Source organism: Alteromonas genovensis (assembly GCF_010500895.1).
Classification (GTDB): Bacteria; Pseudomonadota; Gammaproteobacteria; order Enterobacterales; family Alteromonadaceae; genus Alteromonas; species Alteromonas genovensis.
In genome coordinates this window covers 1-230686 of the sequence record NZ_JAAAWO010000005.1, presented here as the reverse complement: position 1 = coordinate 230686, position 230686 = coordinate 1, and the positions used below count along the sequence as shown (strand labels likewise).

Here is a 230686-nt window from a genome sequence, read left to right as displayed (position 1 = left end):
GTGTATCGAAGCATGACAGAGGAATTTGCGCTGCCATTAGATTGGCCTGTTGACGTGAACTATCACGAAGCGAAAGCATTTTGTAATTATAAGAGCGAAAAAAGTGGCGAAGTTATTCGCCTACCTACCGAGAATGAATGGTTGCGAATGCGCGATGATGCCGGGCTTAATCAAGCGGTATACTGTGATGGTTTCAATATCGCCCTTCAAAAACATGCGTCAAGCGAACCGGTGAACACCAACCAGACAGGTGAGTTTTATGACGTAGTGGGTAATGTATGGCAATGGACGGAAACGCCCATTTATCCTTTTGATGGTTTTAAAGTGCATCCGTTATACGATGACTTTACCACGCCAACCTTTGACAATAAGCACAACTTAATAAAAGGCGGCAGTTGGATTTCAACGGGTAACGAGGCAATGAAAGACAGCCGTTATGCGTTTAGACGTCACTTCTTCCAGCACGCTGGATTTCGATATGTACAAGGTGAGAGTGTAATTCAGGTGAATGATTTAGATTATGAAAGCGATACTCAGGTATCACAGTACAGCGAATTTCATTATGGTGACGAATACTATGGTGTTGCAAACTTTGCTAAAGCAAGTGCAGAGTTTTGTATTCAGCAAATGGCCGGTAGAGCATCAGCGAGAGCGCTTGATTTAGGCTGCGCAGTAGGGCGCTCTACCTTCGAGCTAGCAACCCACTTCGACCACGTTGACGGCGTTGATTTTTCAGCACGTTTTATAAAAACGGCTTTTTCCATGCAAGAACGCGGTGAAGTGCGCTATAACCTGATTGAAGAGGGTGAGTTAACGTCATTCAAATCTCGTAAGCTCAGTGCCATGGGCCTTGAAAACACCGTAGATAAGGTCTCATTTTCACAGGGCGATGCCTGTAACCTTAAACCTCAGCTAACAGGGTACGATCTTATTTTTATGGGTAATCTCATTGATAGAGTGTACAGCCCACGAAAAGTGCTTGCGGACATGAGCGAACGCTTGAATCCTGGTGGCCTTCTTATTATTGCTAGCCCATTCACTTGGCTAGAAGAATACACAGAGCGAAACGAGTGGCTTGGTGGCTATAAAGATGAAAATGGCGAGACACTGAGTTCTACTGACGCACTTGAGCAAGCGTTAAGCCCTAACTTAGTTCGCGTTGGACAGTCGAAGGACATCCCATTTGTTATTCGAGAAACTAAGCGCAAACATCAGCATACGCTGTCTGAATTTAACGTTTTTGAAAAAAAGTAAAGAACAGCAATGCCTTGCAGTATGGATAGTCTCGGTAAGGATATTAGCGGCACGGAAATTAGTGATTTGAACAGTAGCGGTACGGAAAGTTGCAGTAAGAATAGCCCCGATAGCGCACTGGCGGGCGCAAAGGCAGGCGCAATGACAGAGGCAGGCGCAGTGCCTGCCGAGTTTCTCATCTATCAAGATGTATGGGAAAGGGTGCATCCACACGAGTATGACGTATCTTCTAGGTTCAAGTTTTCCGCTGTATCCAGCAGATACCCAAAAGCTCCTGCTGATACCATCGCGATGTGGATTGCCGACATGGACACCAAGCCATTACCAGAGATATCAGCTTATGTAGCCGATACCGTTCAAAATGCATATGGTTATCAAGACAGCGATATGGGTGAGGCAGTTCAAAGATGGTTTGAGGCGCAGCAATGCTCTGTGAGCTCGGGCTCAGTAGTCAGTGTGGCAAGCGTGATAAGTGCGGTAGACGTCGCGCTTAAAACATTCTGTGTGTCTGGGGATGAGGTCATGGTGTTAACGCCGACCTACGGTCCTCTTGTTGACTGTATCAATAACAACAGTTTGAAAGTGCACGCTGTTAACACAAAACGTGATGAGAATGGCGACGACACTATTGACCTTAGTTCGCTATCAAAAAACGCCACTGCTTTTGTCTTGTGCCATCCTAATAATCCAACAGGGCAGGTGCTATCAGCATCTTGTCAAAGCGAACTTATTCAGTTTTGCAACGAACATGGCATACTTATTATCACTGATGAAATACACAGTGAATTTGGCTTTTTAAGTAACGATGAACCACTACCTATCCCGCTTTTTGGCTCCCATTGCGATGCTGTGGCACAAAAAGGCATCATTCATACTAGCAGTGTGTCGAAAGCCTTCAATTTGGCCGCCATTCCAGGCGCTTCCTATGCCATTATTGAAGACCCTGTGATAAGAGCGAAATTTAGTACTGCTATTGCCTCAAGGCACCTCGAGGCAAGCTACCTATCGCAAGTTGCGCTTAAAGCTGCCTATAGCCTCGGTCACACTTGGTTAGATAACATTCGCAAGGCACTTGGCCTCAATCGCAAGCTAGTTCACTTTTACTTTAGACAGCAGAACATTAATTGTGAATATACGATGGGTAAAGCGGGCTACTTCTTATGGCTTAACTTGTCGAAAACAGCTACGTGCATAGATGAAAAAGCAAGCGCATCAAAGATGTCACAAAAGAGTGTTTTTAACCCTGCTTCAACCTTTGATAGTTGTGTTAGCCGCGGCGTGATAGGCAGTGATGGTAATCAATTTAACGCACCTGGGTGGATTCGTCTGAACCTCGCCTGTCACCCATTACAAATAGTAAACGCGCTAGACAGGTTATTTTTTCGTTAAGACTCGCCAGACTTATAGCCTAGTGATATAAGTTTGCAACAAATACTACTTTTAACATAGGTTCACGAAATGCCATCTCATGGTATTATTGCACTAAAGATGGATATAAAAGGTGAGTGTAAGAACTCCCAATATAATAAAGCTATGCGCAAAGCCACAAATAAAAAGCCGTGCTAATGCAGGTGAAAACGCAAGGGCAGTCGCAAAGACAGTGAGATAAACAAGTGATCAAAATTATCCTAGTAGACGACCATGAATTGGTGAGAACCGGGATCCGCCGTATTTTGGAAGATGTTGCAGATTTTAAAATTCTCGCAGAAGCAAAAAGTGGTGAAGATGCGGTTCAGTTGTGCAGAAAGAATGCGCCAGATGTAATACTCATGGATGTGAATATGCCGGGGATAGGCGGGTTGGAGGCAACCAAGAAAATAGTTCGTATGTCGGAAAATACGCGGGTTATTTGCTTGTCGATGCATACTGAAAGCCCAATACCTATGCAGGTGATGGAAGCTGGTGCGTTTGGCTTTTTAACCAAAGACGCCGAGCCAGAAGAAGTCATACGTGCTATTCACAAGGTAATGGCTGGGCAAAAATACGTCGATAGCGATGTGGCTAACAGTATTGCCGTGGGTAAATTGTCGCCCCGTTCAGATAATCCGTTTAACGAACTTTCGTCACGGGAATTGAGCATAGCAATGCGGTTAACCAAAGGGAAAAGGGTTCCTGAAATTGCCAGCGAACTGAGCATCAACCCTAAAACCGTGAATACCTATCGCTACAGAATGTTTGAAAAGCTCGGTGTTGCCACCGACGTTGAACTTACTCACCTTGCCTTACGTCATAAGCTCATCGACTCTAACTTGTTATAGGTGTAAACGTTTCACACTATGTCTGCATTTGATTCAGCAGCGTTTCTCAAAAATTTAACGTCGCAACCTGGTGTGTACCGAATGTACAGCCAGCAGGACGACGTTATTTATGTCGGAAAGGCAAAAAATTTAAAAAAACGTGTCTCCAGTTATTTTCGAACTAATGTAGATAATGCCAAAACGCGCTCATTGGTTAGTCAGATTGCGCACATGGACGTTACCGTTGTTAATAGCGAAACCGAAGCGTTCCTGTTAGAAAATAATTTTATTAAAAAGTATAAGCCACGCTACAACGTAGTGATGCGCGATGATAAATCTTACCCGTTTATATTTCTCTCTGATCACGAACATCCACGTTTATCATTTCATCGCGGCCCGCAAAAGAAGAAGGGTGAATACTTTGGCCCTTACCCCAGTGCATGGTCGGTAAGGGAAAGCTTAAGGTCAATGCAGCGTATTTTTCCGGTGCGTCAGTGTGAAGATAGTTACTACCGCGCTCGCAGCCGCCCGTGTTTGCAATATCAAATGCAGCGGTGCAGTGCCCCCTGTGTTGAAGGCTACGTGTCGGATGAAGAATACAAAGAACAGGTGAATTTTGCTCGTTTGTTTTTGAAGGGCAAAAATCAACAGGTAATTGGCAGCTTAGTTGAGAATATGGAGAAGGCGAGTGAGTCACTTAATTTCGAGGCAGCGGCTCGCTACAGAGACCAAATTAATGCATTGCGAAAAGTGCAGGAGCGTCAGTGGGTAGCCGGTACTCAGGACGAAATGGATGTGTTTGGCTTTGCATTTAAAGGCAATATGGCCTGTATACAGGTGATGTTTATTCGTGAAGGTCAGCTATTGGGCAGTAAAGCATTCTTCCCGAAAGTACCTACCATTGCCGATGAAAATGAAGTATTCGAATCATTCTTCCTTCAGTTTTATCTCGCTGGCAACAAAACCATACCAAAACAGATTGTGTTGGCGAATACGTTAAGTGATGAATCAGCAATTTCTGCGGTGCTCAGTAGTGAAGCAGGGCATAAAGTTACCTTCTTTAAAGGTGCTCGCGAAGAAAAACGACAATATTTGGAGCTGGCGCAAACCAACGCAGAGTCTGCTCTTGATGCGCAATACAGCCAACAAAAATCAGTGTTTGCGCGATACCTCGATTTAGAAGCGGCGATGGAAGTAGAAAGCCCCATTCAGCGTATGGAATGTTTCGATATCAGTCATACTTCTGGTGAGCAAACTGTAGCGTCCTGCGTGGTGTTTAACAGAGAAGGGCCGTTAAAGAGCGATTACCGCCGCTATAACATTGAAGGCATAACCCCCGGCGATGATTACGCGGCGATGGCGCAAGCATTAAAACGCCGATACAAGTCAGTGAAAGAAGTCCAAAAAATACCTGACCTATTGCTAATTGATGGCGGTAAAGGCCAACTAGCACAAGCCGAGTCATTTTTTGAGGATTGGCCACACGATAAAAAGCCTATGTTATTGGGTGTTGCAAAGGGCACCACGCGGAAGCCAGGATTAGAAACCCTTATATTAGCAGGCAGTCACGACGTACTGCCAATGGATAGCCATTCTCCCGCCCTTCATTTAGTGCAGCATATCCGAGATGAGTCACACAGATTTGCGATAACAGGGCATAGAAATAGACGCCAGAAAGTGAAAACCACCTCGAGCTTAGAATCTATACCGGGTATTGGTGCAAAACGGCGCCAAACGCTGTTGAAGTTCATGGGCGGTTTACACGGGCTTAAAAAAGCCAGTAAGAACGAAATCGCCAATGTGCCTGGTATCAGTCAAGAATTAGCAGACACTATTTACGACCACCTGCACCAATAACATAGTGACTGGCAAGCATTAATGATTAAATTAAGGTAAGGTGTGTGAAAATATAGGCCGTAAAGGCTAGCGCTAAAAATGCCTTTGTTGGCAAAACCTGAGATATATCTTTTATGTGGAATGTTCCAAACTGTATTACTTTATTCAGAGTAATTTTAATTCCTGTTTTTGTTGTTGTTTACTTTCTAGATTGGCGTTGGGCCCACGAGGCCGGTGCATTTGTATTTTGGCTTGCTGCCATCACGGATTGGTTTGACGGTTACCTCGCAAGAAAGCTCGAGCAGTCGACGCCATTTGGCGCCTTTCTCGACCCTGTGGCGGATAAGTTGATAGTAGCCACTGCATTACTCATGATTACCCACAGTTATGCCACCTTATGGATTACGCTACCAGCAGTGGCCTTATTGGTAAGAGAAATCTATGTATCTGCCCTGCGTGAGTGGATGGGCTCTAGCGGCGTTCGCGATGCAGTAAAAGTGTCATTTATCGGTAAAGCGAAAACCACAGCGCAGATGTTGGCGTTAATAGGGTTACTGTCAGGCCTTGAAACTTTCATGGGCTTTCCGATTTATTGGGTGACTTTAGGTTATATCCTTCTTTATATTGCAGCGGTGCTGTCAATTTGGTCAATGATTGTTTATACAAAAGCGGCGTGGCCATACATGAAAGGCGTTGCGCCTAAGTAAAATTGATCGCGCTTTAACCAAGTTGAATAAAAAAATAGCAAACGATCGTCAAAACATGTATTTATCTCAATTTAAACGTTTTTTCGTATTGACAGTTTTGAATGGGTAGGTAAAATGCATCCCACATTTCGAGAGGACATAAACCTAACGAGATGTACGATTTTAAAGTGCGGGAATAGCTCAGTTGGTAGAGCACGACCTTGCCAAGGTCGGGGTCGCGAGTTCGAATCTCGTTTCCCGCTCCAAAATCGCTGGCATTACGTAGTTGCTATTTGAAGTATTGAATAACGCTACAGTCAGATTACTAAGGCGGAATGGCAGAATGGCTATGCAGCGGATTGCAAATCCGTGGATCTCGGTTCGACTCCGGGTTCCGCCTCCATAATCTGCAACGCCACATCAGGTTCTACGCCTGACACCTCGCTGAAAAGCAACCCAATGCCCGGGTGGTGAAATTGGTAGACACAAGGGATTTAAAATCCCTCGCTGGTAACAGCGTGCCGGTTCAAGTCCGGCCCCGGGCACCAATACCCCTATATTTAAAGCTCTCAAGGCTAATGGAAGCAAAAGCCTACCAAAAAACCACCTATAAGTTTTCATAAGCAATGTGTTATCGTTAGTAGATTTTTCTGATTCGGTATGTTGTTATTATTAATAATAAGTGTTTATGGATAATCACATGCAGCATCAAGATATAGACCACGAGATATCACGCCTTACCAAAGCCTCTAGCGCAAGAGCGAAGAATAAAGACTTCAATGGGGCTATAACTGAATTTGATAAGGCGCTACTGCTGATGTCCCAATCTGGCCTTTTTTACGGGAGGAAGTACGTTAAAGCTATTCCTTACTTTCAAAAAGCAGGCCGATATTCAGAGTTAGAAGAGTACTGTGACAGAGTCCTCATTCCTCTAGTAGAAAAGAATATTGAAGATGTGTTTTATGACAAGCCTGTTGTTACAAAGGAATTTTTCCTTGTTGGCGTTCTCGTGAATATATACGACAAGCTCCAGCTGTGCGCGAAACGAGAGAGGGTAGAGGGGGATTTTGAAAAATACGGAAAACGCTTAGATTCATTAATGGCAGAGCAAAACACCCTTAGAGTTAATTCCGAGAGAGAGTCGTTAAGACTTGAATATAATGATTTAGCCAAGTTTCTTGGTGAGTTAAAAGATAATTATGAGAACTGGCCTAAAACCCTTCGCGAAAGGTTTAAAGAATTTTCATGATATTCACCTTTAAAGGCTTGCCACGCTTCTTTAGTTAAATACTACATTCATGCTGCAAGCTGACGGGGTTACGGCAGGTAGAGGGCACTCTCCGTCTAATCCCTCAGTGCGCAAGTCGTTATACACGTCCACCGCACCTGTGGAAGAAATCCCTCGGGTTACTTTTCAGGCTTAGCGTACTATGTTTTGAGAATCTTTTGACCTGTACTTAGGTAATGTTAATTATCTTTCACTGCTTTGACAAAGTGCGCTGAAGGTTCGCTTGAGCGAATGGTAGCAAGTCTTCCACTAGCCAATGAGATTGTTTCGAAAATCCGAAAACCCTGTGCGCCGCCATCTATCGGGTAATAACGAGTTGACGTTCTATAATTAGAGGAAACTTCGGTATTGGGGAACAGCATCTCAACAACTGCTGGAGAGGTGTTCTCTTCGTCGCAACTTATGCCTTTGGTGGTTGGAAAGTATTCCGGCTTTCCTGTCTCGCAAAACACAATCGATTTCAATTCGTCCTCTGTCGGAATTCGCCAACCCTCGTTTATAAGATCGAGCGATCTTATTGTTTCATTTTCAGATAATCGGGCAGCGTCACCAACACAAGTGTTTTCAGTTTCGCTCCAGGACTGCCCTAAACTACACTTTAACCAAACTTTCTGCGTTGAAAGGTCAATTATTGTTCTTCCCTCGTCAACATAACGTGGAAATGCAAGTTCTTCGTTACTCTGGCTGCTGGCTAGGGAACCTCTTTTTGTGACTAAAGAGATGATGTGTGGTAGCGACAAATTGTCTAAGTCTGTATTTGCTATGTTGAGTGGAGGTTCTACATTCGATAATAAGACAGCACCGTCGTATGTCGTGTAATTTTCCACGTCTTGAATGGGTTCATTCGCGAAATATACATCAAAGTCTAAATTGCTTGCGTTGGACCATTCTATGGTCATTCCATTTTCTGTAACCTCAACAGCATCGATTGAAGTAGCTGCTGGTGGTCTTTGGGATTCTTGGGGAGCATCGGTTGAGCCGCCACCACAAGCAGTTGTAAGTAGTATCAATACGCTAACATGGCTCTTAGCAATAACATTCATAATAGATTCCTTTCTTTATTTTGCGAAGTTTTAAGCTCTCATGTCTATATATAGAAAGCAACTTAAGCTAACTAAATGTTTTTCCCTTTTTATATGTAAGGGGGTTAAGGTTGGTTACATGGCAGGTTTTTCATCATTGTGTCTTTCAAGCAAGGTTATTTAAAGGGCAGGGTGCCTGATATGAGATTTACGCACTGGCGAATATCTCTGACAGGCAATATAATCAGTTGCGTTCCATTCAAGTCAATTACCTCAGACGCGAGACGTTGGTTGACGCCAATGATGCTATCTGCAGTGCGATCGCGCGATTGCCCATCTTTAAACACTATCAGATCTAAGAGAATTTATTGCACGCAAGTGCTGATGGCCAAAAGTTCAAAAGTCGGCTAGAGACATTTAGAACCCGTTATGCCTCCAAATACTTCGGCACTACTAATGGCATGTCTGCTGTCACCTTGGTAGCAAACCATGCACCATCAATGCAAAAATGATTGGCGCTAACGATCATGAATCTCACATTATCTACGACTTTTTGTACAGCAATATCAGACATCAAGCCGGATGTATTATCAACGGATACCCATGGCGTTAACCATGTGAATTTCACCCTGCTGGATTTATCTGGTTATACGTTCGCTCCTCGCTATGCAAATGTTGGTAGCGTCATTGATGATCTGTTTAGCATGCAAAATGAACAGTTAGTGTTAAAAACGCCTACTGATATTGCCACAATCGAGAGCCAATGGGATGTTGTACAATGGACCATGGTCTCACTGCAGCGCAAGACAACCACACAAGCTGCATTGGTGCGTAAACTATCAGGTTGCTCGAAAGATCATCCTTTATTGAAGGCCATCACCGAATATTATCGGCTGGTTAAAGCCCTTTACATTTTAAACTACATGGGCGATGAAAAACTTAGAAAACATGTGCAACGTGCTTTGAATAAAGGTGAAGCTTATCATTAGCTACGAAGGGCGATTGCTTAGGTTGTTGCAGAGATAATTGAAAACCCAGGACGGAATGTCTGCAGTCCCCCTAAGCACTAACGACATGTTCACCAGTGAAGGCGTCGCGCTCTTGCTCGCTGGCCCGTTCGTAACTGTTTCATCAATAAAGATGCCCCCTGCGTTGGTTACATTTTTTCTAAGTAAAAAGAAGGCTGATCGACTGTTGTGTTTCGTATGTTGCTGGTATTATTGGCTATAAAGGTGCTGCGTAAAGATTGTAAGGCAAATTTCAATAGATCTCCTGTTAACTCGTTACAACATAAATGTTGAACTATTTTCTACTATAGGCATACTAATAAATGTCACTAATAAAAATCAGGTGGCGCAAGGAGAAAGTATGTTCATTCAAGACGGTTGGGAAGACCTGTAGATATTTTATCTACAGCCATTAAATAAAAAAGCCAAACGGCAGCAGAGCGGAAATAAGTATGGATGCTAAAACAATAATTCTTGGTATTTCGGCTGCTGCCGCTTTCATCGCCCTTTATTACAACTCCCTTATAAATAAAAGAAAGTCGACAGTTGAGTTACTTCTTAATCAAAGAAATGATGACAATCTTATCAAAGCCCGAAAAGTGGTCCAAGAGCTCAACAAAAAAGAGCAGCTTACTGATTATGCTAAAGACGAGCATAAAGGTAGTGACCAGCGAGATTCGGTTTTGAGAGTTCTCAATAATTACGAATTTATAGCCACTGGAATGAGAGAGGGAGCTTTTGAAATAAAAATTTATAAGCGCATGACCTACAGCCAGCTATGCCACGATTGGAAAATATTAAAGCCTTTTATTATGTCTTTAAGAGCCAACGTTAATTCTGCTACTGCCTTTCAAGAGTTTGAATGGCTAGCTAAGAAGTTTCAGTCTTCAGTGTTAAAAGTTGATAACAAACATTGATTCTGGTCTACGCATAAAGTAGTACAAATTTCATTAAGAACAGTCGTATACTTGCCTTATCACAGTCTGGCGCCGGGCAATATTTTATGTTTACATAATATTCTGTACGTCACACGTATAATTTACCCCCAAGCTAATACCTCTCTATGGTACTAAGCATCATTATAATTAAATTGTGCTGAAAGTAGTTATTTTCAAAAAATCCTGTTACTGAAAGCTCCATTGTCAAAAGCTGCTTAATTCAAAGCCTTCAGCTCAAAGCTCTTTAAGTCAAAGACCTTTTAATCAAGACACACAGTGCATAGCAGCAAATGAAAGCATTGGCGTTGCATGTTTGCTTCGCGTTACCTTGCCCCCTATATCCATTCTTAAAATTGGTGAACACATCATGTCTAAACCCCTGAAGCAACAAATTGGCAATATTTCTATCGTGGTCGATGATTACGATGATGCTCTTGAGTTTTATATTGAAAAACTACAGTTCGTTTTAATCAACGACATAGCGTTAGGTGAAGGAAAGCGGTGGGTAGAAGTTTCTCCCCCAAATTCAAATGGTACGCATCTGCTATTTTCTAAGGCAAATACCGACGAGCAAAAGCGTGCCGTTGGCAATCAGTCAGGAGGCCGTGTTTTTCTATTTCTTCATACCAATGACTTTTGGCGTGACTATGAGCATATGAAAGCCAGTGGTGTTGTGTTTGACGAAGAGCCCAGAGTCGAAGAGTATGGCACCGTTGTCGTTTTCCAAGATTTATACGGAAACAAATGGGATTTACTACAAAGCAGTGTAGCTAGCGAATAAAATGGCTATCGACTAAGATTCTATACAGTCTTAATAAACCAGAGATGCGGTGAGTACATGACGTTGGACGCGCAATTTAATGAGTGCGGATTTATTATCCTAAGGGATTTTTTCAATAACGAAGAAATTACCCAGATAGCAACCCACGTCGACCGCATTTATGAAACCTGGGTCAAAAAAAACGAGCAAGCTATATACGATTACAGGCTGGTTAACATGCACTCGTTAACAAGCCCAAAATACTTTAATGATACTCCACATCAAAGAGTGAATTTTTTTAGTGCAATTGCGCCGTTTAAGCTCACCTCGGTGCTTGATAATATCTTTGGTGAAGGGCTGTATTTCCACAATACTCAATTATTCTTTAACCCATCAAATAACCAGCGCCTTACATACTGGCATAGAGATATGCAGTTTAGCGATATAGAAGACAATGCTCAGCGCGATGAGCAGCATTCGATACTGAACCTTCATGTTCGCATTCCGCTAGTGGACGAAAAAGGCCTTGAGCTTGTTCCAGGGTCTCACAAGCGGTGGGACACAGAGCAAGAGCGCAATGTGAGGTTTGAGTTGGGTGGACGTAAAAACAGTGATGACCTTCCTGATTCGCTGATGATGAACCTTGCCCGAGGCGATGTCTTGATATTCGACGGACAAATGCTGCACAGAGGCGTGTATAAGCACAACCCGATAAGAAAAGCTTTCGATGTGTGTGTGGGAAAGTACCATTCTATCTCTTCGTGCTTTTTAGACCCTCAGGTACTGCCTACCGAAGAGGAGATGGCGCACATCAATAACAATGGCTGGTATACACTGGCAAGAGAAGTGTCCGCAAAGATAGTTAAAAAATAAAATACATTTGAGCCTTTGTCGTTACGAACTCTAAATCCCTCTCATCTGCAAACACTTGTCCATCTATTACGCTAACAAATGAATAACTGCAATTGTGGTACTATTAGCAGCATTGCTTATTATCCATATTTAAGGCTAACCGTTGAACTCAGTTATGGCGCTGCGCGCACAAGAGCTATTAAAAGCAGAGCGCCCGTTTCATGCGCGAGGAAGCAAAGTAAAACGCTGTAATGCGTGCCTTTTGCCTATTCCCCAATGTATTTGCACCTACAAACCTGAATTGGGCACCGATGTTGCTGTGCTATTCCTAATGTACAAGGGCGAGTACTTTAAGCCTACGAATACGGGTAGGTTAATTGCCGATGTTGTAGAAGAAAACTACGCGTTTTTGTGGCATCGCACTGAGCCGGATGCAGATATGTTGGCAGTGATTAAAAACCCTGCCTATCATCCTGTTGTGGTGTTTCCTCACGAATATGCCAACGAAATCCAACGCATCGACAAACCGCCTGTTGTGGGCGAGAAAAAGCTTCTTTTTATTTTTCTTGATGGCACTTGGCGTGAAGCTAAGAAAATGTTCAGTAAAAGTGATTACCTTTCAAACTTGCCCGTTTTAGGGGTGAACCTTGAAGGCTCATCTGATTATTTGCTGCGTGAGTCATCGCATATGTTTCAACATTGTACCGCAGAGGTTGGTGTGCATGTATTAGCAATGGCTGAAGAAAAGGAAGGGGCTGAAAAGCTTGCTCAGTATTTCAGTATTTTTCGTCGAGAATATGTAAAAGGAAAACCTCACTTACGCGACAAATTAGACTTTGCCAGTGCGCAGGTGAAGTAATACGTTTACAAGCCTAAGCATTATTTGCGACACTCTGTGCGCTACAGTTTTTCATCATTCATTTATTAGTGCTGGATTAGCATTATTAGCCAATACTCGATAAATAAGAGCGATGAAAGCAATTATTTCAACTAGCCATTCGGAGATTTTTAATGTCATCAGTAACATTTCAAGGTAATGAAGTAAAAACGGTAGGCCAATTACCAAGCGTAGGCGCAAGTGCACCTGCATTTACGCTAGTTAAAGCAGATTTAGGTGAAGTTTCTTTGTCTGACCTGTCTGGAAAGCAAGTTGTATTAAACATCTTTCCATCAGTTGACACTGGAACCTGTGCCACATCGGTACGCAAGTTTAATGAGCATGCCGCTACGCTAGACAATACCGTCGTAATTTGTGTGTCAGCAGATTTACCGTTTGCTGCAGGCCGTTTTTGCGGTGCCGAGGGTATTGAGAACGTTATTACCGGTTCTACATTCCGCTCTTCATTTGGTGACGACTACGGCGTTGCGTTTGAATCAGCACCGTTAACCGGTTTAATGTCCCGTTGTGTTGTTGTTATCGATACCAATGGTAATGTGGTTTACACAGAGCAAGTAGCTGAAACTACTGAAGAACCAAATTATGATGCCGCCGTTGCTGCGTTAAGCTAAACTCTCTTAATTGGTTGTGCAGTTTATATAATCGATTGGAAACCGCTGGCATAAATAAGCGTGTCAGCGGTACCCAATGTATTTATAGATACTGCGATTTGTATTTTTAGGAGAGACCTATGACATCAACGTTACTCCAAGTTGGAGAGCTTGCCAGTAAAATGCAGGAGAAACCTGTAACCCTTCTGCGAGCGTTGATGGATGATCCGCTTACTCAAACACCCGACAAGCGCAATGCCATGGTATTACCGGCCTCAGTCGATTTAGACCTAGACGGTGAGGGCAGCGATCATGCCACTGGCTTTCCCCACAGTATGCCGTCTGCCGAAGATCTCGCAGTATATTTAGGTAAGCAGGGCATAACAGCAAACACCACCGTTGTCGCCTATGATACGAGAGGCATTTATAGTGCGCCTCGTGCTTGGTGGATGCTTAAAGCGCTAGGTCACAATGAAGTGTATTTACTTGATGGTGGACAGCCTGCTTGGAAAGACGCAGGTCTTCCTGTATCGGAGCAACAGCACTTTGGCAAACTGACTTACCACCCGTCGCCTCGCAATGGATGGTTTGTTAATTCGAGCGCGGTGCTTCAGTCACTGAATACAGATGCACAACTGGTAGATGCGAGAAGTACTCCACGCTTTAGAGGGGAAGTATCTGAACCCCGCGTTGGTGTGCGCTCAGGCCACATGCCTGGCGCATTAAACTTGCCTTTCGGTAGTCTTATTGAAAACGGTCGTTATCTTCCCATAGAATCTCTCAAGCAAGCTTTTGAGCGTGCAGGCATAAACTTAACTCTGCCAATTATTTGCACCTGTGGGTCGGGAATTACAGCATGTGTTGTTGGTTTTGCCGCCCTTTTATGCGGCGCGAAAGACGTCTCTATTTATGATGGTTCTTGGTCGGAGTGGGGGTCTGATCCCCAATACCCCGTTATCGTTGATTAACGCTTAGGTACAATTTAACAATAAAGAATCAACGAAATAGATATCGCTTTTCCAATGGATTGAAAACCATGCCTCAAATAAAAACACTGCCAAAAATAGTTATTCTTACAGGTGCAGGTATTTCTGCCGAATCAGGTTTGAAAACCTTTCGCGATAATGACGGACTGTGGGAAAATCACAGCGTTGAAGAAGTGGCAACACCACAAGCATTCGAAAATAACCCTGAGTTAGTTTACCGTTTCTACAATGCGCGCAGAGCACAGTTGAAAGACAACCAAGTGTCGGCCAATAAAGCCCATCATGCGCTTGCTACATTAGAGCAGCATTGGAAAGAACAATTGGTGTTAGTAACACAAAACGTCGATAACTTGCATGAAAGTGGGGGCAGCGAACGTGTGCTGCATATGCACGGCGAACTTCTCTCTGCTCGATGTAGTTTCTCTCAACAGACATTCCAGTGGTCAGAGTCATTTGATAGTAATACGGCGTGCCCTTGCTGTAGCAATAAAACCTTAAGGCCAGACATAGTCTGGTTTGGTGAAATGCCCATGTATATGGATGAAATTATGTCGCATCTTTCTACCGCAGACATTTTTATCGCCATTGGTACCTCTGGTAATGTGTATCCCGCAGCGGGCTTTGTGCAGCTAGCAAAAAGTGCAGGGGCTCATACTATTGAAGCGAATTTGGAACCAGGTAGCTCAAATGCACTATTTGATGAGTCGCTTACGGGGTTGGCCTCAGAAGTTGTGCCCAAATGGGTCGACGACACTATTGCTCAATATACAAAGTAGAAGACAGAGTAGATGCAATACCTTAACGAATTCCTTACCATCGCTTTAGTCCATTTAGTGGCTGTAGCGAGCCCCGGCCCAGACTTTGCCATAGTGGTCAGAAATAGCGTAGCTTATGGACGTCGAATTGCTATATTCACCAGTGTAGGCATTGGTGCGGCTATTTTACTTCATGTTGCATATTCGCTAGTAGGTCTTAGTGTAGTTATTGCAACTACGCCTTGGCTGTTTACCACGTTTAGCTACTTGGCTGCGGCCTATTTACTTTACCTTGCGTTTGGGGCGCTACGAAGCAGTCCATCGACGGATGCTATGCCAGATCAGCAAAAAGTCGCAAGCGCCATGATATCGCCGAAAAAAGCACTTTGGATGGGGTTTCTGACTAACGGACTTAATCCTAAAGCTACCTTATTCTTCCTGTCGTTGTTCACTGCCATCATCAGTATCGACACGCCTTTCAGCGTAAGGTTAGGGTATGGCATTTACCTTGCGATAGCCACCGGACTGTGGTTTTGCTTTTTATCCTATATGCTCAGCACCTCAAAAGTGGCAGAGTTTATCGGCAAGAAAGGCTATTGGTTAGACCGCGCAATGGGCGTTTTATTGGTAGGGTTGGCAGTGAAGCTGGTCGCGGGTTAACGCGACCTGCTTTGGTAAGATTAAGCAGAGAGAGCGTGCTTACTCTTCAGAATCTGGAGAAAGGGTTGCCAGCATGTCAGCAATTTCTTCTTTTAACTCTTTGTCCTCAATTTTATTAGCACTCACTTTCGCCGATTCAAGGCTTTTTATGGCTGCGTACTGTTGGCCGCATTCTACCTGTAATTGCGCCATTGAAAACGCAATGGAAGAGAGGTGGTCTTTCGAATTTATTTTTTCTGCTTTTTTAAGCGCCTTGGCATAAATAACAAGCGCGTCAACCAGTTCTTCTGTGAAATCAGCCAGCGTTTCCCACTGTTCGGGATGATCTTTTGGAGTATCTTCATGTTCAATACACAGCGCATTCAGCTCTTTGTATAATGCGTCGAAAGTTTCTCTGTCGTCTTTATTGGCAGCTTCCATAAGCTGCTCGCTAAGGTGATATACAGCTTTATATATTTTGGTATTGATCATAAAAACACATGTCCATCTCTGGTATTAAACGCGATAGCGCTATCGGCAAAGCAAACAGCAATAAAGTACTGGTGCCATGCAAGTAATAGTCTTCAAGTAGTAAGCTTCAAGCAACCATCTTCAAGCAACCATCTTCAAAAAAAACCTGAAGAAATACCCCTTAAGCAAACGGCAAGTATTCACGCTATGGCAAAAATCTCGCGACACACATTTTTCGAAGTGCCTCGCAGTATGAATTCATAATACCTTAATTATATGAAACGTGTTTCGCATTCACTAAAGTATTTCTTCAGTGTGCTCACTCTTTTAATTGACGGTAATGTTGAATGCGTAATACAAGCAACAGACTATAGGTGCAGATGACTGAGCATAGACAGTGTAAAAAGAACGATAGGAGAAAAAAGAAAGCCAGAAATGCAAAGACAGAAAAAGCAAACCTTGAATTTAACCACGTTAATAACTATTAACGCACAATGGTAACTGTTGTTATGTTACAGACAAGCATTCAACTGCGTGAATTGTTATACTCGCGCGGTTATTACGTTTTAAAATAGGAACGAAGTGAAAGACGTTAATTCTGACCGCCTAAACACAACATTGGCAAAGCAATATCAATTTGATCTGAAATCGCTCTTGAAAAAAGCTTCTGTATTAACAAAAGCTAACTTTTCGCCTCTGCTTCAAAGCAGCGTTGTCTTGTTTCTCGCCTTTGTGGTGATGGGAGTGATTGCTCAACGGTTTATCACTATCAACGATGACGGTAGTTATATTTTTGAGCATCAGTCAATTTTTGAAATTGTAGCGATATGTGTTGTTTCTCCATTAATAACCGGTCTATACATGGCGGGCGTTAAACATGCTAGAGGAGAGAGCACCACGGTCTTTTCGGTTTTTGCCTATTTCCCTTTACTGTTTTTAGTAGCATTAACACAGCTGGTTAACAGCATTTTAGTGCAGCTAGGTTTAATGCTACTCATTATTCCTGGCATCTATTTCTATCTCGCCTCGTCGTTTGCTCTTATGCTGGTGGCAGATAGAAAATTAACGCCTATCAGCGCCATTATCCTCTCTTGTCGCGTTTTCAATGCATATTGGAGTCAAATACTGAGCGTATACGGCGTTTTCTTTCTATTATTTGCTACTGTGCCGCTTACCTTTGGTTTATCGCTAATTTGGGTACTACCCTTTTATTTCAGCGCGATGGGATTGTTGTACGATGAATTGATAGGAGAACAAGGCGCCAGTGTTACTGCATCAGGGAATGACGTAAAAGAGTCTAATTTTAATGCATAAGCGAGAAACGTTTAAAATTGTCCTCATCACCATTGGTGTATTGGCTGTTATTGTTATTAACGCCATTATATTCAATGAGGAAACTCAGGACATACTCGACGTTCCAGAAACCATTAAGGCGAAAAAGCCCGTACCGGATTTTTCTGTCTACACACAGGTAGAAGAAAAGAAGGCTGCTTTTTTTAACTATTTGAGGCCAGAAGTAGAAAAACAAAACGCGTATTTGCTTACACTTCGTCATTATGTGCAAACCCTTTATCGAAAAGCCTTAGCTGAAGAGCCTTTTAGTGAAGACGACATTACCCGTCTGGCGTGGTTAGAAAAAGAGTACCGAGTAAAGTCTTCAGATCCGCTGAACACGAAATTGCTTAACTTATTGCAAAAAATTGATGTGGTGCCTGCTGAGCTCGTCTTGGTACAGGCTGCTAATGAGTCAGCGTGGGGCACAAGTAGATTTGCCCGGGATGGCTATAACTTTTTCGGATTGTGGTGTTTTAGCAAAGGATGCGGCTTTGTTCCAAGCCGGAGAAACGATGATGCTTCTCATGAAGTGGCAAAGTTCGACAGCCTATCACGGGCTACATACACTTATATGCGAAACCTAAACCGGCACGATGCGTATAAGGATTTACGAGAAATTCGTAGCCGATTAAGAGCCAATCAAATTGCTATTAACGGTGTAGCGCTAGCCGAAGGCTTAATGAAATATTCTGAGCGGGGCGCTGCCTACGTGGAAGAACTACAAAATATGATCAAGTACAACGAGGAGTTTTTGGGCGAATGATACGAGTTGCTATGGTGTTGCTGTGTGGGTTTTTCACCGGTCAGTCAATTGCAGAAACAATTGATGTTGAATACAGTCGGTTTTATAGCCACGTAAAGAAGTTGGATAACGAAGATACCCAAGCTTTGCAATTCGCATTCGGATTTCTACGTGTAGGTGAAGGTCGTTTATGCGGGGTTAACAGTGCTGACATTGTCACTGACAAACAAACCATGAGCCTAGAGGTTAGCAATGAAGGACGCTTTACGGTGCCTACAGAAAAAGCGCTTAAACTTGCAAATGCAATAATACGAATATCGTTGGTTGAGCGCGCCAATGTGTGCGACATGTCGGTACAGCTTGAGACTAAACCAGAGTATTTAAAAGTTCGCTATACCAAAGATGAGTTAACGTTTGTGTATGGCCAGTACGAAGCGTTCTTTAATGAAATGGGAAGCTTCCTGTCTTTTCTTATGCCAACGGTTAAAGGCTTGATGATACATTTTGAGGACAGAGATTTAGACTACACTACGCCTGAGGGCGTGACCATCACCAATGGTGTATTGCATATTGAGCAAGAGTGGATAAGCGAAGCAAAAGGGTTATCGTTACCTCAAGCTCCGCTTCGTATTACCGCAATGGCATCAAGTTAATAGCTGATAGCGTATTTGCTCTGCCAGACGGGTGATAGTTTCTTCACCCTTTGCGCAGAGCTCTTCTGCTCGGTGAAATTCCATAATACCTACGTCAGTGAGCTGTGGCTCTATTAAGATATCAGGCGGATCGCCAGCAAGACGAGAACGTGTCACTCGGGCCTGCAATATCTCTAGCGAACTACTCATTACGCTCATTATTCCCGGCGGATTCTTCTTATTGACAGTCGCAGGAACTTCCATAACCTCTTCTTCAACCTTTTCTATAACGTCAGCACCTAATGAATCCTTATTGTTCGTGGTTTTTTTATCAAGGCCACCTTCAGAGCCACTTTCATCCGACTTATTGTCTGATGAAAACCACTGTTTCAGTGCGTTTTGGCTTTTGGTAAAAAAATCTTCGGTTTTTTGTTGATTGTCCTCGTGATCTTTACGTAACTTCTCAAGTCGTAGCGGTCTGAAGTCGGCATTCAAATTAACGGCAATCACAAAGTCAGCACCTAGTTGACGACACAGGTTTACTGGCACAGGGTTTACCACCGCACCGTCTACTAGCCATCTGTCATTGTACGCTACCGGTGAGAAAAGCGCTGGAATGGCACAAGACGCTTGAATTGAAGTGCCTACTGGGCCTGAGTCAAAAACAACTTCACGCCCCGTATACAGATCTGTGGCCACTGCGGCAAATGGCTTTTCCATCGCCTCAAAACTATCTGCACAAAAGTCGCTGGCGAGTTTATCAAATACTTTTTGCCCGCTGGCTAAGCCGCCTCTGCGCAGCCCAACGCCCATTAGCGCTAACACTTGCCAATCACTAAGGGAGCAGGCCCACTCTTTGAGACCTTCAAGCTTCCCACTTGAATATGCGGCGCCTACATACGCACCAATAGAACAACCAGCCACAACATCAATCTTAATACCTAGTTTTTCTAGTGCTTGTATAATACCAATGTGGGTCCAGCCTCTCGCTGCACCCGCTCCTAAAGCGAGTCCAATTTTCATCTATTGAGGTTCCATAATGTTGATGATGTCGATAGTGTCTGCTGGCTCGGCTAACTGCTCACTTTCTGGCTTTTCAAAAGTGGGCTCGTCAAAGCCAATGTCGCCATCTTTAACTGGGCCATCATGTGTAGTTATTGATTGAAAATCGTATAAGTTACTGTCAACTAAATGGGATGGCGCCACATTCTGAAGGGCACTAAACATAGACTCGATTCGTCCAGGAAAGCGCTTATTCCAATCTTGAAGCATGCCCTTAATATGCTGACGCTGTAAATTATCTTGTGAGCCACACAAATTACACGGGATAATAGGAAAGTCAGACAGTGTAGAGTATTCTTGTATGTCGCTTTCGGTACAATACGCCAAGGGGCGTATAACGATATGCTCGCCGTTATCACTGACTAGCTTAGGCGGCATAGACTTGAGCTTTCCACCGTGAAACATATTGAGGAAAAACGTTTCAAGCATGTCATCTCGGTGATGGCCTAACGCTATTTTGGTCGCCCCAAGTTCTTTTGCTGTGCGATACAAAATAGCTCTGCGCAGCCTAGAACATAGGGAACATGTGGTTTTGCCCTCTGGAATCTTGTCTTTCACAATAGAGTAAGTGTCTTCTTCTACTATCTGATAGGCCACGCCTAAGCTGTTTAAATATTCAGGAAGAATATGCTCTGGAAAGCCAGGTTGTTTTTGGTCTAGGTTCACGGCCACAATATCAAAGTGAATAGGGGCGGCGCGCTTCAAAAACATAAGAATATCGAGCATGGTGTAACTGTCTTTACCGCCTGACAGACATACCATCACTTTGTCATTCTCTTCAATCATGCCAAAGTCGGCTATGGCTTTACCCACATTGCGACGAAGACGCTTTTGCAGTTTATTGAAATTGTGTTTTTGCTTACTTTGCGCTGCAGCAGAGGAAGACGATTCAGCGCCGTTTGTGCCTAAACTCATAATTAACTAACTTGGTTTGTGTGAAAGCCGCCATTATACAATAAAGCGGCTTTTGTTAACTATGCTTGTGTACGTTAAATATCTACCCTTACAGTTTCATTACGCCCGGTTACACGCTGTCGCTATTTTTTTGCGCTTTCTTAGCGTAAATAGAGGGCACCTTGAGACCCTTGTGAGCTCTACACGGTATAGGGCGACACAAATCCGTTAGGCTTTATGGCTAAAACATCGCAATTTAGCGCATCAATAACATGTTCTGCGGTATTGCCAATCAGCGCTGCCGATATGCCAACCCGTCCAACGGTGCCTATGATCACCAACTCAGCATCTATCTCTTTAGCAACTTGAGGGATAACACGTTCAGGTAACCCTTCTTTCACAATACATTTGTTAGGGGCTATACCGTGCTTAGCTGCATGGGCATCCATTTCATCAAGGTGATGATTTTTGACTGCGCTGTGGTATTTTTCTGAATCAAACTCGGGAACCTCTATGGCAATGTTGAGAGGAGTAGCGGGGTAGCTATTGACTAAATTAACATGGCCTTTCAGCAGCCGAGCATACTCATTGGCAATGTCGGTTATCTTGTCATTCAGGGCGTCGTGTTCTTCATCTTCGCTGCCCACGTTTACCGCCGCAATAATTTCGCCATTTTCAGGCCAGTCATGGTCTTTTACTAACAACACTGGGCGAGGGCACTTTCTCATGAGATGCCAGTCGGTTGGCGTGAATATAACAGAAGCTAGGTCGTCGTGATTTTTTGTTGCTTTCACAACTAAGTCTATTTGGTTGTTAAGTGCATAATAAATGACGGATTCGTACGCTTTATTGTTCCACTCAACCACTATGTCGATATTGGAAAAACCTTGCTCTTTGAGCTGCTGTGACAGCCGCTTAGATTGGTCTTTAGTCACCGCATCGCGCATAGTATCGCGCTCGTCAGGGCTTAGCATGGTGGTCATATCGTAAGAAAGGTCGTACACAACCATCAGCGCAGTAACCGTTGCGCCTGTTTTTTGGGCAACCTCGAGAGCGCGGCTTAATGCAGGTTGGTTGTCACGCTCAGCATCAAGAACCGCTAAAATGTGATTACACTCAATCATAACTTCTCCTTCCTATGAAGCTTCTCATTAAGTGTAATAGACAATAGGGAAAATGTGGCTTGTTTTAGATCAAAAATTTAACAAATTTGTCAAAGCCTTTTACCACGTTAACGCGCACTAACCATTGCAAACAATGCTCGACCCTTTAAGGGCGGTAACTTTGCCGTCGATAGCATCAAAATCGAGTATGGTGATCAGTTTGCCATCCACTTTAATTAACCCTTCTTTTTGAAAACGACTCAGTAACCGACTAATAGTCTCAATAGTCAGGCCTAAGTAATTCCCAATTTCGTTGCGGGTCATGGTTAGGTGAAATTCTCTGTGAGAGAAACCACGCTCTTCGAAACGCTGAGACAAGTGAGATATAAAATAAAGTAGGCGTTCTTCAGCAGTGCGTTTATTGAGCATCATAATCATATCGTGATCTTGCTTTATTTCAGCGCTCATAAAACTCAAGATTTGATGGCGAAGCTTGGGAAACTGAACCGACATTTCATCAAGGGTGTCGTAGGGAAGCTCACAAACCATGGCCGTTTCTAGCGCCTGGGTGTAGCTTTGATGTCTACTTTCGCGAAGCGCATCGAAACCCACAATATCACCAGGGAAATGAAAACCGGTTATTTGTTCTTCACCATCTGAATTAGTCACAAATGATTTGAATGATCCGGTTCTTACTGCAAATAATGACGTAAACGTGTCGCCGTTATTAATTAATGTGTCACCTTTGTGCAGCGGCTTTTTGCGTTCGATAATGTCATCAAGAGATTCAATCTCGGTTTTATTTAATGCCACAGGTAAACACAAGTGACTAAAGCTGCAGTTTTGGCAGTGGATAGAGAATCCGCTTCCTTTGCTCATAATTTTTATTCTCTGTAAGTTCACACCTCAAATGGTACAACATCATTTAGGATAATGCGCCATAAATAAGATAAGCTGCATATAAGGCCATGGCAACGGCGATGCATTGTCGAACAGCACTATGCTTAAACCCCTGAATAATATACTGGCTACCGGTGCTTACAGCAAGCAAGGTTGGCAGTGTACCCAGCCCAAAACACAACATGATACCAGCGCCTTGAATCGCTGAGCCTGCCGCGAGAGACCAAGTTAAAGTGGAATAAACTAGGCCACACGGTAACCAGCCCCAAATAAACCCATAGGGTATGGCACTGAAAGGGGTTTTAAAGGGGAGAAAGCGTTTTGAAACCGGCTGGATATAGCGAAATAGATGTTTGCCCACACTTTCAAGCGCCGTAAGCCCTGTCCACCATTTTCCTAAATAGCATGCCAATAAAAATACCATAACGGCACTTAAAATGGACAACGCATAACTGGCCACGGGCACAAAGTCGGAGGCCATTTTGCCTAAGGCGCCGGTGATTGCGCCTGCAAGGGTGTAACTGATAATACGACCAATGTTGTATGCAAGAGTGAAGGGAAGTGCAGGTTTATCTTTTGGCGTTACCATTCTAAGCGCTGATACAATGCCACCGCACATTCCAACGCAGTGCACTCCGCCGGCTAAGCCAATCAAAAATGCAGAAAAGTAATTAATCTGTTCCATGCTTATCTTGTTCTTGCTGAAGCTTTTTGCGTTGTTCGGCCAGCTTCTTCTCTTCTGGCGGTAAGTCGTCATCAAACAAAATGCTGTAACCTTGTCGGTCTAAGTCTTCAAATTGATTTGATTTAACAGCCCAAAAAAAGATAACGATCGCAAGAGCAACAATGATAATCGCAATGGGAATTAAGACATAAATAATACTCATGTTATTTGCTCAATAATCGTGTTGAATTTGTAACCACAATGATACTGCTTAACGACATACCTACAACAGCCATCCAGGGGGACAGTAAACCCGAAACGGCAAAAGGTAGAATGACAATGTTATACAGCACTGACCAACCAATGTTTTGGCGAATTTTTTTCCGGGTTTGGTGCGCTGTATCGATAAGCGCCGGTACAGACAATAACTGATCGCCCAATAAGATAACATCTGCGGCGGTTTTAGCCACATCAGTGGCGTTGCCTACAGCCACTGCAACGTCGGCACTGGCCAATACTGGTGCGTCGTTAATGCCATCGCCCATCATCAACACTTTTTTGCCTTGTGACTGAAGCGTTTTAACCTCCGCGTATTTCTGTTCAGGAGTAAGACCGCCCAAGGCGACAGATACGGGCAGTGAGGCAGTAAGGTCGTCTACGTTTTGCTGCGTGTCTCCACTAAGCACAACCAATAGGTTCGTTATCGCCAAAGCCTCTAAAGTCGACTTGGTATCCTCACGTAGCGTATCGCTTACTTCAAACGCTGCAACCAATTTCCCTTTTGTCGTTAAATATACATTGGCGGCAATGGGAATACTTTCGTTACTTGATGAGTTAACACCACAAAAGACAGCTGAACCCATTTCAAAAGTAACGCCGTTGACTTCGCCACTTATTCCGCCACCGGGGGTTACGGTAAACTGAGAGACCTTGTGCTTGATGTCATCAGAAAATGCGTGTGCAATAGGGTGCTCAGAGCGTGATTCTAATGCCGAGGCAATTTCCCAGGTCCGCTGACTGTCTACACCTTGCGCGTACCAGCTATGTCGAAGGCTAAATTTGCCTTGAGTAAGCGTACCCGTTTTGTCTAAGGCTACCGTATCAATTGTGGTAATTTGCTCAAGAGCGTCGGCTCGCTTTAGCAAAATGCCTTGTTTGTTTAATTTTGCCATTGCACAGGTTAAGGCTGAAGGCGTTGCTAAACCTAATGCACATGGGCAGGTAGCAACAAGCACAGAAATGGTGATCCAAAATGCATCTGCATTGCCGATATAGGTCCAAAAGCCATACGTGAGTAATGCAATGAGTAACACCGATACGACAAAGTAGCGAGAGAACTCATCAGCAAGCTGTGCCGCCTTTGGCTTGCTGGCCATAGCACTTGCCTGCAAACGCATTATCTGATTAACCAGCGCATTCTTAAGGGTATTTGTTACGACAACGGTTAATGAGCCGTCTTTGCATATTGTGCCGCCATACACTGTGCTTTTCTCATGTTTCATCACAGGGTTAAATTCCCCGGTCAACATAGACTCATCCACCGACGCATTGCCGTCAGTAACGTAGCCATCGATAGGAATAGTTTCCCCAGGCTTTATTAGCACCACATCGTCTTTTGACAGTTGCTTGGCTAAGCATTCGATCACGCTTCCGTCGATTTCTAATTTGGTTGCAGAAACGGGTATGTACTGCATCATATTTGCTGAAATCTGCGCTGCACGATGTCTGCTTCTATGTTCTAAAAACCGACTTAGCAGCAGCAAAAAGATAAACATACAAATAGATTCGAAGTACACCTCTCCCTGTTCAAGAAGGGTTGAACGAATACCTGCTATGTAGGTACCAAAAATAGCAATGGTAACGGGCACGTCCATATTGACTGTTTTGGCGCTTATTGCCTTTAAGGCGCCCAAATAAAATGTGCTTCCGGAATACAGGACCACTGGCGTGGAAAGTGTCAGCGCCACCCAATAAAAATATTGTCGGGTTTCCAATTCGATAGCGCCAAACCAATCAAAATATAGGCCTGTCATCAGCATCATAACCTGCATGGTCATAATACCGGCTAACCCAAGCTTTTTAATAAAGACTTTTTCTTCGCGCTTGTAACTGGCCTCGTGTTCATCAGGGTGAAAAGGGGAGCCGGAATAGCCGATGCGCTTTAACGTGGATAGAATTTGGCTTAATTTAATGACTGAGGCAGACCAAGTGACTAAGGCACGGCGTTCCTGTACGTTTACCGCGACTTGCTTAATACCGTCTACTTTGGAAAGCTGCTTTTCAATTAACCAACCGCAAGCAGCACAGGTGATACCCTCAAGGGTTAACTGTATTTGTTTGTGCTTGCCTTCATCAAAGACGAATTCATCTTGAAGCGTTGGATCATCAAACACTTTTAACCTGTCTAAGGTGTCAAGAATGCTATCGTCAGACTTTTGGGCAGGTTCGGTTCTAAACTGGTAATAGTCTTCCAGACCATTACTTACAATGGCCTCAGCAACTGCCAAGCAACCAGGGCAGCACATTTGTCTGGTCTGGCCTAAAATGACGGTTTCAAAACGTTTGTCGTCATCATTGGGTAAACCACAGTGATAACAGGTAGTTTCGCTCATTACGGGTTAAACTTTATAACATCATTAGTAGGCAATATGAGTGTATTTTGGATTTTCCATGTTTCGTCCACGGGTGTCAGCGAAACTTGCCATTTACCGTCTAAATTCGCTTCTATAAATCCGCGATAAATACCGTTGGCGTCACGACTAAGTAAGGTGCTTACATCTTTATCTTCTAAGGTCACGTGATAAAAGTTCAGCTTCAGCGCATTGCCCTCTGCTGGAATACCTGAGTGAAATTCTAATGCGATGCTGCCGTCTTTTACGGTGAGATCAGAGGTCATATTAAGTTTGCGTGCAACGGCCTCTTTGTCTAGTCGTGCATTAATTGCTTTACCTTCCTTGTAGTAATCGTCTACCACCAAACTATCTTCTGTTGAAATGGCAAGCTTAAGCAGCACGCCACCCATGATTGCGGTGATCACTGGCACGGCAATAAGAAACCACGGCCAAAATTGTTTATACCAAGGTGTATTCATTAATCGTTGATCTCATCGTTGTTTCGCTAACTGCATATTCATGTTCACTTACCGCTAGCCTAAGGCTTCGCGTTTTTCAAAAACCGTGCAGAAATAATCATGAATATACATTTATTGTTTACATTTGATAGCGACTGGTAATGTAAGACAGATGGCTAAGTGATGGTATTTTCTCATAAAAAAAGCCCCGCAGTAACGGGGCCTTTTGCGATATTTAGCTTTTCAATGATTAATCATTTGAAAGGCTATATACATAAGCTGCAACAACGTGAATCTTATCTTTACCCAACGTCTTTTCAAAAGCAGGCATTACACCGTTTCTGCCGTAGGTAAGGGTTTCTGTCACCGCTCTGTGGCTGCCGCCATAAAGCCAAATGTTGTCAGTAAGGTTCGGAGCGCCAAGCATTTGATTGCCCTTACCGTCCATACCGTGACACGCTGCACAAGCCGCGAAGCGAGTTTTACCTGCTTTCGCTAACTGTGGATCTACATCGCGACCGCTAAGGCTAAGCACGTAGTTAACCACTTCGTTAATACCGTCTTCGCCCATTGCGTCAAGCCATGCAGGCATTGCTGCGCGACGACCGTTGATAAGCGTTTCCACAATTTTATCGCCCGAACCGCCATACAACCAATCGTCATCCGTTAGGTTAGGGAAGCCGCCGTTCTGACCACGCGCATCAGAACCGTGGCACTGTGAACAGTTTTGTAAGAACAAGCGTTGTCCAACTTTGTTGGCTTCAGCGTCCTTCGCTAACTCTTCAACAGGCACTTGTGCATAAGCTTCAAAGATAGGGTCAAACTTGTCTGCCGCATAATCTAGCTCGCGATCATACTCAACAAGTTTACCTTGCTCCTTGGCATCTATACGCGCTTGCATCGACTCTTCTAAAGACTGAATGTTCTGGTTCGAACTTTTCCATCCTAGAAGACCTTCGTATGCACCTAAGCCTGGGTATAGTGCAAGATATAAAAAGCCCCAAATGATGGTGATGTAGAACATAATTGTCCACCAACGAGGAAGCTGATTATTCAGCTCCTCAATACCATCGAATTCGTGCCCCATTGACTCACCTTCTGGCACACCTGTCTGGTTAGAAAGGCACCAGCGCAGAAGGAAGTAGCAACCAATGATCAACCCTAGGGTTATCACTGAAATCCAAATTGTCCAAAACATACTCATGAGTTCAAGACTCCTGCTAATCTTCTTTTGATTTTTCTTTTTCTTCGTCTGCAAACGGAAGGTTTGCGGCTTCATCAAACTTTTGTTTGTTGCGACTACTGAAAGCCCACCAAACTATGCCGATAAAGCTAACAAAGACGATGATAGTAAAAATGCTGCCTATAATTCCTTGATCCATATTATTTCAAATGTGTGCCAAGAGATTGTAGATAAGCAATAAGGGCCTGCATTTCTGATTTACCCTGTACTGCCGCTTTTGCACCCGCGATATCTTCATCGGTGTAAGGAACACCAAAGCCACGGAACACTTCCATTTTCTCTGCCGTCAACTCGCCTTCAAGCGTGTTTTCTGCAAGCCAAGGGAAACCTGGCATATTAGATTCTGGAACAACATTGCGAGGATTAAGCAGGTGAACACGATGCCACTCGTCACTGTAACGACCGCCAACACGCGCTAGGTCAGGACCTGTTCGTTTTGAGCCCCAAAGGAAAGGGTGCTCCCATACAGACTCACCAGCAACGCTGTAGTGACCGTAACGCTCAGTTTCAGCGCGGAACGGACGAATCATTTGGCTGTGACACCCTACGCAACCTTCACGTATATAGATGTCACGACCTTCAAGCTCAAGTGCAGTGTATGGACGTAGCCCTTTAACGGGTTCCATTGTTTGCTGTTGAAACATCAACGGCGTTATCTGAACCATGGCACCAAAGCTGATAGCAACCAGAATTAGTACGGTTAAAAGACCAACGTTCTTTTCAATTAACTCATGTGGATTTTTCATTATTCGACTCCTTTACTACGCCGGCTGTGTCGCTGGGTCAACAGCAATACTGCCTTTAGGGGCACGAACGGTTTTCCAAGTGTTATAAGCCATGACAAGCATGCCTGTAACCACGAAACAACCACCAATGAAACGCACTACATAAAACGGCTTCGATGCTTCTAAAGACTCAACAAAACTGTACGTCAGTGTGCCGTCTGCGTTAACTGCACGCCACATAAGACCTTGTAGTACGCCCGACATCCACATTGCTACGATGTAAAGTACAACGCCAATTGTGGCAAACCAGAAGTGAACATTAACAAGACGGGTGCTGTACATTGCCGGCTGGTTAAAGAGTATTGGGATCAAGTGGTAAATAGATCCAATTGATACCATAGCAACCCAACCTAGTGCACCTGAGTGAACGTGTCCGATTGTCCAGTCAGTATAATGCGATAGTGCGTTTACTGTTTTGATTGCCATCATAGGGCCTTCAAAGGTAGACATACCATAGAAAGACAATGAAACAATAAGGAAGCGCAATACTGGGTCGGTGCGTAGCTTGTGCCATGCGCCCGAGAGGGTCATTATACCGTTAATCATTCCGCCCCAAGAAGGCACGAATAAGATAATCGACATCACCATTCCCAATGACTGTGTCCAGTCCGGAAGTGCAGTGTAATGAAGGTGGTGAGGACCAGCCCAAATGTAAAGTGAAATCAGCGCCCAAAAGTGAACGATTGATAATCTGTATGAGTAAACCGGGCGTCCAGCTTGCTTGGGCACGAAGTAATACATCATCCCTAAGAATCCGGCGGTAAGGAAGAAGCCTACAGCGTTGTGTCCATACCACCACTGCATCATGGCGTCCACTGCACCCGCGTACAAGGAATATGACTTAGTGAAAGACACAGGAATTGCCATGCTGTTACCAATGTGCAAAACAGCAACGGTAAGCATGAATGCGCCCAAAAACCAGTTTGCCACATAGATGTGCGAAACCTTGCGAATCACCAACGTACCGAAGAAGTTGATAATGTACGCAATCCAGACGAGGGCAATTAAGATATCGATTGGCCATTCTAGCTCAGCGTATTCTTTTGAACTGCTAAGCCCCATGGGTAACGTGATAACAGCAAGTACGATAACTGCTTGCCAGCCCCAGAAGGTAAATGCAGCGAGCTTGTCACTGAACAGTCTTACCTGGCTGGTACGTTGAACGATATAGTACGACGTCGCAAATAATGCGCAGCCGCCAAAGGCAAAGATAACGGCGTTAGTGTGCAAAGGACGCAAACGCGAAAATGTTAGCCACGGTGTGTCAAAGTTGAGCATAGGTGCAAACAATTGCGCTGCAATGAATACCCCCAGTCCCATACCAATGATACCCCAGACTATGGTCATGATGGTAAATTGCCTAACTACTTTATAATTGTAATCAGGTTGTGCTTGGCTTGTCTCACTCATTTTAATGAATCTTCCACTTCAAATGAACTATGGTCTCCAACTGCCAAAATAGTGCGGTTGAAACGCGTATCAGCTAATAATAACGCTTCACACCGAGCCCGGAAAGAGTAATAATTATTGTCTCCAAGCCAGTTGGTCCGCGGATAATAAGGTTTTTGATAACAAAAAGATACCACAAACTGGCCTTGCTTGATCTCTATCAATAAAGAAATACATAAAATTTAAGAAATGAAAAAAAGCGATAACAATAAAAGATCAAAGTTTTTACAAACTCAGTTGCCTCTCGTCGCTATTTTAGTCGTTGCTGTATGTGTGTATGTCGCACATAGTTATCAATCTTCAGTCTCTACCGACACTGATATTATAAGCGGTTTAAAAAGTAGCTGCACGTTTTCCAACAAAACTTGCGAATTCTTAATTGATGGTGAATTAGCCGTAGCACGGTTTTCTTCACAGCCAATGCCCGAAGAATCAATCACGCTGTCTCTTCGTATGCCAAACGATGAAATTATAGAGAGTGCATGGATTGAAGGGGTAAATATGTATATGGGAAAAGTGCCCGTTCTACTCGAACAATCGGTGAAGGGCGAGTGGAGTGGTTGGTTTATGTTAGGTAGCTGCAGCGAGCCGGTAATGACATGGCAACTCCGATTAAACATAAAAAAACAGGCAGCGCCAAGCTACCTGTATTTTACCACTGAGAGCTAACCGCTGTTACATCATAGCCTGTAGATAATTCTGCAAACCAATGCGTTTAATCAGTCCAAGCTGTTGCTCTAACCAGCGTGCGTGGTCCATTTCAGTGTCGTCAAGCAATACAATCAACATGTCTCGGGTTACATAGTCGTTTTCTTGCTCACACAGCGCGATAACTTCACGCAGTTTTGCATCAACTTCATATTCTACACGAAGGTCGCTTTCAAGCATTTCAGGAACGTCAGTTCCCACTTTAAGACCTGTGCGAGTGACCATATCTGGCGTGCCTTCTAAAAACAGCATGCGCTCTATTAGCTTAGTAGCATGGCCACGCTCATCGTCAAACTCGTGGTCGATGCGCTCGTACAATTTGTTGAAGCCCCAGTCTAAATACATTTGAGAATGTATAAAGTACTGATCCATCGCTGCAAGCTCATAGCCCAGTAATTCGTTAAGACCATTGATGATGTTTTGATTGCCTTTCACTAGTCGTCTCCCATTACTTGCGCTTGAAGATAGTTTTCAATGCCCATGGCATCAATTTGATATTCTTGCGTTTCAATCCAGTCTAGATGTTCTTCTTCGTATTCGAGAATGTCTTCGAGTAAATCTCTTGAAACGTAATCTTGTTTTTCTTCGCACAGCGCAATGGCTTCGCGTAGAAGGGGAAGCTGCTCTTTTTCAAAACGAGCGTCACAATTGAGCATTTCAACTGTGTCTTCACCAATATAAAGTTTTCCAAGCGCCTGAAGATTAGGTAAGCCTTCAAGGAATAAAATGCGCTCTATAATGTCATCTGCTTGCTTCATGTCTTTAATCGACTTTTTGTAGTTCTTGGTATTGAGAACTTCAAATCCCCAATTTTTAAACATACGAGCGTGCAGAAAGTATTGATTTATCGAGGTAAGTTCGCTTGTGAGAACCTCGTTCAATTTCGCTATAACTTGTCTATCGCCTTGCATTGCGAACGTCCTATCTAAAAATAATGTGTAAAGTCTAGTTGAAAGTACGGGGTGTGTCAAAAAATATTAGTAAAAACAATGATTTATTAATGAAAACAGTTCTCAATCAATCCTTCGTTCGCATTAGTAATACCTTACTGATGGGAGCGTACATACGTTAAACTCTCATCGGCGAAACCAAGGCCTGCTTCAGTAAAGAAATTAAAGACTTTATCTATGCCGTTTTCAAGTAAGTAAGACACTTCATCTTCATAGCGGGCTATAGCAGCAACACGGCCCTGGTAACCGGCGTTCTTGAGCTGAGTAGTTATATTTATCGCGTCTTGAATAGAGGGTAATGCTAGCAGTACCAGCTGCGTACTGTTTAAATCTAGATTTTCCCAAAGATCTACATCTTCGCCATCGCCGCAAATTACCTTGTGGCCTTCGTTTGCCATTTTCTTAATTTTAATTCTATCTGCATCCATACCACATACATTGACGTCAGACAGTTTCGACAGGGCGTTAAACGCGCCTCGGCCTACGCGACCCATACCAATCACTAAAAACTCTGCCTGTGACAAAGTAGGGTAAACATCTTCTTTTAATCGTTCTTCTTTTTCAAACCGCTTAATTTTATCTTTAAAGCGATTATATTGAGAATGAGAACCTTTATATAAAATACTTGTGAAGACAAATGAGATAGATACCGCTAGTGCAATAATGACAAGCCATGATTCTGCCAGCAGTCCCATGGAAACCGCGACGGCACCAACAATAAGCCCAAATTCACTGTAGTTCCCTAAAACTAGACTGCTGAGGTAAGCGGTTCTTCCACGCAGGCGCAACGAAGTGAAAAGCCCAAAAAACAACATGGCTTTGAAAGGTAGAAAAAGACAGAATACTAAGGCCATCCCAACCATACTCAGCGTAGGTAATGCAGTAAGACCAATTGTTAGGAAGAAGCCAATTAAAAACAGATCTTTAAAGCTTAAAAGTGATTTTGATAGCTCAGTGGCTTTCTCATGTTGAGCCAACATGATGCCAAAAATAAGGGCACCCAAATCACCCTTTATGTTCACTAGTTCAAATAATTGATAACCGCCAAGTGCTAATATAAAACCGGTAAGAGGGAGAAGTTCACCGTGTCCAGATTTGCTTATTATTTTATTAATAAGCGGCATGGCAGGGAATAATGCGAGAAGCCCAAGCGCATATACTGAGGGAAGTTTACCTGTAGCTGCCACGAGAAACACTACCGCAAAAACGTCTTGCATCACTAAAATGCCAATGGCTAAGCGTCCGTGACGGGTTTTACTTTCACCACTTTCTTCAAGTACTTTTACAACGCAAACGGTACTGCTAAAACTGAGCGCAAAGGCAATGAGTACAGCACTTTGCCAAGAAACGGCGTCAGAGACTTGGGCGACTAACGCCGCAGCACCGTAGATGACGCAGGTGATAACACCAATCCAGATCAGCGTGTGAGAAACACTGCCGGCCCATACTTCTCTTCGACTTAAATCTTTAAGATTAAGTTTAAGTCCAATAGTGAAGAGCATAATGGTTATACCCAAATTCGCTATTTGGGTAAGATCATCAGTTAACGAATAACCCGCAAAGTTGAGAAGAAAGCCTGCGATGAGGTAACCAACAAGTGGCGGCACACCAATTAATTTAACCGTTAATCCACATACGAAAGCAAAGAGAAGAAACGCATACTCCATGGATACTTTAACCCTATTAGTTTTAATAATGACGGTGCAGTAAGGTCATCGCGCCCTAGTCATAAATAAGTCTTTATGTATGGCAGACCTCAGTGATATAAACATTATCACGTAAAATATAAAATTCGCATAAGAATTACGGCTCACCAACCCCACAACTGGTTATGCGTAACATATTCTATTGATCTTAATCAATAAAATTACATAAAAACAATTAGATATTAAAGTGTACATAAACTGCGATGGGAAGCATAGAGTACTGGGTTTCCGTTTTAGCAATACCAATAATCAAGCAACGCCAGTGAAAAAAGTAAAGGAAGTACAATGCGAAAAACAATTTTATTCACATTAACTGCATTAGTTGCAATTAATGTTGGTTTGAGTGTCTTTGAACCTAGTTTGTGGTGGTTACTCATCGTTACAGCACCATTACTCATCATTGGGTTATATGACGCTTATCAACCGCAGCATGCCATACTGAGAAACTTTCCGTTGATTGGCCGAGCAAGATGGGGAATTGAAGGATTACGGCCTTATATTCAACAGTATATTATCGAAACGGATACGGGAGGCGCCCCGATTTCTCGAATGTTTCGAAACATAGTGTATCAAAGAGCCAAAGATAGCAGAGAAACTGTACCTTTCGGTACACAGCTGGATACTTACGAAGAAGGCTATGAATGGATGGGCCACTCTCTAGCCGCCCGGGAAGTTGACGATGTGGAACAAAACCCACGTGTGAACATTGGCGGTCCCCATTGCAAACAACCTTATAGAGCGAGTGTACTCAATATAAGTGCAATGAGTTTTGGCAGCCTATCAAAAAACGCTATTTTGGCATTGAATAAAGGTGCGGCTAAAGGCGGTTTTTATCACAACACGGGGGAAGGCGGTCTTACTCCTTATCATCTTGAAAACAAGGGCGATGTGGTGTGGCAAATCGGTACGGGCTACTTTGGTTGCAGAACCGAGGATGGCAAGTTTGAGGCTGAATCATTTAAAGAAAAAGCAACGTTAGAAAACGTGAAAATGATTGAAATTAAGCTGAGTCAGGGAGCAAAGCCAGGTCACGGCGGAATTTTACCTGCTTACAAGAACACCCCTGAGATAGCGAAAATTAGAGGGGTAACCGCGGGTACTCAGGTCGACTCACCACCACGGCACAGTGCGTTTTCATCACCGTTGGAAATGGTTGATTTTATTCAACATCTACGAGATTTAAGCGACGGAAAGCCCGTTGGTATCAAGCTAGCCTTAGGCAGAAAAAGCGAATTTATTGCTATGTGTAAAGCCATGGTGAGCAAAGGAATAACGCCCGATTTTATCACAGTAGATGGGGGAGAAGGCGGCACTGGCGCAGCGCCGCTTGAATATACCAACTCTATTGGCTTTCCATTACGTGACGCGCTTGCCTTTGTGGATGATTGCTTAATGGGGTTTGGTTTACGTGAAAACATAAAGATTATAGCGTCAGGTAAAATAATCAGCGCATTTCAATTGGCTAAAAACCTTAGCTTAGGGGCAGATTTATGTAACAGCGCGAGAGGAATGATGTTGGCGTTAGGCTGTGTGCAGTCTCTGTCGTGTAATACCAATAAGTGTCCAACAGGTGTTGCGACGCAAGATCCGCGGTTGGCGAAAGGTCTCAACGTTGAAGATAAATTTGAGCGTGTTTATCGCTTTCATCAAAAGACGGTTCATGCACTTATCGATTTACTGTCATCGACCGGCCACAAAAATACCAATGAGTTAAATAGAACCCATATATTTAAGCGCATAGATCAATGTAACGTGGCCCGTTATGACGAAATGTACCCTCTAATTAAAAAAGGCGCTTTTTTAACCGACGAAATTCCTGAGCGCTACAAATTGCATTATGAGGAAGCTAATGCAGATAGCTTTATGCCGTCTAGCTTGCTTGCGGAAATAGATAAAGAAACAAAGGCAGTATCCTAGACATCTGCCTTTGCCTTAAATCTAAAAGAGAAGTTAATCAGAACTCTTAAACCTTATTCACGTAATCCATTCAGTCGTTGTTTTCAGCCATTTTTTCAGGGATCCTCAGTTGATATAACCGGTAGTCGGTGGTGCGATAGGGCATCACTTTGTACTTAGGCTGCAAATAAGACACGAGATCTATGAGTTCGCTCACGGTTAATTCATCATTGATAATACGCATAAACGATACGCCGTCTTCGCTGGTAAAACTTGCTGGACGACGTGGTGTTAGTTTGTGAGAAGGATTAATAATACTGGTAACTAATTCACCATAGGTTTTGATTCTGCCATTGCTTCCGCCAAGGGGAATAGGGTGGCTTATTAAATAGCGGGCATCACTGGCTGCTTTTTCGCCTGCAACCGTGTGACAGTCGTTGCACCCATAATTCTCAAATACCGTTTTACCTTGTTCGATGTCGCCCTCGGGTAAGCTGAAACCTCTAGGGGATTTTGCACCTTGATCGCATGCACTTAAGAATAGGCACGCCAGTAGCATTATTGTAATACGCATAGTTTTCTCCTTAACCAACCCATGTGGTTCATTAACAAGTATCGTCTAAATATAACCGACACTATTTGATGTAGCTCAATTCAAAGCTAGAAAACATGCACTATGATTAACATTACGATAAAGTTAAAAGGGCAACACTATGCAGAGCTACGATACTATTCTGGTACCCATCGATGTGTATTCTGATTACGAGCTGGTAGTCGAAAAAGCACTTGCAATAGCAAGTAGCAGTCAACAGTTACATCTATTATATGTGGCTTACCCGCAGACTAATGTAGAGCCTTATGGGTTTTTTCTAGAAAAAGACTTTTCACAAGAAGTACGTGAACACGCATTAGACGTATTGAAAGATGTAGCAGAAAAATACGAAATACCACAAACTAATATTAACGTAGAGATTGGCTCGCCTTCAGATGAGATACATCATTTGGCAGAGAAAATAAGCGCAGATTTAATAGTTGTCGGTACTCATGGGCAAAGCGGTTTGAAACTACTATTAGGCTCTACTGCGAATGCCGTATTACACGGTGTAAAAACCGATGTGCTAGCAGTGAAAGTGTAAAAAGTATAAAAGTGTCGCAGTAACTATCCAAATACACATATAAAAGCAAAATTAAAACCCAGTGGAGCTTTAGAAAGCTCCACTGGTACTAGCACTTAAATGTGCTATTTTAATTAGCTAATTAAATTCGCGACTCAAATTCGCACTTTAAATTCTACGTTAAAGACTTTACAACGCTTTGATTGATAAATCGCAGCTGTCTGTCACAAGGGTACGAATGGTACTTTCAAGATTTTTAAGGTGAGAGTAGTGAACGGCTGTTTCCCCACCAAACTTAGTACTGTTAATAGTGAACACAACATCGGCGTCACGTGATGAAACACAAAGGCGAATGGCGTCATCACTTTCATTTACAGGCACATGCATGTAAAGCGGTTCGTTATGAGAATCTAAATAGCTAAGCGCTTCAGAATCACTTTTAAAGGGCGATTGCTTTTCAGGTTGTAACTTCCAGTTTGATGAGGGAATTACAATTTCTGCCAATAATTTTCCATGTTTAGAATCAATTCTATTACTCATAGTATCTCCATATGTTTGTATGCATTCAGTATTACCTACTGATACGCAATAAAGGCAAAGTAAGTTCTAATTTACCCTGACAGGAATGACTCAATCAACTAATTTGGTTACGCGTAATATCTTAATGTGCATAACACTCTGTTTTATAGTTACTTTAATGATTCATTTTTTTCAACGCTAAGAACACTAGCGCTTATGCTTTGAAGACAGTTTTGCCATGCCGCCACGCTTAACACTGGCTTGTTTGGTATAGTGGCCTGGCATTTCCGGTGACTGCCAGCCGCCCGCTAACTGCAATTCGGGCAAAGATGCGCCGTCTTCTGCTAACGAAACAGCTCCACCAACTCGTCCACTGTGTGGCGTGATATTTTCTTGAATACCTGCTCGGACCGCTATTCGCTGCCACAACCTATAAATACTAGAATAATTCAACACAGCGTCTTGGTTTGCGCTATGGGTTTCTTGATAAGGATGAAGCGCCGTTTTGTGATTATTAACCCGCCTAAATAATACACCTTTACTAATTGAACGAGGGTCATTCTGATCCCGAGGAAGTGATGTAGAAGGGTTAATATTTGCCTCGTTGATATATTCGTTAATCATAGAAAGCGTACTGGATGACACATATCTGTATTGACCTTCGCCACTTTGGTCGCTCTTGGAAGACACAACGAGTACCGTGTTATTTCGGTGAGAAACGTGTTCAATACAAACCCTGACTAATTCGTCTGCACGAAGAAGGGCATCGAACATAAGATTAATAATGGCTAGGTCTCTAAGTTCGAGCAAGGAATCGGGGATGATTTTATTATTGATCTGCTCAACCATTTCGATGGTGAGCGGTACCGCTTGTTTATGAGACATACGAAACTTTTTGTTTTCTATAAGAGACAACCGAATAAAATCTCTAAGGTAGACCGAACGAATAATCGGGTTAGGTAGCTTTGCCATGCCTAAGAACTTACTCAATGCTGAAAGCCGTCTCTTGATGGTCCTGTAGGCAAGGGGAGTTTGGCATAGCAGAGCAACGTATTCTTTTATGCATTCTTCATTGTTGGTAAAGCTATTGTTCAAACCTTGAAAATTATTCTGCTTACAGAAAATCGAAAATTCGTTGTAATCACTAATATAAGCTCGCTGTGTGTTGTAAGGCAGTTTAGAAAATATATCTGTGAAATACTTCTGAAAACTTTGGTCGGCAGACGAATAGGCATGATTTTCTGAAGTAACACCGTATGCATCATCTGAACCTTCTGCTGTATTTGCCAGCGGTACTGGCAATGTTTGATGGGAACGATGGTTAATTGTCATAAAGCCAAGGCCTCAATGGATTCTTTATAAAATGTAGTTAGCCTTGTTGGAAAAGGGCTATTACTCACTGAGTTCAAAGTATTAATGCATTACGTTACCGAACCAATAGCCGTGTAAGCGTGTAAGTTGACACTTTTTGTTGAAGCAGCTTATGCCGCAATCTAAGGGACACTCATGGCATATCTTTTTGGGAAGAAAAAGACTAGATAAACTATAAGCCAATCAGCATTATCAATATAAGGCGTTACAAAGCGGGAACATACTCATAAAATCAACAGTCAGCGCAAAATTCTAAAGAGTTGTAATTAGTTCTAAATATATGAAAATACGAACTTTTTTAAGCATTCACGCATGATAACTGTAATTATCATGCGTGAATATTCAGCATGACAATATAGGCAATATAAACCCGATTCAGATACATTGAAAACCCCTTCAAACCTTTTGCAAAATAACATACAACTGTTCATTTATACAGTTGCTGACGGTATTTTAGTGTAATTTAGACTACAGTTAATGCGAAGTGGCTCAGAAAACAGGCGCTCCTACGTAAAATCTGAAACCTTTTCCGGGCATTTACCTTGCAGAATTCACAATAATGACGTATTTAGATATAGCGTTTCCTTTCAGTAAACACGAACCATGTGAAGCGAGTTCTTTATCTTTATAGGCAATAAGCGTCATCGCTCAAAAACTCCGCTCATAAACTCGACTCATAAAAATACGCAGTGATAGCACGAAAAATATGAAACAGAATTCAAAACCTCATTAAAATATGAACTTGGTAGCCAAGTTAAAACAAATTAGAAAGCGTAAATTACTTATAAACACTCCTTCGATATCACACGCTGCCTTTTTTACTTTAAATATTTGAAGTGGGAGATAGCAAGTACAACCGTTTTACTCAACTTTGTTAATCAAAACAACTTGTCTTGAATTTATCATTAAATAGATTCCGAACTCTTACGGCATTTAATCCCAGCTAAGCAATATTTAAAAAATCTGTCCTCCATATAGTCATTATTAGGCATAAATAAAAATCTAATAAGCCTATTAATCGCTAAATAGGAAAACTACGACAAGTATTTTTGCTACGACGCTAAACATACTTATGGTTTTCATAGGAAATAAATGGTCACTGAAAATACCTTTGTAGCTAAACGGTATTTAATTAAAAAGCATCCAATATCTTATTTTTAATTTAGCCAAAGAGTACTTGTATAAGATATCAGACCGCCGTAATAATCTTTTATGTATAGGCTGCTATCAACTCCGGTTTGTAACAAAGAACCTTTAAATGAAGTGCCATTGAATTTACTCAAAAGCACACACGTCTATTATTAGTCGAAAACTTGCTTTTCACTTAATGCGAATCTAAGGGCCAATATAAAAGAGCCGTTTTTAATTAAAGAGCTCTAAAAACTTTCTACATAAAATAAGAACCAATAAAATATGGATAGGCGATACACCTTTTAAAGTAGCGACGCATTTTAAGATACTCTAATAGTCTATTTAACATAATATACATTATGCGTAATTATGTATTGTGAAGTGTCAGGGCTGTATGTATTGCTGCTTGGCTGGTTTGCTGTGCGTGAAGACTTACCGACTTTTACCGCATCTGCAGAGCTTTGAAGTCAGTTATATCTTTATGGGATTTTAGATAGCTGGTTACGAGTTTATTTACGTTGCTTTGAACTGGTATTTTGCAGGCTTTCTACTGGGGGTTGTTTTGAAAAGTTGAGTTAGTATATGTTTTATAATGATTGCGTAAATAGCTTTGTTACTAGCAGTTTTTCTATCGGAATATGTTTTATTGCAAATCGCCTTCTACGTGAAATCTGACGTATTACACCTCACATTCTTTAATTTCATTCACGTAGCGTCATCTTAAAATTTTGGTTGCATCGTATAGCAAAGACTTTAGTGCTTTCTATGTTTTACTCATATTACAAACTGTAGTTTATCCGACTCGTTATACTGCTCTTAATATAAATAACGATCTCGTTTTTTCATTTTATTTTTTAGCTTTTTATTTATCAGTGATTAGTATCAATATCAGCTCTTCTTAGCTATTAGCTTTCAACCAGGCCCTAATGACAAGTTCAGAACGTTATTCTGATATGTCTTTATTTTTTGATGATTTAAATGTGCTGCTAAAAATTAAGCGCTATCCTTTTAGGTATTAGAAAATGGCTTTGAAGATTAGCTAGTAGTTTTAATAATGGTGAAAAAATAAATCTCTTTGGGAAACGATAAAAATGCCGATGCTTCATTTAATTTCCTTATTGCGTGTTACGGATATTTTTTATCAATCAAAGTAGATAAAGCTAATTTGATAACTACTCTGTTCATACACATTAAGGTTATAGGAAAGATGGTGGCCGTTACTTGCCACCTATAGAAATAGTCGCTTCGCATTGCCTGGAAGACTGGGTTTCTAGTAAGTCAACGCGTAAGGTTGGACTTACAGTAAGTTAATGCAATACGCTGACTTTCTTGAATAGTTAAGTGTAGACGGTGTTTTTGAAGTACGTGCATAGAAAGTACATGAGCTTTTTATCAGTAACACATGTTACCTATTACAAAAAACAGTACTGACCGCCCTACTTTCTTCATTACTATATGACTGGTTATTGGTTATTGGTTACTGGTTACTGGTTATTATTTTTTCGGGACGTGTTTTTCTACAATCCATTTTTCGAATGCGCGAACTCAATATTAGGTATTAGGTTCATTAACTTTTCTCAACCATCTAGCCGCTAATGCCAAAAAGCACTAATTTTTAGTTCGCTAATTTCTAAGCACTAATTTTAAGGCGTTAATTCTTAACCGTTAATATTTGGCCGCTAGGCCTAGTCCTTTACAGGTTTAGAGTAAGACTTTTTAAGCAGGCCGACTCCGAATGCCGCCATTGTCACCGCCACAATACCGTTTAGGTAATTGAAAAATGCGTATGGTGCATAAGATAAAACGTCGACTTCAAGGGTTGCGGCATAAAACGCACCTGCCGTAGTCCAAGGTATAAGGCCAGTCGTCATTGTGGACCCTTCTTCCACTGAGCGTGAAAGTATGGCGCTGTCTAATTGCTGTTGTTCATATTTTGGCTTAAAAAGTTGGCAACTAAGAATAATTGAGATGTAGGCTTCTCCCATCGCCACATTACCCACTAAGCCAGACACGATAGTGGTAGCAACGAGACTTGCCGTTCGTTTTACTCTAGCAATACTGCCAGCAAGAAGCGAACTTAAAAAACCGGCTCCGTGTAAAACGCCGCCTAAGGCAATAGCCATTAAGGCAAGCAATAGTGTCCAGCTCATGCTCGTTATACCGCCGCGACCGAGTAAAGCGTCTAAGTTTTCAATGCCTGTGGATTCTGGTTTGTTTTCCCAAAGCGCGTTTAACACGCTAATAAAGCTCTCGCCTTGATACACGATGGCAATAAACACGGCTAATAAAATACTGAATGACATGGTGACTTCTGCAGGCACTTTTTTAATGCTTAAGGTGGCCAATAATATAAGAGGAAGCAAGGTCACGATGGGTGTAAGGCTATAGGTGTTTGCTAGTGCATCTTGAATTAATGCTACTTCACTCAGGTTGAGGTTTTGGCCTTTATAGCTTACCCCTATAACAACAAAAATAACGAGGGTGATAATAAACGTTGGTAGCGTGGTAAAAAGCATTGAGTAGATGTGACGAAACAGTGTGCTTCCTGCACTCATTGCTGCAAGGTTAGTGGTATCTGAAATAGGTGACATTTTATCGCCAAAGGTAGCACCACAAACAATCATACCCGCCACCAATGGAAGTGGAATGTTCATGGTGCTTCCTATGCCTATTAATACAACGCCCAGTGTACCCACCGTACCCCATGACGTGCCGGTAGCAACAGACATAATGGCGCACAGTATCATGCCAACAGCTAGGAATAAGCTAGGGCTTAACCAGCTCAGCCCGTAGTACATTAGCGTCGCGATGGTACCGCTGTGCATAAAGCTCGAAATTACCATGCCGATCAAAATGAAAATGTAGATAGCAGGCATGGCGCGGGCCAGTGAATTTGTCATTAGCTCGCGAATTTGCAGGTAGTTGTATCCAAGTAAATAAGCGTTTGCACCCGCCCATATTAAACACAAAAACATCAGTGCATGCAGACTAATACCAAGCACGAAAATACCGCCAGCTAAGGCAAGAACAATCACACTAAAGCAAATGAAAGACTGCAGGAATGAAGGCGTGCGTAATGGCGATATAGTGGATTTGGACATAAGTAGTAAGATTGCCTTTTAGCGACTAAATAGTGGATTAAAGCGCATTATTCATTATGGGTGCTACTTGTCATCTGAGCTTTTGGAGTTAGCAAGGTAAATTTTTTCTAACCGCGCTTTATCTTGTTCAAAACAAAGTTGCTGTTCACTGCGTTTAAAGCTTTGTGTGGCAAAGTCATTCGCTATTTTTGAAAAATCAGACGCTAATTCGCTACCGGTGTCTTTTTTGAGTTTCTCGAAACACGCAGATAACGTTTGTAATGACTTTTGAATTCTTATGGCAACTTCAATGTTGCCAGCGCCATCTCTTGCGATACTTGTATATGCATCATCAAAGATATCGTGTATTGAAATTTTAGGAACGGAAATACGATCGTATTTCGGTTTGTCATGATGCGGTTTCTCATAATGCGGTTCGTCATGATTCGGTTGTTCACACGTATTGTCGTCTGAGCTTTTTGCTGCTTTTTTATGGTTGGAGGCGTGCCCGTCCTGATTGGTTTTATCAGCGCCCTTGTTTGGTTTCGACCACAACAGCATCAAACGGGTAATACTGCTAACAATGCCTATTGCAGTTCCGTGGTCGTTTACCGATGGAGACAACGCACGTGACGCTATTTCTGCTAGCACAATAAAACCAAAGCGTGGATCGGCCTCAAAGGATCGCGACGAACTTATGCTAAACGCTGAGATTAACCCTTCACAGTCAATATCTTTATCAACGTAAGCGATGTTCTTTTCCGGCGTAACAAATTCCCCAGGCAGCATGGCAATGTTAACAAATAGGTCGTTGTTGTTTGCCCACTCTTGAATCTTGGCAAGGTCTATTAGCTGGATGTACCCAACCTCTGAGGTTTGTACCGCAAAACTCCCCTGTTCTTTAATGTCGCCTGCTGGTATGGCGCCCAAACAGGGAGTTTTAATTCGCTGCTCAATGGCGCGCTGCGTCGCTTCTTCAACTTTCAGTGTGGTTGATTCAACTCGCCCTAAGCGCGCTACACTGTCGACCCAACGAATAAAGGTTAAAATTACCACGGCAAATGCCAAACAGGTAATACAGAAAAGCAGGAATACACCCGCCTGTTCATAAAACCCCTGGCTCATTGCAGTTAATGCAACTGCGCTGTATATAAACGCGCCGACAAATGTTGATAGCGCGTTTTGCGATACATCATCTGAAATAATGAGCCCGAGTGAGCGAGGTGTTGATGACTGGCTTGCAGATGCATATGCATTTACCATGGCACCGGCGGAAAACGTGGCAATCACCATCATGCTCGATGCCATAATAGAAAGCAGTGTTTTCACCGAGTCGGGTTCAATTTTTGGGAGGTGTTCAGCAAGAGAAGTGCCGTCTACTATCTTTGCAGCGAAAACCGCGAGTAGCGAAAGCAGGCAGAAACCTAAAGGTTTAATCCATAATTTTTCTTTAAAACTGAATAGCAAAAACCGTACTTTATCTACCGACAATGGCGCGTCCATACCTTTACTCCTGTTGGTTTTTACTTGTTAGTATTGTTGTCTAGTGCTTACTTATATTCGGCGGGGGTATAAATAGCAAGGGCGAATGTAGGCTCGCCTTTTCACCTAAGTTACCAATTAACCTGTTGGTGTCTTGTTTTATTGCCAGCGCACCGTTTAGAACAGTAACGAACGTGCTCCCAATCTCTTTCCCATTTTTTACGCCAGCTAAATGGCCTGTTACATACTGGGCACATTTTGGTAGGTAGATCAGACTTCTTCATTTTTCGTTATCTTCGTTAAAAACTTGGCGGCATCCTCTTTCATCGCATTAATATTGTCCTCTTTCATTCGGCCATAGGTCTTAAGGATCATAGCCATGCGATGATTGTTACTGAGCTTTTTCTTGTTCTTATCAATGAAATGCCAATATAAGTAGTTAAATGGACAGGCTTTTGGCCCCGTCTTTTTCGACACTTGATAGCCACAATTTTTGCAATAGTTAGACATTTTATTGATGTAGCTACCGCTTGCCACATAAGGCTTGCTGGCTAAATTTCCGCCGTCACTATACAAGATCATGCCCGCCACATTAGGTAGTTCTACCCACTCATAGGCATCAGCATACACCGCGAGATACCAGGCCTGCACTTGTTCAGGGCTAAGTTCGGTGAGCAAACTGAAGTTTCCAATCACCATAAGCCGCTGTATATGGTGGGCGTAGGCATTTTGCTTCGTTTCTTTAATGCATTGACGCATGCAGTTCATATTGGTTTGCGCGTCCCAAAAGAACTCAGGCACATTTCTGTCATTATTAAAGTAGTTGTCCGTTTTAAGTTGCGGCATAAAGTGCCAATAAAACCCTCGAATGTACTCGCGCCACCCTAGAATTTGACGAATAAAGCCTTCGGCGGAATTAAGGGGAACTTGCCCGCTGTGATAAGCTTGCTCCGCGGCGCTTATTGCTTCTTTGGGTGTCAGCATGCCGCAGTTTAAATAAAATCCAATATGTGAATGATACATCCACGGCTTGCCTTCAACCATTGCGTCTTGATACTGACCAAAGTTAGGCAGGCGTTCCTCAATAAACGTATTCAATACCTTAAGGGCATCTTTACGGGTGACAGCAAAGAAGAAGTTGTCTAGGTCGCCAAAATGATCGGCAAACTCGCTTTCAACAAGCTCAATGACCTCTTGAGTTATATCGTCAACTTCAAAGGTGCTGTGTTTTGGTACTTTATGATCATCTGGCATCGATTCGCGATTTTGTGCATCATAATTCCATTTGCCGCCAACAGGATCTTTTCCTTCCATGAGTACGTTATGCTTTCGACGCATCTCACGGTAAAAGAATTCCATGCGTAGCTGCTTTTTCCCTTCGGCCCAGTCACTAAATTCCTGAGGCGTTGCGAGAAAGCGATTATCTTCTGAGATTTTAACGGGCGTTTTTAGCGTGTTTTCCCATTGCTGTATGCTACTTAGCAGACGGTGCTCGCCAGGAGAGGTAACAACCACTTGGTCAAAGTCGCCAGCGCTTAATGCTGCTTCAACCTGAGCCAATAAGCTGCCCTTGTTGCGCTCATCAGTGTAGGTAACGTAATCTACGTTGTAGTTGTTATCTTTTAGTTCTTGTGCAAAGTGGCGCATAGCACTGAACAAAAACGCGATTTTCTTTTTATGATGCTTTACGTAGGTTGCTTCTTCCCTTACCTCTGCCATTAAAATGGTGTCTTGCGTCTTTGTTGCATTCGCAATGGCCGGCAGGTTATCGGTAAGCTGATCGCCTAAAACAAGAATGAGTGACGCCATCTGTTATCCTTTAATCTCTTGGAAAGCATCAAGAGCACGCTGCCTAGAGGCTTTTAAATCTACAATGGGTTCGGGGTAACTTTTACCTAACTCTAGCTTGGCGTCTTTGGCTATTACGCCCGGTGTTTCCCAGGGCTTATGAATGTACTTATCGGGAAGATCTTTTAATTCAGGGCAGTATTTACGTACGTATTTACCTTTCTTATCAAACTTCTCACCCTGCAAAATCGGGTTAAATATTCTAAAATACGGCGATGCATCGGCGCCTGAGCCAGCCACCCATTGCCAACCTGCGCTATTACTTGCTAAATCTGCATCTAACAAGGTATCCCAAAACCATCTTTCACCTTCGTGCCAACTTAAAAGTAAGTTTTTAACAAGGAACGAGCCAACAATCATACGTACTCTGTTGTGCATATAGCCGGTTTGCCACAGTTCGCGCATGCCAGCGTCTACAATCGGAATACCTGTATTACCGGTTTGCCACGCTTTCAATGCTTTAGCATCTTTGCGCCATGGGAACTTATCGAACTTGTCGTTGAAGTTTTTATTCGGCAATGTGGGGAAATGAAACAGCAGGTAATAGCTAAACTCTCTCCAGCCAAGTTCACTCAAGTAGGTGTCGATACTCTTATCTTCTGTGGCGCCGAATTTATCTTTTATCGCATACCACACCTGATTAGGAGACACTTCACCAAAGTGAAGATGAGGAGAGAGTCTCGACGTTCCTTTCATGGAAGGAATGTCTCTGCCGTCTTTGTACTGTCTAGCCGCGTGTTGTATAAATTCTGACAGGTTGTCCGCCGCACCTTCTTCACCGGGCTTCCACATCTTGCTAATGGTAAAGTCCCATTTAATCTCAGGAAGCAGGTTTAGCGCATCAAGCCCGTCATCTTTATACTCATCATCTGCGTAGGTAATCCGCGCTGGAGGCGCCTTGGGATAGCGTGGCTCTTCAATCTTTAAGCATCCATTTCGATAGTAAGGTGTGTACACTTTATAAGGTGTTCCATCTTTTTTTAATACCTTCATCGGCTCCCAGAGCAAGCTGCCGTTACTGCTGTAAGCTTCAAATTCACTATCAATAAGCTGTTTTTTAATTTCTTTGTCACGATTTATTTGCCAGGGTTCGTAGCAGCGATTCCAAAAGATGGCCTTAGCCTTGATCGATTCCATAATCTTTGGAATAAGTACTTTCGGGTCACCCTTAAAGATTTTTAAGTGGCCGTTTAGCCTGTCATTAAGCGACGTAAGCGAGTGATGCAACCACCATTGACTCGCGCTGCCGGGCGCCCTCCCATCGGGAGTAGTATCGTCATAAATGTAAATGGGGAGAATTTTACCCATGTCACAGGCTGCGTTAAGTGCTGGGTTGTCATTCACTCTGAGGTCTTGTCTAAACCACATAATACTTACGGGAACGGTCACTTTTTTTCCTTAATGTGTTGCTCTAATCTTTGATTACTAACGTAAATGAATTTGTACGAGATTGGGCGGGTTCAGGATCCGTTGTGATTACAAAAGTGATATAAAAATAAATCTGAGAATTACTATGTCAAATCAAAACCTTAGCAGTGACAATACAGCATCAAAACAACGCGGAGTCTTTTGGTTTAGACACGATTTACGGCTTCACGACCAAGTCGCACTGTCCTCGCTGTGTGAGCAAGTAGACGAAATTTCTTTTATTTACATATTTGATGAGAGCTATTTTTCACCCACCAAATACGGGTTAAAACAGATTGGTGATAATCGCTATCAGTTTTTACTGGAAACCCTCAGCGACCTCAAAGCGTCGTTAGAAAAGAAAGGACATGAACTCACGGTTCTTAAGGGCAGTATTTCAGAATGTCTGTCTAATGTACTGAAGCAAGGTCAATTTACCCATCTTGGAGTAAGTAAACATTGTGGTTTTCATGAGCAAGAACAAGTAGAGGAACTTGCTCGGTGCTATCCAAACATGTCTATTGTTGAGGGTGAGTCGCTAACACTGTTTAATGAATCTGACTTACCCTTTTCAATTGAAGAGATGCCTGATGTGTTTAGTCCGTTTCGCCGTAAGGTGGAAAAAAAGCTTACACCTAGGGAGGTTTGCAGCCCCGTTGACACCTATCCTACAGCATTTGTGGTTGAGCATCTCTCTGCCGATACGTTAGTTATTGAAGACGAACTCGCCAAGCAAAGCCAAGCTTTGCAACAGAGCAGTAATGACTTTAAAGGTGGTGAAAGTGCAGCCCTTGAGCACCTAAGCGAATACCTATTTGAGTGGCATGCTGCAGCCACCTACAAAGAAACGAGAAACGCCTTGGACAGTTGGCGTGATAGCACAAAGTTTTCACCGTGGCTTGCAGTAGGCGCACTGTCGCCAAGAGAGGTAGTACGCCAAGTTACCTTGTTTGAAGAGCAGGTTGAGAAAAATGAATCCACTTATTGGATTTATTTTGAACTGTTGTGGCGTGAGTTCTTTCATTGGCTTCAAGCAAAGTACGGTGAAAAATGGTTTAAATTTGATGGTATTCAACAAAAAGTGCCGGGCACAGAGCATAACCCCAAAGTGTTTGTTGATTGGTGCAATGGCAATACCGGTTATCCCATCATCGATGCCTGCATGAAACAGCTAAAAGCGACAGGCTATATGTCTAATCGCGGAAGGCAATTAGTAGCGAGCTGCTTTGTACATGAGTTGCAGCAAGACTGGCGCTACGGCGCTGCTTGGTTTGAAAATCAGTTACTCGATTTTGATGTGGGCAGCAATTGGGGCAATTGGCTTTATCTTGCCGGCGTGGGAAGCGACCCTCGTGGACACAGACAGTTTAACCTAGATAAACAAACGACCACCTACGACCGCGACGGTGCATTTCGCAATAAATGGTTAACCTAGTTGTTTAATATAAGTGCTTTAGAGAACGAAATGTTTAAGAAAATGAACTGCAAGCAGGTAAACATAGAAATATGACTCAACAAGCCGTTTCTGTAATTTGGCTAAAGCGCGACCTCAGGCTTCGAGACCATCAGCCGCTGTTTGATGCTGTCAATAACGGTGACAACATCCTTTTACTCTATTGTTGGGAGCCGTCCCTGCTTGCCGACCCTCATATGGATGTTCGTCATTGGCGATTTGTAGAGCAGAGTCTTGCCGATATTAACGCCCAATTACCCAGCGGGATTCGAGTATTGCAGATGCACATGGAGGTGCATGAGGCTCTATCGCAGATTCAGGAATATTTCACCATATCCTCCCTAAGAAGCTACCAAGAAATTGGGCTTTTGGTTACGTGTAACCGCGACAAGGCAATAGCAACCTATTGTATTAAAAGCAAAATACCATTTTTAGAGTGTAGTGCAGGCGCAGTGATAAGGGGCTTGCCTAACCGTGCGCGTTGGCAGAAAAATTGGGAGGCGCACTTTAATTCCGCAACTTATGATTTCGATATTCACCTGGCAAAGTGGGTAAATTGGACTGAGCATGCGCTTTTAGCTGATAGTGATACCACCTACTCGGCTTTTTCGCTTTCTGGCTCAGTTTCATGCGCGCGTCGAAACCCATTAGTTTCAGGTGGCGCATCAGCATCAAGTAGCGCGACAGAGGACTCAGCCGAACACTCATCTGATGAAGACAGAAGCCAAATGCAACAAGGAGGAGAGAAACGAGCGTGGCACGTAATGAAGCATTTCTTCGAGGAGCGAGGAAAGTACTATCACAAGCATATATCTCGCCCTTTTGATGCTCGTCGTTCCTGTTCGCGATTAAGCCCCTATCTTGCTTGGGGAAATATCTCCATCAGGCAAGTTTATCATTTTGTAGAAAATGAAAAGCAAATAAAGAAAGCGTCCGCCGGTAAAGACAAAGCACTGTGGTCGCGAGCACTGTCGGCATTAACATCTCGGCTGCATTGGCACTGTCATTTCATTCAAAAGTTTGAAAGTGAGCATACTATTGAATGGCGACCGATGAATGCTGCCTATGAAAAATTTCCGTTTATTGATGGCCCCGAGGCAGAGCGACGGTTTCATCATTGGAAAAGAGGGACTACCGGCTACCCATTGGTTGATGCCTGTATGCGGGCTCTCGCCCAAACGGGTTATATTAATTTTCGAATGAGGGCTATGGTAACGAGCTTTTTGTGTCATCACCTTAATGTACATTGGCTAAAGGCGGCGCACTATTTGGCGACACAATTTTTAGACTTTGAGCCTGGTATTCATTACCCGCAAATACAAATGCAGGCCAGCGTAACAGGCATTCATACAGTGCGTTTATACAATCCACACACCCAATCTATGAAATTGGATCCAGAGGGGGTGTTTATTAGAAAGTGGGTACCAGAGCTTGCCGAATTGCCTGGTGACACTGTGCATGCGCCCTACGCCATGCCGCCTTTAGAAGCGATTATGCTGAATTTCGACGTTGAAAAAGATTATGTGTTGCCAATTGTGGATATTGGCAGTATGGCTAGAAAGACTGGGGAAAGATTGTGGCAGTATAGAGAACGCGATGACGTCTTACGCGAAGCTCGACGAATAGTGCACCGTCACACCATGCAAAACAGCCCGAGTAGACAGTGGCTAAAAAAGAAAGTCTAGTTTCAGTTATCACCAACTTTGATTTCACGCCACCTGTTAACGATTGTTCTTTCTGAGCCACTCGGTAAGGAGCTTAATTTGTCCGCATTTGTACGATGCATACATAAGGCGCATGGCATTTGACATGGCCTCGCTATCTGTCCACCCTGTCTTCTCGCGAATTTCGTCATAACACGCTTTGGCTTCTGGAGACACATAGCCGCGCACGAGTTTTTTACCGGCTTCTTTTTGACGTTCTCTAAAGCGTCTCTGTTTATCAGCATTTGCTTTCGCTTTATCGCTGCTATTTTTTTGAAGCGCTGATTTTGATTGTTTTTCTGTCATATTGTTCACGTACCTTTTGAAGAATTTAGTGTACCACGCGTTTTTCTTTATAAAAATGACTGTTCGGAGTTGTTTAGCGCACAACTGTTCGCTAAATTAGCACTGAAATTTAAAACAATACGAGTTGGGAATGTCTGAGAGAAAAAATAGCTTTACTAGAGACGACTTACTAGCGTGTAGTCGTGGGGAAATGTTTGGACCAGGTAACAGCCAACTTCCTGCTCCTAATATGCTAATGATGGACCGTGTGGTTTCAATTACAGAAGATGGTGGAGAACACGGTAAAGGTGAAATTATCGCTGAGTTAGATATATCACCAGACCTATGGTTTTTTGATTGTCACTTTCCTGGCGATCCGGTAATGCCCGGCTGCTTAGGTTTAGATGCTATGTGGCAGCTTGTCGGTTTTTTCCTAGGCTGGAGCGGCGGTCCGGGTAAAGGAAGAGCATTAGGCGTAGGTGAAGTTAAATTTACTGGCCAAATTTTACCAACAGCAAAGAAAGTCACTTACAAACTCACTATGAAACGTGTGATCAAACGCAAACTCTTCATGGGTATGGCTGATGGCACAGTTGATGTTGATGGTAGAGAAATTTATGCGGCGAAAGATCTCAAAGTAGGTCTGTTTCAAGATACATCGAATTTCTAATTTTTCCGCAAGTACAAAAAAAGCCCCTTATTTAGGGGCTTTTCCTTTTGCATAATCAGTATAAAAGAGAATGTGTTATTTTACAGTTAGTCCTAAGTGCCTATCTTCTACCGCCTCACGCCATCCACCTAACCACTGTGAACGGGTTTCGTTCTGCTGAAATGGACAATTTTCCTTCGCACGACCACTAATACCAGCTTGATAGCCTTTAGAATGTGCACGTGTCATTTTATCTCTTTTTTGTCTTTTCATTGACTAGCCTCTTCTGTTTGTTGAAAGTACAACAACGTCAGTTCGCGGGCGCTCTACATCATATTTATTAAAAGTGCCGGAAAATCTTTTGCGTACATTAATTAGATAGTGCACTTAGCCAATTGGTTCAAGAGAATTTTGAAATTAAAATTCTTGACATTTAATAAATGGATGAAGTTTATATGAAATTATTTTTACAGTTTTGTGAATTTTTTCGCACGTATTTTTTGTGAATGAGTGAGCGTTTGATTTATGAACAGATACAAAAAAGGCCACTCAACAAGAGTAGCCTTTAACATCATTCACTTTCAAGGAAATGCACAGCTAGGAGCGAATTATTTCGTGTGAAAGCTAATTAGTAATAAATAAGAACCTTAGCGTTTTACTCTGCGTCTAAATAATCCAGCCAACAATATACCACCTAATGCTAAGAATCCCGTCGACGCGGCCTGTCTTTCATAGGGCTGCTCATCTTCAGGCACTTCGCAGTCGTCTATTGTACCGTTTGATAGCGGTGATAATTTAACCGCAACAATTGAATCTACGGCGTTAGTTTCCCCGGCGCTGTCTAAAATTTCCACGCCAGTAATATACTTACTGGTGGTTCTTAAGCGTGCGTTAGCAATTATTTCATTGTTCTCGTTAATATCTACGGCTTCAACAAGCTCGTAGGTGTTATCACAAGACACCAAATCGTTTAAATCAATTAACTCTTCAGTTTCAATGTTGTACATGAAAGCCGTGGTTTGACGCTGGGTTTCATTCGTCGCTGTTACATCTGCGCTACCCACAACAATATTATTGTTGTTAATTGCATTTGGCGTTACGCCACCACTAGTGAAAAATCCCTCTGGGTATACTTTCTCTTCAGTTTCTAAGTTGTAGACAAAGAGACGAGAGCGAGATGCTGTGTCTGATGGCGGCAGTACTGCACCCGTTACCCAGTTGTTGTCGTTAATACCAATGGCTTGGCTGATAATGTTTTCATCACGAGGCAATAACTCAATAGTTTCACCGTCTCTAAACACGGTTGCTACGCGTTCACTTTCCGCTCTTGCCGATGAATTGGGGCGAGTAATAGCAACAAAATCCCCGGTTAAGCTTTCACCTACTGCGATACCCTGCTCATTAATATCGAAAGCATAGGTGTACAGATAAAAAGTGTTGTCCTCGGCAGGCTCTTCTACTAGTGGATACGTCTGTGTGTCAATGACATCGCCGTTAACATCAAGTTGCCAAATAGTGGCATTAACTTCTGACAGACTTACAAAAGCTGGAACCGTAGTATTTTGTGTAGTTAAAAAGTACGTGGATACGCGAGGGGCAGTAAATTCACCCGTGTATAAATTGAATAGACAGCGATCAACAGAAATATCACCGCGCTCCTCGTCATCGTCACAGCGACCTACCGCATCATCAACAGCAGTTTGAAAGCTTACTGTACTAAATCCAGCGACTTGTAGGTTATTGTTGATAGCTCGGGCTGAACCAAAACCGCCAAGGGTATCATCTACAGGAGGAAGTACTTTCGTCTCCCCCGACACTTGCACAAACGCCTGCTGTGAAGATTCCGGATAAGTATAGTTGATAATGTCGCCGTCGGCGTTTTCATAGGGGTCTAAAACAACTAAGCCGCCCGAGTCACCAACAATATAATTACCGCTAAGGCTGTCTCTGCCTGATACTCGAACTGACTGAGTGTAATCGTCAAACTTGTCGGTAATTTCATCTAACCCAGGTACTAATTCCGCATCTACTGTATCGGTAATGTAAGTTCTAAACTGTGTCAGCTTTTGAATCTGAGGAAACGTTTGGTTGCTAATTATATAGCTGACAATAGTGGAGTAATCTGAGTCAGTGAACACCCCTTCTCTCGCACTATCTTCATCTTCCAACGAAGGACCAAAAGTTTCGAAGAAAACGGTACCATCGATTAGTTGGTCAACGTCGATGGGAGGATTGTATTCAAGCTGCGCTATCGTTAGCATTTGTCCTGCTTCATCAATAGAGCGACCAAAATTGCTTCTTGCAGAATCCTGTAGCGGAAGAGGTGTCACTGAATAAGTCGCGGCAAAAGCCGAAACACTTCCTGTTGCCAACAGAACGGCGGCGGCAAGCTGAGTTCGTTTCATCTAAAATCCTATTTACTGCTGATTATCTTCCAGCATACTTTCTAATTCATCCCAGCGCGCATATTTCTGGGACAACAATAATTCTTGGTCTGCCAAAAGCGCTAAGGCTTTTGCAGTAGTGTCACTGTCTTTTTTGAAGAATTCAGGATCATTTACCTGTTCTTGCATTACTTCTAGCTCGGCCTCAAGACTTTCTAGCTCTGCGGGAAGTGATTCCAGTTCACGTTGGTCTTTGTATGATAACTTTTTCGCCTTGCGGGGTGAAGGCTTAGCACTAGGACTATCTGAACTTGAATTAGTTTCATTCCTAGACTTAGCTTTTTCTTCTTTTTCAATCTGAAGGCGTTTTTCCTGCTGCCCTTTATACCAGCTTTCAACGTCAGTGAAACCCCCAATAAATTCTCGGAGTCTTCCCTCACCTTCAAATACTAAACTGCTATTTGCTACATTATCCACAAATTCCCTATCGTGGCTCACAAGTAACACGGTACCTGTATATTCGTTTAGCAGGGTTTCTAACATTTCCAGTGTTTCAACATCCAGATCGTTAGTCGGTTCATCGAGAACCAACAGGTTGCTGGGTTTAAGCATAAGCTTAGCCAGCATAAGGCGATTTTTTTCTCCGCCAGAAAGTGACTTCACCGGCGCGTTTACGCGCTCTGGCGAAAAGAGATAATCCTGCAGATAACTGATCACATGTCTGGGGTGGCCGTTAACCATTAAATCTCGTTTACCATCGCCTACAGCGTCAATCACGGCCTGCTCTAAGTCAAGACCATGCCTGTGCTGGTCGAAGTACGCGACCTCTAAATTGGTACCTCGCTTGCAGCTACCGCTGTCTACTTCTAGCTCACCTAGCAGCAGTTTGATAAGCGTACTTTTGCCACTGCCGTTAGGGCCGATAAGCGCTAGCTTGTCACCTCTTAGTACATTCAGGCTTAAATCTTTAACAATGCAAAGCTCACCGATGTTGTATGAAAGGTTTTCAACTTCAAAAACTACTTTTCCAGAGCGAGCCCCTTGATATTGACTTACCACTGCGCTTCCTTGCACTGCGCGGCGCGCCTTGCGTTCATCACGTAATTTTTTAAGTGCCCTTACGCGACCTTCATTCCTTGTGCGACGGGCTTTAATGCCCTGTCGTATCCACACTTCTTCTTGAGCCAGTTTTTTATCAAACTCTGCGTTTTGCGAAGCTTCGACTTCAAGGTCGTGCTGTTTCTTCTCTAAATAGGTTTCGTAATTGCCTGGATAGCTGGTGATGCCGCCACGATCTAAGTCAATAATACGGGTGGCCATAGAACGAATAAATGCCCGGTCATGACTGACAAACACAATCGCACCATTGTAATTACTCAGGCTTGACTCTAGCCACTTGATCATTTCAATGTCTAAGTGGTTTGTCGGTTCATCAAGAAGCAAAAGATCTGGCGAACGTACAAGTGCTCTGGCCAGCGCCGCTTTTCTTCTCCAACCACCGGAAAGCGTCGATAACGACGTTTCGGGCTCAAGTTTAAGCATGGTAAGAGTTTGTTCAATTTGTTGTTCAAACTGCCAGGCATCACGTGCTTCTAAGGTTTCTTGTAGACGCTGTAATTTGTTGAGATTGGCTTCGCTGGGATCTTCACCAACCAATCGGGTTTGATGAAAATAGTCTTTCAGCGTCTCGCCAATGTCAGATAATCCCTCTGCCACGTAATCAAACAAGGTGACGTCTGTGGTTTGCGGCGGATCTTGCTCTAAACGAGCGATTACTGTGTTGTTCTCAATAATTCGCTGGCCATCGTCAGCAATGATGTCACCAGAGATAACCTTCATTAACGTTGATTTCCCACTGCCATTTCGACCCACGAGGCACACCCTTTCTTTCGGCTGTACAACAAGTTCGATACCGTCCAATAGCGGCGGGTTTCCATAAATAACCGTAATATTTTTTAACTGCAAAATACTCACTGCAGAAATGCCTCCAGGTCGGCACTGTCAAAAGGCCAACCGATTTCTTTGTTTGTGTCTTCCCTTTTTAATACGGGAATGCGTGCACCATAGTAATGATAAAGGTCGGTGCTGTCTCTTATATTTACTTTCTCTACTGTTAGCGACGAAAACACGCTGGTTTTCGCAAGCTCGACGTCAGCTAAGTCACATAAACTGCACTGGGGGCCGGTATAAAACACTATCTTCACGACTGTAATGTCCAGCACTGATGAATTTTACCCTTTCTGGCAAAGTCTTCAGGAATGGTCTTTGCCGTAATATTTTCAATACCAAAACCAAGGGCTTCAAGGGCTTGGGTATCAAGTTTAAACCCGCGCTTATTATTGGAAAAAATAACTGTGCCGTTGTCATTTAAGCAAGCTTTTGCCCGTGTCAGCATATCTACATGGTCGCGCTGAACGTCCCATGTATTGCTCATGCGCTTAGAATTAGAGAACGAGGGTGGGTCGATAAATATCAGGTCGTATTTGCCTTTGTGGTCGGCCAACCAGGTTGTACAGTCAGCCTGAACAAACGCATGAGGCCCATCAAGCTTATTAAGCGCTACATTTTTCTTCGCCCAATCTAAATAAGTATTCGACATATCCACGGTGGTGACTGATTTAGCGCCGCCTTTTGCCGCAAATACAGACACGCTGCCCGTGTAAGAAAACAGATTAAGCACGTCTTTGCCCTTGGCCATATTCATCACAATCTGGCGGGTATCGCGGTGGTCTAAGAACAAACCGGTATCTAAGTAATCCGTCAGGTTGACTAAGAAACGTGCGCCGTTCTCATACACTTCCATCATATCGCCAGACTGATTAAATTTTTCGTATTGCTTGGTGCCTTTTTGCTGGCTACGCACTTTTAACACTATGTTTTTAGGCGCAATGCCTGTTACTGCAGGTAAATGCAATAGCACTTCTTGAAGGCGTCTGCGCGCCTTGTCTTCTGACACTGTCTTAGGGGGAGCGTACTCTTGTACCACTAACCAATCGCCATACTTATCCACGGCCACGTTGTAGTCAGGCAAGTCAGCGTCATAAATGCGATAGCAGTTTGTATCTGCGTTCTTTAACCAAGGTTTGAGCTTTTTAAGATTTTTCTTAAGGCGATTAGCAAATTCATGGTTACCGGTGTCTTCGCTAAACTGAACGGTATTTTCTTCGTTTAATACATAATTAGCTAAACGACACTCTAGCTTACCGTTATTCATTGCGTAGTCTTTGCTCGCGCGCAGCTTAAGTACTCGCAAAAGATCTCGGTTACTGCTTAAAAGGGATACATGCCAGCCTTTCCACGCTTCTTTAAAGCGCTTGCCCCATTCACTGAATAACGGAATGAGTGACGTCAGTTCTCCTAATCGCTCACCGTAAGGCGGGTTTGACACAATGTATCCTGGTGTAGCGATAGGTGGTGATGATTTAGTGGCATCTTGCTGACTAAAGCCGATATCGTTATAAACACCCGCAAAATCAGCATTGGCTTTTGCGATTGAAATCATTTTCCGGCTAAAATCGGCAGCGTAGATACCGCTAGTTGAAGGCTTTTGATTGTCTAAGGCATCATCAACAAGGTTGTCCCACGTGCTCTCTTCGTGACCTAACCACTTGGTGAAACCCCAGTATGAACGCTTAATCCCCGGAGCGATATTACGCGCAATGTAAGCGGCCTCAATGGCGATAGTGCCCGAGCCACACATTAAATCAACCAATGGTGCGTCGGTGTTTTCAGTCCATCCGCTTCGCATTAGCATGGCGCAAGCAATATGCTCTTTAAGTGGCGCATCACCCGCTTCTTGGCGGTAAGCACGTTGATGCAAGCTCTCCCCTGCTAAATCTATTCCGATAATCACATTGTCGCGTTGCAAGCGTGCATAAACAGAAATATCAGGGTGTCTGCGCTCAACAGACGGCCTTGCTAGCCCTTCTTCAACAAACGTATCAACGATAGCATCTTTAATACGAACAGCCCCAAACTGTGTGTTTTTGATCGCAAAGTTGGTTCCTACAAATTGAACAGATAGCGTATGCCTAGAGTCCATTTGCATCTGCCAATCTACGGTCATTGCCGTATCGTAAAGGCTTTCGGCGTTATTCGCTTTACCCGATGCCAAAACCCAAATTACTCGGTTAGCCAGTCGCGACCATAAGCAAAGTTTATAGGCGTCTTCTTTAGTGCCCTCGAACTGAAGCATACCAGGAGCCTGCTTTATTTGTGCCTCAGGGCACAAAGTGAGCACTTCTTGTTTAAGTAGTTCGTCGAGACCGCGGCTGGTTGTAACCAGAATTGTATTCATTCATTTACCTGTAACTGGCGCACGACATTAGCACGTGCGTACTTTATGAGAGATCGGGGGTATTATAACGCGTTTACGATACGTTTAACGAGCGATGGACCTTGATAAATAAAGGCCGAATATAATTGAACCAATGATGCACCAGCATCTAAACGTGCCTGGGCTGACTCAGGAGAGTCTATGCCTCCAACGCCGATAATGGGCATAGATTTGTCTAAAGCTTTATCTAATTTCTTTGTCACTTGTAAACTCATGTCAGTCATCACTGAACCGCTGAGGCCACCCATTTCATCAGCATGGGCTAAACCTTGCACCGCATCACGAGAAAGTGTTGTATTAGTGGCAATGACGCCATCCATTTTGCTGTTCATCAAAGACACCGCAATACTGCTTATTTCATCATCGCTTAAATCAGGGGCGATTTTAATGAACATGGGCACGTATTTACTGTGTGTTTGCGTTAGCGTTTCTTGAGCGGCTTTAAGACCTACAAGCAATGAGTCTAATGCTTCGCCGTACTGTAGATTTCGTAGTCCTGGTGTATTAGGCGACGAGATATTGATAGTGATATAGCTGGCGTACGGATAAACCTTGTTCAGGCAAATAAGATAATCTTCTAGAGCCTTGGCGTCTTCGGTATCTTTATTTTTACCAATATTGATGCCGATGGGCCCTTTGAATTTCGCTTCTTTCACTTGTTCAACAAGGTGGTCAACACCTTTGTTGTTAAAACCCATGCGATTGATAATGGCTTGCTTTTCAGGCAGACGAAACAAGCGTGGCTTAGGGTTACCGGGCTGTGGACGAGGCGTAACGGTGCCAATCTCAACAAAGCCAAAGCCCATGCTTGAGAATGCATCTATACAATCACCATTTTTGTCTAACCCTGCAGCTAGACCCACTGGGTTATCAAACTTAATTCCTGCTACCGTCACTGGTTTTGCAATAGGCGTGGTGCTGTACATCCATTTCAGCGGTGTATGTTGCGTTTTATTCAGCCAGTTAATAGTAAAATCGTGGCTTTTTTCAGGTTCACACTGAAGTAGCAGCTTTTGCACTAAAGATTGCATGGGTATTCTAACGCTCGCTAATATAAAAAAGCCCTGATGAACAGGGCTTAAATCATTAAGGTGCGTGTATTCTAATGGTTAGACTTCACGCTTAAAAGCATCAATTCACGTAAAGCGACAGAAAACTTCGCAAATTCGTGCGTTGTGCTTGTTTTGAACTCAGACATCATGTGATACCAGCGCTTTAACAACACTTGGTTGCTGTCTATCCAGTCGTCGAGGATTTGATCGGCATCTGCAACATCGGTGCGTGACTGCAGCAAGTTAGCTGCAATAGAGCGCTGCTGCCAATCCAACTCTTCTCTGTACGATGCACGCGCGAGTGCCTGCCAATGGTTGCTTACCGCCTGATTATTTATTTGGTCAAGGAACCAATGCAGTTCCAGTCTCGAACCAAGTTGATAATAAAGCTTAGCGACCACATCGGTCTCATGTTTATCAGCGTCAACAATTTGCGCCAAATCAAAGCTGGAGAACATGTTTGAGAAACTGGCCACTTGATAGGCAATATCATGAGGTACGTCTTGCTCGATATATTTCTGCGTAGCTGCCTCAAGTTGCGAATATTCACTTTCAACTAAGTAATGCTGAAGGTTCTTCGACAACAAATCGAAGGTACCGCGATAGCTTTCGATGGCGTCTTCAATAGAATGTGCTTTGTTGCCATGTCTAATATACCAACGGGCGCCTCTGCGCATAATGCGCCTTGCCTCATCAAGCATGGTTAGCTGTAATTTGGCACAAATGACATTGTCTAAATCTTCAATACGGCCCCATAGGTTGTCCATATTAAAGATGCCGTGAACAATTGCATAGGCGTCAGCAATTTCGCTCACGCTGGCACCGGTTTCTTCCTGTAAGCGGAAAACGAAATTCAAACCCATGTCATTAACCATATTATTGGTTAATTTGGTGGCAATAATTTCACCGCGCAGTGGATGCTGCTGCATATGTTCGTTAAAGCGACTGCGAAGGACTTCTGGGAATGCTTCTAACAACAGGCGAGCATGATAGGGGTTTTCAGTGATCTCAGGAATATTAAGCGCATCTTTCATCACCATTTTGCCGTAGGCAATTAGCACACTCAGTTCAGGGCGTGTTAAACCTTGGTCTGTGGCAACGCGATCTGAAATTTCATCATCACTTGGAATAAACTCCAGCTCTCTGTTTAACTGCCCTTCTCTTTCTAAACCATGGATAAAGCGCAGCTGCTCTTTCAGCTGTTTTACACCAGCTAATTCAGTAATCGAGATGGACTGAGTTTGACGATAGCAGTCTTTAAGCACAATGGCAGACACATCGTCAGTCATGTCATAAAGCAGTTTGTTACGTTGTTTAATCGTAAGCTCGCCATCGTTAACTAGGCTATTAAGCAGTATTTTGATGTTAACCTCATTATCAGAGCAATCAACACCACCCACATTGTCGATAAAGTCAGTGTTGACTCTGCCGCCGTTAGCAGCGTATTCAATACGACCTAGTTGAGTAACACCGAGATTTCCCCCCTCTCCGACAATTTTCGCCTGAACGTCTTTGCCATTTACCCGTAAATCGTCGTTAGCGCGATCGCCTACCGCAGAATGCGATTCTTTAGAGCTCTTAATGTAAGTACCGATACCGCCATTCCACATTAAATCCACAGGCATCTTCAATACATTATGAATAAGCTCGTTAGGTGTCATGGTTTGTTGTCTAGTGCCTAACCATTTTTTCATTTCTGGGGTTAGCTTAATAGACTTAGCTGAGCGGTTAAATATACCACCGCCTTTTGAGATCAATTTGCTGTCGTAGTCTTCCCACGACAACCTTGGGTTTTCAAACAAGCGCTGACGCTCTTTATAGCTGTCTGCTGCATTTGGATTAGGGTCGAAGAATATATGCAGGTGGTTAAATGCACAGATAAGCTTTGTATGCTCAGATAACAACATACCGTTACCAAATACATCACCCGCCATGTCACCCACACCGATACAGGTGAAATCGGTAGTTTGACAATTCACGCCCATTTCGCGGAAGTGACGCTTAACAGATTCCCAACCGCCTCTGGCTGTAATACCCATTTTCTTATGGTCGTAGCCAATGCTGCCACCTGAGGCAAACGCGTCGCCTAACCAAAAGTTAAACTCTTCTGCTATGCCATTGGCAATGTCAGAGAAAGTGGCAGTTCCTTTATCTGCGGCAACAACAAGATAAGGGTCGTCGTCATCCAATCGCACTACATCTTTGGGCGGAACGATTTCTCCGTTCACGATGTTGTCAGTAATATCCAGCAAGCTGGTTATGAAGGTGCGGTAGCACGCTTGTCCTTCTGCTTGGATAGCCTCCCGGCCTTGCTCTACAGGGGCCTTCTTACAAACAAAGCCCCCTTTTGCACCAACGGGAACAATAACCGTATTCTTGACTTGCTGGGCTTTAACTAAACCAAGCACTTCTGTACGGAAATCTTCTTGACGGTCTGACCAGCGCAAACCACCACGGGCTACTTTACCGCCTCTAAGGTGCACACCTTCAACCCGAGGGCTGTATACAAAAATTTCGTACTTAGGCAGCGGAAGCGGCATGTCAGGAATAAGCTCAGGGAGCATTTTGAACGACACGTAAGACTTTTCGTTATCCGACTCATCAAGTTGATAGAAGTTAGTGCGCAGTGTGGCAGACATCATGTCTAAATAACGACGGATAATTCTGTCATCATCAAGGTTGCTCACACCGTCTAGCTGAGATTTAATATCGGCAAGTATTGCGTCTTCTTTTTTCTTGTTACGCTTTTTCTTCGGATTAAAGCGCTGGTCAAAGAAGTCTACCAACAAGCGAGCTATGTCGGTGTAGTTGGCCAGCGTATTTGCAATGTAATCGTGGCTAAATGAGCTGCCTGTTTGACGCATGTATTTTGCATAGGCACGCAAAATAGTCACTCGACGTCCGGTGAGGTTTGCACCAAGAATTAAGCGGTTAAACGCATCGTCTTCTAGGGTGTTGTACCACACTTTAGCAAACGCATCTTGGAACAGTATTTGGGCGTTTTCCATGTCGAAATGCTGCCCGCTTTTGTGCAGCATTTTGAAATCCATAATCCAGTTATGCTCACCACCTGAACACGTTATTTTATATGGGCTCTCATCAATTACGCGTAACCCAAAGTTTTCCAGCATTGGCAGTACATCCGACAAATGAATGGGCTCTGCACGATGGAACAATTTAAGTTTAACAATTTGACTCTCAGAGTCTTCTTCTTGGGGGCGATAGAACAACATATCTAAGGTATGTTTATCGTCTAGCATCTCCAATTTACCCATGTCTACCAACGCTGCTGATGGCAGGTTGTGTTCCATGTAACTGCGAGAGAATGCATTGCTATATTTACGCTCTAATGACTTTCCAGACGCCTCGCCGTGAGATGCTGAAATAGCTGATGCAAGCCTGTCATTCCATGTTTTGGTTAGCTCGATGATATTTTGTTCTATTTCCTTCACATCAAATTCCGCATTGTTATCGTTAACTCGCGCTATGTAGTGTGTTCTTGCATAAACAGATTCAGAGAAGAAGGTTGTAAACTCCACCTCTTCTGATGCGTTAAGCGACACCTTTAATAGTTCTTGCGTCTCTTTACGCAATTGCGTGTTATAGCGCTCTCTTGGTACAAACACCATGCACGAGAAAAAGCGACCAAAGGTATCTTTGCGTATGAATAAGCGAGAAATTCCTCGCTCCTGCATTTGGAAAATACCCATTACAATTTGAGCTAACTCCTGTGCTGGAGTTTGCAAAAGCTCATCTCTTGGGTAGGTTTCTACGATGTTGACAAACGCTTTGTATGCGTGAGTACCCGGCTCGAAGCCTGATAAAGCACAGATAAGCTGAATCTTTTCACTTAAAATTGGCAATTCAATAACGCTTTGGTTATAAAACGATGCCGAATATAACCCTAGGAAGCGGTGCTCACCGACCACTTGACCATTATCGTTGAAAACTTTGACGCCAATATAGTCCATATATGCAGGGCGATGAACGCGAGCCCGAGTATTGGTCTTGGTTAAAATAAGGGGGTTTTCACTTAACGCTTCACTGCGTGCTGAGGCTGGCAGCTTCGATAAAAGACGCTCGCGGTTATTAACGGAGTTCTTTAGTAAACCTAGGCTGCTATCGTTTTTAGGGATCCAGCGATGGTCACCTTCTATGGCTTTTACATCGTAATAACGGTAGCCCATCATGGTGAAGTTATGATCGCCCAACCAGTTTAGAAAGCGATTTACCTGGTCTTTTTGCTCACCGGACACGGGCCAGTTAAACGATTCGCTGGTTTTAATTACCGTGTGCAGTGTGCTGGTCATATCTTGCCAATCAGCCACGGCAAGTGATACTTCATCGACCACTGAGTGAAGCTCTTTTGTCAGTATGTCGATATCTTTTTTGGAAGTTTGACGGTCAACTTCTATAAAAATAACGGTTTCTTTTTTCGCACCTTCCAGGGTTTTGCCCTGCTCAGAAAAGCTTTCCACCTTGTTGCTGGTGTCACGCTTAATGCCTATAGGGCTATGCAAAAATAAATGTGCGGTTATGTTCAGTCTATTCAGCGACATTCGAACCGAATCAACGAGGAACGGCATGTCAGACACAATCACTTCAACAATAGTGTGGCTTGAGTGCCAACCGTGTTTTGCAATTTCTGGATTAAAGACGCGTATGTGGGGCGCAGAGTTATCGAATCGAGAGAGTGCATTCCATAAACTCAGAGTTGCACCGTAAAGATCGCTGTCGTTGCGATTTTCTAAATCATCGCTTGATATGTTTTTATACAACAGACGTCCGAATTGCTGCACAAGAGACTTCTGCTTCGTATCTACTTTTTTATCGATAAGTGCGAATACATTATCTAGCAGTACTGAGTGTCGCTGTGAGGTGACTGTCATTTGTTAACCTTTTAGTAATATCGTAAGTGCTGAAAACCTTTGTATTTTCTCTAATAAAGCAGCTTATTAAAAGCCCCTTTTTAACCTTATATTAACAGCATAGATAACTATGCAGAAAAGACCTAAAAAAAGGGCCTAAAGGCCCTTTTTTTTGATTAGCTATGCAAAAATAATTTATGCACCAGGGTCATTTTTGTTCCACCAGAGGAACCTAGCCAACGCTGGTAGTACAATTATTGCACCAAGCATGTTAACAACGAACATAAACGTCAGCAATATTCCCATATCCATTTGGAATTTGAGCGATGAGAATACCCATGTGCTGACGCCAATTGCTAACGTTACCCCGGTAAAGAGCACCGCACTGCCGCGCTCTTTAAGCGCTGCAAAATAGGCTTCTTGTACCGTTGCACCCTGCTTCAACATTAGGCTCTTGGTCGATAGAATATAAATACCATAGTCCACCCCTATTCCCACACCCAGTGCGATAACTGGTAAGGTAGAGACGGTGAGACCAATTTGAAGATAGGTCATCAATGCTTGGGCCAGCACAGACACTACGTAAAGCGGTATAACAACCACTAATGTAGCGCGTATTGAACGGAAGCTAATTAAGCATAAAGCGATGACTGCGCCGAATACATAGAGCATCATTGGATCTTGCGCTTCGCTAACCGCTTCGTTCGTTGCCGCCATAACACCTACAGGGCCAGACGCTAAGCTAAACTTCATATCGTCAGTTTCATATTCTGTACGATAATCTTTAACCGCATCAACAACGCGAGAGATAGTTTCTGCCTTGTGATCTTCCATAAATAGAATGATAGGCATTACAGAGCAATCGCCGTTTAAAAGACCTGACGATGTAGGTACACGAGATATAGCTTGAACCAATGTTTGTTGGTTTCGTGGAATAACCTGCCACTTCACATTGCCTTCGTTATAACCCGCATTCACAATTTTAGCGACTGACGCAAGGGATACTGCAGACTGAACGCCTTTGGTATTCTCCATTTTCCACTGAAAGTCGTCCATGGCTTTCATGACGTTGTGCGATGTACACGCTTCAGGCGTGGTTTCTACCAAAATAGAAATATAGTCAACGGTCACTTCGTACTTATCGGTAATTAAGAAGGTGTCTTGGTTATACCGAGAGTCTTCGTGAAGCGCTGGTGCGCCGGCATGCAAATCACCTATTTTCATTTTTTGTGCTTGGAAGTGACCAAACACAAATAAGATAGCGGTGATAGTTAATATAATTGCAGCGGGTTTTTTACGTGAACAAGCAGCAACCATATCCCAGAACTTACTGTTCGCCTTTTCCTTGCCTGCAAATTTTTCTACGTAGCGTTCGTCAAGCTTCAAGAAGCTCATTAATACAGGAAGTAACAGTAAGTTAGTTAAAATAATAACCGCTACACCCATACTCGCCGTAATCGCTAGCTCTCGGATGATACCAATATCGATAACCAGTAGAGTCATAAAGCCAACGGTGTCAGAGAGCAATGCAATACCGCCTGGCACAAGTAAGCTTCTAAATGCTGCCATAGATGCTTTTTTAGCACCAATACCCGTTACCGCCTGCTTCTCTACCGCATTTATCATTTGCACACCGTGGCTTACGCCGATTGCAAACACTAAAAACGGGACAAGTATAGACATCGGATCCATGCCAAAGCCGATAGAGGTAAGTAGCCCCAGCTGCCAGATAACGGCAATCACAGAACACAGTAATGGCAATACCGTTAACATTATGCTGCGTGAGAAGAAGTACACCATAATGGCAGTTATACCAATGGCGATAGCAAAGAATATCAGTACGTCTTTGGCACCATCGGCTACGTCACCAATCATTTTGGCAAAGCCAATGATATGAATTGACGTTTCTTCGTTTTCATATTGGCCGCGAAGCTGCTCTTCTAACTCTGCCGCAAGAGCTAGTGTATCAAGTGGTTCGCCGGTTTGAGGGTCGATATCTAGCAGCTGCGCAGTTACCATTGCACAGCTGTAATCGCTTGCAACCTGTCGCCCAACAATATTGGCTTTTTCAATGTTTGCCGCAACCAGCTCCAACGCTTCTGGATTAGACGAGTTAAAGTCTGCAGGAATAACCGGCCCGCCAGCAAATCCGCCCTCAACGATTTCGGTAAATCGAGTGGACGGTGAAAACAGTGAGATGACCAATGAGCGATTGACGCCGTTGATAAAGAAAAGTTGGTCGTGCACATTTTTCAATGTGTCGAAAAAATTCTTGTTAAAAATATCGTCGTTTTTGTCACATACAGACACAAGGATATTGTTAGCACCACCAAAATCTTGGCGATGTTCAATATAGGTCTGCATGTATTCATGATTAAGAGGAATGTTTTTTTCAAAACCAGCGTCTAAACGCATTTGAGAAGCTTGATAGCCCAGAAACACCGTTGCGATAGCGAATAGTGCTACCACAAGCTTTCGGTTACTGAAGACTAATTTTTCGAGAAAATGGGTCATTGCTTTTATTCTGCCCTATTTTAAATTCAACGTTTTAACGCCATTCGCTGATACCGCGAGATTCAGACCTTTGAACTGCTTAGCATTAAGAATTGCAGCTTTATCTTCAATCTGAGACACCGAAATACCTTCCCCTGGCTTACAATCAACAGGATTTGCATAAGGGTCGCGCATACTTGTAGGTATTGGTCTGTTGGCCTTCACCATTTTGCCGTTATTGCCAAGGGCATAAACAACAGAGTCTGAGCCAATAAGAATTGAATTTAGCGTACTGGTTGAACACGTTTGAATATATTCCCAAGACGATTCATTGTGATTAATGAACATGTTGCCGCGCAAACCAACCGCGAGCACTGAATTATCGTCTAGTGGCTTGATATCAAAAAACGAACCGGTGTAATCAACGCTGTAACGTTCCCACGACTTGCCCATGTCGGTGCTTTTGGCCAATAGACCGGCTTCACCAGCAAGATACAGGGTATTACCATCAAGCGTGATGCGATTGATATGGGGAAGAATAGATTCTAACTCTTGTTGATAAAAGGCTTCGTCTTCTTTTCGGATGTCTTCCAAATATTCTCTATCGTATGGGTCTAGCAAGGTTGCATGGCGTTCTGCATTCCACGTTTTCCCGCCATCTTCAGTGCGGTAAAACAAGCCATATGCCCCTGCGGCGACGCCCTGCATTTCGTCAAAAAAGAGCACGTCGAGAAAAGGACGCTGTAAATCAGGTTGGTACTGCTGCACCTCCCACGATTCACCTTTATCTGATGAATGAATAATAACGGCGTCGTGACCTACCGCCCATATATTGTCACCGACCACAGTAGTAGCGGTAAGCGTTGACTGAGTTGGCACTCTTTTTTGTTCGAAAACGTCTCCGTTTTCAGAAATAAGTACATGACCACGTTCACCGACAATAACAACAAACTGATCAGCGTCGATATCGAGCAGAACAGACTGTTCTACCAATGGTGCCATGAATACTTCTTCAGCGAATGCAGTGCTTACGTTATTGACTGCAAAGGCTGCGGCAATGCACGCTGCAATGGTTTTTTTCATATTGAACCATTCCCCCTAATAATAATTGTCTGCAAACAAAAACGGTTGGCAAGTGCCAACCGTTTGGTGTGTAAGCCGATTAGCGCATACCTTCTCGTCGCAATGCTTGCGGCGTAAACTCAACATCTCGAGGACGTACAGTAAAGTCGTACATTTGCTCTTCGTTGTCTAAGCCGATGGCTAGGTATCTACGAGAGTTCAAGTCATGGTACGAGTCAAGTGTAGACCATTGAGTTGGTACTTCGTAGTAGTTTACACCATACGCTACAGCAACACGATACAGTTCGCCACGATTATCATACATATCAGCAACTTGAATCGACCAGCTGTCTTCATCAATGAAGAATACACGTTTTTGATAGATATGGCGGAAACCTTCTTTCAATGTGGCTTCAACCACCCAAACACGGTGCTTTTCCCAGCGCGTCAAATCAGGGTTCACGTGATTTGGCGTAAGAATGTTGTCATAACTTGCGTTTTCAGAGTGCAATGCATAGTTGTTATACGCTACGTACATTTCTTGCTTACCAACCAGCCTCCAGTCGTAGCGGTTTGGTGAACCGTTAAACATATCGAAATCATCGGTGGTACGCAGGCCATCGGCCGCCGTTCCCGGTGTATCGTAAGCAATGTTTGGTGCTAGACGAACGCGGCGCTGTCCGGTGTTATACGTCCACGCTTTACGGGGTTCTTTAACTTGGTCAACGGTTTCGTGAACGAGCAAGGCTGTTCCAGCCAAACGTGCTGGCTGAGTGACTTTTTGCTTGAACATAAACAACACGTTGTCTTCTGTTAGTTGCTCTGGCGTCGCGTTATCTTCTGCGTATTTAATAAGCAACTGCTCATCAAATCCGATAACGTTATAGTCACCACCGGTAGTAACCGCCGCTTGTCCACCGTTACGCTGAACCGCAGCACCACGATAACGCAGAATGTGGTTCCAGATTGCCTCTAAACCATTTTGTGGAATAGGAAATGGAATACCAATCGCTGCACCCTTAATACCATTACCACCGTCTAAAAGTTCTGCACGAGTCGCATTTGCTTTAGTCGCGTCATAAATATTCTGCGGGTTTGAAGCAGAGCGTCGTGTCGGGTAAACCGGCATGCGGAACGTCTCTGGATATGTTTCAAACATTTTCATCTGCCCTTCAGACAAATGCTCAGCGTACTCTTTGTAGTTTTTGGCAGTAATCTCAAATAACACTTTGTCATCTGGGAACGGATCTGGGTGATGGTCGCCCACTGAGTATCCTGCTGGCGCAGAGGTAATACCGCCTGTCCACGCTGGAATACTGCCGTCTGCATTTGCGGCAACCTCACCACCGAGGGGTGTCAATTCTTTACCCAGTTTACCGGCTTCGGCATCTGAGACTTTCGCCATGACGCTTGCACCAGACAACGCTAGTGACAAGGCGGCTGCAATAATTCCTACTTTTCTAATCATAAATACCACTCTTTAGATTGCATATTTGATGTTAAATGACAAAAAGTCTCTGTCTGCAAGAGCATTCGTTGTACCAATGCCTCCCCAGAACGCGCTGTATGACGCCGTAGCAGACCACTTACTCAAGTAGTCAAATGTCATTGATAAAGCAGCAGACTTAACATCTTCTGTGAAAAGGAATAGAGGATCAGGCGTGGTGCCCTCTACATCATGTGAAAACGTTGCACGAACACGCAGGTTCATACCGGCATAAATTGAATTATAATCGGCAACTGCAAGTAGTCGATAGCCCCATGCATCATCAGTGGCGAACGGGTTGGTTTCCGGTCCGTCTGACAAACCTAAGTGAAGACCTTGGCGAGGATTACCCGTTGCCGTTGGCTCCAATGATGGTGTTCTTGCCGTACCAGGTGCGTTCAGTCTCACTACGTTTGGATCTGGCATATCAACAATGTTGACGTAACCGGCTTCACCTAGCAACACAAAGTTATCTGCACCAAATTTGGGGCCAAATACGTGAGACGCAGTAAACTGCATCTGCCATGTATCAGAGAAAATAAAGCCTTGAGCTGTTTCACCAGGGCCTACTGCTCTTCCGATATTATTTAGCTGAGAAATACCTTCAAGGTCAGGACGTAAACCTGCATTTGCAAGCTGCTCTGGCATACCCATGTAAAGTAATTCAACGTCGTCTATCTGAAGCGGCTCATCAACACGATAAGCAAATTCACCGGCTAATGCCGTTGTGCCAATGTTCGTGTTGAAGCTCATACCATAAAGCTTGATGTCTTCAGGGTAGAAAAACTCTGATTTTGTAAACGCACGTAAGTCAGTGATGTTATCGCGCGTTACTTCATTACCCGCAAGAAACGCAAGGTCAGCACCAATACCAGCTTGTGTAAAGTCTGACGTAATACCTGAAATAAGTGGACGCTGACTGTGGTAGTTGATGTGATAGAAACTGAATTCAGTTTCGTTAATCTCTGGTGAAAACACGGTTAAACGCAAGCCGTACTGGCCTTGGTCATCTGCTTCGTTGTGCGGGTCATCGCCAAAACCACGCACAGCAACCTTAGTTGGGTACGCTAAATAGGCTTGAGAAATATCAGCAGCATCTGCGCCAGAACGCAACAAATCGCCATAGCCGTTTAATGCTGTTAGCAAGTGCTCTAAATCAATGTCTGGGTTGCCGCTGAAACCTAGTTGGATATTCTGGCGTTGACCGCCGTCTCCCGCAAAGTCGTTACCGGCAAAATAACTGCCTGAAACAGGAAGCCAACTGCGTTGGAACTCGTATTGATAGTAGCCCGATACACTTACATCAGGTGTTAAACCTAATGACGCGTACACCATACCAACAGGTAAGAATACTTCTCTTAACTCGGCGCCAGGTGCGCGAGCACGCGTTACGTCAACAGGGTTGGTGGTGTTTATACCATGCTGGATAAAGGTACTTTCACCCCAACTGATTACCTGACGCCCAACACGCAAGGTAAGTGGCTTATCGCCTACCCACCAATCGCCGTAGAAAAAGGCATCGTATAAACGTACGTCAGTACACAGTAAATCTTCTGCTTCTGGGTCCTGACATAGGTCGTACTGGTTACCCGTGATAGGGTTTGAATATGGGCGGTCACCGTCCATTTGCTCAAAATCATAAAACCAAAATCCGCGAGCAAAGAAGCCGTAGTCACCGAAGTTTATGTCAAGTTCGTGAGTACCTGAAATCTGTGTTGCGAATGCGTCGCCTGGATCGTGTGCTAAGTTACCTAAATCACCATTGGTAGAGTAACCACCATCGGCTAAGCCCCATACATCACCGCTAGAATAAAGTGGGTTGAATGCAGCGTGGTAACCAGTCCAGTTAAATTGAGGATGATTACTGTTACCGATTAAATCATAATCTCTAGCTTCAGTACGAATACTTGTTGCAAGCGAGAACGTTGAATCTAACGTAATGCTTACATCACCTACTTGCCAATTAGCGGCGTGAGCAGGTACTGCAGCAGCACCTAGCAGAGTGAGAACCCCTGCAGCAATTGGTGATATTTTAAAAGCGCTAGGCCTGTTTTTCATATTTTTATACTCCCAAGTCGACGCGTGTGCATGCCCGACATCATGACCAACCATAACGATTAACAAAATCATTACATCATTTTACCAGAACCGCAAGAACTAATCCTACCAGTTAACAACTTTTACAACATTAATCGTATCAAATAGTTATTGCTTTATGCTGAGTATAAAAGCCATTTATGCGGTTGAACAAAATTCAGCTTGAAAGTGCGCAAAAATCGCTCACTTGTGAGTGTTTTGTGGTAGCGGGGTTATGCTACCTCGCTTATTTCCCTTAATTAATTACCTAAGGCGTTCTATCGCCCTTATTTTATTGTGCTGATCTACAATCATACGAAAGCGCCCTTTCACCCCGTCTGAGGTGATAAACTGGCGCAAACGATTGGTGGGAACCTGCACCCGAACGCCAGATTCTGCCATCATGACAACGCTCGGTACAGCAGGCGAATATAATGCCTCACACTGGGTGTAAGGCACACTTATAGAGAAATAAAATATGCTATCTGTTGGTTCAATCTGCGCCATAAGCAAGGCTCTTGCTCACTTTTTCAAACACATCCTTGCTCAGTCCTTTGTGGTTAAGCAAGCGACCTAGCTGTTCTTTCATTAGCGTTTGATGTTCAACTGCAAAGCCCTGCCATTGGGTTAATGGCGTTACGATGCGAGCAGCAACTTGTGGATTCAATGTATCGAGTTTAAGTAAATAATCAGTAACAAACTTATAGCCACTACCGTCTAGTGCATGGAACATCTCGCTATTATAGAACGCGAAGCTACCAATGACTGAGCGAACTCGATTGGGGTTACTCATCGTAAACTGAGGATGTTCACACAACATCGTTATTGTGGCAAAGATATCCTTAGATGCTTGCGTAGCATGTAGCGCAAACCATTTGTCCAATACAAGCGGGTCGTTACTCCACTTTTGCTCGAACTTTGCCATGAGCGAATCAAAGGTGTCACGCTGACAAAACTGTGCGCATCTTAACGCTCCCAGCGTGTCGGTCATGTTATCTGCTTGTTCAAATTGCTTAATAACAAGGCTTTCATGCTGTGGTAACCGCGCCAAGTGTGCAAGAACAACATTCTTACAACGTCGCTGATTCACTGCATTCTGGTTGTAAGCATACGGTGCACTTTCAATGCTATTAAATACGTCAAGCAATGATGACTCGAGATGTTGTGCAAATTGAGAACAAAAAGCCTTTCGTGCGGCACTCAAAGTTTGAACATTTATCGATGTTCTAGACTGGCAGAGCGTTTCAAATGAAGGAATAACCAGACATTCGCCGAGTAGCTCAACATTATCCTGCTCACGTACAATGGCTTCTCTTATGCCCGCCCAAATATCGTTATCGATAGCTTCGCCTGGCGCACGTTCTAATTCACTGATACAGCGATTGTAGATAGACTGCATTGCATCCCAGCGATTAAATGCATCTTTGCCATATTTGAAAATGGTTAATAACGAGGTAGTTGGTAACTCGTTATTCACTTTTGCAGGGGCTGAAAAATTGCCTAATACCACCGGAGTCAATGTTTTGTTTGGCGCATCGATGGTGAAGGACACCGACTCTTTATCTAAAATGACCATTCCATCATTAATGATGGCTTCATTGTCGGTGTACTGAACTCCGTCTTCGTCCATAACTTCCATTTTGATGGGCATGTATAACGGATGCTTTTCACTCTGTTCAGAGGTGGCCGGCGTATGCTGAGATAATGTAATGGTATGTTTGCCATCGTCGAGCTTACTCTGCTTTACACTGATAATGGGAGTACCAGATTGACTATACCAACGTGCAAACTGGCTGAGATCTAACGACGTTGCCGATTGCATAGCAGAGACGAAGTCATCACAGGTTACAGCTTGCCCATCATGGCGTTTAAAGTATTCATCCATACCTTTTCTAAACCCATCTGGGCCAAGCAGTGTGTGGAACATACGAATAACTTCAGCACCTTTGTCGTACACCGTTACCGTGTAGAAATTGTTCATCTCTATCACTTCATCGGGTCGTATGGGATGGCTCATTGCACTTGCGTCTTCGGCGAACTGGTGTTCGCGCATCACGCGCACATGCTTAATACGATTGCTCAGTTCTGACGTCATATCAGCGCTAAACTGCTGATCTCTAAATACCGTAAGCCCCTCTTTCAAACTAAGCTGAAACCAATCTCGACAGGTGACTCGGTTCCCGGTCCAGTTATGAAAATATTCATGGGCAATAACCGCTTCCACATTAAAGAAGTCATCGTCGGTAGCCGTGTTTTGGTCGGCCAAAACAAACTTACTGTTAAATACATTGAGACCCTTGTTTTCCATGGCTCCCATATTGAAAAAGTCTACTGCCACTATCATGTAAATATCGAGGTCGTATTCTAGACCGAAGACCTCTTCATCCCATTTCATCGCGCGTTTTAACGACTCAAGTGCAAACGTACCTTGGCCTTGCTTTCCCTTATCCACATAAAGTTCTAGCGCAACTTCTTTACCGCTAGCTGTGGTAAACGTATCAGAGAGCATGTCAAAATCGCCAGCCACTAAGGCAAAGAGATAACACGGCTTCGGATGGGGGTCGTGCCATTTAACAAAATGTTGGCCGTTAGTTAACTGCCCTTTGTCTATGGGGTTACCGTTGGAAAGTAACATAGGAAACGATGTATCCCCCACCACGGTTACCGTATAAACCGAGAGCACATCAGGGCGGTCCATAAAGAAGGTAATACGCCTGAACCCTTCTGCCTCACACTGCGTGCAGTAAGCACCGCCAGAAAGATATAAGCCTTCTAATGCTTTGTTGCGACTAGGGGCTATAGTGGTTTCAATCTCGAGTGTAAATTCATCGCTCTCAACAGGAATTGTCAGAGAGGATTCGTCAAGTACGTAGCCTGGGCTGTTATCGCTTTTACGTGACAGTTCAATACCGTCAATGGAGGTTTTGTTGACAGGAAGGTTGTCGCCGTCTAATACCAAGGCGTCTTGATGACTGCCCTGTCTTTTTATACGCAATGAACTGAATACACGAGTTTCAGTTGGATGAAGTGTGATGTGTAAGTCGACGGTAGAGATAGCAAAGGCCGGCGGCATGTAATCCGCTCGGCGTTTAATTTGAACTGACATAGAACTCCTTAATGAAGCGTCTATATAATGTTTATACGGACCCTTCGCTTTTCGTTTCAAATGTTGGCGGCGTTATACGCAAAATTTTGATTCCCAAATAGGCGTAAACGATAGCAAGAAATGGATTAATTAAATTAAAGAACGCGTAGAAAATGTAATCAAAAGGATTCACTAGCAGCACGCTATGCATATAGGCCCCGCAAGTGTTCCAAGGAATAAGTGGCGACGTAAGCGTACCGCCATCTTCTAAACTGCGCGATAGGTTAAGTTGGTCTAAGCCTCGTTTAGCATATTCTTCTTTATACATGCGGCCAGGCATTACAATAGCAATATACTGGTCGGCAGTGACTAAGTTTGTCGCGAAGCACGTCATAATGGTTCGACTTACCATATCACCAGCAGATTTTGCGCCTAGCAAAATAGTGGCTACAGCACGCTTGAGAAGCCCGACTCGCTCTAACACAGCGCCAAAAGACATGGCACATATTATCAGCCATATTGTATTAAGCATTGAGGACATGCCGCCTCGAGATAATAAGCTATTTAAATTCTCATCAGGTGTTGAAAAGCTCACTCCATCAAACAAAGCTGTCCATACCACTTTTAATGCACCGATACTTGCAGTGTCATTAGCGCTTGCCATTGCAGCGACGACATCCCATTGGAATATAACGGCCCAAATACCGCCGAGTAACGCGCCGATAAAAACGGCTGGAAATGCCGGCATTTTTTTAATTGCTAAAGTAAGGAGCACAACAAGCGGCACAAGAAGGTGCCATCCAAGATTAAAAGACTCACTGAGAAGTTGCTGCATTTGCTCAATGCGCTCGGCCTTCGCATCACCTACTTCACTAAATCCGATAACAGTAAACAGAATAAGCGCAATAACAAAGCTTGGGATTGTGGTCCAGAGCATGTAGCGAATGTGGTCGAAAAGATCGGTACCCGCTACTGCTGGCGCTAAATTAGTGGTTTCAGATAGTGGCGAAATTTTATCACCAAAATAGGCACCAGACACCACTGCCCCCGCGGTAATAGCCGCTGACATTTCCATACCTGCTGAAACGCCCATTAGCGCAACACCCACCGTCGCTGCTGTCGTCCACGAACTGCCTATGCTCATGGCAACCACTGCGCAAATTAAACACGTCGCGGCGTAGAAAAACGAAGGATTAAGAAGTTCGAGGCCAAAATAAATCAACGTAGGCACAGTTCCAGACAGCATCCACGTGCCAATTAAGGAGCCAACCGCAAGCAATATAAGACATGCTCCCAATGACATTGAAATGCCATCGACTATGCCTTTTTCTATTGTTTTCCAGCTGTAGCCGTTTTTCATTCCAATAATGGCTGCCATACCCATTGCCAACAACAAGGCTATTTGATTAGGGCCGTATGACGAATTATCTTCAAACAGATAAACGGCAGTTCCCATCATAAGAACCAGTGCAACAATAGGAATTAGGGCATCTAAAAGTGACGGTGTTTTTAACTCTTTATTAGTCATTGTTATTATTTTATAAAACCTTTTTTTAAAAGCTATTTATTTTTTTGAGCTACTTAAATGCTGCTTCTTGAATCAAGAGCTTCTTGAATTGAGCGCTTTTAAAATTGAGAGCACTGATTTTAAAAGCTGCTTACATTCAAACGAGTCGCTGAAGAATTAGCGTTTACGATTATCTAAAAAACAGAGCGATAGAACATGAGCGCGATAATAACAGGACAAACAAAACGCACATACCACGGCCAAATTTTCCAGAATAGTCCGTGCTCTACGTTTTCGTTGCCCTCTTTAAGCTCAGTAAGTATGGCATCTCTGCGCCACACCCATCCAGCGAAAATACACAGCACTAAACCTAGCAGTGGCTGGCTGTACTCTGTGGTTAAAGCAATAACGAAACCAAACAGCATATCGAAGTTAAGAATTATGATGCAGCTGAGAATGAAGATTAACGCAGCCATAAATACCACGGCCTTGCCACGCTGCAAGCCTTTACTCTCTACCATGAACGCGACAGGTACTTCTAACATGGAAATAGAAGAAGTCACCGCCGCAATGGCCATTAGCGCAAAGAAAGTGAATGACACGAAAACGCCTACAGTGCCAATAGTATCAAACAATGCGGGAAGCACTTTAAAGATAAGTGTGTCGCCTTGAATTAAGGCACCCTCTGGGGTGAATATTTCTACGCCGTTGTTCAATGCGACGTACATCGACGGAATGATAAGCATACCTGCTATTACCGCGACACCAATATCAACCAGTGCCACCGAGGCCCCAATTGTTGGCAGGTTTTCTTTTTTACTCAAGTATGAGCCATACACTAACATAGTGCCCACACCCAAAGACATTGAGAAGAAAGCTTGTCCCATAGCATTAATTAACAAATCAGGGTCGAGTACTCGTGAGAAATCAGGGACTAAATACGCACTCCACCCTTCACCTGCACCAGGTTGCATACTGACATATACGATAAGCGCTAGTATGAGAATGACTAAGGTTGGCATCAATCTAACTGACCATTTTTCAATACCGGCTTTAACACCACCGACTACGATAAATGCAGTTAACATCATGAATAAAGCGCAGAAAATAACGTTACGCGTAACGGAAGAGGTAAGAAGCCAATCGCTTGCAGACTGCAGTCCTACTAGTCTTACCGCTGAGTCAGCAAAGTAGACCAGCATCCAGCCACCGACGATGGCATAGAAGGCTAAAATGAGAGAAACAGTAACACAGCCCCAAATGCCGGTTGCTCTACCTACATAACTACCTGATATTTTGCCAAGCGCGTCGACCATATTTGAGCGTGTACTACGACCAATGATCAACTCGGCCATTAGGACAGGATAAGCTAGGACAAAGGCCAGTAATAGATAAACGAGTACAAATGCAGCACCGCCGTTACTTGCTACTTTTGTGGGGAACCCCCAGATATTTCCAAGCCCAACCGCTGAGCCTGCAGCCGCCAGCACGAATCCTATTCGAGAAGAAAACTCGCCTCGTATCGCCATGTTATTTGCCTTTATTATTGTTGTAATATTTGTATAGACACAAAAAAAGGGCTGGCCCTAGACCAGCCCTTTTCCGACAGCGCTTAATGTGTAGTGATAGCGTATCGGCCTGTTTCAATCATATCGAAAGTAATATTAGCCGCCTCGTCTAAAAACGGATCTAACTCTTCCATGTCTTCTGGAAGGTCATCAAGCGTCGTTACCGGCTCTAAGCCTAGGCGCTGCAGTCGTTCGTTAGCGCGTGCTAATGATTTTACCTCAGCTTCTTTTTTCTTGGCTTCTCTTTCAGCCTTTACCAGTGATATGAAATCTTTGTCTTTATTCTTTTTGTATTCCTCGATGTCATCATTAATGTATGAAAACTCGGGGTTTTGCATAATTCGTTTACTGTGCTTCGCTGATAATACGTCTAACGCAGATTGGCCGTCAGCAAACGTAGTGTAGTTGGCCCTGTTAATGCTATCCCATGGAAGTGCGTTATCAGCCTGACTTTCGCCCCACTCTGCAGGTTCAATAGCCGAGGGATATAAAATATCGGGAATAACACCTTTATGCTGTGTGCTGCCGCCATCAATTCGATAAAACTTAGCAATAGTAAACTGCACGCTGCCTAACGGGTTGTCGTACAGGTCGTAAATTTTACCTAGGCCACGATGCTGCTGAACCGTACCTTTACCGAAGGTTTGCTCACCAACAATTAAGGCGCGATTATAGTCTTGCATTGCCGCGGCAAAAATTTCTGAGGCTGATGCGCTGTAACGGTCAACAAGCACAGTCAGTGGGCCGTCATAAGACACTTTCCCATCGGTGTCACGATTAACGCTAATCTTAGACTGTCCGTATCGAATTTGAACCACGGGACCTTTTTCAATGAAAAGTCCAGACAGTAATGTTGCTTCTGTTAACGAGCCGCCGCCATTACCACGTAGATCGACAATAACGCCTTTCACGTTTTGTGACTTAAGTGCTTCAATTTCTTTTGCAACATCAACACTTAGGTTGTTGTAAAAACTGGGAATGGTAATAACGCCTAAGGGCTGCCCTGAATGCGGACCTTCGTCAGGTACATACACTTCAGACTTTGCCGCTCTATCTTCCAGTTTTATCTTATCTCGGGTTAGCTTTACGACTGATGTTGTTTTTGATTCTGTTGCGCCCTTTTCTACTTGCAAGCGCACCATGCTGCCCTTTGGACCTTTAATCAACTCGACAACTTCGTCGAGTCTCCATCCAATGACATCAACAAACTCTTCATCGTCTTGAGCCACGCCAACAATTTTGTCTTCTGGCTTGATTGCCCCAGACTGGTCTGCTGGACCACCTGGCACTACACTCTTGATAATGGTGTAGTCATCTTCGCTTTGCAGTACCGCACCTATACCCTCAAATGATAGATTCATTTCCATTTGGAAACGGTCTGCATTTCGAGGAGAAAGGTAACTTGTATGTGCTTCGATAGTTCTTGCAAACGCGTTCATGGCAGTTTGAAAAACATCTTCGCTTTTCGCCTGCTTTGTGCGTTTTATTGCACGGGTATAACGCTTGGTAAGTAGCTCTTTCGCTTCTTCCCACGTTTTATCCGCCAATATAAGATTCAGCGCATCGTACTTAACTCGCTGACGCCAAATTTCGTCAAGTTCCGCAGTGTCTTTCGCCCAATCAGCGTCTTCTCTGTCGTAATAGAACTTGTCGTTTTCTTTAGCAAAATCAAAAGGTCCATCTTCGAGCAATGCAAGTGCATATTCATAACGCTCGACCCTGCGCTTAGCAGTAACATTGTACATGTCATAAGCAATGGATAAATTACCTTTGCCCAACGCATCGTCAAACAAATCACGGTACTTTTCAAAGCTTACGACATCGTCTAATAAAAGCACCTGTTTGTTGTGATCAAGTGACTCTATGAAACGTTGATAAACGCGGGCTGAAAGAAGATTATCCAACGAAATTTCTTTGTAGTGGGCGCGAGTGAATAATGCACTTACTCTTTTAGCTGCCACACTGTGCTGAGATTCCTGTTGAAGAATAGGAAGCTCATCAACGTCTGGTGTTGACGTAACTGCACCAGCTCCAACGCCTACCGTCAAAAATGCGCTAGCAATAGAAATTCGAAGGATATCTTTCATATTTACGACCTCTTGGAACGTGCCAAACGTAAAGCATCTGCTTTTACTTTTACCACCATGCCTGTATCAAGCTGAACATGAATACCGTCTTTAGCAATCTCGGTGATAGCCGCTGGCATAGGTTCTTTACCCAGCTTAACGGTAACGCGAGTGCCTTGCTTCATGTCGTCTTCAGTTAACTTAGCAGGTGGCGTAGTATTTGGTCTGTTATTCTTCGGTTTAGTTCCGCGCTTCGCCTCAGGTTGCGCAGAATTAGTCGGTTTTTCGCCTTTAGGACGATTAAACTGACGCTTTTCTGAACGCTTAGGCTGCTGTGCTAGCTTTGCCTTACGTTTTTCTGCAGCCTTAGCTTTACTCTCTTCGAGTTGCTTTTGCGCGTGGTCTGAATGTTCTTTCTCAATTGCTTCGCCCTTTTCACCATCAAGATCAACGCGGTGAGTGCCTTCTTTAATGCTGTATAGGTAACGCCAACTGTTTGTGTAATGACGAAGAGTTGAGCGCAATAGCGTTTTACTCACGCGCTCTTCATCGTCTAACCGTTGAGCAAGATCTTGAAAAATACCAATCTTAAGTGGGAGGGCCTCGCCTTCAATGCTAAAACATTTTGGGAAGGTCTCTGCAAGGAAAGCAATAACTTCCTTACTCGTAGTAAACTTCTCTGTTGATTCCATTAACTTTCTAAATTATTCAGGAGATTTCATCGTTATTTGCATCATCCCAAGTTGCCAGCGTGTGGTCAACCCAATCGAGCAATTCGTCGTCATCAATTTCTAATAAATGTGCATCTTGTTGCCAAGACTCCCAAGCGTAGTGCAAAATTTGCTCTAAACGCTGTGTTTCTATATCCTCTTCAGCAGCATCATATATCCCGTGAAGAATGAAGTTTAAACGTTCAGATGCCTCATCTGGGTCATCATGAACGTCTTCCATGTCCTCGAATGTAGATAATACTACATGAATATCGACGTTTGATTTCATAGTGCTTGCTGAGATTCAATCAATATATTCGCAATTTCGACAAGGCCATCCTCATCATCTTGCGTGAAGCGAGCGTGATTTGGGCTATCAATATCTAATACCCCGATGAGTGCATCATTAACCACGATCGGAACAACGATTTCAGAATTTGACGCCGCATCGCATGCAATGTGACCATCGAACCCGTGTACATCGTCAATTCGCTGAACCGTTTGTGTTGACGCACTGGTACCACACACGCCTTTTCCCATTGGAATTCGAATACAAGCAGGCTGACCCTGAAAAGGCCCAAGAACCAGCTGTTCGTCTTTGTACAGGTAAAAACCAGCCCAGTTTACATCTTCGAGACCATTAAACAGCAGTGCACTTATGTTTGCCATATTGGCAATTAAGTCCTGCTCGCCCGATACCAAGCTTTTCGCTTGGCTTATTAGCTGGCTATATTGTTGTTGTTTCAAACGGTAACCCTGTTATTGATTAATGTTAAACGTGACATTCACACGGGCGTTCACGCTCTCTTGTCCTGGCAAAGACAGCGACATTTCTTTGGAAAACGTGTCGGCGCGCATGACTGGTATCGGCATATTGCCACCAGATTCAGATATTGCAACCACTTCACCCACTTCCACACCTAATTCTTTTGCTAGCAACTGTGCTCTATTCTTTGCATCAGCGACCGCTGTTACCAACGCTTTTTGATAGACAGAGGCCTCACCCATGTTTACAAAATTGAATTGTTGGATACGATCAACACCCCTTTTGAGCACGCCATCAAGCACACGATCGTAATTCTCTAAATCTGTTGAGGTAATGGCGATTTCTCTAGACAGTGTAAAACCATCTTGTTCTCTACCCTGCGGCGTATTGTTGTATCGGGGGGAAAGACGTACTTGCATACTTTGAATGTAACGCTCTTCGATACCCTCTTCTAATAAGAAACTAACAATAGAGGTCAAATCGTTTTCAAGCTGCCCACTGAGCTTGGATACCGTTGTGCCTTGTTCTTCAACGATAAAGGTTACGGAGTAAGCATTAGGTGTAACATCAATGGCCCCTACTCCTTGTACGCTAATTGTCCCTAATGACCTTTCATTGGCTTGCGACTCTTTTTCCTTAACAGCATCCTTACTCGCCTCAGTATGTGCATAGCTTTGTGCAGTGTATAAAGGCGCGGTAAACACGGTAAGAAGTATAAGTGTCTTGGTAAATGTAAGCACGTTTTGCATATCAGTTCCTTTAATCGATATTAAGGTTAATTATAGCACGTCCAGTCTATGCCATCCTATATGAACCCTGAGTGAATAAATAACATGGCTTTGGTTTTAAAATAAAAAAGCTGGCTGCATATTTATGCCTCCAGCTTTAGGTTAATCTCTATTTGTAATTTAGTATTTGTAGTGTAATTACTTAAGTACAGTCTTAAGCGACGCGATACAGTGGTCGATATTGCGCTGTTTACAGGCATATCCCATAAGACCAATACGCCATACCTTTCCAGCATGTTCTCCTAAACCAGCACCAATTTCTAAATTAAACTCATTAAGTAACTGACTGCGCACCGCGGCGTCATCAACACCATCGGGAATTTGTACAACGTTGAGCTGAGGTAATCTAAAGTCGCTATTTACCGTTAGCTTTAGACCTATTTCTTCAAGGCCTCGTGCTAACTTTGCATGTCCGCTTGCGTGTCTGTCCCAAGCATTCTCAAGGCCTTCCTCTTTCAATACGAGAAGCGATTCGTACATCGCGTACATACTGTTAACGGGTGCAGTATGGTGATACGCACGTTTAGCGCCCTTGCCCCAATACCCTACGATCAAATTCATATCCAGAAACCAGCTTTGCACTTTCGTTTTTCTATTTTGAATTACCGACACGGCTTTATCACTGAAAGACACTGGCGCTATACCGGGAACACAGCTTAAACATTTTTGGGAACCAGAATAAATGGCGTCTATACCCCAGCCGTCCACATCAAGTTCGATACCGCCAAGAGAGGTAACAGCATCAACAATAGTTAAACAATTGTGTTTTTGCGCAAGCTCACAAAGCAATTTTGCTTCGTTTCTCACCCCTGTTGAGGTTTCTGCATGCACAAATGCCACTACTTTTACATCTCGATTGGCGTTCAACGCATCTTCCACTGCATTAAGGTCGGTCTGCTCTCCCCACGTGTTGTGGATAGTAATGGCAGTGCCGCCGCAGCGTTCTACATTTTCAACCATGCGCAAACCAAAAACACCGTTAACGCAAACAATGACCTTATCTCCAGGTTCAACAAGATTCACAAAGCAGGCTTCCATACCGGCAGAACCAGGGGCAGATATTGGCATTGTTAGCGCATTTTCAGTCTTAAACGCGTATTGAAGTAAGTTTTTGGTTTCATCCATCAATTCAATGAACAAAGGGTCGAGGTGCCCTAGTGTAGGACGCGCCATGGCGTTAAGAATACGAGGACTTACATCAGAGGGGCCCGGTCCCATTAACGTGCGCTCTGGTGGAATAAATGTTGATAATGATTTTGTAAATGCTGTTGTAGATGCTTTCATATTAGCCCCTCTTACATTCAGGAGTTTTAATTCATAGCCACATACTACAAGGTTCGTCATGGGGTACAACCATCTGTACTCAACATAAATTTAATGAATGGGGTTTTAGTTAAACATTTTCAAAATATGGCGGTGTTTCAGGCGTAATGGAGGAAGATTTTGACAATACCTAATGAGATTTCTATACATTACACATTGATAATTTGGCGGGTGGTGTGCAAAAAATAGGAATAATTTAATGGTCGAACCAGAGGTGTTGGGTCGTAAAGTATTGTTACAGTTGAATAAGTTTTTAAAATAACGGTGTCACAAAAAATTAACCGTTAATTTGTTTATAAAATGCACAAAGCTATTCTATACTTATCGTTAAACGTTAATCATACATTATCTCTCCCTGTAAAAGTTAGCGCACGGCTCAGAGATGAGCCATTCCCCTAGGCCCAGAACGATTGTTCTGGGCGTTTTTTATTTGGGCTAATTGTTTATGGATTTAAATCTTTATGCGTCTAAGTTGGTGAAGACCTAAATTTTATAGACCATGTCTTTTATCAAGATGAACTTAAACAGCGGGAACTGAGCGGCATCACAAAGCAGTTAGGTGCTTCAAATAGTGTTGCGCATTGCCTCGATAGTGAGCTGCGGAAGCTTCTAGCTTTGACGCGACGCTTTCATCAAGTGTTTTCACCACTTTTCCCGGCGAACCGACTACCAAGCTATAATCTGGTATCTCCATGTTCTCGGTGATTAAAGCGTTTGCACCAATAATGCAATATTTTCCAATTTTTGCCCCATTTAAAACAACCGCATTGATACCAATTAACGAATAGTCACCAATGGTGCAACCATGAAGCATCACTTTATGACCAACGGTAACACCTGTGCCAAGGGTAAGAGGAACACCAGCATCAGTGTGCAGGACACTACCATCTTGGATGTTGGTATCTTCTCCTACCGTAATTGTATCCATATCGCCACGAATAACCGCGTTAAACCACACGCTGCTTCCCTGATGAAGGTTCACGTTACCGATGACATGAGCACCGGGTGCGATATACGCACTTTCGTCAACCGTTGGCGTTAATTCGCCTAATGAATAGTGCATGTAGTTCTCCTTCAAGTGTCCTTTTAATGCCATTTGAATACCCTTTTAAGGCCAAGCATTCTTCAAAAAAGGCTTTGTTCTTCTTTTATTGTGTCGATTGACTCATAGACGATACGCAAATAGTGATGTGATTTTGCCTTACAAAATTACACGTCTACTTGACGCATCAACCCTTCCTGAGATGTTGAGGCGACAAGCTCGCCTTGCTGCGTAAAAATTTGACCTCTTACTAAGCCACGAGCACCACCACTAAAAGGGCTGTCCATGGCATAAAGTAACCATTCATTTAAGTTCACAGGACGGTGAAACCACATTGCATGATCAATGGTTGCCATTCGTAGAGATTTGTCGGTTACCGCGACGCCATGCGGTTGTAGTGAAGTACTTAAAAAATGGTAGTCAGACGCGTAAGCAACAGCAGCTTGATGAACGGACAAAGACCCTACAAGGGGATCCCTCGCCTTCATCCATATATAGCGCGTTGGGTCACGCTTTACTGGTTGATAAGAGTTAGCCGCATTAATAGTGCGTATATCTACCGGTTTGTGATAGCTCAGAGCCTCTCTCATTGGCCTCGCTATTTTACTAAAATTCTCTTGGTAAAAATCGATGTCTGACTGCACCTCTTCAGGTGGCGGCACGTCAGGCATTTCGGGCGCCTGATGATGCATGCCTTCTTGAGGTACTTGAAATGATGCCGTCATATAAAAAATGTTTCGACCGTCTTGAATAGCCTTCACCCTTCTCGCAGAGAAGCTGCGGCCATCACGGACAATTTCAACATCATAAACTACCGGTTTTTTCGCATCGCCAGGTAATAAAAAATAGGTGTGAAACGAATGGGCAACGCGGTCTTTATCAACAGTTTCATAGGCTGCTGCAAGGGCCTGACCAAGCACTTGGCCACCAAAAAGCGCTCTAAATCCTAGGTCCCAGCTTTGTCCTCGGTAAAGGCCTGCTTCTACAGTTTCTAACTCAAATAGCGAGGATAGTTTTATGTCAGACATGTTGTTCTTTCTCTTGATTTAATGCTTTGGGATTTCTTGGATAATACTTTTCAGGCAATGATGCCTTATGCTCAAAAAAGCGAGTATCTTTATAGGGTAACTTCATAAACCCCGAAATACCTAACCCTTTTATAAGCGGAATTTGCGCCACTAAGTTTTCAAGAAGTGCTTTAAACGTATCTTCTTGACTGTGATCGAGTAGCGTATAGTAATTATGAATTTTCAAATGCATGGGCAAGGCTTCAAAAATAATGCACCCCGTATGATGAATTGCATTGAGAGCCTTGATAGTGTCGATAATTGTTTCAGGCAGCTTAAGCAACTCATCGGGATCATCGCCATCTTCGAAATAAGAATGGGTTCTACTGTCGTCTTTTGACAATGACACTTTTGATAACTCGTAAGGAATGTGTAGGGCCTTTGACGGAATAAAGTCTTGTTGCTCATTATCACGTTCAATGTGTACGGTGTTTTTCGCATTGAACATACAGCATTTAAATACTGCTGGTTTGTGAATGGCCCTCGCTAAAGTAATTACATTATTGACGGCTTGTTCAAATGCACGGCGTAAACTTGGGTCGTGCAGGTTCAAACTAGAGTCTACATAGATACCCTCTGGCTCCCATCTGACAGCCATTCCCCCAACTACGGGATAGCGACCTAAACGACTGATAGCAGAAACAAATGCTTTTTCGGTATCTCCCATACCTTGAAGGTAGTTTTTGTAATATCGATCAAACTGGGCGTCATCAATATACCGTAACTCTTCACTTTCAAGCGCCGCCTGCTGACGAAGGTATGATTTTCTTGAGCTGTAAACCACAGTCTCAATATCTTGGCTCGTGTGGTAGACCCAGGTTGGGATAAGCGCCGTGTAAGCAGTATCTTTATCTTCTGAAAACACCAAATTTTTCAGCACATGAAGATGCTTAAAAAAATAGTCTCCCCCCTGCCTTCTTTTGGTCGCATCTTCATCTAACATGTAGGTGAGTATATCAGCCAGCATTTTGGGCAGGCCTAACGATGAAGGTGTAATGACTTTACTGCCGTAACGGCAAGATTGCCCAGATGCAAGTGCATATAGCGTACTGGCTAGTCCCTGCTCATCAAATCGAGGAGTGGATAAAGCGCCGTTAAGTTGCTCTTCACCAATAAAATACACATCGCCAAGACGAGCGTTAGTTTGTTGAAGCTCCCCCGACATTAAATCCATAACGTTATTGGTAATGAATTGCCCCGACGCGTCAGTTTGCGCGAACACCGACGAGCCCCAGTCGATAAGACCAATACACTCGTTTTCGGCGTCCCATACTAAGTTTGACGGCTTAATGTCGCCATGTACGATAGGTTTTTCCAGCCCCTTGTCGACGAAATGCTTTAAATGAAACAGTAGCTGACCAACTTGCACCGCAATTTTAACAATCACTCGCGGCGGTAAGGGGCCTAATCGAAGGCTCACCTTTTCAAGGTCCTCTCCTGGTGCTTGGGCCATAACCAGTATGGACTGTTTTTTAATTTGCTGATATTCAATAAAGCGAGGGACATATTCGTGCTCTACATGAGACAGCATGAACGCTTCTTCTTCTAACCGCTCTCGAATATGTTGAGGAAGTGTGATTCGTGAGAATTTAAATACCCGTTGTTCGCCGTTGGGCGATTTACCAGAGAAGGCAAAACCAAAGGCACCTTTTCCTAGCAGTTCAATATTGATATAACCTAGGCTCTTAAGCTCGGCCATACACAGACTCACCCAGTCTTTTAACTTTTTAGCGTCTGCGTGGGACAGTAAGTAAATAGACTGCTCGTCGGGTATATAAAAATGCTTAAGACCTTTGAGTTGGGACATGATTAATTATCTTCGTTAACCCAAACAAGTCTACATGTGCTGTTTTCACCAATGTAACCTGTTACCTCATTCATAGCCACACTCAGTGTGGTATCAAGCTGCCATGGTGGGTTTATCACCATGACCCCCGAACCATACATACCTGCATCATGGGTATTTTCAGCTACCTGCATTTCAGCTTTAAAACAAGGTGCTCCCAATGCACTGAGTGCTTCGCACATACGTTCACTGGCACCGTGTTTTGCCCCTGCACGCTCAGACAGTAGCGGATACCACACCACTATTTGGGCTTGTTGCCATCGCTTTAAAACGCCCTCGATACCACTTACCACATCGTCGTATTCATTGGCTCTTTCGTAAGGCGGGTCTATTAATATCGCCCCTCTGTTTGGCTTTGGGGGAGTAAGCGCTATTAGGCCTTCGAAACCATCTCGCTTGTGACAATGTGAATGATGCCCTGCATAGGCAGCAAAATTAGCCTCTAGCTTGGCATACTCACCAGGATGAAGTTCCATAGCATGAAGTACGTCGTGATCCCGCTTTAATTCAACGCTGATGATGGGAGAGCCGGGGTAGGCATCTTTGTCTACAAACCGTTGGCATAGCGTAATGTAATCATTGAGTAGTTCACAACTTGCTGACACATTGCTTAAACTCGACACGCCAGTTTTGTACTCTTTATTCTTCGCAGATAGCGAATCGGTAAAGTCATATAAACCGGCACCTGCATGGGAGTCATAGAGGGTAAAGGGCTTGTCTTTTTTCTTAAGCGCTTTTATTACGCCTAACCAGCACAAGTGTTTAATAACGTCGGCGTGATTGCCCGCGTGAAATGCATGTTGATAACTTAACACAAAACCTCTACATCGATTTTTGATAACTCTGTAACGCCATAATAACCTCTCGTGTTAACCGAGTACATTCCTAAGCCAGTGGGGCCTAGAAAAAAAGAGCAATAAAAAAGGGCCAATTGACGTACCAATTAGCCCTTAAAAGGCGCTACTTTCTGAGCGCTCAATTAGTCACGCTGTCGCAGCTCTTTATAACGACAGCTATTTCAAACGATGCTTATTTCAAATGCATGAGCATTTTTTCAGGAGAAGTAAGGTAGCTCATCCATAGGTTATTGAAACGAACCATGGTTGCGCCATCAATTATGCGATGATCCCCTGACCAATTAACCGCCATAATATGCTGAGCAATCACGTTATCGTCGGCATCAAATCGTGGCAATTTTTGCGTTTTGCCCAAGGCAACAATGGCTGCTTCCGGTTTGTTAATCACAGGAGTTGCAGTGATCCCACCAATCGCACCGATATTTGAGATACTGATGGTACCTCCTTTAAGGTGCTCACCGGATACTCGCCCTGCTCTTGCTTGGTCAATAATATCCTGCATTTGCACAGCAATATCGAGTAGCGACAGATGCTGAACCCCTTTGATATTTGGCACTAACAGCCCTATTTTGGAATCCACCGCGAATCCAATATTGTGGTCATCGAAATAGGTAAGCTCAGTACCTTCATCATTGAGCTGACTGTTGATGACTGGAAACTCGGTAAGCGCAAGCGACATGGCCTTGACGAAAAACGGCATGAAGCTAAGTTTAACCTCTTTTTTCTCAAACTCGGGCTTGAGATTTTTGCGAAGCGCAATGAGGTTATCCATTACCACTTCATCACTTACCGTAAAGTGTGGGATGGTATAAACAGAGGCCGCCATTTGTTTCGCCATTGCTGATTGGATACCGCGCACTTTTTCCACTCGAGTTGAGCCTGTAACATTATTTTGAACTGCGCTCGTTGAAGACTCTTTCGCTGGTGCTGCTGTAGACGTAGCACCTTCACCAGACACCGATTGGCTTGACTCAGAAGCAGACGTAGAAGCTGATGTAGACTCAAGAACGTCAGATTTTAAAATACGCCCCTTTTTCCCTGAACCCGATACGTTGAGCAAATCAATATCTTTCTCTCTTGCGATACGACGCACTGCAGGACTTGCTAGCACTTTGCCTGGAATAGAAATAGGTGGCTCAAAGTCGCCGTCTTTCCACTTGGTATCGTTTTCCCGTTCGACTGCTTTACTGCTAGTTTGTGCATTCGCATTCGAAGGCGACGGTTTGGCGCTAGCTGCACTGTTAGAGTCTGATGCTTTGGCGTCGGCTGGTGCTTGCTCTTGTCCTTCAGCGCCCTCAACAGAAAGCGCGAAAAGTGGGCTGTGTACTTCAGCAATTTCGCCCTGTGCATAATAAAGCTTGTGAACGATACCCGCATTTTTGGCAGGAATTTCCACTACAGCTTTATCGGTCATCACCTCAACAACGGCCTGATCTTCTTCTATGCTGTCGCCTTCTTGCACATTCCATTTAACAATTTCACATTCAACAATCCCCTCACCAATATCGGGAAGGATAAAGTCTTCGATAGTCGATGAATTAGATGACACATCTGAAGTTATTGAATTGCTATTGTTAGTCCGAGCTGCGTCTGGTTCTGCCGTATCTGTTTCAGCCATATCTGTCTCAGCTGCTTTTACATCAGAAGCGTCTGGCTTCATAGAGAATAGCGGCTCGTGTACTTTTGCTATTTCGCCAACAGCATAATGCAACTTTTCTACTACGCCAGCATGCATAGCAGGAATTTGTACTGTTGCCTTATCCGTCATCACTTCTGCTACAGGCTGGTCTTCTTCAATGTGTTCGCCTTCGCTAACCAACCACTCCAACAATTCACATTCAACGATGCCTTCACCAATGTCGGGTAAAATAAATTCAATTGTCATTACTACTTCTCCCGTCATTAATAGTGAAGTGTACGCTTGATAGCTTCATACGTTTTAGTTTCGTCTGGCATATATTCTTTTTCATGAGCCAGTGGATACGGTGTATCTAAGCCACACACCCGAGCAATGGGCGCTTCAAGATATAAAAAACAACGCTCTTGAATACTTGCTGCAATTTCACTGGCAAAACCGCCCGTAAGTGGTGCTTCGTGGTTAATCAGTAAACGTCCCGTTTTCATCACCGACTGCATTACCGTTTCTACATCCCAAGGCAATATGCTTCTTAAGTCTACAATTTCACATGACACACCATCTTGTAGTGCCATATCTGCCGCTTTTTGCAAAATCTCTATTTGAGCACCCCATCCAAGCAACGTTATGTCGTTACCTTCTTGCACAATATCGGCTTTACCAAGAGGTAGTTCATAGTCTTCTTCAGGAACATCGGCCACAGACGCTCTGTAAAGACGCTTAGGCTCCATAAACAGAACCGGGTTTTTATCTCTTATCGAGGCAAGCAATAACCCTTTTGCATGGTAAGGGTCTCTCGGCACCACAATTTTAAGACCTGGGCAGTGGGCAAAAAACGCTTCCGGAGATTGACTATGGTACAGGCCGCCTGCAATGCCGCCACCGTAGGGAGTGCGAATGGTCAACGAACCAACATCAAACTGGCTACCTGAGCGGTATCGCCACTTCGCGGTTTCATTTACAATTTGATCGAATGCGGGAAAAATATAATCGCCGAATTGAATTTCGGCTACTGGTACTGAGCCCTGTGACGCTAATCCATTCGCAAATCCAATAATCCCTTGCTCGGTTAATGGCGTGTTGAAACATCTACCTTTACCGAACTTTTCTTGTAAGTGGCTTGTTGCGCGAAAAACACCGCCAAAGTGGCCAACATCTTCACCAAACACCATTACTTTTTCATCTTCGGTCATGGCAGTAATGAGGGCGTTATTGATTGCTTGTAATAAATTCATTTTAGCCATTACTTCACTCTCCCCGCTGTTTTAGGGAATCTCTGAGGATATTTCTTTATGTGTGCCTTTAATGAGGCTAACTGTTCTTTCAGATGCCAAGGTGGGGTGTCGTATACATCTTCGATGATGTCGTCGATATCACATACATCTGTTTTTTCACACGCCTTCATGGCTGCAAGCACGTCTTGTCTGGCTTTTTCCACGCGCTTGTCATTTTCTTTCTCATCAAACCACCCCTTTCCTTCAAGCCAATTGGCCATTCGGGTAATTGGGTCTTTGGCGCGCCATTTATTCTCTTCGTCTCTTGAGCGATAACCCGTTGGGTCGTCAGACGTAGAGTGTGCAGCAAGGCGATATGTCATAGCTTCAATGAGCACGGGACACTTCTCTGCAATAGCAAGGGCCCTGGCTTCTTTCGTTGCAGCGTAAACTGCAAGCGGGTCGTTACCATCAACGCGAATAGTCTTAATACCATAACCAAGACCACGAGAGGCTATTCCGTCACCTGCAAATTGCTCTTCAGCTGGCGTCGATATGGCATATCCATTATTACGACAGAAAAATATAACCGGGCAGTTTAATACAGCAGCCATATTCAAACCGGCGTGAAAATCACCCTCAGATGCAGCACCTTCACCAAAATAGCAGATGGTAACAACGTCTTTTCCAGACATCTTTTGGCCGTAAGCATAACCCGATGCTTGTGGAATCTGAGTACCAAGGGGTGATGAGATAGTCATGAAGTTCAGCGCTTTGTCACCATAGTGAATGGGCATTTGACGGCCTTTGTTTGGGTCGTCTTTATTGCTGAACATTTGGTTCATGAACTGATTTGTTTTGTAACCACGATAGGCTAATGCACCCTGCTCTCTGTACTGCGACATGATCATATCGTCTGGCGACAGCGCTGCCGCGCTTGCTACCGATGCAGCCTCCTCGCCTGTACTGGCAAGATAAAAACTAATACGACCCTGGCGCTGCGCACCCACCATTCTCTCGTCTAAGACACGAATGTATTCCATGGTGTCATAAATTTTCAGTGATTCTTCTTTTGTCAGTGCGGGTTCCACTGCGCCATCAATGACACTTCCTTCAGCAGATAAGATCTGAAGCATTGGGATGTCGACCACACCATTTTTTATTATTTGTACGTTGGATACGGTTTTTACATCTGCGAGATGATTTCTATCTTTCACAATTTTTCCTCTTATATTTGAGGGCTAATAGCAATATCTATCGTTGTAAAAGATGGTAGTAGAAACAATGAGGAAGTGTATTCCTCATTAGAAATGAATTTGTTTGCACTGCGAACTTGTTAGCCCAAAGAAGCCAAGTAAATTAGGATATTTGTTTCAATAACGTAAACTACATGTAAACAGAGTCACTTATAGGCGCTGTTAGATACCTTTCATTGAGTATTAAAAGTCATCAATTAAATTTCATACATATTTGGTTACAAGATGATGAATTCCATATTTATCACTTCGTATTATGAATACCTTATAAAAAAACCATGGTTTAAATTTAAACGTAATCCCGGTGTGCCACTTGAAGCCGAGGCACTGCTCGGTCTGTGATTAGCTTTAATTCTCATCATTTCAAAGCGCGGCTATTCTTCGTTAATCAACAGCTGTAATAGAACTTTTCAACCAAAGAAGCCAAAACATTGATGAGCAATGCAGAATAGAACGCGCTTTTCAACATCAAATTGATGTGGTAATAATTGCAAGAAGTATCAGTGGTGTTGTAGAAAATTTTAATAGCAATCTGCCGAGACTTAAGAATAAATAATAATGATTTTTTCAGGGACCTATCATTGAAGTAGGAATAATAAATGAACAAAAAACATTTTAAACTATCGGCAATCAATGCCGTTATACTGCTGGCTCTTTCTGGTTGTGGAGGAAGCAATGGCAATGGAAGCTCAACTACCGAAGTTGTTGATACACCACCAAGTGCCGAGAATATTGAAATATCAACCGCATTTCAGTGGCTCCCTATTAAAGGGGAATTATTAGGAAGCGACGTTGATAGTCCTTCAATAAGTTACAGCATTGCTGAGAACGGGGTTGCAATTGAGCCCGTAGAAGGCGTGTACGTGCTAAGTCATGGCCAAGTTACAATTGAAGACGAAGAGTTTACTTACACTTCATTTTCGGGACAGCCAGCATCATTTGAATATGTCGTATATTCCGGTGGTAAATCAACGTCAGCAACGATTAGAGTACAAAATGTTGTAAACGATCCACTTGCTATTCAACAGTGGCATCTTCGTAATACTGGGCAAAAAGCCTATGCTTTGAGTGATGAACTGAAACAAGGTTGGTTCAATTACTTAATCTCGCTTGGTTTTACTGAAGAACAAGCGCAAGCTAATGTTGATGCGCGAAGCGCAGCAGGTGAAGCGACATTGGTAGCTGGTGAAGACATCAATGTTGTGGGAGCGTACGCGCAAGGAGTAACCGGAGCCGGAGTTACTGCGGTCGTAGTTGATTCGGGCTTAGAACTTCGTCACGAAGATCTTTCCCCTAACATTGTACCTAACAAATCTCTTGCCCTAGAGACCGAAGGAGTTATTGACCGCACTGATCCGACTTCACTAAATAATAGCGGTGACCACGGCACAAGCGTAGCTGGGCTTATAGCTGCTAAGGGCTGGAATGGAAAAGGTGGCCGAGGCGTTTCTCCGGATACTGGACTTGTGGGTATGGACTATATAGGCCAGCCATCTCCACTTATTCCACAGGCAGAGTTATTAGTTCACGGCTTCCCTGGAAGCGGTATAGGCATGGGTGAGGAAATCTCTGCGTTTAATCGCAGTTATGGGCGTTCTCTTCCAACTTTTATCGGATATTCATTTCTTAATGAGGCAATCGAGTCATACCCAAATCGCGTACTACGGGGTGGAAAAGGAGCCATCAACGTTAAATCAAATGGAAATGACTTTACAGGTCCCGGGCAATTTGATGGTAGCCTTTGTTCTGATAATGGTGCCGAAGCCCTAGGGCTTACGTGCTTGAATGGTAACTTCGATTCTACGCAGGGACATCCTTATTACTTTAGTGTTGCTGCGGTCAATGCTGATGGTAAGCATACTAGTTACTCCACAGCTGGAGCTAATACGCTTGTTTCCGCTCCATCAGGTGAATATGGGCGATGGTCGCCAGCTATGGTGACAACCGACCAAGCAACTTGCGTTAACGGGTATTCGGGCTTTAATGGTTCTGGAATTAGTAGTTTTGCAAGTATTGTGAGTGAAGAATTCGCACAAAGCCAATTTCCCTTTAATTACCCAGGACATCCGGATAACGAAAGTTGCAATTATACTTCGACGTTTAATGGAACTTCATCGGCAGCACCTAACGCATCCGGTGTAATTTCTCTTATTCTTTCTGCTAATCCATCCCTTACTTGGCGAGATGTTCGTCACATACTAGCATCGACTAGTACAGTAAATGATGCTGATAATCCTGAAGTAGTGCTGGAGATGGGCGAGGAGCAATCTTTTGTAGCACATGATGGTTGGGTAGAGAATGCTGCTGGATACAACTTTAATAATTTGTATGGTTTTGGCCGTGTAGATGCGGGTAAAGCAGTTTCGATGGCAAAATCTTACAATGAGTCCCTCGGCGAAGAGATTATTAGCGATTGGAATGGTTTGGGGTCGGCAATTGGCGTTGATGAGGTAGCACTCAGCAGCGCAATTCCTGACAACAATGCACAGGGTCTAACGGTTGAGGTTGAATTTGCTGATGACATCGTGATTGAGGCAATGCAGTTTTCATTTGACGTTTTTAACGCAGAGATGGGATTTGGGTTTGTGACAACTGACGAACTTGGTACACGTGCTGTACAAACATCTGCAGGTACTGATCTTGCGATAGAGGTCACATCACCATCTGGCACACGCAGTGTTCTTCTGTCGTCCAAGCAGTCTTTATTTTTACCGGCATTGACGCCTGACTTTGCTTTTGCTCCAGGTTATATTTTGAATGATTCGGTGTTTCTATCGAATGCTTTCTATGGCGAGAGTGCACAAGGTACATGGACCATTAGACTTTTAGATACAGGGGACACGACATTTAACTTCAGTGATGGAGGAAATAATTTCTTTGGTGTTACTGGTCTGGCGAACAACACTACAGACAGTGTTCTAGAAGGTGTTTCAGTAAGAGCGTTTGGCCGCGCTGAACAATAAGAGGGAAGGAAAATGAAACTAAATAAACTTATTTTTTGTATGACGGCTTTTACTATTTCTTGTTGTGCTCAAGCTGAAAAACAAGCTTCTATAGTCGATATGAAAAGTAGCTTAGGCAATGAATGGTCTCAGGTGGAAAAGCCTGACTTTGGTCCATACAAATTCGAGCGAAGTCTTACTAGCGTTCCGACGTCAATAGTGAAAGCAGATGAGGTTATTGCTCGTAATGGTTCAATGTCTTTTGTCACTGTTCAACCCAACGAAGTGATAGGCAAAGGAAATGTCGTTAAGAACTTGCTCACTGGCGATTTTACAATGGTCACGGGCAATATTATATTGCTATTGAAAGACGAAGTGAGTGCCAGCGAAATAGCTGAGGCTTCAGGGTTACAGATTGTATCTGTATTTCCTGGAACTAATATAGCTGTATTCTCTGTTCCTGAAGGGGCTGATTTACTGAATGCATTTCAAAGTCTGAAGAGCTTCGAGGGTGTTTTAGAAAGTAAAATAGAAGTTGCTGAAAACATGTTTGAGTCTAACTAGTCACTTCTCATTACAACAAAGGCCTTTGCCCGAATTCGTTTCGGGTAAAGGCTTTTTTATTAGCATTACTATTATCTTTGATTCGATAATCTATTACGATCATCGATAAACGCGTCTGATTTATTCGCTTTTGAGCTCCCGAGCCATTTAAGACATTCAGGTTAACTAGCTATTGGAGTTTTGTACAAACACCTTCGAGATACCAGTTTCGTGGCGAATCGCCTTTTAGAGTATATAGTTTGTGGGAACTACTCTTCATTTGTTGGGCCATGTAAAGCGTCATCTAATCGCTTACTAGGCTGTACCCCTAACTCTCTAAAGTTTTCTATTTGGCGTACAATATTTCCTCTACCTCGGGTCAACTTGTTCATAGCTTGCTCAAAACTACCTTGTGCACTGTCTAACGACTTACCAACTTTTTCCATATCGTTAATAAAGCCTACAAATTTGTCGTAAAGCTTACCGGCCTGCTCTGCTATTTTTTGCGCGTTTTGATTTTGATATTCGTACTGCCAAATATTGTTAATTGTACGCAGGGCGACAAGTAAATTAGTTGGGCTTACCAACATAATGTTGTGATTGAGCGCCAGGGTAACTAGTTCTGGTTCTTCCTCTACTGCCAGAAGAAATGCGGGCTCAATGGGAATAAATAGCAACACATAATCAAGGGATTTTAAACCTTTGAGGTTTTGATAGTCTTTTGCCCCTAACCCCTTAATGTGTCCTTTGATAGAAGTCACATGCTGACTTAAATACAGCGCTTTTTGTGATTCGTCTTCACAGTTGTAAAAACGCTCATAGGCAGCAAGACTGACTTTTGAATCTATGATGACATCTTTATCGTTAGGTAAATGGACGACAACATCCGGTTGTAAACGTCTGCCGCTATCAGATTTGGCTGATACTTGGGTCTCAAATTCATGCCCTTCTCTTAGGCCCGATTCTTTTAAGATGCGCTCTAAAACCACTTCTCCCCAATTCCCTTGCTTCTTATTATCGCCTTTAAGCGCGGTCGTGAGCGCAGACGCTTCTTCTGTTATTTTTTGATTAAGTTCTTTAAGGCTTAGTATCTCTGTTTTAAGAGACGCTCGCTCTTGCCCTTCTCTTATGTGCTGCTCTGATATTTGACGCTTGAACCCTTCAAGTTCGTTCTTAAACGGCGCGAGCACTGCCTCAATATTTTGTTTGGTTTGCGTTGTGTAGCGCTGCTGCTTTTCTTCAAAGATTCTATTAGCTAGGTTTTCAAATTGAGTTTGAAGGCGTTGTTCAGATGCGGCCATATTAGCTAATTTTTCTTCGTGGTTTTCATGAAGCGCATCTATTCGCCCTTGCTGAGCCTCGTTTTGCGCTTTCACTCTGGCTAGCGTAATACGCTCTTCATGTAGCGAATGCATGAGGGATTGGTTGGTATTTTCGAGCTGTTCTACTCGTTCAGATTTCGCGCTAACCACTGCAAAATGTTGTTGTAGAGATGTCAGTTCACTGGATAGCTCGTCAAAACTCTTTTCTTTATTGCGTAGTTGAGCATGTAAATGTAAAGAGAGAGCAACAGAGCCGACAAAAAGAAGTAAGGTGATGACAGCAATGATGAATAATACAAGGGAGTGTGACGATAAGTATTGAATAAACATAGTGCGCTTTTGTACTGTTATTTTGTACAGCACTATAAACAAAAACAGGCGCCATTGGCACCTGTTTTTTTCTAATGACTACCCAACACTCATCATGCGTGTTGAGCATGGTCTAAAATAACGTTTATTTACTCAGTGACGAATCTAAATCTTCGATTTTTGCTTTCCAAATAGCAGGCCCAGTTTTGTGGGCATTAGCACCTGTGCTATCAACCGCTACCGTTACCGGCATATCCTCAACGTCGAACTCGTAAATAGCTTCCATACCAAGCTCTTCAAAAGCTACAACTCGAGACTTCTTGATGGCTTTAGACACTAAGTACGCTGCACCGCCAACCGCCATCAAATATACGGCTTTGTGTTTAGCGATTGAGTCTACTGTAGCAGGACCGCGTTCAGCTTTACCAATCATGCCGATAAGGCCTGTTTTTTCAAGCATCATATCGGTGAACTTATCCATACGTGTTGCGGTTGTTGGGCCTGCTGGGCCAACCACTTCATCGCCAACCGCATCAACCGGCCCAACGTAGTAGATGAATCGATTAGTAAGGTCAACGCCTTCTGGTAATCCTTCACCGTTATCCATCATGGTTTGAATCCGCTTATGTGCAGCATCTCGCCCGGTTAACATTTTTCCAGAAAGTAAAACGGTCTCGCCCACTTTCCAGTCCTGAATGTCTTCTTTAGTTACATCGTTTAAGTTAACGCGGCGAGTATTTTCACCAACCTCCCAGGTCACTTCTGGCCAGTCTTCTAAACGTGGAGGAGTGAAATCTGCAGCACCCGAACCATCTAGGTAAAAATGAGCGTGGCGTGTGGCCGCGCAATTAGGGATCATCGCTACTGGCTTAGATGCTGCGTGAGTTGGCAATGATTTAATTTTAACATCAACAACGGTAGTTAGACCGCCTAGTCCTTGAGCGCCAATGCCTAGCTTGTTTACTCGCTCAAATATTTCTAAACGTAACTTTTCATCGGTATTTTGCGGGCCGCGCTCAATAAGTTCTTGAATATCTACCGGGTCCATCAAACTCTCTTTAGCCAATACCGCTGCTTTTTCAGCAGTACCGCCGATACCAATGCCCAGCATACCTGGCGGACACCAACCTGCACCCATAGTTGGCAATGTTTTTACCACCCAATCAGCAATGTCATCGCTAGGGTTAAGCATTACCATTTTTGATTTATTTTCAGAGCCACCACCTTTAGCAGCGATCATGACTTCAATTTTTTCGCCTGGCACCATATCTATGTGTACAACTGCTGGTGTGTTGTCTTTTGTATTCTGTCTTGCACCTGCTGGATCAGATACAATAGAGGCTCTAAGCGGGTTATCTGGGTTTAGATAAGCACGACGCGTCCCCTCATCTACCATTTCTTGAACTGTCATGTCAGTTTTATCCCACGACACGCCCATTCCTACTTTTACAAAACAGGTGACTATCCCGGTGTCTTGACACAAAGGACGTTTGCCTTCTGCTGACATTCGAGAGTTAATAAGAATCTGAGCCATGGCGTCTTTGGCCGCTTGGCTTTGCTCTTTGTTATAGGCTTCCTCGACTGCTTTTACATAGTCTAGTGGATGGTAGTAAGAGATGAACTGCAGGGAATCTTCAATACTATCAATGAAGTCTTGTTGACGGATAACGGTCATGACATCCTCTTTTTATTTGGCTTTCGTGGTCTTAGCTAGCTAAAAAAGCGTATACTAGCGCATCTATTATCATCGCACCACGCAAAAGCGTGTGCCTTGCGATTTTTATGGTTGTTGGCAGCGTAATTTACGCATCAATTACAATATATACAATGTATATGCCCATTTGAGTGTAGCGACTATGCCTAGTATAGAAGAACAAAGCGCAATTAATATTTATGTCTTTTAATCCAGATATCACCAAGGTTTCCGTTATCCCGTTCACACAGCAACACATTGCGCCGTTTTTGAGTGTAGATAACACGGCTGCTTCAACCACATTTTTAAACCTGTTTAGTCAGGTGGCTCACTGTGAATGGTCTATTTTGCTCGACACTGCGGGCTCAAAGCAAAGTGATGGCCGTTTTAACATCATGGCGTGGAACCCGTCTTTGATGATTAGGGCGGCAAAAGGACAAACCGAACTCATTGATGCCATCAGTAATACCTCGTGTAAAGTGATAGAGGCCCCCTTCGAAGCAACTGAAAAGTATCTTCACAAGCAGGTTGCACACCTTGCCGATACGATTGACAGCCAATTTGCTCATTTGCCTTTTCTTATAGGGGTTGCTGGAATGGCAGGCTATGATGCAGGCAGGTTCTACGAAAGCCTACCTTCTAACGCGATAGATGACTACGATACGCCTGACTTTGCTGCAGGCTTATATTTGCAGTCTATTATTGAAGATACAGAAACGGGAATTTTCTATTATTGCTCGGCAAACGGCTCTACGCAGCCTGATTTTTTCCAGCCCGCCTTTTCCCAGACTGATTTTTCAGGAACGCATCCGTCAGAGTCAGTAGAATCAAACTCAGTCAATCAGATTTCCAGTGAACATGGCGAATATAGAAATCCTGATAAGCTTAAAAGTCACAATGATTTCACCCTAACCACGCCTTTTGCGTCGAACCTCACTAAAGAGGAATATTGTCAGCGACTTGCAAAAATCCACGAGTACCTTACTGCGGGTGACTGTTATCAAGTGAACATGGCGCAGCGTTTCACAGCGCAATTTAGTGGCGACTTTTGGACAGCATACTGTCGATTACGCGATACCAATCAAGCACCGTTTTCAGCGTATTTTCATTTACCCGAAGGGACGATAGCGAGCATTTCGCCTGAACGCTTTCTGAGCGTAAAGAATGGCATTGTAGAAACCAAGCCTATTAAGGGCACCCGCCCCCGCTTTACGGATAAACAGCGCGATGAAGAGAGTGCAAACTCGTTACTTAATGCAGAAAAAGATCGCTCTGAAAATTTGATGATTGTAGATTTGCTTCGCAATGACATTTCAAAACACTGTACTCCTGGAACAGTTAACGTTCCTGCCTTATTTGCGCTTGAAAGCTATGAGGCGGTGCACCACCTCGTAAGCACAGTTACAGGAAAGTTAGCGAGCGAATCAACACCACTAGACCTTTTGGCATCAGCATTCCCTGGGGGCTCAATAACAGGCGCTCCTAAAATTAGGGCGATGGAAATTATTGACGAATTAGAGCCCCATAGGCGCAACATTTATTGTGGTAGCGTATTTTACATGGGGTATCGTGAGGATATGGACTCAAGTATCTGTATACGCACGGTATTAGCAGAAAATAATAAGCTGCACTGCTGGGCTGGCGGTGGTATTGTTTTGGACTCACAGGCGCCAGAGGAATACCAAGAAACATTAGATAAAGTATCGAAAATAATCCCTGTTTTAGCTGCTTTTAACGAAGGTAATGAATGACAAAAGCCGAGTTTTTGAATCAGTTTCACCATTTGCGATTGCCGCATTTAGAGCCTGACTTTCCTCTTACTAAAACGGGGCGGCCCGCGGCGGTTCTTATTCCTCTGATAGACTACGGTACATCACTTAATGTGCTCCTCACAGAGCGAGCACATCATTTACGCCATCACCCAGGGCAAATTAGTTTTCCTGGCGGTGCAGTAGAAGAATCCGATAACACCCTTTTTGATGCTGCAATGCGAGAAGCCGATGAGGAAATTGGATTGCCGCCAAGCCATGTGGATATAGTTGGTGTACTTACACGATATCGCACCGTCAGTGGTTATGAAATTGCGCCCGTAGTAGGCTTTGTAAATCCAAGCTTTGAACTCAAGCTTGATCCCAATGAAGTTGAAAGTGCTTTTGAAGTACCGTTAGCACACGTTTTAAACCGAAAGAATCATTTAATTCATAAAACCCATCTTAATAAACGGTCATTTCCCATTTATTTCATACCATGGCAAGAGCGTATGATTTGGGGTGCTACCGCAGCCATCCTGCGTAATCTTTCACACCATATTCATCCGTAAGCAACTGAAAATTCAATGCATTTGAGTTTTCGAATACATAGGTTTGGCACTTTGGCCGCGTACTAGCCGTCAAGCCTATCAATTTATCTTTACAGTCTATTAGCAAAACTAATCACATTATTAGCAATTCTGTATTGTAGTTAATGTTTGCTGAATGCATGATCGTTGTCATTACTAAATAACATTTCGAAGTTTATGATAAGTGTATTTGACATGTTTAGCGTGGGTATTGGCCCTTCGAGCTCACATACTGTTGGCCCAATGAAAGCAGGTGCTGAATTTGCTGCTTTTTTAGCAAAATCCGAAGGCGCGAAATCAGAATCGCTTTTATCGAGCGTAGACACAATAAAGATTGAGCTTTTTGGTTCATTGGGCCAAACAGGTATAGGCCATGGAACGGGTAAAGCCGTTATCCTCGGTCTTTTAGGTCACACCCCTGAATTTGTCGACGTTGATAAAATTGACGCCATGCTTGAGCATGTGCGCTTAACAGAAACACTGTATTTAAACGGTGAAAAAGAAATCGCGTTCCCTAACAAGAACGCCATTGTCTTTCATCGAAGAAAGACGTTGCCTAAACACGCTAATGCATTAACGTTTTTCGCCATGAATGGCGCGACGGTGGTCGCTCAGCAAACCTATTACAGCATTGGTGGTGGTTTTATTATCAAAGACGAAGACTTTGATGAAACGAAAGCACACGCAGCGTCGCTTCAGGCTGAAGTTCCCCTACCCTTCAAAACCGCGGAAGAGCTGTTACTACTGTGTAAGAACAATGGTTTGAGCATCAGTTCGTTAATGCTCAACAATGAGTCGACATTCAGGCCTAAACATGAAGTAAAGCAAACTTTGTATAACATTTGGCTTGTCATGAAAGCGTGTATCCAGCGCGGGATAGAAAGCGAAGGCATTTTACCTGGTGGGTTAAAAGTGGTGCGCCGGGCCCCGGGACTATACCGTCGACTTCAAACCGAACACACCACCGATCCTATGCAAACCATGGACTGGGTGAATTTATTTGCGCTGGCCGTTAACGAAGAAAATGCTGCGGGAGGCCGTGTAGTCACTGCACCGACCAATGGCGCCGCAGGCATCATTCCAGCGGTTTTACAATACGTTGATAAATTTATCCGACCTGTGGATGAAGAAGTAGCCAGTCGATTTCTACTTACCGCTGGCGCAATTGGCATACTTTATAAAGAAAACGCATCTATCTCTGGCGCCGAAGTCGGCTGTCAGGGTGAAGTTGGCGTGGCGTGTTCAATGGCAGCAGGCGCACTTGCAGAAATTATGGGCGGAACGGCTTCATCGGTAGAAAACGCAGCGGAAATTGGCATGGAGCACAACTTAGGACTTACCTGCGATCCCGTTGGCGGTTTAGTACAAGTGCCTTGCATTGAGCGTAATGCGATGGGTGCGATAAAAGCGATTAACGCCTCGAGGCTCGCTCTTCGTGGTACCGGCGAGCACAAGGTATCGTTAGACAAGGTGATTAAAACCATGCGCGATACTGGAAACGATATGAAAACGAAGTATAAAGAAACCGCTCGCGGTGGCTTAGCCGTTAACATTATTGAGTGTTAGCGCTGCATAAACGCTTTATTTAAGCAAAAGGGGCCAGCAGGCCCCTTTCTTGTTTGTATGCCTCAATTCGGTAACAGGCATCGCTTTTTTTGTTGAGATTTTATTTTACGGGCAGCGTAACGCCCTTAAACATCTTCTCAACTTCATCATTATTTTTTAGCATCATGGCTTTTTCGACCTTATCTTTTGTTAAATGGGGAGCAAAGCGCTCAATAAAGTCGTACATGTAACTGCGCAGGAATGAGCCTTTTCTAAAGCCGATTTTCGTGGTGCTATAATCGAATAAATGACTGGCATCAATTTTAACCAGGTCAGAATCTAACTCTTCATTTACCGCCATGGAAGCAATTACGCCAATACCAACACCAAGGCGCACGTAGGTTTTAATCACATCTGCATCAGTGGCGGTGAATACGATTTTAGGGGTAAGACCTGCCCGTTCAAAGGCTTGATCTAGTTCAGAACGCCCAGTAAACCCGAAAACGTAAGTCACAAGCGGATATTTCGCAATATCACTGATGTCGATTGAGCCCTTTTTCGACAGCGGATGGTCTTTGTTTACGATGACGCTTCTATTCCAGTGATAGCAAGGCAGCATAACGAGGTCGTTGTACAGATGAAGTGCTTCAGTTGCTATTGCAAAATCCGCTTCTCCTTTTGCCGCTAAATCACTTATTTGTGAAGGCGTACCTTGGTGCATGTGCAGTGACACCTTTGGGTATTTTGACATGAAACCTTGAATAACATCAGGTAATGCATAGCGCGCTTGAGTGTGGGTTGTGGCTATGTTGAGTTTACCTTGGTCGGGCAATGTGTGTTCTCTAGCAACCGCTTTTATGCTTTCTACTTTGGCCAGTATTTCCCGAGCAATATTGATAACATCACCGCCTGCATCCGTTACGTGAGTAAGATGCTTTCCACTGCGACCAAAAATTTGAACGCCAAGCTCATCTTCCAACATACGAACCTGCTTGCTTATGCCGGGCTGAGAGGTGTACAAACTCTCTGCCGTTGCAGATACGTTAAGGTTGTTGTTAACGACTTCTACTATGTATCGAAGTTGCTGTAGTTTCATTGGTTATACCGATTCATTGCTCTTTATATACACTATACTCCTATACTTATAACCAAAACTACAAATTTTTAAAGGTTGATATTACTAAATAGCCATAATACAGTTCAAATAGTGATTAAAATGAATAAAATTCAGAAACATGGGTTCATTTTGCTTTGTTTTATTCTACATTATGAATAGGTTGTCGCCGCCTTATTGACTGAGACACAATGACATCGAATAAACAAATTTCCACCAAAATCGACTTTTCTTCGGTGTTAGCCGCTGCAGTGCACGATATGAAAAACTCCTTGTTTTTACTTATTCAGTCAATTGAAGGGCTAAGAGATGCGTTGCCAAAAGAAAATAGCGGTGCCAGAGAGCAAGTCGCAAACGTGCATTACGAAGCTTCACGACTAAACACGAATTTGGTTCAAATACTTTCATTGTATCGTTCGGAATTAGAAAGTATTCCCATCAGTGCTGATGAGTGCTTTGTTGCCGATTTGATTGCCGATGTTGTAGGGTCAAATGCATTTTATATAGAACAAAAAAACATCGAACTCAGTGTGAATGTTGATGAAGATGTGAGTTGGTATTTAGACAGCGAACTTATTTATCTCTTAATAAACGATGTCATTGTCAATGCATTGCGCTACGGCACATCTCGCATCGCCATACAGGCAAGCATTGCCGATGATTATCTGTCGATAAAAATTGAAGACGACGGGAATGGCTACCCAGAAGAAATGCTCTCTAAAAGTCATTCAACCTTGAGTAACTTTGAACTGAGTCAGGGCCGAACTGGACTGGGTTTATTTTTTGCTAAATTGATAGCAGACGCTCATTCGCACAATGACAAAGCCGGTATTATTTCGCTGTCAAACGGCGGAAGTCTCGGCGGAAGTGTATTTGAAGTAAAAATACCGTAGTATTAGCGACTAAGACTAACGTATTGAACGATATGAAAAGCACGAAGCAATATGGCAACTGAGCCCCTATTTTTTATGAGACAGTGTTTTTAAGATAGCGTTTCTTAAATAGTGTATTTAAAAATGATGTTTCGAAGATAATGAACTGATGGAACCACACGCATGTACGTGATAATAATTATTCTAATTGTTGTATTGCTCATTGCCGCGATATTTATAAACGCCATTCAGCAACATAGACAAAAACAGGAAGCTGAGCGCAGAGCCGAATTAGCAAAGCAAAAAACCATTGTCGATGAAACGGAAAATGTGCTTTCGGCTTGCACCAACATGCCAGTTTCCTCACGAATTATCGGTATTTTGCATAATCGCATGGCAAACGCGCTTAAAGCGATTGACGGTATTGCCCCAACCCGCGATGTAAAGCAACGCATTGAAAGTAGCAAACAAGCTGCCGATGCGTCACTTCAAACCGACGGCAGTGATAATGTCGATTTTGTACTGCCGGACAATGACAAAACCATCATTCAATATATTCAAGCGGTTAAAAAGCTTCGTGTTTTGTTGCGCTCTGAACACAGCAAAGGCCAAGTGAGTTCAAAGCTTTTTTCTGAAGAAGACAAACAGTTAGAAAGACTGCAAGTTAAGGTGAATGTGGAGACTCTAATTAAACGAGGGCGAACCGCTCAATCTTCAAATATGCTAGGCTCTGCCCGTCAATATTTCGAAAAAGCAAAAATCGCATTAGAGAATCAGACCAACCATGATGAATACGTTTCTTCAAAACTTGCCACGCTTAACGCATGGCTAAACGAAATTCAGTCTGACCTCAAAAGCGTTAACGAAAAAGACCGTGCGAGAAAGCAAGAGGAAGAACGGGACGAGCTTGACGAACTCTTTGCACCTAAGAAAAAATGGTAACGCTTTTCGTACATTTAGTACTGCCGTATGCTTAGCTTAATCACGGCCTATTCAGCAAACATCTTTTTTACTAGTATAGCGCTCTGTGGTTAGCTGCCACAGAGTTTGCGCTGATACAGATAGCCCTCGTCGCTCGTTTCTCAATAATCCCACTCGTTTACATAATGGTGCTTGGTCAGAGGGTGCTTTGTCAGAGGGTTCTTTATCACAGGGAAGTGTACCAGAAGACGCGTCTGAAAAAGGAAGCGCCATAAGACCCAACGCTTCCATCTGCTGTTGACAAATTGATGGCATAATAGAAATTCCCAAACCGCTTTTGATCAGTTTTCCCAACGTAGCCAACTGCCCGGTTTCTGCCACAATATTGGGTTCGCCATGCAGTAACAACTCTGCTTCAGTCCACTTTCTTACCGCTGAACCACGATTCATCATCACCAGAGGAAAATTCAGGCACTGCTGCCAGCTCGCCATATTATTGAATTTTGCAGCCTGTTCTACTGATGCTACTACCACAAAATGATCAGTGAACAAGCTCTCAAACTCTAAGCCTTCTTTATGTTCAGGTTCAAAGGTAAAGCCAATTTCTGCACGTCCGTTTCTTATTTCCTGAACGACTTGCTCCATCACTACGTCTACAACGCGAAGGTTAATATTGGGCGCTTTGTGATGAAATTCGCGCAGCAGACTCGGTAAATGTGACTCTGCGAATGACGGCATTGCGGCAATGGTAAGCTGACCTTTTGCCATTGCGAATAAATTCTGAATATCCGAAAACGTATTATCCCAGTCTCTACTTAAGCGAAGTGCGTTGGGTAGCAGAGCCTCTCCCTCGGGGGTTAAACTAACATTTCGTGTATTTCTCTTGAATAATCTTCCACCTAATTCAGCTTCCATTTTCTTTATTGAAGAAGACAGCGCAGGCTGAGTGAGGAAAAGCTTGGCAGCCGCCTCTGCAAACGTTGTAGAGTGAGCAACTTCGATGAATGCACGCAGGTGACGATAGGAAATGTTCATGGCAATTAATAACTTTATTTTATTAATAAGAAGATAAATTCAATTTTACATAAGTTGCTACAGAACAGATACTATTTGTTAACAATCCATTGGTGGAGAATTAAATGGCTGGATTTAATAAAGTATTTAACACATATGAAGAGGCACTCTCGGGATTATCGGACTCAATGACGGTGATAGCCGGAGGATTTGGACTTTGTGGTATTCCTGAAGGTTTGATTGCACATATTAAAACCATGGGCGTAAAAGATCTTACTGTCGTATCGAACAACTGTGGCGTCGATGGATTCGGATTAGGCTTACTCCTAGAAGATAAGCAAATTTCTAAAATGGTGTCGTCTTATGTCGGCGAAAATGCATTATTTGAGAAACAGTTGTTAAACGGTGAACTCGAGGTAGAGCTGACGCCTCAAGGTACCCTGGCCGAGAAAATGCGCGCTGGTGGTGCGGGTATTCCAGCGTTCTATACCGCTACTGGCTATGGAACCCCTGTGGGCGAAGGCAAAGAAGTGAAAGAATTTGATGGCCGCCCCTATATATTAGAACACGCTATTACTGGCGATTTTGCCATTGTGAAAGCGTGGAAAGCCGACAAGTTTGGGAACTGTGTATTTAGACACACAGCGCAAAACTTTAACCCTATGGCAGCGACAGCAGGTAAAATTACGGTAGTGGAAGTAGAAGAGATCGTAGAGCCTGGAACCTTGTCACCTAGCGAAATTCATACGCCGGGGATCTACGTTAACCGCATTATTAAAGGCGAATTTGAAAAACGTATAGAGCGCCGTGTAGTAGCAAAGGAGGACGTGTAATGGCTTTAACTAGAGACCAAATTGCAATGCGAGTTGCACAAGAGTTTAAAGACGGTGACTACGTAAACCTCGGTATCGGCATTCCTACCCTTGCAGCTAATTATGTGCCTGCCGACATCAGCGTTATGCTTCAATCAGAAAACGGCTTATTGGGAATGGGACGTTACCCAACCGAGGCCGAAGTTGACGCAGACATGATTAATGCAGGTAAAGAGACCGTGACGGCGACCACTGGCGCATCAATATTTAACAGTGCAGAAAGTTTTGCCATGATCCGTGGTGGCCATGTGGACTTTACGGTGCTTGGGGCCTTTGAAGTTGATGTGTCTGGAAATATTGCGTCTTGGATGATCCCTGGAAAGCTTGTTAAGGGTATGGGCGGTGCAATGGATTTGGTAGCAGGCGCTAAAAATATCATTGTGACTATGACTCACACAGATAAACACGGTAACTCAAAACTTCTACCAGCGTGTACGCTTCCCCTCACAGGCGTAAACTGTATAACGCGTATTATCACTGACCTCGCCGTTTTATCCGTAGAGGACGGTGCTTTTGAATTGCAGGAAAAAGCGCCTGGTGTATCTGTAGAAGAGATTAAAGAGAAAACCCTTGGTAAGCTTATTGTGCCAGACGATGTAGCAGAAATGGTATTCTAACTTTTCCTGCATTTAACAAGGCCAGAAAATACAACGCGTAAAAGAGCAAGAGAATCCCGTTCTTTTTTCAAAAGCAGTATTTTCTGGCTTTTTTGGTTTTAAATACCATGTTTAAGGGGCCATGTTTAAGAGGCCATGTTTAAGAGGCCATGTTTAAGAGGCCATGTTTAAGAGGCCATGTTTAAGAGGCCATGTTTAACAGAGCATGTTTAACAGAGCATGTTTAACAGAGCATGTTTAACAGAGCATGTTTTCAAAGATTAGAAATCGCCTGCTTTCAAATCGGTGACCTTTGAGGGATAATGCGCGGGAATATTCATATAGAGGCTCTACCTTGCTAGTTACTGACTTACCGGTTCATCATAAAATTATCTCCAAACTTGAAAGTAAGAACATCACCACCCTTACGGAAATTCAGGAGCGGACAATGCTACCCGGTATTCAGGGTAAGGACATTATCGCGTCCTCAAAGACAGGATCAGGTAAGACGTTTGCCTTTTTGGTGCCTGCAATTAATCGACTTATGTCGCAAAAAGCACTGAGTCGACAAGACCCTCGTGCGCTTATACTTGCGCCAACCAGAGAACTGGCAAAGCAAGTTTTTATTGAAGCAAAGTCAATGTGTAGTGGCCTAAGTTTGTCCTGCGAACTGATTGTTGGTGGCGAGAACTTCAACGACCAAGTAAAAGGTTTGCGACGCAATCCACATATTATTGTTGGTACAGCCGGACGTATAGCCGACCACTTGATTGGCAAGAGTATGTATTTGAACGGCTTAGAACTGCTCATTTTTGATGAAGCTGACCGCATGCTTGATTTGGGTTTTGCCGCTCAGCTTAAGTTAATTAATACCTACGCCGACCACAGAAAGCGTCAAACCATGTTGTTTTCTGCCACCCTCGATAACATTGAGCTTAAGCACATGACAACGCAGCTCACTCATTCAGCGGTAAGAGTGGCTGTGGGTAGCTCTACGGGCGAGCATGGCGATATTGAACAAACCTGTTTTTTTGCCGATAATGTGAGTAACAAAGACGAAATTCTTCGGTTTGAACTCGCTAAAAGAGAGTACAACCAAGCGATTGTGTTCACCGCTACCCGCGAAGATACCGATAGGATTGCTGCAATACTCAACGAAGATAGCCTTGAGGCTATCGCCTTAAGAGGCGATTTAGCTCAACATCAACGTGCTTCTATCATGAGCAGTTTTTCTAGAGGCCAGCAAAGTGTTCTGGTAACAACGGATTTAGCTTCTCGTGGCCTAGACCTATCAAAAGTAGGTTTAGTAGTTAACTTCGACCTTCCCAAAAATGCCGATGAATATATTCACCGAATTGGGCGTACCGGCCGAGCAGGACAAAAAGGCGAAGCTTTCTCTCTTGTTGGTCCAAGAGACTGGAACAGTTTCGAAGCACTTAAAACTCATCTTCAATACGCCCTTGAGTGTAAACCTCATGATGAATTTAGTGCGAAGTTTGAAGGTTTCACTAAGAAGAAGAGTACGCAGAATAAAGGAAAACCAACAACAGGTAAAAGACGTGATGCTAAGCCTGTTAGAGCAAAGCCTGTAAGACGTGTTGACCCTATGGAAGGTGCGGATATTGGAATGGTTCCTGTAAAACGTAAGCCCCGTAATACCAGTGCGCCTGATTCTGAGGAAGAATAGTCAATAAAACACTCACGGGTGCTAATACAAAAAAGCGAGCTTATGCTCGCTTTTTTTGTTCGTGTTTGAATTGGTCGCTATTGCAAACGTATTAGTATTCCCACCAGCACTCTTGCCACCATTCTAAAAACTCTTCAAAGTCTATATAACCGTCGTCATTACCGTCGATTAATTTAAAGCCTTCTTCAACGTGACTCGCCTTTGTTTTTGGCGAGATAATAGTTAAAAGCTCAATAAACTCTGTTATATCTATCTGACCGTTTCCGTCACGGTCAAAAAAACTGAAGTCTTTTCTTATCTCTTCAATTTTTGCATCTGAAAGTTGAGTACTCACTCTCAATCCTTAAAACTTTACAACGATGTAGTGAGTGTATCGTCTCTCCTTTCGAGTGTCTATGCCTCTTTTTATTTTGCTTTTTCATTTGCTTTTAAGGCCCGCTCACGCTGCGCCTGAGCTTTCTCCAAGCGCTTCTGTTCCATGGTAAGCCTAGCGTCCGTTCCTACGTGCTCTTGCTGTCTCGCTTTAGCTAGCTGCACTTGTTTTTCACGCTCTCTGAAGCGGGAGATTTGATCTTCAGTATGGGTGCCATGGCAATGGGGGCAGCTTACCCCTGGCTCGTATACATCACTCTTTTTGTCTTCTTCGGTTATTGGCAGCCGACACGCATAACACTGTTCGTAGTGACTCTTTTCTAAATCGTGGTTTACCGCAACCCGATTATCAAAAACGAAACAGTCACCTTCCCACAGAGACTCCTCTTTTGGCACATCTTCTAAATATTGAAGAATTCCGCCTTCCAGGTGATAAACGTCTTCAAAGCCTTGTTCTTTGAGATAGGCAGTAGATTTTTCGCAGCGTATTCCGCCTGTGCAGAACATGGCCACTTTCTTGTTTTTAGCTGGGTCGAGGGTCTTGGCTACGTACTCAGGAAACTCTCTGAAGGTGTCGGTTTTTGGGTCTATCGCGTTTTTGAACGTACCAATTTCTATTTCATAGCCATTGCGCGTATCGATGACGGTAACGTCTGGGTCGCTTATTAAATCATTCCACTCGCTGGGCTTTACGTAGGTACCTACGGTTCGTCGTGGGTCTATCCCTTCAACACCCATGGTGACAATTTCTTTTTTAAGTTTCACTTTAGTGCGATAGAAAGGCTGCTCGTCGTGAAGAGACTCTTTACAGGAAATGGGGTTTATCCGCTCGTCACTGTTTAAGTAACTGACTAACGCATCGATACCTTCTCTAGGACCGGAAACGGTTCCGTTTATCCCTTCATGAGCGAGTAGAAGCGTGCCTCTGATGCCATTTTTTTCCATGACGTCAGTAAGTGGTTGGCGCATCGCCTTAAAGTTTTCAAGCGCGACGAACTTGTACATCGCGCATACAATATATTTTGATTCAGATTGTGTAGTCATTATTTTAACCTTTGCTGATTGGAGCGTAAGACCAGTGCAAAATGCGGCGCGCAATATACCAAAATGCATCGCAAAAGCCAATCAGCTTGGGGGTAACAGCAAAAACTAGATTAAACGGCCATTCTTACTGAGTCGTCAGAGAATGCGTTCTGTTTATCATTTCGGGGATTGGCGTTGGGGTTTATGCTGCTATTTTCACCACTGATAATGTCATACAACATGGTGTTATCTTCTTTGATATCACTTCTGTAGAGATTCGCTAAACGCTTTTGTGTGCCTAAGCTACAGTTATCTTTTATATCATCCGGTATGCGTGAAGCGTTGTCAGATTGGGCAAGTGGTGAAGGGTTCATCGATAAGAATAAACGAGCAGAGGCTAAATCAGATGACATGAGCGATGCCAACGTAGCCATATTCGCCCAGTCTTTATCTGCAGCCTGTAATGCGGGCTGCCTATAGTGACTGAGGTTACTTATTTCGTTTTGATAGGGTGAGCCTTCGCTCTTTGCATGTGGCGTTAGATATATAGGATGGGCTAACGCATTTTCATGCATGGCTAGATACAGAGCAAACAAGCGACCTTGTGAGGAGGCTTTTGCCAATGTACCGTCAAACTCCCAGCGATAACTAGGGTCTAATTCAACAGTGCTGTTTGAATTGACTTGCTCAACGCTCATGATGAAAAACTGTAGTGATATTCATACGTTAGTTGTCGGCTGAATAAGAATATTCTGAAGGTTCAAATTGCTCATTACGCATTTTTAAACCATCATTATGTTTTCTTGCTCTGCAAATCTTTGAGGATGCAGTGAAATACAGTGATAAAAGAGTACTGATTGTTGAAGATCAGCGACCATTTCTGCTTATGCTTAAAGGATTATTGCAATCGATGGGCGCGACCAACATCGTGACAAAATCCTCAGCGGAACACGCTATTTCTGAAGCCAAACGCACAAAGTTCGATATTGTGGTGTGCGATCTGCATTTAGGGGCAGATTACAAAAATGGCTATGAATTAGTAGAAGAGTTGAGAGTCAAGCGACTGATAAAAACGACCTCTGTATTTATTTTGATAAGTGCGGATAGTACTCGCTCTATGGTTCTTGGTTCTATTGATAGAAGGCCTGATGATTTTTTAGTTAAGCCCTTTTCACAGGTTCAATTGAAGAGCAGAATTAGCAGAGCATGGCAAAAACGACTGTTTTTGCAGCCGGCCTATGAGCTCATTGAGAAGAAGCAATTTACTGATGCAATAACAGTGCTAAACAAACTGTATAAAGAGCCCTCTCATTACAAAGGCCATTGTGAACAGCTATTAGTTGAAACCTATTGTCGTAAAAACGACTGTAAACGGGCGTTGGCTATTTTAGCCCCCTACACTAGCGGCAAGCCTGTTCTGTGGGCTCAAATTGCATTGGGGAAAACCTACATTCAAAACGCCGAGTACGACAAGGCTATCACTATCGCGATGAAAACCCTTAAGCGGAATCGTTTTAGCGCAGATGCGAACGACATATTGGCGCTCGCTCATCAGGGGTTAGAAAACCGAGAAGCCGCCTTAAACGCAATTAAAGAAGCCATAAAACTATCGCCCTATTCTGTTTCCCGTCATTTACAAGCCTGCGAAATAGCAAAGCAAAATCTTGATTTCGTCACTGCATCGCTCTCGTGCAGCGCTATCTGGAATTTGTCTAAACGTACCGTACATAAAAACAGTCTGCATTGGTGTACGCTAATACGCAGCCTGCTAGATGTTGCCGAGCATTCAGAAGACCAAAAACAGCGGAACAAATATCAACAAGAGGCATTGCTAGCACTTCAACGGGGCAAGTTTGACGACCACCTTTTAAAAATGGATCGAAATTTTGATATGGACATTTTTGGCAATATTGTCAACGCTAGGGTGAGCGCAATAGACGGCAAGTTGATTGATGCTAAAAAGCACTTGGTTAACTCTCAAGTTGCCATTGAAGAGAAGTACGCCGAGCATCCCACTGCCTATCTCCCCGATAGTATTAACGTGATGTACACATTGGGAGAGTACGATGATGCTCTTGCGCTGTCGAAAATTGTGGCAACCAGAACAGATGAATTAGATCAGAACAGCGCTTCAATGCTTGAACAAAAGGCAGAAAAAGCAAAAACCAACTTGGCAAATTATCAGCAATTTAACCGCGAAGGTATTCAGCACTATCAACAGAACTCATTTGAGCGAGCGAAAGCATCGTTTGCTTTGGCCCAAAATTATGCCCCAGTGAATATTGGTGTTGCGCTAAACCTACTTCAGTGCCTTCTTCAGCTATTTAAAATAATAGACAAGGCAGACTCGCAGATGGCCGGAGAATGCAGGCGTCTCTATAAATTATTGGACAATATTCCACTTAAAGACGCCTACAGCGAAAAGTACTCGAATTTACGGGACGATTTATCGCTTTTTCTTGGCTTATAGCTTTTTTGATTTACGACTACTTTTGAAATTTACCTACAGTCTCAATAAATTCATCAATATTCTCAACCAGGGTTTTCTTTTGAGAATCGCTGAGTGTGGATGCAACTTCCACAATCATGGTTGCTCCCACTTTCATATTATGGGCGCTAGCTTGCTGATAGTCCTCGCTTCTGTATTTATCTGGATTTTGCATTAAATAAGTTAAGTCTTGGACAAAATTTGGATTAGTGGTTTTGGTAATGAATAGTCGACGGGCTGCATTTTGAATTTTTCTGCGATACTGCAACCATTCGTCAGACGTTGGCACAAACTGTTCGTTGTAGGTAGCAATAATTTGTTTTTGCTCTTCAGACAAATCCCCGATGCGCTCTTCCACGTTGTCAGTCATCCGCTCAATACGCTTTTCACTGCGCTCTGCCTCTGACTGTTCGAGAAACTCTTGCCGCTCCTCTTCTTCTTCCTTGTTGTCTTTTTCTAATGTGGCGAATAAGGACACTATTTGTTGGTCAGTAAGATCTACAGCAAGCTCAGCAAGTTCCGGGCTAACCTGTGCCCTCACCCTTTCCCAATGCGTTCTCACATCGTTCATATGCGCATAAACCGTATCGTAATCTAACTCGCTGTTTAGTACTTGCTGTTTCAGCGTTTTAAGCTGATTTTCATAGCGTTTCAACTCACTTCGTTTATGCCATTGAAGCCAATTGGTTAAGTAGTCATCAAACCGTTCTTCTTGTTCATCGTTAAGCTCAACATAATCATCTAGATACCAATATACCCACCAATCTAAGTTGTCGTAAGCGAGCTTAGAGGTACACGCTGTAAGAGAAAGTAGCAGGACAAAGATAATAGCAACGCGCATTTTGATTAGCCTTCAATATGTTGTGTGTAAAGAGCGTAATACTGTATAGACCGCTCAGATGGAAAAAGTGCAAAATAAATGGCTTTACCTTCCAAACAGTCTGCTCTACTTTTCATACTATAAGAACGAAACCTACTGAGAAGGATTTTATTGTGTCAAAACGTGTAGCAGTATTAACGTCGGGTGGTGATGCACCGGGCATGAATGCATGCATTAGGGCAATTGTGATTGCCTGCAAAAAGCGGAATTACGATTTAATAGGTTATCTTCATGGCTACAATGGATTAATTAAACAAGAATCTATCTCTCTTTCGCTAGACTCTACTCACAACCTTATTCAGCAAGGGGGTACCGTATTACACAGCGCTCGGTGTAAAGCCTTCACCGAAGAAGCGGGGTTAAAGCAAGCGGCTGCTAATTTATCCGAGGCAGGCGTAGATGCTCTTCTTGTTATTGGTGGTGACGGTTCATTTCGCGGGGCTACACATCTGGCCGACCATTACCTTGGCCAAATTATCGGTATTCCAGGCACCATAGACAATGATATAGCCGGTACCGATGCCACCATTGGTTATTACACTGCTATAGATACTGCAATGAACTCAATCGATAAGGTACGAGATACTGCAGATGCATTTGAACGCATATTTTTAGTTGAGGTGATGGGAAGGCACGCCGGTTTCTTAGCGCTGAACGCAGCGCTCTCGTCCGCAGCAGATTATGTTATTTTACCGGAATTCTTTGAATCGCCAGAAAGTGAGATAAAGAAAATTCTCACACAAATTCATGCTCAGCGCCGCGTGAGAGGCTCGGTAAGCTTTATCGTGGTAGTGGCAGAAAACGTATGGCCGCAAGGGCTGCAGGCCCTTACTAAAGCGCTTAACGACAGTGGAATTACTGATGTAAGACCGGTAACTCTTGGACATGTGCAACGAGGAGGTACTCCGGTAAGCAACGACAGGCTACTTGCGACTTCATTAGGCGAATACGCGGTAAGTCTTGTGGGTACAGATACAAGCAATGTCATGGTAGGAGAAGTGAACAGAGAACCCACTACTGTGCCGCTCACCACAACCAGTGATAGTAAACCGTTAAACAGCGCACAAGTGGCCTTAATGAAATCAATAATGAATGAAAGGTATGGTTAATACCACTTAACCTCTTCTATTGAATAATTCACATAAATTGTTTCCTATTGATAAAGCGACGCTTAATCAATAAGAGGGCGTAAAGAGTTTATGTTTTGAGGAAGTGATATTTTAAGGTATGAGTTGAAAAGCTGACTGATGAAAATACAGAAAAGCGCCCTTTTAGGCGCTTTTCTTGTTTGTTGCCAAGTTCAAACCGAAAGGCTAAATAGGTCCAGCGTTGCTCAAGATAATGAGACTTAAAGACATATACCTTGCTGCTAACTTAAGAGCGAGCTTAAGTGCAGTACTCATCTACATCTTCATTGCAGCTTTCACCTTATCTCGATGACTTCTGCTCACCTTTAGCTCGGTATCATTTTGTAAAATGAGGTGGTATTCGCCGCTAATATGACTCACTAGCTTTTTCACAAAACGGATATTTGCAATTGCGGAGCGGTGCACTCTAACAAAGAACTGAGGGTTCAATTCCTGCTCCAATTCTTTCATGGTTTTACGCATGATGTGCATACCGTCTAGCGCGTGAACACACATGTAATCGCCAGCCGCATCTATCCACTGAATATCTTGAACGTTGACTCGTGTCACTTCAGAGCCATCTTTAATAGCAAGCACGTCTGGATAAGGGTTGGTTTCTACCGGTTCACCATTCGCTAGCTTGCGTAAAATTTCTTCACAGTCGTCGCCTGTTAATTCTGCAACTAAACTCACTAACTTTTGTGACTGTTCGTCTTGGTGGGCCGTGCTGGTGTAATCTCTTACCTTATCGAGGGCTGCGCCAAGTCGTTCGTCATCTGCTGGTTTCAATAGATAATCCAACGCATGCACGTCAAACGCTTTAATCGCATAGCTGTCGTATGCGGTGACAAAAACAATCATTGGAATGGGCTGTTTCAGTTCACGAAGTTTATGAATGACTTGAAATCCATTGAGCCCTGGCATTTGAATATCGAGAAAAACGAGGTCTGGGCGATGTTGAGAAATACTGCTTACCGCCTCAAGACCATTTTGGCACTCGGCCAGCACTTGAATATCGCTATGACGTTCAAGCCTTGCACGTAACCCTCTGCGAGCAAGAGGCTCATCGTCTACCACAATGGTTTTAATCATTTGCTTGGTCATATCATACGTCCTTTACGTCATAGGGAATACGAATTCGTACTCGTACACCCGAGGGCTGATTGTGCTCAATAGAAAATGCAAAGTTGCGTTGGTAAAGCGATTGTAAGCGCTCTTTTATGTTCACCAGTCCTACGCCATTTTTACGGCTTAATTTGCCATCTTTTATATCAGCACCAGGGCCATTATCGGCCACGTCCATCAGTAAGTCATTGCCGAAGGTACGGGCTGTTATCGCAATTTGGCCACCATTTTCCATTTTAGAAATGGCATGTTTAATGGCATTTTCAATTATGGGCTGAAGTATCATACTCGGTACCAATGCCGATTCGCATTTGGTATCGATATCCCAGATGACTTCTAAGCGGTCGTCGAATCGCACTTTTTCGATTTCAAGATAGAGACGAAGTGCTTTTATTTCCTGGCCTAGCGGAACCCGCTTAATGGGATCGTTATCAAGTGAGTAACGCAAAAAGTTACTTAATTTAGAAACCATAGCTTCGGCAGTGTCATTCTCTTTCAACAGGATTAACGTTGAGATAGCATTTAGCGTGTTAAATAGAAAATGAGGATTTAATTGATATCGCAACATCTTGATATGAGCTTGATGTGCCATAGTGCTGGCTTTGAGCGCATTTTGCTTCTCTTTTTGCAGCATTTGAAAGTTTTTGATACCAAAATAAACACCACTCCAACAACCAACCATAATCAACGAGTTAATGGTGTTGGTGAAGTACATATACCATTCGTCTGGGCGATAACCGTGCTTGTATATCTCCCAATAGTTGATGTTTTTTACCACAGCCCACACCAGCGCCACGATATAGCACGATGCGATAACAATAAGGATCATCTTGAAAGGAGAACGCTTTCGAGCCCACCGATAGACATAGCGCAACGGAATAGTTAGTAACCAACCTGCGTATGCATTAAGCATGATAATGAAAACCCAAATGGATCTTACATCATGTAGAAAAGAGCCTATGTAGTAAATTAGCGCAAATCCTGCCCACCCTGCACTGTGCAAAGTCCAAAATAAACGCTCATTACTTTCGATTACTCGCTGGAAGCGACTCACTGTAACACCAACTTATTATTACCAAATATAGAGCTTGTAGTGAGATTATACGCTTGGAATTCAATGACCCAAGCAGCTTGGTCGTGTAGGTAGTGCGTCTGGTCGCAGCTAGGGGCGACTTGACGTTTACTGTGTATTCCCGCAGCAATTAGCGCTTTGTAACGACAAAACAAAAAGATTAACGTCAACACGCCGGGCTAATTGTGTAACTGCTTTAATAGCTAATGTTCATACGTTTAAGCCAGTGAACCCACCACCATGCAGGACCAACGAGCAGAAACCGAAGATCTTCGAAAAATGAGGGCTTTTTCCCCTCTATTTTGTGGCCAACAAATTGTAAAATCCACATAACCACAAACAGCGCCAAGCTGAATTGCCAAACAGGAATATCGAAGTGAACCAACAGATTTACCACACCAAAACACGCGATAGTAAGTAATGTCATAGCCGCACCAATAGGGCCAGACAAAGAAAAGTAGTAATACAGTACTGGAATAGCGATGATGTGCGCCCATGTAATATCAAAATGCGCGATAGCGTCTGGGGTAGGTATACTCCAAAGCAAGCCAAGGGTTACCAAATAAATACTCGGCACTGCAATAGCGTGAATTATCACGTTAGTCTTATTTTGATGGCTTTCACCGTACTGCATCAGCAGCCTTTCAATACTTCTCATTGTCCCTCACCTTATTATTTGAATTATGAGTTTGTTAGGTTTTTACTTAGCTTACTAGCGAATAAAATGCTTACATTAAGATCAAAAATTGTACAGCGGATGACAGTACCGCTTTTGATGAAAATACATAGGGTCAGTTTAAAAAAACTACGACACCAAAGTATGTCTTGCGAGTAACTCGCCAATCATTGCATCACCAGTTTGAAATTTGAGCCCGTAATAGACTATTCGATTATCTAACTTATGATTTTTAACCATGGCTTTAATTTCAACCGCTTCTCCATCAAGCATATATACAAGTGTTATTTCGGTATTGTCAATCAAAATGGGCCACTCAGGTTTCACCTGAAGCCCGACTTTGCACCCGTGTTTTGATAAGTCGACGATGATCCCCGATGCATCTTCATCACCCTCGAAAACCTCTGACTTGATGTTTATGGCAACGCCAGGCAGTGAACGTGTTGAGGCTCGAAGTCCTATTCGTTGTATGCGTGAAGGAAAGCTGGTAATTAATATGCCGGCGGGTTTTGAAAGTAGCTTCAGCACTTTTACCCGATAAGCAATGACCTGCCCGGTGCTCCCCTCTACTATCGAGCGAACCACAATATCATTATCAACCGTTAACGCATCTCTCACCGTTATCCATTTTGATGAATTTGGGATGTGAAACATCATGCAGTCGTTGGTATGCATGCCTATATATTCTGTTTTGACGCGTTTCGATGCCGTAGGCATGGTGATCTCAAAATCGACAACATCCCCTGGTCGAAACGCATTGAGCGCCTCAAAATCTTCTTCGCTTATTGTGTTAGTACTAGTTCTTTCAACCATAGGTTTACTACTCAGCCCTTCTCATCCTGTTAGAAGCAATATCGGTCGCGCTATCGCTAATTAGATACACATTTGGCTTCAACAATATTTCAGATAGTGTCTAGCGCGTTTGATGCTTAAGTACGCTCACTTCAGTATTCACTTATAGTACACTAGTTCTTAACTACGTAAATAAAATGAGTTTTTATGTCTGATAACACGTTGCATTTTTCACTTAATTTATCTCAGTGGCAGGCTCATCAGTTTGATGTTCAGCTATCAATTCCTGCTCATAGCGCCTCTTCGCTAACGCTTTCCTTACCTAGTTGGATACCGGGTAGTTATATGGTTCGCGATTTCGCAAAGAACATTGTCTCGCTGTCTGCAAAGAAAACAGCGGCGAATACGCTTACACCAGAAGCCTTTACTCAATCATCCGTTAGCATTGAGAAGTTAGACAAACAAACATGGTCAATACAGACTGATGGTGAGGCCTGCATTATCAATTATACGATTTATGCAAATGACTTATCTATTCGGTCTGCCTTCATCAATCATGAATATGCGTTTATCAATGGAACCAGTGCATTTTTACACATTGAAGAATTTGAAAACTCACAGCATCAGCTTGAAATAACAGTAGACGATAATATTCCATCGAACTGGAATGGGCATACGTCGATGGAAACGCGAGCGCCCTGCTCCTTAGATAGTAAGATAGACGCCGATGCCAATGCTAGGGCGTGGTATTTTGGAGCGAAAAACTATGATGAGTTTATCGATCATCCCATTTATGTAGGCGTTGCCGACACCTGCGAGTTTGAAGTAGATAATGTGAACTTTACGCTGCTATTTTCAGGCAACAACAACATTGATTATGCGAGAATTGCGAAAGACTTAACCCCTATATGCCAACATCACCTGTCACTATTTGGCACGCCCTATCCAGTGAAAGATTACCTGTTTATGACCCTGCTAGCCGATAACGGTTTTGGTGGGTTAGAGCACAAATATTCTACGGCATTGCTCTACCCTCGCTTTGAGCTTCCTCTCATTGGTGACGGCGAAGAAAAGACAGATGGATACGTTACGTTTTTAAGTCTTTGTAGTCATGAGTTTTTTCATACATGGCACGTGAAACGCATTAAACCTAATGTGATGGTAAAACCGGATTTATCCAAAGAAAGCTATACCAACCAACTGTGGATATACGAAGGATTTACCAGTTTCTATGACGACGTCACCCTTGCTCGTGTTGGCACAATACCAGCGCAAAAGTACCTCGATATTGTTGCTCAAAATATAAGTAGGCTTTTGCAAAACGCTGGACGATTTAAGCAAAGTGCGGCCGAAAGTAGTTTTGATGCATGGACAAAATTTTACAAGCAAGACGCCAGTGCCACTAACAATATTGTTAGCTATTACACCAAGGGCGGTATTATCGCGCTAGGGCTCGATTTACTATTGCGAGAACAATCTGGCGATAAGGTGTGCCTCGACGATGTCATGCGTGTTTTATGGCAGCAGTACGGTAAAGACGAGAGTGGAACGCCGGATAATGTCATACAGACGTTATGTAAAGCGCACTTTGATATTGATGTATCAGACTATTTAAATAGCGTTGTATACCACACAGACGACGTTGAATTAGAAGCATTAGTCCAACGAATTGGTATTGCACTTCGCACTCGGGCGAAGGTATCTAGCGAAGATAAAGGCGGCTTATCATTGAAGGCGCCTATGAAACGACAGCTTGGCGCAACGCTTAAACCCGCCCCATTAGGATTAACTGTTGCTCAAGTATTTGAGGGGCTTGCCGCCATGCACGCGGGGATCCTACTGAACGATAATATTATTGCGATAAATGGGCATGTGGTTTCTCAAGGCAAGTTACAACGTATTTTGGATACAACGTTAGAGTCAACAGCAGAAGTCAGCTTAATTCGAGACGGCCAATTGTTAAACGTGACCTTACCTGTTATGGAAGCGAGAAAAGACATGGCGTTTTTTGAGATAAACGACGCAGACGTGTTTAACCATTGGCTTGGCGTTAAGTAGTTTGTCAAAAGGCGGTGCACCGGGTCGATTTATGTAGGCAATACACTGGAGCGGTGCACTGAAACGGCGCACTGCAGCGCCGCCTTGTGTGATAAAAACCTTGCTTGAACGAGGCTTTTAATTCTCATTGCTCTTGATTCTCATTGCCCGTGATAATCGAAGCCCTTGATTATCGAGGCGCTTGTTTATCAAGGCTCTTATCTATCGAAATGATTGTTAAACGCCACGCTGAAGTAAAAAGTGTTTGGTCAATTCCGTTCTTATTTTGGAGTACCAGATACAATAGTTTGTGGGTCTAAGCGCATTTTACCAAGATTAATACGCCAGTCTAAGTGTGGACCCGTGGCCCGCCCCGTTTCGCCGATAGTACCAATTTGCTCGCCTTTTTTTACTCTATCCCCAACATTAACGGTTATACTGTTTAAATGAAGAAAGGTAGAAAATACCCGCATCCCATGGTCGAGAATGAGAGTATTACCTGAGTAATATAAGTCCTCTGCCATGGTGACAATGCCATCAACTGGCGCATAAACAGGTGTTCCCGTTGGAGCGCCCACATCTACGCCGTAGTGTGGCCACTTAGGCACGCCGTTTAACACCCGCTGACTGCCATATACGCCGGTGATGGGGCCTTTAGCGGGCCAGGTAAAACGAGTAAATAGCGCGTCTAAATCGCTGTTAGTGCTTCTCGCTTTTGCCACGTTAATGTTGTCTTGCTTAATACGCTGAGTGACCGATGCCGGCGGCGTTACCATCTTTTGTTCTAAACCGTCGATACGCTGAATATTGTATTCACGCTTTTCTAACGTAATGTGGCGCACTGTTTCGCTGCCATCAGCAAGGGTTACTGTAAGGGTATGTTCAAGCGGTGCAGTTCGATCGAAACCAATAACAAACTTTCCATCACGGTTTGTGGGCACAGCCGCATCATTTAGGGTCACAGTTGCGTTTTTAGGTACTTCACCGCGTAACAATGCACCTTGAGTAAATACGCCGTTTAACACAAGTGATGATGGTTGCTTGTTATCGCTTGGCTTGGTATCCATTGTACTGCTTTGCGCCGCAATGCCGGTGGATAGCGTAGCCCTCGCGACCGAGCTATTGCGGAGGGCAATATTGGGCGCAACGCTACTCGGGCGCGAGCTACCTGGAAGTGAGCTATCAGAAAAAGCATCAGTGGAATACACATTTGTAGCGTAGGCGTTTGTAGAAAAGCTCCCAATAACAAATGCGGCTAGCACAGAGGTGAAGTGCGTGGTGCTATTTCTTATATTCAGTGAAAACTTCATGAGGTCGAAATCCTTTACCAACAAAAAAAGTGTACTTTGCAGAGTGTCTAATAGGAGTAAGTAGGCCATGTCTTTACAATAAATAAACAAGCTGAGTAAAAATCATTATTCAGCCTAACCCATTTTTAGCACTCCTGAGGGCATTCGCACGCACCCGTGTGCAAGGGCAATAGCTAAGCTCTATTTACTACGATATCGCCGCTATAACACGGTAGCTAGGATACAGACGCAAGGGCTGCACCCAAACTTTTCGGTTACGCGTTACCCAGAAACTAACGCGCCCTTGCCAACGCCTTCGTATGCAACCACTTTGCATTCGCCGTTTGGCGTTCTTTTCTTTTGTTCCACTAGCAAGTACTGCGCTAGACACTCTACCGTGGAATCTGTCTCAATCACTTCACACACTGCTTTAGCAATAAGTAGCTCAAAGTATCCTTGCGAAGACTCATAACCAAAACATAAATAGTCTTCAGGTGCGTCAACAGAGCCCGACAATTTTCTGTCAGCATACTTAATTTCGTCTTCGCGAGTGGCAACGTAGATGTCTTCCCAGCGTTTTGCCCAATAGGTTTGGCTTTCTTCACATATCTTGCCATCGAGATAAATGTCGATACGAGACCGGTGACCGTGAGCAATACGTTGGCAGTTGCCGTCGTGCTTTTTAAGTCCGTGGGTATAGTGATAAAAAGGCGAACTTATTACTTCCGTTCGTAGATTCAATGTCAAATTATCTACATTCTCGGGAAGATGCGTTGCAAGCACCTCTTTGAGATAAACCCCTACCGAGTCCATGGTGATCACATCGGAATATAAAATGGCGTAGGCTTCAGCCGGGCAATAAAGCATTATTTTCTCGCCGTTCTCACGACTAAAACGCACCTCAACTTGCTCGCTGTCTTCATCGTGAATAACCTCTGACCCAGCATATTCTGCGGGCACTAGCAGTTTGTGATCGACATATTCATCTATCAATCGCTTGAGATTTTTCTTCACGTGGCCAAAATCTTGGACCATGCTCTCTTCGTTCAGTTCGCCGTCCAATACTACATCGACAATCCAACTTTCCCCTACCATTCCGCGCTTCGGACACAGGTAAGAAAAGTCCATTACTGTCAAATCATTTACAAATAATTGCATAACACCCTTTAATCGAGTTTATTTTCTGTTGCTAGTATACTTTTTTTATCACTTGAGCGCAGTCATTAGTCCATAGAGGACTGGCGATTGAGCTGATCTTTTAAATTCGGTGGAATTCCGCGAATAGTTAGGGTATCTGTGGCAGGGTCATAAAACACTCTATCCCCCATCAGTTTGCGTTCGAAGCTCACCGACACACCACCGCCTTGACCTGTAAATTTCGCCAACTGTTTAAGCGCAGCTGGATCAGGCTGAATTTGTTTTTCCAGTGGTACTTCAAGTGAGTCGGTAAACGCGGCAAAATTATTCTTCGTTTCTTCATTTGAAGGCAAGCGGTTGGCCAATTCATCTACCGATAAACTTTCGCCAGCATCAATTTGCTCTTTAAAGTAGGATTTTACTTCCTCTCGATGTTGGTGCTGCTCTTGTGGGTCGAGAGATTCACTCGCCAAATAAGCATCAACCGAGGAGATAAGCTGTTTATTTTGCTGTTTTACATCAACAAGCTCTTCACAGCCAACAAACTGCATGAAAAAGTCTGATACCTTGCGGCCCATTCGGCCTTTGATAAAGCTCACGTAACGCTGTTGGTCAGGCTGAATGTCCCACTGCGTTAAATCGAAACGAACGGCTAACTGCATTCTCGCTAAATCGAGATGCTCTCTTGATGATAAGTCCAGAGAATTAGTAACCTCAACGTGGGAGCGCGTGTTAAGTAACGCAATCATTAGAAACTGGGTAGACAGGTACTCATACTGACAAAATATTAAAAAGCCCGTTTCAACCGTCCCTGTGTCTGTGAGGGTTTTAACCAGGCGATGAGTGGCATTAACAGAGAAATCGTGAAATGCGTCTTCCACATTGTCACCCCCTGCTTTGTGTGCGCTTAGGTAATTTTTTAAACCCTCAGCGAAACCTGACACGTTTTGTACTGTATTCTCTTGTGAGCTGTCTTCGTCGCTATCGCTAGCATCGGCGCTGCGAGGCACTTCTGAAACAAAATGGCCAACGCCCTTGCCAGGTTTAGCATTAAAGCTGTGATTAATTTGATGAGCGAGTGACTCTATTTCTGGGGTAACCGCTAAACATTTATCGCGAGGAATAGCCTCAATTTTTTCTTCTTTGTTAACGATTAAACGATGAACAACAAAGTGGTGAATCAGTGCACTCATAATTGATCGGGTGTCCTGTTGCTTAAAAAGTGTATGAAATGCCCAAAGAATTGTGGGTTTTTAGAATGAATGATTGTACTCACTCAAACAACGATTATAATCATTTTACGAGTAAAACCATTCTTTTTATCAAAGAAAACATAAAAAAGAGGCGTAGCAATGCCCCAAAATAGCCGTTACAGCAACGACGAATTCGAAGCGCTGATGAACAAGGTAATATTAACACTTGAAGAAAGTGGTGCAAATCGCGATCTTTCACTTATGGTGTTAGGCAATGTCATTACGCATATCTTGAATACGCAAGTTAAAGCAGAAAACCGCGAAGCGATGGCTTCTCAATTTGCCGACGTGTTGAAGAAAAGTGTCAAAGCGTAATAAGGTAGTTCTATGATACTTGCCGAATCTCCTCGCCGCCAGCGCGTTACAAAGCTAGTGAATTGGGGGCATTGGTTTGCCCTAGCGAATATAATTATTGCGATTGTAATCGCATCTATTTTCGTCTTTTCTTCTCCAATGCCCGGCACTGGTGTGGGAACGATATTTTTACTGGCAAACTGGTTTGGTCATATTAGTTTCATGACCTTTTTCGGCTTTGTCATTTTTGTACTCCCTTTATGTTATCTCGTGAGTAATTCCCGGGTTATTAAAGCCAGTGCGTCTGTCATTGCCGCCGTAGGCCTTGCCTTACTAGCGTTTGACGCGCTGCTGTTCAATCGCACGGGCTTCCACATTAGCTTTCACGCAGCAGACTTACTACGCAGCGAAGCCCAGTCTCAAATAGCGATAGAAAATTGGCAGCAGTGGGGATTCTTGTTTTTGCTCTTTATTGTGTGGCTTGGCTTTCAATTAGTATTGGCAAATGCCATTTATAAACGCGTAGAGCGTTTTGCAAAATATAAAATAGGTGTACCGGTTACTACCTTCTTTGTAGCCTGTTTTGTCACAAGCCATGCTGTCCATGTATGGGCGGATGCTAAGCTATATCAGCCCATCATCAAACAAGACAATATGTTTCCGCTGTCTTATCCAGCGACGGCAAAAACCACCATGTCTCGCTATGGATTATTAGACCTTGCCGCTTACGAAGAGCGTAAGCAGCTGCAGTTTAACCCCGAGTTCCACAGCACAACCTATCCAGCACAGCCGGTTTATTGTTCTGTAGACACCAGCAAGAACCTGACGGTGGTAGTGCAAACTGATGACGTGGCGATTAATGATTTAAGCACATCATTGCGCCTAAACCGGCTTGATAATTACTACTCAACAGCGAGCAGTTTAGAAGGCTTAATGACCACGGCCTTATTTGGTGTTCCAGAAATTTATCAAGACGCGCTGTCGCAAAAGCGCCCCGTCATGTTAGCGCTACCTTTAGGCTCTGGTATGCCTGTTTCGGTTCACAGTGATAGTCCCCTTCCAATGTCGCAACTATCCGGCTACCAACAGCCTCAATCAAACGAGCATGACGGCCTGCATATTGCCTTTATGGACGGCGTTGATATTGAGGATTACATTGAGAATGCGATGCAAAGCCAACACGATGTAATTGTCGCGACTGGCTACGGAAGTGATGACAGTAAAGGCGTGCTCTACAGCAACCTGCCACTACGCGCGAACGTTGCGAGCACCGAGGACCTGGCACCCACCATCTTAAGTGCACTAGGTTGCAATGCTCCCAGTACCTTTTATTCGACGGGACAAAGTCTGCTAGCGCCAACACGACCTTGGTTAGTCAGTACATCTGGAGAGCGCATTGTCGTTTTCCATGCGGGAAAACGTACAGACGTATTAAGCAACGGTAGCTACGAAATAACAGAAATGGCTACCGGTAAGCGTAGCAATGATGCATTGAATGTAGACTTGCTTAGCCAAGCGATAAAGCACTTGTCTCGCTTTTCTACACAGAACTGAGTAAGCCGTTTTAAGCAAACGGTACTGAATGAGCAGTTTACGTTAAAATAAAACCCAGTAAGGTGGAAAATAAGTTACGCATAACTTACTTTCCACCTTACCCGCTCTCTTCACTCGCTCACTCTATTGCAGTAAGCTGTTGTAAGGCTTCAACTTTACGCACACCTTCTATACTAGCGCCAGCGGGTATGGCATTTTCAGAAAAGTAGATACTTTTCTTTAGGCCAGCCGCGTGTGCTGCCTCAATATCTCGCCAGCTATCACCAATAAGTACGCTATCATAAAGTGCTATGCCAAGCTCTTGTGACGCTTGCAGTAACATTCCTGGCTTTGGCTTCCTGCATGCGCAGTTTATGACATACTCTGGTACGCTGCCCTCAACGTGATGAGGACAAAAATACACAGCAACCTCGGGCACGCCCTTATCAGCAAAATCCTGTTTTACCCTATTCATCAACACATGAAAGTCGGCTTCGGTATAGCGTCCTCTCGCGATGCCGCTTTGATTGGTGACAATAACAATTTTATACTTTGCTAAGGCATACATTCTTACCACGTCAAATATACCTTCAACGTAATCAAAGTTGTCGTAATGACCCACGTAGCCATGGTCGACGTTTATCACGCCGTCTCTGTCTAAAAACAACGCTTTATGCTGAGTGTGCTTCTGTTGAGTGTTCTTCTGATGAGAATAAAGGCCTTTAAGCTTGCTCATACACACGTTTCCCACACTTGAATGTGAAAATGGGCGGTCACAGTGGTCAGTGCATTTACCATGTCCGTAATGCTGTCTTGAGGTAACTTCCAATAAAAAGGCGTCATTTTCACTAGCGATAATGCATGCTCGTTGTTTAAAAGCGTTATTTCAAAGCGCAGTGTCTCGCGAGTTAATAACGTAAACCCTTCACGACCACTCACGTCGAGCTGATGCTTTTCTGGAGCATCATAAACCCGCTGCTTTATTTCATATAAATGATCTTCCGCTGGGTCTACGGTGATCAACAAGCCGTGTTCTGGTGTGAGGATGCGTTGGTATTCGTCGTTGCTGCCAGGTGCAAATACTTGAAGCACTACATCTTGGCTGTTAGCTTCCAATGGAAGGTCGAAACTGCTGGCTACAACAAAGGTGTGTTGTTTATACGCCTTTGCGGCAAGCTCTACGGCAATTTTGGAAATGTCACTGCCTGCACCAGTAACTTCAATAGGTTGTGCTTGTGAGTCTTGCTCGCTTAACCTCTGATTTTGTAGCGTGTGCTTTTTAAAACTTTTCTCTTTTAAACCAGCTACAACGGCATTTAAATAACTGCCCTCGCCGCATCCCGCATCGTAGATATTGACATGCCCACGCTCTTTTATTTTTGGGTTTAAGTGAAGGCCGATAAGTTCGCACATTCTATCTTTTAACGGTCTATACGCGTTTTGCTGATGAAACTCTCTTCTTGCCCTCACCATTGCTTTGTCATCGCCCGGCATTTTTGATTTTTTAAACTGAACGGGTAATAAGTTTATGTAACCCGCTTTCGCTTTATCAAAGCTATGGTTATTAATGCATCGAATTGGAGTTTCGTGTAGCGAGACAGATGTTTTACAAAGTGGGCATAGCCACATAGCGGAGGTCTTAAGGTCGGTTGCGATGAGATTAAGTTTATCAAACTGAATGCACTGACAGCAATCGCATGTTTGCTGTCAGTGATTTTCACACCTAATTATTTTCCTAAAGACGCTAAAGGATGAGTTTCCTCTGTCCATGGTGAACTGAAAAAATGCTCAACAACCTCTGCGGGTACTTTATCTACAGATGCATATTTCCATTTAGGTGACATATCTTTATCTATCAACAAGGCGCGAACGCCCTCTTGAAACTCGCCACTTTCGCCGCAGCGGCATGACATGTTGACCTCCATTTTAAAACACTCTGCGAGGGTCATAGAAGCACCGCGACGACACTGCTCGAACACCAAGTGCATGGTAATAGGCGAGCCTTTTTGTAACGTAGTTTGAGCTCGGCTAAGCCATTTATCGCCCTGCATATCGCAATTCAATATAGCGTTTACCACTTCTTCTGCGCTATCGCCTTGGCAAAGTGAATTTATGAGGTCGCTGTGTTTTTCTATGTTGCCTTGAGGCAGCTCTTCGGGCTCCTTCAGCACGCCTAGCAACGTAGAAACCTGACCTGCTAAATCATTTGGCTGCCATGAGTGCTGCAACAGGCTATCAACCATTGTATCTTTTTCAGTTGAAGCCACCAGCACATCACCTAGCCCAACAAATCGAGCGTCCGTACCATTCATCTGTCCGCCAGTGAGTCCTAAAAACAGCCCCGTCTTTTCAGGTAGTCTGGGTAGAAAGTAACTTCCCCCTACATCTGGATAAAGACCAATGCTTATCTCCGGCATAGCTAGGCGTGATGTTTCGGTTACAACTCGGTGGCTTGCGCCGCTCAGCAGCCCCATTCCACCGCCCATCACGATACCAGCACCCCACACAATGATGGGTTTGTCATAGTTGTGAATGGTGTAATCAAGGGTGTATTCTGTTTTAAAGAACGTTTCCAAAAACTCTGGAACTCCACCTTCGGCTTCGACCATAGAGCGATACATAGACACAATATCGCCACCCGCGCAAAAGGCTTTATCACCTGCTGCATCAATCACAACGGCGACAACGTCATCTCTACTTTGCCACGACAATAATGCATCCAGCATGATGGTTGCCATGTCTAAATCAAGCGCATTCAATGCTTTTGGTTTGTTCAGCGTTAGCCGACCAATAACATGGCTTCCGTTTTTAGCCGAAAGTTCTTCTTTGATAACAACCGAGTCCATATTGCGACTTCCTAAAACTGATTTTTGATTTTCGATTTTTAATTTTGATTAAAGGCTAGAGAATGCTGCGTTCATCTGCTAACAAACGTCTACCAATAATAACGCGCATGATTTCATTAGTGCCCTCTAAAATTTGATGCACTCGCACGTCACGGAAATGTCTCTCTAATGGATACTCTTTAATATACCCATAACCACCGTGCAGCTGCAGTGCATCATTGCACACACTAAAACCAACGTCAGTAGCAAATCGTTTCGCCATTGCACAATAGGTGGTTTTATCCACGTCGTTATTATCAAGCTTGCATGCGGCCATGCGCACCATTTGGCGAGCGGCTACAAGCTCTGTTGCCATATCTGCTAGTTTAAACTGCAGCGCTTGGAAACCTGCAATAGTCTTGCCGAACTGCTCTCGTTCGTTCATATAGTCTCTTGCCACATTCAAGGCCTGTTGCGCAGTACCGACTGAGCAGGTTGCTATGTTGATACGACCGCCGTCAAGGCCCTGCATCGCCATTTTAAACCCTTCACCTTCGGCGCCAAGTCGCCATGCGTCTTGAAGTCTTACGTTATCAAAGGTGATCATTCGTGTTGGCTGAGCATTCCAGCCCATTTTTTCTTCGGCTTTTCCGTAAATTATACCGTCGCTATCTGCCGGCACGGCAAAAGCGGATACACCTGAAGGACCGTCGCCACCCGTTCGCGCCATAACAACCAATACGTCAGTGCTACCAGCGCCTGAAATGAATACTTTAGCGCCATTAAGCACATAACCATCGTCTGTTTTTGTGGCTTTAGTTTTTAGTGATGCGGCATCAGAACCTGCGCCTGGCTCGGTTAAACAGTAAGAAGCTAACTTATCGCCGGTGACTAGCTCATCACACCATTGAGCTTTTATGTCGTCGCTACCCCATAGCGCAATCATCCACGTGGCCATATTGTGTATGGTGAGCATCGCAGTGGTAGTTGTACAGCCCATCGATAGCTGCTCAAAAATAATTGACGCGTCTAAACGTGAAAGCCCTAGGCCACCCGCTTCCTCTGGAGTGTATAAACCGCAGAATCCAAGCTCGCCCGCTTTTTTAATGGCGTCTACTGGGAAGTGGTGCTCTTTATCCCACATAGCAGCATGTGGTGCTAATTCTTGTTGTGCGAACTGACGTGCTGTTTCTTCAAACGCCAGTTGATCATCATTTAATTCAAAGTTCATGTGGATAGCCTTTCATTATTGTGACTTTACACTGTATTAACACGATAACTAAAAGTTACCCCTTACGTAAACGTAAAGGTAAAACATTAATTAAATTATAATTGCGACGACGTAAATAAAATGTGACGAAAATGCGGGCTAATGCTTACTGTTCTTTGTCATGCGCATCTTTAAAAGCCCGTCATGCCTCAACGACTCGTTGTCGTTTTATTCGCGCTTGCACAAGCTGTTAAATTAGCCGCTTTTTTAACAGAACGGATACAGATAGTAGGCTGCTGATAGTGTGTAACTTTAATTTTGGCGAATGTGGATACTAAGATTTTATTGTTTCGTGCAGTTTTGAGCCTTCGCTGGTAAGCTAGCTACAGAGTTATCACTAACCTTGGTTTTTGTGGAATTACGAGCAGCTATTGTTGAAGACAACGCCACCGCCCGCACAGCATTGCGCGGTCACGTTATGTCTATCGCGAATTTATCGGTTAGTAGCTACACCTCGGGGGTAGAACTCAAAGCCGCCTTGCGAAAACAGAATTTTGAATTGCTCATCATGGATTATCACCTGGGCGAGGGAAAAACGGGTGTAGAGTGGCTGCAAAGTTTAAAAGAAGCAGGCTTTATCAAACCCAGTACTGGTGTGATTTTTCTTACATCAGATCGCTCTCCACAGGTCATCGGTCGAATCATGGACCTGCAGCCCGATGTACTGCTCATTAAGCCCTACACCATTGCATCCCTTTCCCGTCAGATAAAACATTACCTCTACTATCGCGAATTCGTGAAAAACGTATTAGAAGCGCTTGATAATAAGCAGCTTGAAAGAGCGATAGGTGTTATAAGAACTAAGATCAAAGAAGGTATTCCCCCTCGCCTAGTTTCAGATATTCGCAAGTTGTACGCCCGATTATTATTCAATAATGGTGAGGTTCAACGAGCGCTTAATATTTATGACGATATTTTAAGTCGCTCAGATAAAGTCTTGTGGGCACAATGGGGAAAAATAAAATGCCAGTATGCGGCTGGTCAATGGCCGCAGTGCAAAGAACAGCTCAGCTTAATGGTAAACTCTAGCTTAGCCAGAGACGAAGCGTTTGAATGGCTGGCGTCTCTGTCATTTGAACAACACTCTTATGAGGATGTTGAGAAATACTTAGAACAAATCAAGTTTAGTGAATTGAGCTTACCCGCGGCCAAGCTCAAAAGCCTAGCGTTTCAAAAGCAAGATAAGGTGGTAGAAGCTATCGACCTGCTGCAAAAAAAGCGAGCTCTGCATAGGTCTGCCAAAGATAGATTCAACGATTTCACTTTTGAGCTAGCGGAGTTTTATTTACTGCTTGCAGAGGATTCGCCGCAGACCAATCGGAAAGAAAGCTTATCTCAAGCTCGCAAGCTGGTTGGTATTGCCGGTCGAAACCAGGCAGACGCTCAAACGCTACAAAAGCGAGACTACCTACTTGCCTTTTCATCGGTACTTGATGGGGATTTAGACAAAGCGGCTTATTTCCTTGAGCCTGACTATATGGATAACCACCTACGAACCGAGCCTTCTATGCTGGTTATCGCAGCAAAAGTACATCACAGTTTGGGAGATGAGCGTCGCGCCGGCGAATTGTTACTGATGGCAAAACAAAAAAACAGCGACATTCAGGGCATTTCTGAGCAGGTGATGAACGAGGAGTCAATTTTTTCAGGAGGTGAACGCCTCGGTCTTAATCATGAGCATGCAGTAGCGATAAACGATACCGGCACCCAACTTTTCATTGACGGTTTATACGCTCAGGCGATGAAGCACTTTTATGATGCATTTCAACTGTCGCCTGCTACTGCTGCATTCGGCCTCAACCTACTACAATGTATGATTGAAGCCGATACTGCCGTATACCGACGATTTAATATTCACCAATTGCTAGATACGCTTTCTGAGCTTGCCCTTAGCGAGTCAAACACGGCGCGACTCGCCCAGCTCACCTTGTCTGTGAGGGCAAACAGCTAGCAATCTCAAGTACGGTGTTTATAAACTTACTTTAGGCGTGTCAGCAAACTTGAAGTGTCCCATCTACTGCCACCCAATTTCTGCACATCGGCGTAATATTGATCTACCAATGCGGTTAGCGCGAGAGTCGAGCCATTACGTTTTGCTTCATCTAACGCTATGCCCAAATCTTTGCGCATCCAGTCAACGGCAAAACCAAAATCGTAGGTGTTAGATAACATAGTGCTAGCGCGATTTTCCATTTGCCACGACTGCGCCGCGCCTTTGCTAATAACATCGATAACCGCGTTACAGTCGAGACCGGCCTTTTGGCCAAAATGTAATGCTTCAGATAGCCCCTGAACAATACCGGCGATACAAATTTGGTTCATCATTTTTGCAAGTTGACCGCTACCACACTTTCCAAGAAGCTGACTGTGGCGAGCATAATTTTTGATTACTGGCTGAATGCGATGAAAGCTTGCTTCTTCTCCACCCACCATGATGGTGAGTTGTCCATTTTCAGCCCCTGCCTGCCCACCAGAAACCGGCGCATCCAAAAAGTGTACCTTTTGCTTTCGGCATGCGGCATCTAGCTCTCTCGCAATATCAGCTGAGGCGGTAGTATGGTCAACTAACACCGCATCAGATTTCATTCTACTAAGTGCACGGGTACCTATTTCTCTAACGTCATTGTCGTCACCCACACACATAAAAACAATATCTGCACCTTCGGCAGCTTCCTCAGGGGTTTTCGCTATGGCATTTGTTTGCGCAACGCCTGAATAGGTTGATAACCACTGCTGTGCTTTTGATGACGTTCGATTGTAAACTGTGACCTTGTAGCCTGCATTTGCTAAGTGTCCGGCCATAGGAAATCCCATAACACCTAGTCCTAAAAAGCTTACGTTTAAATCTGACATGCAAAATACTCTCTTGTTGTTTACAGTAGAAGCTAAGCTTCTTTTGGCGAATAGAATATCAGAATTCACACTAACAAAAATATAAAGGAAAGAAATTGACTATTTATCAGCACACTGTAGCAAGTAATACCGGAGACGCTATTGCCCTTGAGCACTATGAGGGAAAAACACTGCTTATTGTTAATACCGCTAGCAAATGCGGTTTTACTCCACAGTATAAAGGCCTTGAGTCACTGTATAAAAAATACAAAGACAGAGGTTTTGAAGTACTGGGGTTTCCCTGTGATCAGTTTGGCCATCAGGAGCCAGGTAACGATGATGAAATTGCGCAATTTTGCGAAATGAACTTTGGCGTGTCTTTTCCCTTATTTAAAAAAATTGAGGTTAATGGCGACAATGAGAGCCCACTTTTCACCGAATTAAAAAATAAAGCGCCCGGCTTACTTGGCACTAAACGCATTAAATGGAATTTCACTAAGTTTTTGGTAAGTGATAAAGGCGATGTAATAAAGCGCTACGCGCCAACCATGAAGCCTGAAGATATCGAAAAAGATATCGTAAAGTTACTTCCATAGCTCTTTTTTGAAAAAGAGCTCCTTTTTTTAAAATGAGCTCCTTTCTTAAAAACTTCTGATGAATAGCGCCAAGGGAACGCATGAATAATAGCGAAACAATACGCGTTGCGTGTTTCAGTACGCGAGATATGAATAAAACAGATTGCTGAGTTTTTATGAGCCGCGCTTTACCATCAAGCTTTACCATCAACTGTGGTTCAACATTGAATAGTGGGTATATCACTCCATCGGGTGGTCGCTCGTTGAGTGATAAACTGTCGTTTCATTTCATGAGTTTTAGTGAAACCCTTTGATGCAATTTGAAGGGTGCTTTTACCATACCTATCATTGACAGCGTCAAGCACATTCATCAATTTAGGGTTATCTTTGTTTTCGGCAAAAAGGTCAGCCTGATAATTAGCTGCGGATAAAATCTCGACAAGGCCCACGCCACAGCGATAAAAACAAATACCCGGCTTGTAAATTTTATCTATAACGGCCGGGATAGCGTTAGTGACTATACGGGTGTCCATAGTGGGTATGGCAAACTGGTGATACACCGACTTCCTGTAATAGCGCGCGTCATCATGGGGCGAATTTGATGCAAAGACAGTGATAGCCTTTGTTAACCCACGCTGCTTACGCAGTTTACGCATTGCGCTTTCGCAATGCCCTGTAATCGCCTTGTGTAATTCCGCTTTAGTTGTCACCCGTGTACCAAAAGTACGGGTACTGTAAATCTGTTGTTTATCAGGCCTCACATCATCCCAGTGTATACGAAGCTCGCCATTGAGTTCTCTCACCGTGTTTTCTAATATAATTGAAAATTGCTTTCTTATCCGCGCCGGTGACTGCTGGGACAGTTGAAGCGCTTTGTTAATTCCAAGGGTTCTTAGCTTTTGTCCTAAACGGCGACCTACCCCCCACACATCCGTAACATCCATCTGCTCTAAGATATTGACCCGCTCTTGCTCGCTGTGAATAACTGCGACACCATTGTACCCAGGCAGTCGCTTACCAGCGTGGCTGGCTGCTTTGGCTAATGTGGGGGTTAATCCTCCCCCTGCGCCTACAGGTAATCTCACCTCTTTCCATACCGTTTTTCTGATTTCACGGCCTAGCGCCATCCAACTTTCGTGAGAAAGCGCAGTGTTAAAGCGCGCAAACACTTCGTCTATGGAATACACGTATACGTCATCGGCGAATTGGCCGATGGTGTCCATCATTTTGGTACTCAGAGAGTGATACAGCTCATAGTTTGAACTCGTTACCGTTACGCCGTATTTTTCGACGACGTCTTTTACCTGAAAATAAGGTACGAATTTCTTAATGCCTAATCGTTTCGCTATGGGACACACTGCCACCACACAGCCATCGTTATTGCTAAGGGTGATCACTGGCTTTTTACGCAGGTCTGGCCGCATCACTTTTTCTGCTGATGAATAAAACCCCGACGCGTCGCATAAAAAGAACACTAGGCGCCTACCTTCTTGTTAAGTGGCACGTGAATTCTCACTGAACGAGTGACTACCCCTTCAAGTGAAAAGTCATCGCCCTCTTGTATAAAATACGGTAAGGCGTCAGATTGTGCAGAGAGTAACGCACGACGCTCCATGTCTAGCCGTTTACAGCAAAACACGCCATTAAGTACCGCAACGATAATAGACATGTGTTTAACCTGTTCCGCTCGTGAAATGATGAGCACATCCCCATCAAAGATACCGTCTAGCTCCATTGAGGTGCCCTGAGCGACACCAATCCACGTAGCGGAGGGTTTATCGATGAGTAACTCGTCTAGGCTTAACTCCATCTCTATGTATTCTGCAGCAGGGCTTTCGAACCCCACTAATCCTGCTTGTGCTTTGATAGGTATAACTTTCATAAAAACCACAATACTGTACACATATACAGTATTGTATTTTTAAACTTGGATTGCCGTCAAATTACATTTTGAATCGATGAGTTAAAGACCTGATTTTCTGGCAACTATATTCTGGTAAAGAACAAAAACCCGGATGATCCGTTATCGCCCAGATAAAGTTTAAATGACACGCTGTTAACTATCGTTGATACCAGTACCAATTCGCTTTGCATGCGCCGTGCATATTGTACGAGCATCTTGTGTTCGAAGATGGACATCGACAGCGCAGTCGGGCTGTATATTCAAGCGGAGTGATTGACAAGCTATGTCGGAAGAAACAGAACAACGTAAAAACTCTGAAAACAAACATTCTGAGAGCAAGGATCCCCAGAGCAATAAAATGGCTCGTGAAGTAGAAGATTTGTCACAGCCAAAATCCCGTATTGTTTATGAAGCCATAAAACAAGCAGGGCAAGAGGAACTCACTAGACCGACTCAAAGCTTGTTATGGTCGGGAATAGCCGCCGGTATCTTAATTTCATTTTCAGTGCTTGGAGAAGCAATTCTTCGCACGTATCTGCCCGATGCGCCTTATGCTTATTTAATTGAAAACATTGGGTATAGCCTTGGTTTCATGCTGGTGATATTGGGCCGAATGCAATTATTCACCGAAAATACAATAACGACCGTTCTCCCACTCATAGAAGATTTTAAAAAGAAAAACTTGTTCTGCGTGGCAAAACTGTGGAGCATTGTGTTGGCAGCAAATGTGATTGGCGCTTTTTTGATAACGGCGCTGTATGTGTTTACACCGGCATTACCTGAAGATGTGGCGCCAGCCATGCTCTCTTTGAGCGAACACGCTGTTTTCATGCCCCCCTTAGATAGTTTTTACAAGGCCATCCCCGCAGGGATCCTTATCGCAGCGATCGTTTGGATGATCCCCCAATCCGAGTCATCAGCCTTTATGATTATTCTGGTGTTCACATGGTTAATCGCTGCGGGAGACTTTACCCACATTGTGGCAGGCTCCGTTGAGATGGCCTATCTCATGTGGCTTGGGAAACTTGGGTTGATGGATGCCACATTTGGATTTTTTCTTCCCGTATTTTTGGGCAATGTAGTTGGTGGCACATTGATATTCTCATTTTTGGTCTGGGGACAGGTGAAAAATGAAATTGAATAATATCGTCTAGTGGCTAGCGGTGAGTGGTTGCTAGTTAGTGGTTGTTAGTTATTGATAATCGAAGCGCGATATCACTTTTCTACAATAAGCTGAAAGTATTTGCCCAGCCACATATAGGGGTCAGATTTGTGGTATTTCCTCTCTAAGGCCAGCAAGTCATCATACTTAGTTGTTTGGTGAGAGATGTCGCGCATATAGTCATGAAAGCATCGAATACCCGCTTTATCCAATACAGTGAAACCAAGTGATTCGCAGTAGTTAAGTACCTTCACTGCAGAAAGAGGCTGCTTTGGATTTAATCGAACCTGCTTTTTAGCTTTCATGCCTTTTTCAATGTAATCAAAATTGCCATAAATCGCATTGGCGAATAAATTAGCGTCATGATTAAAGAAGCTCAAACTCATTATCGTCCTAGGCTTCATACGATTATAGATAGAGGATAACGCCTCATAGGGGTTATCTAACCATTCCAATACGGCATGGCAAATAACAACATTGAAGCGTTCAAAATCGGTTATCTCCTGAAGAAATTCTTGCCTTATCTCAATGTTATCTCGAATGGCCTCATTGCTACTTTGAGAAAGTAGGTCTGCTGCCTGTTGAAGTACATCGTTAGAAGCATCGGTTAACACAACGCTATGCCCCAATGCGGCTAAGTGCGCTGCCATTACACCCGTGCCGCCGCCTATTTCAAGTACCGTACTATTGGCAGTAAGGTGGCTATCTAACACGTCACAAAGCAAGGTATGGCGAAGCTTTCCCTTGGTAGTCCCGTAAATATTTTTGGCAAACTTATCAGCGATGCCGTCAAAAATATGGTCATCAATCATAGTGTGAGTTCACATCCTGTAAGGAGATAATTAAGCTGGATTGTCTATATCGACAAACTCTACGGGTACATCGAAATGAGACTCGATGTGTTCTCCCAGCGCTTTTGCACCGTATCGCTCTGTAGCGTGGTGACCGGCAGCAAAAAAGGCAATATCCATCTCTCGTGCCGTATGGATAGTTTGTTCGGACACTTCTCCAGTAATGAATGCATCAACACCTAATTCCACAGCTTGCTCTATAAAGCCCTGCCCGCCACCAGTGCACCAGGCTAGCGTTTTTATCGGTTTTGCTTCACCGCCCTCAAGCAAAATAGACCTTGATAACAGGGAGCCCAATGCATCACGTAACGCTCCTGATGAGAGCGCAGTCTCAAACTCCCCCTGCATTAAAACACCGGTAGGTTTGACTGACGCCACGGCTGCAATATTTTCTATCCCCAATAGGTCCGCTAGCTGACGATTGTTGCCAAGCTCGGGGTGAACGTCTAAGGGTAAATGGTAGGCATACAGGTTAATGTCGTTTTCAATCAACGCCTTTAATCGCTGCTTTTTCATGCCGGTAATGGTTTGAGACTCGCCTTTCCAAAAATAGCCGTGGTGCACCACAATGCCATCGGCATTTCGTTTAATAGCTTCATCAATAAGCGCTTTCGATGCAGTAACTCCCGTGACTAGTTTTGTAATTTCTCTAGCGCCCTCAACTTGAAGGCCATTTGGGCAGTAATCGCTTATCTCATTAGCTCTAAGTAACCCGTCTAGATATGTTTTAAGCGCTTGATTAGTAACCGACACGTGAACTCCTTTGAAGCATTAGCTTGAAAATTAGACAGAATGTAAAAAAAACGTTATAAAAGCCGTGAGCAATTTTTTATACTCTGCATTGGTGCTTTTGCTGTTAAGCTTTTTTTGGCAAAGACGAAGGCACAGATACAAAACAAGGTCTCAAACAAAACGACATGGTAACAAAAAAAGTAACAAAATAAGAACGGGAAAATTATGGCAAAACCTGATAAAAACGACGTTTTAGAAGAATTTATTCACGCCTACACTAAAGCAAACGGTAAACAACCGGATATCCAAGCCAAGAGTGGCTGGTACAGCGTCGATGGTGGCAAAAATGTGAGGCTGGCACAGGTTCAAGATATGACTGCAGCGTTGCTAGAAGGTGGAAGTAAAACACCCTCCACACCGAAAGCGACAAAAAAGGCTATGTCTGAAACTCCGCCTAAAACTACTTATAAAACTAGACCTAAGAATGTGGCTAAGACAAAACCGCAGGAAAGCGGCTTCTCAGTAAAACAGTATTGGGCAGACAAACTAAATGCTGAGGCTCCGGGCTCTACACAACCTCGTTAGATTTCGGCTAGCTGTTCGTGGTTGTTTTACCGCTAAGCCTTGCGCATAATTTTGGCTACCTGCCCGCTAGACCTTGCGCTACAAAGGGGACTAAATGCGCAATAACTTCTCTGATATCAACGTGCTTTTGAAAATCAGATTCGGCGATTTCGGTGAGTGCTTGACTTGATGCCATGGAAAAGACGAAGCTGCCTATGGCGAAATGCAAACGCCAAAATAGCTCTTCCTCAGGCACGTGCGGTAAACAGTGTTGAATAGCACTAACCAGTGCTCGTACCGTTTCGCCATAGTCTGTCATAATAAAACGTCGTAAATGGCCTTGAGTCTCGTTGTACCCTCTACCGAGTAGTTTAACGAAGTTAGCTGTGCCGTGTTCAGTCACGGTATTAAGCTCAAGCATAGGTGGAATAAGTGTGTAAAGCAGCTCTTCGACGCCTTGTGCTCCTTTAGAAGATTCAAAAGAGTCTAGGCAGGTGTCGATATGGGGCATAAGTTGGTCAAAATAGCGTTTGAAAACAGCCTGAATAAGATTTTTTTTACTGCCGTAATGGTAGTTGACCGACGCAAGGTTAACCCCTGCCCGCGTGGTTATTTCTCGCATTGAAGTGTGTGAAAAGCCATTTTGGGAGAACAAACACTCTGCTGCATCGAGAATGTCGTTTTTCGTTTGCCGTGCCATTTTTTCTTTCTTATTTTGCTCGTAAAGTGGGGCAATCACTGCCCCGCTTTCACATGTAGATTAAAACCAGTGTCTGGCTTTACTCCACGATTTCATGATTACACGTTCAACCACTGACGCTGCCGACATACCAAGTTTTTCAGCCACATTCTTTTTCACTGAATACTTAACACTAAAAATTTCTCGTTCAGGGTAATGAGATAAGATGTAGTCGTCAGAGGTTGTAATATCATCGATTAAACCAAGCTCTTTGGCTTTAGTACCAGGCCAATACTCACCTGTCGCTACACGGTCGATGTTCATATCTGGTCGCTGGCTATGGACAAAGTCTTTGAACAACACATGAATTTCTTCAATTTCTTCTTTGAACTTAGCGCGGCCTTCATCGTTATTTTCACCAAACACCGTTAGGGTTCTTTTAAACTCACCCGCGGTATGTTGCTCAAACTCTATGTCGTTTTTCTTTAATAGCTTATGAAAGTTTGGAAGCTGCGCCAACACACCAATGCTGCCAATATAAGCAAACTGAGAGGCGAGAAGCTTATCAGCAACGCAGGCCATCATATAGCCGCCGCTTGCTGCTACTTTATCAACCGACACGGTCAGTTTAAGCCCTTTTTGTTTTATGCGCTGAAGCTGTGAAGCAGCAAGCCCATAACCATGAACAACACCGCCGCCACTTTCAAGACGCACTAGGACTTCATCATCTTTATCTGCAACACACAAAATTGCGGTAATTTCTTCTCTTAGATTATCCACCTCGCCTGCATCCATCGAACCTTTAAAGTCGATGACATACAATCTAGGCGGCTTCGGATCGTCGTTCTTCTGCTTGCCTTTCGCTTTTTCTTCTTTCTTTTGTTCTTTCGCTAGTTTTTTCGCCGAGTTTTTGTCTAGCAGTACTTGCTTAGCGTATTGCGTAATGTCCTTTAGCTGATCTGAGATTGAGGTAATCTCTAACTGCCCTTTACCGTGTTTTTGCTTATTTGCTACGCCAACAATGGTTGCAACAACAACCACAAACGCAACCACCAAGGTAACCGCTTTGGCTACAAACAAGCCATATTCGTACAAAAACTCCAAATCTTACTCCTAGTAAAAAAATAAAGGGTTTGAACACTTCAAACCCTTACAAGCAAAGATAAAATGGGTACGCATACTAAAACTACAAGTGCGCTACCCCATTCTTCCTATCGACTGTTGGTATTATGTAACGTGTACTACGTTATTTGCTATACATATTAGCGCAATATAATACCAGCCCTCGTTCGTTCTGACGATAGCCTTATTCTGTCGATAGCCCTATTGTGACGATAGCGTAATCTTCTCAATGGTATTTGCTTCAATATCTTCATCTGTGAAATAAATATCTCTCAATGTAGGTTGGTCAGAATACAATCTGGTTTGATCTAAGAAGTGTTCACTGTCGAATTGGCGAGATTGTGAATACGTTAATATTCCGCGCCCTTGTGGTCCTTCTTCAGTAAAACTGATCACCATAGCCCAGCTTGTTCCATAGTTAATATGATACCCGCCAGCCTCTGCACTCATGATGGTGTTGTTGCTCACCGGCTCATAACGGTGTCTTGACAGCAAGGTCTCATCACGGCCTCGAATGCTATCAAACACATTGAAACCACCTTCGATATTGTGTGCACCACCCCAAGGTAGTTTTTCACCACTTGCAGCACCACTCGGTAAGCTACGCTCAACAAATTGAACTTCACCTAGGGTAGCATCAAATTCAACACCCGCTTGTTCAATAACCTGAACCGCTTTTGCTAATTGTTGCATGGTGGTGTCGTTTTGAACTAAGCCTGTAGGCGTTGTAACAGGAGACTCAAGAGAGAAAGGCACTTCCCACTGTGGGTTTTGATTAAACTGGAATGCAAATTCTCTAAACACATGTGCGCCAACGCTAGAGGTGTTCATTGTACTATCCCACGCACCAAGGGCATCACAGGCAGCCGAGATATCTACGTCTGTACCGTCAACATTTACCGGCGTATCACCTTGTTCAGTACATGCTTGTAGTAGGCTCGGTAAAATGTCTTCAGCAAGATAACTGCGGTTATTTAATAAAAGCTCCTCAACTTCTTCGGGGGTGAAGGTCTCATCACTTCCAGCCTCAGTCTCGATAAACTTCTGGCCCATTCTAGAGCGCAGAGATTGTTGATTCTCAGTATTACCATATAGTGGGTTTACACCCGTTATTGGTGAAGACAGGTTAGTTAGCCAAAAGCTATCGTTAGAGTTTTGTACCGAATCTGTCCCCTCGTATTTTGGCGCTTCCTCATAAGGTACAGGGCCATCAAAATCGAACTGTGAAATAAACCCAGGCAACACGGTAAAGCCCGCTGCAGCCTTAGTTTGTATTAGCAGTGGGTTTGTCGTTAATTCATTGATAGCTGTTTCAGTCAAATTCGGTACTGTTGAATCATCAATGTAAAACACTTGGCCATCACTTGAGGCTGCCATCGTATTGTTAAAGATAACACCATCATAATCTTTAAACGCTTGCTTGAACTCGTCCATCGAAGAAGCCATATTCATGGCTAACCAGTGATCGACAACATCAAAATTAGGCAGGTTGGCGTCTTTAATGGCAAATGCAGTTTCGTTGTCCCAGCCAAAATTTCCAGGCACTTCTATCATTGGACCATAGTTGGTGTAATAAGACGTTTTATTAAGCGCAATAGTTTGTCCACCGCCAACAGCAACTTCTATCTGCAGTGGTTTTTCATAAATAATGCGCTTGTTGCCATCGACTATATGACTCATTCCCGACGCATCATCTTCATCTAAACTAAGTTGATAAACCACAAAGTGCTCTGCTGTAGAGAACGTGTGTGTCCACGCTACGTTTTCGTTAAACCCAATGTTGACTGCACCTGGAAGGCCCATTAAGGAACTCCCCGTAACATTTAGATAATCGGGAATTTGCGCATGGAAGTTCCAAAAGCGTAAATTACCGGTGTGAGGAAAATGGGGGTTACCTAAAACAATCCCTTTACCGTTAGTAGTTTTATCGCTACCCAGCCCCCACCCGTTTGACCCCATTTCTTGTGGGTTTCTTTCCGGTAAAGTGATCGATGGGTTCATTTTAAATGCTGTCGTTGGCGTATTTTCGGCATTTGATGGTGTTTGCGCTTGAGCACTTGCAGTTTGACCTGAAGCTGCGGTTGGCGCTGGGGTTGGGAGGTAATTCTCACCTTCAGGCGCGGCTAAAAACATGGGGCCTAAAAAGTTGGCAGCACCTGGCAATAGCGCCACACCTAAAGAATAGGTCAGTAAATCTACGCTATCAATGGGTTGTACCCAAGGCTGGCCTGCACAGCTTTGATCCTGTTCTGCTACAGGCGTTTCGTCTAAATAACGGTTATAACCCGCTGTGTAGCCTTGAAACATAGCTCTAGAATTGGCAGACAAACGAGGCAAGTTGTCTTCTGCTAGGTCACGAATACCTAATGTAAGAAAGCCAAAGTCGTTGATAAGGTGCTCTGAATCACCACTACCAGGCTGCATATCGGGGCCAAAGTACTTGGCTCGCTCAGAATTGTATTTCAAAATTTGGTCTGCCAGCACGCACATATTGTCTCTGGCAAATGCATAACCAACTCCATAGGCCATGCTTTCAAGGTTATCGGCTTTGACGTGAGGTACGCCATAGGTTGTCCACGTAATGTCAGCCGTTAATGAACCATCGGTGTCAAACGCAGGAACAGGTGTAGGTGCGGTTACAACGGGTGGCGGGGACACTGGAGTGCTGCCGTCTTGTACATCTGAAAAGTCATTGTCATTGTCACCGCACCCAGCTAAACAGGCGGCAACAGATAGTGCGATTAAAGTCCGTGTAGGGTGAATATTTTTAGTTATTGTCATTGATAGTTTCCTTGTGAATAAATGCAAATATGGCGAGCCAACACCCCAAAGCGTTTTGCTTGATGCCACAACACATCCGACCAATTCACATTACATTAACAAAACGCAACATTCAAATAACAGTCACACTTAGAAACAAAAAAGCCGGCTTTCGCCGGCTTCTTAAATGGAACATTTGTAACGCTTAGTTTGCGACGACAGACTCATCACTGATTGGCAGAAGGCCTGCATCAGAAGAGACGTACGTTGCAACCTGACGCTGCATTTCTGCGGTCACTGCGGCATTTGAAGCCGGGCTCAAGCTAGATGCATGAGCACCACTGTTAAACAGTACCAGTCCGCTGATAGGGTCTGCTTGAGGCCCTACTGTCGTTGATACCTGCTCAAGTCCAATGATGTTAGCTAGTGGAAGCTGACCAGACAACGGCAACGCAGTAGAAACAGGGATAACTTGGTCAGGCAGGTTTTCTGCACTGCCATCGCCCACTACTGTCATCATGTGCACAGGGGTACTACTTCCTAGAGTTTGTGCATAGTTTGTTGGGTCACCTGAATCCATCACGGTTTGTGCAGCAAAGGCAAACTCAGCAAAAACAGCGTTAACCGCGGCTGCTTGTGCTTCAGTAAGGTTTGCTTCAAACACGGCGACCGCTTCAACTAGCTGAGCTTCGTTGACATCAGTTGTTTCAAACAACTGGTTCAATAGCGCAACGAAGTCATCTGATGCTTGAGAAAGCAGAAGTCCTTTAATCAGCGGTCCAAACGACGGTGATTCAATTAAGAATTGAGCTGCACCGCCTCCAGGAGACTCAAGAGACGCTTGTTTGATTGCAAACATGCCATCAAGTGCGGCTAAATCGCCGCCCATGGACGTATTTGCTAAGGCTGCAAAATTACCACCTGTAATTGCACCTAACGATACACCCATGATTGATACACGACTTGTATCAAACTTAACACCCTGTGTAGCTGTGGTATCGACTACCGCGTTAAGCCCAAGACGTATACCAAGTAAATCAGATACGCTTTGACGCAGGTTGTCTCTTGCAGTAGGCAAACTAGCAAGGTTCATGTAGTGCGTTGCACTTACCGAAGTTGCATTAAGGTCGTCCATTCCGTCGCCATCAAGATCGAATCCACGGCTACCGTGAATGGGCTGATCGATAGCAACCGAGGCTACACCTGCTAGTGCTAGTGTACCGGTAATGGCTAACATGTCTTCTTTTTGGCTGGTGATACCGTGAGCAAGGATAACTACAGGCCAACCTGCTTCAGGCATACTGATAGGGAAACCTATGGCACCTGCAATGGCTGGGTCTGGAATAGTTACCTGAACATCCAACGCTTCAGTGCCCATATTACCGCCAGTAGGCTGTGGATATGGGTTGAATTTAGTAATGTTACGAGCACTATCTAATTTTTCACCGTTAACGCGAAGATCGGCAAGACCTAGCGCAGAACACGTTTGCGCATTAGGACCTGGCGTCGCCGCTGCCAATGCTTCCTGTGGTGCGCCTGCTAGCACGATACCGCTGTCACAGGCTGCAGTCCAAAACTGGTTAACCGGTGCAAGTGGGTTTTCAGCAGATGGAACACCCAAGAAATATGGAAGGTTAATATTTCCTTCATAGCGCTGGGCTGCACAGAATGGACCAACTTCAGTGAGAATTGCAGTAGATACACCCACCGCGAACTCATTAAGTGCGCCCCACTGTGCAGAAAGCTGACCAGAAGCTGTGCCTGCTAAACCAGCACACGTTTCTAATGCACTAAAATCCGTTGCATCAATAAATGCTTGGGTTTGAGCCGGTAAGCCTTCTTTACCTGTATTCACTGCTCCTGCCACTACTTCGGTAGTAACGAGATTGAGTGCCTCCATTGCGGTAGGATCTTCATCGGCATCACCCACTACAATTGCAGGTAACGCTTGTCCTGCCGTAGGGTCGCCAGCACCTGCGCGGGCAGCAAATTCACTAATCATCACCTTCTTGATGGTATCAAGAGAGTTAGCAATAGACTGGGTAGTAAACGCAGATACGTAGGTAAGCTCTTCGCGTTCGTACCCGGCACTAATCAGTGGATTAACCAATGAGTTAACTAGACCCTGAAGCTGCAGCTGCGCATCAGTTGCTAGTGGGTTTGTGTTGATATCTAATCTGACTAAATCCCAGGTCGTAGAACCTTGCACCGACTTACCCGATGAATCTTTAAGGTCGGTCGTCATTACAAGCATGTAACCTTGCGCTGGTTTAAGCGGCTTTAAAGGTACGAATGAAACCGTGTTGTTATCAGCTAAGCTCAAAACATAATCTACGCCGAAAGTAAGCTGCTCACCTAACTTACAGCCTGCTGATGGTGTAGAGATTTGTGCACAATCTGGGTCGGATTGATCAAGGCCTAAGGTTGCCTCAAACAGCAAAATACCAGCAGAAAGTGATGATTCATCCAATGACGTATTCACCGGCGTTTCAACATTAATTACAAACGGATGTTGGGTCGACCAACCGTCTAGTACGTTTAATGCGTTTTGTGGGTCACCAAAATCAGTGGGATCGGCAACCGGTATGTTTAGTGTGTAATCGAAAAAGCCATCATCGCCTGGCAGCATTAATAGGTCGTTAGGAATGTTGAGGTTCCCTGCTGCTGGATCAAATACTATTCGCGAGAATGGGGTTTGTACTTCTGTTTCGGCCTGAATGTCGGAAAGGGTTTCATCGGAGCCACCACAGCCTGCTAGACCCAGTGCAAGGGCCACACTGGAACTTAATACGAGTTTTCTCATCTCTACTCCCTACAAGCATTGTTGTTATTCTGTGTCTAAAATTCGGTTTTATTAAAATAGCTTGGTCTATCCTGCTTTAACAGGCATAGAAGATCGTTTCAAACATGTTAGACCAGTTGTATCTTCCTCAATCTTATTGACTTTGTTGCAACTTTGCAAAGTTTTGTTAACTAGTTTGGTGAACTTTTTTTACGTTTAGCAGGTTTTTGACAGGATTGTTTTACTTAGCGGTCAGGTTGAGTATCATCACACCACTTGTAAAACGCCTTGCAAAGCCTCTTTGCACGATGTAACTGAAGGACAATCATGAACGACTATAATGCGCCCAGCAATTTATTAAACGATAAAGTAATTCTTATTACTGGCGCCGGTGATGGTATTGGTGCGCAAGCGGCTAAAACTTACGCAGCATTTGGTGCGACTTGTATATTGCTTGGCAGAACTGTCGCCAAGCTTGAAGCTGTGTACGACGACATAGTTGCCGCTAAGGGCGCAGAGCCTGCGATTGTGCCTTTAGATATAAAAGGTGCTACGCCTAGTCATTATCAACAAATGACTCAGACTATTATAGACCAGTTCGGTCGTTTAGATGGGGTGTTGCACAACGCCTCTATTCTTGGCCATTTAAGTGCATTTAAAGATATTGACGCTCAAGAATGGCAAGATGTCATGCAAATAAACCTAAACGGTATGGTGTATATGACGCAGGCATTACTCCCTGCTCTTTTGAAATCTGATAGCGCCTCAGTGATTTTCACCACCTCAAGTGTAGGTAGAAAGGGTCGCGCCTTTTGGGGAACCTATGCGGTGTCTAAGTTTGCTACCGAAGGGGTTATGCAAACTCTAGCAGACGAATACCAGAACAAGTCTATCCGCTTTAACTGCATCAACCCAGGCGCTACGCGAACAAACATGCGCGCCCAAGCATTTCCGGCAGAACCCCCTGAAACATTAAAAACGCCAGAAGACATTATGCCTACGTACTTGTACTTGATGGGTAATGATAGCGCGGATGTTAACGGTGAGTCTTTGGATTGCCAGCCAAAGTAACCTAAGCCGCCAAGTTTAATATGATCAGGCTTTGACATGGGCAGGTTTGGACACAAGAGGCTTTGACACAAGTAAGTAGTGATACCGAGCTGTATTTGCAGGGCAACAAAAAAGCCGCGTTAACGCGGCTTTTTGATCATTAGACGAAGCGCTATATTAGCCTTCCATTTTTGCCCAAGTATCTCGCAGACCTACCGTGCGATTAAATACAGGCTTTTCAGCAGTACTGTCGTTATCTAAACAGAAATAACCGGTACGCTCAAATTGCCATGCACCAACTTCAGGTACATTCTCTACCAAGCCAGCTTCAGCCCAACCTTGTTTTACGTCAAGAGATTCTGGATTGATAGCATCGGTAAAGTCTTCTTCGGCAGCAGGATTAGGTACATTGAACAAGCGGTCGTATAAACGGAACTCTGCAGCTTTGGCCGTTGCTGCATCTACCCAATGAATAACCCCTTTCACCTTGCGGCCATCAGCTGGATCTTTACCTAACGTATCCGGATCGTAGGTACAATATACGGTAGTTACATTGCCCTCTTCGTCTTTCTCTACGCGGTTTGCTTTCACTACATAGGCGTTGCGAAGGCGAACTTCTTTTTCAAGTACCAGTCGCTTGAACTTTTTATTTGCTGATTCACGGAAATCCTCTGCTTCAATCCAGACTTCACGACTAAACGTGATGTCTCGAGTACCCATTGCCTCATCATTCGGATGATTAGGAGCCGCCAAGGTTTCAGAAGCGCCTTCTTCGTAGTTCTCAATAACCACTTTTATAGGGTCAAGTACGGCCATTGCACGAGGTGCATTCACGTTTAAGTCATCGCGAATACAGGCTTCTAGCATGGACATTTCAACCATATTGTCCATTTTAGTCACGCCGATGCGCTTACAAAACTCAACAATAGAGCCTGGCGTATATCCGCGACGACGCAGGCCAGCTACCGTTGGCATGCGTGGGTCATCCCAGCCATGAACGTGTTTTTCATCAACCAACTGAATAAGACGGCGTTTACTTAGCACCGTGTATTCCAAGTTTAGTCGAGAGAATTCATACTGCTTAGGGCTGCAATCGATAGAGATATTCTCAATCACCCAGTCGTATAAACGGCGGTTGTCTTGAAATTCTAACGTACACAATGAATGCGTAATGCCCTCAATGGCATCTGATATACAGTGCGTAAAATCGTACATTGGATACACACACCATTTATCACCAGTTTGATGATGGTGGGCGTGCTTCACTCTGTAAATAACCGGGTCGCGCATGCACATAAACGGCGAAGTCATGTCGATTTTGGCGCGCAGGCTGCATTCGCCTTCGGCATAGTCACCGGCGGTCATCTTAGCGAATTCACGTTTATTGGTTTCTACATCGGTGTCGCGATAGGCGCTATTTTTACCCGGCTCTTTCAAGGTACCGCGCAATTCACGCATGACTTCCTGGCTAGAAAAATCGACATAAGCTAAGCCTTTATCAATCAATTCGTTTGCAAAGCCGTGTAGCTGGTCGAAGTAGTTAGAGGAATAACGCTCATCACCGCTCCATGTAAAACCGAGCCATTTAACGTCTTCCTTAATCGAATTAACAAAAGAAATATCTTCTTTTGCTGGATTCGTGTCGTCAAAACGCAGATTACAGGTTCCCGTGTAATCTTTTGCAATACCGAAGTTCAAGCAAATGGATTTGGCATGACCAATGTGAAGAAAGCCATTTGGCTCCGGCGGAAACCGCGTTTTTATTGAGTCATGCAAACCACTGGCAAGATCTTTATCAATGATTTGACGGATAAAATTGGTCGGACGATGCTCAGTCTCGGCCATTCGCATGTTCCCCTTATGCACAAGTAATTATATTAATAACGTGAGTATACCACTGACACAAATGCTTCAACCACGTTTTATTCATTTAACGCTGACAACTGGTTGAATAACCGACGACAGAGGCCGATATTGCTACCTTTCACATTAAACACCGCACTATAGATGATAGCGAAATAAAGGGCGCAAGCTGTTTTGTAAAAGGATGCGTCGATAATTCACTATCGGGCTTCATAGTTCAAAAACAAGACTTAAGGGAAAAATGTGTTAATCTGATTTTGATGGCAACGATGTCGTTGTAGCGAGAAATGATGTTTATGAAAGAAAAAGCGACCTCTTTTGATATTGCTCACTTGGCCGGTGTTTCACAATCAACCGTTTCAAGAGCACTAAACAATAGCCCTCTTGTTAATTTAGAAACAAGAGAGCGCGTGCAGCGAATCGCACAAGAACTCAATTATAAAGTCGATAAAAATGCGAGCAATTTGAGAAAGCAAAAAAGCAGTACGATTGCCCTTTTACTTTTTGAGGACCCCACCTCAGACGACTCAATGATAAACCCTTTTTTCCTTGCCATGCTAGGCAGCATCACACGTGCCTGTGCAAAAGCGAATTACGATCTTTTAGTCTCTTTTCAAAATTTAGAAGACGATTGGCATGCGGAATATGAAGACTCAAATAAAGCAGACGGCATTATCTTATTAGGGTATGGCAACTACACCGACTATCAAACCAAAGTGGCGCAGCTTGAGTCGCAGGGCACGCATTTTGTTCGTTGGGGCGCCCCTGATAAGGACCACCCTGGAGTCAGTATTGGCTGCGATAATTATCAAGGCGGACAAAGTATTACCGAGCACTTAATCGCGTTAGGTAAAAAAACCTTTGCCTTTATTGGCGACAATGGCGTTCATGCGCCTGAATTTATGGCGCGATATCGCGGTTATACCGACACATTAGAAAAACATAACCTTACCGCTAAAAGTGTTCAGCGAAACGCCATTTCCACAGAAGATGATGGCTCAGACGCTGTTCGCTCATTAATAGAATGTAACGAGCTGCCTGAAGCAATTGTATGCGCCTCAGATTTAATCGCAATGGGCGCACTGCGTGCCTTACGACGGGCCAACATCAATGTGCCACAGGATGTGGCAGTGGTTGGCTATGACAATATTGCGGTTTCTGCGTACACCACCCCTGCATTATCTACTGTGCAACAAAATACCAATCTTGCGGGAGAGTTATTGGTCGACACCTTATTAAGGGCCATTAACAACGAGAAAGTAGAAGACTATCTAATGCCTGCTGATATCATCATACGCCAGTCCTGCGGTAGCGAGTAAAGCGTTAAAAACCAAAAAGGGTGCGTGATGAACGCACCCTTTTTTGACTTGGTTAAGCTAGGTTTGCAGCCTCGCGCTTTACTGCCTTTTCATTTGGTCAGCCAGGGTAGCCATTAGTTCATCGTTCGTAATAGCGCCATCACGCACCCATACTTGAACACCGTTAGCCGCCACAGTACTTAAGAGCGAACCGCCCTCTCGTATCTGCTGGCTTTCACCGCCTAACTGCTCCTGCCACTGCCCCTCTTGCATAAACTGCGACACATTAAACGAGGCAGGTTTATTGGACTTATTCAACAACACTAGCGCGGTTTGCTGATTTTCTTTATCTTGTAACACGCGATAGAACACCGCTTTGTGCTCTTTTAATTCAACATTTAACTGAAGCCCACGCTGCAAGGCCGGCGTTGCTTTTCGCACGTTAGCAATATCGCTAAGCGCTTGCTGAATTGGGTTGGCTTTTGCGCTGTCGATACGCTCTTGCCCTAGATAATTGCGATTACCAGCATGCTCTGCAGTGCCGCGCATAAAGCCAATTTCAGACCCCATATATACAACCGGAATTCCTCTTACCGTAAATAACCAGTTATGAGCATTGATAAACCCATCATCTGTGGCATTCATGCGGGCCATGTCATGATTATCGTAAAACGTCGTTAAATCATACACGTTTTCATAAGGCCCATGGGTAAGGTGTAACACCTCTTTCATATCCGCAAAATCACTGTCCAGTGGTTTTTCAAACACTGACAACATGGCTTTTTGCATAGGGAAGTCGAGCACACTGATGTTGCCGTTTTTATCTAGTGTGTGCTGCGCAATATTATTCGCCTCGTAATCGAAGCTTTCTCCGAACATAAAAAAGTCAGGGTTTTCTTCACGCACACGGTCGGACATTTCTCGCCAAAACGCATGAGGCACATGGCGAATAGTGTCTATTCGAAACGCATCAGCCCCCTGAGAAATCCAATAAAGGTAACTGTTGATCAAGTAATCTCTTAGGGCTGGGTTTTCGTCATCTAAGTTAGAAAGCTTCACTAAGTCTGGATAGTTGTGAAAAAAGGCATGCAGAGGATTGTTTTTTGGATCTAAATCCTCAGGCGCTAAATTTTGATGGTCTGCCACCAAAAGCCCGTTTTTATCGTATAGCTCACCGTATCCTGGTAAATCATTAGTCATGGTGAAACTGGGTGAACCATGATTAGCCACAATATCAAACACTGACTTTAAACCCTGCTCGCGCATTTGTGCGGTATATTGCTTAACGGTCAGGTCTTCACTCACCAAATGCTCGTCGGGTTGATAAAAATTCGACGCCCAATACCCGTGATAACCAGTTTTACCACCGTCTTTAAATGCGCCGCCATAGGTGATTTGTTCGTCGCCATTAAACGCATAATCAGGGTTGTCATGAACCGGTGTCATCCACACTGCGGTAAAGCCCATCTCTGTAATGTAGTCGGCGTTTTGTAAAATACCTTTTAAGTCGCCGCCCATATACCCTACGTAGGCTTTTTTGCCTTCAGGCCCCTCTAGTGGCAGCCTCCAAGTAGGATAGTCTCCACCTTGGTCCTCAAAATTATTCGACTTGTCACCATCAACGAATCTATCGGTCACTACAAAGTAAATAGCTTCCCTCGCAAAGGGTGTGGTTGTGCCTACTATTGTTTGATTATTCAGCGACTCAACATTAGCTCCCTGGTGATTAACATCTGCCTTGCTTGTGGCGTTATTCGAGTTTGTGCAGGAGGCTGTTAATAATGTCGCTATGGCCATCGCGATTGCTGTGCGTTTAGACACCATCTTGAATAACTCCTTTTTCTTCAACAATTTCACTGGTATCAGCTTCTTTTACAAAAAATACTGCTATAGCACCAATCACCATGGACACACCCGCAACGACAATGATGTATTTAGCGTCGTTATCGAAAACGCTACTTAAGATCCAACCTGCTGTTAGGCCTGATACAATTTGTGGCGCCGCAACGGTAAAGTTAAATATGCCCATGTACACGCCAGTTTTATCAGCAGGAAGTGCACCAGCCAACATAGCGTAAGGCATTGCAAGAATAGCGGCCCACGCAATACCCACGCCTATCATGGGTATGAGTAATTTAACGGCACCAAGAGGTACGGTAACTTCTGTGATGAGAAGGTTGACGTTTACCATGGTTAAATCTTGGAAGAATAAAAAGCTCACGTAACTCAGGCCGCCCAGTGCCAACGCGCCAGCATAAATGGTTTTGCGACCAAATTTGTCCGCTAGCTTTGCAAGAAAGATAGAGAAAATAGCGGCAAACACAGAATAAGCGGCAAATAGAATGCCCACCCAGTCGCCGGCGGCACCTTTGGCCATAATGATAGCCTCTGGAACCATAGGAGCAGCTGCGATAAATGCAGGGTCAAACCATTGCTTATCTACGTTCCATATATGTTGGGTAATAGCGGGCGTGGTGTATACCCACATGATAAAGAGTGCAAACCATGAGAAAAATTGCACAACCGCTAACTGTTTCATGGTTTTAGGCATAGTTGCCACTAACGCAAAGAACTCTTTTAAACGCTGTGCTAGTGGAGCCTTCTTTTCTTTTTTCTCTGAGTTAAGGGAAGCGCCCTGTTCAGGACTCAACCCTTTATATCGACTGTATTCTTCAGGCGAATATTCTTTCGTTCTAAACACGGTCCAAATAACGGTACCCAACAACACTGAAGCACCGATATAGAATGCCCACATTACTGAAGGTGCAACCTCCCCCATTTGCGCCGTGTTCTCTAAACCCACAACGTTGGTGAGCACAAAGGGAAGGATAGAGCCAATAACAGCACCGATATTAATAAGAAGAGACTGAATAGAATAGCCCACATTGCGCTGCGATGGCGGAACCATGTCTGAAACTAATGAGCGAAACGGCTGAAAGCACACATTAAACGAGGCATCCATGAGCGCAACCATGAGCGCCCCCATTACCATTGGCGCTAAAAACGCCACAAAAATAGGCGCATTAGGTAGCAATATCATACCCACAACGGCAGCCACGGCACCGGCTAAAATAAACGGTCTTCTGCGGCCCAGTCTATTCCACGTTCTGTCCGACGCAGAACCTACAATCGGTTGCACGATTAAGCCCATAATTGGGGCGACAAGCCAAAACAATGACAAAGAGTGAAGATCGGCGCCCAGATCTGAAAGAATACGGCTCACATTTGCGTTTTGCAGGGCAAAACCAAATTGAACGCCAAGGAAGCCAAAACTGACATTCCAAATTTGCCAAAATGAGAGGCGGGGTTGAGTTGCTTGCATAATTAGCTCTATTTATTGTTTTTAAATTAATTTACAACGAATACCGTTGCAGACATTGGTGGCAACGTTAACGTGTCGTCAACGCCAAATACGGTTTTATCGCTTAGGCGAGTGGCTTGCGTGTATTTTGATAGCATGGTCGAATAACGAGCAAGAGATACCTTCGCCTCTTGTTTATTCATTATTACCATTATCATGCTACCGTCATCCTCTTCAGCGCGGCGGAAATACGTATAAACGCCATCATGAGGGGCGTAATGCTTCATTTCTCCCATAAACACGTTGGGATAATTTTGTCGCAAAGCTAATAATGTTTTCACCCGTTGCTGCGCCCAACGTTCATCTTGTGACAATCCTTCGCCTGTAAATGCATTTACTGCTGAATCGCTATTCTGTTTGAAGCCGCCTGGAAAATCGGACCTGATAATTCCGTGATCTGAACTGTCAGGGTTGGCCATGAGAATTTCTGTTCCATAGAATACTTGAGGAATACCACGGGTGGTTAGGAAAAACGTCATAGCCATATTCCATTTGTCTATATCGTGACCAAGCTGAGTAAAAATACGGCTCATGTCATGATTATCAGGAAATATCACTAGGTTGTTAGGATCACCATATAGGAAGTCGGTCGCCAGCGTTTCATAAATATTCCCTAGCCCTGTGTTCCATGACTCTTCTTGTGTAAGTGCAGATGTCAGCGCGGCCTGTAGTGGAAAATCCATTACAGATGGCAATGCACTAACGTACTCATCATGACGATGGCTTCCCGCCTGCCAGTAAGCGGTAATGGCTGGGTTAATCGTCCACTCTTCTCCCACAATGTTAAGGCTTGGATATTCTGACATAAGACGGGCTGTCCACTTTGACAAAAACCCTTTATCGGAATAGGAATAGGTATCTACACGAATGCCGCTTAAACCGGCAAACTCCACCCACCAAATAGCGTTTTGAATTAAGTAATTCGCTAAATGAGGATTTTTTTGATTGAGATCTGGCATGGTAGGAACGAACCAACCATCGCTAAAGCCTTCAATATCGCTTTCTATAACATGAGGGTCGTGAAGTGATTCTCGCTTGTGCGTGGTGGCAACGAAATTCCCCTCGTTATTTATCCAATCATCTGAAGGTGTATCCTCCATCCACAGGTGACCACTGCCTATGTGATTAAGCACCATATCCATGATAATGCCAACGCCCTGCTCGTTTGCTTTTTCACTGAGCGTGACATAATCGGCATTGGTACCGAAGCGAGGGTCTATTTGATAAAAGTCAGTTGTGGAATACCCGTGGTAACTGTATTTGGCCATTGCATTTTCAAGCATTGGCATTGTCCAAATTTGCGTAAAGCCCATGTCTGCGATGTAACCAAGGTTATCTATAATGCCCTTGATATCACCGCCATGTCGGCCACCCTTGTTCGACCTATCAACAATATCTCGGTAACCAGCGACATCATCGTTACTGGAGTCGCCATTAGCAAACCTATCTGGCGTAATGAGATAAATTGCATCTTTAGCAGAGAACCCTTCACGACTTTTACTCTCACTGTCTCGAGGCTGCAGTTCATAAGAAAACTCATAAGAAAGTAAGTTGGAGGACGAGTTAGCAGACGAATGAGAGACTTTTGCCGAGCCAGCTTCGTTGTTTGCGTTAATATTACTCGTATTTTCTGCGTCATCAGTTAACGTAAATATCAGCTCGCCGCTTGCTGCATTTGAAATGTCCAAGGTAACAAATAGATAGTTGGGGCTATCTAATGCCGTTACTGCATTAATAACGACCCCCTCTCTATTTACCGAAACTTTTTTATTAGCAATATTGTCACCATGAAGCATCAATTCAACCAATGGCGATTCCATACCTACCCACCAATTTGGTGGATAAACATCAATACTGCCTTTGGCGGCATACACAGGAAGCGTGCTTGCTGAAACTGTGAACAATGCTGCAGTGGCTATTTGTAAAGAACTTGGTTGTAAAAAGCGTGTTCGCAAAAGGCCAGCTCGCGAAGCGCCTATTCTAAAAAGACTTGTTCCCACAGTCTTTCGTGGTAAAGCAAACCTGAGAAGAGACGACCGGAGAAAATTTAAAACTGGAGACGTCACTAAGACCACCTCATGTTAAAAAGACGTTAAGTAAAAAGCGAAAGAAGATAGTACCTGTGTAACACTAAGATACCAATTCACTGCATACGTATTCACTACCTGGGAACTAGGACCTGTAAACAAAAAAGCCACTTGGCTTGCTTAATACAAACAAAGTGGCTTTTACCGGATGCTTTTATTTGAGGCTGCTTATCAAGCGCTTGCCTGGGCTATTAATAAAAGTCACGAAAAAGACAGTGCTATTAACTCTTATAGTTCAAAAACCAGTGTCTCTAGGCCCTCAAGCGAAACTGATGTCATCACAGTGCCGTCTTTAGCGTCTAATGCGAGTTGCTTTTCGCCGACCAGAGGCTTAAGCAACGACGGTATTTCTGACTCTGTAAACAAAGACGTGGGGAAAATAAGCTGCATGTCTTTTACAGGCTGTTCTGAGAAATTAGTAACAACAATAAACCCATCATCTTGTGAGCGCCTTGCAAACGCAAACTGCTGCTCACTGTAATTATTACTTGGCAGGCGTTGAGAGGTGCGTTTATTTGAGTTACGGCTATTTGAGTTTTGGATTTGTGAAGGCGAATTATCATTCTGCGCATTACTCAAATTGATATCGTGCAGACTGATAAAATCGCCGTTCACTGCGCCATGGTTGGCAGCAATAGCCATTATGGACTCATAGAAATTCCGTAAAGACTTTTCTTGCTCTGTGGATGCACCGCCATCAAACTTTCCATTGTTCATAAAACGCTGATGGGCAGGCACGCCGGCATAATCAAAAATAGAGGTCCGAGTAGGGTCGCCAAATCCCATGTCTTCACTTCCGTCCTCCCCAACGTCTTGGCCAAAGTAAAGTAGCGTTGGAGAGCTGCTAATCAGCGCGCTAACGGCAAGTGCTGGTTTGCCCTTCTCTGCACTGCCTGCAAAATCCTCACTAGCAATGCGTTGTTCGTCGTGGTTTTCTAAAAAGTGAAGCATATGGGGTGCAATATCAGAAATTTGATTGTGAACAGATACCAGATCACTGACTTTCCCTGAGCCCTGCATAATGGTCTTAAGCGTATCGTAAAATCCAACTTTATCGTACAGATAGTCCATCTTGCCTAGGTGTATATAATCTCGGTATTTAGACGGTTGATATACCTCTGCCAATAAAAACGCGTCAGGCGAGCGTTGTTTAATACTGCTGTTTAAAAATGACCAAAATTCGACAGGTACCATTTCTGCCATGTCGTAACGAAAACCGTCGACACCTTTATCTAACCAATAATGGGCAATGCTCTGAAACTTATACCAGGAATCAGGTAGGGATTTGTCTTTCCAAAAATCTACATGTTCGCTATATGACTTCTCTGCGTATTGTGCAGGTAACGTGGGGAAGTCATAGGTGCCATCAGGCTTCACACCGTAGTTTATTTTAACGGTTTCATACCAGTCGTTAATGTCGGGCTTAGCAGCTCTTGCTCCATTTCCGGTCCATTTTGCTGGGTACTCTTTAAATTCACCATCAGCTAAGGGATGTTCGTCTCCGCCAAGGGTCTCATAGCCTTGTGCGGTAGGCACTTCAAATGCTTTATCTACAACGTAGTAAAAATTATTGTCTCTTGCATACACCACTGAAGTATCGTCGTTGTGACCAAAGTTGGTTTGTCCCTCGGGCAATGATAACGATTGATAGCTGCGAGCAACATGGTTTGGAACGATATCGATAATCACCTTCATGCCATTTTCATGTGTACGCTTTATGAGGGCTTCAAACTCTTCCAATCTGTTTGCTGGGTTTAGCGCGAGGTCAGGATTTACGTTGTAGTAATCTTTCACTGCGTAGGGGGAGCCTGCACGGCCTTTTACTACATCGGGGTCGTCGTGTGATATTCCATATTCGCTGTAGTCGTTGATAACTGCGTGATGTGGCACACCTGTATACCACACATGGCTGGTACCTAGCGCTTTAATGCTAGAAAGTGCAGCATCATTAATATCGGCGAACTTACCTACGCCATTGTCTTCAATGCTACCCCATGGAATATTTGCTGTATTCGTATTTCCATAAAGGCGAGTAAAAAGCTGGTATACCACCGGCTTGCCCTGCACTAATGATAGGTGTTCAGTGGAGAGCGCTTTAGTAGACGGCGCTTTACTAGGAGAGGACTGGCCATTCTCAGTAGGGTTTGAACCCTGAGATTGTTGATTACTCATTGTATCGTTGTCTGAACAGGCTAGAAGACTTGAGACCACGATAGCAACCGCGATAGGTTTTCGAAACGAAGAAATAGTAAAAGAAGACATATTTTTAACTGGCATCGTATTGATTACTTCAATTTTTCTGAATGCCAACAGGATACGCGTTAACGTATTGTTAAAAAACATGCATACGTATTCAACCCCAAAAAACCTATTACTATGCTGCTACTGAAACCCTTTCCTCACGCTTTATAACAAACGGAACGTTAGCGGTAGAGGTGAAAGCATCAACACTCATTTTATTCAAACTAGGCTGAATGCTCTGATGCACCTCTTGTTGAAAACGCTTTAAAGTGTTTGAGAGTTCGCTCACTAAAGTAGTTGGTGAAAGGCGGTAAGGCACTCGCTGCCCTTTAAAGCTGATAGCTTCGCCAACTTCATTAAAGTGAATGCCAAACGCCTTCATTCGTCTAGCCAACTTTGGCTCCATTAGCACATAGGCGTGAGACATATTTAAATGCAAACAGACACTGGTGGCCATTAAATAGAGCGCAATCGATAAATAAGGTAATTGTTCAATATTGAACTTTAGGTTTTTGTTTTGCTTTACTTTCGCCAGTTTTTCACTTGGTAACACTTTTGTTTTAAACTGCCTAACTCGAAACTCTCTGGGCACAGCGAGACGAGAAATTTCACATACGCCGTCAGACACTAAATTAGAAGGCAAAAGTGACGAACAAGAAAATGCATCGGAAAACTTGTCTTCCAGAGGTAGAGCGCCACTGCCATGCTGGGGTAATACTAGGCGTATTGTACCTGCGCACTCTCCGGTAGGAAGGTGCTTAATGTAGCAGTTCACTGCCCTATCGTCGTACTTGTCTACCTCAAGAGACGACGCTCTTGTCTGTTCAAACTTCATTTCTTCACAATAGACTTTATGACGTGTTTTAAAACTAACGTCTTTGTCTTTTTCATCGTTGGCAACAACCAGTTGATAACGGCTAAAAAAGAAACGAACAATTTCTTCGTCGATGGCGGGTTGTTTAGCAAACATACTTGGTAGCAATGCTGGTAAATTGTTAAATTTCTGAGAAACCACATGGTTAAACTTACTCATCGCTTTTCTTGTTCTTATAATCAACGCAAAACTCCCAAATTTTTATCATTTTGGTAAGCGTCCTAGCTCACATGAAACACGCACAACCGATTAGATTTTCGTTGTGTTATTTGTGTCTCTACTGCTCCGTATTAGCGCATCCCCGCTAACAAAATCAGACTTTGATAATCTATCGTACAACAGCACATTCGCTGTGGCGGCCAAGTTCATACATGAATATGTTGGTATGTACACAACATAATCACACCAGGTAAGAACGTCACTTGGCACACTTCCGTCCTCAGGACCGAGTATATAAAACGCATTTTCTGGGTGTTCGAAGTGCGGTAATGGCACAGCACCTTCTACTAACTCAACACACACTACTTTTGCACCTTTAGGCACAACATCTTTTAAATTATCGACACCAATAGTTGGAATAATTTTGTGAAACGCTTTTGTATCTGCGTTAAATTCCTTCGCCAATCTGTATCGCTGGCCGGTATAAAAAACCGACGCTACACCATAGCAGCCGGCAGCCCGTAAAATAGAGGCAACATTCACCGGATTTTTTGGATTTATTAAGCCAATTGAGGCCTTTTGTTTTGCCAGTTCCATACTTCAGCTCAATTCACTGTTTTTATTGTTAGCGGATACTGCCACTTATTCTTACCACCTACCACACGCAGCAACGTAAATTAGGCTAAGGTATAAGTTTTAAGCCCTTTTACTCGTCACTTAGAGGTCAATTAAATGTATAAATACCGAGAACGCATCAATAAATTGAACCTTAATTGTGTGACCTGCTTTATTATTTTGTTTAGTTAAAGCAATTTATGAACCAGAAGTGCGTAAAAATTACAGTGCGCAATGCGAATATCTTACAAGAGTATGTAAAGAGTACAAGGAAAGTATGGTTAAACCATTTACACTTAAGAAATTGAGTCAGAGCGAGGCGATAAAATCAATGTATTCAATACTTTAAACAAAACCTGCTGGTCAAATGGCCTTTAAAATTAAAAGTAATATTTGTTCTTTTACCTTTTTTAATTGGATTTCTGAGCGGGATAAAAGGAAGGCGTTTTTGGAACAAGTGCATTTCGCTCATTTAGATGTATGCAATCGGGTACAGTGTAAGGCGCTGATTTTGCGTTCTTATACATCGTCACACTCTTAGAGTGAGTGAATTTTGAGCTGCAACAGCGTTATGTATCAAAAAAGATACGCTGTTACAGCTTGCATTGAATATGTTTACTCATATTAACGCGAAACCCCATTAATTAAATGAGGCTTATTAGCCTTGTAAGCTAAGGCAGCGCGTTAAGATAAAACGTGCTGCATAGTCTAAGCACGTGAAATAAGACGTAACCGGACTTACTGTTTCAGGCCACATCCATCATTTGACCAGATAAGAAACGTCTTCCCATCCTTCTGCCTTGCGCATAGCCTCTTAAAAGCTTCTTTTTGTCCATAGTTAAACGCTTTACGCTAAAGGAGGCGTCAGGAGCAATAATGTGTATTTTGCAGTCTGCTGGAGGGTTAGTGAGAAAGTGTAAGGTTTCGTTATAGGTTTTTGACCGATTAATCAGCGTACGGAGCAATTCCGGTTGCTCGCGATACATTTTCTCTAACAACCAAGGAGATTTCAGCTCAGGCTTTGTAAACCCCGGTGGCTGAGACAAAATAACGGTAATGTCTCTCGCCCCCATCGCATAAGCCTGCCTTGCAGGTATGGCATCGGCAACGCCACCGTCCACATAGCGCCGACCATCGATAACCGGTTGCTCCCTAAAAGCCGTCGGTAAAGCGCAAGAGGCAACCATAAGATCATCAACGTTATCTTCGTTCGCTTGAAAATATTCACATAATCCAGAATTAACATTGGTAACACCCACAAATAAATCGATATCAGTACCAATATGCGGTGCTCGTATGCCAAGAGACTGTTTTGAGTGATGCCACAACCAATGAACATCGGTCATATGACCACCTTGAACAAAGCGAAGTGGACTAAAAAACTCTCGCTTGGTCGCATACTGTAAAATAATTTTTTTGCTTAATCCCTGCATATGAGTGACATAGGTAGACAGGTTAGTCGCCCCCGCGGAAACACCAATTGCAAAGTCAAAGGCAAAATAGTGCTCATCCATAAGCTTGTCTAACACACCTGCGGCAAATACACCTCGCATGGCGCCACCTTCAACCACTAATGCTCGTTTCATACATTTAACCTTCCCTGTTATTGCATTTCTGTGTAAATGTCATTAATAGAGCTGGTGATACAAAATTCGCGCCATTAGGGCGTATTAAACCAACTTGGATAATTCACAAAAAAATAACAGGTTTATAAAAGGCGCATAGATAGAGAGCGAACTAAAAAAAGGAAAAAAGAGGTACGAATAAAAAACCGCAATATCGTCGATATTGCGGTTTACATTTGTTTCGTCGGATACACGCTGAGCGTGTTAAGAATTTACTTCATGGAAACAGTCAGCGTTGGCATTGCACCATCAGGACCTGAAACTTTGAATTCATACAGCCCAGCTTCAGCCACATCTATCATCAGGTTGTTATTACTACTTCCCAGAATTTTTGGTGTACCTACACTTACCGCATTGGTCGCTGAGTCATTAGGGTTGCCTAAGTTTACCGTTGACCAATCTTCTGAGGCGACTTTGAACTCAACCGCTCCAGCACTCAACTCTACCTCAGCAACATAATCACCAGCACCTAAATAGGAGAACCTATCAACGGCCTCCCAACCATTCATGCCACCACGAACATATACATCGGTTTCACCCCAGAAATCCTCTTTGTACACACCAATAGTAGGTGCATCCTCATTTGACACATTAAAAACAAATACATAGCGATCGGCATTTTCAATAGTGAGGATAAGGTTATCATTGGTCGCTGCCAATCCAACGGACTGCCCAACAACCACATTTCTATCACTGTCGTCGCTACTAAGCGCTCCGAAATTAACGGTACTCCAGTCTTCAGAAGCGACTTTAAATTCATAGGTACCAGGCTCTATATCTCGAGCAAACGTATAGATACGGCTTCCTTGGTACTGGAATTCTTCAGCGGTTCCCCAATCGTTCATTGCACCACGAAGATACACTGGCGTGCCAACATAGGGCTCCTCATTCTCTACTGTCAACACTGGCGCTTCGCTTTCACTGGCATTAATAGTAAATAGATACGTAGCATCGATTGACGGCGTAAACGCAAGGTTTGTATTGGTTCTACCTAATACTTTTTCAACGCCATCCGTTACCGTACCATCATCACCTTCTACTGCTCCGAAGTTCACCGTATCCCAGTCTTCAGATGCAAACTTAAACCCATAGGTCGTCCCGCCAACAAGCGGTACCGAAACGTTATAAATACCGTCACCTTGATAGGTAAATGCATTATCTAAAGACCATCCATTCATGTCGCCACGTAAATAGGCCGTAGTATCGCCATAAGGCACCACATCAGGAGCGCCTGATGTCGCAAATGCACTTAGCCCGTAGCCTTGCGCACCGGATTGAGGCTTAACAAAAACGGCAATGGTTAACGCTGGTACAGTAAAAGTGCCATTGCCATCATCACCTTCTGTAAACATTGCGCCTCGCACGCTGCTGTCAACTGAATTTGCATGAGTAGCATGTAAAATAAAGCCTGTGGCAGTATTTACTGTAATGGTTTTCTCATTATAGCCCGAGTTAATCAGAACCATAATCGCGTCATTCATCATATCAATATCGGCACGAACAGTATCATCAGTTTGGGCAGCACCATCGTCGATGCTCATGGCAATTAAGCCTTTTTGCTGATTACTGCCAATATTATGAAAACCAATGCGATCGATAATATCGCGAGCGTTAGTTAACCTAAACAAGGGGCTGGACATCCGAATTGAAAGTAGCTCTGCAAACACATCAGAGGCAAACATTATGTCAGCTGTCGATGCGGCGCGCTCTGGGTTGTAAATGAGCTCGCCCATTTCTTCCCAGCGAGCCTCATTGTCTTGCGCAAGTGGTAAACCTACATTCCAGTTGTTGGTGCCATAGGTAAAGTCAACATAGTTAAACCAGTCACCGGAATCATAGGTATTGCGGTCCATAGACTTAGAGCGCAGCATGTCGCCGCCCATTTGTAGAAACGGAATGCCTTGAGCGACTAAGTTAATCCCCATGGCCACATTTTGCGCTCGAACGCGCTCTTGCAAGCTGATGTCTTGCGGCAATGTGTAGTTCAATTGATCCCAAAGGGTTTCATTATCATGCTTAGACACATAGTTAATGATGTCTGCCGGATCTTCAGCGTAACCGCCTAAATTACTGGTGGCCCCCGCACTACCCGATGAAGTCTCTAGAACGTAGTCTTTCAGTGTGCCAATCAAGCTCATTTTTACGCGGTCTTGGTCGCTAAGCAGCGCGTCTGAGTCAGGAGAGAAAATGTTCCCCTGACGGATGGCCTCGCGAATACGATCGTTAAACGTGCCAATTTCAGAACCTGCCATATTTAGCTGATTAGCCTGCTCATAACCCCGCTCTATCTTGGTCCACCCCTCGCCGTAGAAATAATTATCTTCATCAACTGTCTGCACCGCTTCACGCAAACGCAGCATAGTGTCTTTAGTTGCCTGGCTCATAATGTCAAAACGGAAAGAGTCATATTTGTAGTGCTCAGCCCACATGAGCAAAGAGTCCTCCATAAACTTTTCCATCATCACATTGCGCGGTTCTGTATCATCACAGCATGTTTCGCGAACAATCGCTCCAGTATCTACCTCATAACGGTGGTAGTACCCTGGTACCGTTTTATCGAGTACAGACTTTGAAAATACCCCCGACGCGTTTGTATGGTTGTACACAACATCAAGCGCAACGCGAAGTCCCATTTCGTGCAGCGCTTGCACCATTGCTCGCATCTCTTTAATGCGCTCTACACCTTCAGCACTTGACGCATAGCTTCCTTCAGGAGCATTAAAGTGATGGGGATCGTATCCCCAGTTAAATGTGTCTATACCGCGAAGATCATTAGTAAGCTGTTGCGCTTTTGCCGCTTCAGCAAGAGGGTCGTAGCTGTTATACACGTCTATCAGACGCGTATTTTCATTCTCTTCTTCGCATACTGCTGCCTCATTATTTAAACGACATAGCTCTCCCACGGTGTCATATAAATCAACTGTATTCGTAGGGTCTTCATCGATGGTGGCAATATCATTTGCCGGTAAAATGTGAAAGTAGTTCAGTCCTGCGTCAACGAGCTTTTGAAGATGCGCAACAGGTGCTGTGCCCTCCTCCGTAAAGGCGAGGTACTTGCCGCGATTTTCTTCAGACGTAGATTCGTCCAAGACACTAAAATCTCGTATATGCCCTTCGTAAATCACGGCATCTTCAGGGTTTTGGATAGTTGGAATTGTGTGAGAATCCCACCCTTCGGGTTTTAAGTCTTCATCTGCAAGATTCACAAAGCGTGAGAATCGTCCATTGGTGCTTAGCGACACTGAATAAGGGTCGGTGACCAATAATGTTTCTATATTGCCCGTATTAGGATGAAATACCGTTATTTCATAACGATATAGTTGTCTATCTAACGTGCTATCACCCTCGTACTTCCAAATGCCTGAATCGTTATCACGCACCATCTCAATACGCTCTGATAAACTCTTATTGTCGTTGTAAATAAGCAATTCGACATTAGACGCGGTAGGTGCCCACACTGCCGCAGTTATGCCGCTGTCGTGATAAATTCCACCTAATAGAGCTTCATCTGCATCATTTTCACCTCGAGTGAACAATGCATCAATCGCATTAGCAAGCTGAAGTCCGGTTGCAGCAACTAGATTACCTTCGCTGTCATACCCGCCTAGCGCAGTTTGTGTGGTGATAACGCTTTTTGCATCATCAACAGACCAATTACCTTCCCAAGCAGTTAGTTCACTCAAATGAGGAGCCAGTGCCGCCTGCTCATCAGTTAAGGTTGAAGGAATCAGTTCGACAATCGTTCCATTGATGCCATTTTCTAACGTACTTTCTAAATTCGCCGTAGCCGAGTAATGTAATTTAACTGTGGCTACTGACTCAGGTACGTCCCACAATATGGTATTAGCATCTAACCAGTGGGCGCCAAAACCCTCAATATCAACTGCCTGAGGCCCCAAAGACATAATAGGGAATTCGAACAGCGTAGGCTCGCCTGATAGCGTAAAGTTCATGCGCACAAATGTTTCGTCATCCTGAACAAGAGACGCTTGAAAATCGCCTCCGCCCAGTTCTTTACCCGCATCATCTGTACCTTTATGGATGATAAAGTTGTGACAATCGTCATAACCTTCTTTGAGTTCTAAAATCCAATACGCGCCATAGTTTGCGTCTACCCCATTATGCACACGCCCGTTAGCCCAATCTGTATCGGCGTCGGCATACGCATCGCAGGTATCATTATTCCAAGTATGTAAACGCCAGCCTTCGTAGGCCGCATCATTACTACTATTGTCTGCATCGACTGCTGCCCGGTTGTAATACAGTACAGCTTGGTTTTCCCCCGGGGTAAACACTGGCATAGGCAGAGACGGATCGGCGCCGACGACACAAGCGTCATTGGTTTCGTTAGGTACAGTTGGCGCTTCACACGCAATAGGCGGAGGCGCAACACACTCAGTGCCCGTTTCATCGGGTACGTTAGGCACGTCACAAGTTAATAATTGGTTGGTGCCAGACTCTACATCCGAGCCCCCACACCCTGTTATCATAAAAGCGCCTACTATCAGCACGGCTAACCGCCATACTCTTAAGCGAGTAAACATAGTGTTCTCCTGATTTGTTCTTATATTTGTAGCTTTTATTTTGGCTTTAAATAATGGGATAACGTTGCACAAGGCTAAAGATTTCATAATCGGTATGTCATCCCTAAGAAGTACTGAGTGCCAAAGTATTGAATAGTGCCGGTTTGTTCTTGTGACGAGAAATAGCTGCGAGTGGGCTCATCGGTAAGGTTATTTACCTGAAACAATACGCTCCAATTCTCGTTCAATTCGTAAGACGCTTGATAGTCAACGACAAGCTCAGAATCGAAATTGACCACCTGATCGTTAACGGCAACTTGTTGAGAAACAAACGAATCTCTAAAGCGTGTGGAAAGTCGGGTTTCAAATCCCTCGTATTCCCAAAATGCGGTAAGAGTGGCTACGTTTTCAGACAAACCAGGCAGGTTCGTTGCGTAAATGCCATCGCCAAGTGTGCGCTGGATCTCACTTTCTGTGTATGAGTAGCTTGCGCTTATGCCTAGTCCAGACCAAAAACCAGGTAACATGCTGTAAATTTGCGTATAGGCGATTTCGATACCACGAATGTAGCCACCTTCTGCATTGTTAACTGCTGTACTGTAGCTCCCGTTCTCTGTAGGCACCGTAACAAATAGCGGGTCACCGTTAGCATCTACGGCTAACTCTGACTCCTGGCCTGTAAATTCTGGCGTTAAATACACCGGTACTTGCACAGAATCAGGCGTAACAATGCCATTCCCTTCAAAGTCGTATGGGTCTATTTCGATGTCTTCAACAAACGATTCAATATCCTTGTAGAAGCCTGCTATAACTAATGCACCTTCGGTTTCGCTGAAATAGTACTCCCAAGACACGTCGTATTGAGTGGCGTAAAATGGCTCTAAATACGGACTATTACGGGCGTTACCATTGACTCGAGCAGTTGGCGTAGATAGGGTTATTTCCCCAGAATCTCGGTCTTGAAACGCGGTAACTACCTCTACGTTTGTCGAAGCATTTGCAGCAAAACGATTTATTGGTGCCCGCCCCATAACCTTTGCAGCAGCTACACGTAATTGCATATCGTCGTTAAGCTGAAAATTTAGGTTGATTGAAGGCAGCACATCGCTGTATTCGTGGCTAAGTAATGCAGGTCGATAAAAGTTATTAATAAGGCCTACATCATCGGTAATGTTTTGCGCACCCGCAGTTGGGTCGCTAACTTCTTCGGTTGCGCCGGTTTCTAAATCAGAAATTAGCTGCGTGGCACGCTGAAGCGTGGTTGAGCGTTGTTTACTTTTTACATAACGTACCCCCACGTTACCGGTGACAGGTAAACTTCCAATTTCCGTATTGATTGCTGCCATTAAGTAGGCTGAATTCACAGTTTCAAATACGTCGCCACTTTCTTGTAACGTCCAAGCAGTTGCCGGTCCTGTGCCTGGGCCATTTATTACCCCTGCAGCACCAGGCCCCCAAGTTTGAACCGGTACCGGCCTGCCGTCTGGAAACCACGCGTTTAGTGCACTGTCCAAATCTACTGACAGATAACTGGGGAAATAGCCAAAGTCGCCGCTCCAGTCTACCTGTTCCACCATCTCGGAGGTTAGTTTTAGCGGCGGTTGGCTTACTGAGAATGCGCTGTCGTTTCCATACTCAAACACAGAGCGATCGTTGTTATATTCTCTGTCTGAATAGCGGTAACCAAATTCCAAGCCGGATATAACGGGTGAATCTATAAAATATTGAAAATCAATTCTGTAGGCATCTAATTCGTCTTTATTTTCAAACGGGTAAATACCATACTTGCTTACCATCACGCGGTCGGTGTCGGTGAATGCGCTCATTTGATTAAAACCTAGGTCAGGTAGGTCTAATCCATTGAGCAAATACGATATTTGCACGTTCTCATCGAAAACCGGATTGGCTACATTGGCGTCTTCTCCCACTAAAGACCACAATAAACCGTTTCTAAAGTCGCTTTCAGCAGTAGAACGAGAAATATCAAACTGAACCGCTAGGTCGGCACTTATTTCCCAATTGGCGTTCACACCAAAGTTTGCAACGCTATCAAAATCTTGATTGTCATCGTTTACCAACTCTACGCGAGTAAAGCTATTGTCTGTGCGTGAAAATGTGCCGCCAATCACGCTATTGTTTACAACGGTAGGGTTAGTGATCCCTGCATTGATACCGCCCAGTTTTACTCTAAAACCTCGCGCGAAGGCTTCAGAGTCAAACTTTGATATAAAGGCGTCGGCTTTTAGCGTAAAGGTGTCGATTGGTGCCCATTCAATGGCGGCCACATAACCATCGCGAGTTTCCTCCCCTCCTTTGTGCTGCATTTCAAACCCTTCGGATATATACTCACATTCCACACATGAGTCAGGCCCATCAGCGTCACCCTCAATGCCGTCTACATCCACAAGTCCGTTGTAAGCCAAGCCTATAAACTGAGTTGAAACACTCGGTTGAAATAAGCGGGCATACCCTAACGACACGCCTACCGTGTCATCTAAAAATTTACCTTGATAGGAAAAGCTAAGACGATGGCCGAATTCCTCTGCGTCGGAAACTTCTGATGCCCTATCGTTATACATCCCTCGCATATTGGCGCTGAATTTATGTTGCTCCTGCATTTTAAGAGGAGATGCTGTCTTTAATTCAACCGTTCCAGCAATACCCCCCTCAATAAGAGAGGCTTTCGGTGATTTATACACCGCAGCTTCACTGATGAGCTCCGAAGGATATTGGTCAAATTCAATAGCGCGGCTACCGCTTGTAGAAACCTGTTCGCGGCCATTTAATGTTGAAAATACAAAATCACCAGAAAGCCCCCGAATGTTTATCTGTGCTGCTTGGCCACCGGTGCGAACCGCTGAAATACCCGGAAGTCGAGTTAGCGCATCAGCCATTGATACATCCGGAAGACCGCCTAAGTCATCCGCTGAAATCTGCTCAGACACTGTGTCTGAAAAACGCTTTTGGTTTAAAGACTGAATTAAGCTCGTACTAAACCCTCGTACTTCAATGCGCTCAAGTTCTTCCCGTGGGGGAACTTCAACCGCTTGCGTTGCATTAGCTTCTGTGGTGGTTTTGGCTTGTGGATTGTCGGCCTCTTCCTGTGCATGGAGGGGCAACGACATAAAGGCCACCCCGCTGCTTATCAGGGCTGCCATTATTGTGCTGGGTTTAAATGTTTGCATGGGTGTCCCATTCTTTGTTTATTATCGACAAGTTAGGACTACAACAGCTAATCCGGTCCTTAACTTGCCTCTTTTGTTCCAGTAATGAATCTTACTGTTTTGTACAAAAAGGGAGCAATGCTATGCATACGTATTCATTTACATATCTGCTACATATATTTCAAATTCGTTCTATTTAGAAACACTTAAGTTACAAATAGCGGTAACCGGTTTCTATTAGTTTTGATTTAAATATGTTAAAAATCAGAGTGCTAGTAAGCAATCTAGAAGGGTAAGATTAAAAAGGATATGTAGAAAAGCAAAAAGGAGTTTAGTAAGAAATATTAGATAGGTGATTAAAAGTTAGCCATTAAAGTATGAACGCAGATAACGAGCGAAATAAGCAATTAGAGTGATTGAACAACGATAGAGGTAAATAAAGAAGGGGTAAACACAGAGCCTTTGGCATAGAAGCACGCAGGCTCTGTGTTGAATCGAGCGTAGCTAAGTGTTTATAAAACCTGAGTGAACGCTTTGTATTTTAGGTAAATAAGCAAAGCGATTTTATAAGCCGCAAAACTGTTTAATAAACATATCGTGAGTCGCAATTTTTCCCACGGGTTCATTTTTGATATTTTTGATATTACGCATTAACTCTAAGAGTTTCTCATCAGACATGGCGTTTGCCAGTGGGTGGTAATCGTTAGCGTCAATGCCCTGCCCCATCATCACCTGTAACCATGAGCTCTCTAAGAAAAGGTCGTTTTGCTCTCTAAAAATATTTCCCGATGCCTTAAATAATTCTATTTTATGGGTGAGGCTTTTTGGTACTTCCATGTTTCTCACGTCACGCCAAAACTGGCTATCGTTACGTTCGTTTACATGATAATGCAGAATTATAAAGTCGCGAATTTGCTCGTATTCCAATTTTGACTGCTGATTGTACTCATCTATCTGTTCTTGCCTAATGCCATTGTGTGGAAACAGATGAATTAAGCGCACCACGGCTGACTGAATAAGATGAATACTGGTAGATTCCAACGGCTCAAGGAAGCCGCTAGCCAGCCCTACCGCAATCACGTTTTTATTCCACTGCTTGCGTCTACGACCAGTTTTAAAGCGTATAAAATTAGGGTCGGCCAGTGGCTTGGTGTCGATATTATTAGATAGAATATCTAGTGCCTGATCGTCACTGTAATAGTTACTGCTGTACACAAGGCCGTTGCCGTTACGATGCTGTAAGGGAATACGCCACTGCCACCCAGCGCTGTGTGCAATTGAGCGAGTAAACGGGCTTGTGTTTTCATGACGCTCTGAGGGCATTGCCACAGCGCGATCGCATGGCAGCCAATGGGACCAGTCTTCATATCCCGTATTGAGGGTTTGTTGGGTAAGCAAGCCTTTAAACCCTGAGCAGTCGATGAAAAGATCGCCACTTATTGAGGTGCCATCTTTTAACGTGGCGGCTTTTATATAGCCGTTTTCGCTATGCTGCTCTACACGTTCTATCATCCCTTCTTTACGAACAACCCCCATTTCTTCGCATTTCTTACGAAGAAAGCGAGCGTATAGCGAAGCATCGAAGTGATACGCATAGGGCATTTCAATGATGGGATCAGGGGATTTTATGTGAGCAAACTTTCCCGCCTCGCAGGCAAGATAGTTGAGGTCGTATTCCCAAATAGAGTCTTTCAGACCCAATTCTTGCGCGCGTTTGAAGTAATGATGAAAATGGCAAAACGCAAAACTTTTACCCGGCGCACCAAAGGTATGATAATAACTATCACCCTGCTCTTTCCAATTCTCGAAACGAATAGCGAGCTTCATGGTAGCTTTCGTTTCTCTGAGAAATTCCTTCTCATCCAAACCGAGCATTTTATTGAGCAGTATAATAGGTGGTATGGTCGCCTCACCCACGCCTACGGAACCAATCTCTTCTGATTCTACTAATGTTACGTTAACGCGAGAACCTAATAGACGCTTGATAACTGCAGCTGAGATCCAGCCAGCTGTTCCACCACCCACAATTACTACATCTTTTACTGCTGTGTTTGTCATAGTTTTGCCACTGCTACTTGTAAACTTCACCTTTTTATTAACGCTTTAGCGTACTTTTCTTTGCTTTAACGGTAATAAAAAGAAGGGATTTACGATAAAAGGCCCCAATCAGCATGACTATTTGGGGCCTTCATTTTTATTTCTATTACTTTGTTTATACCACTTTTAAAGAGAGCGGCACAAGTTCAGTACTTTCAAACATTAGAACGTATAGTTAACGCCTAACAAGAAGTTGCGTCCATACTGTTGGAATTCAGTAATTTGACGCGCGTCGCCTGGGTTAGTACGGATAGTTGGCTCATCGGTAAGGTTTTGACCTTGCAGAGTAACCCGTAAACCGTCTAGTGCCTCAATACCAGACTCGCTAAAGTCATAACCGATTTGCGCATCCCACTGTTCAACACCAGCATCCTGGATTTGCGCTAATGAAAGACTAACTGCTCTTGTTTCTGTGCTAAAGGCATCACGCTTGGTGCCAGAAACACGTACTTCAAATCCATTGCTTTCATAAAACGCGGTGAGTGAGTAAGTTTCATCTGATAGTCCTGGTACTGCATCGCCGTTGTCTAGATCACCGTCTAGGAACGTTGCACTTGCGAACATACCGAAACCTTCAAGAGATTCGTGGAACAAATCAAACGGAATACTACCCTGTACTTCCCAGCCTCTAACGAAACCTTCAAGGCCGTCTTCACGGAAACTCACCACACCGTTAAATGTTGCTGGTGGAACGATATCGTTCTCGTCTAACACGTCATCGCCGTTGATGTCGGTTTGACCTGAAGTCTGATGGAAGCCTTCAATGTATGACTCAGAAAAATCACCAATTGTTTGGCCGCTAACGTGCCAGTTAGTTAGGTCTTTGTAGAAGAAACTAACAGCTACGTAACCAGAATCTGCAAAGTAATTCTCATAAGCAATGTCGAATTGGTTTGCTTGAAGTGGTCTAAGTTGTGCATTACCCGAGCTTGCAGACCATGGTCCATTCGCTACGTTTTGAGAAATAATTTGCTGATCGTTAAACGTGAAGCTAACCGTGTTGTTAGGTCTCATGTCATCCATACGTGGACGGCTCAACACTTTACCCATCGCGGTACGGATAAACTGGTTCTCAGCAACCTCAAAGCTTAAGTTAAGCGTCGGTAGAATATCGTGATACGACGAACCATCAGAGATTGGCGTTACTGCTGTGAAACCTGTTGGACCGGTTGTTGTATTAAATCCAGTACCCGTTTGGTCTACATCGATAATTTGAAGACCTAGGTTACCTGTGATGAAAATACCACGTAACTCAGTATCAATGCTTAACTTGGCGTATGCAGTCAACAAATCTTCAGTAATAGTATAAGTGTCACCGATACGACCGTTTTCAAACAGTTCTGCTTCAGTTTCAATGTAGTAGCCACTTCTGTAAAGCGCGAGACTGTCGTAGGCTACAACACCTTCCACACCAATGTGGCTTAAGTCAGCTACGCCAATAGGATTTGGAATAGATTCTGAACTTGGCCATAGTGGAGAGGTTAAGAAAGCACCATTGTTGTCTTTTGCTTTTTCACGCTCTTGATAATTTACACCAGCAGTGAATTTAGAGAACATGCCCCAATCAACAAAACCTTCAATATCAAGTCTTACTGCATCTAGCGTTTCATCAAAAATTGGCTCATTCACGAAACCATCTTGCGCAGTGTCTGGACCAAAGCCTTCAACGCCTTGGAATTGTTCAACAGGCGCTAATGAACCGCCCCACGCTTGAGGACCAGCTAGTTGAATTAAAGATGGGTCAGTTAAATCAACACCGTCAAGCGTTGGGTGATCGCTGTAAACCGCACCTGTAGATGTCATTGTCCACGAACGCGGTGTAAGTGGGCGACCATCAACACCGGCGCGGCCTACACCAGAATAACTTTCAATATCAGTAATAGTCTTATCAACTTCACCCATTGAAACGTCTAAAGTTGCCGTCCAGTTGTCGTTAATGTTGTATTCAACATTAAGACCAAAAGTGGTTAGTTCCGCCTGTTGCTGACGTGAATCGTTACGGATTACTGAATGGAATCCATCGTAGTATCCTGATGTCACCAGACCGTCTTCTACGCCGGTAATGGTGTACTCGCTTGTACCCCACTCAGCACCACCTTCTTCAACGCCTCTTCGAACATCGTTTTCTTCAAAATCAATGTACAGTGCGTCAAATTGAATAGTTAAATCGTCGGTTGGCGCGTATTCAATAACACCGGCAATTGACGTACGCTCTAGCATAGCAGAACGAGTAAATGAGTCGTTACCGCCTAAAATCACAGTGCCATCTGGAACTTCAACACCTTCAGCTGCTTTATCAGGGTTTGCAGGTGCATATCCCCAACCACGGAAGTATTTTTCTTGACGCGGTGATTCCATATCAGCAACAACAAGCGCAACACCCAATGTGTCGTTTGCAAACTGATCAACGTAGTTAAACGATATTCTGTGACCATTGTTGTCAAAATCTGGGTTACCAGAATCTTCACCGTTCATCTCAAAGCTGCCGTTTATTGCAAACGTTTCTTTTGCTGTTAACGGGCTTACTGTTTGAATGTCGATGGTACCACCAATGCCTTGAGTCATTAGACCGGCTTCGGGTGTTTTATAAACAAGTATGTTAGAAACGATTTCAGTAGGGTACAAATCGAACTCAACCCCACGGTTATCACCCATACCTAATAGTTCGCGTCCATTAAGCGTTGTACCCACGTAGTTTTCATTAAAACCACGGACTGAGAGACCACTTGTTCTGCCGTTTCTACGCTCACCGGCTAAACCTGGAAGGCGGGCTAGTGATTCAGCAATAGAGGTATCTGGTAATTTACCAATATCTTCTGCAGAAAGTGCCTCTACAATTGAGGTGTTGTCCATTTTTATCGCTTGCGCACGTTGTAAACTTCCGCGGATGCCACTAACTTCAATGACTTCCACTGCCGTTTCATCAACTGCGTCTGTATCTGACTGCTGAGCTAGTGCAGGAGCACTACCAAAAGCAACGCCGCCAGCGATAAGCGCTGTCTTAATTAGGTTTGGTTTAAAGTGTTTCATAAAACAGGTGTCCCGTAAGGTTTCAATTTTTGCCTATTTAATTGTTATTGTGACAAAGAAATGACAATAGATTACATGGCGTAATGCTATAGAGGTGTGAGTTATTGCACAATTGCCTGCATACGTATTCAATCCACTTTTTCAACAATACGTTAACATTAGAGGTAAATTTAATTTTGTAATTTAGTTACGCAAAAGCCTTAAAAACGGGACTTCCAAGGGGATTTGTTGTTCTTTTGTTTCATCAAGGCAAAATAAAATGTAAATAAAATTTGTGTATTAAGACTAGTAAAAGATGATTAGCCATAAAAAAACCCGCTAAAAGCGGGTTTTTTATAACTATGTAAAGTAGCTAATTAAGATAGCTACTTGGCAAATCTATCACTTACCAACCAGTGGTTTCGCGTAGTGCTTTACCAATGTCAGCTAGAGAGCGCACGGTTTTAACGCCTGCATCTTCTAGTGCTTTAAATTTCTCGTCAGCTGTACCTTTACCGCCGGCAATGATTGCACCTGCGTGACCCATACGCTTACCTTCAGGTGCAGTCACACCCGCAATGTAAGAAACAACAGGCTTAGTTACGTTAGCTTTGATAAATTCAGCAGCTTCTTCTTCTGCTGTACCACCAATCTCACCAATCATAACGATAGCTTCTGTTTGAGGATCGTCTTGGAACAATTGAAGGATGTCGATGAAGTTAGAACCCGGAATAGGGTCACCACCAATACCAACACAGCTAGACTGACCGAAACCTTCGTCTGTAGTTTGCTTAACCGCTTCGTACGTAAGTGTACCAGAGCGAGAAACAATACCTACTTTACCAGGCTTATGGATGTGTCCAGGCATGATACCAATTTTACACTCTCCAGGAGTAATAACACCTGGGCAGTTTGGACCAATCATGCGAACGCCTTTCGCATTTACGTATTCTTTAACGTAAAGCATATCTAGCGTAGGAATACCTTCAGTAATACAAACGATAAGCTCGATGCCAGCATCAGCAGCTTCAACGATTGAATCTTTACAGAACGCTGCTGGCACATAAATAACCGTTGCCGTTGCGCCTGTTGCTTCTACCGCTTCACGTACTGTATTGAATACTGGAAGACCTAAATGCTCAGTACCGCCTTTACCTGGTGTAACACCACCAACCATTTGCGTACCGTAAGCAATCGCTTGCTCTGAGTGGAAGGTACCTTGACCACCAGTGAAACCCTGACAGATTACTTTGGTATCTTTGTTAATTAATACAGACATTATTTGCCCTCCGCTGCAGCTACAACTTTCTGTGCTGCATCAGTTAGCGACTCAGCAGCAATGATATCTAAACCAGAGTTCGCTAGAACCTCACGGCCAAGCTCTGCGTTTGTACCTTCAAGACGTACAACAACAGGAACATTAACACCCACTTCTTTAACCGCACCGATGATACCTTCGGCAATCATGTCACAACGAACGATACCACCAAAGATGTTAACTAAAACGGCTTTAACGTTGTCATCAGATAAGATGATTTTGAATGCTTCTGCAACACGCTCTTTAGTCGCGCCGCCACCAACATCTAGGAAGTTAGCTGGCTTACCACCGTGTAGGTTTACGATGTCCATTGTACCCATTGCTAGGCCGGCACCGTTAACCATACAACCTACGTTACCGTCTAGAGCAACATAGTTAAGTTCGAACTCAGCAGCATGCGCTTCACGTGCATCTTCTTGAGTAGGATCTTGCATAGCTTTAACTTTAGGCTGGCGATATAACGCGTTGCCATCAATAGCTAGCTTAGCGTCAAGACAGTGAAGGTCACCGTCTTCTTTGATTACAAGCGGGTTGATTTCAATCAATGCAACATCAAGATCTTCGAACATCTTGGCTAGGCCAAGGAAAATCTTAGTAAATTGTTTGATTTGAACGCCAGAAAGGCCAAGTTTAAACGCCATTTCGCGTGCTTGGTAAGGCTGAGCACCAACAATTGGATCGATTTCAGCTTTAAGAATTTTCTCTGGGGTTTCTTCAGCAACAGTTTCAATCTCAACGCCACCTTCAGTAGAAGCCATAAACACAACACGACGGGTTGTGCGGTCAACTACTGCACCAAGGTACAATTCGTTAGCGATATCTGTGCAAGATTCAACAAGGATTTTGCTCACAGGCTGACCATTTTCGTCAGTCTGGAACGTCACCAAATTTTTGCCAAGCCAGTTTTCTGCGAAAGCTTTAATAGCGTCAGTATCTTTTACTAACTTAACGCCGCCAGCTTTACCGCGTCCACCTGCGTGGACCTGACATTTTACTACCCACTCTTCTCCGCCAATTTTTTTTGCGGCATCTACAGCATCTTGAGGAGTGTCTGCTGCGTATCCTTCAGAAACAGGTAAACCGTATTCTTTGAATAGCTGCTTACCTTGGTATTCATGCAAATTCATGGTGTTTCTATCCGATTTTTAGTAAGACAAAAGTCGCAAATGCGACTTGATTAGTTTGGCTGATATTATCACATGAAATATCAGCGTTGCGTTAGAAGCAAACACAGCATAGACCATATTTGCCGCTAACCACAATTGCGTGAGACGGAAGTCTTAAACGTCTAGTAGTAGACGTGTAGGATCTTCAAGCATCTCTTTTACGGTTACCAAGAAGCCTACTGACTCTTTACCATCAACAATTCTGTGATCGTAAGAGAGTGCAAGATACATCATTGGCAAAATTTCTACTTTCCCATTAACCGCCATTGGGCGATCTTGGATTTTATGCATACCCAAGATAGCGCTTTGAGGAGGATTAATGATTGGTGTAGACATTAGTGAACCAAAAACACCGCCGTTTGTGATAGTGAAGTTACCACCTTGCAGGTCAGCCATTGCTAGCTTACCGTCACGCCCTTTAAGTGCTAATTCTTTAATACCTTTCTCAACACCGGCCATACCTAACGTATCGGTGTCTTTTAGAATTGGCGTTACCAACCCACGTGGTGTTGATACTGCGATAGAGATATCAAAATAGTTGTGATAAACAATGTCATCACCGTCTATAGACGCATTTACTTCAGGGAAGCGCTTAAGTGCTTCAGTCACTGCTTTCACGTAGAAAGACATGAAGCCAAGACGAATACCGTGACGCTTTTCAAAACTCTCTTGATACTGCTTACGCAATTCCATAATAGGCTTCATGTTTACTTCGTTAAATGTAGTAAGCATAGCCGTAGAGTTTTTCGCTTCTAACAAACGATTTGCAATTGTCTTGCGAAGACGGGTCATCGGAACGCGTTTTTCAGTGCGATTTCCAGCCGGTAGGTCTGGTGCTGCTTCGCTTGAAGCAGTAGCAGATGCTGAAGCTTTATTACCACCTTTTAGGTGTTTCTCAACATCTTCTTTTGTAATGCGACCATTTTTACCAGTGCCTTTAACACTAGAGGCATCAATACCTTTCTCCGCAAGCAGGCGACGAACCGATGGGCTTAATGCATCGCTGCTGTCATCACTATCGTCGCTATCAACTGCAGGAGCAGATGCAGCTGTACCGCCAGATGCGCCTTCTACAAATTTAGCAATCACTTCTTCAGCTGTTACCGTCGCGCCTTCCTCTGCAACAATTTCTGACAGTGAACCATCAGCAGGAGCTACCACTTCAAGAACAACCTTATCAGTCTCAATATCTACTAGATTTTGGTCGCGAGATACTGCTTCGCCAACTCCGACATGCCAAGTAGCAATAGTGGCGTCAGCAACAGACTCAGGTAACACTGGTACTTTTACGTCAGAGGCTTTTCCAGCTGGCGCGCTATCAGACTTGTCAGCTTTTGCTGGCTTAGACTCTTTCTCAGAGTCTGATTTAGCTGGCGCAGCAGCACCCTCTTCTAATTTCGCAATAACTTGCTCACCTAAGACCGTTGCACCCTCTTCGTTCAAGATCTCACCGATTGTACCGTCCGCTGGCGCTACAACCTCTAGAACTACTTTATCAGTTTCAATATCAACCAAGTTCTGGTCTCGTTTAACTGCATCACCGGCTTTAACGTGCCAGGTTGCAATGGAGGCATCGGCAACTGACTCTGGTAGAACCGGAACTTTTATCTCAATTGTCATTTCTGTTCCTTATTTAATAGTGAGAGCGTCTTCAATCAGCGCTTTTTGCTGCTGATTGTGAACGGATACATAACCTACTGCAGGCGACGAGGATGCTTCACGACCCGCATATGTTAATTTTGCACCTTCTGGAATTGCTTGCCAGAAATGGTGTTGGCTACAGTACCAAGCGCCCTGATTTTGTGGCTCTTCTTGGCACCAAACCCAATCTTTTACGTGGCTGTATTGTGCAACAACTTTAGCACATTCTTCTTGTGGGAATGGGTAGAGCTGTTCTAAACGAACAATAGCAACATCGTTTTGTTCATTCTTACGGCGTTGATCTAAAAGGTCGTAATATACTTTACCCGAACACATCACCACGCGTTTTACATCTTTCGGGTCTAAATCGTCTATTTCACCAATCACATTGTGGAACTTACCTTCGCTGAGTTCTTCAAGAGAAGATACAGCCAACGGGTGACGTAAAAGTGACTTAGGCGACATAACGATAAGTGGCTTACGCATAGGGCGAACCACCTGACGACGCAGCATGTTAAACACCTGTGCTGGCGTAGACGGAACACACACTTGCCAGTTATGGTCGGCACACATTTGTAAGAAACGTTCTAGTCGCGCTGAACTATGCTCTGGACCTTGACCTTCGTAGCCATGGGGTAACAAAACGGTTAAGCCACACAAGCGGCCCCATTTTGCTTCACCTGAACTGAGGAATTGATCGAAAACAACCTGAGCACCATTGGCGAAGTCACCAAACTGGGCTTCCCAAATAGTGAGGCAAGTAGGTTCTGCAGTCGCGTAACCATATTCAAACGCCATTACCGCTTCTTCAGACAATACGGAATCGTAAATTTCGATTTCGCCCTGACCTTCTCTTATGTGTTGCAGAGGAAGGTAAGTCGAACCGTCGGTCTGATTATGTAGTACCGCGTGACGATGGAAGAACGTACCTCGGCCACTGTCTTGGCCTGTAATACGAATATCTTCACCTGCATCAACAAGAGTAGCGTAGGCTAAATTTTCTGCCATGCCCCAGTCGAGAAGCTTTTCGCCAGCGACCATTGCTTTTCTGTCTTGATATAATTTGTTTACGCGAGACTGAAGCTTGTGGTCTTCAGGGAAAGACGTAATAGACTCACCCAATTCTTTAAGTTTTTCTACACTCACGCTGCCGTCGTACGGTGTATCCCAGTCGTGACCAAGATACGGAGACCAGTCGACGCTGTGTTCGGTCATTGGGCGCCACTCTTCTACAACACAAGCACCGTGATCAAGCGCCTCGCGATACTCTTGTAGATAGCGGTCCGCATCACGCTGCTCAATAACGCCTTCGGCAATTAGCTGGTCGGCATATATAACACGTGGAACAGGGTGCTTCTTAATTTTTTGATACATTAACGGCTGTGTTGCGTTAGGCTCATCAGCTTCGTTATGACCGTGACGGCGATAACAAACTAAATCAATAACCACATCTCGCTTAAACTTCTGACGGTATTCAAGCGCTAGTTGGGTTACAAACGCAACGGCTTCAGGGTCGTCAGAATTTACGTGGAAGATAGGAGCCTGAACCATTTTCGCAATATCAGTACAGTATTGCGTAGAGCGGGTATCTTCAGTCTTTGATGTTGTAAAACCAACTTGGTTATTCACTACGATACGCACAGTCCCGCCGACAGCAAAGCCTCGGGTTTGTGACATATTGAAAGTTTCCTGTACAACGCCCTGACCTGCTACAGCGGAATCACCGTGAATGGTAATAGGCAATACCGTATTAGTGTCGTTTTCGCGGCGAACAAGACGTGCTCGCACAGAACCAATAACCACTGGATTAACAATTTCTAAGTGGGATGGGTTAAATGCTAACGCTAAATGAACGTTGCCGCCTGGGGTGGCAAAGTCAGAAGAGAAACCAGCGTGATATTTAACGTCACCTGCACCAAGTGAATCGTCGTGCTTACCTGAGAACTCGTCAAACAATACTGAAGGGTTTTTTCCTAGCACGTTAACTAGCACATTTAGTCGGCCGCGGTGGGCCATACCAATAACCACTTCTTTAGTTCCAGCGGTGCCTGCTTTAGTAATTAGCCCCTTCAGCATGGGCACTAACGCGTCGCCACCTTCAAGAGAGAAGCGTTTTGCGCCAGGGAATTTAGAACCAAGGTACTTTTCCATGCCGTCAGCAGCAGTAAGCCCTTTAAGAATGCTTAATTTCTCGTCACGAGAAATTTCTGGCTTAGCCTGAACTGATTCGAATTTTTGCTGTAACCAACGTTTTTGGTCGGTATCGGTAATGTGCATATACTCAGCACCGATAGAACCGCAATACGTTCTGTTTAGCGATTTGACTAACTCACCTAACGGAAGCGACTCTTTACCAACGGCATATGAGCCTACGTTGTAAACTGAATCGAAATCATCTTCAGAGAGGTTGTGGTGAGAAAGTTCTAAGTCGCGAACTCTAGCTTGTTTCCAAAGCCCTAGCGGGTCAAGGTTAGCGTGCTGATGTCCGCGAAAACGGAATGCATTAATAAGCTGGAGAACTTTAACTTGCTTGCCGTCTGAACCACTTGCTGAGGGTGCCGTGGAACTAGACATTCGTGCAGTTGGACCTAACGCAGCAAGTTGCCTAAATTGATTTTTAATTGCTGTATGATTAGTTTCTAATGCTACGCCATCAAGATTGGGGAGGTTATCGAAGATTTGTCGCCATGTTTCGGAGACGCTTTGAGGGTCTTCCAAATAGGCTTCATACAACTCTTCAACATAGGCAGCGTTGGCACCTGCCATGTGCGAGGAATCCCACCACGCTTTCATCACGCTTTCTTGCATTTAATTTGCCTTGCTACGTTTTATAAAATCTAGTTAACAATCAAGTACTATTATAAGGCTATTCTCAACAGAACCAAGTGTTATCACTATGAATACATAAAAAAATAGCCATCCTAACTGGATGGCTATTTAGAGCATCAAAAATCTGTGACTAACTTAGTTAGTAAAGATTCGAACTAAACAGCCCGAGACAGAAGCATAGACTTTATTTGTCCAATTGCTTTTGTTGGGTTTAATCCTTTCGGGCATACGCTTACACAGTTCATAATACCATGACAGCGGAATACGCTAAAGGCGTCGTCCAGCTCGTTCAAACGCTCATCTGTCGCCGTATCACGGCTATCGATTAGGAAGCGATAAGCATGTAACAACCCTGCTGGGCCGATGAACTTATCTGGATTCCACCAAAATGACGGACAAGATGTTGAACAACAAGCACATAATATACACTCATACAGACCGTCTAACTTCGCACGCTCTTCAGGAGACTGCAAGTGCTCTCTGGCAGGTGGCTGTTTTCCATCGTTGATCAAGAAAGGCTTAATCTTCTCGTACTGAGTGTAAAATTGCGTCATATCAACAACTAGGTCACGTACTACGGGTAGACCTGGAAGTGGACGTACAACAATTTTGCCCTTTCCTAACGCTGAAAGTGGAGTAATACAAGCAAGACCGTTCTTGCCGTTCATATTCACACCATCTGAACCACATACACCTTCACGGCATGAACGACGGAAAGACAACGAAGCATCTTCTTCTTTCAATGCAATCAGTGCATCTAGTACCATCATGTCTTGACCTTCCTCTACTTCTAGAGTGTAGTCTTGCATGCGTGGTTTAGCGTCAACATCTGGGTTATAACGGTATATCGAAAATTCTAATTTCATTATCGTTACCTCTCTTAATACGTACGCGCTTTAGGAGGGAATGCCTCTCTAAGTTTCGGCGCCATATTGACATCACGTTTGAGCATTTTTTCAGTGTTCGGATCGTAAATGCTGTGGCATAGCCAATTGTCATCATCACGATCTGGGAAATCGAAGCGGCTGTGCGCGCCACGGCTTTCCGTTCTGAAATTCGCTGCTACTGCTGTGCTGTACGCGGTTTCCATTAGGTTATCAAGTTCTAGGCATTCAATACGCTGTGTATTAAAGTCTGAGCTCTTGTCGTCTAGGCGGGCATTCTGCAAGCGCTCGCGAATTTCGCCAAGCTCTTTCAGGCCGTCAGCCATTGCTTCACCTTCACGGAATACTGAGAAGTTAAGCTGCATGCATTTTTGCATGTCTTTCTTGATCTGAACTGGGTCTTCGCCCTTGCCAGTCTCTGAACTTTCCCAGCGGTTAAATCTAGCCATTGCTGCATCTAGGTCAGACTCTGATGCATCGCGACTTGGCGCCATATCTGACAGTGTCTTGCCAAGGTGCATACCCGTGGCGCGACCAAATACAACCAAGTCAAGTAGTGAGTTACCACCTAGGCGGTTTGCGCCGTGTACTGATACACAAGCAATCTCACCACAAGCAAATAAACCATTCACAACTTTATCGTTGCCGTTTTCGTCCACTGCTAAGCACTGACCGTCAACATTAGTAGGAATACCGCCCATCATGTAGTGACACGTTGGTATTACTGGAATTGGTTCTTTTACAGGGTCAACGTGAGCAAAGGTACGAGACAGCTCAAGAATACCAGGCAGACGTGATTCAAGTACGTCTTTACCAAGGTGATCTAGCTTAAGTTTGATGTGTGTGCCCCAAGGACCCTCACAACCACGACCTTCTCGAATCTCAGTCATCATTGAACGAGCAACAACGTCACGGCCCGCTAAGTCTTTAGCATTGGGTGCATAACGTTCCATGAAACGCTCGCCGTCTTTGTTGAGTAGATAACCACCCTCACCACGACAACCTTCAGTAACTAGTGTTCCTGCACCAGCGATACCCGTTGGGTGGAACTGCCACATTTCCATATCTTGAACCGCAACACCCGCACGTAGTGCCATACCAACACCGTCACCAGTATTGATGTGGGCATTAGTGGTAGATGCGTAAATACGACCCGCACCACCTGTTGCTAGTACTACCGCACGAGACTTGAAGTAAACGACTTCGCCAGACTCGATGTCGATTGCTGTACAACCAACAACGTCACCGTCTTGGTTTTTCACTAAATCAAGGGCATACCATTCAGAAAATACTTTTGTTTTATTTTTTACGTTCTGTTGGTAAAGAAGGTGAAGAAGCGCGTGACCTGTACGGTCAGCAGCAGCTGCTGTACGTGCCGCTTGCTCGCCACCAAAGTTTCTTGATTGTCCACCAAAAGGACGTTGATATACTTTTCCGTTTTCAAAACGAGAGAACGGTAGACCCATATTTTCCATTTCTATAATGGCTTCAGGACCTTCCTTACACATGTACTCGATTGCATCTTGGTCGCCGATGTAATCTGACCCTTTTACAGTGTCATACATGTGCCATTCCCAGTTGTCTTCATGTGAATTACCTAGCGCAACAGTAATACCACCCTGTGCAGACACAGTATGAGAACGGGTTGGAAAAACTTTTGATAACAGTGCACATGACTTACCAGACTGTGAAATCTGTAGCGCGGCACGCATACCTGCGCCACCAGCCCCAATTACTACTGCATCAAACTCGTGTACGGGTAAACTCATCTTACACTCCCCACAATACAAATAGGCCGACAGCTACGTAGCCAAAAGCGATGATATTTAGTATATATTGTAATCCCGCGCGCAGACTTGTTGACTTAACATAGTCTGATAGTACCTGCCAAAGGCCGATACGTACGTGGATCATCACTGCGATTAGTGCTGCCAATGTGAAAACTTTCATAGCTAAACCAGAAAATAACCCACGCCATTCGACGTAACTTAAGCTACCGCTGGTTATAAAGTACCACGCCATGAAAATCGAGTACGCGAAAATAATTGCTGCTGTCGCACGAAGTGATACGTAATCTTGTACACCATCGCGCTTCATACTTGCTTGGTTGGTTACCATAATGCAACTCCCAATACTACGGTCAGTACAATCCATAGTGCGATTATTGCTTTTGCACTATTGTTGCCTGACTCTAATTCTTCCCAGTGACCTAAATCCATAACAACATGTCTTAGGCCGCCTAGAATGTGATACGTCAGCGCTGAAGCTGTGCCTATTGCGACAAATTTTCCAAAGAAACCGTCCATAATTGCTTGAACATTCGCGAAGCCTTCAGGCGACTGAACAGATACTGCCCATGCCCAAATAACGAAAAGTAACGCGAAGAACATTGCAACACCGGTTACGCGGTGGAGAATTGACGAAATAGCAGAGGGCGGAAATTTAATAGTATTGAGTTCTAAATTTACTGGTCTTTGCTTTTTCACAATGTATGCCTGTTTAATCCGTAGGGATAAGAATTACTTGTATTTATTATGTCCTGAACAAGTGAATTCGCTTTTAACCTGTTAATTGCCTCATCCATTGAGTTGTTAACAATTTGTGAACTTATCTTTAATGCTTTTAACAGAATAATTATTCTAGTAATCAAGCACCGCCGAGTATATCCAGCGTAGTATATAATTACAATTTTTTGTGTCGTAGTAAGACTTTAGTCTGCATTAGCACTTTATTGGTAACTATTTTAAATAAAAAGAGATCACTATTGCTCCAAACCCTCCGCTTCTAACGTACAAACGCGTGATTTAGATTATCAGTGCTAGGTTTGTGTGACTATATTATATCGAGCAAGTTAATGTCTTTTAATGTAACTGATTAATTATTCTGCACGAAGTATATCGCTAGTAACGCAACTCATCATAAAAACGTCGATTAATGATTTACCTTTTCCCAAAAGTAATTAAAAATATTGGGGTATTAAGGAAAGCGGTGTTTTTATTTAGTAAATAGCGAGTAACAAAGTTGCTAATACAAATCTCAGTGATAGAGAATATTTATTATACATATATGCAATAAAATTGACTTATTGGTGCATAATAAAGTACAAATACGCCCACTTTTCCCAATTAAGCGGACATTTTCGTCCGTTTTGCTGCAAACAGAACCATTCTGAGGAGAGCAATATATGGCAGATCAAAAAGCCATTCTTAAAGCCGGCGACAAGGAAATCGAGCTTCCTATTTTGTCAGGCACAGAAGGACAAGATGTAATCGACGTCCGTTCAGTTGGACAACACGGTTATTTTACTTACGACCCTGGTTTTATGGCTACAGGATCTTGCGAGTCTAGCATTACTTACATTGACGGCGCTGCCGGCGTACTTCTTCACCGTGGCTTCCCCATCGAAGAACTAGCGCGCGACGCTGACTACCTAGAAGTATGCTACATGCTGTTACACGGTGACGCACCGTCTACAGAGCAATACGAGGAATTTAAAGAAACAATTACTCGTCATACAATGGTTCACGAGCAAATTAACATGTTCTTCCATGGTTTCCGCAACGACGCCCACCCTATGGCGATGTTGTGCGGTACTGTTGGTGCAATGTCATCGTTCTATCACAGCGACCTTGACGTTTCTAACGAAGAACAGCGTGTACGCAGTGCGCACCGTTTAATCGCCAAAATGCCTACACTTGTTGCTATGTGTTACAAGTACAATGTAGGTCAACCGTTCGTATATCCTCGTAACGATTTGAGCTATGCAGCTAACTTCTTAAACATGATGTTTTCTGTACCTGCTGAAGAACATAAGATTAGCCCTGCAGTTGAGCGTGCAATGGACCGTATCTTTACGCTTCATGCAGACCACGAGCAAAATGCATCTACCTCTACCGTTCGTCTAGCTGGTTCATCTGGTGCTAACCCTTATGCATGTATCGCTGCAGGTGTTGCGTCTTTATGGGGTCCTGCTCACGGTGGTGCAAACGAAGCATGCCTTAACATGCTAGAAGAAATCGGTACTGTTGACCGCATTCCTGAGTTTATCGCCAGAGCGAAAGATAAGTCTGACCCATTCCGCCTAATGGGCTTCGGTCACCGTGTTTATAAAAACCACGATCCCCGTGCCACGGTTATGCGTGAAAGCTGTCATGAAGTACTCAGTGAACTTAACGTGAAAGATCCACTTCTTGAAGTAGCAATGGAACTTGAAAAAATTGCGTTGAGCGACCCGTACTTTGCAGAGAAGAAGTTATTCCCTAACGTGGATTTCTATTCTGGTATCGTACTTAAAGCGATTGGTATTCCAACTAACATGTTTACATGTATCTTTGCGCTATCGCGCACAGTGGGTTGGATTTCACACTGGCATGAGATGATGAGCGATCCAAAACAAAAAATTGGTCGTCCTCGTCAGCTATACACAGGTCACAGCCAAAGAAAATATACCCCTATAAAGTAGTTATGAACTAACTGCCTTTTTAGGTTGTAAAAATAGCGCCACGATTGGCGCTATTTTTGTTTATGGCGTGTTTCTTTAAGGAGTACAAATGCCCTATTCTGCACTTGGTCTTGGTTTAGCAGGTTTAATACCGTTTATTGCTATGCCCCTGGCCTATGTATTTAATATTTTATCCATTACGCAAAGCGCAACGTACTTCGTACAGTATTCCGCAGTATTACTTTCTTTCTTTGGCGGTGTTCACTGGTGGGATTCAATAAGCAATCAGCGCTACGACAGGCAAATGTATTTGGCCATGTTGCCTACAATAGTGGGATGGCTTTGTCTTGTCTTCGCCAGTGATGTAAAGGTTCTCGGTGTGCTGTCGTTGAGCTACGTTGCCGTTATGCTTTACGATAAATTCACTCTCAGCCTACCAAAAGACCAAATTGTGAGTTACATCGGATTACGCATGGGATTAACCACCGTTGCGGTAGTCAGTCATGCCTGGATGATATTTCTTTTATCATAGACATGACGATGTAAAAAAGCAGATCGTCACAGCTCGTTTGAGCTGTGTCGCGGTCTCGTCACTCTTACTTAGTGACTCTCGTGGATTAGTGACTCTCATAATTCGCGACTCTCTCACATTGCTACAGTGTTACTTGGCAAGTCTCTTATAATGTAAGTTTCCCATTTTTATACGCCTCAAACGCCTCCATTATTTCTTGCTGCGTATTCATAACAAACGGCCCGTATTGGACAATGGGCTCATTAATCGGCTCACCAAATACCACAATACACTTGCATTCACCCTTGGCGAGAAGCGTTAGTTGTGAGTTCTCAGTACTGGTGGGCGACAGTACCCCGAGTTCTGTTGCGCTGAGTGTGTTTTCCGATGCTGCTGATTCTGGATTTACTGTCAACGCCCCCTCATAAACATAAATAAACCCCTCTTGTATTCCCTTAATATTAATAGAAAGAAAAGAGGGTTCATCCTCGTTGGGTGTAAGATGAACATCAAAAAACGACGGTGCAACAGCGGTGGTTTTTACAGGTCCAGCAACACCGTCAAATTCACCAGCAAGCACCTTCACTGTGGCTCCGTGACTATTTACAACCGGTACGTCTGACGGTTGGATGTCTTGGTAGTTAGGCGGTGACATTTTTTCATGAGACGGTAGATTCACCCATAATTGAAAGCCTTGTAAAAGACCCTCTTCTTGCTCTGGCATTTCTTCATGGATAATACCTTTACCTGCATTCATCCACTGGATCCCACCTGCCTCTATAACCCCCTCGTTCCCCACGGAATCTTTATGCCGCATCTTCCCTGCCAGCATATAAGTGACCGTTTGGAACCCCCTATGTGGATGGGAAGGAAAGCCAGATAAATATTCATCCGGTTTATCGGAACCAAAAAAATCGAGCATTAAGAACGGGTCAAGCCTAGGGAGCATGGGCTGCCCAATGATACGTGTTAACGAGACACCAGCCCCATCACTCGTGGCTACCCCTTTTACCCGTTTTGTGACGGAGCGTTGAGGAACAGCATGTTTTTGATCATTAGTGTTTGAATTCATAACAGGTGCTCTCGCTCATTTACCGATGTTTTCTCTGCCATGGGCAGACATCAAATCTTGAGATGGTCCCACTGGAATAACCTGGGTTGGGTTAATCATGGTATGACTAAAATAATAGTGACGCTTTATATGGTCAAAATTGACGGTTTCTGCCACGCCAGGTACTTGGTAAAGCTCCTTCATATACCCGAATGTGTTTGGGTAATCGGATATTTGCTTTTTATTACATTTAAAGTGTCCGTGATACACGGGGTCGAAGCGTATTAAGGTGGTAAATAGACGCCAGTCTGCCTCGGTTAGCGTGTCTCCCACTAAATAACGCGATGAGGAAAGACGAGTTTCAACCTCTTCAAGGGCATCAAACAGCGCATTGACGGCTTCTTCATACGCCTCTTGTGTAGTGGCAAAACCAGACTTGTACACCCCATTATTAATACTGTGATACACCAATTCGTTAATTTCGTCGATGTCAGAGCGCAATAATTCTGGGTAATAATCATCATAGTTTCCTGTTAGCGCATTAAAGTCGCTATTGAGAATTCGAATGATGTCTGCTGACTCGTTGTTAACAATGGTGTTGAGTTTTTTATCCCACAAAATTGGCACAGTCACTCGTGTCGTAATATCAGGGTCAACCTTGGTGTATAGCTGGTGAGTAAATTCAAAGTTGAAAAGTGTATCGCCAGTTGCACCAGGATAATCTCCAAATTCCCAGCCATTATCGAGCATTTCTGGATGCACGACAGATACGTCGATGTGGGATTCTAGCTTTTTAAGCTTGCGAAAAATCAGTGTTCTATGGGCCCATGGGCACGCTAAAGATACATACAGGTGGTAGCGTCCGCTTTCAGGGGCAAACTTACCATCGCTACCCCCTATTCGATGACGGAACTTACTTGCCTGCCGTTCAAACTTGCCGCCACTTTTATCAGTGTCGTACCATTTATCTTGCCACTTTCCATCAACTAATAAACCCATAACCATACCTCTTTGATAAGGGCGCGTTGACCGTTGCCGTACATTCGAACCAACGGTTTTTAAAAAGCGTTAACGCGCCTAAGTGTTAAACACCTTAATTTCGATAGATTAATTAAAACATGTAATTTATAGAACGTATGTTGACTTAATACGGATTTATCATTCTAAAAAAACTAAAGAAACTAATAATTAGTGACCCGTTATGAATACAAAAAACGTACCGTCGATGTTATATGTTGAGTCCATTGATGATTCTGGCAATGATTTTTGCACTGATTTCTGAGAAAATACGCCCCGTTCCAATTTAGGTGCAGCGAAGGTTGGCAAAAGGTTTAGCTAAGGCGCTAATAGAATGCTAACAGAGTGCAGAGAAACGCGCCGAAGGATTCATTAAGCTATTTACTGAATATGCATTGAAATATTTACGAAGCTAGCCACTGAATTGGCCGCAAAGCTATTTCCTAAATTATTTACCGTGCTGTGCGAATTACTAAACGCAAAATAAAGTGCGAAACAATGTGCGAAAGAAAGTGCGACAAAGATGTTTAGCGCACATCAAGCCATTCGCAGAGATAAACAATACTATTTGAACAAGCTTGTTTCATTGAGCGAGTCATAACGAACTGAGTAGAATTACCATGTCTGAAGACCCACGGTTAGGTGGCATAGTGCGCCTGTACGGCGCAGAACAAACCCATGCACTAGCAAATAGCCATGTTGCCGTTATTGGCATAGGTGGCGTGGGCAGTTGGACCGCAGAGGCTCTTGCGCGCTCGGGAGTGGGCAAAATTACCCTAGTAGACTTAGATGATGTTTGTGTCACTAACACTAATCGCCAAATCCACGCACTTAATAACACAATAGGCGAGCCGAAGGTCGAGGTAATGGCATCTCGCATAGCGCAAATCAATCCAGCGTGTGACGTTGCGGTGATAGAAGATTTCATTACTCCTGAAAATACAAAAGATTTGCTAACAACTGAGATGGATATGGTTGTGGATGCTACTGACAGTATTCGCGCTAAAGCAGCCATGATTGCCCACTGTAAACGCAATAAAATTCCTATCGTTACTGTTGGCGGCGCAGGCGGTCAGATAGACCCTACCCAAGTGACACGGGGCGACTTATCAAAGACAACCCAGGACCCTCTTGCGGCAAAGCTTCGAAGTGAATTACGACGTTTTTACAATTTCAGTAAAAACCCTAAACGCCGTTTTGGCGTTGAATGTATCTACTCCACTGAACAGCTTCGCTACCCTCAGCCAGATGGCTCTGTGTGTTTTAGCAAATCAGCAATGGAAGGTGGAACCCGATTAGATTGCGCTGGAGGCTTTGGTGCCGTTGTCACAGTAACGGCTACATTTGGCATGTTCGCAGCAGCAAGCGTCATAAACCGATTAACGGGTAACAAGTAATTTAAACGCGCTTTCATATTACCTTAGGGCAAACAACCTGTTATATTTCAAAGTCTATTGTATTGTCATGCTCGTTGTATTGTACTGACTAGCCCGTGTAGATCTTAATCTACGGTTGTATCGCCTAAAAAGGAGAAGACTGTGTCACCAGAAGAGCTCAATAAATTAATGACCGATTGTGCATCCGACGCAAAAGTTGTCGCATCTAAAGAGTTCGACATCACCCTTGATGACTCACCGCAAAGTATTGCAACGGTAGATGACGTTTTACTTAGCTTTATTGACAAGTTTCACGACCAAGCTTTAGAAGATGAGGCGGTTTTTACTATTTGTAATATTTTTGGCGCCTACGTAGGTGAAATATTAAAAAATCAAATTGGCGGAGAGTGGGTTTACGATCAGTCAAACCCGAAAGCCCCAACTGTCTTTTTAGGTGTTGGTGGCAATACTTATGCATTAGCTGGCATTTGTTACGAGCGTTTGGTCAACGACAGTCAAGTGAGTGTTTATGCTTACTATGAACAAGCCTTGGCCAACCATAAGCACTAATGCGGCTCTGATTAGCAAGAATAACGGTTAACTCCCTTAGCTTTTGTTAATTCCTTCATCTGACTGTTCATCTTAATCTTCACTGTGGTTTTTTGAGGCGTTTTGGTTTTTGCATTACTCTTCGCTTTGCTCGTCAGGCGTCTCTATGGTCTCTACGAAGGGTGTTGCCCAATCGTAAATCATCCACTTTAAGTGGCGACTACGGGTTACCACATAGAGTGTTACTGAATAGAGTAAGATCTTTACTGCTGTAACCACCTCAAAACCCCATTGATGATGCATGAGATAATAGATTTGAGACGTGAGTAGAATAAGTACCCCTATTTGTATAGATGGCAAAATACAATGACGCCAACTTACCAGGTCGTGCTTCCATAAGCGCTCTCTTTGACTGATCAATACAAGAGTGATCAATACTGGCAAGCTCGCTACTAAATTAAGGCCTAAGGCTTCCTTTTGAGGATAGAAAAAGGCTAGCAGGTCAGTGGTTTGTGTACGAGATGCAACGGAAAAAATAAACACAAGCCAATCTATACAAAGCAGTAGCAACAGCGAATACAACCAGACGGGCGGCAGTATTCGTCCAGATTCATCATAGTACTTTAAGGGAAGTTTTAGCATTGTGTCAGCTTTGTCATAATCGATTTCATTTTAGTTTTTGTTTTACAGCAAGTCTGATTAATGGGGCTGTGAATATAAAATTAAAGCGCACCAGCTAAAAATACCGTTAATTAAAAGCTGCCTCTTCATTACATCACCACCTTTACACCTCATTTAATCCCTCTGCAAAAATGAATAGCAAACGTCCCTTGTTACTTGTGATTAAAAACGTCTAATTTAAAACTCGTGATTTAAGAATTCTTATTTAATGAAAAATAGGCAGCTATGTACTGTGTTATTGTGCCACTTACTGTATACTTTGCGCCCTTTTTAAGTCGCGCCTAATGTACGTATAGTCATTGGGGCATCGTCATTGGCTAGGTGATATTTTAGATGACAGTAGAAACGTTTAATCCTAACAAAGTAACCAACAACACTACGACGTTAGAAACGCCGGTAAAAGTGTTGAATGAGACCAAATCGAACAACGCCAGCAACGGCATTCGTATCGGCTTTGTTTCGTTAGGCTGCCCCAAAAACCTAGTGGATTCTGAGCGTATTCTTACCCAACTTCGCACAGAAGGCTACGATGTCGTACCTACCTATAACGATGCCGACCTCGTCATTGTTAACACCTGTGGGTTCATTGATGCCGCTGTTGAAGAGTCACTTGATACCATTGGCGAGGCACTTAAAGAAAACGGTAAAGTAATTGTCACCGGTTGCTTGGGTATTAAAGAAGACGAAATTCGCGAGGTACACCCTAACGTTCTCGCTATTACAGGTCCTCATGCGTATGAAACCGTGGTAGAGCAAGTGCATGAACATTTGCCAAAACCGTCTCACAACCCGTTTGCCGACCTTGTACCCGACCACGGTGTAAAGCTTACACCAAGACACTATGCTTATTTAAAGATATCGGAAGGCTGTAATCACAGATGCACATTCTGCATTATCCCATCTATGCGTGGCGACTTAGTCAGTCGCCCCGTGGGCAATGTGCTTGATGAAGCTAAGCGCCTAAAAGATGCTGGCGTTAAAGAGCTTCTTGTCATATCACAAGATACTAGTGCCTATGGTGTTGATGTAAAACACAGAACAGGCTTTTGGAACGGCATGCCTGTTAAAACCCATATGCAGCAGCTGTGTGAAAAGCTAGGTGAAATTGGAATTTGGGTACGTTTACATTACGTGTACCCCTACCCGCATGTTGATGATCTTATTCCTTTGATGAACGAAGGTAAGATTTTACCCTATCTCGATATTCCGTTTCAGCACGCGAGCAAACGTATTCTGCGTTTAATGAAACGCCCTGGCAGCTCAGAGCGAGTACTTGAACGAGTAAAGAAGTGGCGTGAAGCATGTCCGTCACTTGTTATTCGCTCTACATTTATTGTTGGCTTCCCTGGTGAAACAGAAGAAGAGTTTGAAGAGCTTCTCGAATTCTTACGAGAAGCGCAGCTTGACCGCGTTGGCGCGTTTGCTTATTCACCCGTTGAAGGTGCAAGGGCTAACGATCTGCCTGATCCTGTTCCAGAAGACGTTAAGCAGCAGCGCCTTACTCGCTTCATGGAGGTGCAGGGAGAAATAAGCGCAGCTCGCCTACAAGCACGAATTGGCAACGAATACCAAGTGGTCATTGATTACGTAGACAGTGAAGGTGCAGTAGGTAGAACGTACGCTGATGCGCCAGAAGTTGACGGTCTTGTTCATCTAAACGGCGTTTATGATGTGAAACCTGGTGAGCGTGTTTGGGCCGAGGTAATCCACGCTAACGAACACGATGTTTGGGCTGTACTCTCTGATGAGCAGGACGAGCAAGACGACGCGTAATACCAATGGTGTAAAACAAGTAATACACAAAAGGGCGCTAGTAGTAGCGCCTTTTTCGTTGGTGCCTTTTACCAAGGCAATATTTCACCATTGGAATGAACAAACTGCCCGCTAGACTCGATATTCAATTCAGAAATTCGCTCTACCAAACGCTCAGCACACGTTGTGGTATCAATATCGCCAGCGCCGCCCACCATTTCGGTTTGCACAAAGCCTGGATGAAACAGGCCAACCGCTATACCTTTTGGCTTAAGATCGTTCGCTAGCGACACACCTGCGGCATTTAGCGCTGCCTTTGACATACGGTAGCCGTAGTAATTACCAGAGCCATTGTCGGTCATAGAGCCCATGCGGCTTGTTATTAACGCAACCTTGCTGCCTGAAGATAAGCGCGGCAATAACAGTTGGGTAACCAGTAATGGGCCTAATGCATTTACTCTAAATTGATAATCAATGGTATTGGGATCCCAGTCATCGATAGACTCTTTGCCCAGCACCCCTGCATTATTAATGAGCACATCAATATTGATATTAGACAGCAGCGCTAGTTGCTCGCCTAACGTATCCGGACGAGACACATCTACGCCCTGAATGACATTAATCCCTGTACTGTTTAACTCGTCACAGCTGTTGCGGCATGTTGCATACACCTTTGCGCCTTGCTGTTGATATTGCTTGGCCAGTGCGAGTCCGATGCCGCGATTGCCTCCCGTTATAACAACATTCATAACGCCTCCCTTTGCGTGTATTCTTTTATATGATTAAGTTGATTAAATTGATTTAGATTTAACTGTGTTGTTCCAGCGCTACTAGCAAACGTTCTAAATCTTCAGGTGTATCGATACCTATAGGTGGTGGCGCTTTGGCCTGCTGGCAATGGATGCTATCGCCATACCACAAGGCTCTCAATTGCTCTAGCGATTCTATTTGTTCTAAAGCGCTAGGTTCATAACTCACATATTGCTCGATATAGCCTGCTCGATACGCATAAATGCCAATGTGGCGATGATAAAGCGCCGTATTTGCATCGCAAATATCGGCCATCATTCTATCCCGTTCAAAGGGAATGGGTGAGCGTGAAAAGTATATCGCTTCGTTATTTTTGTTAACCACAACCTTAACAATATTGGGGTTAAACACATCGTCGGTACTGGTAACCGGTGTGGTTAATGTAGCCATCTCACACTCTTTAGCGTGTGCTAAATTGAGCGCAACTTGGCGAATATTTTCTGCGGGAATAAAAGGCTCATCGCCCTGCACATTTACCACAATGTCGTCTGCGCTGAGCGCCATTTTGCGAACCACTTCGGCAATGCGCTCAGTACCAGACTGATGCTCTGAGGACGTCATGCAAACCGTGCAAAATTGACTTGCTACTTCTTCAATTCTGTCGTCGTCGGTGGCCACTATAATGCGCTCTGCACCAGCCTCTTTAGCACGCTCAACAACATGCTGAATCATTGGTTTTCCGTTAATGGATGCTAAAGGCTTGCCAGGAAAACGACTGGAACCAAAACGTGCGGGTATAACAACTGTAAATGCCATAGCTTGAAGTACCATTTATAAGGGCAAAAGTCTTACTTGTTATTGTTTGAAATGCGATTGCAGTAAAACAATAACGCTTGGTGAAAATCGCTATTGTTTTAGCGAGTCGCGTCCACTTGCTCTAACGACAAGGTCGTTGCTTTGGCTTCTATTAACACAGGAATGCCGTCTTTGATGTCATAAGCAAGACGGTCAAAACGGCAAACCAAACTGTCGTTAGACTCACCTAAGACAAGCTTTCCTTTGCATACTGGGCATGCTAATACTTCTAATAGCTTTTTATCAAACGCCATCTTCTTTTTCCTTTTCGCTTTCTATAACTAAGCCCGTTGTGGCTAGCTTATTATCTATATTATTAAAAAACGCATCACTAATACGTGCACTAACTGGCAAAAACCAGCAGTCATCGTGGGCATATGAAGCTACCTTTACCGCGTCTTTTTCTGTCATTATCACAGTACCGTTAGGAATATCATCGCGAGTAAAATGATAGTGATCGGGAAACGGTAGGGAGGCAACAAGATTTAGCCCCATCGCTTTTAACTGATTGAAAAAACGCTGGGGAGAGCCAATGCCTGCAAGTGCACTAACTGGCTTTTCACGAAACGATGCTACGCTAGCCTGCTGTTTCTTATCTTGAATATTGGTGAGTTGCCCTGGCTGTAACAACATGGAAAATTGCGGTGAAACGCCGTGGCGAAATTGAGGGATTACGTCACTGTTGTGAATAATTGCATCTACGTTAGCTAAACGCCACGTTCCTTCTCTTAATGGCCCCATGGGCAACAGAAAGCCGCTACCCACTTCTCTATCGTCCATTACCACTAATTCAACGTCTCGATGCAGCGCATAATGCTGTAGGCCGTCATCGCAAATAATGAGTTGGCAATCCAACTCCTCAACCAGATAGCTCGCGCCACGAGCACGCACTGGGTCAATGACCACGGTACAACCGCTTCGACTGGCTAACAGCCTTGGTTCATCACCTACTTCTTCGGCGTTATCATTCTCATCCACGCTTCGCGGGTAAAAACTTGAGTTGCCGCCATAACCACGGCTAAGAATACCTACTTTAATGCCACGTCGGGTGTAATGCTCTGCAAGGGCCAATACAACTGGCGTTTTTCCATTACCACCCACAGATATGTTGCCCACAACAATGACTGGCGCATTCACTTTTATGGCTTTCTTAACGCCCAGTTTAAATAGCAGTCTTCTACCTGCAGAAACGCAGTAAAAAAGCAGCGTAAGTGGCGCTAACAGCCACACCAATGGGTGTCCCCCATACCACTTTTTTACCAAATTACTCACTTAGCATCACCAAACTGCAGTGCATGAAGTTGTGCGTAATGACCATTTTTCTCGAGCAGTTCGTTATGGCTGCCTTTTTCGATAATCTGCCCTTGCTCGACCACCATAATAGCGTCTGCGCTTTCAATGGTAGAGAGTCTGTGTGCCACTACAATACTCGTGCAGCGCTTTTGCAGTGTTTCTAATGCATCTTGAATTAACTTTTCAGATTCTGTGTCTAACGCCGACGTTGCCTCATCAAGAATAAGAATAGGCGCCTGGGCTAAAATAGCCCGTGCGATAGCAATGCGCTGGCGCTGGCCTCCCGATAGCATCAAGCCATTCTCACCTATGACGGTGTCCAGGCCATCTGGCAAGTTAGCGAGAAACTCTTCTACATGAGCCATTTTTGCTGCGTGTTCAATTTGGCTACGGGTGACATTTTCCCTCGCGCCATAGGCAATGTTGTTAGCAATGCTGTCGTTAAATAAAGTCACGTTTTGAGACACTACTGCAAACTGAGCACGTAAGTCTTTAAGGTCTATTGAATTGAGCGCCTTGTCATCAATGCGAATTTCACCCTGTTGGGGTACATAGAACCGCGTTAGTAAGGACGATATCGTAGACTTTCCACTACCTGATCGCCCTACTAAAGCAATGGATTGGCCAGGGTTTGCAGTAAACGAAACATTAGACAGTGCAGGCGTTTGTTTACCCGGGTAACAAAAAGTGACGTCATCAAATTCAAGCTTTCCTGCTGCGCGCTCAAGAGGTAATGCTCCGGTATCATCTTCATCCTGTTGATCTAAAATTTCAAAGATACTCGCACAGGCGGCCATGCCTTTTTGAAATTGATTGTTGATGGTGGTGAGCTGTTTAAGCGGCTTCAACAGCATGACCATACAAAACACGACATTAATAAATACCCCAGCGGTGAGTTGTTCTAACATGCCTGGTGTACTGGCAATAAATAGCACTACTGCCAAGGCAACGGAGGCAATAACCTGAATTGATGACACACTGAGAATTTGAGTGACAGACAGTTTCATAGTTTGCTGTCGATTGTGGTTATTCTTTTCTTTAAACTTATCCTGCTCTATTTTCTGGCCACCGAACATGATAACCACTTTATGACCGCGAACCGCCTGTTCTACTGATGAGGTTAGGTTACCCATAGAATGCTGGATATTTTTACTTACCACCCTAAAACGCTTGCTAACAAACGCAACAATAATGGCAACTAACGGGCCTATCAGTAGGAAAATGAGAGACAACTGCCACGAGTAATAAAACATTACGCCTAAAAGGCCTATGACTAATGCCCCCTCTCGAATAAGTGTAAGCAGTGCTTTTCCTGATGCGTTAGCAACTTGCTCAGTGTCGTAGGTAACTTTACTAATAAGTCCGCCAACGGCGTTATTATCGTGAAAAGACACAGGCAGGTGAATATACTTTTCAAATAGCTGCTGGCGCATACGCATAACCACCTGAGCGCCAATCCAGCTCAATGTATACGTACCTAAAAAATTGAATATGCCTCGCAACAAAAACAACGGGACAATGGCATAAGCGGCAAGGCGCAAGTATTCGTGATCATTTTTTCCCAATGACTCATCAATCATGGGTTGAAGCTGCGCAAAAACAAACGTGTCCACCGCCGAATAGCCAATCATACCTATGATGGCAAATACGAAAGGCACCTTGTACACCTTGAGGTAGCTAAGAAAGCGCTTAATTTGAAAATCCGAGGTGTCGGCTTGCTGCATGAATTATTTTCACCCGTCTTGTCGTTTGCTAAGTTTTTAAATGTGTAATTAAATACGTTATTCGGTAACTTGTTCGATAAATTATCCGATAATTAAAGCCCAACGCATTGTTGTTTCTTTAACTAGGTTTTTTGACCTGTGCCGCCCCTTTTACTGTCCCCTTTTTACTGGCAAACAGCTACAGCGGCATGTGCTGCCCAAATAAGGCGAATGTTTAAAGACTTGTTAGTCTAGATAAAAAAACATCTTACACGGAATAAACGGCACTAAAATTTTCCCTATATTGTACTCGTTATTCATTCAATTCACTAATTTCACTCTTTATTTGCTTAAAATGCCACCGACACTTTCAGTATTAGATCAATGAGATTTAAGACTTAGTAAGAGGTGAGTAGGATATCGAGCGTCGAGATACCAACGCTTATTCAAGTCAAACCGCTGAGAATGAACAGTGAAACCTGTGGTGATTTGATTGAAATAGGTGTGGCTATCTGCGGGAAAAGAAATGGTTAAATAACCATGGAAACTTGTCATATAGTAAGGAATATTAAGAGCCTCGTAGCGCAAGGTAACGGCCTTTGCGGGAAACTGCCACCGGTTCTCAAAACCTTGAGTGAAAATTGCCGCTTTAGGCGCCACGTATTTCAAAAACACGTCAGTGGACGATGTATTGCTGCCATGATGCGGTGCAATAAGCACATCAGCTTTTAGGTTTGTCTTTGAGTTAGGCAAGGCTAGAATGGCGTATTCAGTAGTGCGCTCGATATCACCCGGTAGCAAAACACTGCGCTGGCCGTCGGTTATTTTTAACACACAAGAATGGTCATTATTGTTTATTGTATTTCCAGCCTTTGGCCATAAAAAATGAATGGCCAATCCCTCCCATTGCTCTACTCGCCCAAGCTCACAGTTTTTTGTGGGTGAAAACCACATTGCATTTTGAGCTAATGGCGAAGATGCTAGTGCCGCTTTGCCTCCGGCATGATCGTTGTCTTTATGTGTATGAACAATAATGTCTATCGCCTCCACGCCCTCTCTCTTGAGTAAAGGGAGTAACACCGAACTCGCCGTGTAGGCAAGGTTACGATAGCTAGCGCCCGAGTCGATAACCATGGCTCTTTCGCCTTTAATTACCACTATTGCACTGGCCTGGCCTGCATCTAACACGTGCACCTTCCATTGGTCAGGGTTTGAAGGGATATAAAAGGCTAACAGGGGGATGATTAGCACAAAAAGCGCATGTCGCTTGTAACGCCATGGGGGAGCGATGATGACCATCATGCAAACCAGCAGGCAGGCTGCTACTTTGGAATCAATGTGAATATTGATTGCTGCCCAGTCATAGTGGGCAATGTAGCGTAAAACACTAAGTAACCACGATAAAGCACTATCTAAATAGATGAAGAGACTCTCAGCCATTTGATAAACATTATCTACTGCGCCTCCATCTGTAGCGCCTACTTTCGAGGGATATACTAGGGTAAGTATAAGCAAGATAATGAGTGCAGAAGGCAGTAATAGTGTAATTACTGGAACGGCAATAATATTGGCAATCAACCCCGCTACCGACAGTGAGTTAAAAAAAATAATGGTTAAAGGCGCCATAAATACGCCCAGTAAAAGCTGTAAAAGCAGTAGGGTTTTAAACCGTGACCCATTTTCTGTGCGAAACCGTGTGGTAAGAAACCAAATATAAAAGACGGCACATACGCTTAAGTAGAAACTAGCGCTTAAGATAGACAATGGAAAAAGCACAATACTCATTGCCACCATTGCTGTGGCTATGTGTATGGGCCGGTAGGCAATGAAAAGCAGTGAGAACACACTGGCAATAGTGAGAAGCACGAACGCTCTAACCACAGGGAGTGCCAGACCACTTAACGCAGCATAGAACCCGCAGACCACCCACACGGCCCCAATAATCATTATTCGGTATTTTATGGCAAACACTGGGGTTAATGTATGGGCTTCCTGCAAGGAAAACTGCAAGGGTAAGTGCAATGCAGCGAACCAATGAGGGAGGCGCAGCATTGAAATCAAAGCCTTCACCACTCTCTTTGTGTAACTTGCAATGAGCAGAAACCCTGCGCTGAGTAATAACGTGTACGCTGCGACGACACCTAAATGCATTCCCGAAATACTAAAAAGGTGCCCAGTGCCGGTAACCTGCAAAAGTTGCCAATGAGGTTTGTCGAAATTAACACGTATTCCTACTAATAACGCTTGCCACCAAATGCGGTTTTGAATGTCGATAGTATGTAACACCGCAGCCATTCGTAATCGGAAGCTGTGTTTATGGGTAACGGACGCCGAATGCAAAGTTTTGATGTATCCAGTTACATGAACGTTATCTACCAGTAGCTGCATTTGTTTATTAAACCCAACGGGATTTTGGGTGCTGTATCTCGGTTTAAGCTTTACCACCGCTGTAAATTCATCGCCGTTGTGTAGGCAGTGTTCGACATCAGCGTTTTTGACAAATGTATAAGTAGACGAGGTTAGCAGTCCTTTCTTGCCCATCAATAACTCGGCATTGCTTTCAGTTTCGGTGCGATTATACGGCGATACCTTTGGTTCAAAGGCAATAAATTTCACCAAGTATTTATAACTTTTTTCGCATGTAGAATCGTGCTCAGACAGGATATTGTCTGAGGGAACACAACCGCCCTTAAGTACACGAGCTCGAATTGTGATCTCTTTTTGAATTTTGTCGTTTGGTAGTTGCCAAGCATAGTGTAAATACCCTACACTCGCCTCCACCAGTGCTCCGGCAACACAACCGCTCAATACTAGGCCACAAAAGCAGACGCCTTTACCGGCTTTGCCTTTCAAAGTGTCCAACGTATTGTTGATGTGCTTGCTATACAGGGATAGAAGTATGGGCAGCAGGCATAAGGTACACAGAATCGTTAGCTCGATTTTGCTAGGTAACCGAGGCCAAAAAACGGCACTTAACGCACCCAGGCAAAAACTGATTAGCCAAATTGTGATACGATTTACCATGTGTCTACGTAGTCATTAATGCGTATTACGTGGTGTGTGGCAAGTGAAGCACGTTCAGCGGAACATATTTTCTTTTTTATTAGTAATGGATTGCGAGCTATCATGTTCTATTTGACTCTAATTTTAAGACGCATCGAAGTTTATGCCTAAGAAATTTATACGACGTTTTTTGCCTGATCATCAAAGCATTAAGCAAAACAAAGCACTCAAAATATTTGGCCATGTGCTTCATGAGCCAAATCTGTGGCATTTGAATCGTCGTTCTGCGTCGGGCGCTTTCGGCATAGGACTTTTTTTTGCATTCTGGCCAGTGCCTTTTCAAATGTGGCTGTCTGCAGGCGTTGCCATTCCTTTTAGAGCCAACATTCCACTATCAGTCGCCACCGTTTGGATAACGAATCCCTTTACTATTCCGCCTATATTTTATGGCGCGTACAAGGTGGGTACTACTGTACTGGGGACTAAGCCTGAGCATTTTGAATTTCAGTTTAGTTGGCAATGGGTGGTGGAGAGCATAAATACCATTGGGCCAGCGTTTTTAGTTGGTTGTGGTATTTGTTCAGTCGTATTTGGTCTGCTAGGTTATTTATCGCTTAATTGGTTATGGCGCTTTCAAGTGAGCAAAGCGTGGGAACGCAGAAAACAGAGACGGAACTTGAAAACGAATTCACTGTAGGCTTTTTACTATAGGTTTTTTGCTATCAGCTTTTACGATAGTTTTTTACGATACAGCTCTGTAAACTATCTCTATAAAACATCTCTGTAATATAGCTTTGTAAGATAGCCCCGTAATACACACACCCCCTACAATCGCAATGCTCTCTTGATGAAGAGTGTTGTTAACTCAATGAACAACGGCGCCGTATATGATAACTATATTTTCTAGCGCCGCTATCCACTTTTGAAGCAACTCTAGCCTTCGTGTTCGTCAAGAAATGCAATTAGCGCAGCTTCGTCCCACACTGCAACATCAAGCTCTTGAGCTTTGGTTAATTTAGAGCCTGCCTTTTCACCTGCTACCAAAAAATCCGTATTTTTAGATACTGAACCTGCAACCTTTGCACCTAATAACTGAAGTCGCGATTTAGCATCTGTTCGGCCCATTTCATTCAGCGTTCCGGTGATGACGCAGGTTTTACCTTTTAGCGGCAAGCTGTCTTCTCTAGGCTTCTCAACGGTAGGCCAATGGATGCCTTCACTTAACAAGGCGGCGATTACATCGGTGTTGTGCGCTTCATTAAAGAAATTGAAAATATGCTCGGCCACAATAGCGCCTACATCTTGCACCTCAATTAATGACTCAATGGACGCCTCTTGAATAGCCTCAAGCGTGGTGAAATGCATTGCAAGGTTTGCAACAGTGGCTTCACCTACCTCACGAATGCCTAACGCATATAAGAATTTGGCTAACGTTGTTTGCTTAGATGCCTCGAGTGAGTCTAACAACTTAGACGCCGACTTCTCGGCCATTCGTTCTAAGCCAATTAAGCCACTAAGCGATAAGGTAAAGAAATCGGCTGGACTATGCACTAAATCAGCATCTACAAGCTGATCAACAAGCTTATCGCCTAAACCGTCAATATCAAACGCCTTACGAGAAGCGAAATGCTTGAGTGCCTGCTTACGCTGGGCTGGGCAAATTAGCCCTCCTGTGCAGCGCGCAACAGCTTCGTCTTCTAATTTCTCAGCCTTCGAGTCACACACCGGGCATTGGGCTGGAAAATTAATATCTACCTCATTACCAGTGCGGTTAGCCTCTACCACAGACACCACTTGAGGAATAACGTCGCCAGCCCGTCTTATCACCACAGTATCGCCAATTTTTACGCCTAAGCGCTCTATTTCATCTTGATTGTGGAGCGTTGCGTTCGATACCGTTACACCGCCTACAAAAACAGGCTCGAGTCTAGCCACAGGCGTTATCGCGCCAGTACGCCCCACTTGGAATTCTACATCTACTAATGTAGTCACCTCTTCCTGGGCCGGGAATTTTTGAGCAATAGCCCAGCGCGGTGCTCTAGCGACAAAACCTAGGGTGCGTTGAATGGAGATATCATCAACCTTAAACACAACACCGTCGATGTCATAAGGAAGTGCATCCCGTTTGTTTAAGATAAGATTGTAGTAATCTAAACAACCGGTTCCGCCCTCAGCAGTACCGATATCAGGGCACAAAGGCAGGCCCCAAGAGGCAAGCTTATTGAGGCGCTCACTGTGCGTATTAGGTAGGTCAAACGACTCCGGCTCAACCACGCCTAGTGAGTACGAGTAAAACATTAGCGGGCGTTTAGCGGTAATTTTAGAGTCTAATTGCCGCAAACTTCCTGCCGCCGCATTTCGAGGGTTAGCAAAAACCTTCGCACTTTTTTCACGCTGAGTATCATTGAGCTTTTCAAACCCCTCTTTGGGCATGAAAACTTCGCCACGCACTTCTACACGCGCTGGCAGATTATCTCCGCGAAGCGATAAAGGTACATTGGCAATGGTTCTAACGTTAGCAGTAATATTTTCGCCAACCTGCCCATCACCGCGGGTGGCTGCTCGCACAAGTTCTCCATTTTCATAAAGAATACTGACTGCTAGTCCGTCAAGCTTTGGCTCACAGCTAAATGCGAGCGTCGTAGTATCTTTTAAGCGGTCCTTCAAGCGCTTTTCAAAGGCCAATAGCGATGCGTCATCAAACGCATTATCTAGCGATAGCATAGGCACATCGTGAGTCACCTGCTCGAATGAGGACAGCGCCGCGCCGCCCACCTTTTGACTTGGTGAGTTAGCACTGTATAAATCTGGAAACTGCTTCTCTAATGCAATAAGAGACTGCATGTCGCGGTCGTACTGTGCGTCTGGTACAGAAGGATCGTCCAGCACATAGTACTGATAGTTATACTCATTCAAACGTTTGCGAAGTGTCGCAACATCATTTTTTGCTTGCTCTAAGGTATCTGACATAGAGTCGGTATCACGCCATAATAAAAGTGAAAAACGCTAAACAGGTATCATGAATTTCTCTACAGACATCTGTTTAAATGAAAAAAGGACTTGATAAGCAAGTCCTTATAAATTACCCAAGCGGTTCTAGATAGCTCTGTTCTAGCTAAGCCTCTACCTAGCTACGCGAAATCATTCGCTTGCGCTCAAATTCTCGAATTTTCTCAACGTACTGCTGCAGTCCTTGTTTTGTTAACACGCTGCGACGACCATCGAGCACTTGTGCATCGAATTCATCAGCTAATTTGCGAGCCGCATTATGCATCATATTAAACACTTGATGCGGATCGCCTTCAATGGGCAGGATCATAAACAGCGAGATGCCTTGGGTGTCAAAGTTCTCTAAATTGTCTATATCGAACACGCCTGGCTTGAACATATTAGCAAGGCTAAACAACACAGGTCCCTTTCCGTTTGAGTTAACGTGGCGGTGAAAAATATCCTGATCGCCAAATTTGAAACCCAACGTCAGTAGCATAGGCAGTAAAGCCGCTCCAGATATAGGCAAGTCATTCTTTGCTCGCACATTCAGCACTAACACTTCTTGTGCGGCTGTGTGAGAGGACTCGTTTGATGCGGCCTGATTAGAGGACGCGCTAGAAGCCTGATTAGAAGATTGAGTATCGTTATCGTCGAAATCGATACGCATTTGATCATCACCAAAGTTTGGCTCTTCCCGTTTTCTCGCCGCGGGCTTTGTACGTTTGGTTTTCGAGAATCGTTTTCTCTCACCAGCAAGCTCATCGTGATGACTGGCCGCACGTTCATTTTCGCCCTTCTCTCGCAATGAGCCAGAAAAAGTAGGTTCTACCCGCTGCGGTGCAGCTGTTTTATCAAACTGACCTTCTACAATTTTAGACTCTGAAGCGCCGTTTTCTAGAGCACTCGTTTCACAAGTATCTTCTTTAGTCGCATCTACATACAACGTCGAGGTAGCTTTCGGTACTTCAGAACGCTGGTATTTTTTCGACTCACTCGCTGTATTGGCAGCGTCGGCTGAATGTTCTGCCGTCTCTGATGCATTATTTTGTGCGCTCGTACTTACACTGCTGGTTGAATCAGAAAGAGACTCCGAACTCTCGTTTTCAGCGTCGCTTTGTTCAATCGCTTGAGACCCATGAGAAGCCGCTTCAGATTCCTTCAACAAGAAGCCTGGAGGCTCTGGAAAATCTGCTATGTTGTCATTTTGAACCGGTGCAGTGTCACTAGAGGAGCGGCTCTGGCCTTGCAAATGGGGCTTTGGATTGGTGATCACTGAGCCATAAAGCGTAGAGCGCTGCTCTTGGGCATCATCACCTTCCTGCTCGATATTGACCGAATTTGCGTTATCAGATAAACGGGAAGCGTCGTCGTCGCCTTGCGTTCTATTTTCCGCAAATGACTTTCTATCAGCGTCATCGGCAAACGCACTGGAATCGTTGCTACTGGAATCGTTGCTGATATTACTGAAAGTGCCATTATCACCGCCTGACAACGTGTGCTCGTTATCTGAATTAAAGCGGTTCTCATCAGCGTCATCACCATGAAACGAACGGTTGCCGCCAATGACGCGAACACTGCCTACACCGAGTTCGTCGAACCCACCGTTATCTGATGCTCCATCACTTTCAACATCGCTATCTGGGCTATCGTTCCACTGTCGTGGCTCTAAACGTTCCTTGCGCTCTGGCTTACTATTTTTTCTGATTTTCCATATACCATGGGCCAAAATGCCTATGATAAAAACAGAACCACCTAACAGTAAAAATAGACGTAATTCATCTTCCATTTAATTCTTTCGCCCTTTGTTATGCTTCTGCGAATGCAACGGCTTCATCAACATCAACGGCTACCATCCGCGACACTCCTGGCTCCGCCATTGTGACACCAGTAAGGTGACTTGCCATTTCCATCGCTATCTTATTATGGGTTATATAAATAAACTGCACTGTTTGCGACATTTCCGACACCAAATTACAAAAACGCCCAACGTTTGCATCATCTAATGGTGCATCAACTTCATCAAGAAGGCAGAACGGCGCCGGATTTAATCTAAAAATTGCAAAAACCAATGATAAAGCGGTTAACGCTTTTTCTCCACCGCTTAAAAGATGAATTGTGCTATTTTTCTTGCCAGGTGGCCGAGCCATTATGGTGACACCCGTTTCTAACAAGTCGTCATCGGTAAGCGCAAGGTAGGCAGAACCACCACCAAACACCTTTGGAAACAGTGTTTTTAAATCTTCATTAACCTGCTCGAAGGTATTCGAAAAACGCGTTCTTGTTTCTTTATCTATTTTACGAATAGCAGATTGAAGGGTTTCCAGCGCGTCGGTTAAATCATTATTTTGCTCATCAAGATGGGCCTTTCGCTGTGATTGAGTTTCAAACTCTTCTACTGCGGCCAAATTTACTGCGCCTAAACGCTGCAAACTTGCTTGTGTTTTTTCCAACTCTTGTTGCCATATCTTTTCATCAGCATCACTTGGCAATTCAGCCAAAAGTGCTTTAAGAGACTGATTTGACTCGTCAAGCTGCTCTAATACTGTATTAGCGCGAACACGAAAGCCCTCAATTTCAATATTCAAAGATTCAATATGTGCTTGCCTAGCTTGAATGTCTTTCGCTAATGACTGCTGCCCTTTTTCGGCTTCTCGTAGCCATTGCTCAACCTCTTCCAAACGCACAAGTGCCTCACTGCGCGATTGTTCAAGCTCCGATTTGGTGTGCAGTAAGTGCTGTAGCTCTTCGTGCTGACGCTCTTGTGGTGAAGTGAGTTTTGACAGTTCGTCATTAAGTCTGGCGGTGGTTTCAGCGTACTCGCCCATCTGACTTTCGTTACGCGTAACCTGTTCGCGATACAGCTGCTGGTGGTTATCTAACTGTTGTTTCTTTAATGCAAGTTCATGTTTTGTAGACGTTAGCATCTCAACTTGTCCGCGAAGCTCGTTGAGATTGCGCTCTGCTAGTTCGCGCTTTTCAACCACGCCACTCATGTAATCCTCAGACTCAATCAGCTGAGCCTCGTGCACGGCGAGATCTTCAGAAAGCTGTTCTAACTGCGCTTCCTCGTCTTTGTGCAATTCTTGCTGAGATGACAGCTCGTCATATAATTTTTTGCATCTCACTTGCTGCTGCTGTTGCTGCATTTCAATTAATGAGCGGGCGTTTTTTAGTTGCTGCAAGGCACCTTCGCTTTCCATTATTGATGATTGTAAACGCTGCTTTGCCTCTCGTACTTGATTGAGGTTTTGCTCTTCTCTTTCTAGCGCATCAGCACACACGCTTTTAGCCTGCTCTAATTCAACGAGCTCAAGCTCTAGTTGTGAGAGTTTATTTGCTCGTTGCAATACACCGTCTTCAATATCACCTGGCTTCACTATCCAGTTGGTACCACACCATAAACCCGTTAATGAAATGGCACTTTTGTCTGTGTCTTTTAACTTCTTCTGGGTGTACGTGCTAAATAGCTCGCTGTCTGTCTCGCAAAGAAAAATATCGTTTAAAAAGCCTGGTACTTTTTCGGTCTGTTTCTGCTCAAGAATTGCATGGGCTAATGTGCCGGTACGAGCATGGGTAATGAAAGCCTGATGTGTATAAATTCGCACGCCATTTGGTAACGCATTGCTTTCTTCATAAAGTGCAGATATATCGTTTTGGTTTGCCAGTAAAGGCTGGTTGAACTGATTGAGGATAACTTCGATACACGGGGCAAGGCGCTCAGGTGCCGTCATTGACTGCCACAGAGTTTCCGCTATTTTCTCTTTACTATCATGGCTGTCTTTACTGTCATCGCCTTTACTGTCAACGCCTTTACCGCCACCACTGACGAACTGCCGCGAAGCGTCACTTTGTAGCGCTAACAACGCCGTGTAGCTAGACTGTATGGCTTGCCATCTACTTTTCACGCTATCAAGTTCAGAAACACGCTGCTTAACCGCGTTTAACGCCAGTAATTCATCCTGCTCTATATCGTGAATAGCATCTTTTTGTTCACTTTGATTAATTTCAGCTTCTTCGAGTTGCGCGTCTAATAACGTACTTTGCTCTTCGTAATCTTCATTCTCAGTTTGTGCTAATTCTTGCTGAATGTCAGAAATCCGTTGTGACGTTCTTAGCTGCACGCTCATCAAAGACTGAATTTGACTATGGCATTGCTGCACTTTGCTTTTCAGTTGATTATAAGTGGACTCTTGCTCTCGTGCCCTTGCATTAAAATCACGCAGTGCTTGCTCACCGTCTTCAAATCGCTCCTTAACGCTATAAAGCTCCGCTTCTTTAAGCTCAATTTCCGGCTCAATATCGACTAAGGCAGCATTAGAACTCGATAGCGACGATTGTGCTTCACTCAAGGAGGTACTGAGTAGGCTTTGTTGCTGTGCTAACCGCGTAATTTCCTGCTCTACTTGCGACACCCTTTGCTTGGCGTGCAGCGCGTTTTGCTCTAAACGGGTAATGGCAGTGCTTGTTGAGAAAAGTGATTGTTGTAAATCATCTATAGACTGTTTTAATTCTGCCTGCTGCTCTTTATAGGCCATTGCACCCGCTTCATCACCTTGCTGGCGAGCAATTAACGCGTCCATCTCAGCGGTGAGCCCGCTTTTGTTTTGTTCTAATTTGTCTATATGCTCACTGTTTTTCAAAAACCGAATTGCTGCTAACTGGCCTTTAAGATCTCTCGCTTGCGCTCTCAACGCTTTATATTTTGTTGCCGCTGCGGCTTGCCTTTGCAGTTTTTCTAGCTGCCTACCCAATTCATCCCTTACATCAGTAAGGCGCTCTAAATTGTCTTGGGTGTGCTTTATTCTGTTTTCTGTTTCTCGTCTGCGCTCTTTGTACTTGGAAATACCTGCCGCTTCTTCAATGAATACTCTTAATTCTTGCGGCTTAGACTCTATCAAGCGCGATATCATACCTTGCTCGATGATGGCGTAAGAACGCGGCCCTAGCCCGGTTCCCAAAAATAGATCGGTGACGTCCCGTCGACGACATTTCGCCCCGTTAAGGAAATATGTAGATTGCGCCTCTCGAGTAACCAGGCGTTTAACAGACAGTTCGTTGTAGTTAGCATACTCGCCAGATATTCGACCAGAGCTATTATCGAATATCAATTCAACGCTACATTGGCCAACGGGCTTTCTCGATGATGAACCGTTAAAGATAACGTCAGTCATGGCGTCGCCGCGCAAGTTCTTGGCTGAACTCTCGCCGAGCACCCAACGAACAGCATCAATTACGTTAGATTTTCCGCAACCGTTTGGCCCAACCACAGCCGTCATTTCACCAGGAAATGGTATAGAGGTAGGCTCAACGAAAGATTTAAAGCCCGCAAGCTTTATCTTTTTAAGACGCACACAAAGTCCTCAGTCGCTGGCGGTAACTCATACGCTCAGTGCAAGGCAGAAAATTAAGGGTAATCACGTTAGTTGCGTATACCAGTTAACATGCCATTACACGTTACAATGTAATAGCACTTTGTTTTAGTTGTTATTATTGGCAAAGACTCTACCAAAACATACAGCTTGTAACAATTAACATTTAAGTCTGACACGCCCTTGGCATTAAGATGTTATTATTAGTTTCATATCACCGAAGCAGCTGATTTATCAAAGGAGAGCGAATGAGTTCTGGCGGCGTACACTATTTTTTTATGGGTTTTTCGCTTATTAAAACCAAAGGGCTAAAGCGGTTCGTTTTTGTTCCCTTCAGCATTAACCTTATTTTGTTTTCGTTGGCGTTTTATTTTTTATTTGGCCAAATTGAAACTGGTATCTCCTATGTCATTAATTTAGTCCCAGAATGGTTAGGATGGGTCAAAACAGCAATTACCTTTTTATTGTGGCCACTAGCAGTAATAAGCGTTCTATTAATATTTGCGCTTATTTTTGGCACCCTTGCTAATTGGATTGCCGCACCTTTTAACGGCGTATTGTCAGAAAAAGTAGAACGACATTTATCCGGTGAGGCATTAGGCGATGAAGGTGTAATGGCATTGGTTAAAGACATACCGCGCACTATTGGTCGGGAAGTGACAAAACTTGCATGGTATTTACCTCGCGCTATTGGTTTTCTTATTCTCTTTTTTCTACTACCCGTTATTGGCCAAGTACTGTGGTTTCTCTTTAACGCTTGGATGATGGCGATTCAGTACTGTGATTATCCTTACGACAATCATAAAGTGCCCTTTACACGCATGCGCCTTCATTTATCAGAACACAAAGGAAAGGCGCTGACGTTTGGTATGATGGTGAATGTGTTTTCACTTATTCCCGTGGTTAACTTTATTATTATGCCAGTTGCCATTTGTGGCGCCACCGCAATGTGGGTAAATGAACTAAAACAAGACGCACAAACGTCGCTGGGAAACTAGAAAGAACCTGAGAGTCTTTAACTTTTTAAGAGGTTTTACCAACAAACGCCTCGTATTTGGCAAGCCAGTGTGCGGCCTCTTTTTGGTCGCCCTGGTGGTGAAATGCTTGGAAAAAATTCATCGAGATAGGACGTTGAGCCTGCTGTTTCTCTAGCTGCTGTTGCCAAAGCACCAAGTACAGTGGCGGTATGGCTCCTGTATCGTGGTGTTCCATGAAAGTAATGCGCCGGCTTGGCTTATAGCTATTTTTAGATACGCCTTCACAGGTTTTTGCCTTCGCCACTATTGTGTTGGGGTCTATTTTCGCCCAACGGGACACGGTAACGACAGGGGCGTAATAGTGCGGGCTATCAATCACTAAGTTTGGCGGGGAAAAGTCACTGATACGTTGAATATCACATATCTTTCTGGCCATGCTTCTGGCAATGGGATATTCATCGGCAAAGCCTGCAAAATGGGCTAACTCGTGCACAAACACCGAATACGTATCACCAATGTCTAAAAACATCACCCCATTTTGAACGTTTGCCTTTCCTTGCTTAGCAACCACTACCGCATGGCTAAACTGCCTCTTTTTCGCGATATTAGCTAATGGCTTTACGTCGCATCCGAGCACGTTTCTATTATTGTAATCGTCGCTGCATGACAACGCGTCTTTAGGTAACCAAATTGGCGGGGCAACACACAGCGACAGCGACGCTAGCCGCTCGTCGTTATTGAATTGACGATAAAAACTATCGGCACGGATCATGGTAGCCAGCGAGGCCGCAAATGGCTGAATTCGTTGTAAACACTGATTGCCCTGTGCCCAGTCAAACGGCTTTACATCGCCTAGTGCTGTTACGCTGTAACGCTGTGTAATGGCAAGCGCATCCTTTGCCTGTTGCTGACCAAGATTAGCGGCTTTCTTTAAGTAGATTTTTGCTTCATCAACGTTGCCCTCATCCCATAATAGCCGGCCATACTTAAAAGCGCTTTGCATGTCTAATGATGCCGTGGCAGCAAGTAAAGGCTTTGCTTTCTTGTTTTGATCATGCAGCAAATACCAGTCGGCCAGTGCCGCTTGGGCAGGCAAATATTCCTGTTCGGCAGCGCGGATTAACCACTTCTCACGCTTGTCAGGAGACTGCGACGACATGGCGTACGCCAATTGCGCTTCAGCAACATTGCCTTTAGCGGCAAGGGCCATAAAACGCTCTGAAGCACTCTGTTCACCGATAAGCTGGTACAGCAACCACGCTGCGTCTGCATTATCTATCGACACCAGATTCTCAAGCCAATAGAGGGCATTTAGCTTTGGTACTTGGGTTGATGTGTTTGCGGCTGTTTGTTCGTTTCCTCGGTGTTGAGATAGCTCATCAGACTCTTGTGATAGCTCCTGCGATAACTCATCAGAATCTGTAGATTCCCCTGGCGGGCTTGGAAAGTGTGACTCTGGATTCAACTGATGAGACGTTATCTCTTCAATAGACGTCATGAGTGTTTGCTGTGCTTCAATACTATTTAATTGTGCTGCGTGCCACAGTAAGGCAAATGCAGATCGCACCCGATAGGTGTTTTCAGCACTAAGTTCGGATGGAAGCTTTAGCTGTGCTTGCTCTCGCACGTAGGAAAGCGCTGTTGTCGCATTAGCCACAAGTTGGGGTGCGTAGCGACCAGTGTCGCCCACTACAATGAGCAGTGCGAACACTGCTAGGAATAAACCGCGCATGGGCTAGGCTTATTTATTCATCATCAGTGGACACTTCAGCCGTGCGCTGACGCAGTCGGTTTAACTCTATACGCGCGTAGCGGTGTTCTACATAGTCATAAACATTCGTGCTAAGCGCCAATTTGAAGTAGTTTGAAGCTATTCCTCTATTACCATTTTGACTGTGGAACTTACCTAAATAAAAGTACGCTTCGCAAAGCCTGTCGGTAAGTGCTTTTTGACTAGTAATGCCCTGTAACAATGAGTTTAGCACTTCGTTTTCGTCAACAACACCAAGAAACAAATCTACTAATGAAGTAGCCCAATGTTCGTTATCGAGTAACGGTCTGACCGACTCCAAGTACTCTGCGCCTTGCTGTGGTGATATAGCGTGATTGGCAAAATACGACCATAACGCTCTAAACGGGTCTTTTTCGTCTTTTTTAAAAAACGTATCTAAATCGCTGGTGGCAAGTTCGGCCCTGTCGCCGTAGTAAAGTGCAATACCGCGATTTAGAAAAGCAAAATCGAGATCTGGGTTAATTTCTAGGGTTGAATCAAACGCCTCATACGCTTGAATGAAGTCGTTTTGTTGAATGTAGTGAATGCCAATTGAATTATAGGCTTCAGCAAGGTCGGGCTTTAAATTTATCGCCTGGCTATAGTCAAACTGTGCTAAACCGTTCAACCCTACGCTGTCGTATAACATGCCGCGCTGAAAATGAAGTTCTGCTTTGTCGTCATCTGATAATGCGGTACTCGTGAGCACTTGATTATAGCGGGCAATGGCCATTTGCGAACGTGGATTCGCGGGTGCTGGCTCTGCTAAAAGCAAGTTCCCCATTTGACTGCGTTGCTCGACAGGCTGCGTTTGTGCGCAACCGGTTAAAATACAAACGAATAAAGAAAAAAAGATGAGACTAACGTTTCTGCGCATGGTAAAAAAGCATTCTGTAGAAAAAGAAAAAACCGCCAGTATAAGAAGCATACACTTGAAGCGGCGCTGATGCCGCCAACCTTCTCGCATTTGATAGGAAAAGTAAAGTGCATTAGGCGGGTAACAAAGGTACCCATGAAGAAAAATAACCTAGAACAACTTTCACAACTTGCATTTGACGCACAGCAACACTCACATTCCCCCTACTCTAACTTTAAAGTTGGCGCCGCCATCGAAACAAGTACTGGGGAGACTTTCGCAGGCTGTAATGTTGAAAGCGCTGCGTTTCCGTTAGGGCAATGTGCTGAGGCCACTGCAATTGGCAATATGGTATCTAATGGCCACAAACGTATTGGACACATTGTTATTGCCAGTCCAAACGAAGAAATGTGTTTTCCATGCGGAGGCTGTAGACAAAAAATTGCAGAATTCGCCAGCGATGATACGCCGGTTACTATGGTAACAAAGAGTGGAGATTCGCATGAAACCACCATTGGTGAACTACTGCCCAATGCGTTTCGTGCTCACGACCTAGACAAGTAATATTGCGTCACAAACGCAAAGATAAAGCTCTTGAACAAAGCGCTTACACAAAACAGCCCAAGGCGTTCACACCTTGGGCTGTTTTGTTTTACGAAGTCTTTAACCGTATAACAGCCGTTAACCGCATACAGACGTTAACCCCTATACAGCCGTTTACCGTATAACAGTCGTTAACCGAATAACGGTCTTTAACTATGTAATAGCCATTCAGGCTTTATAGGTTAACAACGCTTATGGCTTATCATCGCTGTTGCTGTCTTGGCGCTTGTTTAACTTTACCGCTGCCATAAAGCCAATAAAAAATAGCGCAAAAATAACAACACCAACCCAAATTAACACGTTCAGCAAAAAATCCATGTTTCGTTTCCCTTTCTTCTATCGATGTTGCTCTTTGCTAGTTTGCACAAGCGCTTAGCAATTATTTACCGACAGCAATACCTTCTCTTCGAGGGTCTGCGCCGCCAATTAACTTTCCAGATTTAAATTGAATACCATGTAACCCACTGTTTAGATCGATAACCTTAACATTATGACCAAGCGCTTTAAGCGGCTCCTCTAGTGCAGCAATAGGCGTACCCTTTTCTAACGCAGTATAGTCGTTTCTGTTGGTGATCTTAGGCAGGTTTATCGCCTCTTGAATGTTAAGACCATAATCAATCATGCCAATCAGCGTTTGAGCAACATAGCTTACAATTCTTGAGCCACCTGGTGAGCCTACTACCACTTCTAACTCACCTTCTTCATCAAACACCATGGTTGGGCTCATAGCACTACGTGGACGTTTACCAGGCTCAACGCGATTAGGAACAGGAAAACGATTTTTTGTTGGCGAGAAAGAAAAGTCAGTCAACTGATTATTAAGTAAGAAACCACCTACCATAATGCCTGAGCCAAACATGAATTCGATGCTGGTTGTCATAGAAACCGCATTTCCTTCTTTATCGACAATAGAAACATGAGACGTATTAGGTAACTCCATCGATGTGCCCATGGCTATTTCGGTGCCAGCGTAAGGGTTGCCTGCTCTCGCTCGGTGCCACTTTTCATCAACGTTGATGCCCTGGGCTCTGCGCTGTAAGTAGGCTGTATTGATCATGGCTGCAAATGGCAAATTAGTGAAGTCACTGTCTGCTATGTACTTCTCTCTATCGGCATAGGAAAGTGCACTTGCTTGAGTGTATAAGTGAGCGAACTCTGCCGAGTCTGGTGAATAAGCACCAATGTTTTTATCTTCAAGCATCTTTAAGATTTGAAACACATTGACGCCACCTGAACTTGGTGGCGGCATGCCGCAAATGCGTTTTTCGTGATAGTTACCACACACTGCATTACGCTTGATGGCTTCATAAGTTTCTAAGTCTTCAAGGGACATACTTCCAGGGTTTATTTCTGCAGAGTTTACTGCATCAACAATTTCCTGTGCCAATTCCCCTTTGAGCAAATAATCACTGCCATTGTCGGCAATGCCTTTTAGGGTTTTGGCTAGTTTTCTATTTTTCTTGGTCGTTCCTTCTTTTAACGGCATACCTGCCGGGAAAAAGTAGGTAGAGCTAGAAGGAAACTTTTTTAGGCCTGGGTGATAGTCTAACGCAACCAACTTGGCTAAACGGGGTGACACTTTAAAGCCGTTTTTGGCCGTATTAATAGCGTCGTCGAACAAAGTATTCCACGGTAGCGTGCCAAACTCAGCATGGGCTAATTCAAGGGCTTTTACAGCGCCTGGCACGCCCACCGACTTACCACCAACTACAGCATCAATCCAACGCATTGGCTTGTTGCTCTTGATAAACCAATGCGAGTTGACTGCTTTAGGCGCAGACTCTCTGCCATCAAAAGTGTGCAGAACTTTGTTTTTGTTATCCCAGTAAAGAATGAACGCACCGCCACCGATGCCTGAAGATTGAGGTTCTACCAAAGTAAGCATAGATTGAATGGCTATTGCGGCGTCTATTGCACTACCGCCTTTTTCAATGACGTTCTTTCCCGCCCATGATGCATAGGGGTTAGCAGCAACCACCATGTATTCGTCGGCCTCAAAGGCTTTCTTTTCAACATACCCAGTGGCCGCTTCGGGCTCGCCGACTTCTCGAGCCTGTTTACCGTACACATTGGAAAGTAAACTGCCGGTTAATGCAAAAGCCAATACTGAAGTGCTTAACAAAGAACTGAACCTCAAAATCGTGTTTCCTCTTATTTAAATTTCTCTGGGTTAATAGGACGCTTTTTCAAGAACGCATCAAACGCTTCTTGTGCAGCAGGGGTACGCAGCGCTTCTAGAAAAATATCAAATTCTGCATTCATTTGCTGATTGACATAATCTGCCTCACCTTTGAGTAGCGCTTTTGTCTGCAATAAGGCAAAGCTGGGTTTACTTATCAATTTTTGAACGGTTGCTGAAACTGCATCATCGATGGTTTGTGACGACACCACCTCAGTGAGCATGCCAAACTGATATGCGTCATCGGCTGTGAATGGTTCGCCTAGCATCAACCACTGAGCAGCTTTAACGTGTCCCGCCACTTTGGGTAAAAGATAACTTGATGCATATTCAGGAACAAGCCCTAAATTGATGAAAGGGAGAACAAATCGGCTGTCTTGTGTGGCATAAACAAAATCACAATGTAATAGCAACGTGGTACCTATTCCTACTGCTAACCCATGCACTTGAGCAATAACGGGCACAGGACAGGTCATGAGTGAACGCATGAACGCCGCCGTTTCGGGTACCTGAGCTCCTTCTTTTTGTGCGGCAAAATCGTTGATATCGTTACCCGCGGTAAAACAGTCGCCGCTTCCTTTAATTACAACGGCTTTTGTTACGCCATCATTTTTTATACTTAGAAGCGCATCAGCCATTTGCTGATACATTTCTCGGGTTAATGCGTTCTTTTTATCCGGTCTGTTTATAGTAATGGTAAGAGTATGGTTACTTTGCGAAGTTAAAACTAAGGACATTATCTTTCCTTCTCTGTCGACATTTTTATGGTATCGGGCGCATATCTATTTTCACCCGTAGGGTAATTTTCTGTATCATAGCGAGCAAATTCAAAATAAAAAAATAACTAACGCTGATGATTTCACTGCCGTTTTCGTTTAAGTACAGTGCAGGCCCTTTAATAATAGCGCTCTGCGCTTTGATTGCCTTTTTCTTTGAACCGCAAGCTAGCGAATGGCTTGCCTACGACCGTTACGCCATACAAGGGCTAGATACGTGGCGCTTGATCACGGGTAATTTTGTGCATACCAATGGGTATCATTTATTGCTTAATATCGTGGGGCTAATTCTACTGTGGGCCCTACATGGCGAGCACTACCTGCCAGCTCGATTTTTAAAAGTGTTCATATGGTGCTGTATAGCCACCAGCGCAGGTCTCTATTTCTTTTCAGAAAACCTGATTTGGTATGCGGGTTTATCTGGTGCGTTGCACGGTTTGTTTGTGTGGGGCGCCTGTATGGATATCAAAGAAAAAATGACATCTGGGTGGCTATTACTTGTAGGCATTGCCATTAAAGTGGGCTACGAACAATATAATGGCAGTAGCTCACAGGTTGCTGAGCTTATTGATGCAAAAGTAGCCGTTGACGCCCATATGTTTGGCGCAGTAGGCGGATTGATTATATTTCTACTCATGATAACTACTGCAAAGCGTGCATAGCCTTTTATAGATTTCCTTTAAAAGCTTCGCTTCTTATAGCCTCGCTTTGTTGACTACAACTGCTCGCCCGCTGTTTGCTTAAATATGCGGGCGTTTCCTGATTTACTCACTTTTTAACCTCCTTCGTCTCCTACCCCACGTTTTCCTAATTTACGTTTTACGCCGATTATAAACCACGTACTTGCAGTATTTTTTGGCTCAAAATTAAAGCTGATTGACCTAATCAGTGAAAAAAAAGATTGCCTTTATGTAACCTTTGGGCATCATTGATACCTAGAGGTTACATTTGGTGCGTTTAGGTATCACCCGTAGCATTTACAGTAGTGTGTAAGCAACGTCACCTTTATCGCAAATAAAACGTTCGTCGCATATAAAAAGTTCGTCGTTCAAAAAAGGATTATGAAAATGGCAAAATCAATAACAGTATTACCAGAAACGGAACATGAATATTTAACTATTACGGGAAAAATCAGTGTTGTTATAGCGGTTTTTCTGTTCGCCCAATTGTGGTCAGAAATAGTTACTGGCACTGATTCAGTTGTTAATTGGATTTTAGATTTAACTCTATTCGCAAGCGTTATTTATTGCATAGTGTTGTCAGTAAAGTCGATGAAATTTGCAAAACACATAACGCGCATGGGCTATTGGACGCTTAAATTTAACGATGAGTATGTGGATCACGTTAGTTCAGCTAGCCTTCGCGCTACGTGTCACATTATGGTAGTTGGCGCAATTTTTCTTGCTTATAGCGGTGACAATAGGTGGTTTGTTGAACTTATTGCTCCCTTTGGACTGAGAGATGCAATTCAGATGTTGCTTGGCTTGGCTGTGGCCACCCACGGTGCGTTGATTTTATGGAACCTTCGTGAGGAAGAGCACCGTGAAGAAGAGCATTTTGATGAGGAGCGTGGCGAGGAAGTGATTGATGAATGAAGATTTAGATAACCATATACACAAGCTTAGATTACAGCATAAGATTTCTCAGCAAGAGCTCGCCGACGCTATTGGCGTATCTCGAAAAACCATTAGTACTGTTGAAACTGGACGCTTCACTCCATCGGTGGTCATCGCGTTAAGAATTGCGGCATATTTTGCAATACCTGTGGAGCAAGTTTTTGTGTTGAAATAGGGTATATCGATATAAATGGACTGCCCGAAATAAAACCCGCTCACAAAAATGGCTCATAAAAAAGAGCTCATTATTACGAGCCCCTTTTGTACAAGTAGAACGATATTTGTAATAGCTCCAAGAAAGCCCAACACATGATGGGCTTTTTTATGAACGTTAAATACGATTACAGGTTTTCTTCAAATAACTTATAGATCCTACGATATTCATCTAACCATGAACTTGGCTGAACGAAGCCGTGTGGCTCTACAGGGTATATTGCCGTCTCAAAGTCTTCTTTTTCTAGTTCAATTAACCGTTGTACCAAACGCACGGTATCATGGAAAAAGACGTTATCATCAACCATTGGCGCGTTTATCAGCAGCGGTTTTTCTAACCCTTGTGCAAAATAAATAGGTGAACTGCGCTCGTAGGCAATAGGATCTACATCAGGCGTATTGAGGATGTTAGCCGTATACGGCGTATTATAATGTGCCCAATCGGTAACCGGTCTTAATGCGGCACCAGCAGCAAATAAATCTGGCGCTGTGAACATAGACATAAAGGTTAAAAACCCACCATACGAACCACCATAGGTGCCGATGCGCTCTCTGTCTACGTTAGCATTTTCCACTAAATAGTTGATGCCATCGCGTAAATCCTGTACCTCTGGCGTACCCATTTGACGATAAATAGCCGTTCGCCAATCTCTGCCATACCCAGCAGAAGCACGGTAATCCATATCTAGTACTACATAACCTTGTTGCACAAGCATGCTATGGAACATGTACTCGCGGAAATAGCCCGACCACCCCATGTGGGCATTTTGTAAATAGCCCGCGCCATGATTAAACACAACCGCTTTGTTTTTCTTTGTGCTGTCGTACCCTTCAGGCAGGTAAACACGAGCATAAATTGGCGCGTCGGTATGTGACGATTCAATGGCAACAATTTTCGGCACAGCCCACGGTAGCGAGGCAAAATCGTCGCTAGTGCTAGACGTGATTTGTTGTGCCTTTTGTTGGCTAGCAGACGGTTTCACGTATAGTTCAGCTGGCTGATTTACCTTACTGTGACTTAAAAGCAATGTAGCATCATCTGGACTGAGCGTGTAATCGGTGATGCCGTTAAGATCGGTTAGGGTGTCAATGGCTTTTGTTTGCGTATTTACACGGTAAATTTCATAAATACCTGGGTGTTCGCTGTTTGCTTTGTAGTAAATGTATTGATCATCAGCAGTTAACGTAAGGTCATCAACAATATAGTTGCCGCTAGTAAGCGCAACGGGCGCTTCGCCAGGTGTTTGTAAATATAGGTGCGAATAGCCTGTATGCTCGGATTGGAAGTACAACGTCTCACTATTATTTAGCCAATCGAACGAGTTAAAGCGATAGTTTACCCATGCGTCATCATGAAGGCGGTGTTGGTTTTCTAGGGTTTTGCTGTCTAAATCGACGGTGGCAATCCATCTGTCTTTGTTGTCCCACGCTTCTAACATAACCGCCACTGCGTTGCCGTTTTTGTGCCAGCGTATAGATGGCTTGGTCCAGTACCAGCTTTGCAATAGCGTTATTGGGCGAGGCAACCTGTTTACTTCGTAGGTTTCACCATTTGCCTTTGCATTTTCAGTTTTGACATTGGCCAATACGTCGTCGTTATATCCAGGTAAGTCAAAATAATTTAACGCTTGTTTTTCACCGGTAGACAAATTGAGAAGCCACAGTTCGTGGTTTACAGGCTCGGCATCGGCTACACGTTGTCTTACTGATTTCGCCGCAATACGGCTGTCTTCTTGAATATAATGCGGCATGATGTCGCTATCATCACGGGTCGGCTTGCTTTCAGTGGTTGCCACTACGGCATAATTTCCAGCAGGTGATACGCTAATGCCAGCTAGGCGATGTGATTTATCGAAATAAAACGCTTCAGGTGCAACCCCTTTGTTGGCAGCCGCAAGTTGTGCACTGGCGCTATCACGCTCTTCGCTTATTTGTCTTTGTAACTTAATGTACTCAATGAGAGATTGCTGCTCTTCGGCAATATAGTCTTTTGCTGGCTTCACTGGCTCTGGCTTTTCATCGAATACCCAGCTTACTAACTCTTCTCTTACGCCATTGGTTAGGTCGATAGCAATAAACTTGTTGCCGCTAAGCGCCATTAAGCGCCCATCGGTCATAAACGTGAGAGTAGACAGTGCATTTCCACCGCGGGTAAGCTGCACCGTGTTGCCATTGGTAAATTGCACGTACACACTATCTTCAAACGTGTAAGCAACAACGCCATCATCTCTCACTACCCTCTCATCAAACCGATACTTATGCATGTCGGCCAATGGGACTTTCGCTTCGTTTTTGAGGGTACTCGCCTTAACAGCAAATACATCGGTGAGTGTACTATTTTGTTTTTCACGCTCAAAAACAATGGCGCTGCCATCAACCGACCAGCCCATATTAGTGGGCAATGCACCTATCCACTGCGGGTCGGACATAATTCTTTCTAGAGTAATTTCACCCTCACTAGCTGCAGACACCTCTGCCGTTTGTGGCGTAACCATCGACTGAATATTATTTGATGGTGTTACTGTATTTGTGACTTTCTTATCGTTAGTGCTTACACAGCCACCTAGTGCAACCGTTACGCTGGCGGCGATAAGCAATGCTTTATATTTTTTCATTTTTTTCATCATTGTTATGTGAAACCCACTGGCATTATACGCAAAGCTACATTCATGTAGTCAACACTCATCGTTAGCGTTAGTGCAACAAACGCATAACAAACACGGTTATTAATGTTCCTTTTTACAAACCATAACCGTATAACTTCGCAAGTAGCGTTTTATTTTGCCAATAGCGCTTTAAAAAAACCAAGTCCACATGTTATGTCAGAGGGTACGAACAATGAAATTGAAAGGAATTACCGCAGGTGTTGTCACCATAGCTGCTTTGCTTTTCCAGCCAGTGATGGCAAACGAATGTCCTAGTGTATTAAAGTTTATGAAGCGTAAACTGAATTCTCAAGAAACCGTTAATTTATGCGATGAGTATGCCGGCAAGGCCGTTCTTGTTGTTAACACAGCAAGCTATTGTGGCTTCACGCCTCAATTTGAAGGACTAGAAGCCCTATACAGCGAATATAAAGAAGATGACTTTGTGGTATTAGGCTTTCCATCTCACGACTTTAACCAAGAAGCAAAGGACGAAGGCAAAACGGCGGAACTTTGCGAGCTAACCTATGGCGTGAAATTTCCAATGTTTGAACCCACGTCAGTGCGCGGCGACGATGCAGACCCAATGTATCGCATGTTAAAAGCAGCCACAGGTAAGTCGCCATCGTGGAACTTTAATAAGTACCTCATTGATAAAACGGGCACTAAGATAACGCACTACCCAAGCTCTACAAAGCCAACAGATGCAAGTTTTGTGGCAGATGTAGAAGCCTTAATTAACGACTAACCCAGCGTTTAAACTAGCCGTTTAAACTAGCCGATTAAACTAGTGCCACTCAGGCATAAAAAAGCCCCGCTACACAGGCGGGGCAAGAAACACACTCAACTTGGAACACACAATTTGCAGAAAACATATGAATCTGTTTTCAATCACTACACTTTGTTAGTCCACAACTTTTCCGTTAAGTTCACGCACATCGCAAATTTTTTAACATTTATTTTCATTTCACAATTCAACGCTACAAAAGCCTACGCTTTCTGCCTTTACAAAACCTCTCCATAAGAATTCGTAAATAATTGTTATATATAGCAATTAGTTCTATTTTTAGCGCCAAGCAAAACGATATCAGAATAGTATACTTATACAAAAGTATTACATTTGCTTAATGTTAATGAGGTTAATGATCTGTAAATAAAATGGTGGCGTAATTTTGGTGGTCTCACAACAAATAGAGGAAACAACGATGAGAAGGACTAAGTCGCTACTGGCGTATTCGGTTTTACCCTTATTTTTAGTAGGGTGTAATGATGATGACGATGATTTTGTTGAACAACCTGCCCCTGAATTTGCCAACGTACGTGTAGTGCATGCTGCCTCAGATGCCCCCATGGTAAACATTACGGCGAACGATGCCATTTTGAATAATTTAGAAAACGTAGACTACCAAGTAGCGTCTTCGCGATTTGAAGTTGAGACAGGAACCTACGACATTGGCGTTACAGGTATTCTACCTGGCGATAATGCAGAAGTTTTACAGGCAGACCTTACGTTAGAAGCAGACACAAATTATGACGTGTTTGCAGTGGGCAACGTAGGCGATAGTTCACTGGCATTACTACCTGTTACCAGCTCAGAAACAGCAGTAGAAGCAGGTAACGCGCAAGTACAAATTGTTCACGCCGCATCATTAGCGCCTACAGTTGACGTTTACGTTACCGCACCGGGTACTGATATTACCGCAGAGCAACCTCTTGTAACCGCAGAATTTACCGACGCCACAGGCCTTACGCAAGTACCGGCGGGTGATTATCAAATTCGTATTACGCCTGCTGGTGAAACCACGGTTGTGTACGACTCTGGTACAGTAGAGCTTACTGATGGCGCAGACCTACTTATTGCAGCTACAAACAATGTGGGAACAGGCGACTCTCCTGTTACATTGTTAGTCGCTGACGGCGACGGAAGCTTTAAGGTATGGGACGCAGCAACCCCCTCTGACATTCGCGTTGTGCACGGCATTAGTGATGCACCGGCTGTAGATGTTATCGCGAACAATGAAGTAGTGTTAGTTGATGGTATTCAATTTCCTCGTACTACAGACTACCTTTCGGTTGCTCCTGGCGACTATTTAATTGACGTAGTAGCAGATGCTGACAACAGTATTGTGGCTGTTGATGATGCCGAACTTACCCTTGAGATTGGTATGTCGTATACCGCCATTGCCAATAACACACTAGCTGCACCAGAATTAGACGTATTGGTAGACGTACCGCGTTCAGTTGCCACTGAAGCTAAAGTGCGCATTGTGCACTCTTCACCAAGCGCTGGTAACGTAGATATTTATGTAACGGCTGACGGTGAGATTGATGCAGTAGACCCAGCGTTTAGCGATATTGCCTATTCCACTGGCGATTTGGCTGAAACTGGTTACGTGAGCTTGGCAGAAGGCGATTACGTGGTAACCGTAACCCCTACTGGTACAAAAACAGCGGCAATTGAAACCGGTGTGCTCAGTTTAGAAAATGGTAGCATTTATACAGCCATCGCGTTAGACGGCGACATGGAAGGCGATCTTCCTCAGTTAGCACTATTAGATGGTTTGGCACCACCGCCACCAGCATTTAATGCAGACATGACGTATAACGTTAGCTTAAGCGGTTCACAAGAAGTGCCAGCAGTTGACACTATGTCTGAAGCTACGGCCGTAGTAGAAATTGACGAAGACTTACCGGCATTTAGCGTGAGCGTTGATGTATCTGGCTTAGCTGATGTTACAGGTGTGCACGTACATGATGGCGGTTTAGGTATGAACGGACCTGTTGCCTTCCCTCTTACTGACGCGGGCAACGGTACATACGAACTTGCACAAACCAATATTTCACCTAGTAATTTAGACGCATTAACGAGCGGTGAATGGTATTTAAATGTGCACACAGAAGCGAATCCTAGCGGCGAAGTACGTGGGCAAATTGTTCCGGACACCACTGCTGTGGTTACATTTCCATTAAGCGGCAACCAGTCTGTTCCAGCGGTAGATACAATGGCTTCAGGCTCTGGCTACGCCCTTTATGATACTACATCAGATTCTGTATACCTTGTTGCTGCAACTACCATAGACAATGCAACCATGGCGCATATCCACAGTGGTTTTGCGGGTGAAAATGGCGGCGTTGTTGTTACGTTAGTAGAAAACGAAATGACTGCTGGCACGTGGATGACAGATGGCTATGTTGAATTAGAAGAAGCCGTAGCATCGCAACTGCTTTTTGGTGGACATTATGTGAATGTACACACAGAAGCAAATCCTAGCGGAGAGATCCGCGGTCAAATTACACCAGACAATATTCAAGTGTTTGGTATTGTAGCTACTGGCGATCAGGAAGTGCCAGCGGTTGATACTGCAGCAACTGGCGCTGGTGCATTCACTTTAAACACAACCACAGGCGCGTTGTCAGGTAGTGTTACCATTACCGGTATGACGGCAAACATGGCACACATTCACGAAGGTGAAGCTGGTGCAAACGGTGGTGTGATACTAGGTCTTGAAGGTATGGACGGAGTATGGTCTGTTCCAAGCAGCACTACGCTTAACGCTGACCAAATGATGACCATGCAGGCAGCGGGTTATTACACAAACTTCCACTCAGCTGCATTTCCATCTGGGGAGATCCGCGGTCAAGTGACGCTAGGTTTCGAATAGCAGTGATTCCAAGTAAGCTCAATGAACGGTGATTGGTTGCCGTTTATTGGAAATTTATTTGAATACAAGATTTACGAAATTGCATGAATAAAAAAGGGGCTTACGCCCCTTTTTTGTATGTGTTGTGTTGCATAACTACTAGATAGCTAATGCATGTAGCGCATTTCTAAAGTCGGCAATAAGGTCGTCGGTATCTTCAATACCCACCGAAATGCGAAGCATGTTGTCTGATACACCCATCTTCTCTCGTTCTTCAGCGGTATTTTCAAAGTAAATAGTCGGTGCTACTGGCAACGCCAGTGTTCTATTGTCACCCAAATGCGTGGCGCAAATTACCAGCTCCATTTCGTTTAAAAACGCTACAGGGTCGATATTATCCACTAAATTAAAACTTAAGATGGCACCGTAACCATTACTTAGCTGCTCTCGCGCCATAAAGTGCTGTGGATGGTCAGCAAGACCAGGGTAAAAAACCTCACTCACGCTGTGATGATTATCAAGAAATGTGGCTAACTTCAATGCGTTCTGCTGACTGCGCTGAAGGCGAAGCCCAAGGGTTTCCATGCCTAATGCAATGGCGGTGGCCGACTCTGGCGCAAGTGTAGCGCCTAAATCTCTCAACCCCTTTTTCTTAATTTGTGTAATTCCCCACTGAGCCGTATCGGCTACCTTGTAAGCAGGTTTTATATTGCTGTATTTTTCCCAGTTAAAATGACCGGTATCGGTAACAGCACCACCAAGCACATTGCCGTGACCTGCAATATATTTGGTTAACGAACAAAATATCAGTGACGCTTTAAACTCTTTGGCATAACAAAGCGGAGGCGGTGTCATTGTATTATCAACCATAAAGAGAATGTGCTTCTCTTCACAAAACTGCCCTATGGCATGTAAATCTGAAACTTGAGTAACCGGGTTGGCCACGGTTTCACAATAAACCCCTTTGGTATTGGGCTGATATGCTTCTACTACTTGTTCAATATCGGTAACGTCGGTATAGGTGACGTGAATACCGAAATCTTTTAAGGTTTCGAAAAAGCTGCGCGTATTACCAAACAGATACTGACTAACAATAAGGTGATCGCCGGCTTTAAGTAGCGCAAACAAGGTGCTGCTAATAGCTGCCATTCCCGTGCTAAAGCAAAGTGTGCCCACTCCTCCCTCTAATTCGTTGAGCATGTTTTGCAACGCAGCCACAGACGGTGAAGAAGAGCGAGAATAAACATGCGCGGCACGTTTACCCTGAAAAGCGTCGATAATGCCTTGAGCATCTTTAAATTCAAACAGCACAGAATTTGATGTACTAGTGTGGACAGCGCCGTGCTCTGGCGTGTTTAACATGCGATCGGCATGGACTTGACGGGTAGTGAATCCCTGTTTTGTCACGGGTAAAACTCCGGTAGTAAAGTTACGCGACAACCTCAGAAACCACGAAATAGCAAATCGATGCTGTGCGCATAGAAAAAGCCGTGGTGGTTTTCAAATGGACTATTGAGGCCGTGTTATGCATTTTTCTGGGTATTTTGGGCAAACATTATCATAAAATGTATAGATAGTTTGCATTTGTTCATCAATGTTTTCGACCTTTAGAATGACGGGGCCAAATCGGATTATTTTAGTGCGATAATCTAGCGAAATCAGCTGAATGGGTATCTCCGCCTCTCTCGCAATGTGCAGAAAACCGGTTTTCCATGGGAAGATTGGGCTTCGCGTACCCTCAGGTGCCAATGCCAATACTAATTCATCAGCCTGTTTAATCTTTTCTACAATACTGGTTACCACCCCGTGGGCCTTGCTTCGCTTAATGGGAATACCGCCAAACTTTTTAATGATGTACCCGAGTGGCTGAACAAAAATGGTATGTTTACCGAAAAAATTCAATTTTAAACGCAGTGAGAACACTACGAACAAACCAATGAAAAAATCCCAATTGGTTGTGTGAGGCGCAACCGCCAATATGGCTTTCTTTTGATTTATAAAGGCCCCTTCTACACGCCAGCCTCGTTTGGTAAGCACGAAGGCAGCCAATGACGATAACCAGTGCGGCCACTGCCGCGGTATGTGGTCATCTATCTGCATCTCATTGATTTTTAAAATGGTGGTGCTTTTTGTCTCTTTGTCTTTCTTGTTGAGAGTGTTATTGCTATTCATTTTTATTATTCTCATACTGCTCAAGGCGTTAAGAGTAAAGAAAATCAAAACGCAAATCTACGATTAACGGCAAGCGCACAATAAAGCATACGCTAAAACGAGCCGATTGCAGCGCGATAGTACGCACAGACAGTCGGTACTGGCATACCGAATAAGGTGTAAATATGTGTATTTTATTTATAGCTCAGCAAAAGCACCCTCGCTACCCGCTTATTATTGCGGCGAATAGAGATGAGTTTTATGCAAGACCGACTGCTCCTGCTGCATTTTGGAACGACAACACATCTATTCTGGCGGGAAGAGATCTTGAAGCAAACGGTACATGGATGGGCGTTACACGAAAGGGGAAAATTGCGGCCATAACAAACGTACGAGCCCCGTCTGAAGTGCGTACAGACGCTACTTCGCGAGGTGAGTTGGTAACCAACTGGCTGAAAGACGATAGAGCACAAGTTACTGGCCATCTTACGGAAAAATTAACGGAGCAATTAACGGAGCAATTAACCGACCAATCAACTGATCAGTATTTGCAACAGCTCAAAGACACTCGCCACCACTATAACGGCTATAACCTGGTGTTCGGCAGTGCGAGCGCTTTGCATGTTTACAATAACGTGAACAACTCTGTACACCCTATTCAGCAGGGGGTATTTGGGCTTTCAAATGCCGACATTGTTACCCCATGGCCCAAGGTTACCCAAGGTGTTACAAGCTTAAATAAATACGTATTACAGCACGACACGATAAACACCGAAGATTTGTTTGCGCTATTGCGCAATGAGGACAGAGCAGACGACCAACACCTTCCCAGTACGGGTATAGGTTACGAATGGGAAAAAGCGCTGTCTTCCATTTTTATTAACATACCCAGCTATGGTACGCGAACATCCACTATTTTGCTGGTTGATAGCAACGGCGAGCTTAGCTTTAAAGAACGAACCTTCACAGAAAAGGGAGAAACAACGCAAACACGAGAATTTTCCTTCAAAATTTAACAGGTTTGTAGAATAAATCTTTCGAGGTTTACAAAATTCGTTATTAAATTGAAATATTTTCAACGAATAGGTGTCGTTTTTTCTATCAGCAATGGCATAATGCGTGCCTGCTAGCATTTGCTTTCCATTATTTGCAAACCACTATTTGCATACCAAAGTGAGGACATATCGTGTTTGAAGTATTACCCTATCTTGCCCCAGATCCAATTCTTGGCCTTTCTGCTTCATATAAAGAAGACACCAACCCGAGCAAAATAGACTTAGGTGTTGGCGTATATAAAGATGAGCAAGGTAATACCCCTATTCTTTCGAGTGTGTCAAAAGCACAACAACTTTTACTAGAGCGCGAAACCAGTAAAACCTATATTACTCCTCAAGGTAACCAAGGTTTTATCGATGGCATGCTATCGCTATTACTTGGTAAAAACAGCCCAGTACTCATGGCCGATCGCGTTGCTGCCGTTCAGGCTCCAGGTGGCTGCGGTGCCCTTCGCATTCTTTCTGAGCTTTTAGTGCGTTGTAACGATAATGCCAAAGTATGGGTAAGTGACCCAACATGGGCGAACCATATTCCGCTTATCGGCTCTGCGGGTTTAGAAATAGAAACATACCCGTACTTCGACAAAGCATCTGCAAGCATTCGCTTTGACGCCATGATGGAAACCCTTCGCAACGTAAACAAAGGCGATATAGTGTTACTTCACGGCTGCTGCCACAACCCAACCGGTGCAGACTTAACCAATGCACAATGGGACGAAGTATTAGCCGTTGCTAAAGAACGTGAATTTTTACCGTTTATCGACGTGGCCTATTTGGGCTTTGGTGAAGGGTTAGAAGAAGATGCCTACGGTATGCGCCTTCTTGTTGAAAACCTTCCTGAGGTTATTGTTGCTGCATCGTGCTCTAAAAACTTTGGTTTATATCGCGAACGTGTTGGCCTAGCCGCAATTGTTACCCAAGACACAGCAACTCGCAAAATCGCGCAGGGACAAATACAGTCTATTGCTCGCGCTATTTACTCAATGCCACCAAGCTACGGCGGCGCACTTGTTGACCTAATTCTATCTGACGAAGCCCTTAACAACGAATGGGTATCTGAAGTGAATGAAATGCGCGACCGCATGAAAACGTTACGTGCGATGCTGGTACAAAACCTTCATGACAACGGCTCACCGAAAGACTTCAGCTTTGTGAACGATCAAAAAGGTATGTTCTCGTTTTTGTGTATCACGCCTGAACAAGTGCGTGAAGTAAGAGAAAAGCACAGCGTATACTTTGTAGATTCAAGCCGCGTAAACATTGCAGGAATCAACAAAAACAATGTTGAAACCTTAGCAAAAGCATTGGTTTCTGTTCTTTAGCCCAAGGTTATTGAAGCTTAACCGAGAAAGCTACGGTTTAAGCTAAATGAAAAGCCGCCGCGTTTAATAACGCCGCGGCTTTTTTTGTTGTCCTCCCCTCTCGCCTATAGCTTGACAGCACCATTCTTTAGTTATGCCTGTGGGGGATTTAACTCGCCACATAGCACTTTTATATTCTCAATAAAAATAGAAAACCAGTGTTAAATACACCAAAAGCACCTGCACCCCGTTTTGGTGTTTCTAAAACCTGAGTTAAAACCGACAAATCATAATTTACTTTACTTACTAGTGAGTTATAGTAAAAATAACAATATGGATAAATAAACAAAAAACCCCATTATGTTATGTTTAGACAGACCGGTTTGGGGTCTAGTAAACTGTTAGGCGTCATTTACTTACAGCATAAAAAAGCGGGTTTAAGCGTGACATTCCAGCATAAAGGTTGTTTCGCTAGGTTGTCTTTACAGCTTACTTTTTCGGTAGTTTCAACGGCTTTGGCAACGTGCTTTTCATCAACACCGCAACGCCAACATTCTGCATCACCAGCTTTCTAAACTCGCTCTTTTATCCGGCAATATCCTTTACATCTGGCATTTCGCACAGGGTTGTTTTATCTTAATTTCAATTATTTAAATACGCGGTCTATTTGGCTAGTGGTGGCAGCAAAGCTGCGTACTTTCCTTTGTACGCCTAACAAAACGCTGTTGGCACTCCCTTCGGTCGCTGGGACGCTAACACGTGGGCTAACTCACTTCGTTCGGATTTTAGCCCACGTGCTAGCGCCCCAAAGCTTAGCGTTAGCTCAAGGAGGAACAATGAAACTTGTACTATTTTTAATTACACTTTTTTTTACACCACTCATATTCGGAAACGAAATAGAAATCCCAAACTCGAGTATCTCTTTTTCGGCTCCTAAAGGATTT

At 43.9% G+C, this 230686-nt stretch carries 180 protein-coding genes, 3 tRNA genes and 2 pseudogenes (1 of these 185 cut by a window edge); 63 read left to right on the top strand and 122 right to left on the bottom strand.

What is annotated here, in order from left to right; translation table 11 throughout:
- The 9 genes from ovoA to GTQ48_RS08985 all read left to right on the top strand — a co-directional run.
- Positions 1 to 1254 carry the 3' portion of a 5-histidylcysteine sulfoxide synthase gene (gene ovoA, locus GTQ48_RS09025; protein ID WP_163106384.1) on the top strand. Its footprint begins 855 nt before the window's first position, so 1254 of the gene's 2109 nt are visible here — the last part of the coding sequence; its start codon lies off the left edge, out of view; the stop codon is at positions 1252 to 1254.
- Between the two features lie 9 nt (positions 1255 to 1263).
- On the top strand, positions 1264 to 2643 hold the full coding sequence (locus GTQ48_RS09020) for an aminotransferase class I/II-fold pyridoxal phosphate-dependent enzyme (RefSeq protein ID WP_239060051.1): 1380 nt from the start codon (positions 1264 to 1266) through the stop codon (positions 2641 to 2643).
- Positions 2644 to 2867: 224 nt separating this feature from the next.
- Positions 2868 to 3512 carry a UvrY/SirA/GacA family response regulator transcription factor gene (gene uvrY, locus GTQ48_RS09015; RefSeq protein WP_163106383.1) on the top strand — a complete coding sequence of 215 codons (645 nt, stop codon included), beginning with the start codon at positions 2868 to 2870 and terminating at the stop codon, positions 3510 to 3512.
- Positions 3513 to 3530: 18 nt separating this feature from the next.
- Positions 3531 to 5348 (top strand): excinuclease ABC subunit UvrC, encoded by a 1818-nt coding sequence (gene uvrC, locus GTQ48_RS09010; protein WP_163106382.1) that lies wholly within the window; start codon positions 3531 to 3533, stop codon positions 5346 to 5348.
- Between the two features lie 113 nt (positions 5349 to 5461).
- A complete protein-coding gene (gene pgsA / locus GTQ48_RS09005) occupies positions 5462 to 6034 on the top strand; it encodes a CDP-diacylglycerol--glycerol-3-phosphate 3-phosphatidyltransferase (protein ID WP_163106381.1) in 573 nt (190 codons plus the stop codon).
- Positions 6035 to 6203: 169 nt separating this feature from the next.
- A tRNA-Gly gene (locus GTQ48_RS09000) sits at positions 6204 to 6279 on the top strand.
- A gap of 63 nt (positions 6280 to 6342) precedes the next feature.
- A tRNA-Cys gene (locus GTQ48_RS08995) sits at positions 6343 to 6416 on the top strand.
- 58 nt (positions 6417 to 6474) lie between these two features.
- Positions 6475 to 6561, top strand: a tRNA-Leu gene (locus GTQ48_RS08990).
- A 152-nt stretch (positions 6562 to 6713) separates the two neighbouring features.
- A complete protein-coding gene (locus GTQ48_RS08985; protein WP_163106380.1) occupies positions 6714 to 7262 on the top strand; it encodes a hypothetical protein in 549 nt (182 codons plus the stop codon).
- Between the two features lie 218 nt (positions 7263 to 7480).
- Here GTQ48_RS08985 and GTQ48_RS08980 read toward each other — a convergent pair whose 3' ends face one another.
- Positions 7481 to 8344: an Lcl domain-containing protein gene (locus tag GTQ48_RS08980; protein ID WP_163106379.1), complete on the bottom strand. Its 864-nt coding sequence runs from the start codon at positions 8342 to 8344 to the stop codon at positions 7481 to 7483.
- A gap of 185 nt (positions 8345 to 8529) precedes the next feature.
- Between GTQ48_RS08980 and GTQ48_RS17670 the strand changes: the two are divergent.
- The 9 genes and pseudogenes from GTQ48_RS17670 (at position 8530) to GTQ48_RS08925 (ending at position 15769) form a co-directional block, all read left to right on the top strand.
- Positions 8530 to 9312, top strand: a pseudogene (locus GTQ48_RS17670) (Tn3 family transposase).
- Between the two features lie 470 nt (positions 9313 to 9782).
- A complete protein-coding gene (locus GTQ48_RS08960; RefSeq protein ID WP_163106375.1) occupies positions 9783 to 10247 on the top strand; it encodes a DUF4760 domain-containing protein in 465 nt (154 codons plus the stop codon).
- A 388-nt stretch (positions 10248 to 10635) separates the two neighbouring features.
- Complete coding sequence (locus GTQ48_RS08955; RefSeq protein WP_163106374.1) at positions 10636 to 11049, top strand: VOC family protein; 414 nt, start codon at positions 10636 to 10638, stop codon at positions 11047 to 11049.
- Positions 11050 to 11106: 57 nt separating this feature from the next.
- A complete protein-coding gene (locus GTQ48_RS08950) occupies positions 11107 to 11901 on the top strand; it encodes a phytanoyl-CoA dioxygenase family protein (RefSeq protein WP_163106373.1) in 795 nt (264 codons plus the stop codon).
- 154 nt (positions 11902 to 12055) lie between these two features.
- Positions 12056 to 12739 carry a tRNA-uridine aminocarboxypropyltransferase gene (locus GTQ48_RS08945; RefSeq protein ID WP_163106472.1) on the top strand — a complete coding sequence of 228 codons (684 nt, stop codon included), beginning with the start codon at positions 12056 to 12058 and terminating at the stop codon, positions 12737 to 12739.
- Between the two features lie 152 nt (positions 12740 to 12891).
- On the top strand, positions 12892 to 13389 hold the full coding sequence (gene tpx, locus GTQ48_RS08940) for a thiol peroxidase (RefSeq protein WP_163106372.1): 498 nt from the start codon (positions 12892 to 12894) through the stop codon (positions 13387 to 13389).
- A 119-nt stretch (positions 13390 to 13508) separates the two neighbouring features.
- Positions 13509 to 14336: a sulfurtransferase gene (locus GTQ48_RS08935; RefSeq protein ID WP_163106371.1), complete on the top strand. Its 828-nt coding sequence runs from the start codon at positions 13509 to 13511 to the stop codon at positions 14334 to 14336.
- Positions 14337 to 14350: 14 nt separating this feature from the next.
- Positions 14351 to 15130: pseudogene (cobB, locus tag GTQ48_RS08930) on the top strand (Sir2 family NAD+-dependent deacetylase); the annotation flags it as partial.
- Positions 15131 to 15142: 12 nt separating this feature from the next.
- Positions 15143 to 15769, top strand: coding sequence for a LysE family translocator (locus GTQ48_RS08925; protein ID WP_163106370.1), 627 nt, complete (start codon positions 15143 to 15145; stop codon positions 15767 to 15769).
- Positions 15770 to 15808: 39 nt separating this feature from the next.
- Here the strand turns inward: GTQ48_RS08925 and GTQ48_RS08920 are convergent, their stop codons facing one another.
- Positions 15809 to 16240: a tetratricopeptide repeat protein gene (locus tag GTQ48_RS08920; RefSeq protein ID WP_163106369.1), complete on the bottom strand. Its 432-nt coding sequence runs from the start codon at positions 16238 to 16240 to the stop codon at positions 15809 to 15811.
- A gap of 561 nt (positions 16241 to 16801) precedes the next feature.
- Here GTQ48_RS08920 and GTQ48_RS08915 point away from each other — a divergent pair.
- From GTQ48_RS08915 to GTQ48_RS08905, 3 genes are read left to right on the top strand one after another with little or no spacing between them, the layout of a single operon-like run.
- Positions 16802 to 17533, top strand: a complete 732-nt coding sequence (locus GTQ48_RS08915; RefSeq protein WP_163106368.1) for a YciC family protein — start codon at positions 16802 to 16804, stop codon at positions 17531 to 17533.
- Positions 17526 to 18317: a glucosaminidase domain-containing protein gene (locus tag GTQ48_RS08910; RefSeq protein ID WP_163106367.1), complete on the top strand. Its 792-nt coding sequence runs from the start codon at positions 17526 to 17528 to the stop codon at positions 18315 to 18317. Before GTQ48_RS08915 ends, GTQ48_RS08910 begins: the two co-directional genes overlap by 8 nt.
- Positions 18314 to 18949 carry a DUF2987 domain-containing protein gene (locus tag GTQ48_RS08905; RefSeq protein ID WP_163106366.1) on the top strand — a complete coding sequence of 212 codons (636 nt, stop codon included), beginning with the start codon at positions 18314 to 18316 and terminating at the stop codon, positions 18947 to 18949. The genes GTQ48_RS08910 and GTQ48_RS08905 overlap by 4 nt, the downstream gene beginning before the upstream one ends.
- Here GTQ48_RS08905 and GTQ48_RS08900 read toward each other — a convergent pair.
- The 12 genes from GTQ48_RS08900 to ccoN all read right to left on the bottom strand — a co-directional run bounded on the left by GTQ48_RS08900 (position 18941) and on the right by ccoN (position 30059).
- Positions 18941 to 19951 carry a patatin-like phospholipase family protein gene (locus tag GTQ48_RS08900; protein WP_163106365.1) on the bottom strand — a complete coding sequence of 337 codons (1011 nt, stop codon included), beginning with the start codon at positions 19949 to 19951 and terminating at the stop codon, positions 18941 to 18943. The two genes, GTQ48_RS08905 and GTQ48_RS08900, sit on opposite strands and share 9 nt — an antisense overlap.
- On the bottom strand, positions 19952 to 20905 hold the full coding sequence (ttcA, locus tag GTQ48_RS08895; protein ID WP_163106364.1) for a tRNA 2-thiocytidine(32) synthetase TtcA: 954 nt from the start codon (positions 20903 to 20905) through the stop codon (positions 19952 to 19954).
- Between the two features lie 179 nt (positions 20906 to 21084).
- A complete protein-coding gene (uspE, locus tag GTQ48_RS08890; RefSeq protein ID WP_163106363.1) occupies positions 21085 to 22008 on the bottom strand; it encodes a universal stress protein UspE in 924 nt (307 codons plus the stop codon).
- 117 nt (positions 22009 to 22125) lie between these two features.
- Positions 22126 to 22866, bottom strand: a complete 741-nt coding sequence (fnr, locus tag GTQ48_RS08885; protein WP_163106362.1) for a fumarate/nitrate reduction transcriptional regulator Fnr — start codon at positions 22864 to 22866, stop codon at positions 22126 to 22128.
- Positions 22867 to 22912: 46 nt separating this feature from the next.
- Positions 22913 to 23572, bottom strand: a complete 660-nt coding sequence (locus GTQ48_RS08880) for a sulfite exporter TauE/SafE family protein (protein WP_163106361.1) — start codon at positions 23570 to 23572, stop codon at positions 22913 to 22915.
- Positions 23559 to 23774, bottom strand: a complete 216-nt coding sequence (ccoS, locus tag GTQ48_RS08875) for a cbb3-type cytochrome oxidase assembly protein CcoS (RefSeq protein ID WP_163106360.1) — start codon at positions 23772 to 23774, stop codon at positions 23559 to 23561. Before ccoS ends, GTQ48_RS08880 begins: the two co-directional genes overlap by 14 nt.
- Position 23775: 1 nt before the next feature.
- Entirely contained in the window at positions 23776 to 26163 is a 2388-nt protein-coding gene (locus GTQ48_RS08870) for a heavy metal translocating P-type ATPase (protein WP_163106359.1), read from the bottom strand.
- The gene (locus GTQ48_RS08865; protein WP_163106358.1) at positions 26163 to 26642 is read right to left on the bottom strand and encodes a FixH family protein; all 480 of its coding nucleotides are present in this window, start codon (positions 26640 to 26642) and stop codon (positions 26163 to 26165) included. The genes GTQ48_RS08870 and GTQ48_RS08865 overlap by 1 nt, the downstream gene beginning before the upstream one ends.
- A 229-nt stretch (positions 26643 to 26871) precedes the next feature.
- Positions 26872 to 27825: a cytochrome-c oxidase, cbb3-type subunit III gene (gene ccoP, locus GTQ48_RS08860; protein WP_163106357.1), complete on the bottom strand. Its 954-nt coding sequence runs from the start codon at positions 27823 to 27825 to the stop codon at positions 26872 to 26874.
- Positions 27826 to 27841: 16 nt separating this feature from the next.
- Entirely contained in the window at positions 27842 to 28003 is a 162-nt protein-coding gene (locus GTQ48_RS08855; protein ID WP_032096241.1) for a cbb3-type cytochrome oxidase subunit 3, read from the bottom strand.
- Position 28004: 1 nt separating this feature from the next.
- Complete coding sequence (gene ccoO / locus GTQ48_RS08850; RefSeq protein WP_032096240.1) at positions 28005 to 28610, bottom strand: cytochrome-c oxidase, cbb3-type subunit II; 606 nt, start codon at positions 28608 to 28610, stop codon at positions 28005 to 28007.
- A gap of 15 nt (positions 28611 to 28625) precedes the next feature.
- A complete protein-coding gene (gene ccoN, locus GTQ48_RS08845) occupies positions 28626 to 30059 on the bottom strand; it encodes a cytochrome-c oxidase, cbb3-type subunit I (protein WP_032096239.1) in 1434 nt (477 codons plus the stop codon).
- A 228-nt stretch (positions 30060 to 30287) separates the two neighbouring features.
- On the opposite strand from ccoN, the gene GTQ48_RS08840 reads away from it, so the two are divergent.
- Complete coding sequence (locus GTQ48_RS08840) at positions 30288 to 30767, top strand: hypothetical protein (RefSeq protein ID WP_163106356.1); 480 nt, start codon at positions 30288 to 30290, stop codon at positions 30765 to 30767.
- 6 nt (positions 30768 to 30773) lie between these two features.
- Here the strand turns inward: GTQ48_RS08840 and bfr (GTQ48_RS08835) are convergent, their stop codons facing one another.
- From bfr (GTQ48_RS08835) to GTQ48_RS08825, 3 genes are all read right to left on the bottom strand, one after another.
- Positions 30774 to 31241: a bacterioferritin gene (bfr, locus tag GTQ48_RS08835; protein ID WP_032096237.1), complete on the bottom strand. Its 468-nt coding sequence runs from the start codon at positions 31239 to 31241 to the stop codon at positions 30774 to 30776.
- Positions 31241 to 31717 carry a bacterioferritin gene (gene bfr / locus GTQ48_RS08830; protein WP_032096236.1) on the bottom strand — a complete coding sequence of 159 codons (477 nt, stop codon included), beginning with the start codon at positions 31715 to 31717 and terminating at the stop codon, positions 31241 to 31243. The genes bfr (GTQ48_RS08835) and bfr (GTQ48_RS08830) overlap by 1 nt, the downstream gene beginning before the upstream one ends.
- Positions 31718 to 31851: 134 nt before the next feature.
- On the bottom strand, positions 31852 to 33423 hold the full coding sequence (locus GTQ48_RS08825) for a cation:proton antiporter family protein (RefSeq protein WP_163106355.1): 1572 nt from the start codon (positions 33421 to 33423) through the stop codon (positions 31852 to 31854).
- Positions 33424 to 33747: 324 nt separating this feature from the next.
- Here GTQ48_RS08825 and GTQ48_RS08820 point away from each other — a divergent pair, with 324 nt between their 5' ends.
- Positions 33748 to 35379: an FMN-binding glutamate synthase family protein gene (locus GTQ48_RS08820; protein ID WP_163106354.1), complete on the top strand. Its 1632-nt coding sequence runs from the start codon at positions 33748 to 33750 to the stop codon at positions 35377 to 35379.
- 70 nt (positions 35380 to 35449) lie between these two features.
- On the opposite strand, the gene GTQ48_RS08815 is transcribed toward GTQ48_RS08820, so the two are convergent.
- On the bottom strand, positions 35450 to 35932 hold the full coding sequence (locus GTQ48_RS08815; protein WP_163106353.1) for a c-type cytochrome: 483 nt from the start codon (positions 35930 to 35932) through the stop codon (positions 35450 to 35452).
- 139 nt (positions 35933 to 36071) lie between these two features.
- Between GTQ48_RS08815 and GTQ48_RS08810 the strand changes: the two genes are divergently transcribed.
- A complete protein-coding gene (locus tag GTQ48_RS08810; protein ID WP_163106352.1) occupies positions 36072 to 36494 on the top strand; it encodes a universal stress protein in 423 nt (140 codons plus the stop codon).
- 168 nt (positions 36495 to 36662) lie between these two features.
- On the opposite strand, the gene GTQ48_RS08805 is transcribed toward GTQ48_RS08810, so the two are convergent.
- The 7 genes from GTQ48_RS08805 to GTQ48_RS08775 all read right to left on the bottom strand — a co-directional run bounded on the left by GTQ48_RS08805 (position 36663) and on the right by GTQ48_RS08775 (position 47293).
- The gene (locus tag GTQ48_RS08805; protein ID WP_163106351.1) at positions 36663 to 37013 is read right to left on the bottom strand and encodes a hypothetical protein; all 351 of its coding nucleotides are present in this window, start codon (positions 37011 to 37013) and stop codon (positions 36663 to 36665) included.
- Positions 37014 to 37199: 186 nt separating this feature from the next.
- On the bottom strand, positions 37200 to 38324 hold the full coding sequence (locus tag GTQ48_RS08800) for a tyrosine-type recombinase/integrase (protein ID WP_163106350.1): 1125 nt from the start codon (positions 38322 to 38324) through the stop codon (positions 37200 to 37202).
- Positions 38325 to 41179: 2855 nt separating this feature from the next.
- A complete protein-coding gene (nhaC, locus tag GTQ48_RS08795) occupies positions 41180 to 42595 on the bottom strand; it encodes a Na+/H+ antiporter NhaC (RefSeq protein WP_203565155.1) in 1416 nt (471 codons plus the stop codon).
- Between the two features lie 63 nt (positions 42596 to 42658).
- Positions 42659 to 44077: a DUF2254 domain-containing protein gene (locus GTQ48_RS08790; RefSeq protein WP_163106349.1), complete on the bottom strand. Its 1419-nt coding sequence runs from the start codon at positions 44075 to 44077 to the stop codon at positions 42659 to 42661.
- 110 nt (positions 44078 to 44187) lie between these two features.
- Positions 44188 to 44340 carry a DUF2256 domain-containing protein gene (locus tag GTQ48_RS08785; RefSeq protein ID WP_163106348.1) on the bottom strand — a complete coding sequence of 51 codons (153 nt, stop codon included), beginning with the start codon at positions 44338 to 44340 and terminating at the stop codon, positions 44188 to 44190.
- On the bottom strand, positions 44327 to 45865 hold the full coding sequence (locus tag GTQ48_RS08780) for a cryptochrome/photolyase family protein (RefSeq protein WP_163106347.1): 1539 nt from the start codon (positions 45863 to 45865) through the stop codon (positions 44327 to 44329). The genes GTQ48_RS08785 and GTQ48_RS08780 overlap by 14 nt, the downstream gene beginning before the upstream one ends.
- A gap of 3 nt (positions 45866 to 45868) precedes the next feature.
- Positions 45869 to 47293 carry an FAD-binding domain-containing protein gene (locus GTQ48_RS08775; protein ID WP_163106346.1) on the bottom strand — a complete coding sequence of 475 codons (1425 nt, stop codon included), beginning with the start codon at positions 47291 to 47293 and terminating at the stop codon, positions 45869 to 45871.
- Positions 47294 to 47417: 124 nt separating this feature from the next.
- Here GTQ48_RS08775 and GTQ48_RS08770 point away from each other — a divergent pair, with 124 nt between their 5' ends.
- Positions 47418 to 48746 (top strand): DASH family cryptochrome, encoded by a 1329-nt coding sequence (locus GTQ48_RS08770; protein ID WP_163106345.1) that lies wholly within the window; start codon positions 47418 to 47420, stop codon positions 48744 to 48746.
- 71 nt (positions 48747 to 48817) lie between these two features.
- Positions 48818 to 50449 (top strand): cryptochrome/deoxyribodipyrimidine photo-lyase family protein, encoded by a 1632-nt coding sequence (locus GTQ48_RS08765; protein WP_163106344.1) that lies wholly within the window; start codon positions 48818 to 48820, stop codon positions 50447 to 50449.
- A 36-nt stretch (positions 50450 to 50485) separates the two neighbouring features.
- Here GTQ48_RS08765 and GTQ48_RS08760 read toward each other — a convergent pair whose 3' ends face one another.
- Positions 50486 to 50773, bottom strand: a complete 288-nt coding sequence (locus GTQ48_RS08760; protein WP_163106343.1) for a hypothetical protein — start codon at positions 50771 to 50773, stop codon at positions 50486 to 50488.
- 130 nt (positions 50774 to 50903) lie between these two features.
- Here GTQ48_RS08760 and fabA point away from each other — a divergent pair, with 130 nt between their 5' ends.
- On the top strand, positions 50904 to 51422 hold the full coding sequence (gene fabA / locus GTQ48_RS08755; RefSeq protein ID WP_163106342.1) for a 3-hydroxyacyl-[acyl-carrier-protein] dehydratase FabA: 519 nt from the start codon (positions 50904 to 50906) through the stop codon (positions 51420 to 51422).
- A gap of 75 nt (positions 51423 to 51497) precedes the next feature.
- Here the strand turns inward: fabA and rmf are convergent, their stop codons facing one another.
- The 28 genes from rmf to GTQ48_RS08615 form a co-directional block, all read right to left on the bottom strand.
- Entirely contained in the window at positions 51498 to 51674 is a 177-nt protein-coding gene (gene rmf / locus GTQ48_RS08750) for a ribosome modulation factor (RefSeq protein ID WP_032094108.1), read from the bottom strand.
- Between the two features lie 374 nt (positions 51675 to 52048).
- On the bottom strand, positions 52049 to 53806 hold the full coding sequence (locus GTQ48_RS08745; RefSeq protein ID WP_163106341.1) for a DUF3466 family protein: 1758 nt from the start codon (positions 53804 to 53806) through the stop codon (positions 52049 to 52051).
- 12 nt (positions 53807 to 53818) lie between these two features.
- On the bottom strand, positions 53819 to 55759 hold the full coding sequence (gene uup, locus GTQ48_RS08740; RefSeq protein ID WP_163106340.1) for an ATP-binding cassette ATPase Uup: 1941 nt from the start codon (positions 55757 to 55759) through the stop codon (positions 53819 to 53821).
- Positions 55756 to 55989, bottom strand: a complete 234-nt coding sequence (locus tag GTQ48_RS08735) for a glutaredoxin family protein (protein ID WP_163106339.1) — start codon at positions 55987 to 55989, stop codon at positions 55756 to 55758. Before GTQ48_RS08735 ends, uup begins: the two co-directional genes overlap by 4 nt.
- A complete protein-coding gene (gene rlmKL, locus GTQ48_RS08730; RefSeq protein WP_163106338.1) occupies positions 55986 to 58082 on the bottom strand; it encodes a bifunctional 23S rRNA (guanine(2069)-N(7))-methyltransferase RlmK/23S rRNA (guanine(2445)-N(2))-methyltransferase RlmL in 2097 nt (698 codons plus the stop codon). The genes GTQ48_RS08735 and rlmKL overlap by 4 nt, the downstream gene beginning before the upstream one ends.
- A gap of 62 nt (positions 58083 to 58144) precedes the next feature.
- Positions 58145 to 59152, bottom strand: a complete 1008-nt coding sequence (pyrD, locus tag GTQ48_RS08725; RefSeq protein ID WP_163106337.1) for a quinone-dependent dihydroorotate dehydrogenase — start codon at positions 59150 to 59152, stop codon at positions 58145 to 58147.
- Between the two features lie 71 nt (positions 59153 to 59223).
- Positions 59224 to 64062 (bottom strand): NAD-glutamate dehydrogenase, encoded by a 4839-nt coding sequence (locus GTQ48_RS08720; protein ID WP_163106336.1) that lies wholly within the window; start codon positions 64060 to 64062, stop codon positions 59224 to 59226.
- Between the two features lie 174 nt (positions 64063 to 64236).
- Positions 64237 to 66555 carry an efflux RND transporter permease subunit gene (locus GTQ48_RS08715; RefSeq protein WP_163106335.1) on the bottom strand — a complete coding sequence of 773 codons (2319 nt, stop codon included), beginning with the start codon at positions 66553 to 66555 and terminating at the stop codon, positions 64237 to 64239.
- Between the two features lie 15 nt (positions 66556 to 66570).
- On the bottom strand, positions 66571 to 67617 hold the full coding sequence (locus tag GTQ48_RS08710; protein ID WP_163106334.1) for a WD40/YVTN/BNR-like repeat-containing protein: 1047 nt from the start codon (positions 67615 to 67617) through the stop codon (positions 66571 to 66573).
- Between the two features lie 79 nt (positions 67618 to 67696).
- Positions 67697 to 69064 (bottom strand): DUF1329 domain-containing protein, encoded by a 1368-nt coding sequence (locus GTQ48_RS08705; RefSeq protein WP_163106333.1) that lies wholly within the window; start codon positions 69062 to 69064, stop codon positions 67697 to 67699.
- Positions 69065 to 69076: 12 nt separating this feature from the next.
- A complete protein-coding gene (locus GTQ48_RS08700; protein ID WP_163106332.1) occupies positions 69077 to 71140 on the bottom strand; it encodes a DUF1302 domain-containing protein in 2064 nt (687 codons plus the stop codon).
- 282 nt (positions 71141 to 71422) lie between these two features.
- Complete coding sequence (locus GTQ48_RS08695) at positions 71423 to 71665, bottom strand: DUF2835 family protein (protein ID WP_163106331.1); 243 nt, start codon at positions 71663 to 71665, stop codon at positions 71423 to 71425.
- Entirely contained in the window at positions 71652 to 74264 is a 2613-nt protein-coding gene (pepN, locus tag GTQ48_RS08690; RefSeq protein WP_163106330.1) for an aminopeptidase N, read from the bottom strand. Before pepN ends, GTQ48_RS08695 begins: the two co-directional genes overlap by 14 nt.
- Before the next feature lie 31 nt (positions 74265 to 74295).
- Positions 74296 to 75771, bottom strand: a complete 1476-nt coding sequence (gene nhaC, locus GTQ48_RS08685) for a Na+/H+ antiporter NhaC (RefSeq protein ID WP_163106329.1) — start codon at positions 75769 to 75771, stop codon at positions 74296 to 74298.
- 173 nt (positions 75772 to 75944) lie between these two features.
- Positions 75945 to 77279, bottom strand: a complete 1335-nt coding sequence (locus tag GTQ48_RS08680; RefSeq protein ID WP_163106328.1) for a sodium-dependent transporter — start codon at positions 77277 to 77279, stop codon at positions 75945 to 75947.
- 83 nt (positions 77280 to 77362) lie between these two features.
- On the bottom strand, positions 77363 to 79405 hold the full coding sequence (gene prc / locus GTQ48_RS08675) for a carboxy terminal-processing peptidase (protein WP_163106327.1): 2043 nt from the start codon (positions 79403 to 79405) through the stop codon (positions 77363 to 77365).
- Positions 79406 to 79407: 2 nt separating this feature from the next.
- Positions 79408 to 80076 carry an RNA chaperone ProQ gene (proQ, locus tag GTQ48_RS08670; RefSeq protein WP_163106326.1) on the bottom strand — a complete coding sequence of 223 codons (669 nt, stop codon included), beginning with the start codon at positions 80074 to 80076 and terminating at the stop codon, positions 79408 to 79410.
- 16 nt (positions 80077 to 80092) lie between these two features.
- A complete protein-coding gene (locus GTQ48_RS08665) occupies positions 80093 to 80383 on the bottom strand; it encodes a hypothetical protein (protein WP_032094124.1) in 291 nt (96 codons plus the stop codon).
- Positions 80380 to 80841, bottom strand: a complete 462-nt coding sequence (locus GTQ48_RS08660; RefSeq protein WP_163106325.1) for a GAF domain-containing protein — start codon at positions 80839 to 80841, stop codon at positions 80380 to 80382. The genes GTQ48_RS08665 and GTQ48_RS08660 overlap by 4 nt, the downstream gene beginning before the upstream one ends.
- Positions 80842 to 80853: 12 nt before the next feature.
- A complete protein-coding gene (locus GTQ48_RS08655) occupies positions 80854 to 81609 on the bottom strand; it encodes an SIMPL domain-containing protein (protein ID WP_163106324.1) in 756 nt (251 codons plus the stop codon).
- A gap of 177 nt (positions 81610 to 81786) precedes the next feature.
- The gene (locus GTQ48_RS08650) at positions 81787 to 82866 is read right to left on the bottom strand and encodes a pyridoxal-phosphate-dependent aminotransferase family protein (RefSeq protein WP_163106469.1); all 1080 of its coding nucleotides are present in this window, start codon (positions 82864 to 82866) and stop codon (positions 81787 to 81789) included.
- Between the two features lie 649 nt (positions 82867 to 83515).
- Entirely contained in the window at positions 83516 to 84034 is a 519-nt protein-coding gene (locus GTQ48_RS08645) for a gamma carbonic anhydrase family protein (RefSeq protein WP_163106323.1), read from the bottom strand.
- A 146-nt stretch (positions 84035 to 84180) separates the two neighbouring features.
- Positions 84181 to 85041 carry an acyl-CoA thioesterase gene (locus tag GTQ48_RS08640; protein ID WP_163106322.1) on the bottom strand — a complete coding sequence of 287 codons (861 nt, stop codon included), beginning with the start codon at positions 85039 to 85041 and terminating at the stop codon, positions 84181 to 84183.
- A complete protein-coding gene (locus GTQ48_RS08635; RefSeq protein WP_163106321.1) occupies positions 85034 to 86887 on the bottom strand; it encodes a protein kinase domain-containing protein in 1854 nt (617 codons plus the stop codon). The genes GTQ48_RS08640 and GTQ48_RS08635 overlap by 8 nt, the downstream gene beginning before the upstream one ends.
- A 2-nt stretch (positions 86888 to 86889) precedes the next feature.
- Positions 86890 to 87741: a 23S rRNA (adenine(2030)-N(6))-methyltransferase RlmJ gene (locus GTQ48_RS08630; protein ID WP_163106320.1), complete on the bottom strand. Its 852-nt coding sequence runs from the start codon at positions 87739 to 87741 to the stop codon at positions 86890 to 86892.
- Between the two features lie 214 nt (positions 87742 to 87955).
- Positions 87956 to 89668: a dihydrolipoyllysine-residue acetyltransferase gene (locus GTQ48_RS08625; RefSeq protein WP_163106319.1), complete on the bottom strand. Its 1713-nt coding sequence runs from the start codon at positions 89666 to 89668 to the stop codon at positions 87956 to 87958.
- 17 nt (positions 89669 to 89685) lie between these two features.
- On the bottom strand, positions 89686 to 90663 hold the full coding sequence (locus GTQ48_RS08620) for an alpha-ketoacid dehydrogenase subunit beta (RefSeq protein ID WP_163106318.1): 978 nt from the start codon (positions 90661 to 90663) through the stop codon (positions 89686 to 89688).
- Positions 90663 to 91850: a thiamine pyrophosphate-dependent enzyme gene (locus tag GTQ48_RS08615; RefSeq protein WP_163106317.1), complete on the bottom strand. Its 1188-nt coding sequence runs from the start codon at positions 91848 to 91850 to the stop codon at positions 90663 to 90665. Before GTQ48_RS08615 ends, GTQ48_RS08620 begins: the two co-directional genes overlap by 1 nt.
- 638 nt (positions 91851 to 92488) lie before the next feature.
- Here GTQ48_RS08615 and GTQ48_RS08610 point away from each other — a divergent pair.
- Both GTQ48_RS08610 and GTQ48_RS08605 read left to right on the top strand, forming a co-directional pair.
- Positions 92489 to 94852 carry a S8 family serine peptidase gene (locus tag GTQ48_RS08610; RefSeq protein WP_163106316.1) on the top strand — a complete coding sequence of 788 codons (2364 nt, stop codon included), beginning with the start codon at positions 92489 to 92491 and terminating at the stop codon, positions 94850 to 94852.
- A gap of 12 nt (positions 94853 to 94864) precedes the next feature.
- Positions 94865 to 95395 carry a S8 family serine peptidase gene (locus GTQ48_RS08605; RefSeq protein WP_163106315.1) on the top strand — a complete coding sequence of 177 codons (531 nt, stop codon included), beginning with the start codon at positions 94865 to 94867 and terminating at the stop codon, positions 95393 to 95395.
- A gap of 248 nt (positions 95396 to 95643) precedes the next feature.
- Here the strand turns inward: GTQ48_RS08605 and rmuC are convergent, their stop codons facing one another.
- A complete protein-coding gene (gene rmuC, locus GTQ48_RS08600) occupies positions 95644 to 97026 on the bottom strand; it encodes a DNA recombination protein RmuC (RefSeq protein ID WP_239060050.1) in 1383 nt (460 codons plus the stop codon).
- A 124-nt stretch (positions 97027 to 97150) separates the two neighbouring features.
- Positions 97151 to 98680, bottom strand: coding sequence for a fumarate hydratase (locus GTQ48_RS08595; RefSeq protein WP_163106314.1), 1530 nt, complete (start codon positions 98678 to 98680; stop codon positions 97151 to 97153).
- 218 nt (positions 98681 to 98898) lie between these two features.
- Between GTQ48_RS08595 and pabB the strand changes: the two genes are divergently transcribed.
- From pabB to GTQ48_RS08580, 3 genes are all read left to right on the top strand, one after another.
- Positions 98899 to 100449: an aminodeoxychorismate synthase component I gene (gene pabB / locus GTQ48_RS08590; RefSeq protein WP_163106313.1), complete on the top strand. Its 1551-nt coding sequence runs from the start codon at positions 98899 to 98901 to the stop codon at positions 100447 to 100449.
- Positions 100446 to 101018, top strand: a complete 573-nt coding sequence (locus GTQ48_RS08585; protein ID WP_163106312.1) for a CoA pyrophosphatase — start codon at positions 100446 to 100448, stop codon at positions 101016 to 101018. The genes pabB and GTQ48_RS08585 overlap by 4 nt, the downstream gene beginning before the upstream one ends.
- Positions 101019 to 101213: 195 nt before the next feature.
- Positions 101214 to 102602: an L-serine ammonia-lyase gene (locus tag GTQ48_RS08580; protein ID WP_163106311.1), complete on the top strand. Its 1389-nt coding sequence runs from the start codon at positions 101214 to 101216 to the stop codon at positions 102600 to 102602.
- Between the two features lie 100 nt (positions 102603 to 102702).
- Here the strand turns inward: GTQ48_RS08580 and cysB are convergent, their stop codons facing one another.
- Positions 102703 to 103677 carry an HTH-type transcriptional regulator CysB gene (gene cysB, locus GTQ48_RS08575; RefSeq protein ID WP_163106310.1) on the bottom strand — a complete coding sequence of 325 codons (975 nt, stop codon included), beginning with the start codon at positions 103675 to 103677 and terminating at the stop codon, positions 102703 to 102705.
- A gap of 209 nt (positions 103678 to 103886) precedes the next feature.
- Here cysB and GTQ48_RS08570 point away from each other — a divergent pair, with 209 nt between their 5' ends.
- Positions 103887 to 104588, top strand: a complete 702-nt coding sequence (locus tag GTQ48_RS08570) for a sensor histidine kinase (RefSeq protein ID WP_163106309.1) — start codon at positions 103887 to 103889, stop codon at positions 104586 to 104588.
- Positions 104589 to 104750: 162 nt separating this feature from the next.
- Positions 104751 to 105509 carry a hypothetical protein gene (locus tag GTQ48_RS08565; protein ID WP_163106308.1) on the top strand — a complete coding sequence of 253 codons (759 nt, stop codon included), beginning with the start codon at positions 104751 to 104753 and terminating at the stop codon, positions 105507 to 105509.
- A gap of 51 nt (positions 105510 to 105560) precedes the next feature.
- Here the strand turns inward: GTQ48_RS08565 and GTQ48_RS08560 are convergent, their stop codons facing one another.
- Entirely contained in the window at positions 105561 to 106523 is a 963-nt protein-coding gene (locus GTQ48_RS08560; RefSeq protein ID WP_163106307.1) for a LysR family transcriptional regulator, read from the bottom strand.
- A gap of 104 nt (positions 106524 to 106627) precedes the next feature.
- Here GTQ48_RS08560 and GTQ48_RS08555 point away from each other — a divergent pair, with 104 nt between their 5' ends.
- The 3 genes from GTQ48_RS08555 to GTQ48_RS08545 all read left to right on the top strand — a co-directional run bounded on the left by GTQ48_RS08555 (position 106628) and on the right by GTQ48_RS08545 (position 109657).
- Positions 106628 to 107335: a CoA transferase subunit A gene (locus tag GTQ48_RS08555; protein WP_163106306.1), complete on the top strand. Its 708-nt coding sequence runs from the start codon at positions 106628 to 106630 to the stop codon at positions 107333 to 107335.
- Entirely contained in the window at positions 107335 to 107991 is a 657-nt protein-coding gene (locus GTQ48_RS08550) for a CoA transferase subunit B (protein ID WP_163106305.1), read from the top strand. The genes GTQ48_RS08555 and GTQ48_RS08550 overlap by 1 nt, the downstream gene beginning before the upstream one ends.
- Positions 107992 to 108325: 334 nt before the next feature.
- Complete coding sequence (locus tag GTQ48_RS08545; RefSeq protein WP_163106304.1) at positions 108326 to 109657, top strand: DEAD/DEAH box helicase; 1332 nt, start codon at positions 108326 to 108328, stop codon at positions 109655 to 109657.
- A 91-nt stretch (positions 109658 to 109748) separates the two neighbouring features.
- Here the strand turns inward: GTQ48_RS08545 and GTQ48_RS08540 are convergent, their stop codons facing one another.
- From GTQ48_RS08540 to GTQ48_RS08530, 3 genes are all read right to left on the bottom strand, one after another.
- Positions 109749 to 109991: an EF-hand domain-containing protein gene (locus tag GTQ48_RS08540; protein ID WP_163106303.1), complete on the bottom strand. Its 243-nt coding sequence runs from the start codon at positions 109989 to 109991 to the stop codon at positions 109749 to 109751.
- Positions 109992 to 110062: 71 nt separating this feature from the next.
- Entirely contained in the window at positions 110063 to 111073 is a 1011-nt protein-coding gene (gene trhO, locus GTQ48_RS08535; RefSeq protein WP_163106302.1) for an oxygen-dependent tRNA uridine(34) hydroxylase TrhO, read from the bottom strand.
- 110 nt (positions 111074 to 111183) lie between these two features.
- A complete protein-coding gene (locus tag GTQ48_RS08530; RefSeq protein WP_163106301.1) occupies positions 111184 to 111750 on the bottom strand; it encodes a VC2046/SO_2500 family protein in 567 nt (188 codons plus the stop codon).
- 131 nt (positions 111751 to 111881) lie between these two features.
- Here GTQ48_RS08530 and GTQ48_RS08525 point away from each other — a divergent pair, with 131 nt between their 5' ends.
- A complete protein-coding gene (locus GTQ48_RS08525; RefSeq protein ID WP_163106300.1) occupies positions 111882 to 113522 on the top strand; it encodes a response regulator in 1641 nt (546 codons plus the stop codon).
- A gap of 16 nt (positions 113523 to 113538) precedes the next feature.
- On the opposite strand, the gene GTQ48_RS08520 is transcribed toward GTQ48_RS08525, so the two are convergent.
- Entirely contained in the window at positions 113539 to 114381 is an 843-nt protein-coding gene (locus GTQ48_RS08520; RefSeq protein ID WP_163106299.1) for a DUF6279 family lipoprotein, read from the bottom strand.
- Positions 114382 to 114533: 152 nt separating this feature from the next.
- Between GTQ48_RS08520 and GTQ48_RS08515 the strand changes: the two genes are divergently transcribed.
- On the top strand, positions 114534 to 115529 hold the full coding sequence (locus GTQ48_RS08515) for an ATP-dependent 6-phosphofructokinase (RefSeq protein ID WP_163106298.1): 996 nt from the start codon (positions 114534 to 114536) through the stop codon (positions 115527 to 115529).
- 294 nt (positions 115530 to 115823) lie between these two features.
- Here GTQ48_RS08515 and GTQ48_RS08510 read toward each other — a convergent pair whose 3' ends face one another.
- The 4 genes from GTQ48_RS08510 to GTQ48_RS08495 all read right to left on the bottom strand — a co-directional run bounded on the left by GTQ48_RS08510 (position 115824) and on the right by GTQ48_RS08495 (position 119233).
- Positions 115824 to 116651: a LytR/AlgR family response regulator transcription factor gene (locus GTQ48_RS08510; RefSeq protein WP_163106297.1), complete on the bottom strand. Its 828-nt coding sequence runs from the start codon at positions 116649 to 116651 to the stop codon at positions 115824 to 115826.
- Between the two features lies 1 nt (position 116652).
- Entirely contained in the window at positions 116653 to 117726 is a 1074-nt protein-coding gene (locus GTQ48_RS08505) for a sensor histidine kinase (protein ID WP_163106296.1), read from the bottom strand.
- Positions 117727 to 117940: 214 nt separating this feature from the next.
- Positions 117941 to 118402, bottom strand: coding sequence for an Mpo1 family 2-hydroxy fatty acid dioxygenase (locus tag GTQ48_RS08500; protein ID WP_163106295.1), 462 nt, complete (start codon positions 118400 to 118402; stop codon positions 117941 to 117943).
- 147 nt (positions 118403 to 118549) lie between these two features.
- Positions 118550 to 119233 carry a PilZ domain-containing protein gene (locus tag GTQ48_RS08495; RefSeq protein ID WP_163106294.1) on the bottom strand — a complete coding sequence of 228 codons (684 nt, stop codon included), beginning with the start codon at positions 119231 to 119233 and terminating at the stop codon, positions 118550 to 118552.
- Between the two features lie 186 nt (positions 119234 to 119419).
- Between GTQ48_RS08495 and GTQ48_RS08490 the strand changes: the two genes are divergently transcribed.
- Positions 119420 to 121270, top strand: coding sequence for a M61 family metallopeptidase (locus GTQ48_RS08490; RefSeq protein ID WP_163106293.1), 1851 nt, complete (start codon positions 119420 to 119422; stop codon positions 121268 to 121270).
- Positions 121271 to 121530: 260 nt separating this feature from the next.
- Here the strand turns inward: GTQ48_RS08490 and GTQ48_RS08485 are convergent, their stop codons facing one another.
- From GTQ48_RS08485 to yejK, 3 genes are all read right to left on the bottom strand, one after another.
- Positions 121531 to 122316 carry a M23 family metallopeptidase gene (locus GTQ48_RS08485; RefSeq protein WP_163106467.1) on the bottom strand — a complete coding sequence of 262 codons (786 nt, stop codon included), beginning with the start codon at positions 122314 to 122316 and terminating at the stop codon, positions 121531 to 121533.
- Positions 122317 to 122820: 504 nt separating this feature from the next.
- Entirely contained in the window at positions 122821 to 123696 is an 876-nt protein-coding gene (locus GTQ48_RS08480; protein WP_163106292.1) for a 6-carboxytetrahydropterin synthase, read from the bottom strand.
- Between the two features lie 65 nt (positions 123697 to 123761).
- Positions 123762 to 124868, bottom strand: a complete 1107-nt coding sequence (gene yejK / locus GTQ48_RS08475; RefSeq protein ID WP_163106291.1) for a nucleoid-associated protein YejK — start codon at positions 124866 to 124868, stop codon at positions 123762 to 123764.
- 159 nt (positions 124869 to 125027) lie between these two features.
- Here yejK and GTQ48_RS08470 point away from each other — a divergent pair, with 159 nt between their 5' ends.
- Together GTQ48_RS08470 and GTQ48_RS08465 are read left to right on the top strand one after the other, a co-directional pair.
- Complete coding sequence (locus GTQ48_RS08470; RefSeq protein WP_163106290.1) at positions 125028 to 125243, top strand: YejL family protein; 216 nt, start codon at positions 125028 to 125030, stop codon at positions 125241 to 125243.
- 12 nt (positions 125244 to 125255) lie between these two features.
- Entirely contained in the window at positions 125256 to 126776 is a 1521-nt protein-coding gene (locus GTQ48_RS08465) for a DUF3413 domain-containing protein (protein WP_163106289.1), read from the top strand.
- A gap of 118 nt (positions 126777 to 126894) precedes the next feature.
- Here GTQ48_RS08465 and GTQ48_RS08460 read toward each other — a convergent pair whose 3' ends face one another.
- The 4 genes from GTQ48_RS08460 to GTQ48_RS08445 form a co-directional block, all read right to left on the bottom strand.
- Entirely contained in the window at positions 126895 to 127491 is a 597-nt protein-coding gene (locus GTQ48_RS08460) for a D-glycero-alpha-D-manno-heptose-1,7-bisphosphate 7-phosphatase (protein WP_163106288.1), read from the bottom strand.
- Positions 127488 to 128384 (bottom strand): putative RNA methyltransferase, encoded by an 897-nt coding sequence (locus tag GTQ48_RS08455; RefSeq protein WP_163106287.1) that lies wholly within the window; start codon positions 128382 to 128384, stop codon positions 127488 to 127490. The genes GTQ48_RS08460 and GTQ48_RS08455 overlap by 4 nt, the downstream gene beginning before the upstream one ends.
- Before the next feature lie 98 nt (positions 128385 to 128482).
- Positions 128483 to 129601 (bottom strand): enoyl-CoA hydratase/isomerase family protein, encoded by a 1119-nt coding sequence (locus GTQ48_RS08450; protein ID WP_163106286.1) that lies wholly within the window; start codon positions 129599 to 129601, stop codon positions 128483 to 128485.
- 55 nt (positions 129602 to 129656) lie between these two features.
- On the bottom strand, positions 129657 to 130811 hold the full coding sequence (locus GTQ48_RS08445) for an acyl-CoA dehydrogenase family protein (protein ID WP_163106285.1): 1155 nt from the start codon (positions 130809 to 130811) through the stop codon (positions 129657 to 129659).
- 409 nt (positions 130812 to 131220) lie between these two features.
- Between GTQ48_RS08445 and GTQ48_RS08440 the strand changes: the two genes are divergently transcribed.
- Entirely contained in the window at positions 131221 to 132801 is a 1581-nt protein-coding gene (locus GTQ48_RS08440; RefSeq protein WP_338023304.1) for a response regulator, read from the top strand.
- A gap of 26 nt (positions 132802 to 132827) precedes the next feature.
- Here the strand turns inward: GTQ48_RS08440 and GTQ48_RS08435 are convergent, their stop codons facing one another.
- Positions 132828 to 133703: an NAD(P)-dependent oxidoreductase gene (locus tag GTQ48_RS08435; protein ID WP_163106283.1), complete on the bottom strand. Its 876-nt coding sequence runs from the start codon at positions 133701 to 133703 to the stop codon at positions 132828 to 132830.
- Between the two features lie 95 nt (positions 133704 to 133798).
- Between GTQ48_RS08435 and GTQ48_RS08430 the strand changes: the two genes are divergently transcribed.
- Entirely contained in the window at positions 133799 to 134278 is a 480-nt protein-coding gene (locus tag GTQ48_RS08430; RefSeq protein WP_163106282.1) for a glutathione peroxidase, read from the top strand.
- 197 nt (positions 134279 to 134475) lie between these two features.
- Here the strand turns inward: GTQ48_RS08430 and GTQ48_RS08425 are convergent, their stop codons facing one another.
- Both GTQ48_RS08425 and GTQ48_RS08420 read right to left on the bottom strand, forming a co-directional pair.
- Positions 134476 to 135732, bottom strand: a complete 1257-nt coding sequence (locus GTQ48_RS08425) for a Y-family DNA polymerase (protein WP_163106281.1) — start codon at positions 135730 to 135732, stop codon at positions 134476 to 134478.
- The gene (locus GTQ48_RS08420; protein WP_032094265.1) at positions 135732 to 136139 is read right to left on the bottom strand and encodes a S24 family peptidase; all 408 of its coding nucleotides are present in this window, start codon (positions 136137 to 136139) and stop codon (positions 135732 to 135734) included. Before GTQ48_RS08420 ends, GTQ48_RS08425 begins: the two co-directional genes overlap by 1 nt.
- A gap of 304 nt (positions 136140 to 136443) precedes the next feature.
- Here GTQ48_RS08420 and GTQ48_RS08415 point away from each other — a divergent pair, with 304 nt between their 5' ends.
- Entirely contained in the window at positions 136444 to 137304 is an 861-nt protein-coding gene (locus tag GTQ48_RS08415) for a formate/nitrite transporter family protein (RefSeq protein ID WP_203565152.1), read from the top strand.
- 71 nt (positions 137305 to 137375) lie between these two features.
- On the opposite strand, the gene GTQ48_RS08410 is transcribed toward GTQ48_RS08415, so the two are convergent.
- Together GTQ48_RS08410 and GTQ48_RS08405 are read right to left on the bottom strand one after the other, a co-directional pair.
- On the bottom strand, positions 137376 to 138134 hold the full coding sequence (locus GTQ48_RS08410) for a methyltransferase domain-containing protein (protein ID WP_163106280.1): 759 nt from the start codon (positions 138132 to 138134) through the stop codon (positions 137376 to 137378).
- Positions 138135 to 138164: 30 nt separating this feature from the next.
- On the bottom strand, positions 138165 to 138926 hold the full coding sequence (locus tag GTQ48_RS08405; protein WP_163106279.1) for a Nif3-like dinuclear metal center hexameric protein: 762 nt from the start codon (positions 138924 to 138926) through the stop codon (positions 138165 to 138167).
- A gap of 204 nt (positions 138927 to 139130) precedes the next feature.
- On the opposite strand from GTQ48_RS08405, the gene GTQ48_RS08400 reads away from it, so the two are divergent.
- Positions 139131 to 139490 (top strand): hypothetical protein, encoded by a 360-nt coding sequence (locus tag GTQ48_RS08400; protein WP_163106277.1) that lies wholly within the window; start codon positions 139131 to 139133, stop codon positions 139488 to 139490.
- A 55-nt stretch (positions 139491 to 139545) separates the two neighbouring features.
- Here GTQ48_RS08400 and GTQ48_RS08395 read toward each other — a convergent pair whose 3' ends face one another.
- The 4 genes from GTQ48_RS08395 to GTQ48_RS08380 form a co-directional block, all read right to left on the bottom strand.
- On the bottom strand, positions 139546 to 140169 hold the full coding sequence (locus GTQ48_RS08395) for a TetR/AcrR family transcriptional regulator (RefSeq protein WP_163106465.1): 624 nt from the start codon (positions 140167 to 140169) through the stop codon (positions 139546 to 139548).
- Between the two features lie 60 nt (positions 140170 to 140229).
- Positions 140230 to 141252 carry a protease SohB gene (gene sohB / locus GTQ48_RS08390; protein WP_163106275.1) on the bottom strand — a complete coding sequence of 341 codons (1023 nt, stop codon included), beginning with the start codon at positions 141250 to 141252 and terminating at the stop codon, positions 140230 to 140232.
- 219 nt (positions 141253 to 141471) lie between these two features.
- The gene (locus tag GTQ48_RS08385) at positions 141472 to 144051 is read right to left on the bottom strand and encodes an acylase (RefSeq protein WP_163106273.1); all 2580 of its coding nucleotides are present in this window, start codon (positions 144049 to 144051) and stop codon (positions 141472 to 141474) included.
- Positions 144052 to 144235: 184 nt separating this feature from the next.
- Positions 144236 to 146833 carry a VolA/Pla-1 family phospholipase gene (locus tag GTQ48_RS08380; RefSeq protein WP_163106271.1) on the bottom strand — a complete coding sequence of 866 codons (2598 nt, stop codon included), beginning with the start codon at positions 146831 to 146833 and terminating at the stop codon, positions 144236 to 144238.
- A gap of 306 nt (positions 146834 to 147139) precedes the next feature.
- Between GTQ48_RS08380 and GTQ48_RS08375 the strand changes: the two genes are divergently transcribed.
- Positions 147140 to 147883: a YciK family oxidoreductase gene (locus GTQ48_RS08375; RefSeq protein ID WP_163106269.1), complete on the top strand. Its 744-nt coding sequence runs from the start codon at positions 147140 to 147142 to the stop codon at positions 147881 to 147883.
- Between the two features lie 156 nt (positions 147884 to 148039).
- On the opposite strand, the gene glnS is transcribed toward GTQ48_RS08375, so the two are convergent.
- Positions 148040 to 149707, bottom strand: a complete 1668-nt coding sequence (gene glnS / locus GTQ48_RS08370) for a glutamine--tRNA ligase (RefSeq protein WP_163106267.1) — start codon at positions 149705 to 149707, stop codon at positions 148040 to 148042.
- Between the two features lie 314 nt (positions 149708 to 150021).
- Between glnS and GTQ48_RS08365 the strand changes: the two genes are divergently transcribed.
- Positions 150022 to 151044 carry a LacI family DNA-binding transcriptional regulator gene (locus tag GTQ48_RS08365; RefSeq protein ID WP_032094268.1) on the top strand — a complete coding sequence of 341 codons (1023 nt, stop codon included), beginning with the start codon at positions 150022 to 150024 and terminating at the stop codon, positions 151042 to 151044.
- Between the two features lie 78 nt (positions 151045 to 151122).
- Here the strand turns inward: GTQ48_RS08365 and GTQ48_RS08360 are convergent, their stop codons facing one another.
- The 19 genes from GTQ48_RS08360 to sdhC all read right to left on the bottom strand — a co-directional run bounded on the left by GTQ48_RS08360 (position 151123) and on the right by sdhC (position 185102).
- Positions 151123 to 152847 carry an alpha-amylase family glycosyl hydrolase gene (locus tag GTQ48_RS08360; RefSeq protein WP_163106266.1) on the bottom strand — a complete coding sequence of 575 codons (1725 nt, stop codon included), beginning with the start codon at positions 152845 to 152847 and terminating at the stop codon, positions 151123 to 151125.
- Positions 152837 to 154345: an MFS transporter gene (locus GTQ48_RS08355; RefSeq protein ID WP_163106265.1), complete on the bottom strand. Its 1509-nt coding sequence runs from the start codon at positions 154343 to 154345 to the stop codon at positions 152837 to 152839. Before GTQ48_RS08355 ends, GTQ48_RS08360 begins: the two co-directional genes overlap by 11 nt.
- A 26-nt stretch (positions 154346 to 154371) precedes the next feature.
- Positions 154372 to 156303 (bottom strand): glycoside hydrolase family 13 protein, encoded by a 1932-nt coding sequence (locus GTQ48_RS08350; protein WP_420837600.1) that lies wholly within the window; start codon positions 156301 to 156303, stop codon positions 154372 to 154374.
- Between the two features lie 396 nt (positions 156304 to 156699).
- Positions 156700 to 158748 (bottom strand): alpha-amylase family glycosyl hydrolase, encoded by a 2049-nt coding sequence (locus tag GTQ48_RS08345; RefSeq protein ID WP_239060049.1) that lies wholly within the window; start codon positions 158746 to 158748, stop codon positions 156700 to 156702.
- A 97-nt stretch (positions 158749 to 158845) separates the two neighbouring features.
- A complete protein-coding gene (locus GTQ48_RS08340; protein WP_163106264.1) occupies positions 158846 to 159745 on the bottom strand; it encodes a PEP-CTERM/exosortase system-associated acyltransferase in 900 nt (299 codons plus the stop codon).
- 90 nt (positions 159746 to 159835) lie between these two features.
- Positions 159836 to 160342 carry an RNA methyltransferase gene (locus tag GTQ48_RS08335; RefSeq protein ID WP_163106263.1) on the bottom strand — a complete coding sequence of 169 codons (507 nt, stop codon included), beginning with the start codon at positions 160340 to 160342 and terminating at the stop codon, positions 159836 to 159838.
- A 764-nt stretch (positions 160343 to 161106) separates the two neighbouring features.
- On the bottom strand, positions 161107 to 161946 hold the full coding sequence (locus GTQ48_RS08330; RefSeq protein ID WP_163106262.1) for a patatin-like phospholipase family protein: 840 nt from the start codon (positions 161944 to 161946) through the stop codon (positions 161107 to 161109).
- A gap of 251 nt (positions 161947 to 162197) precedes the next feature.
- Complete coding sequence (locus GTQ48_RS08325; RefSeq protein WP_163106261.1) at positions 162198 to 166529, bottom strand: alpha-1,6-glucosidase domain-containing protein; 4332 nt, start codon at positions 166527 to 166529, stop codon at positions 162198 to 162200.
- Between the two features lie 83 nt (positions 166530 to 166612).
- Positions 166613 to 169693, bottom strand: a complete 3081-nt coding sequence (locus tag GTQ48_RS08320; protein ID WP_163106260.1) for a TonB-dependent receptor — start codon at positions 169691 to 169693, stop codon at positions 166613 to 166615.
- 543 nt (positions 169694 to 170236) lie between these two features.
- Complete coding sequence (locus GTQ48_RS08315) at positions 170237 to 171730, bottom strand: tryptophan halogenase family protein (RefSeq protein WP_163106258.1); 1494 nt, start codon at positions 171728 to 171730, stop codon at positions 170237 to 170239.
- A 201-nt stretch (positions 171731 to 171931) separates the two neighbouring features.
- Positions 171932 to 174799: a TonB-dependent receptor gene (locus tag GTQ48_RS08310; RefSeq protein WP_163106257.1), complete on the bottom strand. Its 2868-nt coding sequence runs from the start codon at positions 174797 to 174799 to the stop codon at positions 171932 to 171934.
- Between the two features lie 385 nt (positions 174800 to 175184).
- A complete protein-coding gene (gene sucD, locus GTQ48_RS08305; RefSeq protein WP_032094181.1) occupies positions 175185 to 176057 on the bottom strand; it encodes a succinate--CoA ligase subunit alpha in 873 nt (290 codons plus the stop codon).
- Positions 176057 to 177223: an ADP-forming succinate--CoA ligase subunit beta gene (sucC, locus tag GTQ48_RS08300; protein WP_163106255.1), complete on the bottom strand. Its 1167-nt coding sequence runs from the start codon at positions 177221 to 177223 to the stop codon at positions 176057 to 176059. The genes sucD and sucC overlap by 1 nt, the downstream gene beginning before the upstream one ends.
- Positions 177224 to 177376: 153 nt before the next feature.
- A complete protein-coding gene (gene odhB, locus GTQ48_RS08295) occupies positions 177377 to 178882 on the bottom strand; it encodes a 2-oxoglutarate dehydrogenase complex dihydrolipoyllysine-residue succinyltransferase (RefSeq protein ID WP_163106253.1) in 1506 nt (501 codons plus the stop codon).
- A gap of 9 nt (positions 178883 to 178891) precedes the next feature.
- The gene (sucA, locus tag GTQ48_RS08290) at positions 178892 to 181711 is read right to left on the bottom strand and encodes a 2-oxoglutarate dehydrogenase E1 component (RefSeq protein WP_163106251.1); all 2820 of its coding nucleotides are present in this window, start codon (positions 181709 to 181711) and stop codon (positions 178892 to 178894) included.
- Positions 181712 to 181887: 176 nt separating this feature from the next.
- Positions 181888 to 182598: a succinate dehydrogenase iron-sulfur subunit gene (locus tag GTQ48_RS08285; RefSeq protein WP_032094185.1), complete on the bottom strand. Its 711-nt coding sequence runs from the start codon at positions 182596 to 182598 to the stop codon at positions 181888 to 181890.
- Between the two features lie 14 nt (positions 182599 to 182612).
- Positions 182613 to 184385 (bottom strand): succinate dehydrogenase flavoprotein subunit, encoded by a 1773-nt coding sequence (sdhA, locus tag GTQ48_RS08280; protein WP_163106249.1) that lies wholly within the window; start codon positions 184383 to 184385, stop codon positions 182613 to 182615.
- Position 184386: 1 nt separating this feature from the next.
- On the bottom strand, positions 184387 to 184734 hold the full coding sequence (sdhD, locus tag GTQ48_RS08275) for a succinate dehydrogenase, hydrophobic membrane anchor protein (RefSeq protein WP_032094187.1): 348 nt from the start codon (positions 184732 to 184734) through the stop codon (positions 184387 to 184389).
- Positions 184728 to 185102, bottom strand: coding sequence for a succinate dehydrogenase, cytochrome b556 subunit (sdhC, locus tag GTQ48_RS08270; RefSeq protein WP_163106247.1), 375 nt, complete (start codon positions 185100 to 185102; stop codon positions 184728 to 184730). The genes sdhD and sdhC overlap by 7 nt, the downstream gene beginning before the upstream one ends.
- A 698-nt stretch (positions 185103 to 185800) precedes the next feature.
- On the opposite strand from sdhC, the gene GTQ48_RS08265 reads away from it, so the two are divergent.
- Both GTQ48_RS08265 and GTQ48_RS08260 read left to right on the top strand, forming a co-directional pair.
- Complete coding sequence (locus GTQ48_RS08265; protein WP_032094189.1) at positions 185801 to 187078, top strand: citrate synthase; 1278 nt, start codon at positions 185801 to 185803, stop codon at positions 187076 to 187078.
- Between the two features lie 88 nt (positions 187079 to 187166).
- Positions 187167 to 187589, top strand: a complete 423-nt coding sequence (locus GTQ48_RS08260) for a DUF3429 domain-containing protein (RefSeq protein WP_163106245.1) — start codon at positions 187167 to 187169, stop codon at positions 187587 to 187589.
- A gap of 145 nt (positions 187590 to 187734) precedes the next feature.
- Here the strand turns inward: GTQ48_RS08260 and GTQ48_RS08255 are convergent, their stop codons facing one another.
- Positions 187735 to 188640 (bottom strand): pirin family protein, encoded by a 906-nt coding sequence (locus GTQ48_RS08255; RefSeq protein ID WP_163106243.1) that lies wholly within the window; start codon positions 188638 to 188640, stop codon positions 187735 to 187737.
- Between the two features lie 15 nt (positions 188641 to 188655).
- The gene (locus GTQ48_RS08250; protein WP_163106241.1) at positions 188656 to 189618 is read right to left on the bottom strand and encodes a glutathione S-transferase family protein; all 963 of its coding nucleotides are present in this window, start codon (positions 189616 to 189618) and stop codon (positions 188656 to 188658) included.
- A 638-nt stretch (positions 189619 to 190256) separates the two neighbouring features.
- Here GTQ48_RS08250 and tcdA point away from each other — a divergent pair.
- Both tcdA and GTQ48_RS08240 read left to right on the top strand, forming a co-directional pair.
- Positions 190257 to 191033 carry a tRNA cyclic N6-threonylcarbamoyladenosine(37) synthase TcdA gene (tcdA, locus tag GTQ48_RS08245; protein ID WP_163106239.1) on the top strand — a complete coding sequence of 259 codons (777 nt, stop codon included), beginning with the start codon at positions 190257 to 190259 and terminating at the stop codon, positions 191031 to 191033.
- A gap of 141 nt (positions 191034 to 191174) precedes the next feature.
- Positions 191175 to 191582, top strand: a complete 408-nt coding sequence (locus GTQ48_RS08240; protein ID WP_163106237.1) for a hypothetical protein — start codon at positions 191175 to 191177, stop codon at positions 191580 to 191582.
- A gap of 114 nt (positions 191583 to 191696) precedes the next feature.
- On the opposite strand, the gene GTQ48_RS08235 is transcribed toward GTQ48_RS08240, so the two are convergent.
- Entirely contained in the window at positions 191697 to 192203 is a 507-nt protein-coding gene (locus GTQ48_RS08235; protein ID WP_163106235.1) for a DUF2919 family protein, read from the bottom strand.
- A gap of 372 nt (positions 192204 to 192575) precedes the next feature.
- Between GTQ48_RS08235 and rimO the strand changes: the two genes are divergently transcribed.
- On the top strand, positions 192576 to 194015 hold the full coding sequence (gene rimO / locus GTQ48_RS08230) for a 30S ribosomal protein S12 methylthiotransferase RimO (protein WP_163106234.1): 1440 nt from the start codon (positions 192576 to 192578) through the stop codon (positions 194013 to 194015).
- A gap of 68 nt (positions 194016 to 194083) precedes the next feature.
- Here rimO and GTQ48_RS08225 read toward each other — a convergent pair whose 3' ends face one another.
- The 6 genes from GTQ48_RS08225 to GTQ48_RS08200 all read right to left on the bottom strand — a co-directional run bounded on the left by GTQ48_RS08225 (position 194084) and on the right by GTQ48_RS08200 (position 201457).
- Complete coding sequence (locus GTQ48_RS08225) at positions 194084 to 194743, bottom strand: SDR family oxidoreductase (RefSeq protein WP_163106232.1); 660 nt, start codon at positions 194741 to 194743, stop codon at positions 194084 to 194086.
- 58 nt (positions 194744 to 194801) lie between these two features.
- Complete coding sequence (gene kdsB, locus GTQ48_RS08220) at positions 194802 to 195560, bottom strand: 3-deoxy-manno-octulosonate cytidylyltransferase (protein WP_163106230.1); 759 nt, start codon at positions 195558 to 195560, stop codon at positions 194802 to 194804.
- A 98-nt stretch (positions 195561 to 195658) separates the two neighbouring features.
- Positions 195659 to 195853 (bottom strand): Trm112 family protein, encoded by a 195-nt coding sequence (locus GTQ48_RS08215; RefSeq protein WP_163106228.1) that lies wholly within the window; start codon positions 195851 to 195853, stop codon positions 195659 to 195661.
- Positions 195843 to 196871, bottom strand: coding sequence for a tetraacyldisaccharide 4'-kinase (gene lpxK, locus GTQ48_RS08210; protein WP_163106226.1), 1029 nt, complete (start codon positions 196869 to 196871; stop codon positions 195843 to 195845). The genes GTQ48_RS08215 and lpxK overlap by 11 nt, the downstream gene beginning before the upstream one ends.
- Positions 196868 to 198616 (bottom strand): lipid A export permease/ATP-binding protein MsbA, encoded by a 1749-nt coding sequence (msbA, locus tag GTQ48_RS08205; protein WP_163106224.1) that lies wholly within the window; start codon positions 198614 to 198616, stop codon positions 196868 to 196870. The genes lpxK and msbA overlap by 4 nt, the downstream gene beginning before the upstream one ends.
- 360 nt (positions 198617 to 198976) lie before the next feature.
- Positions 198977 to 201457: a DNA internalization-related competence protein ComEC/Rec2 gene (locus GTQ48_RS08200; RefSeq protein WP_163106222.1), complete on the bottom strand. Its 2481-nt coding sequence runs from the start codon at positions 201455 to 201457 to the stop codon at positions 198977 to 198979.
- A 304-nt stretch (positions 201458 to 201761) separates the two neighbouring features.
- Here GTQ48_RS08200 and GTQ48_RS08195 point away from each other — a divergent pair, with 304 nt between their 5' ends.
- On the top strand, positions 201762 to 202295 hold the full coding sequence (locus GTQ48_RS08195) for a DUF2062 domain-containing protein (protein WP_163106220.1): 534 nt from the start codon (positions 201762 to 201764) through the stop codon (positions 202293 to 202295).
- 236 nt (positions 202296 to 202531) lie between these two features.
- On the opposite strand, the gene ligA is transcribed toward GTQ48_RS08195, so the two are convergent.
- From ligA to smc, 3 genes are all read right to left on the bottom strand, one after another.
- The gene (gene ligA, locus GTQ48_RS08190) at positions 202532 to 204568 is read right to left on the bottom strand and encodes an NAD-dependent DNA ligase LigA (RefSeq protein WP_163106218.1); all 2037 of its coding nucleotides are present in this window, start codon (positions 204566 to 204568) and stop codon (positions 202532 to 202534) included.
- A 157-nt stretch (positions 204569 to 204725) separates the two neighbouring features.
- Complete coding sequence (zipA, locus tag GTQ48_RS08185) at positions 204726 to 206375, bottom strand: cell division protein ZipA (RefSeq protein ID WP_163106217.1); 1650 nt, start codon at positions 206373 to 206375, stop codon at positions 204726 to 204728.
- 19 nt (positions 206376 to 206394) lie between these two features.
- Entirely contained in the window at positions 206395 to 209940 is a 3546-nt protein-coding gene (smc, locus tag GTQ48_RS08180; protein ID WP_163106215.1) for a chromosome segregation protein SMC, read from the bottom strand.
- Positions 209941 to 210206: 266 nt separating this feature from the next.
- On the opposite strand from smc, the gene cysZ reads away from it, so the two are divergent.
- On the top strand, positions 210207 to 210956 hold the full coding sequence (cysZ, locus tag GTQ48_RS08175) for a sulfate transporter CysZ (protein ID WP_163106213.1): 750 nt from the start codon (positions 210207 to 210209) through the stop codon (positions 210954 to 210956).
- Positions 210957 to 210981: 25 nt separating this feature from the next.
- Here the strand turns inward: cysZ and GTQ48_RS08170 are convergent, their stop codons facing one another.
- Together GTQ48_RS08170 and nlpI are read right to left on the bottom strand one after the other, a co-directional pair.
- Positions 210982 to 212667: a sel1 repeat family protein gene (locus GTQ48_RS08170; protein ID WP_163106211.1), complete on the bottom strand. Its 1686-nt coding sequence runs from the start codon at positions 212665 to 212667 to the stop codon at positions 210982 to 210984.
- Between the two features lie 13 nt (positions 212668 to 212680).
- The gene (nlpI, locus tag GTQ48_RS08165) at positions 212681 to 213583 is read right to left on the bottom strand and encodes a lipoprotein NlpI (RefSeq protein ID WP_163106209.1); all 903 of its coding nucleotides are present in this window, start codon (positions 213581 to 213583) and stop codon (positions 212681 to 212683) included.
- A gap of 135 nt (positions 213584 to 213718) precedes the next feature.
- Between nlpI and cdd the strand changes: the two genes are divergently transcribed.
- Positions 213719 to 214126 (top strand): cytidine deaminase, encoded by a 408-nt coding sequence (gene cdd / locus GTQ48_RS08160; protein WP_338023302.1) that lies wholly within the window; start codon positions 213719 to 213721, stop codon positions 214124 to 214126.
- A 231-nt stretch (positions 214127 to 214357) separates the two neighbouring features.
- Here the strand turns inward: cdd and GTQ48_RS17815 are convergent, their stop codons facing one another.
- The 3 genes from GTQ48_RS17815 to GTQ48_RS08150 form a co-directional block, all read right to left on the bottom strand.
- The gene (locus GTQ48_RS17815; RefSeq protein ID WP_269520162.1) at positions 214358 to 214483 is read right to left on the bottom strand and encodes a hypothetical protein; all 126 of its coding nucleotides are present in this window, start codon (positions 214481 to 214483) and stop codon (positions 214358 to 214360) included.
- A 61-nt stretch (positions 214484 to 214544) separates the two neighbouring features.
- Positions 214545 to 216269, bottom strand: coding sequence for a gamma-glutamyltransferase (ggt, locus tag GTQ48_RS08155; RefSeq protein ID WP_239060059.1), 1725 nt, complete (start codon positions 216267 to 216269; stop codon positions 214545 to 214547).
- A 47-nt stretch (positions 216270 to 216316) separates the two neighbouring features.
- Positions 216317 to 217081, bottom strand: a complete 765-nt coding sequence (locus GTQ48_RS08150; protein ID WP_163106203.1) for an enoyl-CoA hydratase — start codon at positions 217079 to 217081, stop codon at positions 216317 to 216319.
- A gap of 116 nt (positions 217082 to 217197) precedes the next feature.
- On the opposite strand from GTQ48_RS08150, the gene rrtA reads away from it, so the two are divergent.
- The 3 genes from rrtA (at position 217198) to GTQ48_RS08135 (ending at position 218911) form a co-directional block, all read left to right on the top strand.
- Entirely contained in the window at positions 217198 to 217782 is a 585-nt protein-coding gene (gene rrtA / locus GTQ48_RS08145; protein WP_163106201.1) for a rhombosortase, read from the top strand.
- Between the two features lie 405 nt (positions 217783 to 218187).
- Complete coding sequence (locus GTQ48_RS08140; protein ID WP_163106199.1) at positions 218188 to 218715, top strand: hypothetical protein; 528 nt, start codon at positions 218188 to 218190, stop codon at positions 218713 to 218715.
- A complete protein-coding gene (locus tag GTQ48_RS08135; protein ID WP_032094247.1) occupies positions 218708 to 218911 on the top strand; it encodes a helix-turn-helix transcriptional regulator in 204 nt (67 codons plus the stop codon). Before GTQ48_RS08140 ends, GTQ48_RS08135 begins: the two co-directional genes overlap by 8 nt.
- A 166-nt stretch (positions 218912 to 219077) precedes the next feature.
- Here the strand turns inward: GTQ48_RS08135 and GTQ48_RS08130 are convergent, their stop codons facing one another.
- A complete protein-coding gene (locus GTQ48_RS08130) occupies positions 219078 to 221564 on the bottom strand; it encodes a prolyl oligopeptidase family serine peptidase (protein WP_163106197.1) in 2487 nt (828 codons plus the stop codon).
- 223 nt (positions 221565 to 221787) lie between these two features.
- On the opposite strand from GTQ48_RS08130, the gene GTQ48_RS08125 reads away from it, so the two are divergent.
- Together GTQ48_RS08125 and GTQ48_RS08120 are read left to right on the top strand one after the other, a co-directional pair.
- On the top strand, positions 221788 to 222342 hold the full coding sequence (locus tag GTQ48_RS08125; RefSeq protein ID WP_163106195.1) for a glutathione peroxidase: 555 nt from the start codon (positions 221788 to 221790) through the stop codon (positions 222340 to 222342).
- Between the two features lie 457 nt (positions 222343 to 222799).
- Positions 222800 to 225256 (top strand): CHRD domain-containing protein, encoded by a 2457-nt coding sequence (locus tag GTQ48_RS08120; RefSeq protein ID WP_163106193.1) that lies wholly within the window; start codon positions 222800 to 222802, stop codon positions 225254 to 225256.
- A 138-nt stretch (positions 225257 to 225394) separates the two neighbouring features.
- On the opposite strand, the gene GTQ48_RS08115 is transcribed toward GTQ48_RS08120, so the two are convergent.
- Together GTQ48_RS08115 and GTQ48_RS08110 are read right to left on the bottom strand one after the other, a co-directional pair.
- The gene (locus tag GTQ48_RS08115; protein WP_163106191.1) at positions 225395 to 226642 is read right to left on the bottom strand and encodes a cystathionine gamma-synthase family protein; all 1248 of its coding nucleotides are present in this window, start codon (positions 226640 to 226642) and stop codon (positions 225395 to 225397) included.
- A 102-nt stretch (positions 226643 to 226744) separates the two neighbouring features.
- A complete protein-coding gene (locus tag GTQ48_RS08110) occupies positions 226745 to 227335 on the bottom strand; it encodes a 1-acyl-sn-glycerol-3-phosphate acyltransferase (protein WP_163106462.1) in 591 nt (196 codons plus the stop codon).
- A 236-nt stretch (positions 227336 to 227571) separates the two neighbouring features.
- Between GTQ48_RS08110 and GTQ48_RS08105 the strand changes: the two genes are divergently transcribed.
- Together GTQ48_RS08105 and GTQ48_RS08100 are read left to right on the top strand one after the other, a co-directional pair.
- Complete coding sequence (locus GTQ48_RS08105) at positions 227572 to 228402, top strand: NRDE family protein (protein WP_163106189.1); 831 nt, start codon at positions 227572 to 227574, stop codon at positions 228400 to 228402.
- 170 nt (positions 228403 to 228572) lie between these two features.
- Positions 228573 to 229763 carry an aromatic amino acid transaminase gene (locus GTQ48_RS08100; RefSeq protein WP_163106187.1) on the top strand — a complete coding sequence of 397 codons (1191 nt, stop codon included), beginning with the start codon at positions 228573 to 228575 and terminating at the stop codon, positions 229761 to 229763.
- Positions 229764 to 230686: the final 923 nt, after the last annotated feature.

Coding starts and splice junctions, on each gene's coding strand:
- GTQ48_RS09020 (WP_239060051.1), top strand. CDS start 1,264: ATGCCTTGCAGTATGGATAGTCTCGGTAAGGATATTAGCGGCACGGAA.
- uvrC (WP_163106382.1), top strand. CDS start 3,531: ATGTCTGCATTTGATTCAGCAGCGTTTCTCAAAAATTTAACGTCGCAA.
- pgsA (WP_163106381.1), top strand. CDS start 5,462: ATGTGGAATGTTCCAAACTGTATTACTTTATTCAGAGTAATTTTAATT.
- GTQ48_RS08985 (WP_163106380.1), top strand. CDS start 6,714: ATGCAGCATCAAGATATAGACCACGAGATATCACGCCTTACCAAAGCC.
- GTQ48_RS08980 (WP_163106379.1), bottom strand. CDS start 8,344: ATGAATGTTATTGCTAAGAGCCATGTTAGCGTATTGATACTACTTACA.
- GTQ48_RS08960 (WP_163106375.1), top strand. CDS start 9,783: ATGGATGCTAAAACAATAATTCTTGGTATTTCGGCTGCTGCCGCTTTC.
- GTQ48_RS08955 (WP_163106374.1), top strand. CDS start 10,636: ATGTCTAAACCCCTGAAGCAACAAATTGGCAATATTTCTATCGTGGTC.
- GTQ48_RS08950 (WP_163106373.1), top strand. CDS start 11,107: ATGACGTTGGACGCGCAATTTAATGAGTGCGGATTTATTATCCTAAGG.
- GTQ48_RS08945 (WP_163106472.1), top strand. CDS start 12,056: ATGGCGCTGCGCGCACAAGAGCTATTAAAAGCAGAGCGCCCGTTTCAT.
- tpx (WP_163106372.1), top strand. CDS start 12,892: ATGTCATCAGTAACATTTCAAGGTAATGAAGTAAAAACGGTAGGCCAA.
- GTQ48_RS08935 (WP_163106371.1), top strand. CDS start 13,509: ATGACATCAACGTTACTCCAAGTTGGAGAGCTTGCCAGTAAAATGCAG.
- GTQ48_RS08925 (WP_163106370.1), top strand. CDS start 15,143: ATGCAATACCTTAACGAATTCCTTACCATCGCTTTAGTCCATTTAGTG.
- GTQ48_RS08920 (WP_163106369.1), bottom strand. CDS start 16,240: ATGATCAATACCAAAATATATAAAGCTGTATATCACCTTAGCGAGCAG.
- GTQ48_RS08910 (WP_163106367.1), top strand. CDS start 17,526: ATGCATAAGCGAGAAACGTTTAAAATTGTCCTCATCACCATTGGTGTA.
- GTQ48_RS08905 (WP_163106366.1), top strand. CDS start 18,314: ATGATACGAGTTGCTATGGTGTTGCTGTGTGGGTTTTTCACCGGTCAG.
- GTQ48_RS08900 (WP_163106365.1), bottom strand. CDS start 19,951: ATGAAAATTGGACTCGCTTTAGGAGCGGGTGCAGCGAGAGGCTGGACC.
- ttcA (WP_163106364.1), bottom strand. CDS start 20,905: ATGAGTTTAGGCACAAACGGCGCTGAATCGTCTTCCTCTGCTGCAGCG.
- uspE (WP_163106363.1), bottom strand. CDS start 22,008: ATGATTGAGTGTAATCACATTTTAGCGGTTCTTGATGCTGAGCGTGAC.
- fnr (WP_163106362.1), bottom strand. CDS start 22,866: ATGAGCAAAGGAAGCGGATTCTCTATCCACTGCCAAAACTGCAGCTTT.
- GTQ48_RS08880 (WP_163106361.1), bottom strand. CDS start 23,572: ATGGAACAGATTAATTACTTTTCTGCATTTTTGATTGGCTTAGCCGGC.
- ccoS (WP_163106360.1), bottom strand. CDS start 23,774: ATGAGTATTATTTATGTCTTAATTCCCATTGCGATTATCATTGTTGCT.
- GTQ48_RS08870 (WP_163106359.1), bottom strand. CDS start 26,163: ATGAGCGAAACTACCTGTTATCACTGTGGTTTACCCAATGATGACGAC.
- GTQ48_RS08865 (WP_163106358.1), bottom strand. CDS start 26,642: ATGAATACACCTTGGTATAAACAATTTTGGCCGTGGTTTCTTATTGCC.
- ccoP (WP_163106357.1), bottom strand. CDS start 27,825: ATGAGTATGTTTTGGACAATTTGGATTTCAGTGATAACCCTAGGGTTG.
- GTQ48_RS08855 (WP_032096241.1), bottom strand. CDS start 28,003: ATGGATCAAGGAATTATAGGCAGCATTTTTACTATCATCGTCTTTGTT.
- ccoO (WP_032096240.1), bottom strand. CDS start 28,610: ATGAAAAATCCACATGAGTTAATTGAAAAGAACGTTGGTCTTTTAACC.
- ccoN (WP_032096239.1), bottom strand. CDS start 30,059: ATGAGTGAGACAAGCCAAGCACAACCTGATTACAATTATAAAGTAGTT.
- GTQ48_RS08840 (WP_163106356.1), top strand. CDS start 30,288: ATGAAAAAAAGCGATAACAATAAAAGATCAAAGTTTTTACAAACTCAG.
- bfr (WP_032096236.1), bottom strand. CDS start 31,717: ATGCAAGGCGATAGACAAGTTATAGCGAAATTGAACGAGGTTCTCACA.
- GTQ48_RS08825 (WP_163106355.1), bottom strand. CDS start 33,423: ATGGAGTATGCGTTTCTTCTCTTTGCTTTCGTATGTGGATTAACGGTT.
- GTQ48_RS08820 (WP_163106354.1), top strand. CDS start 33,748: ATGCGAAAAACAATTTTATTCACATTAACTGCATTAGTTGCAATTAAT.
- GTQ48_RS08815 (WP_163106353.1), bottom strand. CDS start 35,932: ATGCGTATTACAATAATGCTACTGGCGTGCCTATTCTTAAGTGCATGC.
- GTQ48_RS08810 (WP_163106352.1), top strand. CDS start 36,072: ATGCAGAGCTACGATACTATTCTGGTACCCATCGATGTGTATTCTGAT.
- GTQ48_RS08805 (WP_163106351.1), bottom strand. CDS start 37,013: ATGAGTAATAGAATTGATTCTAAACATGGAAAATTATTGGCAGAAATT.
- GTQ48_RS08800 (WP_163106350.1), bottom strand. CDS start 38,324: ATGACAATTAACCATCGTTCCCATCAAACATTGCCAGTACCGCTGGCA.
- nhaC (WP_203565155.1), bottom strand. CDS start 42,595: ATGTCCAAATCCACTATATCGCCATTACGCACGCCTTCATTCCTGCAG.
- GTQ48_RS08790 (WP_163106349.1), bottom strand. CDS start 44,077: ATGGACGCGCCATTGTCGGTAGATAAAGTACGGTTTTTGCTATTCAGT.
- GTQ48_RS08785 (WP_163106348.1), bottom strand. CDS start 44,340: ATGAAGAAGTCTGATCTACCTACCAAAATGTGCCCAGTATGTAACAGG.
- GTQ48_RS08780 (WP_163106347.1), bottom strand. CDS start 45,865: ATGGCGTCACTCATTCTTGTTTTAGGCGATCAGCTTACCGATAACCTG.
- GTQ48_RS08770 (WP_163106345.1), top strand. CDS start 47,418: ATGTCAAATCAAAACCTTAGCAGTGACAATACAGCATCAAAACAACGC.
- GTQ48_RS08765 (WP_163106344.1), top strand. CDS start 48,818: ATGACTCAACAAGCCGTTTCTGTAATTTGGCTAAAGCGCGACCTCAGG.
- GTQ48_RS08760 (WP_163106343.1), bottom strand. CDS start 50,773: ATGACAGAAAAACAATCAAAATCAGCGCTTCAAAAAAATAGCAGCGAT.
- fabA (WP_163106342.1), top strand. CDS start 50,904: ATGTCTGAGAGAAAAAATAGCTTTACTAGAGACGACTTACTAGCGTGT.
- rmf (WP_032094108.1), bottom strand. CDS start 51,674: ATGAAAAGACAAAAAAGAGATAAAATGACACGTGCACATTCTAAAGGC.
- GTQ48_RS08745 (WP_163106341.1), bottom strand. CDS start 53,806: ATGAAACGAACTCAGCTTGCCGCCGCCGTTCTGTTGGCAACAGGAAGT.
- rlmKL (WP_163106338.1), bottom strand. CDS start 58,082: ATGAATACAATTCTGGTTACAACCAGCCGCGGTCTCGACGAACTACTT.
- pyrD (WP_163106337.1), bottom strand. CDS start 59,152: ATGCAATCTTTAGTGCAAAAGCTGCTACTTCAGTGTGAACCTGAAAAA.
- GTQ48_RS08720 (WP_163106336.1), bottom strand. CDS start 64,062: ATGACAGTCACCTCACAGCGACACTCAGTACTGCTAGATAATGTATTC.
- GTQ48_RS08715 (WP_163106335.1), bottom strand. CDS start 66,555: ATGACCCATTTTCTCGAAAAATTAGTCTTCAGTAACCGAAAGCTTGTG.
- GTQ48_RS08710 (WP_163106334.1), bottom strand. CDS start 67,617: ATGAAAAAAACCATTGCAGCGTGCATTGCCGCAGCCTTTGCAGTCAAT.
- GTQ48_RS08705 (WP_163106333.1), bottom strand. CDS start 69,064: ATGATTAGAAAAGTAGGAATTATTGCAGCCGCCTTGTCACTAGCGTTG.
- GTQ48_RS08700 (WP_163106332.1), bottom strand. CDS start 71,140: ATGAAAAACAGGCCTAGCGCTTTTAAAATATCACCAATTGCTGCAGGG.
- GTQ48_RS08695 (WP_163106331.1), bottom strand. CDS start 71,665: ATGGCGCAGATTGAACCAACAGATAGCATATTTTATTTCTCTATAAGT.
- pepN (WP_163106330.1), bottom strand. CDS start 74,264: ATGTCAGTTCAAATTAAACGCCGAGCGGATTACATGCCGCCGGCCTTT.
- nhaC (WP_163106329.1), bottom strand. CDS start 75,771: ATGACTAATAAAGAGTTAAAAACACCGTCACTTTTAGATGCCCTAATT.
- GTQ48_RS08680 (WP_163106328.1), bottom strand. CDS start 77,279: ATGGCGATACGAGGCGAGTTTTCTTCTCGAATAGGATTCGTGCTGGCG.
- prc (WP_163106327.1), bottom strand. CDS start 79,405: ATGAAAGATATCCTTCGAATTTCTATTGCTAGCGCATTTTTGACGGTA.
- proQ (WP_163106326.1), bottom strand. CDS start 80,076: ATGGAATCAACAGAGAAGTTTACTACGAGTAAGGAAGTTATTGCTTTC.
- GTQ48_RS08665 (WP_032094124.1), bottom strand. CDS start 80,383: ATGAAATCAAACGTCGATATTCATGTAGTATTATCTACATTCGAGGAC.
- GTQ48_RS08655 (WP_163106324.1), bottom strand. CDS start 81,609: ATGCAAAACGTGCTTACATTTACCAAGACACTTATACTTCTTACCGTG.
- GTQ48_RS08650 (WP_163106469.1), bottom strand. CDS start 82,866: ATGGGACCGGGCCCCTCTGATGTAAGTCCTCGTATTCTTAACGCCATG.
- GTQ48_RS08645 (WP_163106323.1), bottom strand. CDS start 84,034: ATGCACTATTCATTAGGCGAATTAACGCCAACGGTTGACGAAAGTGCG.
- GTQ48_RS08640 (WP_163106322.1), bottom strand. CDS start 85,041: ATGTCTGACATAAAACTATCCTCGCTATTTGAGTTAGAAACTGTAGAA.
- GTQ48_RS08635 (WP_163106321.1), bottom strand. CDS start 86,887: ATGTCCCAACTCAAAGGTCTTAAGCATTTTTATATACCCGACGAGCAG.
- GTQ48_RS08625 (WP_163106319.1), bottom strand. CDS start 89,668: ATGACAATTGAATTTATTTTACCCGACATTGGTGAAGGCATCGTTGAA.
- GTQ48_RS08620 (WP_163106318.1), bottom strand. CDS start 90,663: ATGGCTAAAATGAATTTATTACAAGCAATCAATAACGCCCTCATTACT.
- GTQ48_RS08610 (WP_163106316.1), top strand. CDS start 92,489: ATGAACAAAAAACATTTTAAACTATCGGCAATCAATGCCGTTATACTG.
- GTQ48_RS08605 (WP_163106315.1), top strand. CDS start 94,865: ATGAAACTAAATAAACTTATTTTTTGTATGACGGCTTTTACTATTTCT.
- rmuC (WP_239060050.1), bottom strand. CDS start 97,026: ATGTTTATTCAATACTTATCGTCACACTCCCTTGTATTATTCATCATT.
- GTQ48_RS08595 (WP_163106314.1), bottom strand. CDS start 98,680: ATGACCGTTATCCGTCAACAAGACTTCATTGATAGTATTGAAGATTCC.
- pabB (WP_163106313.1), top strand. CDS start 98,899: ATGTCTTTTAATCCAGATATCACCAAGGTTTCCGTTATCCCGTTCACA.
- GTQ48_RS08585 (WP_163106312.1), top strand. CDS start 100,446: ATGACAAAAGCCGAGTTTTTGAATCAGTTTCACCATTTGCGATTGCCG.
- GTQ48_RS08580 (WP_163106311.1), top strand. CDS start 101,214: ATGATAAGTGTATTTGACATGTTTAGCGTGGGTATTGGCCCTTCGAGC.
- cysB (WP_163106310.1), bottom strand. CDS start 103,677: ATGAAACTACAGCAACTTCGATACATAGTAGAAGTCGTTAACAACAAC.
- GTQ48_RS08570 (WP_163106309.1), top strand. CDS start 103,887: ATGACATCGAATAAACAAATTTCCACCAAAATCGACTTTTCTTCGGTG.
- GTQ48_RS08565 (WP_163106308.1), top strand. CDS start 104,751: ATGTACGTGATAATAATTATTCTAATTGTTGTATTGCTCATTGCCGCG.
- GTQ48_RS08560 (WP_163106307.1), bottom strand. CDS start 106,523: ATGAACATTTCCTATCGTCACCTGCGTGCATTCATCGAAGTTGCTCAC.
- GTQ48_RS08555 (WP_163106306.1), top strand. CDS start 106,628: ATGGCTGGATTTAATAAAGTATTTAACACATATGAAGAGGCACTCTCG.
- GTQ48_RS08550 (WP_163106305.1), top strand. CDS start 107,335: ATGGCTTTAACTAGAGACCAAATTGCAATGCGAGTTGCACAAGAGTTT.
- trhO (WP_163106302.1), bottom strand. CDS start 111,073: ATGACTACACAATCTGAATCAAAATATATTGTATGCGCGATGTACAAG.
- GTQ48_RS08530 (WP_163106301.1), bottom strand. CDS start 111,750: ATGAGCGTTGAGCAAGTCAATTCAAACAGCACTGTTGAATTAGACCCT.
- GTQ48_RS08520 (WP_163106299.1), bottom strand. CDS start 114,381: ATGCGCGTTGCTATTATCTTTGTCCTGCTACTTTCTCTTACAGCGTGT.
- GTQ48_RS08510 (WP_163106297.1), bottom strand. CDS start 116,651: ATGACCAAGCAAATGATTAAAACCATTGTGGTAGACGATGAGCCTCTT.
- GTQ48_RS08500 (WP_163106295.1), bottom strand. CDS start 118,402: ATGAGAAGTATTGAAAGGCTGCTGATGCAGTACGGTGAAAGCCATCAA.
- GTQ48_RS08495 (WP_163106294.1), bottom strand. CDS start 119,233: ATGGTTGAAAGAACTAGTACTAACACAATAAGCGAAGAAGATTTTGAG.
- GTQ48_RS08490 (WP_163106293.1), top strand. CDS start 119,420: ATGTCTGATAACACGTTGCATTTTTCACTTAATTTATCTCAGTGGCAG.
- GTQ48_RS08485 (WP_163106467.1), bottom strand. CDS start 122,316: ATGGATACCAAGCCAAGCGATAACAAGCAACCATCATCACTTGTGTTA.
- GTQ48_RS08480 (WP_163106292.1), bottom strand. CDS start 123,696: ATGCAATTATTTGTAAATGATTTGACAGTAATGGACTTTTCTTACCTG.
- yejK (WP_163106291.1), bottom strand. CDS start 124,868: ATGAGTGCACTGATTCACCACTTTGTTGTTCATCGTTTAATCGTTAAC.
- GTQ48_RS08470 (WP_163106290.1), top strand. CDS start 125,028: ATGCCCCAAAATAGCCGTTACAGCAACGACGAATTCGAAGCGCTGATG.
- GTQ48_RS08465 (WP_163106289.1), top strand. CDS start 125,256: ATGATACTTGCCGAATCTCCTCGCCGCCAGCGCGTTACAAAGCTAGTG.
- GTQ48_RS08460 (WP_163106288.1), bottom strand. CDS start 127,491: ATGAGCAAGCTTAAAGGCCTTTATTCTCATCAGAAGAACACTCAACAG.
- GTQ48_RS08455 (WP_163106287.1), bottom strand. CDS start 128,384: ATGTGGCTATGCCCACTTTGTAAAACATCTGTCTCGCTACACGAAACT.
- GTQ48_RS08450 (WP_163106286.1), bottom strand. CDS start 129,601: ATGGACTCGGTTGTTATCAAAGAAGAACTTTCGGCTAAAAACGGAAGC.
- GTQ48_RS08445 (WP_163106285.1), bottom strand. CDS start 130,811: ATGAACTTTGAATTAAATGATGATCAACTGGCGTTTGAAGAAACAGCA.
- GTQ48_RS08435 (WP_163106283.1), bottom strand. CDS start 133,703: ATGTCAGATTTAAACGTAAGCTTTTTAGGACTAGGTGTTATGGGATTT.
- GTQ48_RS08420 (WP_032094265.1), bottom strand. CDS start 136,139: ATGAAAGTTATACCTATCAAAGCACAAGCAGGATTAGTGGGGTTCGAA.
- GTQ48_RS08415 (WP_203565152.1), top strand. CDS start 136,444: ATGTCGGAAGAAACAGAACAACGTAAAAACTCTGAAAACAAACATTCT.
- GTQ48_RS08410 (WP_163106280.1), bottom strand. CDS start 138,134: ATGATTGATGACCATATTTTTGACGGCATCGCTGATAAGTTTGCCAAA.
- GTQ48_RS08400 (WP_163106277.1), top strand. CDS start 139,131: ATGGCAAAACCTGATAAAAACGACGTTTTAGAAGAATTTATTCACGCC.
- GTQ48_RS08395 (WP_163106465.1), bottom strand. CDS start 140,169: ATGGCACGGCAAACGAAAAACGACATTCTCGATGCAGCAGAGTGTTTG.
- GTQ48_RS08385 (WP_163106273.1), bottom strand. CDS start 144,051: ATGACAATAACTAAAAATATTCACCCTACACGGACTTTAATCGCACTA.
- GTQ48_RS08380 (WP_163106271.1), bottom strand. CDS start 146,833: ATGAGAAAACTCGTATTAAGTTCCAGTGTGGCCCTTGCACTGGGTCTA.
- GTQ48_RS08375 (WP_163106269.1), top strand. CDS start 147,140: ATGAACGACTATAATGCGCCCAGCAATTTATTAAACGATAAAGTAATT.
- glnS (WP_163106267.1), bottom strand. CDS start 149,707: ATGGCCGAGACTGAGCATCGTCCGACCAATTTTATCCGTCAAATCATT.
- GTQ48_RS08365 (WP_032094268.1), top strand. CDS start 150,022: ATGAAAGAAAAAGCGACCTCTTTTGATATTGCTCACTTGGCCGGTGTT.
- GTQ48_RS08360 (WP_163106266.1), bottom strand. CDS start 152,847: ATGGTGTCTAAACGCACAGCAATCGCGATGGCCATAGCGACATTATTA.
- GTQ48_RS08355 (WP_163106265.1), bottom strand. CDS start 154,345: ATGCAAGCAACTCAACCCCGCCTCTCATTTTGGCAAATTTGGAATGTC.
- GTQ48_RS08345 (WP_239060049.1), bottom strand. CDS start 158,748: ATGCCAGTTAAAAATATGTCTTCTTTTACTATTTCTTCGTTTCGAAAA.
- GTQ48_RS08340 (WP_163106264.1), bottom strand. CDS start 159,745: ATGAGTAAGTTTAACCATGTGGTTTCTCAGAAATTTAACAATTTACCA.
- GTQ48_RS08335 (WP_163106263.1), bottom strand. CDS start 160,342: ATGGAACTGGCAAAACAAAAGGCCTCAATTGGCTTAATAAATCCAAAA.
- GTQ48_RS08330 (WP_163106262.1), bottom strand. CDS start 161,946: ATGAAACGAGCATTAGTGGTTGAAGGTGGCGCCATGCGAGGTGTATTT.
- GTQ48_RS08325 (WP_163106261.1), bottom strand. CDS start 166,529: ATGTTTACTCGCTTAAGAGTATGGCGGTTAGCCGTGCTGATAGTAGGC.
- GTQ48_RS08320 (WP_163106260.1), bottom strand. CDS start 169,693: ATGCAAACATTTAAACCCAGCACAATAATGGCAGCCCTGATAAGCAGC.
- GTQ48_RS08315 (WP_163106258.1), bottom strand. CDS start 171,730: ATGACAAACACAGCAGTAAAAGATGTAGTAATTGTGGGTGGTGGAACA.
- GTQ48_RS08310 (WP_163106257.1), bottom strand. CDS start 174,799: ATGAAACACTTTAAACCAAACCTAATTAAGACAGCGCTTATCGCTGGC.
- sucD (WP_032094181.1), bottom strand. CDS start 176,057: ATGTCTGTATTAATTAACAAAGATACCAAAGTAATCTGTCAGGGTTTC.
- sucC (WP_163106255.1), bottom strand. CDS start 177,223: ATGAATTTGCATGAATACCAAGGTAAGCAGCTATTCAAAGAATACGGT.
- odhB (WP_163106253.1), bottom strand. CDS start 178,882: ATGACAATTGAGATAAAAGTTCCGGTTCTACCAGAGTCAGTTGCCGAT.
- sucA (WP_163106251.1), bottom strand. CDS start 181,711: ATGCAAGAAAGCGTGATGAAAGCGTGGTGGGATTCCTCGCACATGGCA.
- GTQ48_RS08285 (WP_032094185.1), bottom strand. CDS start 182,598: ATGAAATTAGAATTTTCGATATACCGTTATAACCCAGATGTTGACGCT.
- sdhA (WP_163106249.1), bottom strand. CDS start 184,385: ATGAGTTTACCCGTACACGAGTTTGATGCAGTAGTAATTGGGGCTGGT.
- sdhD (WP_032094187.1), bottom strand. CDS start 184,734: ATGGTAACCAACCAAGCAAGTATGAAGCGCGATGGTGTACAAGATTAC.
- GTQ48_RS08265 (WP_032094189.1), top strand. CDS start 185,801: ATGGCAGATCAAAAAGCCATTCTTAAAGCCGGCGACAAGGAAATCGAG.
- GTQ48_RS08260 (WP_163106245.1), top strand. CDS start 187,167: ATGCCCTATTCTGCACTTGGTCTTGGTTTAGCAGGTTTAATACCGTTT.
- GTQ48_RS08255 (WP_163106243.1), bottom strand. CDS start 188,640: ATGAATTCAAACACTAATGATCAAAAACATGCTGTTCCTCAACGCTCC.
- GTQ48_RS08250 (WP_163106241.1), bottom strand. CDS start 189,618: ATGGGTTTATTAGTTGATGGAAAGTGGCAAGATAAATGGTACGACACT.
- tcdA (WP_163106239.1), top strand. CDS start 190,257: ATGTCTGAAGACCCACGGTTAGGTGGCATAGTGCGCCTGTACGGCGCA.
- GTQ48_RS08235 (WP_163106235.1), bottom strand. CDS start 192,203: ATGCTAAAACTTCCCTTAAAGTACTATGATGAATCTGGACGAATACTG.
- rimO (WP_163106234.1), top strand. CDS start 192,576: ATGACAGTAGAAACGTTTAATCCTAACAAAGTAACCAACAACACTACG.
- GTQ48_RS08225 (WP_163106232.1), bottom strand. CDS start 194,743: ATGAATGTTGTTATAACGGGAGGCAATCGCGGCATCGGACTCGCACTG.
- kdsB (WP_163106230.1), bottom strand. CDS start 195,560: ATGGCATTTACAGTTGTTATACCCGCACGTTTTGGTTCCAGTCGTTTT.
- GTQ48_RS08215 (WP_163106228.1), bottom strand. CDS start 195,853: ATGGCGTTTGATAAAAAGCTATTAGAAGTATTAGCATGCCCAGTATGC.
- msbA (WP_163106224.1), bottom strand. CDS start 198,616: ATGCAGCAAGCCGACACCTCGGATTTTCAAATTAAGCGCTTTCTTAGC.
- GTQ48_RS08195 (WP_163106220.1), top strand. CDS start 201,762: ATGCCTAAGAAATTTATACGACGTTTTTTGCCTGATCATCAAAGCATT.
- ligA (WP_163106218.1), bottom strand. CDS start 204,568: ATGTCAGATACCTTAGAGCAAGCAAAAAATGATGTTGCGACACTTCGC.
- zipA (WP_163106217.1), bottom strand. CDS start 206,375: ATGGAAGATGAATTACGTCTATTTTTACTGTTAGGTGGTTCTGTTTTT.
- cysZ (WP_163106213.1), top strand. CDS start 210,207: ATGAGTTCTGGCGGCGTACACTATTTTTTTATGGGTTTTTCGCTTATT.
- GTQ48_RS08170 (WP_163106211.1), bottom strand. CDS start 212,667: ATGCGCGGTTTATTCCTAGCAGTGTTCGCACTGCTCATTGTAGTGGGC.
- nlpI (WP_163106209.1), bottom strand. CDS start 213,583: ATGCGCAGAAACGTTAGTCTCATCTTTTTTTCTTTATTCGTTTGTATT.
- cdd (WP_338023302.1), top strand. CDS start 213,719: ATGAAGAAAAATAACCTAGAACAACTTTCACAACTTGCATTTGACGCA.
- GTQ48_RS17815 (WP_269520162.1), bottom strand. CDS start 214,483: ATGGATTTTTTGCTGAACGTGTTAATTTGGGTTGGTGTTGTTATTTTT.
- GTQ48_RS08150 (WP_163106203.1), bottom strand. CDS start 217,081: ATGTCCTTAGTTTTAACTTCGCAAAGTAACCATACTCTTACCATTACT.
- rrtA (WP_163106201.1), top strand. CDS start 217,198: ATGATTTCACTGCCGTTTTCGTTTAAGTACAGTGCAGGCCCTTTAATA.
- GTQ48_RS08140 (WP_163106199.1), top strand. CDS start 218,188: ATGGCAAAATCAATAACAGTATTACCAGAAACGGAACATGAATATTTA.
- GTQ48_RS08135 (WP_032094247.1), top strand. CDS start 218,708: ATGAATGAAGATTTAGATAACCATATACACAAGCTTAGATTACAGCAT.
- GTQ48_RS08130 (WP_163106197.1), bottom strand. CDS start 221,564: ATGAAAAAATATAAAGCATTGCTTATCGCCGCCAGCGTAACGGTTGCA.
- GTQ48_RS08125 (WP_163106195.1), top strand. CDS start 221,788: ATGAAATTGAAAGGAATTACCGCAGGTGTTGTCACCATAGCTGCTTTG.
- GTQ48_RS08120 (WP_163106193.1), top strand. CDS start 222,800: ATGAGAAGGACTAAGTCGCTACTGGCGTATTCGGTTTTACCCTTATTT.
- GTQ48_RS08110 (WP_163106462.1), bottom strand. CDS start 227,335: ATGCAGATAGATGACCACATACCGCGGCAGTGGCCGCACTGGTTATCG.
- GTQ48_RS08105 (WP_163106189.1), top strand. CDS start 227,572: ATGTGTATTTTATTTATAGCTCAGCAAAAGCACCCTCGCTACCCGCTT.